At 65.2% G+C, this 225,948-nt stretch carries 208 protein-coding genes, 1 other RNA gene and 3 pseudogenes (2 of these 212 running past the window's edge); 116 read left to right on the forward strand and 96 right to left on the reverse strand.

Translation table 11 applies throughout. The features are described from left to right. The 3 genes in view from G4G71_RS18190 to G4G71_RS18200 are tightly spaced (at most 58 nt apart) and all read left to right on the forward strand, a layout consistent with a single transcriptional unit that may run on beyond the window. Positions 1-229 carry the 3' portion of a biliverdin-producing heme oxygenase gene (locus tag G4G71_RS18190; protein ID WP_024762386.1) on the forward strand. It extends 371 nt beyond the left edge of the window, so the window shows 229 of its 600 coding nt (coding positions 372-600); the start codon falls outside the window, past its left edge; it ends in the stop codon at positions 227-229. Further along, entirely contained in the window at positions 210-659 is a 450-nt protein-coding gene (locus tag G4G71_RS18195) for a YbaN family protein (protein ID WP_240964962.1), read from the forward strand. The genes G4G71_RS18190 and G4G71_RS18195 overlap by 20 nt, the downstream gene beginning before the upstream one ends. Positions 660-717: 58 nt before the next feature. Then, on the forward strand, positions 718-1,086 hold the full coding sequence (locus G4G71_RS18200) for a YajD family HNH nuclease (protein WP_045207929.1): 369 nt from the start codon (positions 718-720) through the stop codon (positions 1,084-1,086). Between the two features lie 226 nt (positions 1,087-1,312). Here G4G71_RS18200 and G4G71_RS18205 read toward each other — a convergent pair whose 3' ends face one another. From G4G71_RS18205 to G4G71_RS18215, 3 genes are all read right to left on the reverse strand, one after another. After that, positions 1,313-2,308 (reverse strand): LLM class flavin-dependent oxidoreductase, encoded by a 996-nt coding sequence (locus G4G71_RS18205; protein WP_169939421.1) that lies wholly within the window; start codon positions 2,306-2,308, stop codon positions 1,313-1,315. A 342-nt stretch (positions 2,309-2,650) separates the two neighbouring features. Then, positions 2,651-3,064, reverse strand: a complete 414-nt coding sequence (locus G4G71_RS18210) for an arsenate reductase ArsC (RefSeq protein WP_169887762.1) — start codon at positions 3,062-3,064, stop codon at positions 2,651-2,653. A gap of 81 nt (positions 3,065-3,145) precedes the next feature. Beyond that, positions 3,146-3,637: a DUF1543 domain-containing protein gene (locus G4G71_RS18215; RefSeq protein WP_169939422.1), complete on the reverse strand. Its 492-nt coding sequence runs from the start codon at positions 3,635-3,637 to the stop codon at positions 3,146-3,148. Between the two features lie 165 nt (positions 3,638-3,802). Between G4G71_RS18215 and G4G71_RS18220 the strand changes: the two genes are divergently transcribed. After that, positions 3,803-4,483, forward strand: a complete 681-nt coding sequence (locus G4G71_RS18220) for a TetR/AcrR family transcriptional regulator (RefSeq protein WP_169939423.1) — start codon at positions 3,803-3,805, stop codon at positions 4,481-4,483. 76 nt (positions 4,484-4,559) lie between these two features. Next, positions 4,560-4,856, forward strand: a complete 297-nt coding sequence (locus G4G71_RS18225; protein ID WP_169939424.1) for a hypothetical protein — start codon at positions 4,560-4,562, stop codon at positions 4,854-4,856. Between the two features lies 1 nt (position 4,857). Here G4G71_RS18225 and G4G71_RS18230 read toward each other — a convergent pair whose 3' ends face one another. Both G4G71_RS18230 and G4G71_RS18235 read right to left on the reverse strand, forming a co-directional pair. Then, positions 4,858-5,931 carry a DUF1615 domain-containing protein gene (locus tag G4G71_RS18230; RefSeq protein WP_240964963.1) on the reverse strand — a complete coding sequence of 358 codons (1,074 nt, stop codon included), beginning with the start codon at positions 5,929-5,931 and terminating at the stop codon, positions 4,858-4,860. Positions 5,932-6,083: 152 nt separating this feature from the next. Further along, positions 6,084-6,977, reverse strand: coding sequence for a DMT family transporter (locus G4G71_RS18235; RefSeq protein WP_169939425.1), 894 nt, complete (start codon positions 6,975-6,977; stop codon positions 6,084-6,086). 130 nt (positions 6,978-7,107) lie between these two features. Here G4G71_RS18235 and G4G71_RS18240 point away from each other — a divergent pair, with 130 nt between their 5' ends. After that, on the forward strand, positions 7,108-7,545 hold the full coding sequence (locus G4G71_RS18240; protein WP_045207948.1) for an Lrp/AsnC family transcriptional regulator: 438 nt from the start codon (positions 7,108-7,110) through the stop codon (positions 7,543-7,545). A gap of 125 nt (positions 7,546-7,670) precedes the next feature. On the opposite strand, the gene G4G71_RS18245 is transcribed toward G4G71_RS18240, so the two are convergent. From G4G71_RS18245 to G4G71_RS18255, 3 genes are all read right to left on the reverse strand, one after another. Further along, positions 7,671-9,041 (reverse strand): DUF1329 domain-containing protein, encoded by a 1,371-nt coding sequence (locus G4G71_RS18245; RefSeq protein ID WP_169939426.1) that lies wholly within the window; start codon positions 9,039-9,041, stop codon positions 7,671-7,673. A gap of 13 nt (positions 9,042-9,054) precedes the next feature. Next, entirely contained in the window at positions 9,055-11,016 is a 1,962-nt protein-coding gene (locus G4G71_RS18250; RefSeq protein WP_169939427.1) for a DUF1302 domain-containing protein, read from the reverse strand. 305 nt (positions 11,017-11,321) lie between these two features. Next, positions 11,322-11,795 carry a DUF3859 domain-containing protein gene (locus G4G71_RS18255; protein WP_169939428.1) on the reverse strand — a complete coding sequence of 158 codons (474 nt, stop codon included), beginning with the start codon at positions 11,793-11,795 and terminating at the stop codon, positions 11,322-11,324. 130 nt (positions 11,796-11,925) lie between these two features. Here G4G71_RS18255 and G4G71_RS18260 point away from each other — a divergent pair, with 130 nt between their 5' ends. The 5 genes from G4G71_RS18260 (at position 11,926) to G4G71_RS18280 (ending at position 18,369) form a co-directional block, all read left to right on the forward strand. After that, the gene (locus tag G4G71_RS18260; protein WP_169939429.1) at positions 11,926-12,792 is read left to right on the forward strand and encodes a pirin family protein; all 867 of its coding nucleotides are present in this window, start codon (positions 11,926-11,928) and stop codon (positions 12,790-12,792) included. A 147-nt stretch (positions 12,793-12,939) separates the two neighbouring features. Then, complete coding sequence (locus tag G4G71_RS18265; protein WP_169939430.1) at positions 12,940-14,193, forward strand: sugar MFS transporter; 1,254 nt, start codon at positions 12,940-12,942, stop codon at positions 14,191-14,193. 173 nt (positions 14,194-14,366) lie between these two features. After that, positions 14,367-14,858 carry a (2Fe-2S)-binding protein gene (locus G4G71_RS18270; RefSeq protein WP_169939431.1) on the forward strand — a complete coding sequence of 164 codons (492 nt, stop codon included), beginning with the start codon at positions 14,367-14,369 and terminating at the stop codon, positions 14,856-14,858. Further along, a complete protein-coding gene (locus G4G71_RS18275) occupies positions 14,855-17,092 on the forward strand; it encodes a xanthine dehydrogenase family protein molybdopterin-binding subunit (protein WP_169939432.1) in 2,238 nt (745 codons plus the stop codon). The genes G4G71_RS18270 and G4G71_RS18275 overlap by 4 nt, the downstream gene beginning before the upstream one ends. After that, entirely contained in the window at positions 17,089-18,369 is a 1,281-nt protein-coding gene (locus tag G4G71_RS18280; protein ID WP_169939433.1) for a cytochrome c, read from the forward strand. Before G4G71_RS18275 ends, G4G71_RS18280 begins: the two co-directional genes overlap by 4 nt. Before the next feature lie 44 nt (positions 18,370-18,413). Here G4G71_RS18280 and G4G71_RS18285 read toward each other — a convergent pair whose 3' ends face one another. The 5 genes from G4G71_RS18285 to G4G71_RS18305 all read right to left on the reverse strand — a co-directional run bounded on the left by G4G71_RS18285 (position 18,414) and on the right by G4G71_RS18305 (position 23,420). After that, positions 18,414-19,145, reverse strand: coding sequence for a dienelactone hydrolase family protein (locus G4G71_RS18285; RefSeq protein WP_169939434.1), 732 nt, complete (start codon positions 19,143-19,145; stop codon positions 18,414-18,416). 89 nt (positions 19,146-19,234) lie between these two features. Further along, on the reverse strand, positions 19,235-21,139 hold the full coding sequence (gene htpG, locus G4G71_RS18290) for a molecular chaperone HtpG (protein ID WP_169939435.1): 1,905 nt from the start codon (positions 21,137-21,139) through the stop codon (positions 19,235-19,237). Positions 21,140-21,258: 119 nt separating this feature from the next. Beyond that, the gene (locus G4G71_RS18295; protein WP_169939436.1) at positions 21,259-22,503 is read right to left on the reverse strand and encodes an MFS transporter; all 1,245 of its coding nucleotides are present in this window, start codon (positions 22,501-22,503) and stop codon (positions 21,259-21,261) included. Continuing rightward, positions 22,504-22,950, reverse strand: a complete 447-nt coding sequence (locus tag G4G71_RS18300) for a PaaI family thioesterase (protein WP_024762426.1) — start codon at positions 22,948-22,950, stop codon at positions 22,504-22,506. Next, on the reverse strand, positions 22,947-23,420 hold the full coding sequence (locus G4G71_RS18305; RefSeq protein WP_024762427.1) for a PaaI family thioesterase: 474 nt from the start codon (positions 23,418-23,420) through the stop codon (positions 22,947-22,949). The genes G4G71_RS18300 and G4G71_RS18305 overlap by 4 nt, the downstream gene beginning before the upstream one ends. Positions 23,421-23,581: 161 nt before the next feature. Here G4G71_RS18305 and G4G71_RS18310 point away from each other — a divergent pair, with 161 nt between their 5' ends. Further along, positions 23,582-23,803, forward strand: a complete 222-nt coding sequence (locus G4G71_RS18310) for a hypothetical protein (RefSeq protein WP_169939437.1) — start codon at positions 23,582-23,584, stop codon at positions 23,801-23,803. Between the two features lie 65 nt (positions 23,804-23,868). Here the strand turns inward: G4G71_RS18310 and G4G71_RS18315 are convergent, their stop codons facing one another. The 3 genes from G4G71_RS18315 to G4G71_RS18325 form a co-directional block, all read right to left on the reverse strand. Then, positions 23,869-24,630 carry a DUF599 domain-containing protein gene (locus tag G4G71_RS18315; protein WP_024762429.1) on the reverse strand — a complete coding sequence of 254 codons (762 nt, stop codon included), beginning with the start codon at positions 24,628-24,630 and terminating at the stop codon, positions 23,869-23,871. A 285-nt stretch (positions 24,631-24,915) separates the two neighbouring features. Then, positions 24,916-25,557 (reverse strand): DUF1109 domain-containing protein, encoded by a 642-nt coding sequence (locus tag G4G71_RS18320; protein WP_169939438.1) that lies wholly within the window; start codon positions 25,555-25,557, stop codon positions 24,916-24,918. Continuing rightward, positions 25,544-26,137 carry a sigma-70 family RNA polymerase sigma factor gene (locus G4G71_RS18325; RefSeq protein WP_169939439.1) on the reverse strand — a complete coding sequence of 198 codons (594 nt, stop codon included), beginning with the start codon at positions 26,135-26,137 and terminating at the stop codon, positions 25,544-25,546. The genes G4G71_RS18320 and G4G71_RS18325 overlap by 14 nt, the downstream gene beginning before the upstream one ends. A 233-nt stretch (positions 26,138-26,370) precedes the next feature. Here G4G71_RS18325 and G4G71_RS18330 point away from each other — a divergent pair, with 233 nt between their 5' ends. The 5 genes from G4G71_RS18330 to G4G71_RS18350 all read left to right on the forward strand — a co-directional run bounded on the left by G4G71_RS18330 (position 26,371) and on the right by G4G71_RS18350 (position 30,187). Next, entirely contained in the window at positions 26,371-26,658 is a 288-nt protein-coding gene (locus tag G4G71_RS18330) for a BufA1 family periplasmic bufferin-type metallophore (RefSeq protein ID WP_169939440.1), read from the forward strand. 16 nt (positions 26,659-26,674) lie between these two features. Beyond that, positions 26,675-27,508 (forward strand): MNIO family bufferin maturase, encoded by an 834-nt coding sequence (gene bufB / locus G4G71_RS18335; RefSeq protein ID WP_169939441.1) that lies wholly within the window; start codon positions 26,675-26,677, stop codon positions 27,506-27,508. Beyond that, complete coding sequence (locus tag G4G71_RS18340) at positions 27,505-28,260, forward strand: HvfC/BufC N-terminal domain-containing protein (RefSeq protein ID WP_169939442.1); 756 nt, start codon at positions 27,505-27,507, stop codon at positions 28,258-28,260. Before bufB ends, G4G71_RS18340 begins: the two co-directional genes overlap by 4 nt. A gap of 10 nt (positions 28,261-28,270) precedes the next feature. Then, entirely contained in the window at positions 28,271-28,738 is a 468-nt protein-coding gene (locus G4G71_RS18345; protein WP_169939443.1) for a DoxX family protein, read from the forward strand. 225 nt (positions 28,739-28,963) lie between these two features. Then, entirely contained in the window at positions 28,964-30,187 is a 1,224-nt protein-coding gene (locus G4G71_RS18350) for a chloride channel protein (protein WP_420826021.1), read from the forward strand. A gap of 2 nt (positions 30,188-30,189) precedes the next feature. Here the strand turns inward: G4G71_RS18350 and G4G71_RS18355 are convergent, their stop codons facing one another. The 5 genes from G4G71_RS18355 to G4G71_RS18375 form a co-directional block, all read right to left on the reverse strand. Next, positions 30,190-32,163, reverse strand: a complete 1,974-nt coding sequence (locus G4G71_RS18355) for a BCCT family transporter (RefSeq protein WP_084357635.1) — start codon at positions 32,161-32,163, stop codon at positions 30,190-30,192. Positions 32,164-32,309: 146 nt separating this feature from the next. Next, entirely contained in the window at positions 32,310-32,843 is a 534-nt protein-coding gene (locus G4G71_RS18360) for a PqiC family protein (protein WP_169939445.1), read from the reverse strand. A gap of 24 nt (positions 32,844-32,867) precedes the next feature. Continuing rightward, positions 32,868-34,508, reverse strand: a complete 1,641-nt coding sequence (locus tag G4G71_RS18365) for a PqiB family protein (protein WP_169939446.1) — start codon at positions 34,506-34,508, stop codon at positions 32,868-32,870. Then, positions 34,489-35,124 carry a paraquat-inducible protein A gene (locus G4G71_RS18370; protein ID WP_169939447.1) on the reverse strand — a complete coding sequence of 212 codons (636 nt, stop codon included), beginning with the start codon at positions 35,122-35,124 and terminating at the stop codon, positions 34,489-34,491. Before G4G71_RS18370 ends, G4G71_RS18365 begins: the two co-directional genes overlap by 20 nt. Further along, positions 35,121-35,717 carry a paraquat-inducible protein A gene (locus tag G4G71_RS18375; protein WP_169939448.1) on the reverse strand — a complete coding sequence of 199 codons (597 nt, stop codon included), beginning with the start codon at positions 35,715-35,717 and terminating at the stop codon, positions 35,121-35,123. Before G4G71_RS18375 ends, G4G71_RS18370 begins: the two co-directional genes overlap by 4 nt. A 249-nt stretch (positions 35,718-35,966) precedes the next feature. Between G4G71_RS18375 and aspT the strand changes: the two genes are divergently transcribed. Both aspT and G4G71_RS18385 read left to right on the forward strand, forming a co-directional pair. Further along, entirely contained in the window at positions 35,967-37,655 is a 1,689-nt protein-coding gene (aspT, locus tag G4G71_RS18380) for an aspartate-alanine antiporter (protein WP_169939449.1), read from the forward strand. A gap of 63 nt (positions 37,656-37,718) precedes the next feature. Next, on the forward strand, positions 37,719-38,327 hold the full coding sequence (locus G4G71_RS18385) for a DUF502 domain-containing protein (protein ID WP_169939450.1): 609 nt from the start codon (positions 37,719-37,721) through the stop codon (positions 38,325-38,327). 21 nt (positions 38,328-38,348) lie between these two features. Here G4G71_RS18385 and G4G71_RS18390 read toward each other — a convergent pair whose 3' ends face one another. The 9 genes from G4G71_RS18390 to G4G71_RS18430 all read right to left on the reverse strand — a co-directional run bounded on the left by G4G71_RS18390 (position 38,349) and on the right by G4G71_RS18430 (position 49,988). Continuing rightward, a complete protein-coding gene (locus G4G71_RS18390) occupies positions 38,349-40,859 on the reverse strand; it encodes a fused MFS/spermidine synthase (RefSeq protein WP_240964805.1) in 2,511 nt (836 codons plus the stop codon). 124 nt (positions 40,860-40,983) lie between these two features. Continuing rightward, positions 40,984-42,558, reverse strand: coding sequence for an arylsulfatase (locus G4G71_RS18395; protein ID WP_169939452.1), 1,575 nt, complete (start codon positions 42,556-42,558; stop codon positions 40,984-40,986). A 108-nt stretch (positions 42,559-42,666) separates the two neighbouring features. Beyond that, positions 42,667-43,662 (reverse strand): HAD family hydrolase, encoded by a 996-nt coding sequence (locus G4G71_RS18400; RefSeq protein WP_169939453.1) that lies wholly within the window; start codon positions 43,660-43,662, stop codon positions 42,667-42,669. 14 nt (positions 43,663-43,676) lie between these two features. Next, positions 43,677-44,999 carry a BatD family protein gene (locus G4G71_RS18405; protein ID WP_169939454.1) on the reverse strand — a complete coding sequence of 441 codons (1,323 nt, stop codon included), beginning with the start codon at positions 44,997-44,999 and terminating at the stop codon, positions 43,677-43,679. Further along, positions 44,996-46,570: a VWA domain-containing protein gene (locus tag G4G71_RS18410; protein ID WP_169939455.1), complete on the reverse strand. Its 1,575-nt coding sequence runs from the start codon at positions 46,568-46,570 to the stop codon at positions 44,996-44,998. Before G4G71_RS18410 ends, G4G71_RS18405 begins: the two co-directional genes overlap by 4 nt. Beyond that, positions 46,570-47,577 carry a VWA domain-containing protein gene (locus G4G71_RS18415; RefSeq protein WP_169939456.1) on the reverse strand — a complete coding sequence of 336 codons (1,008 nt, stop codon included), beginning with the start codon at positions 47,575-47,577 and terminating at the stop codon, positions 46,570-46,572. Before G4G71_RS18415 ends, G4G71_RS18410 begins: the two co-directional genes overlap by 1 nt. Further along, on the reverse strand, positions 47,564-48,061 hold the full coding sequence (locus G4G71_RS18420; RefSeq protein ID WP_169939457.1) for a DUF4381 domain-containing protein: 498 nt from the start codon (positions 48,059-48,061) through the stop codon (positions 47,564-47,566). The genes G4G71_RS18415 and G4G71_RS18420 overlap by 14 nt, the downstream gene beginning before the upstream one ends. Next, positions 48,058-48,999, reverse strand: coding sequence for a DUF58 domain-containing protein (locus tag G4G71_RS18425; RefSeq protein WP_169939458.1), 942 nt, complete (start codon positions 48,997-48,999; stop codon positions 48,058-48,060). Before G4G71_RS18425 ends, G4G71_RS18420 begins: the two co-directional genes overlap by 4 nt. A gap of 14 nt (positions 49,000-49,013) precedes the next feature. After that, positions 49,014-49,988, reverse strand: a complete 975-nt coding sequence (locus G4G71_RS18430) for an AAA family ATPase (RefSeq protein ID WP_240964806.1) — start codon at positions 49,986-49,988, stop codon at positions 49,014-49,016. 323 nt (positions 49,989-50,311) lie between these two features. Here G4G71_RS18430 and G4G71_RS18435 point away from each other — a divergent pair, with 323 nt between their 5' ends. After that, positions 50,312-51,613 carry an OmpP1/FadL family transporter gene (locus G4G71_RS18435; protein ID WP_169939460.1) on the forward strand — a complete coding sequence of 434 codons (1,302 nt, stop codon included), beginning with the start codon at positions 50,312-50,314 and terminating at the stop codon, positions 51,611-51,613. 60 nt (positions 51,614-51,673) lie between these two features. Next, positions 51,674-52,345, forward strand: coding sequence for a DUF3313 domain-containing protein (locus G4G71_RS18440; RefSeq protein WP_169939461.1), 672 nt, complete (start codon positions 51,674-51,676; stop codon positions 52,343-52,345). Positions 52,346-52,443: 98 nt separating this feature from the next. Here the strand turns inward: G4G71_RS18440 and G4G71_RS30115 are convergent, their stop codons facing one another. Then, the gene (locus G4G71_RS30115) at positions 52,444-52,905 is read right to left on the reverse strand and encodes a hypothetical protein (protein ID WP_169939462.1); all 462 of its coding nucleotides are present in this window, start codon (positions 52,903-52,905) and stop codon (positions 52,444-52,446) included. Positions 52,906-53,064: 159 nt separating this feature from the next. Between G4G71_RS30115 and G4G71_RS18450 the strand changes: the two genes are divergently transcribed. After that, positions 53,065-54,033 carry a DUF932 domain-containing protein gene (locus tag G4G71_RS18450; protein WP_138526763.1) on the forward strand — a complete coding sequence of 323 codons (969 nt, stop codon included), beginning with the start codon at positions 53,065-53,067 and terminating at the stop codon, positions 54,031-54,033. Between the two features lie 53 nt (positions 54,034-54,086). On the opposite strand, the gene G4G71_RS18455 is transcribed toward G4G71_RS18450, so the two are convergent. Next, the gene (locus G4G71_RS18455; RefSeq protein ID WP_119561246.1) at positions 54,087-54,332 is read right to left on the reverse strand and encodes a helix-turn-helix domain-containing protein; all 246 of its coding nucleotides are present in this window, start codon (positions 54,330-54,332) and stop codon (positions 54,087-54,089) included. A gap of 153 nt (positions 54,333-54,485) precedes the next feature. Between G4G71_RS18455 and G4G71_RS18460 the strand changes: the two genes are divergently transcribed. The 6 genes from G4G71_RS18460 (at position 54,486) to csrA (ending at position 58,219) form a co-directional block, all read left to right on the forward strand. Further along, positions 54,486-55,055 (forward strand): GYF domain-containing protein, encoded by a 570-nt coding sequence (locus tag G4G71_RS18460; RefSeq protein ID WP_138526762.1) that lies wholly within the window; start codon positions 54,486-54,488, stop codon positions 55,053-55,055. A 28-nt stretch (positions 55,056-55,083) separates the two neighbouring features. Next, the gene (locus G4G71_RS18465; RefSeq protein ID WP_169939463.1) at positions 55,084-55,542 is read left to right on the forward strand and encodes a hypothetical protein; all 459 of its coding nucleotides are present in this window, start codon (positions 55,084-55,086) and stop codon (positions 55,540-55,542) included. A gap of 44 nt (positions 55,543-55,586) precedes the next feature. Beyond that, positions 55,587-55,904: a putative periplasmic lipoprotein gene (locus G4G71_RS18470; RefSeq protein WP_138526760.1), complete on the forward strand. Its 318-nt coding sequence runs from the start codon at positions 55,587-55,589 to the stop codon at positions 55,902-55,904. Between the two features lie 72 nt (positions 55,905-55,976). Next, on the forward strand, positions 55,977-56,987 hold the full coding sequence (locus G4G71_RS18475; RefSeq protein WP_240964807.1) for a YqaJ viral recombinase family nuclease: 1,011 nt from the start codon (positions 55,977-55,979) through the stop codon (positions 56,985-56,987). A 71-nt stretch (positions 56,988-57,058) separates the two neighbouring features. Beyond that, positions 57,059-57,982, forward strand: a complete 924-nt coding sequence (locus G4G71_RS18480) for a recombination directionality factor (RefSeq protein ID WP_138526758.1) — start codon at positions 57,059-57,061, stop codon at positions 57,980-57,982. A gap of 57 nt (positions 57,983-58,039) precedes the next feature. Next, a complete protein-coding gene (csrA, locus tag G4G71_RS18485) occupies positions 58,040-58,219 on the forward strand; it encodes a carbon storage regulator CsrA (protein ID WP_138526757.1) in 180 nt (59 codons plus the stop codon). 354 nt (positions 58,220-58,573) lie between these two features. Here csrA and G4G71_RS18490 read toward each other — a convergent pair whose 3' ends face one another. The 3 genes and pseudogenes from G4G71_RS18490 to G4G71_RS18500 form a co-directional block, all read right to left on the reverse strand. Beyond that, complete coding sequence (locus G4G71_RS18490; protein WP_138526755.1) at positions 58,574-59,044, reverse strand: hypothetical protein; 471 nt, start codon at positions 59,042-59,044, stop codon at positions 58,574-58,576. 819 nt (positions 59,045-59,863) lie between these two features. Next, positions 59,864-60,376, reverse strand: a complete 513-nt coding sequence (locus G4G71_RS18495) for a ProQ/FinO family protein (RefSeq protein WP_169939465.1) — start codon at positions 60,374-60,376, stop codon at positions 59,864-59,866. A 282-nt stretch (positions 60,377-60,658) separates the two neighbouring features. Beyond that, positions 60,659-60,991: pseudogene (locus G4G71_RS18500) on the reverse strand (alcohol dehydrogenase catalytic domain-containing protein); the annotation flags it as partial. Between G4G71_RS18500 and G4G71_RS29965 the strand changes: the two are divergent. Then, positions 60,971-61,132: pseudogene (locus G4G71_RS29965) on the forward strand (helix-turn-helix domain-containing protein); the annotation flags it as partial. The pseudogenes G4G71_RS18500 and G4G71_RS29965 overlap by 21 nt on opposite strands. A 151-nt stretch (positions 61,133-61,283) precedes the next feature. Here G4G71_RS29965 and G4G71_RS18505 read toward each other — a convergent pair. Both G4G71_RS18505 and G4G71_RS18510 read right to left on the reverse strand, forming a co-directional pair. Next, positions 61,284-62,768: an MltF family protein gene (locus tag G4G71_RS18505; RefSeq protein WP_169939466.1), complete on the reverse strand. Its 1,485-nt coding sequence runs from the start codon at positions 62,766-62,768 to the stop codon at positions 61,284-61,286. Positions 62,769-63,117: 349 nt separating this feature from the next. After that, on the reverse strand, positions 63,118-64,212 hold the full coding sequence (locus tag G4G71_RS18510) for an NAD(P)-dependent alcohol dehydrogenase (protein ID WP_169939467.1): 1,095 nt from the start codon (positions 64,210-64,212) through the stop codon (positions 63,118-63,120). A 501-nt stretch (positions 64,213-64,713) separates the two neighbouring features. Between G4G71_RS18510 and G4G71_RS18515 the strand changes: the two genes are divergently transcribed. After that, entirely contained in the window at positions 64,714-65,403 is a 690-nt protein-coding gene (locus G4G71_RS18515; RefSeq protein ID WP_169939468.1) for a GNAT family N-acetyltransferase, read from the forward strand. A gap of 45 nt (positions 65,404-65,448) precedes the next feature. Here G4G71_RS18515 and G4G71_RS18520 read toward each other — a convergent pair whose 3' ends face one another. From G4G71_RS18520 to G4G71_RS18575, 12 genes are all read right to left on the reverse strand, one after another. Continuing rightward, positions 65,449-66,099, reverse strand: a complete 651-nt coding sequence (locus G4G71_RS18520) for a TetR/AcrR family transcriptional regulator (protein ID WP_169939469.1) — start codon at positions 66,097-66,099, stop codon at positions 65,449-65,451. A gap of 76 nt (positions 66,100-66,175) precedes the next feature. Continuing rightward, positions 66,176-67,657 (reverse strand): aldehyde dehydrogenase, encoded by a 1,482-nt coding sequence (locus G4G71_RS18525; protein WP_169939470.1) that lies wholly within the window; start codon positions 67,655-67,657, stop codon positions 66,176-66,178. 27 nt (positions 67,658-67,684) lie between these two features. Continuing rightward, complete coding sequence (locus G4G71_RS18530) at positions 67,685-69,298, reverse strand: ABC transporter ATP-binding protein (RefSeq protein WP_169939471.1); 1,614 nt, start codon at positions 69,296-69,298, stop codon at positions 67,685-67,687. A 35-nt stretch (positions 69,299-69,333) separates the two neighbouring features. Continuing rightward, positions 69,334-70,149: an ABC transporter permease gene (locus G4G71_RS18535; RefSeq protein ID WP_024763491.1), complete on the reverse strand. Its 816-nt coding sequence runs from the start codon at positions 70,147-70,149 to the stop codon at positions 69,334-69,336. 10 nt (positions 70,150-70,159) lie between these two features. Continuing rightward, positions 70,160-71,116 carry an ABC transporter permease gene (locus G4G71_RS18540; RefSeq protein WP_169939472.1) on the reverse strand — a complete coding sequence of 319 codons (957 nt, stop codon included), beginning with the start codon at positions 71,114-71,116 and terminating at the stop codon, positions 70,160-70,162. 135 nt (positions 71,117-71,251) lie between these two features. Beyond that, a complete protein-coding gene (locus tag G4G71_RS18545; protein WP_169939473.1) occupies positions 71,252-72,031 on the reverse strand; it encodes an alpha/beta fold hydrolase in 780 nt (259 codons plus the stop codon). An 11-nt stretch (positions 72,032-72,042) separates the two neighbouring features. Further along, the gene (locus G4G71_RS18550) at positions 72,043-72,252 is read right to left on the reverse strand and encodes a tautomerase family protein (RefSeq protein WP_169939474.1); all 210 of its coding nucleotides are present in this window, start codon (positions 72,250-72,252) and stop codon (positions 72,043-72,045) included. Next, the gene (locus G4G71_RS18555; protein WP_169939475.1) at positions 72,252-73,304 is read right to left on the reverse strand and encodes an LLM class flavin-dependent oxidoreductase; all 1,053 of its coding nucleotides are present in this window, start codon (positions 73,302-73,304) and stop codon (positions 72,252-72,254) included. The genes G4G71_RS18550 and G4G71_RS18555 overlap by 1 nt, the downstream gene beginning before the upstream one ends. A gap of 21 nt (positions 73,305-73,325) precedes the next feature. Further along, complete coding sequence (locus G4G71_RS18560) at positions 73,326-74,321, reverse strand: flavin reductase (protein ID WP_169939476.1); 996 nt, start codon at positions 74,319-74,321, stop codon at positions 73,326-73,328. Positions 74,322-74,335: 14 nt separating this feature from the next. After that, positions 74,336-75,850 carry an ABC transporter substrate-binding protein gene (locus tag G4G71_RS18565; RefSeq protein WP_240964808.1) on the reverse strand — a complete coding sequence of 505 codons (1,515 nt, stop codon included), beginning with the start codon at positions 75,848-75,850 and terminating at the stop codon, positions 74,336-74,338. Positions 75,851-76,257: 407 nt separating this feature from the next. Continuing rightward, positions 76,258-76,602, reverse strand: coding sequence for a cupin domain-containing protein (locus G4G71_RS18570; RefSeq protein WP_169942725.1), 345 nt, complete (start codon positions 76,600-76,602; stop codon positions 76,258-76,260). 179 nt (positions 76,603-76,781) lie between these two features. After that, positions 76,782-78,710, reverse strand: coding sequence for an LTA synthase family protein (locus G4G71_RS18575; RefSeq protein WP_169939478.1), 1,929 nt, complete (start codon positions 78,708-78,710; stop codon positions 76,782-76,784). 272 nt (positions 78,711-78,982) lie between these two features. Between G4G71_RS18575 and G4G71_RS18580 the strand changes: the two genes are divergently transcribed. Next, positions 78,983-79,639, forward strand: a complete 657-nt coding sequence (locus tag G4G71_RS18580; RefSeq protein WP_169939479.1) for a hypothetical protein — start codon at positions 78,983-78,985, stop codon at positions 79,637-79,639. 241 nt (positions 79,640-79,880) lie between these two features. Here the strand turns inward: G4G71_RS18580 and gcvA are convergent, their stop codons facing one another. After that, complete coding sequence (gcvA, locus tag G4G71_RS18585; RefSeq protein ID WP_169939480.1) at positions 79,881-80,798, reverse strand: transcriptional regulator GcvA; 918 nt, start codon at positions 80,796-80,798, stop codon at positions 79,881-79,883. A gap of 179 nt (positions 80,799-80,977) precedes the next feature. On the opposite strand from gcvA, the gene G4G71_RS18590 reads away from it, so the two are divergent. Next, positions 80,978-81,751: an SDR family NAD(P)-dependent oxidoreductase gene (locus tag G4G71_RS18590; RefSeq protein ID WP_169939481.1), complete on the forward strand. Its 774-nt coding sequence runs from the start codon at positions 80,978-80,980 to the stop codon at positions 81,749-81,751. Between the two features lie 54 nt (positions 81,752-81,805). On the opposite strand, the gene G4G71_RS18595 is transcribed toward G4G71_RS18590, so the two are convergent. Beyond that, positions 81,806-82,795 carry a zinc-dependent alcohol dehydrogenase family protein gene (locus G4G71_RS18595; RefSeq protein WP_169939482.1) on the reverse strand — a complete coding sequence of 330 codons (990 nt, stop codon included), beginning with the start codon at positions 82,793-82,795 and terminating at the stop codon, positions 81,806-81,808. A 160-nt stretch (positions 82,796-82,955) separates the two neighbouring features. On the opposite strand from G4G71_RS18595, the gene G4G71_RS18600 reads away from it, so the two are divergent. Together G4G71_RS18600 and G4G71_RS18605 are read left to right on the forward strand one after the other, a co-directional pair. Further along, complete coding sequence (locus tag G4G71_RS18600; RefSeq protein WP_169939483.1) at positions 82,956-83,510, forward strand: GNAT family N-acetyltransferase; 555 nt, start codon at positions 82,956-82,958, stop codon at positions 83,508-83,510. Continuing rightward, the gene (locus tag G4G71_RS18605) at positions 83,497-84,180 is read left to right on the forward strand and encodes a helix-turn-helix domain-containing protein (protein ID WP_054909877.1); all 684 of its coding nucleotides are present in this window, start codon (positions 83,497-83,499) and stop codon (positions 84,178-84,180) included. Before G4G71_RS18600 ends, G4G71_RS18605 begins: the two co-directional genes overlap by 14 nt. Here the strand turns inward: G4G71_RS18605 and G4G71_RS18610 are convergent. The 4 genes from G4G71_RS18610 to G4G71_RS18625 all read right to left on the reverse strand — a co-directional run bounded on the left by G4G71_RS18610 (position 84,169) and on the right by G4G71_RS18625 (position 87,679). Further along, entirely contained in the window at positions 84,169-85,056 is an 888-nt protein-coding gene (locus tag G4G71_RS18610) for a sterol desaturase family protein (RefSeq protein ID WP_169939484.1), read from the reverse strand. The genes G4G71_RS18605 and G4G71_RS18610 overlap by 12 nt on opposite strands. Positions 85,057-85,176: 120 nt before the next feature. Next, positions 85,177-85,560: a c-type cytochrome gene (locus G4G71_RS18615; protein ID WP_169942726.1), complete on the reverse strand. Its 384-nt coding sequence runs from the start codon at positions 85,558-85,560 to the stop codon at positions 85,177-85,179. A 44-nt stretch (positions 85,561-85,604) separates the two neighbouring features. Further along, entirely contained in the window at positions 85,605-86,735 is a 1,131-nt protein-coding gene (locus tag G4G71_RS18620) for an MFS transporter (protein ID WP_169939485.1), read from the reverse strand. A gap of 86 nt (positions 86,736-86,821) precedes the next feature. Then, the gene (locus tag G4G71_RS18625) at positions 86,822-87,679 is read right to left on the reverse strand and encodes a LysR substrate-binding domain-containing protein (protein WP_169939486.1); all 858 of its coding nucleotides are present in this window, start codon (positions 87,677-87,679) and stop codon (positions 86,822-86,824) included. 111 nt (positions 87,680-87,790) lie between these two features. Between G4G71_RS18625 and phnD the strand changes: the two genes are divergently transcribed. From phnD to G4G71_RS18685, 12 genes are all read left to right on the forward strand, one after another. Continuing rightward, a complete protein-coding gene (gene phnD / locus G4G71_RS18630; protein WP_054909880.1) occupies positions 87,791-88,663 on the forward strand; it encodes a phosphonate ABC transporter substrate-binding protein in 873 nt (290 codons plus the stop codon). Further along, positions 88,660-89,460, forward strand: coding sequence for a phosphonate ABC transporter ATP-binding protein (phnC, locus tag G4G71_RS18635; RefSeq protein WP_169939487.1), 801 nt, complete (start codon positions 88,660-88,662; stop codon positions 89,458-89,460). Before phnD ends, phnC begins: the two co-directional genes overlap by 4 nt. Further along, a complete protein-coding gene (gene phnE, locus G4G71_RS18640; RefSeq protein WP_169939488.1) occupies positions 89,457-90,275 on the forward strand; it encodes a phosphonate ABC transporter, permease protein PhnE in 819 nt (272 codons plus the stop codon). Before phnC ends, phnE begins: the two co-directional genes overlap by 4 nt. Before the next feature lie 194 nt (positions 90,276-90,469). Then, positions 90,470-91,558, forward strand: a complete 1,089-nt coding sequence (gene psrA, locus G4G71_RS18645) for an iron-containing alcohol dehydrogenase PsrA (RefSeq protein WP_169942727.1) — start codon at positions 90,470-90,472, stop codon at positions 91,556-91,558. Between the two features lie 127 nt (positions 91,559-91,685). Then, positions 91,686-92,981 (forward strand): MFS transporter, encoded by a 1,296-nt coding sequence (locus G4G71_RS18650; protein WP_169939489.1) that lies wholly within the window; start codon positions 91,686-91,688, stop codon positions 92,979-92,981. 41 nt (positions 92,982-93,022) lie between these two features. After that, positions 93,023-93,883, forward strand: coding sequence for a LysR substrate-binding domain-containing protein (locus G4G71_RS18655; RefSeq protein WP_024763510.1), 861 nt, complete (start codon positions 93,023-93,025; stop codon positions 93,881-93,883). Positions 93,884-93,985: 102 nt separating this feature from the next. Then, positions 93,986-94,813, forward strand: a complete 828-nt coding sequence (gene phnX, locus G4G71_RS18660) for a phosphonoacetaldehyde hydrolase (RefSeq protein ID WP_169939490.1) — start codon at positions 93,986-93,988, stop codon at positions 94,811-94,813. A gap of 430 nt (positions 94,814-95,243) precedes the next feature. Continuing rightward, complete coding sequence (locus G4G71_RS18665; protein ID WP_240964809.1) at positions 95,244-96,965, forward strand: ShlB/FhaC/HecB family hemolysin secretion/activation protein; 1,722 nt, start codon at positions 95,244-95,246, stop codon at positions 96,963-96,965. 10 nt (positions 96,966-96,975) lie between these two features. Continuing rightward, on the forward strand, positions 96,976-97,494 hold the full coding sequence (locus G4G71_RS18670) for a toxin-activating lysine-acyltransferase (protein ID WP_054909884.1): 519 nt from the start codon (positions 96,976-96,978) through the stop codon (positions 97,492-97,494). A gap of 43 nt (positions 97,495-97,537) precedes the next feature. Then, entirely contained in the window at positions 97,538-105,787 is an 8,250-nt protein-coding gene (locus G4G71_RS18675; RefSeq protein ID WP_169939491.1) for a hemagglutinin repeat-containing protein, read from the forward strand. A gap of 10 nt (positions 105,788-105,797) precedes the next feature. After that, positions 105,798-106,424, forward strand: coding sequence for a hypothetical protein (locus tag G4G71_RS18680; RefSeq protein WP_169939492.1), 627 nt, complete (start codon positions 105,798-105,800; stop codon positions 106,422-106,424). A 14-nt stretch (positions 106,425-106,438) separates the two neighbouring features. Continuing rightward, the gene (locus G4G71_RS18685; RefSeq protein WP_169939493.1) at positions 106,439-107,005 is read left to right on the forward strand and encodes a hypothetical protein; all 567 of its coding nucleotides are present in this window, start codon (positions 106,439-106,441) and stop codon (positions 107,003-107,005) included. Positions 107,006-107,013: 8 nt separating this feature from the next. Here G4G71_RS18685 and G4G71_RS18690 read toward each other — a convergent pair whose 3' ends face one another. Then, positions 107,014-107,265, reverse strand: coding sequence for a DUF6021 family protein (locus G4G71_RS18690; RefSeq protein WP_024763517.1), 252 nt, complete (start codon positions 107,263-107,265; stop codon positions 107,014-107,016). Positions 107,266-107,459: 194 nt separating this feature from the next. Here G4G71_RS18690 and G4G71_RS18695 point away from each other — a divergent pair, with 194 nt between their 5' ends. Next, complete coding sequence (locus tag G4G71_RS18695) at positions 107,460-108,746, forward strand: OprD family porin (RefSeq protein WP_169939494.1); 1,287 nt, start codon at positions 107,460-107,462, stop codon at positions 108,744-108,746. 19 nt (positions 108,747-108,765) lie between these two features. On the opposite strand, the gene G4G71_RS18700 is transcribed toward G4G71_RS18695, so the two are convergent. Beyond that, the gene (locus G4G71_RS18700) at positions 108,766-109,803 is read right to left on the reverse strand and encodes a hypothetical protein (protein WP_169939495.1); all 1,038 of its coding nucleotides are present in this window, start codon (positions 109,801-109,803) and stop codon (positions 108,766-108,768) included. Between the two features lie 80 nt (positions 109,804-109,883). Between G4G71_RS18700 and G4G71_RS18705 the strand changes: the two genes are divergently transcribed. From G4G71_RS18705 to G4G71_RS18715, 3 genes are all read left to right on the forward strand, one after another. Further along, positions 109,884-110,609 carry a hypothetical protein gene (locus tag G4G71_RS18705; protein WP_169934898.1) on the forward strand — a complete coding sequence of 242 codons (726 nt, stop codon included), beginning with the start codon at positions 109,884-109,886 and terminating at the stop codon, positions 110,607-110,609. Positions 110,610-111,130: 521 nt separating this feature from the next. After that, positions 111,131-111,412, forward strand: coding sequence for a hypothetical protein (locus G4G71_RS18710; protein ID WP_169939496.1), 282 nt, complete (start codon positions 111,131-111,133; stop codon positions 111,410-111,412). After that, positions 111,409-111,900 carry a hypothetical protein gene (locus G4G71_RS18715; protein WP_169939497.1) on the forward strand — a complete coding sequence of 164 codons (492 nt, stop codon included), beginning with the start codon at positions 111,409-111,411 and terminating at the stop codon, positions 111,898-111,900. The genes G4G71_RS18710 and G4G71_RS18715 overlap by 4 nt, the downstream gene beginning before the upstream one ends. Before the next feature lie 44 nt (positions 111,901-111,944). Here the strand turns inward: G4G71_RS18715 and ycaC are convergent, their stop codons facing one another. The 3 genes from ycaC to G4G71_RS18730 all read right to left on the reverse strand — a co-directional run bounded on the left by ycaC (position 111,945) and on the right by G4G71_RS18730 (position 114,273). Continuing rightward, positions 111,945-112,571, reverse strand: coding sequence for an isochorismate family cysteine hydrolase YcaC (gene ycaC, locus G4G71_RS18720; RefSeq protein WP_024763520.1), 627 nt, complete (start codon positions 112,569-112,571; stop codon positions 111,945-111,947). Positions 112,572-112,622: 51 nt separating this feature from the next. Beyond that, positions 112,623-113,309 (reverse strand): hydrolase, encoded by a 687-nt coding sequence (locus tag G4G71_RS18725; protein ID WP_169939498.1) that lies wholly within the window; start codon positions 113,307-113,309, stop codon positions 112,623-112,625. Positions 113,310-113,406: 97 nt separating this feature from the next. Beyond that, positions 113,407-114,273, reverse strand: a complete 867-nt coding sequence (locus tag G4G71_RS18730; protein ID WP_169939499.1) for a pirin family protein — start codon at positions 114,271-114,273, stop codon at positions 113,407-113,409. A gap of 101 nt (positions 114,274-114,374) precedes the next feature. On the opposite strand from G4G71_RS18730, the gene G4G71_RS18735 reads away from it, so the two are divergent. Further along, positions 114,375-115,280 (forward strand): LysR family transcriptional regulator, encoded by a 906-nt coding sequence (locus G4G71_RS18735; protein WP_169939500.1) that lies wholly within the window; start codon positions 114,375-114,377, stop codon positions 115,278-115,280. Between the two features lie 249 nt (positions 115,281-115,529). Beyond that, the gene (locus G4G71_RS18740; RefSeq protein WP_169939501.1) at positions 115,530-115,910 is read left to right on the forward strand and encodes an NUDIX hydrolase; all 381 of its coding nucleotides are present in this window, start codon (positions 115,530-115,532) and stop codon (positions 115,908-115,910) included. Positions 115,911-116,130: 220 nt separating this feature from the next. Here the strand turns inward: G4G71_RS18740 and G4G71_RS18745 are convergent, their stop codons facing one another. Then, positions 116,131-117,099 carry an AraC family transcriptional regulator ligand-binding domain-containing protein gene (locus tag G4G71_RS18745; RefSeq protein WP_169939502.1) on the reverse strand — a complete coding sequence of 323 codons (969 nt, stop codon included), beginning with the start codon at positions 117,097-117,099 and terminating at the stop codon, positions 116,131-116,133. A gap of 67 nt (positions 117,100-117,166) precedes the next feature. On the opposite strand from G4G71_RS18745, the gene G4G71_RS18750 reads away from it, so the two are divergent. The 3 genes from G4G71_RS18750 (at position 117,167) to G4G71_RS18760 (ending at position 119,272) form a co-directional block, all read left to right on the forward strand. After that, complete coding sequence (locus G4G71_RS18750) at positions 117,167-118,024, forward strand: sterol desaturase family protein (protein WP_338110194.1); 858 nt, start codon at positions 117,167-117,169, stop codon at positions 118,022-118,024. After that, on the forward strand, positions 118,021-118,617 hold the full coding sequence (locus tag G4G71_RS18755; protein WP_169939503.1) for an NADPH-dependent FMN reductase: 597 nt from the start codon (positions 118,021-118,023) through the stop codon (positions 118,615-118,617). Before G4G71_RS18750 ends, G4G71_RS18755 begins: the two co-directional genes overlap by 4 nt. 82 nt (positions 118,618-118,699) lie before the next feature. Continuing rightward, positions 118,700-119,272, forward strand: a complete 573-nt coding sequence (locus G4G71_RS18760) for a COG3904 family protein (RefSeq protein WP_169939504.1) — start codon at positions 118,700-118,702, stop codon at positions 119,270-119,272. Here G4G71_RS18760 and pmrG read toward each other — a convergent pair. Beyond that, the gene (gene pmrG / locus G4G71_RS18765) at positions 119,259-119,876 is read right to left on the reverse strand and encodes a lipopolysaccharide core heptose(II)-phosphate phosphatase PmrG (RefSeq protein WP_240964810.1); all 618 of its coding nucleotides are present in this window, start codon (positions 119,874-119,876) and stop codon (positions 119,259-119,261) included. The genes G4G71_RS18760 and pmrG overlap by 14 nt on opposite strands. 317 nt (positions 119,877-120,193) lie before the next feature. On the opposite strand from pmrG, the gene G4G71_RS18770 reads away from it, so the two are divergent. From G4G71_RS18770 to aceF, 3 genes are all read left to right on the forward strand, one after another. Further along, positions 120,194-121,177: a GGDEF domain-containing protein gene (locus G4G71_RS18770; protein ID WP_169939506.1), complete on the forward strand. Its 984-nt coding sequence runs from the start codon at positions 120,194-120,196 to the stop codon at positions 121,175-121,177. Positions 121,178-121,373: 196 nt separating this feature from the next. Then, complete coding sequence (gene aceE / locus G4G71_RS18775) at positions 121,374-124,022, forward strand: pyruvate dehydrogenase (acetyl-transferring), homodimeric type (RefSeq protein ID WP_169939507.1); 2,649 nt, start codon at positions 121,374-121,376, stop codon at positions 124,020-124,022. A gap of 11 nt (positions 124,023-124,033) precedes the next feature. Continuing rightward, positions 124,034-125,974 carry a dihydrolipoyllysine-residue acetyltransferase gene (gene aceF / locus G4G71_RS18780; RefSeq protein ID WP_169939508.1) on the forward strand — a complete coding sequence of 647 codons (1,941 nt, stop codon included), beginning with the start codon at positions 124,034-124,036 and terminating at the stop codon, positions 125,972-125,974. A 92-nt stretch (positions 125,975-126,066) separates the two neighbouring features. Here the strand turns inward: aceF and G4G71_RS18785 are convergent, their stop codons facing one another. Both G4G71_RS18785 and G4G71_RS18790 read right to left on the reverse strand, forming a co-directional pair. Then, complete coding sequence (locus tag G4G71_RS18785) at positions 126,067-126,930, reverse strand: MBL fold metallo-hydrolase (RefSeq protein ID WP_169939509.1); 864 nt, start codon at positions 126,928-126,930, stop codon at positions 126,067-126,069. Next, positions 126,927-127,406: a GNAT family N-acetyltransferase gene (locus G4G71_RS18790; protein ID WP_169939510.1), complete on the reverse strand. Its 480-nt coding sequence runs from the start codon at positions 127,404-127,406 to the stop codon at positions 126,927-126,929. The genes G4G71_RS18785 and G4G71_RS18790 overlap by 4 nt, the downstream gene beginning before the upstream one ends. A 141-nt stretch (positions 127,407-127,547) precedes the next feature. On the opposite strand from G4G71_RS18790, the gene G4G71_RS18795 reads away from it, so the two are divergent. Further along, complete coding sequence (locus tag G4G71_RS18795; protein ID WP_420826022.1) at positions 127,548-129,080, forward strand: RimK family protein; 1,533 nt, start codon at positions 127,548-127,550, stop codon at positions 129,078-129,080. A gap of 23 nt (positions 129,081-129,103) precedes the next feature. Next, positions 129,104-129,247 (forward strand): hypothetical protein, encoded by a 144-nt coding sequence (locus G4G71_RS18800; RefSeq protein WP_156160346.1) that lies wholly within the window; start codon positions 129,104-129,106, stop codon positions 129,245-129,247. Here G4G71_RS18800 and G4G71_RS18805 read toward each other — a convergent pair. Then, complete coding sequence (locus G4G71_RS18805; protein ID WP_169939512.1) at positions 129,226-130,329, reverse strand: WD40/YVTN/BNR-like repeat-containing protein; 1,104 nt, start codon at positions 130,327-130,329, stop codon at positions 129,226-129,228. The two genes, G4G71_RS18800 and G4G71_RS18805, sit on opposite strands and share 22 nt — an antisense overlap. A gap of 11 nt (positions 130,330-130,340) precedes the next feature. Beyond that, a complete protein-coding gene (locus G4G71_RS18810; RefSeq protein ID WP_054909907.1) occupies positions 130,341-130,610 on the reverse strand; it encodes a ubiquitin family protein in 270 nt (89 codons plus the stop codon). Positions 130,611-130,842: 232 nt separating this feature from the next. Between G4G71_RS18810 and G4G71_RS18815 the strand changes: the two genes are divergently transcribed. The 8 genes from G4G71_RS18815 to G4G71_RS18850 all read left to right on the forward strand — a co-directional run bounded on the left by G4G71_RS18815 (position 130,843) and on the right by G4G71_RS18850 (position 139,504). After that, positions 130,843-131,031, forward strand: a complete 189-nt coding sequence (locus G4G71_RS18815) for a hypothetical protein (RefSeq protein ID WP_024763537.1) — start codon at positions 130,843-130,845, stop codon at positions 131,029-131,031. 175 nt (positions 131,032-131,206) lie between these two features. Continuing rightward, the gene (locus tag G4G71_RS18820; protein WP_169939513.1) at positions 131,207-132,571 is read left to right on the forward strand and encodes a glutamine synthetase family protein; all 1,365 of its coding nucleotides are present in this window, start codon (positions 131,207-131,209) and stop codon (positions 132,569-132,571) included. 220 nt (positions 132,572-132,791) lie between these two features. After that, positions 132,792-134,105: an NAD(P)/FAD-dependent oxidoreductase gene (locus G4G71_RS18825; RefSeq protein ID WP_169939514.1), complete on the forward strand. Its 1,314-nt coding sequence runs from the start codon at positions 132,792-132,794 to the stop codon at positions 134,103-134,105. Between the two features lie 369 nt (positions 134,106-134,474). Beyond that, positions 134,475-135,398, forward strand: a complete 924-nt coding sequence (locus G4G71_RS18830) for a LysR substrate-binding domain-containing protein (RefSeq protein ID WP_037018793.1) — start codon at positions 134,475-134,477, stop codon at positions 135,396-135,398. A 139-nt stretch (positions 135,399-135,537) separates the two neighbouring features. Then, on the forward strand, positions 135,538-136,623 hold the full coding sequence (locus G4G71_RS18835) for an ABC transporter ATP-binding protein (protein ID WP_169939515.1): 1,086 nt from the start codon (positions 135,538-135,540) through the stop codon (positions 136,621-136,623). Positions 136,624-136,680: 57 nt separating this feature from the next. Continuing rightward, a complete protein-coding gene (locus tag G4G71_RS18840; protein WP_169939516.1) occupies positions 136,681-137,826 on the forward strand; it encodes an ABC transporter substrate-binding protein in 1,146 nt (381 codons plus the stop codon). Between the two features lie 15 nt (positions 137,827-137,841). Next, a complete protein-coding gene (locus G4G71_RS18845) occupies positions 137,842-138,678 on the forward strand; it encodes an ABC transporter permease (protein WP_045209150.1) in 837 nt (278 codons plus the stop codon). A gap of 10 nt (positions 138,679-138,688) precedes the next feature. Further along, positions 138,689-139,504, forward strand: a complete 816-nt coding sequence (locus tag G4G71_RS18850; RefSeq protein ID WP_169939517.1) for an ABC transporter permease — start codon at positions 138,689-138,691, stop codon at positions 139,502-139,504. A 237-nt stretch (positions 139,505-139,741) separates the two neighbouring features. Here G4G71_RS18850 and tusA read toward each other — a convergent pair whose 3' ends face one another. Further along, a complete protein-coding gene (gene tusA, locus G4G71_RS18855; protein WP_043251558.1) occupies positions 139,742-139,981 on the reverse strand; it encodes a sulfurtransferase TusA in 240 nt (79 codons plus the stop codon). A gap of 177 nt (positions 139,982-140,158) precedes the next feature. On the opposite strand from tusA, the gene G4G71_RS18860 reads away from it, so the two are divergent. Then, positions 140,159-141,715 (forward strand): alpha/beta fold hydrolase, encoded by a 1,557-nt coding sequence (locus G4G71_RS18860; protein ID WP_169939518.1) that lies wholly within the window; start codon positions 140,159-140,161, stop codon positions 141,713-141,715. A gap of 223 nt (positions 141,716-141,938) precedes the next feature. On the opposite strand, the gene G4G71_RS18865 is transcribed toward G4G71_RS18860, so the two are convergent. Both G4G71_RS18865 and rlmM read right to left on the reverse strand, forming a co-directional pair. Then, complete coding sequence (locus tag G4G71_RS18865) at positions 141,939-142,817, reverse strand: MaoC family dehydratase (protein ID WP_169939519.1); 879 nt, start codon at positions 142,815-142,817, stop codon at positions 141,939-141,941. Positions 142,818-142,917: 100 nt separating this feature from the next. After that, positions 142,918-143,985: a 23S rRNA (cytidine(2498)-2'-O)-methyltransferase RlmM gene (rlmM, locus tag G4G71_RS18870; RefSeq protein ID WP_169939520.1), complete on the reverse strand. Its 1,068-nt coding sequence runs from the start codon at positions 143,983-143,985 to the stop codon at positions 142,918-142,920. A 345-nt stretch (positions 143,986-144,330) separates the two neighbouring features. Between rlmM and acnA the strand changes: the two genes are divergently transcribed. Continuing rightward, positions 144,331-147,063: an aconitate hydratase AcnA gene (gene acnA, locus G4G71_RS18875; protein ID WP_169939521.1), complete on the forward strand. Its 2,733-nt coding sequence runs from the start codon at positions 144,331-144,333 to the stop codon at positions 147,061-147,063. Between the two features lie 195 nt (positions 147,064-147,258). Continuing rightward, entirely contained in the window at positions 147,259-148,824 is a 1,566-nt protein-coding gene (locus G4G71_RS18880; RefSeq protein WP_169939522.1) for a methyl-accepting chemotaxis protein, read from the forward strand. Positions 148,825-149,039: 215 nt separating this feature from the next. Here the strand turns inward: G4G71_RS18880 and cprA are convergent, their stop codons facing one another. Continuing rightward, complete coding sequence (gene cprA / locus G4G71_RS18885) at positions 149,040-150,212, reverse strand: cationic peptide resistance protein CprA (protein ID WP_240964811.1); 1,173 nt, start codon at positions 150,210-150,212, stop codon at positions 149,040-149,042. 89 nt (positions 150,213-150,301) lie between these two features. Next, entirely contained in the window at positions 150,302-151,000 is a 699-nt protein-coding gene (locus G4G71_RS18890; protein WP_169939523.1) for an alpha/beta family hydrolase, read from the reverse strand. A 113-nt stretch (positions 151,001-151,113) separates the two neighbouring features. On the opposite strand from G4G71_RS18890, the gene ccoN (G4G71_RS18895) reads away from it, so the two are divergent. The 22 genes from ccoN (G4G71_RS18895) (at position 151,114) to G4G71_RS19000 (ending at position 171,262) form a co-directional block, all read left to right on the forward strand. Next, positions 151,114-152,538 carry a cytochrome-c oxidase, cbb3-type subunit I gene (gene ccoN / locus G4G71_RS18895; protein ID WP_045209130.1) on the forward strand — a complete coding sequence of 475 codons (1,425 nt, stop codon included), beginning with the start codon at positions 151,114-151,116 and terminating at the stop codon, positions 152,536-152,538. A gap of 10 nt (positions 152,539-152,548) precedes the next feature. Then, positions 152,549-153,157 (forward strand): cytochrome-c oxidase, cbb3-type subunit II, encoded by a 609-nt coding sequence (ccoO, locus tag G4G71_RS18900; protein WP_015477751.1) that lies wholly within the window; start codon positions 152,549-152,551, stop codon positions 153,155-153,157. A gap of 5 nt (positions 153,158-153,162) precedes the next feature. Next, positions 153,163-153,354 (forward strand): CcoQ/FixQ family Cbb3-type cytochrome c oxidase assembly chaperone, encoded by a 192-nt coding sequence (locus tag G4G71_RS18905; protein WP_054910537.1) that lies wholly within the window; start codon positions 153,163-153,165, stop codon positions 153,352-153,354. Further along, positions 153,351-154,274 (forward strand): cytochrome-c oxidase, cbb3-type subunit III, encoded by a 924-nt coding sequence (gene ccoP / locus G4G71_RS18910; RefSeq protein WP_169939524.1) that lies wholly within the window; start codon positions 153,351-153,353, stop codon positions 154,272-154,274. The genes G4G71_RS18905 and ccoP (G4G71_RS18910) overlap by 4 nt, the downstream gene beginning before the upstream one ends. Positions 154,275-154,616: 342 nt before the next feature. Then, the gene (gene ccoN, locus G4G71_RS18915; protein WP_045209126.1) at positions 154,617-156,059 is read left to right on the forward strand and encodes a cytochrome-c oxidase, cbb3-type subunit I; all 1,443 of its coding nucleotides are present in this window, start codon (positions 154,617-154,619) and stop codon (positions 156,057-156,059) included. Continuing rightward, positions 156,059-156,667, forward strand: coding sequence for a cytochrome-c oxidase, cbb3-type subunit II (gene ccoO / locus G4G71_RS18920; RefSeq protein ID WP_017516817.1), 609 nt, complete (start codon positions 156,059-156,061; stop codon positions 156,665-156,667). The genes ccoN (G4G71_RS18915) and ccoO (G4G71_RS18920) overlap by 1 nt, the downstream gene beginning before the upstream one ends. Before the next feature lie 5 nt (positions 156,668-156,672). After that, on the forward strand, positions 156,673-156,864 hold the full coding sequence (locus G4G71_RS18925) for a cbb3-type cytochrome oxidase subunit 3 (protein ID WP_024763940.1): 192 nt from the start codon (positions 156,673-156,675) through the stop codon (positions 156,862-156,864). Next, the gene (gene ccoP / locus G4G71_RS18930) at positions 156,861-157,826 is read left to right on the forward strand and encodes a cytochrome-c oxidase, cbb3-type subunit III (protein WP_169939525.1); all 966 of its coding nucleotides are present in this window, start codon (positions 156,861-156,863) and stop codon (positions 157,824-157,826) included. The genes G4G71_RS18925 and ccoP (G4G71_RS18930) overlap by 4 nt, the downstream gene beginning before the upstream one ends. Before the next feature lie 210 nt (positions 157,827-158,036). Further along, the gene (gene ccoG / locus G4G71_RS18935; protein ID WP_169939526.1) at positions 158,037-159,452 is read left to right on the forward strand and encodes a cytochrome c oxidase accessory protein CcoG; all 1,416 of its coding nucleotides are present in this window, start codon (positions 158,037-158,039) and stop codon (positions 159,450-159,452) included. A 129-nt stretch (positions 159,453-159,581) separates the two neighbouring features. Beyond that, positions 159,582-160,127: a FixH family protein gene (locus G4G71_RS18940; protein WP_169939527.1), complete on the forward strand. Its 546-nt coding sequence runs from the start codon at positions 159,582-159,584 to the stop codon at positions 160,125-160,127. Further along, positions 160,124-162,601: a heavy metal translocating P-type ATPase gene (locus G4G71_RS18945; protein WP_169939528.1), complete on the forward strand. Its 2,478-nt coding sequence runs from the start codon at positions 160,124-160,126 to the stop codon at positions 162,599-162,601. The genes G4G71_RS18940 and G4G71_RS18945 overlap by 4 nt, the downstream gene beginning before the upstream one ends. A gap of 1 nt (position 162,602) precedes the next feature. Then, positions 162,603-162,824 (forward strand): cbb3-type cytochrome oxidase assembly protein CcoS, encoded by a 222-nt coding sequence (ccoS, locus tag G4G71_RS18950; RefSeq protein ID WP_024763937.1) that lies wholly within the window; start codon positions 162,603-162,605, stop codon positions 162,822-162,824. Further along, on the forward strand, positions 162,817-163,542 hold the full coding sequence (locus tag G4G71_RS18955; protein WP_169939529.1) for a sulfite exporter TauE/SafE family protein: 726 nt from the start codon (positions 162,817-162,819) through the stop codon (positions 163,540-163,542). Before ccoS ends, G4G71_RS18955 begins: the two co-directional genes overlap by 8 nt. A 72-nt stretch (positions 163,543-163,614) precedes the next feature. Then, positions 163,615-164,997 (forward strand): oxygen-independent coproporphyrinogen III oxidase, encoded by a 1,383-nt coding sequence (gene hemN / locus G4G71_RS18960; RefSeq protein WP_169939530.1) that lies wholly within the window; start codon positions 163,615-163,617, stop codon positions 164,995-164,997. Positions 164,998-165,252: 255 nt separating this feature from the next. Beyond that, positions 165,253-165,987, forward strand: coding sequence for a transcriptional regulator Anr (gene anr, locus G4G71_RS18965; protein WP_024763934.1), 735 nt, complete (start codon positions 165,253-165,255; stop codon positions 165,985-165,987). Between the two features lie 115 nt (positions 165,988-166,102). Further along, on the forward strand, positions 166,103-166,651 hold the full coding sequence (locus G4G71_RS18970; protein WP_037008762.1) for an adenine phosphoribosyltransferase: 549 nt from the start codon (positions 166,103-166,105) through the stop codon (positions 166,649-166,651). A gap of 274 nt (positions 166,652-166,925) precedes the next feature. Continuing rightward, positions 166,926-167,756, forward strand: a complete 831-nt coding sequence (locus G4G71_RS18975; RefSeq protein WP_169939531.1) for a metal-dependent hydrolase — start codon at positions 166,926-166,928, stop codon at positions 167,754-167,756. Between the two features lie 169 nt (positions 167,757-167,925). After that, complete coding sequence (gene cydP / locus G4G71_RS18980; protein WP_169939532.1) at positions 167,926-168,132, forward strand: cytochrome oxidase putative small subunit CydP; 207 nt, start codon at positions 167,926-167,928, stop codon at positions 168,130-168,132. Then, entirely contained in the window at positions 168,129-169,709 is a 1,581-nt protein-coding gene (locus G4G71_RS18985) for a cytochrome ubiquinol oxidase subunit I (protein WP_169939533.1), read from the forward strand. Before cydP ends, G4G71_RS18985 begins: the two co-directional genes overlap by 4 nt. 10 nt (positions 169,710-169,719) lie before the next feature. Further along, positions 169,720-170,856, forward strand: a complete 1,137-nt coding sequence (gene cydB, locus G4G71_RS18990) for a cytochrome d ubiquinol oxidase subunit II (protein WP_169939534.1) — start codon at positions 169,720-169,722, stop codon at positions 170,854-170,856. Positions 170,857-170,868: 12 nt separating this feature from the next. Next, positions 170,869-170,976, forward strand: coding sequence for a cytochrome bd-I oxidase subunit CydX (gene cydX / locus G4G71_RS18995; protein ID WP_024763928.1), 108 nt, complete (start codon positions 170,869-170,871; stop codon positions 170,974-170,976). Continuing rightward, complete coding sequence (locus tag G4G71_RS19000; protein ID WP_240964816.1) at positions 170,963-171,262, forward strand: cyd operon YbgE family protein; 300 nt, start codon at positions 170,963-170,965, stop codon at positions 171,260-171,262. Before cydX ends, G4G71_RS19000 begins: the two co-directional genes overlap by 14 nt. Before the next feature lie 18 nt (positions 171,263-171,280). On the opposite strand, the gene G4G71_RS19005 is transcribed toward G4G71_RS19000, so the two are convergent. Further along, complete coding sequence (locus G4G71_RS19005) at positions 171,281-171,676, reverse strand: GFA family protein (protein WP_169939536.1); 396 nt, start codon at positions 171,674-171,676, stop codon at positions 171,281-171,283. Positions 171,677-171,702: 26 nt separating this feature from the next. Then, positions 171,703-172,398 carry a TetR family transcriptional regulator gene (locus tag G4G71_RS19010; protein ID WP_169939537.1) on the reverse strand — a complete coding sequence of 232 codons (696 nt, stop codon included), beginning with the start codon at positions 172,396-172,398 and terminating at the stop codon, positions 171,703-171,705. Positions 172,399-172,475: 77 nt separating this feature from the next. On the opposite strand from G4G71_RS19010, the pseudogene G4G71_RS19015 reads away from it, so the two are divergent. The 3 genes and pseudogenes from G4G71_RS19015 (at position 172,476) to G4G71_RS19025 (ending at position 176,076) form a co-directional block, all read left to right on the forward strand. Then, a pseudogene (locus tag G4G71_RS19015) lies at positions 172,476-174,067 on the forward strand (flavin-containing monooxygenase). Continuing rightward, the gene (locus G4G71_RS19020) at positions 174,064-174,954 is read left to right on the forward strand and encodes an SDR family NAD(P)-dependent oxidoreductase (RefSeq protein ID WP_169939539.1); all 891 of its coding nucleotides are present in this window, start codon (positions 174,064-174,066) and stop codon (positions 174,952-174,954) included. Before G4G71_RS19015 ends, G4G71_RS19020 begins: the two are co-directional and overlap by 4 nt. A 210-nt stretch (positions 174,955-175,164) precedes the next feature. Beyond that, positions 175,165-176,076 (forward strand): hypothetical protein, encoded by a 912-nt coding sequence (locus G4G71_RS19025; RefSeq protein WP_169939540.1) that lies wholly within the window; start codon positions 175,165-175,167, stop codon positions 176,074-176,076. Between the two features lie 254 nt (positions 176,077-176,330). Here the strand turns inward: G4G71_RS19025 and G4G71_RS19030 are convergent, their stop codons facing one another. Continuing rightward, entirely contained in the window at positions 176,331-177,479 is a 1,149-nt protein-coding gene (locus G4G71_RS19030) for an acyl-CoA dehydrogenase family protein (RefSeq protein WP_169939541.1), read from the reverse strand. Between the two features lie 75 nt (positions 177,480-177,554). Beyond that, positions 177,555-178,523, reverse strand: a complete 969-nt coding sequence (ftrA, locus tag G4G71_RS19035) for a transcriptional regulator FtrA (protein WP_169939542.1) — start codon at positions 178,521-178,523, stop codon at positions 177,555-177,557. Between the two features lie 93 nt (positions 178,524-178,616). Between ftrA and G4G71_RS19040 the strand changes: the two genes are divergently transcribed. After that, positions 178,617-179,060: a rhodanese-like domain-containing protein gene (locus tag G4G71_RS19040; protein WP_169939543.1), complete on the forward strand. Its 444-nt coding sequence runs from the start codon at positions 178,617-178,619 to the stop codon at positions 179,058-179,060. A 47-nt stretch (positions 179,061-179,107) separates the two neighbouring features. Here G4G71_RS19040 and recR read toward each other — a convergent pair whose 3' ends face one another. The 3 genes from recR to dnaX all read right to left on the reverse strand — a co-directional run bounded on the left by recR (position 179,108) and on the right by dnaX (position 182,376). After that, the gene (recR, locus tag G4G71_RS19045; RefSeq protein ID WP_169939544.1) at positions 179,108-179,707 is read right to left on the reverse strand and encodes a recombination mediator RecR; all 600 of its coding nucleotides are present in this window, start codon (positions 179,705-179,707) and stop codon (positions 179,108-179,110) included. Positions 179,708-179,834: 127 nt separating this feature from the next. Continuing rightward, positions 179,835-180,161: a YbaB/EbfC family nucleoid-associated protein gene (locus tag G4G71_RS19050; RefSeq protein ID WP_017516839.1), complete on the reverse strand. Its 327-nt coding sequence runs from the start codon at positions 180,159-180,161 to the stop codon at positions 179,835-179,837. A 37-nt stretch (positions 180,162-180,198) separates the two neighbouring features. Continuing rightward, positions 180,199-182,376, reverse strand: coding sequence for a DNA polymerase III subunit gamma/tau (gene dnaX, locus G4G71_RS19055; RefSeq protein ID WP_169939545.1), 2,178 nt, complete (start codon positions 182,374-182,376; stop codon positions 180,199-180,201). Between the two features lie 152 nt (positions 182,377-182,528). On the opposite strand from dnaX, the gene G4G71_RS19060 reads away from it, so the two are divergent. Continuing rightward, positions 182,529-183,251 (forward strand): substrate-binding periplasmic protein, encoded by a 723-nt coding sequence (locus G4G71_RS19060; RefSeq protein ID WP_054910534.1) that lies wholly within the window; start codon positions 182,529-182,531, stop codon positions 183,249-183,251. 61 nt (positions 183,252-183,312) lie between these two features. On the opposite strand, the gene ffs is transcribed toward G4G71_RS19060, so the two are convergent. Further along, an RNA gene (ffs, locus tag G4G71_RS19065) (signal recognition particle sRNA small type) lies at positions 183,313-183,409 on the reverse strand. A gap of 241 nt (positions 183,410-183,650) precedes the next feature. Between ffs and G4G71_RS19070 the strand changes: the two genes are divergently transcribed. Beyond that, complete coding sequence (locus tag G4G71_RS19070; protein WP_169939546.1) at positions 183,651-184,019, forward strand: fimbrial protein; 369 nt, start codon at positions 183,651-183,653, stop codon at positions 184,017-184,019. Positions 184,020-184,025: 6 nt separating this feature from the next. Here G4G71_RS19070 and G4G71_RS19075 read toward each other — a convergent pair whose 3' ends face one another. The 6 genes from G4G71_RS19075 to G4G71_RS19100 all read right to left on the reverse strand — a co-directional run bounded on the left by G4G71_RS19075 (position 184,026) and on the right by G4G71_RS19100 (position 192,653). Further along, a complete protein-coding gene (locus tag G4G71_RS19075) occupies positions 184,026-184,403 on the reverse strand; it encodes a hypothetical protein (RefSeq protein ID WP_169939547.1) in 378 nt (125 codons plus the stop codon). Between the two features lie 70 nt (positions 184,404-184,473). After that, a complete protein-coding gene (locus G4G71_RS19080) occupies positions 184,474-184,752 on the reverse strand; it encodes an HU family DNA-binding protein (protein ID WP_024763913.1) in 279 nt (92 codons plus the stop codon). Positions 184,753-184,805: 53 nt separating this feature from the next. Then, positions 184,806-187,193, reverse strand: a complete 2,388-nt coding sequence (ligA, locus tag G4G71_RS19085) for an NAD-dependent DNA ligase LigA (RefSeq protein ID WP_169939548.1) — start codon at positions 187,191-187,193, stop codon at positions 184,806-184,808. An 87-nt stretch (positions 187,194-187,280) separates the two neighbouring features. Further along, a complete protein-coding gene (zipA, locus tag G4G71_RS19090) occupies positions 187,281-188,171 on the reverse strand; it encodes a cell division protein ZipA (RefSeq protein WP_169939549.1) in 891 nt (296 codons plus the stop codon). Between the two features lie 299 nt (positions 188,172-188,470). Further along, positions 188,471-191,959, reverse strand: a complete 3,489-nt coding sequence (gene smc / locus G4G71_RS19095; RefSeq protein WP_169939550.1) for a chromosome segregation protein SMC — start codon at positions 191,957-191,959, stop codon at positions 188,471-188,473. A 34-nt stretch (positions 191,960-191,993) separates the two neighbouring features. Further along, complete coding sequence (locus tag G4G71_RS19100; RefSeq protein WP_169939551.1) at positions 191,994-192,653, reverse strand: GntR family transcriptional regulator; 660 nt, start codon at positions 192,651-192,653, stop codon at positions 191,994-191,996. A gap of 183 nt (positions 192,654-192,836) precedes the next feature. Between G4G71_RS19100 and G4G71_RS19105 the strand changes: the two genes are divergently transcribed. From G4G71_RS19105 to guaD, 5 genes are all read left to right on the forward strand, one after another. Next, complete coding sequence (locus G4G71_RS19105) at positions 192,837-193,973, forward strand: alkane 1-monooxygenase (RefSeq protein ID WP_169939552.1); 1,137 nt, start codon at positions 192,837-192,839, stop codon at positions 193,971-193,973. Positions 193,974-194,293: 320 nt separating this feature from the next. After that, on the forward strand, positions 194,294-195,757 hold the full coding sequence (gene xdhA, locus G4G71_RS19110) for a xanthine dehydrogenase small subunit (RefSeq protein ID WP_169939553.1): 1,464 nt from the start codon (positions 194,294-194,296) through the stop codon (positions 195,755-195,757). Further along, on the forward strand, positions 195,750-198,140 hold the full coding sequence (gene xdhB, locus G4G71_RS19115) for a xanthine dehydrogenase molybdopterin binding subunit (RefSeq protein WP_169939554.1): 2,391 nt from the start codon (positions 195,750-195,752) through the stop codon (positions 198,138-198,140). Before xdhA ends, xdhB begins: the two co-directional genes overlap by 8 nt. A gap of 186 nt (positions 198,141-198,326) precedes the next feature. Further along, a complete protein-coding gene (gene xdhC, locus G4G71_RS19120) occupies positions 198,327-199,178 on the forward strand; it encodes a xanthine dehydrogenase accessory protein XdhC (RefSeq protein ID WP_169939555.1) in 852 nt (283 codons plus the stop codon). A 150-nt stretch (positions 199,179-199,328) separates the two neighbouring features. Then, positions 199,329-200,633 carry a guanine deaminase gene (guaD, locus tag G4G71_RS19125; RefSeq protein ID WP_169939556.1) on the forward strand — a complete coding sequence of 435 codons (1,305 nt, stop codon included), beginning with the start codon at positions 199,329-199,331 and terminating at the stop codon, positions 200,631-200,633. A 265-nt stretch (positions 200,634-200,898) separates the two neighbouring features. Here guaD and G4G71_RS19130 read toward each other — a convergent pair whose 3' ends face one another. Continuing rightward, positions 200,899-201,321, reverse strand: coding sequence for a universal stress protein (locus tag G4G71_RS19130; RefSeq protein ID WP_169939557.1), 423 nt, complete (start codon positions 201,319-201,321; stop codon positions 200,899-200,901). A gap of 164 nt (positions 201,322-201,485) precedes the next feature. On the opposite strand from G4G71_RS19130, the gene G4G71_RS19135 reads away from it, so the two are divergent. The 4 genes from G4G71_RS19135 to G4G71_RS19150 all read left to right on the forward strand — a co-directional run bounded on the left by G4G71_RS19135 (position 201,486) and on the right by G4G71_RS19150 (position 206,678). Beyond that, positions 201,486-202,409 (forward strand): LysR family transcriptional regulator, encoded by a 924-nt coding sequence (locus G4G71_RS19135; protein WP_037017040.1) that lies wholly within the window; start codon positions 201,486-201,488, stop codon positions 202,407-202,409. 163 nt (positions 202,410-202,572) lie between these two features. Then, positions 202,573-204,156, forward strand: a complete 1,584-nt coding sequence (locus G4G71_RS19140) for an MFS transporter (protein ID WP_169939558.1) — start codon at positions 202,573-202,575, stop codon at positions 204,154-204,156. A gap of 15 nt (positions 204,157-204,171) precedes the next feature. After that, complete coding sequence (locus G4G71_RS19145) at positions 204,172-205,239, forward strand: HlyD family secretion protein (protein WP_169939559.1); 1,068 nt, start codon at positions 204,172-204,174, stop codon at positions 205,237-205,239. Further along, the gene (locus G4G71_RS19150; RefSeq protein ID WP_169939560.1) at positions 205,236-206,678 is read left to right on the forward strand and encodes an efflux transporter outer membrane subunit; all 1,443 of its coding nucleotides are present in this window, start codon (positions 205,236-205,238) and stop codon (positions 206,676-206,678) included. Before G4G71_RS19145 ends, G4G71_RS19150 begins: the two co-directional genes overlap by 4 nt. A gap of 167 nt (positions 206,679-206,845) precedes the next feature. Here the strand turns inward: G4G71_RS19150 and G4G71_RS19155 are convergent, their stop codons facing one another. Continuing rightward, complete coding sequence (locus G4G71_RS19155) at positions 206,846-207,622, reverse strand: GntR family transcriptional regulator (RefSeq protein ID WP_054910392.1); 777 nt, start codon at positions 207,620-207,622, stop codon at positions 206,846-206,848. Positions 207,623-208,016: 394 nt separating this feature from the next. Here G4G71_RS19155 and G4G71_RS19160 point away from each other — a divergent pair, with 394 nt between their 5' ends. Then, on the forward strand, positions 208,017-209,363 hold the full coding sequence (locus G4G71_RS19160; protein WP_169939561.1) for an NCS2 family permease: 1,347 nt from the start codon (positions 208,017-208,019) through the stop codon (positions 209,361-209,363). A gap of 86 nt (positions 209,364-209,449) precedes the next feature. Here the strand turns inward: G4G71_RS19160 and G4G71_RS19165 are convergent, their stop codons facing one another. Continuing rightward, positions 209,450-211,246: an ATP-binding protein gene (locus G4G71_RS19165; RefSeq protein WP_169939562.1), complete on the reverse strand. Its 1,797-nt coding sequence runs from the start codon at positions 211,244-211,246 to the stop codon at positions 209,450-209,452. Between the two features lie 163 nt (positions 211,247-211,409). After that, positions 211,410-211,763 (reverse strand): hydroxyisourate hydrolase, encoded by a 354-nt coding sequence (gene uraH, locus G4G71_RS19170; protein WP_024763899.1) that lies wholly within the window; start codon positions 211,761-211,763, stop codon positions 211,410-211,412. Between the two features lie 408 nt (positions 211,764-212,171). Between uraH and puuE the strand changes: the two genes are divergently transcribed. From puuE to G4G71_RS19195, 5 genes are all read left to right on the forward strand, one after another. After that, the gene (gene puuE / locus G4G71_RS19175; RefSeq protein WP_054910389.1) at positions 212,172-213,107 is read left to right on the forward strand and encodes an allantoinase PuuE; all 936 of its coding nucleotides are present in this window, start codon (positions 212,172-212,174) and stop codon (positions 213,105-213,107) included. Beyond that, positions 213,104-213,619 (forward strand): 2-oxo-4-hydroxy-4-carboxy-5-ureidoimidazoline decarboxylase, encoded by a 516-nt coding sequence (gene uraD / locus G4G71_RS19180; protein WP_169939563.1) that lies wholly within the window; start codon positions 213,104-213,106, stop codon positions 213,617-213,619. The genes puuE and uraD overlap by 4 nt, the downstream gene beginning before the upstream one ends. A gap of 69 nt (positions 213,620-213,688) precedes the next feature. Then, positions 213,689-214,195, forward strand: a complete 507-nt coding sequence (locus G4G71_RS19185) for an ureidoglycolate lyase (RefSeq protein WP_045209032.1) — start codon at positions 213,689-213,691, stop codon at positions 214,193-214,195. Between the two features lie 53 nt (positions 214,196-214,248). Next, complete coding sequence (locus G4G71_RS19190) at positions 214,249-215,589, forward strand: urate hydroxylase PuuD (protein WP_169939564.1); 1,341 nt, start codon at positions 214,249-214,251, stop codon at positions 215,587-215,589. A 454-nt stretch (positions 215,590-216,043) separates the two neighbouring features. Further along, positions 216,044-217,390, forward strand: coding sequence for a nucleobase:cation symporter-2 family protein (locus G4G71_RS19195; protein WP_169939565.1), 1,347 nt, complete (start codon positions 216,044-216,046; stop codon positions 217,388-217,390). A gap of 101 nt (positions 217,391-217,491) precedes the next feature. On the opposite strand, the gene G4G71_RS19200 is transcribed toward G4G71_RS19195, so the two are convergent. The 3 genes from G4G71_RS19200 to G4G71_RS19210 all read right to left on the reverse strand — a co-directional run bounded on the left by G4G71_RS19200 (position 217,492) and on the right by G4G71_RS19210 (position 220,656). Next, the gene (locus G4G71_RS19200; RefSeq protein ID WP_169935270.1) at positions 217,492-218,433 is read right to left on the reverse strand and encodes an IS481 family transposase; all 942 of its coding nucleotides are present in this window, start codon (positions 218,431-218,433) and stop codon (positions 217,492-217,494) included. 173 nt (positions 218,434-218,606) lie between these two features. Continuing rightward, positions 218,607-220,250 (reverse strand): methyl-accepting chemotaxis protein, encoded by a 1,644-nt coding sequence (locus G4G71_RS19205; protein ID WP_420825946.1) that lies wholly within the window; start codon positions 220,248-220,250, stop codon positions 218,607-218,609. 64 nt (positions 220,251-220,314) lie between these two features. Beyond that, a complete protein-coding gene (locus G4G71_RS19210; protein ID WP_169939567.1) occupies positions 220,315-220,656 on the reverse strand; it encodes a hypothetical protein in 342 nt (113 codons plus the stop codon). A 191-nt stretch (positions 220,657-220,847) separates the two neighbouring features. Between G4G71_RS19210 and dusA the strand changes: the two genes are divergently transcribed. Together dusA and tal are read left to right on the forward strand one after the other, a co-directional pair. Further along, a complete protein-coding gene (gene dusA, locus G4G71_RS19215; RefSeq protein WP_169939568.1) occupies positions 220,848-221,852 on the forward strand; it encodes a tRNA dihydrouridine(20/20a) synthase DusA in 1,005 nt (334 codons plus the stop codon). Positions 221,853-221,914: 62 nt separating this feature from the next. Continuing rightward, entirely contained in the window at positions 221,915-222,835 is a 921-nt protein-coding gene (gene tal / locus G4G71_RS19220) for a transaldolase (RefSeq protein ID WP_169939569.1), read from the forward strand. A 64-nt stretch (positions 222,836-222,899) separates the two neighbouring features. On the opposite strand, the gene rssC is transcribed toward tal, so the two are convergent. From rssC to G4G71_RS19240, 4 genes are all read right to left on the reverse strand, one after another. Continuing rightward, positions 222,900-223,382: an anti-sigma factor antagonist RssC gene (gene rssC, locus G4G71_RS19225; protein WP_017517513.1), complete on the reverse strand. Its 483-nt coding sequence runs from the start codon at positions 223,380-223,382 to the stop codon at positions 222,900-222,902. Further along, a complete protein-coding gene (gene rssB, locus G4G71_RS19230; protein WP_024763890.1) occupies positions 223,379-224,563 on the reverse strand; it encodes a two-component system response regulator RssB in 1,185 nt (394 codons plus the stop codon). The genes rssC and rssB overlap by 4 nt, the downstream gene beginning before the upstream one ends. A 180-nt stretch (positions 224,564-224,743) precedes the next feature. Further along, a complete protein-coding gene (locus G4G71_RS19235; protein ID WP_024763889.1) occupies positions 224,744-225,448 on the reverse strand; it encodes an MlaA family lipoprotein in 705 nt (234 codons plus the stop codon). A gap of 169 nt (positions 225,449-225,617) precedes the next feature. Next, positions 225,618-225,948, reverse strand: the 3' end of a protein-coding gene (locus G4G71_RS19240; RefSeq protein ID WP_169939570.1) for a UTRA domain-containing protein. The gene runs 386 nt beyond the window's last position; the window shows 331 of its 717 coding nt (coding positions 387-717); its start codon lies beyond the right edge, outside the window; it ends in the stop codon at positions 225,618-225,620.

The following is a 225,948-nucleotide window of genomic DNA, read 5'->3' on the forward strand; positions in this document are numbered from 1 at the left end:
GATCAAGCGTGTTGCCGCGATGGGCCTGGACGAGAACACCGGCGCACGCCACCTGGGCGAGCCCGAAGGCGGTCGCGCTGAAGGCTGGAAGCGCTTCACCCGCACCCTCGACGCCCTGGAGCTCAGCGAAGCCGAGGAACGTGAAGCCGAAGCCGGTGCCATCGCCGCCTTCGAGCGCTTCGCCCATCTGCTGCAACACAGCTATGACAGTGCACCCGCCGCCGTCTGAGGCCATCGAGCGCGCGCCCGTCGCAGGAGCGCGCGCCACGCCTTTCGGCCCGGCACGCTCGCGCCTGGCGCGGTTCGCCTTCGCGCTGCTCGCCTACACCAGCCTGGGCGTGGGCATGGTGGGGCTGGTGGTGCCGGGGCTGCCGACCACCGAGTTCGTGCTATTGGCCGCCTGGGCTGCCTCGAAGAGTTCACCGCGGCTGTCCGCCTGGCTGGAAAACCACCGGCTGTTCGGCCCGATCCTGCACAACTGGCGCAATGGCCGCGCCGTCGCCCGCCGCGCCAAGATAAGTGCCAGCCTGGCAATGCTCGCCGCCCTGGCGATCATGCTGATCACCCTGCCCCACGGCATCTGGCTGTACGCCGTGATCCTCGGTATGGCGGTTGGCAATCTGTGGATCTGGTCGCGCCAGGATACACCCAGGCCGTAGCCAGCCCGCGTCCCCGGAATTATGCTGGAAATCCGATCCCGCATTCTGTCCACGAGCCATGAACCAGCCCACCAGTAAAGTCGACGCCGTCCTCGCCGAAGCCCAACGCCGCCGCGAAACCAGCTACCGCGAAAAAGCCCTGAAGATGTACCCCTGGATCTGCGGCCGCTGCGCCCGCGAGTTCAGCGGCGTGCGCCTGCGCGAACTGACCGTTCACCACCGCGATCACAACCACGACAACAATCCCGAAGACGGCTCCAACTGGGAGCTGCTGTGCCTGTTCTGCCACGACAACGAACACCAGCGGCAGGTCGATCTGCATTACCAGAACAGCAACGACGCGGGGGCCAAGGGGCCGAAGGTCACGCACAAGGGACTGGCCGGGCTGGCCGACCTGCTGAAGAAGAAGGACGACGGGCAGGCGTGAATCCCACGCCGCCACTGTAGGAGCGGACTCTGTCCGCGATGTCTTCCCCCAGCTCCCAGGTCAATCAGAGCGATGGTGACGCGATCGCGGACGAAGTCCGCTCCTACGCCACCTGCCACCATTTGGCATGCACTTGTAGGAGCGAGCTTGCTCGCGAACAACCCTCGCTGCGGAGCCGGTTCGCGAGCAAGAACCAGGCGTCTCCCTCGCTCCAACAAAAGCAGAATCAGCGCAGGCCGGCGACGATCTCCAGCGAACGCAGGCGCAGTTCGTGATCGTAGATGTCGCTGGTGAAGATGATCTCGTCCACGCCGGTCTGCTCCAGCAGGATTTCCAGGCGGCTGCGTACCTTCTCCGGACCACCGATCACCGCCAGCCCGAAGAAGTTGCCGACAGCATCCTGCTCATGGGGAAGCCACAGCCCGGCCATGCTCGGCACTGGCGGCTTCTGCTTCAGGCTGTCGCCACGGATCAGCGCCAGCACACGCTGGAAGGCAGTGGTCGCCAGGTACTCGGCTTCCTCGTCAGTCGGCGCCGCCACCAGCGGCACACCGATCATGGCGTACGGCTTGTCGAGCACCGCCGAAGGCTGGAAGTTCTCGCGGTAGATGCGCAGAGCGTCGTGCAGGTAGCGCGGTGCGAAGTGCGAGGCAAAGGCGTAGGGCAAACCCTTTTGCGCAGCAAGATGTGCGCTGAACAGACTGGAGCCCAGCAGCCAGATCGGCACGTTGGTGCCCTCCCCCGGAATCGCCAGCAGCGACTGCTGCGAGCGACGCGGGCCGAGGAGCATTTCCAGTTCGGCAACCTGTTCGGGGAAGTCGGCACCGTCACCCAGGCGGTCACGGCGCAGCGCGCGCATGGTCGCCTGGTCGGCACCGGGTGCGCGGCCCAAGCCCAGGTCGATGCGGCCCGGATACAGCGTTTCCAGGGTACCGAAGTTCTCCGCCACCACCAGCGGCGGATGGTTGGGCAGCATCACGCCGCCGGAGCCGACGCGGATGCGCTCGGTCTTGCCGGCGATGTGACCGATCAGCACGGCAGTGGCCGAACTGGCGATGCCGTCCATGTTGTGGTGCTCCGCCAACCAGTAGCGGGTAAAGCCCAGACGCTCGACGTGCCGGGCAACTTCGACGGCGTTTTTCAGCGCCTCGGCAGCGGTGCCCTGGTCGCGCACGGGGACCAGGTCGAGCATGGAGAAGGCAGTTTCTGACAGGGACTTCATAGGCACTCCGATTCGGGTCGCGCAGGCACCGGAACGCAGCGCCGCGGACATGACTTTGACGGTGACTCTATCGATGCACTCCTCGCCTGACCACTTGTCGGGATCGATAGTGCTCATGCCGGCGAGTGATAAAGGCGCGCAGGCGCGTTGCCATCACCTGTTCACGAGACAGTCACCGCGCTGTCATGCCGGACAGCCAGAATGCCCTGGCGCTGAAGGACCAGCGCCCCATCTACACGGGCATCCGCCGCCAATCCTCCCCAGGCAACGGCGAATCCTGTGGCCTACGAAGCAAAAAGCCCGCATCCGTGCGGGCTTTTTGCTTTGTCATCGCCAGAAACGTCAGTCGCGGTTCTTCACCATTTCGAAGAGTTTCAGGCGATCGCTGATTTCCTGCAGGGTGTGGCGGAACGGGTCGTGCTGCTCGCTGTGGGCCGGGTCGACGAAGTTCCAGACGATCACCTGGCTGGAAGTCGGCAGCTCGTCGCCCTCGTCGCTGGACTTGTCGCACAGGTCGATCAGGTAATCGAAATGCTGGCCACGGAACTCGTCGATGGACTTGCTGCGCAGGCCTTCGGTGGAAATCCCCGCGTGTTCCAGCACGCTGCGCGCACGGGGATCGATGGCGGTCGGATGGATACCCGCGCTGAAAGCTTCGAAGTGTTCGCCGTCGGTGTGCCGCAGCAGCGCTTCTGCCATCGGCGAGCGGGCGTCGTTGGCGACGCAGACGAACAGGACTCGGCGTTTCTCGGACATCTTTACCTCGGCACGGGAGATCGGCTTTGCGCCCCTTATACGTCAGGTTTTATGACAGAGACGTGTCAGTGCCATGAAGGCTCACAGCACGATGTAGTCGCTGCGCTGAACGATGCCGCGGCTCTCGCCCTCCACCAGGTGGACATAGCGCCCGCCGACCTGGTCGACGGCAATGCAGTCGTCGACGTCGATCACCGCATCGGTGTGCGCCTTGTCCCAGCTGCGCGGCATACGGCGTTTGGCACGCGCCTTGGCGTCGGCGGCGTCGCGGGCGGCCACCAGTACGTACTGGTGCGCCTCGCCGAAGCTGCCCAGCTCGTAGCCACCCAGGTTGACGAAGAACAGCCGCTGCTCGCCTGGCGCCGGCATCGCTTCGCTGAATTCGACGCGATAAGCCTCCACCCCATCCACCTCCAGCCAGGAGTCGATGTGCAGGCCTTCCGGGCTGCCGAACCAGGTCTCGCGCAATTGCGCGTAGGTGGATTTCAGGTTGTCGCCAAGGACAAAGGCCACATCGTGAACCTCGATCCGCGCGCGCGGATGGCGTCCCCCCAGCATGACTACGAACAGCATCTCAGACCCTTCCTAGGTTTCAGACTGGCTCTGACAGATTCGTCACACGGCAGGTTCAATCTAATGGCGGATAAATGGCCATCCGCCAGTCATCCCCGTGGGTGTGCAAGCGCTATATAGAAAGTTATATTCTGAACCCTCGTTTCATTGCCCCGATGTTTTCCCATGCCCCAGACCGCGCCCACCCCGACGCGCCGCCGCCAGCGCCCCGCCCTCAGCATCCGTGACCGCAATCGCCAGCGCATCCTGTTGGCCGCTGGCGAGGAATTCGCCGAGAAGGGGTTCACCGCCGCCAAGACCCAGGACATCGCCAGCCGCGCCGACCTGCCCAAGTCCAACGTTTATTACTACTTCCAGAGCAAGGAGAATCTCTACCTGCGCCTGCTGGAGAACGTAGTGGATGCCGTGCTGGAAGCCTCCGCCCTGCTGCGCGAGTGCGACGACCCGGCCTGGGCGCTGCCCGCGCACATCCGTGCGCGCCTGTACATCGCCCGGCAGTGGCCTTACGCGTACAAGGTATTCGCCAGCGAAATGCTCCACGGCGCTCCGCGCCTGCCGCCGGAATGGTTGCAGCGCCTGCGGGCGGAATCGCGTCGCAGCCTGGAGTGCATCGCCGCCTGGATCGACCGTGGTCTGCTCGCCCCGGTGGACCCGCAGCACCTGCTGCTGAGCATCTCCGCCGCCACCCGCACCTACGTCGATTTCGACTGGCAGATCGCGATGATCACCGGCAAGGCGCAGCCGGATGCCGATGACTTCGAAGCGGCAGCCGCGACCATCATCCGCCTCGTCCTGCGTGGCACCGAGCCGGAACCGGCAGCACGCCTGCGGCCCTTGCCGCTCTAGCGAGCGGCAGCGTCTGCACTAAGCTGTGGGTGACCGCGCGGCCTTGCGTCGCGCTCGAACCCGTCCGGGAGACGCCATGAAACCGCTACTGATCGCTCCGTTGTTGCTGATCGCCGTGCAGCCCGCTGTTGCCGCCATCCCCATGCTCAACTACGACTGCCCGAACGATGTCCAGGTCCACACCGACGAGGGCGGGCCGATTTACATCAATGGCAAGGAAGCCAAGGTCAAGCAGAAGAACGACAAGTACCTCGAGGCCAAGGGAGAAGGCGTGACCATCTCCATCAGCCTCAATGACGATGGCAGCGCCACGGTGTCCTACACCGGGCCCAAGGGCGCCAACGGCATCTGCCAACCCGCCGAGGGCGACTGACTCAGTTCTTCGGCGCGCGCCCCAGGCAGCGCTGGTAGCGCTCGTCCACGCGCTGGGCGAACCAGGCGGTGGTGAGCTGGCGGGTAATCTTCGGGCTGTGCAGCGTGATCCCCGGCAGCATCGCCCGCGGCATCGACTTGCCGGCGGAGCGTTCGGCCAGGGCGAAGACCTTGGTGTAGAGCTCCGACTGGGTGAACTCCGGCTTGTCGCCCAACTCCAGGTCGCGGCGGATTTCCCGCTCGCTCATGCCCAGCTTCGGCCCCAGGGTGCGCACCGCCTTCTCGGTACTGCCGGCGTCGTAGCTGCCATAGAGGATCACGTCCCCGTCCAGTGCCAGGGTGATACCGGTGAGGTCCGCGACCACGCGCTGGAACGCCGCGTTGCGGCTGGCATACCAGCCGGCGTTGAAGTCGGCGAAACGGTACAGCTGCCGCGGGTAGTTCACCGGATAGCCCAGCAGGTGGGCGGTACCGAAGTACATGCCGCCTCGGCGGCTGAACACCTCGCGGCGGATGCTGCCGTCCACCGGGTACGGATAGCCTTCGGCATGGGCCTGGGCGAATTCGATGCTGACCTGCATAGGGCCACCGGTATGGACCGGGTTGAAGCGGCCGAACAGTTGCTGGCCCAGCGGTACGCCGCCGATGAAGTCATCGAAGATCGCGCTCAGCTCCCTCTCGGTCTTTGCGCTCGCCAGGCGCTGACTGTAGGTGCGGCCATTCGGCGATTTCAGCGCCAGCGCGGTGTCGATGAGGAAACCCGGCACATGGACCTTGCTCGCACGCCGGTCGATCTCGGCGCGAGCGATCTTGCCCAGCCCCGGCACGGGCGGGTCGGCCTTGAAGTTGGACTCCTGCTCGGTGATCGCCACCACTGAGCAGAGGTTCTCGGTGGTCGCCGGAATACGCTGGGTGGTGAAGGCGACCTGGATGTCCTTCGCCCAGCCCTCGCGGTCAGAAGCGCCAGCGGGAATCAGCCTGACCAGCTTGCCGCGCACCTCCTCCGGGGTCGGCTCCGGCACGCTCGGCGCGCGGCTGCCGCAGCCGGCCAGCGCCAGCAGCGCGGCCGCGCCCAGCAGATGAATGAATTGAGATGAAGGCCTTTTCAGGCTGAGTGAATCTGCCGTCAGGGCAGCCGCAGTCATAGTCCGTTCCTTGCTTGAAGTCCGCCTACAGGACCGGTGCGCAGCGGCACAGGTTCCCCGGCATTGTCAGGCAAGCACGGATTTCAGCGCCAGGCCAGGCGCCGCAGGTTCAGGCTCCAGCCGCGCTGCATGCCGGCGGCGGCCAGCAGGATGGCGATCACGCCCAGCCATTGCAGCGGAGTCAGGCGATGGCCGAAGGCGAACCAGTCGACGAAGATCGCGGCGATCGGATAGATGAACGACAGCGCCCCGGTCAGGGCAGTCGGCAGCTTCTGGATCGCGCCGTAGAGCAGCACATACATGATGCCGGTGTGCACGATGCCCAGGGTCGCCAGGCTGGCCCAGGCCGTGCTCGCCTGGGGCAGCGACGTCAGATTGACCCAGGGTGCCAGCAGGAGAACGCCGGTCACCGCCTGGATCAGCGCGATCAGGTGCGGCGGCACGCCGGTCAGGCGCTTGATGATCAGCGCCGCCACGGCGTACAACGCCGCCGCACCGAGCGCCAGTGCGATCCCGCCCAGGTAGTCGCTGCCCACCTGCCCCGCTTCGCCGTGCGCGCTGACGATGGCCAGCATGCCGAGGAAGGAAATACCCAGCCAGGCGAGTTTTTGCGCCGTCACCTTCTCGCCGAGGAACAACGCGCCGAGCAACACCAGCAGGAATGGCTGCACGTTGTACACGGCCGTGCCGATGGCGATGGAGGCCCGCGAATAAGAGCCGAACAGCAGCACCCAGTTGCCGACGATGGCCGCGCCGCTGAGCAGCGCCAGGCCAAAGGTCGCGCGGGTGAGAATGCCGGGGCGCAGGAAGCCCATGACGGCGCAGATCACCAGCAGGGTGGCGGCGCCGAATACGCAGCGCCAGAACACCACGTCCAGCACCGGTTGCCCGGAGACCACCACCAGCCAGCCGATAGTGCCGCAGATCAGCATGGCGCTGATCATTTCCAGGGTGCCGCGCCTGATTCGTTCGTTCATGGTCCACCTCCACTCGTTGGTGAACAGTATGAACAGGTGGATTCGCGCACTCCATCGCTTGGCGCAGGCAAAGATGGCCGTTCACCTTTACTATCAAGGCAATTCTCCGACTTCACCTTTCGAGATCAAAATGACCGACGATATCGACCAGTTGCTGATCGCCGCGCTGATGGAAGACTCGCGCCTGTCCCTCAAGGCCCTGGCCCAGGCCAGCGGCCTGAGCTCCCCCAGTGTGGCCGAGCGGCTGCGCAAGCTGGAGGAGCGCCAGGTGATCACCGGCTACACGGTGAACGTCGACCCGCGTGCCTTCGGCTACCAGCTGCAGGCCATCGTCCGGGTGCGCCCGCTGCCGGGAAAATTGCAGGAGGTGGAGAAGCAGATCCTGGCGATCCCGGAGTTCACCGAGTGCGACAAGGTCACCGGGGAGGATTGCTTCTACGCACGGATGTGCGTGCGCTCCATGGAGCAGCTGGACGAGATCCTGGATCACCTCAATGGCTTCGCCGAGACCAATACGGCCATCGTCAAGAAGAGCCCGGTGAAGCGCCGGTTGCCGCCGATGGCGTGACGGTTCGCGAGCAAGCTCGCTCCTACAAAGAGCGCGCTGGCCTGACCTGTAGGAGCGAGCTTGCTCGCGAACCATCGGCAGTCAAATGAAAAAGGCCCCTTGCGGGGCCTTTGTCGTTTGCGCGCTTAGCGCGATGCCTTGCGGCGCAGCGCCGAGGGACTGAAGTTGGAGTCGTCCGGGGCCGGCTGGCTGAAGTCGGCGGTGCCAGGCTCCTCGTTATCCAGCCACTGGATGCTGTAGCGGTGGGCCTGGAGGTCATGGAAGGTGTCCAGGGCGGTCCACACCATCGGCTGCTCGTAGAAGCTCTTCAGGTAGGCCAGCGACACGCGCCACAGCTCGCCGCGGCCGTCGTACTGGTCCACCACGGCGGCGCCCCAGCTGTCCTCGTCGAGGTAGAGAGTGCGACGCGAGTAGATGTGCCGCGCGCCGGGCTTCAGCTTGCCGTCCACTACCCACACGCGGTGCAGTTCGTAGCGGGTGTACTTGGGATTGACGTGGCCCGGGGTGAGCAGGTCCTTGTACTTAACCTCCGGGCTGGTGATCTGGTAGTTGTTGTAGGGGATGTAGATTTCCTTCTTGCCCACCAGGGTCCAGTCGTAGCGGTCCGGCGCGCCGTTGTACATGTCGGTGTCGTCGGCGGTGCGCAGGCCATCGGAGTCTTCGATGGGGGTGTCGTAGGCCAGCGTCGGAGCACGGCGCACGCGGCGCTGGCCGGGGTTGTAGCCCCATGCCTGACGCGGCTCCTTGACCTGGTCGAGGGTCTCCTGGACCAGTGCGCCGTTACCGGCCAGGCGAGCCGGGGCGGTGGTGAAGGTCATGTAGTAGAACATGGTGTTGCCGAGCTTCTCGAAGTTCCCCTTGGGGTCGTAGAAGCGGAACAGTGCCTCGTCCTGCGAGGTCACCAGCGCGTACGCGCCATTGCGCTGCACACCGGCCTGGGAAGAACGCCGCACGATGTAGGTGCCACGGTAGCGGGCAATGTGGTTCCACACCGCTTCCACGCCGCTCTGCGGAATCGGGAACGGCACGCCGCCGTACGCGTCAGAGAAGCCGTTGCCGCCCTCCACCAGCTTGGCGCTGGTGGCGTTCTTGTAGATGTTGTCGTAGATCCACTGCGGCGCCGAGCCAGTGCGGTGGGTCTCGTAGACCGGCATCTGGTAGGTGTCCGGGTAGGCGTTGAACAGCGCAATCTGCCCCGCGGTCAGGTTGGCCTTGTACTGGTCGAGGTTGGCCTTGGTGATAACGAACTTGGGCTTCTCGCCGGCGAACGGGTCGACGTGGTGCGCGCCCGGCCCCTTGTAGCCGGCGGGTGCCGAGGTCAGGCCGCCGCTCCAGGCGGGAATGCTGCCGGCGGCGTTGCCGGCCTTCTCCGCGCCCATGGGCGTCAGGCTGCTCTTCAGCTGGGCGGCCTGGTCGGCCGAGACGGCAGCACGCGCATCGGTGACGGCGAGGGCCGTCAGCGTGGCAAGGACGATCAGGGAACTCTTCTTGTACATGGTTCTCTCCGGATCAGAACGAGTATTTCGCGGTGATCGAGACGTTGTCGCGGTCGCGCATGGAGTTGCTGGAGCCGGCACCGTAGTAGTTGGTGTACTGGGTGCCGACCTCGAAGGTGTTCAGGTAGCTGGCGTCGATGCCGAGGGTATAGGCCTTGCGCCCCTCGATGAAGTTGCCGGTGCGGTCGGAGTTGCCACTGAAGTCATCCTGATAGACGACGTAGGGCGACAGCTTCACCCCAGCGTAGACGTCGTTCCAGCTACCGGTGAGCAACAGGGTGTAGCCGTAGCTGTCGCGGCTGATCTGCACGTCGTCATCGTTGCCGCCGACGTAGGCCTTGTCCTGGGCGCCGACGAACTTGCGCTCGCTGCCGTCCCAGGCGGTGTACTTCAGGCTGCTGCCACGGATGTGCTCGGAGGCGAGCTCCGCCACGCCGGTCATGGAGTCGAAGCTCAGGTGCGGGCCGAAGTTGTAGATGGTCGACAGCGAGATGTTGTAGGTCTCGGCACGTTCATAGTTCTCGAACAAGGTGCCCCGGCACAGCTGCTTGCCGGCTACCTCGGCGCAGGCCTGGCCGGCGGCAACGCTGCCGTCGTAGAGGTTGGTCTGGCCCAGCACGCCCTGGGTCAGCAGGTCGCCGAGCAGGTCGTCGGTGGCGGAAATGCTGATGGGCATGTTCGGCCGGTAGGCGATCTCGCCGGACACCGAGGCATCGCCCAGGGTGGTGTTGAAGCTGAAGCCGTACATGCGGATGTCTTCGACGTAGTCACGGCGAGCTTCGGCGTTGCTCGCCATGTCCAGCGTGGCCAGGCCGGGAACCGCCTCACCCAGGCCCAGCGGGCCGAGCAGATTGTTCAGTGCATCGACGTCCACGCCCTGGTAGTCGCGCAGATCGACAGCGACCTGCGGCTCCTTGGAGTGATAGTTGACAAAATAGAAGCCGAATTCGGTGGAGTTGAGTTCTTCGGCGATGTAGCGGAAGGCCACGCCGAACTGGCCACTGTCACGGGCCTCGATGTCCTTGCCGACGTTGGCCACCTTGAAGGTACCGGTGTTCGGGTCAAGGAAGGCATTGGGCCCGTGCGGGCCATTGCCCAGCAGCCCGAGCGAAGCAACGGTGGGATAGCCGGCCAGCAGTTGCTTGATCTGCGGATCGGTCTCGGTGGTGTACGCCGTCTCGCCGCCATCACTGAACAGGTCGGTATCGGAGAAGTAAGTGCCCACCGAGTCCAGCCGGGTCTCCTTCCATTTCCACTGGTAGAAGCCTTCCACCGACAAGTCGTCGGTCAGGCCGAAGTTGAGGCTCAGGGCCTCGGTCGGCACCAGCACTTCCTTGAGTTCCGAGCCGGGCAGGTGGAAGCGTGCGGCGTCCACCGGGTTGATGGTATTGATGCCACCGCGATAGAACACACCCTCGCCCCAGTTCAGCACCTGGCGACCTACACGGCCGGTCAGCGGGTGCTCGTCGACATCCCAGCTACCGGACAGGTAGGCATCCAGCAGCTCGGCCTTGCGACCGGCGATATGCCGGGTGTCGTCGGTGAAGTGGTCGTCCTGCGGGTACGACTGACTGGGACGCTCCACGCCATTGGTGGTGTCGTAGTAGTCGTTGCGCTTGTCCATGATCTGCGTGTCGTAGTACGCGGTGCCACGCATGAACAGGCCGTAGTTCTGGTACTTGGCCGAGAAGTCGGAAGTGAGCTTGAAGACCTGGGAAACCAGGCCGGTATCGAAGTTGCGGTTGCCGTCGTCGGCGTTGATGTCGCTGATGTTGCTCTTTTCGCGGCCCTGCACGCGCCACATGGCGCCGTAGGACAGCGTACTGTCCAGCGAGCCGGTGATCTCGTTGTCGGCCAGCTTGAACTCCAGGGCCTGGGCCGAGCCCGCCACCAGCAGCGGCAAGAGTCCCATCACCGCCCCCGCCCGCCGCGGCGCCCAGAAAATGGACGAGCGCGCACCCAATCGACTGTTCATAGACAGCATTACCTCCATGGCCAAGATTTATCGCCCCGGTCATTGCGGCCGGCGCTGTTCTTATTCGTTTCTCGGCTGCCGCCAGCCTCGGTCGAAACCGGGCCAACGTGCAGTAACACTCCTGCCAGAGCGCTTGCAGGCGCTAAGGCCCCCTCTCCTCTTCTGCTTGCACGCGGGAGTTGGGACTATCGTGCAGGCAAAGTAACAAACTGTTTCCCCTCTGCCAATGGAAAGGATGTAATCCGTCTCTTTCAACAGACAAAGAAAAGCCCGGCACATGGCCGGGCTTTTTCTTACAGCGTGACTTACTCGACGGTGAAGGTCTTTTCTGCCAGCAGGCGATCGCCCTGGAACACCATGAAGCGCCACTGGCCCTGCACCACCTCGTGGTTCTCGGTGAACTGGTAGGCCATCACGTCGGTGGGCGCGCCCACGACCAGCTTCTGCACCACTTCGAACTTGTCGTGGCGCTGGCCATCGGGGCTGACCACACCGGGAGTGAAGTACAGCAGCGTCAGCGGAGTATCGCCTTCGACCTTGCCGCTGAGCTGGTAGCGCAGGCCGAACTTGGTGCCCAGCTTGGCCGGCACGCGGGTGGTGGATTCGAGCTCCTGCTCGCTGCGCGTCAGCACGCGCTCGCCCGGCTGGTAATCCTTGTAGTTGCTGACGAAGACGCCGTACTCGACCGGGCCGTTGACGCGCACCTCGGCAAAGGCCGTGGATGCGAAAACGGAAGCCAGGGAGAGAGCCAGGACTGCTGGCAGGCGGGAAATGGGCATGTCGCGCTCCTTGTTGGGGTCCGCGCGAGGCTATGACATCGCCGTGACAGCCTGATGACAGCTTGGCGCCGCGCGAGTCGGCATGCTGCCAAGCGTCTATCATGCGTGGATCGGACCACTGGACACCATCATGAGCGACAGCCTGCTAGCCATCCGCCCGCGTGCCGAAGACGTCGAGGGCGTGCCCATCCTGCGCCCTCTGCCCTCGGCCCAGCGCCGCAGCGTCGGGCCCTTCGTGTTCTTCGACCACATGCTCGAAAGCAACTTCGCGCCGGAGCATGGCATGGACATCCGTCAGCACCCGCACATCGGCCTGTCCACCCTCACCTACCTGTTCGAGGGCCAGGTGCAGCACAAGGACAGCCTCGGCTCGGACCAGCGGGTACTGCCTGGCGATGTCAGCTGGATGACCGCCGGCCGCGGCGTCGCCCACGTCGAGCGAACCCCCGCCGACCTGCTGCACAGCGGCTCGCGCCTGCACGGCCTGCAGGTCTGGCTGGCTTTGCCGCGCGAGCTCGAGGGTTGCGAGCCCAGCTACAGCCACCACGCCAGCGCCAGCCTGCCGGAAAGCGACAGCCTGGGCGTGCGCATCCGCATGATCGCCGGCACCGGCTTCTGCCTCGAGTCGCCGGTGCCGGTGCGCTCCAGGACGCTTTACGCCGACCTGCAGCTCAGTGCCGGCGCCACTCTGGTGATACCCGACGAACACCCCGAACGGGCGCTCTACCTCATCGAAGGAGAAGCCCTCCTGGACGACGAGCCCGTGTCACCGCACGAGCTGGTGGTGCTCCCCGAAGGTGAAACCTTCACCCTCAGCGCCTGCGGCGACTGCCATGCCGTGATCATCGGCGGCGAGCCGCTGGACGGCCCGCGGCGGATGAACTGGAATTTCGTAGCCAGCGACCCAGCGCTGATCGACAGCGCTCGTGCCCGTTGGGCCGCGCGCGACTGGCCGACGGTGCCGGGTGAGCAGGAGCGCATCGAGCTGCCGCGCTAGCCGTATAGAGAAGCCGATCGGAAATCGCCGCCGCGCTGTCGAACACCGGCGAATGCTTGAGGACTCGCGCGATGGCCTGCCGTAGCATCGCGCGCCCTGAACCCTTGCCACCGGCAAGCCCGCTACTTCTGGCCCGAGGAGTCCGTGATGGACCAGTCGACCGCCCAACGCCACACCAGCGCCCTCACCGTGCTGACCCTGCTGTTCTTCATGTGGGGCCTGATCACTTCGCTGAACGACATCCTCGTGCCGCACCTCAAGGCCGTCTTCACGCTGTCCTACGTGGAGGCGTCACTGGTGCAGTTCTGCTTCTTCGGCGCCTACTTCATCATGTCCTTCCCCTCCGGGCGGCTGGTGGAGAAGGTCGGCTACAAGAGCGGCATCATCGTCGGCCTCGCCACGGCCGGCATCGGCTGCCTGCTGTTCTACCCGGCGGCCGGCTCGCAGTCCTACCCGTTCTTCCTCGCCGCCCTGTTCATCCTCGCCTCGGGCATCACCCTGCTGCAGGTCGCGGCCAACCCCTACGTGAATGTGCTCGGCCCCGCCGCCACCGCGGCCAGCCGGCTGAACCTGACCCAGGCGTTCAACTCCCTGGGCACCACGGTCGGCCCGCTGGTGGGTTCGGTGACCATTCTCGCCATCGGCGCCGGTGCCGCTTCGCAGATCGGTGGCTCCGCCGCCAGCGAAGCCGACTCGGTGAAGACGCCCTACCTGGTGCTGGCCGGGCTGCTGTTCGCCATCGCCGTGCTGATCGCCCTGTTCCGCCTGCCGAAGATCCATCACGGCGAACCCACCGATGGCGCGGCAGGCCGCCAGTCGATCTTCGCCCACCGCCACCTGGTGTTCGGGGTCATCGCGATCTTCTGCTACGTCGGCGCCGAGGTGTCCATCGGCAGCTACCTGGTGAGCCTGATGGGCCAGCCGGACATCGCCGGGCTGCCGGCGGAGCAGGCCGGCAAGTACCTGTCGTTCTACTGGGGTGGCGCCATGGTCGGCCGCTTCATCGGCAGCGCCCTGATGCGCGCGATCGCGCCGAACCGCCTGCTGGCCTTCAACGCCGTGGCCATCGCGGTGCTGATCGGTATAGCGCTGACCCTGGGCGGACACGTGGCGATGTGGGCGCTGATCCTGATCGGTCTATTCAATTCGATCATGTTCCCGACCATCTTCTCTCTCGCCCTGGAGGGCCTGGGCAACCTCACCAGTAAAGGCTCCGGCCTGCTCTGCATGGCCATCGTCGGCGGCGCCGTGATGCCGCTGGTGCAAGCCTTCTTCGCCGACCGCATCGGCCTGCTGCCTTCCTTCGCCGTGCCGCTGGTGTGCTACCTGTACATCATCTGGTTCGGTGCGCGCGGCTATCGCGCCGACCAGTCTGCCAGGGCTCAGGCCGCCAGCGCCTGACGCTGACCTCCGAGGGGGCGCGCAGTGTCTGCGCCCCTTTCACCTGATTCCTACAGACCTATCGGCCCGCGCACCCTGGCTGGCGTCAGCTCGCTCCCGAAGACTTCCTTCCTTTTCCCTCCGCCGATCCTCTTCGGCGCCAGGGACCGATTTCCCCGGAAGGAGCACACCCCGTGGCTGATCCCCTCTCGCTGGTCGTCAATGGCCAGCCCCGGCACCTTGCCGTGGCCGCCGATACGCCGCTGCTGTACGTCCTGCGCAACGACCTGCAGCTCAACGGCCCCAAGTTCGGCTGCGGCCTGGGTGAATGCGGCGCCTGTACCGTGCATCTCGACGGCATCGCCACCCGTTCCTGCATCACGCCGGTCTCCGCGGCTGTGGGGCGCCAGGTCACCACCCTGGAAGGTCTCGGCACACTGGATGCCCCGCACCCGGTCCAGCAGGCCTTCATCGACGAGCAGGCGGCGCAGTGCGGCTACTGCAGCAACGGCATGATCATGACCAGCGCGGCCCTGCTCGCCCGCAACAGTTCGCCCAGCGACGAAGAGATCCGCCAGGAACTGGCCTATAACCTGTGCCGCTGCGGTACCCATGTGCAGATCCTCAGTGCCGTGCGCAGGGCCGCCGAGCGAGTCGGCAACCGCGGCCAGGAAAACCCGGCATGAGCCTGCTCGGCCGCCGTGACTTCCTGAAGGCCAGCGCGGCCCTGTTGGTCAGCACTCAGTTGCCTCGCCCGTTGCTGGCGCAAGGCGCCGATGGCTTGCTGCCCCTCGACGAGGTCGACAGCTTCATTGCCATCGCCGGCAACGGCACCATCACCGCTGCCTGCGGCCACGTCGACCTCGGCACCGGCATACGCACCGCCCTGACCCAGATAGTCGCCGAGGAGTTGAACGTCGACCTGCAGCAGATCACCCTGCTGCTGGGTGACACCCGCTACACACCCGACCAGGGGCCGACCATCGCCAGTTCGACCCTCCAGGTCAGCGCCATTCCGCTGCGCCGGGCAGCGGCCGAAGCGCGGGAGTTCCTGATGCAGCGCGCGGCGCAACACCTCCGGGTCAACGTTCGCCAGCTCGACTGCGCCGGCGGGGCGATCTTCGTCAGGGGCAAACCAACCCGCAGCATCGGCTACGGCGAACTGCTGCGTGGCGAGCGTTTCGAACTGAAGGTCGATGCCAACGCGCCGCTCAAGGCCCACAGCAATTACCGCGTGGTCGGCCGCTCGGTGCCGCGCCTGGACATTCCGGCCAAGGTCACGGGCGGATTGACCTACGTACACGACATGCGCCTGCCGGGCATGCTCCATGGCCGCGTGGTGCGGCCGCCCTACACAGGTGCGGATGTCAGCGCGCCGCTGGGCAGGAGCCGGGCGGAAGTGGATGAGCAGTCCGTAGCCCACCTGCCCGGTTTTGTCCGACTGGTGGTGATAGGTGACTTCATCGGCGTGGTAGCCGAGCGCGAAGAGCAGGCGATCCACATTGCCCGCCAGTTGAAAGTGCGCTGGAAGCACTGGAGCGGCCTGCCCCCCCTGGGCCTGGACGAGCTGGAATCCACCCTGCGCGCCCATCCCAAGCAGCCACGCATGCTCCAGGACGACACGCAGATGGATGCCGTGCTGGCGCAGCTCCACCGCCCACTGCAGCGCACCTACGTCTGGCCCTATCAGCAGCACGCCTCCATCGGCCCTTCCTGCGCGCTCGCGCATTTCGAGGATGGCCTGATGAAGGTCTGGTCGGGCAGCCAGAATCCCCACGACCTGCGCGCCGACCTGGCGACCTTGCTGGGCATGCAGCCTGAACAGGTCGAGGTCATCCGGATGGAAGCGTCGGGTTGCTATGGCCGCAACTGCGCCGACGACGTGAGCGCTGACGCTGCGCTGCTCGCCCTGGCCGTCGGCCGGCCGGTGCGCGTGCAGTTGATGCGCGAACAGGAACACGGCTGGGAGCCCAAGGGTTCGGCGCAGCTGATCGAAGTCCGCGGCGGGCTGGACGAAAACGGCGAGGTGGCAGCCTACGACTTCTCAACCTGCTACCCCTCCAACAATGGCGTCAACCTGGCCCTACTGCTCACCTCGCGGGTGGACGCCAAGCCGCAGGTCGCCCAGATGGGCGATCGCACCGCCGTCCCGCAGTACGCCTTCGCGCACATGCGGGTGGTCTGCAACGACGCCGCCCCCATCGTTCGCGCCTCCTGGATGCGTGGCGTATCGGCACTGCCCAACGTCTTCGCCCATGAGTCCTACATCGACGAACTGGCGCAGATGGCCGGCGCCGACCCCATCGAGTTCCGCCTGCGCTACCTGCACGAAGAACGTGCGACAACGCTGATCAAGGCGCTGGCCACCGCCGCCCAGTGGCAGCCGCGCGCCGCGCCCAACCCGCAGGCACGCCAGGGCAATCTGCTGGTCGGCCGCGGCTTCGCCTATGCGCGTTACTTCCACAGCGCCTTCCCGGGGTTCGGCGCGGCCTGGGCGGCGTGGATAGTCGACGTCGAGGTCGAGCCGCACACCGGCGCCGTCCGCGTGACCGAAGTCCATGTGGCGCAGGACTGCGGGCAGATGGTGAATCCCGACGGGGTACGCCACCAGGTCCACGGCAACGTGATCCAGGCCACCAGCCGCGCACTGATGGAGCACTCGACCTTCGACCGCAGCGGTGTCACCAGCCTGGAATGGGGCGGCTATCCGATCCTCGGATTCCCCCAGGTGCCCAGGATCACCGCGCTGCTGCTCGACCGCCCCGGTACACCGCCGCTGGGGGCCGGCGAATCTGCCTCGGTACCCAGCGCCGCCGCCATCGCCAATGCCCTGCACGACGCTACCGGCGTGCGCTTCACCCGCCCACCGTTCACGCCCGAGCGGGTACTGGCCGCCCTGAACGAGAAACAACCCAAATGAAAAACCATTCACTGGGCGTCATCGCAGCGCTGGCCGCATCCAGCCTGATAGCGCTGGCCATTACCTCGAAAGGCAGCATTGCGCCCGTCGACCCGCCGGCCGTCGACAGCTTCGGCGCCGAGTCCATCGCCCGCGGGCAGAAACTGGCGGCCCTGGGCGACTGCGCGGTCTGCCACACCCGTGAAGGTGGCGCTCCGCTGAGCGGTGGCCGCGCCATGGCCACACCGTTCGGCACGCTCTACACCAGCAACCTCACCCCGGACCGCGATACCGGGCTGGGCAGCTGGTCCTTCGAGGCCTTCGAGCGGGCGATGCGCGAGGGCGTCTCGCGGGAGGGCAACTACCTCTACCCGGCCTTCCCCTACACCGCCTTCACCCGTATTGGCGATGAAGACCTGCGCGACCTCTACGCCTACCTGATGAGCCGGTCGCCGGTGAAGGCGCAGCCCAGGGACAACCGCCTGCGCTTCCCCTACAGCCAGCGCAGGCTGATGGCCACCTGGAACCTGCTGTATTTCGACCAGGGCCGCTTCCAGCCTCAGCCGCAGCGCGATGCGGCCTGGAACCGCGGCGCCTATCTGGTGGAGGGGCTGGGCCACTGCAGCGCCTGCCATTCGCCGCGCAATGCACTGGGTGCCGAACGTGTCGGCAAGCAACGCTTCGCCGGTGCGACGGTGGACGGCTGGCAGGTTCCCCCGCTTGACGGCAGCGGCCAGACGGCAATTCCCTGGACCCAGGCGACGTTGTACGACTATCTGCGCAACGGCTTCTCGCGCTACCACGGCGCCGCCGCTGGCCCCATGGCAGCGGTAGCCGCAGGCCTCGCGCAGCAACCGGACGCGGACCTGCAAGCCATGGCGCGCTACCTCGCGAGCCTCCGGCCGGAACAGCCCGTCGATTTCTCGCCACAGAAGCAGGCGAGCGAGTTGGAAGAGCGCACCTACGGCACCCTGCAACCGGTCAGCGGTACCGGCGCAAGGCTATTCAATGGCGCCTGCATGGCCTGCCACCATGACGGCGACAGCCCGAAGCTCAATGGTGCACGGCCGTCGCTGGCGGTGAGCAACAACCTCTATGCGGCCACGCCGGACAATCTGCTGAGGGTGATCCTGGATGGCATCGGCGGACCCGCCCGACCGGAGCTGGGCTACATGCCGGCGTTCCGCCACAGCCTCAACGACGAACAGATTGTCGCGCTGGCGCGCTTCCTGCGGGAGGACTTCGCCGGCCTACCGGCCTGGCCGGACCTCGAATTCAAGGTCGCCAAGCTGCGCTGAGCCCAGCGTGGGGGAGTGGCGCGACCGCCCTCCCCCCGATGCCGTCAGGCGCCGAAGCGCTCTTCCAGCAGATCGAACATCGCGGCGAAGGCACGGCGCGCCACCTTGGCGTCGTACTGCATCTTGCCGGGAATCTGCGCGTGTGGGTCGGTGAAGGAATGCGCGGCGCCGCCGTAGCTGGTCAGGGTCCAGTCCACCCCGGCATCAATCATCTCCTTGGCGAAGCCACTGAGCTGCTCGCGCGGCACGAACGGATCGACAGCGCCGTCGAGCACCAGCACTGCGCCTTTGATGTTCTTCGCATCGGCCGGGTTCGGCGTATCCAGGGTGCCGTGGAAGGACACCGCAGCCGCCAGCGGCGCGCCGTCACGGGCCAGCTCCAGGGAGCAGCAACCGCCGAAGCAGAAGCCGAAGGTGGCCAGCTTCGCGGTATCCAGCGGCGCCTTGCCGGCCTGTTCCAGCAGGGTCTTCAGCGAAAGCTGCATGCGCTTGCGCAACAGAGCGCGGTCGTTCTTCAGCGGCATCATCGCGGCGCCGGCCTGTTCCGGGCCATTGGGGCGCACGTCCTTGCCGTAAAGGTCGGCGACCAGCACCACATAGCCGCGCTCGGCGACCTTGCGGGCGATATCCACCGCACCCTGACTAACGCCCATCCAGTTCGGCGCCATCAGCAGGCCGGGACGCGGCGCGTTGCTGGCGGCATCGAATACCAGTTGGCCTTCGAAAGACACGCCATCGAGGCTATAGGCGACAGGTTGCACGCTGATCTGGCTCATTCGGGTAGTCCCCTTTCGCTTGTCGGTGTAGTTGATCGAGTACTGGAAAAACACAAAGCCCGCCGAAGCGGGCTTTGGGCTGGTTCAGCTTAGGCGGAAAGCTCCACCAGCAGCTTGTTCAGGCGGCGCACGTAGGCGGCCGGGTCCTTCAGGCTGTCCCCCGCGGCCAGGGCGGCCTGGTCGAAGAGGATGTGGGTCAGCTCGCCGAAGCGGTCTTCGTCGGCTTCCGCGTCGAGTTTCTCGATCAGCGGGTGGGCCGGGTTGAACTCGAAGATCGGTTTGGCTTCCGGCACCTTCTGCCCGCTGGCCTCGAGGATCTGGCGCATCTGCAGGCCCAGGTCCTGCTCGCCGATGGCGAGGATCGCCGGCGAGTCGGTCAGGCGGTGGGACACACGCACCTCGGCGACTTCATCACCCAGTGCGGCTTTCAGGCGCTCGGCCAGACCTTCCTTGGCCTTGGCGATCTCTTCCTGGGCCTTCTTGTCCTCTTCCGAGTCCAGGCTGCCCAGGTCCAGGTCGCCGCGGGCGACGTCGACCAGTTGCTTGCCGTCGAATTCCGGCAGGTAGCTCATCAGCCATTCGTCGATGCGGTCGGTGAGCAGCAGCACTTCGATGTCTTTCTTGCGGAAGACTTCCAGGTGCGGGCTGTTCTTCACCTGGGCGAAGCTCTCGCCGGTGAGGTAGTAGATCTTGTCCTGGCCTTCCTTCAGGCGGCCGATGTAATCGGCCAGGGAAACGCTCTGCTCGCCGCTCTCGTCGCTGGTGGAAGAGAAGCGCAGCAGGCCGGCGATCTTGTCCTTGTTGGCGAAGTCCTCGGCGGGGCCTTCCTTCAGCACCTGGCCGAAGTTCTTCCAGAAGCCCTTGTAGGCTTCGGCGTCATTGCTCGCCAGCTTTTCCAGCATGTCCAGGGAGCGCTTGGTCAGCGCGGACTTCATCGAATCGACGATGGGGCCGGACTGCAGGATCTCGCGGGAGACGTTCAGCGACAGGTCGTTGGAATCCACCACACCCTTGATGAAGCGCAGGTACAGCGGCAGGAACTGGTCGGCCTGGTCCATGATGAACACGCGCTGCACGTAGAGCTTCAGGCCACGCGGCGCCTCGCGGTGGTACAGGTCGAACGGCGCACGGGCCGGGACGTACAGCAGCGAGGTGTACTCGAGCTTGCCCTCGACCTTGTTGTGGCTCCAGGTCAGCGGGTTCTCGAAGTCATGGGCGATGTGCTTGTAGAACTCCTGATATTCCTCGTCCTTCACCTCGGTGCGCGGACGGGTCCACAGGGCGCTGGCACGGTTGACCACTTCCCACTCGGTTTCAGCCGGCTTGTCGGCCTCTTCCCCGTGGTGCTCCTTCGGCAATTCGATGGGCAGCGCGATGTGGTCGGAGTATTTCTTGATGATGTTGCGCAGGCGCCAGCCATCGGCGAACTCGTCCTCGCCATCCTTCAGATGCAGGACGATACGGGTGCCGCGCTCGGCTTTCTCGACGGTGGCGACTTCGAATTCGCCCTCGCCCCTGGACGACCAGTGCACGCCTTCGCTGGCCGGTGCACCGGCACGGCGGCTGAACACATCGACCATGTCGGCAACGATGAAGGCACTGTAGAAGCCCACGCCGAACTGGCCGATCAGGTGGGAATCCTTCTTCTGGTCACCGGAGAGGTTCTTCAGGAAGTCGGCGGTACCGGACTTGGCGATGGTACCCAGGTGCGCGATCACTTCCTCGCGGCTCATGCCGATGCCGTTGTCTTCGAGGGTGACGGTCTTGGCGTCCTTGTCGAAGCTCACGCGGATCTTCAGTTCCGCGCCGCCTTCGAGCAGCTCAGGCTTGGCCAGGGCCTCGAAACGCAGCTTGTCGGCGGCGTCGGAGGCGTTGGAAATCAGTTCGCGAAGGAAGATTTCCTTGTTCGAATACAGGGAGTGAATCATCAGGTGAAGCAGCTGCTTCACTTCGGTCTGGAAGCCCAGTGTTTCTTTTTGAGTCTCCGCGCTCATCGTTTCTCGCTCCGAGGATGACAAATGCCGCGTCGTGCGGCCGATGTCAGCGAGATGGGGGCTTCCCGAACCAATTCAAGGGGTTGGAGAAAATTCGCCGGCAAATAGCCGGCGAACGGTCAGCGGGCCGGCAGTTCGATGTCGGTCACTTCGCTGGGGCGCAGCGTGTAGCTCGCCTCGCCGGGGCCATCGATGACCTGGCGGATGACGATGCGGCCGTCGACATTGAGGCCGACGAAGACGCCCTCGGCAACCCGGCCGCGCTCGGTGGTCACGCGCATGCTGCGGTTGACGTAGCGCTGCGGCGAGGACAGCAGGCGCTCGATGGCCAGGCGCCCGCTTTCCGGCGCCTGCGGCACGGGGGCACTGGATTTCGCCGGCGCGGCGGCCGCAACCGGGGCTGCAGCGACGCTCGACGCCTTCATCCGCGGGTAGCGGTCGTCCCGTACTCCCCAGCCACGCGCGGGGGTCTTCTCCAGCGTGACCTGCAGCTCCTGCGATTCGCCGTCGACCTCCACGGTCAGTGCAATCTCCTGGGAGGCGCGCTGGGTATCCAGGGTGGGCATACGGGTGATGGCGACGTCACGACGCGCAAAGCGGCGCTGCAGGTAGTCCTGCAGAACGTAACGCAAGGTATCGCGGGAGTCGAAGCGGGTATCCACCTCGCCATCGCGATAGCGCAGGCGGTCGGTGAAGACTTCGATGGTGCCCGAAAGCGTGGTCTGCATCTGGGCCGGCAGCACCAGGTGGAAGGCGCCTTCCAGGCGATTGGGGGCCTTCGGCTCCAGGTCCAGGTGCAGGCTGTAGCCACGCTGCAGGCGGACCGCTTCGGGCAGGTCCTGGCCTGGCGCGAGCCAGCTGACTTCGATTTCCGGCAGGCGTCCCTTGTCGTCGGGCAGCACGTCCAGCCTGACCGGGCCATTGACCGGCGCAGCCAGGCGCACCTGGATTTCGCGGTGAGCGTAGAAGTCCTGGCCTTCGCGCAGGCTGAGTACACCGTCGATGAACTCGGCCTGCTCGGGCACGAAGGGCTGGCCATTCAGTTCCCCGCGCAGGTTGATCGCCAGTTCAGGCTTGGCCACCGCCTCGGGCTTGAGCCACTCCAGGCGGAGGATGGCCTCCAGGCGCGCGCTGTCGCGGCTGGCCAGCATCGTCAGGCCGACCACCAGCGGAATGCAGCCAAGCGCCCCGAGGGCCACGGCGCTGCGGGCCAGGCGCCAGTGGATCAGGACGAACAGCACGGCCAGCGGCGGCAGCAGGCTGGCAAGCCCCCAGAACAGGCTGCGCTCGAAGGCGCGGGCAATCAGCCAGACGTACCCCGCGAGGATCAGCAGCAGGCCGAGCAGGATCAGCAGCGTATCCATTCAGGCGCCATCGACCTTGAAATGCGCACGGGCGGTGGCGATGGGTTCGGTGCGAGTGGTCTGCCAGGCGGTGATGGCGACGTTGGCCACCCGCCGGCCCTGGCGCCAGACCTGGCACTGCGCGTAGGTATCGCGGAAGTGCCCGGCGCGCAGGTAGTCGATGGAGAAGTCGATGATCTTGGGCATGTGCGGGATGCCCATGAACATCAGCAAATGCAGCAGCGCCGAATGCTCCATGAAGCCTGCAATCACGCCGCCATGCAGGGCCGGCAGCGTGGGGTTGCCGATGTTGTCCGGGTTGGCCGGCAGGTGGAAGATCGCGTCGTCGCCCAGGCGCAGGCAGCGGATGCCGAGCAGCCGGGCATAGGGAATCGCGTCGATCAGCGGGTCGTAGTCCTTGCTCTCGTGCGCGGCGCGCACCATGGCCTCGATGTTCACCGTGGTCATCCCTGGCCCCCATCGACGTCGCGCTTCACCGAGCCGGCGGACACCGCCTTGCCCATGCGCATGAAGGTCCCGACCACATGGGCGATGGGTTCGCTGGGGTCGTCCTGATAGGCGTAGCCACGGGTGAAGATGATGTTCGGGGTGACCCGGTAGCACTCGGCGAACCCGTAAACGTCCTTGTGCGGCTGCGCCGGGTGCATGTAGTCGATGCGCAGGTCCAGGGTCGGGCAGATCTCGAACTGCGGCAGCACGCAGACGGTGGAGATGCCGCAGGTGGTGTCCATCAGCGTGGTGATGGCGCCGCCGTGGATCACGCCGGTTTCCGGGTTGCCGACAATGGCCTCGCTGTAGGGAAGCCGCAGGGTCAGGCCGGAGGCGTCCGCCGCATGCGCGCTGATGCCCAGCAACTGGCAGTGGCGCAGCGCCGAAAGGAAGCGTTGGGCGCGCTCCAGGAGTGGGTTTTCGGACATGGGAGGGGTCGACCGATTGACTGCACGGGGCCGCATCATACCCCGGTCGTTGTCACTCCTGCAGTGATGGAATACAGGGGCGCAGGAATATTCGTTGAACTAATTCACACAACCCTGGTTCAAAGGGCTAACACCAGGAAAGCCGCACATGGAGGCTCCGCATGAAAAAAACCCTTCCCTTCGCTCTGCTGATCGTTGCAGGTCTGGGCCTTGCCGCCTGCGACAAGAAAGAAGAGCCGAAAGCGCCGCCGGCACCGGCCGCGACCGAGCAGCCAGCTACTCCGGCGCCGACCACTCCGCCGGCACCTGAAGCCTCCCCGGCCACTCCGGCTGCCCCGGCCACTGCGCCGCAGGAGCCCGCCGGCGGCGAGCAGAAGCAGTAATTCGCTTACGCTGCACAAGACAAGGCCCGCATTTTGCGGGCCTTGTCGTTTCTGCCGTTTGCCGCTCAGCCGCTGGGAGGAATGTCGTTGTCCCGCGGAGCATCGCCCTGGGGCGTCGGCGTGTAGACCATCACATGCAGCACGCTGGAGTGGAACTCGCGCTGGTACAGCACGCCCACCACACCCGCCGTCACCAGCATGAATATCCAGGGGTTGATGAACCAGGCCAGCATGGCCAAGCCGAAGTAGTAGGTGCGCAGGCCCTGGTTGAACTGGTGCGCCGCCAGCGACACCACGCGCGCCGCGCGCTCGGCGAAGGACTTGCGCTCCAGCTCGCCGACGTTGCGCTCCCCCACCATGGGCGCCGAACCGATCAGCACCGCCGCGAAGTTGTATTGGCGCATGCACCAGCTGAAGGTGAAGAAGGCATAGACGAACACCACCGCCAGGCACAGCAGCTTCAGCTCTGAAAGTCCGCGGGTGGGCGGCGTCACGAAAGGCAGGTCGGCGAGCACCGAGATCGTGCGCTCGGCCGAGCCCAGCAGGGTGAGGATACCGGCCAGGATGATCAGGGTGCTGGAAGCGAAGAACGAGGCGTTGCGCTCCAGGTTGCCGATCACGCTGGCGTCCGCCACACGGTTGTCGCGCAGCAGTACGCGGCGCATCCAGTCCTGGCGGTAGAGATGCAGCACGCTGGCCAGGCACGCGGTGTCGCGGGCCTTGGTCTTGGCGTAGCGGGTGTAGCCGATCCAGCAGAAGAGGAACCAGAGGATGGCAAGCAGGTTCCAGAAGTACTGGATGTCGAACAGGTCGACGACGTCGGTCATGGATTTCCTTGCGATTGGAGACGGAATAAAGTCGGTACGCAGCCGATAGACGCCAGTTTATCCCGCCAGGACACGCGCACCCTGCGCAGGCTTCCAGGCCCGGGAGGACGGGATCGGCAGAACCAGGAATGCCCCCGCGTCCCTGCCGCAAAGCTTGCTTGGCGACGACCCGCTTCCAGCAATGTGTGGGCCGTCGATTGCCGCCGCGTACTCACACGCGGTTCGCAGCCGCTCCCGGCTGGGGAGGACGGCCCGCGCCCGGTGGGCCTGTTGCCCAGCACCTTCCTACCAGCGCAACAGGCGCGGTCCCAGGGCCAGGCCCAGCAGCGTGGGCAGGAGCATGCCGAGCAGGTACCACACCCCCCAGAAGGGAATGCCCATCTCCGGGCAATGCAAGCAGTACGCCAGGGTCGAGGTAGCCCCGGCGAGCAGGCCGCCAGCAGCACCGGCCAGGCGCAGCCGGGTAGGCGCCAGCCCACGCAGCGCCCAGAAGACGGCGATGAATGTAGGTATCGAGAGCAGCGCAATGTTCAGTGGGCAGGTGCGCCAGGTCTTGCCCAGTATCAGCCCGGCGCGCGCTTCGGCAGGCACCGCGGCCAGCTCCACCGCGCCACCCAGCCACACCAGCAGCACCGGCAGCCCGAGCAGCAGCCACGCTGCACCGCCCTTCACTCCCGGCCGCGCCAGGCGGCTGCTCAACCCGTACGCGATCAGCGCCAGGCTGCCGGGCAGCGCGACCTTGGCCCAGAACAGCGGAGTCCGCGCGACGTCAGCGAGGTCCGCGCGCACCCCATAGAGCGCCGCCATCAGCAGTATCGCGCCCAGGCCGCCCGCCAGCAGAGCCAGTGCAAAGCGCTTGCCCAGCGCTCGCCGATCGACCGCGCTCTCGCCGGCGGCCAGCAGGTCGATCAGTTCATTGGTCTTCATCGCTTCGCAACCCTCGGATCATGTTCGCCAGGGCCTTCAGCCCGCGGTGGATGCCGACCTTCACGGCGGAACTGGAAAGCCCGGTCAGGCTTGCCGTTTCCTCTACAGACAACCCTTCCAGCTTCACATGGACGATCGGCAGGCGCTGCTTGTCCGGCAACCGCTGCAGCAGTTTGCCCAGATCGCGGCTGGCCTGCGCCGGCTGGTCGTCCTCGGCGGCGAACAGCTCGCCCTCATCGTCGTCGTCCAGCGGATCATGCAGCGCCTCGCGACGGGCAAAGGCGCGGAAATGGTCAGCCAGCTTGTAGCGCGCAATCGCCTGCACCCAGGCCGTCAGTGGCTGTTCTGCGCGATAGGTGTGACGGGCGTTGTGCACGGCCAGCAGGACTTCCTGCACCAGGTCCTCCACCTCGCCGGGGCGCTGCGCCAGACGGCGGCGCAGAAACGCGCGCAAGTGCGGGCCAAGGGCGGCGAGGAACTCGCGGTAGGCCGCCGCGTCACCGGCCATGCCCTGCATCAGCAGTGTCTGAAGCTGCGCTTCGCGCGCGATCAACACGTCCTGGCTGGTAGTTCGTTGCATCGGCCGTCCTGGTTACAGCGCGCAAGGAAAATCTTCCCGAGTCTGCCCCACGCTTGCTGGCAGATCGCCGGCCCGAAGAAAAAACAGGCAGCTGTTCAATACCTTAGGGCCGCCCTAGGGAAATCTCAAAAAAATCTTCAGGCGGCTGTAACCGGATCACCACTCCCGGCGAACTACTCGACAAGCCGCCGGAAATCTCTGTGCGGCCCCACCACCCAACGGGAGACCGCACCATGAAAAACCTCACCCTCGCCACCGCCGTCCTTGCCCTTGCCGCCCTTGCCGGGAACGCGCTGGCCGACGACATGAATACCAAGGCCAGCACGGGCGCGGCCATGGAGAAATGCTACGGCGTGGCCCTGGCCGGCAAGAACGACTGCAAGGCCGGCGCCGGCACCACCTGCGCAGGCAGCGCCAAGAAGGACTACGACGGCATGCACTGGAAGAACGTCCCGGCCGGCACCTGCGCCTCGATCAAGACACCGCACGGCATGGGCTCGCTGACCCCGATGAAGTCCTGAGCGCAGGCTGCCGACCATGAACGTATCGACTCAACCGGGCGCCGGGCTTGGACTCAAGGCCGAGCACTACACCCAGGCGCTCGACTGCTGCGCGCGCGGGCTCTGGTTCGAAGTGCACCCGGAAAACTACATGGTCGGCGGCCCTCGCCTTGCCTGGCTGGAGCGGATCGCCGAACGGCATCCGCTGTCGCTGCACGGGGTTTCGCTGTCCCTGGCAGCGGACGCATCCCCCGACGAGGCTCATCTGCTGCGGCTGCGCGCGCTGGTCGAGCGCGTGCAGCCCGTGCTGATTTCCGAGCACCTGGCCTGGTCCACCTGGCGCGGCCGGTACCTGCCGGACCTGCTGCCCTTCCCGCGCAGCCAAGCGGCCCTGGCCCGTATCGTCGACAACATCGAACGTACCCAGCATGCCCTGGGCCGGCGCATCGCCATCGAGAATCCCAGCCACTACCTCCGCCTCGACGGCCACGACTGGGACGAGATCGAATTCCTGACCGAACTGGCACTGCGTACCGGCTGCGGCCTGCTGCTGGACATCAACAACGTGCATGTCAGCGCACACAATCTCGGCTTCGATGCCAAGCGCTATCTCGACCGATTCCCCGCCGCGGCCATCCTGGAAATCCACCTGGCCGGGCACAGCCAGGACGAAAACAGCGAGCTGCTGATCGACTCCCACGACGCGCCCATCGCCGAACCGGTCTGGGAGCTCTACCAGCACCTGATCCGGCGCATCGGCCCGCGCCCGACGCTGATCGAGCGCGACGACCAGATCCCCGCCTTCAGCGAACTGCTGGCCGAGCGTGAAATCGCCCAGGCCATTCTCAACCGGGCGGAGGTGGCAGCATGAAAACGACACTCGGCACCTTCCAGGAGGCTTTCGTCGAAGCGCTGTACCAGCGCTCTGCCCCCGGACTGCAAGGTTTGACCGAGCAGGCCGGCTTCAGCGTCTACCGCAACACCGTGCTCAAGGGCTGCACCGACGCCTTGTGCGACAACTTCCCCAGTGTCGAACGCCTGGTCGGCACCGACTGGCTGCGCGGCGCGGCAGCCATCCACGCACAGCAGACACCGCCGAACGACGCGCGCCTGGTGCTCTACGGCGAAGACTTCGCCGACTTCCTCGACGCCTTCGAACCCGCGCGCGAGTTGCCCTACCTGGCCGACGTGGCGCGCCTCGATCGCTTGTGGCTGGAGGCCTATACCGCGCCCCAGGAACCTGCGCTGCAGTGGTCCGACCTGGCGGGCATGACCGCTTCCGACCTTGCCCCCTGTCACCTGCAACCCCGCGCCAGCGCACGCTGGCGCTGGTTCGACCAACAGCCGATCTACAGCATCTGGCGCTACAACCGCGAGGCTCTGCCATTGCCCGAAGACCTGCCCTGGCACGCTGAAGGCGCGCTGCTGGTCGGCCATGCCGATGGCGTCGCCTGGCAGGCACTGGACGTGGGCGGCTGCGCCTTCCTCGATGCCTGCGCCAGCGGTCATGACCTCGATCAGGCATCGACCCTGGCGCTCAGGGCGCAAGCCGACCTCGACTTCACGGTGCTGCTGGGCAGCCTGCTCGGCGCCGCCGTGTTCCAACCGCTGAAACTCACCTGAGGAAGCCGCCATGGACATCTCCCGCAGCCACTATCCAAGCGGCGCCGTTCACCAGCTCTGGAACACCATCGCCAGCCGCCTGCAGTCCCTGCTCGGCGATTCACTGCTGTGCCTGGTGGCGCGCCTGGGGATTGCCTCGATCTTCTTCCTGTCCGGGCGCACCAAGGTCGAGGGCATCCTGACCATCACGCCGAGCACCTACGAACTGTTCCAGACCGAATACGTGCTGCCGCTGGTGCCACCCTATATAGCCGCGCACCTGGCAACCTACGCAGAACACTTCTTCCCGGTCCTGCTGGTGCTGGGCCTGTTCACCCGCCTCTCCGCCCTCGCCCTGCTGGGCATGACCACCGTGATCGAAGTGTTCGTCTACCCCGATGCCTGGCCGACGCACCTTTCCTGGGCCGGTCTGCTCCTGCTGCTGATTGGGCGCGGCGCAGGCGCCTGGTCACTGGACCGGGCACTGAAGATCGGCTGATGGCATGGCGGCTCTCGTCGTCGGTCATCCTGCCTTTTCCAGTTCAGCGGCTAGCGACCATACTCGGTCTTTCTGGGACGAAACCTCTACCCGCCGATGTCCGACTCTGACCTTCAAGTTGAACCCGATGCGCAAAGCGTTTCCACCGCGAGCAAGCGCACGCGGCGACTGCTTCGCTCGCGCTGGCTGAAATGGCGGCAGCACCTCGCGTTCTGGGTCGGCGCCCTGCTGGTGGGGCTGGTGGCCCTGGCTTTTGCCTGGCTGGCGGATCGCTCCTTCGGCTTGTTCCAGCGGATGCTGCAGGTATCGCCGTGGTTGCCGCTGCTGGCGACGCCGCTGGGTTTTGCGCTGCTGGCCTGGATCACCCAGCGCTGGTTCGTGAACTCGAAAGGCAGTGGCATCCCGCAGGTGATTGCCGCGCTGGAATCGCCATCGCGGCGATTCCGTGCACAGGTGCTCGCCCTGCCGGTGGCGTTGGTGAGGATGCTATTCACCCTCGGCGCCCTGCTGGTCGGTGGCTCGGTGGGGCGTGAGGGGCCGACCGTCCACGTGGGTGCCGCGGTGATCTACGCCTTCGGCACGCGCCTGGGCCTCCACGGCCGACGCACCGTGGCAGGGCTGATCCTGGCGGGCGGCGCCGCCGGCATCGCGGCAGCTTTCAACACGCCCCTTGCCGGGGTGGTTTTCGCCATCGAGGAATTGAGCCGCACCTACGAGCAGCGCTTCAGCGGGCTGGTGCTGACCGCCGTACTGATCGGCGGCGTGGTCACCCTGGGCCTGATGGGACACTACTCCTACTTTGGCGACATCAGCGGCGGGTTGCCCACGGGCTGGGGCTGGAGTGAAGTGCCCGCCTGCGCGCTGCTGGGCGGCGTGCTCGGCGGGCTCTACGTGAAGCTGGTACTGCCGGCGCAGCACGGCTGGATCGGCCGGATGTACGCCGTGCGGGAGCGCTTCCCGGTGCGCTTCGCTGCTGTCTGCGGGCTTGCGCTGGCCCTACTCGGCGTGATTTCCGGCAACCACGTGTTCGGCACCGGCTACGAGGAAACCCGCGCCCTGCTCGACGGCAACCCGGTGACCGACGCCAGCTTCCTGCTCTGGAAGTTCCTCGCCAACGTGGTGTCGTACCTGGCCGGAATCCCTGGCGGCCTGTTTTCGCCGTCATTGAGCGTCGGCGCGGGATTCGCGCCCTTGCTCTCCCTGCTGCCAGGCGTCAACCCGCAGACCTGCGCGCTACTCGGCATGGGCGCCTATCTGGCGGGCGTCACTCGCTCGCCATTGACCGCCTCGGTGATCGTACTGGAGCTTTCCCACAGCCCGGACCTGGCCATTCCCATGCTCGCCGCCACGCTGCTGGCCGCGGCCATTTCCGGCTGGATAGCGCCGGTTTCGCTCTACCATGCCCTGGCCCGGCAGATTCTCGACAAGGTGGCGCCGAACAAGCCCTGAGTTCAGCGCACGACGTGAAGGTAATGCAGGTGGCGCTCGTACTGGTCGAGGATGTCGGAGATCACGTCGTCGCGGTTCCAGCCCATCACGTCGTAATCCTGCCCGCCTTCGCGCAGGTGAACCTCGGCGCGGAAGTACTTGCGCGCCTCGGTGCCCTCGTCCTCCTCCAGCAGAACGAAGCTGGGGCTGGTGAAGGCCCGCGGGCGGACTTCATAGAGGAAATGGCCCTCCCCCGGCTGCACCAGCTCCAGGGCCACACGGCCATCTTCGCGCTCCAGCACCTGCACGTCATGGCCTTGCTTGCGCAGTTCGGCGGCCACTTCCTCGCAAGCCGGCCGCACGACTTCGGCAATGAAGCGGGTCACGTGGGCGCGCCGGGGGCGCATGGCAATACTGCGCAAGCGCCGCTGCCAACCGCCTTCATGGTGCGGCGCGTGCCGCGGCGCAGGCAGCGACTGGTGGCGCAGGCCGCGCCGCGTGGCATCCAGGTGCAGCGCACGGAACAGCCCCCAGATGGACGCCAGCAGGATCGCCGAGAACGGCAGCGCACTGGCGATGGTCGCTGTCTGCAGGGCCTTCAGCCCGTTCGCCAGCAGCAATGCCACCGCCACCACGCCAATACTCACCGACCAGAAGATGCGCTGCCACAACGGCGAGTGGGAGTGCCCCGATGAAGCGAGCATGTCCACCACCAGCGCCCCGGAGTCCGCCGAGGTGACGAAGAACACCACCACCATCAGCACCGCCACCATGGACACCACGCTGGATAACGGGAAGTGCTCGAGGAAGGCGAACAGCGCCAGGGAACTGTCCTGATCGACGACCGCCGCCAGGGTGGTCACGCCCTCGTTGAGGATCATGTGGATCGCCGAGTCGCCGAACACGGTCATCCACAACAGGGTGAAGCCGGCCGGGACGAAGAGCACGCCGCAGACGAATTCGCGGATGGTCCGCCCGCGCGAGATGCGCGCGATGAACAGCCCCACGAACGGCGACCAGGACAGCCACCAGCCCCAGTACAGCAGGGTCCAGCCGCCAATCCAGTCGGTCGGCTCGTAGGCATAGAGGTTGAAGGTCTTGTTGACGATGTCCGAGAGGTAGGCGCCGGTGTTCTGCACGTAGGTCTGCAGCAGGAACACGGTCGGGCCGAGCAGCAGCACGAACAGCATGAGGATCACCGCCAGCGCCAGGTTCAGCTCGGAAAGGATGCGGATGCCCCTGTCCAGGCCGCTGGCCACCGAGAGTGTCGCCAGGGCGCAGGTCGCGGCGATCAGGATGATCTGCACGGTCGCATTCACCGGCAGGCCGAACAGGTGGTGGAAGCCGCTGTTGATCTGCAGCACGCCATAGCCGAGCGAGGTGGCGACGCCGAACACCGTACCGAGGATGGCGAAGATGTCCACCGCATGGCCGATCGGGCCGTAGATGCGCTCGCCAATCAGCGGATACAGCGCCGAGCGCAATGTCAGCGGCAGGCCCTTGCGGAAGCTGAAGTAGGCCAGGATCAGCCCGACGATGGCGTAGATCGCCCAGGCATGCAGGCCCCAGTGGAAGAAGGTGATCTTCATCGCTTCGCGAGCCGCGGTGACCGTCCCCGCCTCGCCCACCGGCGGGCTGGTGAAGTGCATCACCGGTTCGGCCACGCCGAAGAACATCAGGCCGATGCCCATGCCGGCGGAGAACAACATCGCGAACCAGCTGCTGCTGCGATACTCGGGCTCGCTGTGATCGGGCCCGAGCTTGATGTCGCCGTAGCGACTGACCGCGAGGAACACCACGCTGATCAGGATCAGCGCCACCGCGAGGATGTAGAACCAGCTGGCGTTGGTGAAGATCCACTGCTGGATGTGTTCGAACTGCGTCTGGGCCTGGCTCTTGAAGAGTACGGCGTAGAGCACCAGCAACAGGATCAGCGCCGCGCTGGTATAGAAGACCGGAGGGTTCAGGGTTGTCCTTGGCTTGCCGGATGAGCTCATCGGGAAGGTTTCTCCTGTGCAACGACATCGCGCGCACCAACCTGCAAGCCCCGGCGTGCGTGGCGGCACGCCGGTCCAAGGGTATCGCGTTCAGTACTCGTAAAGTATCGATAGGCGCCCGGCCCGGCGCCATCCGGCCCCAAGCATCAAGGACAACGCGTGCCGCCATTGGCGTTCGCTTGCGCCACCAGTTCGGCGAACTTGCGCACATTGGCCTGATGCGCGACCACCAGCCCGTCCACGGTGCTGTTGGCCGCCGTCTGCAGGCTGCTACGGCAGCTCAGCGGTTTGTTCGAGCCGGGCCGCTGCAGGCGCCAACGGGCATCGAGCAACGCGTACTGGCCCGGCACCGAATCGAAGCGTTGCACTTCCACGCGCAGCAACGCAGCGCCTGGCCCCGGAGCGCCCAGCTGGTCCTCCAGGGCATTGCGGAACTCGTCCACCAGGTTGGCACCCCACCACTCGGTTTCCAGGATCGACAGCCCGCTGCCGCCCTGGCGGACGACAATCTGCGAACGATCGACCTGCGGCGGCATCTCCACCCGCTCGACGCGTACCTGGCCGCCGGCCGGGCTGCCCGGCTGTGCGGGCACCAGCGTGTGGTAGTGGATCGGAGCGCTGCTGCAGCCCGACAACACGGGGAACAGTGCGGCCAGGAGCAGCATGGGCAGCTTCGGCATCTGAAGTCTCTCCTTGTACGCGAATCAGGGCTGCAGGTTGTCGGCGTTGGCGTTCTTCGGACGACCACGAATCAAGGATTCCGGGTGGCGACCGAGGTAGTCGGACAGGTCACGCAACGAGCGCGACATGCGGTCCAGCTCCTCCAGCGTATCGCTGAGTTTCTCCCGTTCCGGCGAGTTCTGTCCCAGAGCGGTATTGGCGTTGGCCAGCGTCGTGCGAACCTCCGCCAGCGTATTGGTCACGCCCGGCAGCGTCTGCGTATTGAACTGCTTGAGGCTGTTCTGCAATTCGCGCAGGTTGCCATCGAGGTTGTTGGCGATGCGTTCCAGCGGCAACTTGCCGATGCGGTCGACCACCGCCTGCAATTGTTCCTGGAGTTTCGCCAGGCTGCTGGGCACCGTCGGGATGCGCAGTGGCCGCGCGCTGGCGTCGAAGGCCACCGGCTTGGCGTCGGGATAGAAGTCCAGCGAGATGTACAGCTGCCCGGTCAACAGGTTGCCGCTGCGCGCCTGCGCCCGCATGCCGTGCTCGACGAAGCTGCCGATGACGCGGGTGACGCCGCCCTGGTCGCCCACGCTGCTGTTGAAGACCTTGAGCATCTTCTGGTGCACGGGCCCCAGGCGCTGCGGGTAGATCACCGCATCGACCACCACCGGGAAAATCTGCAGCTTCTCGTCGTAGTCCAGCTGGATGTTGGTGACCTTGCCGAAATCGACACCCATGAATTCCACCGGCGCGCCCACGCTCAGGCCGCGCATCGACTGGTCGAAGCGCAGGCGCAGGTACTGCGGCAGGCCGGTGGGCGGAGCCAGGGCATTGTCGCGGTCGACGTAGAGGTCGAAGGCCTCGTTGTCCTGGGCGGCGGCCGTTTCCTCGCTGCCCTCGGGCGTGCCGAAGGCCAGCCCGCCGACCAGCAGCGCGGACAGCGATTCGGTGTTCACCTTCAGGCCGTTGGCGCTGACGCTGACGTCGACGCCACTGGCATTCCAGAACCGGGTGTTCTGGGTCACGAAGGCATCGTTGGGCGACTCGACGAAGATGCCCAGGTCCACGCCCTTGCCATCGCTGCGCAAGGCGTAGGAAGTCACCTGGCCCACCGGAATCTTGCGGTAGTAGATAGGCGAGCCGATATCCAGCGAGCCCAGGTCGTCGGCGCGCAGGACGAAGCTCTTGCCCTTCTCCCCGTAGGTGATCGGCGGCGGCAGCTCCAGGCCGGTGAAGCGCTTCTTCGGCGCACTCGATTCACCGGCGTCGGCACCGATGAAATTGCCCGACAACAGCGTGTCGACGCCGGTCACGCCGCCAGCGCCGATGCGCGGGCGCACGACCCAGAATTTCGCACCCTCGGTGGCGAAAGACTCGGCCTCCTTGTTCAGCTTGACGCTGGCGGTGACGCTCTTCTTGTCCTTGGCCAGTTCGACGCCTTCGACCTCGCCGATCACCACGCTGCGGTACTTCACCTGGGTCTTGTGCGCGACCAGGCCCTCCCCCGTCCGGAAGGAGATCTCGATGGTCGGCCCCTGCTCCATCCAGTTGCGCACGATGAGCGAAGCGCCCACCAGCAGCGCCACGATCGGCACGATCCAGACCAGCGATACATTCCAGCGCCGCGTACGTACCTGCGGCTGTCCGGGGGCGGCGTGCTTAGGGGTGTCCTGCTCCATCGATCGGATCTCCGTCGTCCCAGATATGTCGTGGATCGAAACTCATGGCGGAAAGCATGGTGAGCACCACCACCATGCCGAAGAACAGGATGCCGGCGCGCGGCTCGATGGTGCCCAGTTCACGCATCTGCACCAGGGCCGCCACCAGCGCGACGACCATCACGTCGAGCATCGACCAGTAGCCGATCAGCTCGACGAAGCGGTACAGCTGCGAGCGCTGCCGCCGTGCCCAGTTGCTGCGGCGCTGGGCGGTCCAGAGCAGCAGCCCGAGGGAAAAGAACTTGATCGCCGGCACGCCGATGCTGGCAATGAAGATGATCAGCGCGATGTCCCAGGCGCCGCTTTCCCAGAACTCCAGCACGCCGCCGCCGATGGTGCTGTCGATGCCCTGGCCGAGCATTTCGGTATGCATGACCGGCAACAGGTTGGCCGGCACGTAGAAGATCAGCGCCGCCACCAGGTACGCCCAGCCGCGGGTGATGGCATCGGCCTTGCGCGGGTGCAGGGGGGCGCCACAGCGCTCGCAATGATGGCCGCCGCTGCGCGTATCGCAGGCGGCGCCGCAGCCGTGGCAAAGGCACAGATTCAGGTGAGCGGCGAGCGGGGGCGTTTTCATACCCGCTCCCAGAGATCGCGGATGTCCTTGCCGGCGATGTAGATGATCAGCACGCTCAGGGCGGCCATCGCCAGCAGGCCGATGCCGGGGATCACGTCGAGCAGGCCGGCCAGCTTGATCACCGCGACCATGGTGCCCAGCAGGCAGACCTCCAGCATGCTCCAGGGACGCAGGGACTCCAGCCAGCGCATGCAGCCGGCGAAGGCCGGCGCGCGGCGCCCGCCCAGGGCGAAGCCGAGCACCCAGATCAGCAGCGTTACCTGCAGCGCCGGCGCGAGGATGATGGCCAGCGCTGTCACCAGTGCGATGAAGGTGATGGGGCCGCTGCTCAGGATCATCACCGCGTCCCACAGCGTCGCCGAATTGCTCAGGCCCTGCATGCTGATGGTCATCACCGGGTAACTGTTGGCGAAAGCCAGCAGCACCGCGCCGGTCAGCGCCAGCGCCAGACGTTGCTGCACGGACATTGCGTTGTGCCGATGCAGTACCCCGCCGCAGCGCACGCACAGTGCACGCTGGTGTCGCTGCAACGGCTGGCGTTCGTACACCGCGTCGCAGTACTCACAGATGATCAGGTCGCTGGCTGCTGCCATGGGCGCTCTCGTGGTGAGCCGGCGCACGGCGCCGGCCAGGGAAATCGCTATCCACGACGAGAGCCTGGGCACAGGCTCTGGAGCGATCCACATGAAGTCAGCACAAGACTAGTCGAGGATTTTCGATGGCGGGGGTCGCGCGGCGAAATCGCACTAAAGAGAAAGTCGTTCCACACTCCCCTGCATAACGGCAGCCCGGCATTCACCGTCCATACTGCTCGGACGCCACTTCGACAGGGAGCCGCGTCGATGCTCGATTTTTTCCTCCACGCCTTGCGCGCCAACCCCGAGATTGCCGTGTTCCTGGCGATCTCCCTGGGGGTTCTGCTGGGGCGGATCCAGATCGGCAGCTTTCACCTGGGCTCGGTCGCCGGCGCGCTGCTGATGGGCCTGCTGATCGGGCAGATCGGCCTGGAAGTGCCCCATGAGCTGAAGTCGGTGTTCTTCGCGCTGTTCATCTATGCCGTCGGTTTCAAGAGCGGCCCGGAGTTCTTCGGCAGCCTCAATCGCGGCACCCTGAAGCTGGTACTGCTTTCCGTGGTGCTCTGCGCCACTGCCCTGGGCGTCATCCTCGGCATGTATCACCTGTTCCACTTCGACGCCGGCTTCACCGCCGGCCTGGGCGCGGGAGCACTGACCGACACGGCGATCATGGGCACCGCCAGCAGCGCCATCTCCCAGCTGGCCATCGACGATGCCGCCAAGATCCAGCTCAACAGCCACATGGCGGTGGCCTACGCCATCACCTACCTGTTCGGCACCATCGGCCTGATCGTCTTCGTCGGCAGCATCGCGCCGAAGCTGCTACGCGTCGACCTGCGCCAGAGCGCGCGCGAGCTGGAGCGGGAGCTGGGCATCGAGCGCGAAGAAAACGCCATCAGCATTCCCTACACCCGCATCGTCGTCCGTGCCCATCGTGCCCAGTCGGCGGCAGCGATCGGCCAGCGCATCGCCGCTGTCGAGGCGCTGCACGCCGCGCTGAGCGTGGAGCGGGTCATCCGTGGCGGCCAGATTCTCGAGCGCGACCCGCAATTGCGCCTGGAGAGCGGCGACATCCTCGGCGTCTACGCCCTGCGCGAAGCCGTGGCCGACCTCAACGACTGGATCGGCCCGGAAATCGACAACCCCGACAGCATGTCCTTCGCCACCCGCGATGCCGACATCGTCCTGACCTCGCCCCGGCTGGCCGGCAAGACCATCCACCAAATCAAGACGCTGCTGGTCGGCGCCGACCGAATGGGCTGCTACATCCGCTCCATTACGCGGCAAGGCCTGGAGCTGCCGCTGCTGCCCGACACCGTGCTGCGCCGTGGCGACGTCATCACTTTGGTCGGCCGCACGGCCAGCGTCGAGGCGCTGGCAGCGCAGATCGGCCGCATCCGGGCGAGCAATTACAAGAGCGATATCGCCATCCATACCCTGGGCATGGTCGTGGGGTCGCTGGTCGGCATGCTCTCCACCCACATCGGCATGATTCCGGTAGAACTGGGCATCGGTGGCGGCATGCTGCTCGCCGGCCTGCTGATCGGCTGGTACAACTCGCGACATCCCGAAGTGGGCGCCCTGCCCCCGGCCGCACAGTGGGCCTTCTCGGAGTTCGGGCTGACCGCCTTCGGCGCCGTGGTGGGGCTGCTGGCCGGCCCCGCCGCCATCGCCGCGATCCAGAGCCAGGGCGCGGCGCTGCTGCTCTCCGGCGCCCTGGTGACCATCATCCCGCCGCTGGTGACGCTCTACTTCGGCCGCTACGTCCTGGGGCTGCACCCGATGATCCTGTTCGGCGCCCTGGCCGGCGCGCAGACCGAAGCGGCCTCGATGAACAAGATCATCGAGCAGTCCGGCAGCAATACACCCGTCATTGGCTTCACGGTGTGCTACGCCATTTCCAACGTACTGCTGGCGGTGTGCGGTCCGATCATCGTCGCCGTCACGGCGGGCTGAGCCCGCCATCGATTCACCGGCTGCGTTGCGCTGTCGTCGGCCGGCTTCCCCAAGGAGGTCGAAATGCTGAAGTTCATCCGCACCACCATCGCCGGTGGGCTGCTGTTCATCCTGCCGCTGGTACTGGTGTTCGTCCTGGTCGAGAAGGCCATCCACCTGCTCGCGCCAGCGGTGCAGAAGCTCCTTCCGCTGTTCACCGGCTTCACCGCGCTGGGTGTCACGGAGATCACCCTGGCCTGCATCGTCCTGCTCGCTCTGCTGTGCTTCCTCGCCGGGCTGCTGGCCAGGACCCGCGCGGCCAGCGCGGCGCTGCAGACGCTGGAGGACCGGCTGCTGAGCAACCTGCCCGGTTACCCCCTGCTCAAGGACGCCGCCGCACGCTTCACCGGGATGGATGACGTGGGGGCGGCGAAGGTCGGCCTGGTGAGCGAGGATGTCGGATTTCGCTTCGCGCTGATCTTCGAGGAGCGCGACGACTGGCTGCTCGTCTACCTGCCGGATGGCGGACCAGCCGGCGGCACCGCCGGTGAAGTACGGATGGTTCCCGCCAGTTCGGTACGGATCACCGATATCCCCTGGCTGCCCCTGCTGGGCTGCCTGCGCCGGGGCGGGCTCGGCGCCCTGGAGTTGGCCGCCCGGCACATGGGCGAGGATGGCAGCCCGCGGCCCTGACGCGGGCCCCGCGCCGGGGGCTCAGCGCTCGCCGAGGAACCAGCGGTAGTAGGGATTGTCGCCGTCCTCCCGGACCACCTGCCGCGCCTCGCGGGCCCAGGCCTGCCGGTCGCCGCGATACGCACTCAGGCTCATGTCGTAGAAGCGCCGCAGCCTTGCCCAGTTATCGTCTACCGAGGCGCGAACCGAAGGCACGGCGTTCTCCAGGGGCGGCGCGGTGCGCAGGGCCAGCAGCGTCGGCAGGACACGGGCAATTTCCTTCGAGCGGACCCAGGGCGCGTACTCGATGCGCGGCTGGTCGTCGGTCACCGGCGCCGCATCGCCGGCGTACCGCACCAGGCCATCGCGATCGGTCACCCAGGTGGCGAGCAGTGCTTCGACCGAATCGATGCCGACCTCGCTCAAGGCCTGTGCCACGTCGGGCTGCTCGAAGCGCGCGCGGATACGCGTCACATCCAGGTGCAGGGGCCGCAGCGAGCCAACCAGGAGCATTTCGTGAAACTCGGTGGTCCAGAGCGTGGCATTGGGGAATACATCGATGAAGCTGCGCACCAGGGAGCGGCTTTCCTCATCGTTCTGCGTCGGCAACGGCAACCACTGGGCGACTATCCCGCCCTCTTCCAGACGCGATGCCGCCAGCTCATAGAAGTCCCGCGAGTAGAGGTTGACCACCCCGGCAGCCGAGGGCGGCGGCGGTTCGAGCGTGATCATGTCGTAGCGTTCGGTGCTGCGCAGCAGTTCACGACGACCATCGCGCAGGCGGATATCCAGACGTGGGTCATGGATCGCGTCGAAGTTGCCCTTGAAGCGAGGGGCGGCGGCCAGTACCTCGGGCAGCAACTCGGCCACCACCGGGTGCTGCAGGTCGCGATAACGCAGCATCGCGCCTGCGGTAATGCCCGTGCCGAAACCGATGACCAACGCAGAACGCGGCTCGCCGTTATGGATCAGTAGCGGCAACAGCGCTTGCAGTCGCATGTAGCGCAGCGACGGCATGGCATCGCCGGTGTTGGAAACGCCCTGGATGTAGAGGCGGCTGAAACGGTTGTCGCCCCGGCCCTGCTCGATCACCGCCACAGTGCCGCCGCGACCCTCGGCATAGAAGCTGATCTGCCCGTTGCGCGCCCCCGGCATCAGCTGCGCCAGGTGCTGCGGTGGTGTCAGCGCGCCGATGGCCAGCGTCAGGACCGCGACCATGGCGACGCCAATGCGCAGGACCCTGCCCACGCCATCCCCCCGCCAGACTGCCAGCAGGCCGATGAGTGCAGCCAAAGCTCCGAGGACCGCCAGGGTACGCACCAGGCCGATCCCCGGCACCAGGACGAAACCGGTCAGCATCACGCCGACGATGCCGCCCAGGGTATTGAGCGCCACCACCATGCCCACATCGCGGCCCACGTGCTGCTGGTCCACCGCCAAACGCAGGGCGATGGGGAATGCCGCCCCCAGCAGGGTCGTCGGCAGGAACACCACGCACAGCGCGGCCACGGCGAAGCGCGCGCACATGCCCGCCAGTTCGGTGCCACCGGCCTGCAGCACCAGCCATTCGGCACGGGTCTGCAGGGCGACCAGCCAGGCACCCAGCCCAGCGACCTGCAGGATGGCCAGCAACCCGGCCGCCGCGATGAGCAGGCCGAACAGGCCCCAGGGGTCGCGAACGCGGTCCGCGCGCCGGGCATACAGGGCGCTGCCCAGCACCAGGCCGCAAAGATAAGTGGCCAGCACCACGGCGAAGGCAAAGGTCCGGGTGCTCATGAACTGGACGATGGATTGCGTCCAGACCACCTCGTAACCCAGCGCGACGCCACCCGCCACGCAGTAAAGGGCGATGGCCAGGCGCGCCGCCTTGCTGCGCGGAGCGGCCAGCGATTCACCTTCGATCACCGGCGTGGCGGGCTCGCGCCGCAGCGTCAGCGCGCCTGCGGCAGCGATCAGATTGAACACAGCCGCCGCAAAGGCGCTCGCCAGCACGCCAAGCATCGGCAGGAAGACGAACGCCGCCATCAGCGTGCCGGCGATGGCGCCAGCGGTATTGGCAGCGTAGAGACCGCCGCCCGTGCGGCCCATCTGCCCGTCGGCGGGCTCCACGGCGCGCACCAGCACCGGCAGCGTGCCGCCCATGAAGAATGCCGGCACGCCCACCAGCACCAACGGCAGCGCCCAGGCCAGGATGCCGAACGCTTCCTCCAGAAACGCGAAAGCGCTGGCGGCATTGGCCAGCGCCACGGTGGACGCGACGGCCAGCAGCGCCACCAGAACCTCCAGCGCCGCATAGAGTCGCAGCGGCCGCGCCAGCCGATCGGCGAGCCGCCCGAAAGCCAGTCCTCCCAGCGCCAGCCCGGCGAAGAAGGCGCTGATCGCCGTGGTCACGGCGTACACCTCCACACCGACCACCAGCGACAACTGCTTCACCCAGAGCACCTGGAACACCAGCGCCGCACCGCCGGAAGCAAACAGCAGCAGAGCCGGCATCCACATGGCCAGCCGGCGCGGAACGCCAACGGCAGCCTGTCTGGCGGGGCGAGCATTCATGGTCGACGAACTGACAGGTGACGGCATCGGGACAACCTTGTCGAACAGAAGAATCCCCGCGACAGCACGGCTGTCGCGGGGATTGAGGTGGGCAATGCCGGAGCGACGCCCAATGCGTGGATCACTACTTGCTGCCCTGCTTCATCTTCGCTTCGATCTTCGCGTCCACATCCTTGCGAATCTGGTCGATGCTGAAGCTGGCCGGGCGCTGGCTCGGCGGGTAGTCGACGAAGGTCTGCAAGAAGGCCGCCGCCTTGCGCGTGCCCTGGAACAGCAGGTAGTCGTTCTTGGTCAGCCAGTCGTAGTACTGGTCGGAAACCACGTCCGCCCGCTCGTAGGGGTCCATGCGCAGGTTGAATAGTTTGGGTACCCGCAGGCAGGTGAATGGCTCGCTCCAGACCTGCAATCCGCCGGGAGCACGCTGCTCGCACCAGACGATCTTCCAGTTATCGAAGCGCATGCCCACCAGTTCAGCTTCGTCGTTGAAGTAGTAGAACTCCTTGCGCGCGCCCTTGTCGGTCTTGCCAGTCAGGTAGTCCAGTTGGTTGTAGCCGTCCAGATGCACCTTGAAGCTCTTGCCGCCGAGATCGGCGCCCTTGAGCAGGCGTTCCTTGATGTCGGTGTCACCGATGGCGGCCAGCAGCGTCGGGAACCAGTCCAGCCCGGAGAACATCTGCGTGGAAACGCTGCCGGGCTTGATGTGGTTCGGCCAGCGGATCATCGCCGGCACGCGATAGGCACCCTCCCAGTTGGAGTTCTTTTCGTTGCGGAACGGTGTGGTGGCGGCGTCTGGCCAGGACCATTGGTTAGGCCCGTTGTCAGTGGTGTAGACGACTATCGTATTGTCGGCGATCTTCAGATCATCCACCGCCTTGAGCAATTTCCCGACGTCGCCGTCGTGCTCGAGCATGCCATCGGCGTAGTCGTTGCCAGGCATGCCGCTCTGGCCCTGCATCGACTCACGCACGTGGGTGAAGGCATGCATGCGCGTCGTGTTCATCCAGACGAAGAACGGCTTGTCGGCCTTGACCTGCTTGTCCATGAAGTTGATCGCAGCCTGGGTGGTGTCGTCGTCGATGGTCTCCATGCGTTTGCTGGTCAGCGCACCGGTATCCTCGATCTTGCCGTCGGCGGTGGCCTTCAGCACGCCACGAGGTGAAGCGGCCTTGGTGAAGGCCTCGTCATCCTTGGGCCAGTACGGACGCTCGGGCTCTTCCTCGGCATTGAGGTGGTAGAGGTTGCCGAAGAACTCGTCGAAGCCGTGCTTGGTCGGCAGGTACTCGTCGCGGTCGCCCAGGTGGTTCTTGCCGAACTGGCCGGTGGCATAGCCGTGGGCCTTGAGCGCCTGGGCGATGGTGACATCGCGGTCCTGCAGACCGACCGGCACGCCCGGCATGCCAACCTTCGACAGCCCGGTACGCAGGATCGTCTGCCCGGTGATAAAGGTCGAACGCCCCGCGGTGCAGCTGTTCTCCGCGTAGTAGTCGGTGAACATCATGCCTTCCTTGGCGATGCGATCGATGTTCGGTGTCTGGTAGCCGACCACTCCGAACGAATAGGCGCTGATATTGGTCTGGCCGATATCGTCGCCGAAGATCACCAGGATGTTCGGTTTGTCAGCAGCGCTGGCGACCGTACACCCCACTATCGCGGTCGCCGCGAGGGCGAACTGCGATAACCATCTTCCCGTGCGCTTCATTGTTGTCTCTCCATTCCAGTTTCTCATCGTTTGCCACGACTGCGTCACTGGAGATACCGACTGCTCGACTGGAGATCCCCGTGCCCCTGCGGTTTTCACTTGTTGGCCTTACTGATCAAACGGATAGATCCGCTTCCACTCCTTTGCCATGTCCACTACCACCCAGTCCCTGCTCTTCGCCACGTCGAGCGCCTTGTCCAGGCGCCCGACCTTGCTCTCTCGGTCATAGGCCCACTCCCGTGGGGCATCGGTGTGGTGCACCAGGCCGGCAAAGCGTAGACCCTTGCCAACGGTCGTCCACTGCAACATCTGCAGGTCGCCGTCGGAGTTGCCGAAGGCCAGGATCGGCCGGCGGCCGATGATGCTGTCGATGCTCTCCGGCTTGCCGGGGCCGTCGTCGTTGTGCACCAGCTTGGGCAGGCGCTGGATCGACAACTTGCCGTCGCGATCCTCGAAGCGGCTGCCCAGGGTGGTGCCGATCACCTGCTCCGGAGGAATACCGTAGACCTCCTCAGCGAAGGCGCGCATGAATGCCACTTCGCCGCCGGAGACGATGTAGGTCTTGAAGCCGTTGGCCCGCAGGTAGCCCAGCAGCTCCAGCATCGGCTGGAACACCATCTCGGTGTAGGGCCTGTGGCTGCGCGGGTGCCTGGCGCTGGCAAGCCAGCGGCGGGCGTTGGCGATGAAGTCCTCGGTACTCATCCCCGAATGGGTGGCGGCGACTATCTCCAGGATGCCGTTCATGCCGCTGGCGGCGAGGGTCTTCTGGTCGCCCTCGAGCACCGCCTTGAACGGCTGCTTCTGCTTCCACTCCGGATGCTGCGGCGCCTGCCGCTTCACCTCGTCCAGGGCGAAGAGCACCTGGAAGTACATCGGCTGCTCGCTCCACAACGTACCGTCGTTATCGAACACGGCGATGCGCTCGGCCGGCGGCACGAAGTCCTTGCCGCCCTCGTGGGTCACGGCCTCGACGAACTCGATGATCGCCTGCCGCGAGGGCCCTTCGTTCCACGACGGCAACGCGTCCGCCGCCTGAACCAGCAGCGGCAGGCAGAGCAGCAGGAGCATCCAACGGGCAATCGGTCGCGCAAGGTACGAAGGCATGTCACATCCCTGGATCACGGATTCAAAGGTTTGAGGGCATGGGCCGGCGGGCTCGTCGGCTTGCCGTGGCCCATCTCCCGATGGATTACCGGCAACGCCTGTATCAGTTGGGCGGTCGCGCTACGCGCCTGCGCATCGGCCCGGCCGTAGCGGGCCCTGAGAAACGCTAGCAAAGAATTGCCAGGCTTGACGGAACCATCAGGCACTGCCGTGCTTAATTCACGACATCCGGTTGTCCGCCGCAGCCACAGGTACAGGGCACCGAGTTGCGGCGGGTCGCCCTTGAGCTGGGAGCGAACCTGGCGCCAGGCGTAGCCCGGCGATTCGCACCATGCCTGGCGGCGGCGTTCGATGGCATCCATCACGCCGGTACGCAACGGCGCGCCCCACCTATACGCGGCGTAACCCGCGCCCACCAGCACCGCCACTAACACAGCCAGCAGCAACCAGTGACGGGCGATACGCAATTGGGCATGGCGCCCCAGTTCGCGCAGGTCGTCGCTGATGGAGAAAGGCGCCTTGTAGACGGCCGCAGCCTGAGCCGACAGCTCCAGCGCAGGGACCGAAACAGTACGTTCTTCCCCGCTGTCCGCCGCCCACCAGTGCAATTCGATGGGCGGCAGCTGGAAATCACCGGCCTGGTTGACCACGTAGGTGACCGCGTCCATGCGCTCACCGCCGCTGCTGCCGCCACGCCCATCGCTCAAAGCCTGCACTGTCGGAGACTGCACGTAGCGGCGCAGCCCCTCTACCTCGGCGAAGGCCGGCGCGGGGATCAGCATGGCCTGGGCGTTTTCGGCGGTGATGTGCAGGCTGCGGGTCACTCTGTCGCCCACCCGCAGTGGCTCGTGGGAAGCCTTGAGCTGCTGGGTGATCTGCACCTGGCTGGCGACCAGGCGCTGACCGCCTTCGGCAGCAACGCCCGCGGGGGCCTTGGCGGTGAAGTGAAGCGGCTGGCTGGTGATCTTCACCGGACCGCTGCCCTGCCCTGGCTGCACCTGGATGTCCAGCGCAGGCAGCGTGAACTCCCCGGCATTCTGCGGGGTGATCTGGTAGCCGTAGCGCAGGCCGAAGAACGGCTTCCCGGCGATCTTCTCGTTGAGGTGGGCAGCCTCGCTGCTCGGCTCGGAGACCACCGCGCCGGCGACCTTCAGCGCGGGCAGCTGCGGCGGCTGGGCAAACCAGGTGTCCACCAGCAGATCGACCTGCAGCGTGAGCGTCCCACCGACCAGCACCGAATCGCCCGGCAGCAGTTGGGTACGGACCTTCACCTCCGGCTCGGCGGCCAGCCCCAGCAAAGGCCAGCACAGCAACAGGCAGAGCAGCGCGCGCCTCATGATCCCGCCCCCGTCGCCGCATCCTGCAGCAGAAACTTGCGGCGCAGGAACTGTGCCGGCGAGGTGCTCAGGTTGTTCAGCCACTGCTCGTCCGAGTCGGCCTTGGCGCGTGCGCGGGGCACGCTCTTGCCCTTGCCAGCGGTATTGTCGAAGACCTCCTGGTCGGGCTTCTCGTCGGGCGGGCCGGCTTCCTGCTGGTCTTCGCGGTCCTTCTGCAGGGCCTGGGCCAGCGCGAGGTTGGCGGTGGCGGCTGGAAAGTCCGCCTGGCGCTGCAGCGCCTGACGATAAGCGTCGATGGCCTGATCGAACTTCGACAGGCGCACATAGGTATTGCCCAGGTAGAAGTACGCCTCGGACGAATCCAGCCGGGCGAAACTGCTCAGAGCCAGCGGGTAGTCTGCGGCGCGATAAGCGGCCAGCCCCTTCCAGAACGGGTCACGGAAATGCGCAGCCGCCTGCGGATAATGGCCGTGCTCGAAAGCCCAGCGCCCCTGCTGGTCCGCCGTAAAGAAGGCATCGGCCAGCGCGCCGGCACGCGCCGGTTCCGGGGCACCACTCAGCCCGGCGGCGAGCAACAGTGCGCTCATCCAGTGCACCTTCCAGCCCTTGCGCACGCTCAGCAGCGAGAGCAGCAAAAGCGGCCAGCACAGCCAGTATCCGGCGTCCTTCCAGTGCAATTGCTGTTCGTCCCCCTGGGCCGCCTGGAAATGTTGCTGGGCGTGCAGTTCGATCCAGTCCAGGTCGTCGTCACCCAGGGTCAGGCTGCCCAGCGGCGCATCCGCCGCCTCCGCGAGGCCCTTCAAGGCGTCCGAGTCGAAGCTGGCCAACAAGGGGCGGCCGGCGGCGTCCTGCTGGCCACCGTCGAGCAAGCCGCCATCCTGGCTGCCCACCGCCAGCACCAGCACTTGCAGATCACTGCCGCGCAGGGCTTTGTCGATAGCGTCGAACTGCTGCTCATCAGCGCCATCGGTCAGCAACACCAGGGTGCCCGGCGACTGCTCGGCGGCCAGCAGGCGCTTGGCGATCTCGATGGCACCCAGCGCGTCCTTGCCGCTGCGCTGGATAAGGCCGGGGGACAGCGCCTGCAGGAAGCTGTCGAGCAAGCCGCCATCGTCGGTGGCGGGCAGCACCAGGTGTGCGCTGCCGGCATAGGCGATGAGCGCCGTCGGGCTGCCCGGCCGCCGCGCGATGAGGTCGTGGAGCTTGTGCTTCACCGCCTCGATGCGTGACGGAGGAACATCGCTGGCGGCCATGGAGGGCGACAGGTCCACCGCCAGGATCAGCGGCGCGCGGTTCTCCAGGAAGGCCGGGCGGTCCTGCTCCCAGGTCGGCCCGGCCGCCGCCACGCCACCTAGCACCAGCACGGCGCCGAGCAGCTGCACCGGGCGCACACGCTGGCGGTCGGTGGGCGTGATCACCAGGTGCTCCAGCAGATGGGGTGCAATGATGCCGTCCAGGCGGCGGGCCAGATCGTGACGCCGGCTCCACAGCAGCGGCAGCAGCACTCCCGGCAACAGGAGCAGCAACCACCACGGCCGCAGGAAATGGAAGGCACTGAGGTCGATGTCCATCAGCCCTCCACTTCCCGGCTGCCACGCGAATCGCCTGGCACGGCCAATCGTCCGGCGATGGCCGCCAACAGGTGCGACAGCACCAGCAACGCCAACGCAGCGCCAAGCGGCACCCAGAACAGGTCGCGCTTGGGCTGGTGGCTGAGGGTCTTCACCTGGTGCGGCGTGATCTGGTCCAGCGTCGCGTAGACGGCCTTCAACGCCTCGCGGTCGCCGGCTCGGAAGTAGCGGCCGCCGGTGCTGTGGGCGATATCCTGCAACGTCTTCAGGTCCACCTTCGACTCGCCGCTGGCCGCGGGGTCGCCAATGCCGATGGTGTGCACCACCACACCGCGCTCATGGGCCATGGCCGCCGCGTGGCTGGGCGTGATGGCGCTGGCAGTGTCGTTGCCGTCGGTGAGCAGGATCAGCACCTTTTCCTGTTCCGGCGCGTCCTTGAGCAGCTTGAGCGTCAGGCCGATGGCGTCGCCCAGGGCGGTGTTCGGCCCCGCCATGCCGATGCCGACTTCGTCCAGCAGCATCAGCAGGCTGGCGTGGTCCAGCGTCGGCGGCGCCTGGGCGAAGGCGCCGGTGCCGAAGACGATCAGGCCGATACGGTCATCCTTGCGCTCGCCGATGAAGTCGCGCACCACGCCCTTGACGATGCTCAGGCGGTCCACCCGCTGGCCACCGGCATCAAGGTAATCGTTGGTCTCCATGGACTGCGAGATGTCGATGGCCAGCATCAGGTCGCGGATCGGCTGCACCCGCTCGATGGGTTTCTCCACCAGCACCGGACGCGCGCACGCCACCAGCACCAGCCCCCACACCAGCAGGTTTAGCGGGAGTTGCCAGCGCCCGCCGGCGGCTCCGCCGCGGCTGGGCTCCTGGCCCACGGCGCGGCTCATGGCGGCGAAGAACGGCACCCGCAAGGCGCTGCGCGATTCCCGGTAGGCCGGCAGGTAGCGCCAGGCGAGCCAGGGCAACGGCAGCAGGAGCAGCAGCCAGGGCAGATCAAACTGCCACATGGTGCACCTCGATCCATTCCCGGCAGACGGCCAGCAGGGCCTGAGCCTCCTGCTCGCCCAGCGCCTGGACGCGCGCATCCGGCGCATAGGCCAGCATGGCCAGCCGCTGATCCAGATCGGCCGGCAGCTGCGCCGGGCTGCGGCCTTGCAGATAGCTGCGCCAGGCGCTGCCACCCAGCGCCGCCGTCGCATCGCCACCGGGCATCGACAGTGCCACACGCTTGAGCAGCGAAGGCAGCTGGCGCAGCGCGGCAAGACGACGTTGCGGGTCCGCCAGGGCCGCACCCAGATCATCCAGGAGCAGCAGCGCCTCGCGCCGATAGCGGTCACGCCGCCATCGCCGGTAGCGCCATAGCGCCCACGCGGCAACGGCCGCCACGAGCAGCAGGGCGAGCACCGCCCAGGCCCAGGTCTGCGGCCAATAGCTGACCAGCGTCGGTGGCGCCGGCAGTTCCTGGAGCTGGTCGATGCGCGGGGTGCTCATCGTGCCAGGCGCCCCAGCTCGCCGCGCAATTGCTCCAGGCTGTCGCGGCCGCTGCTGAACATCATCAAGGGCACCTGGCTGCGGCGCAGCAGGGTCGCCACGTCCTTCAGGCGGCCGGATAGGAACTCACCCAGCGGCCGGTGCACCTGGCGCCGGCCAACCTCCAGCTCCACCTGCAGTTCGCCCTGGGTCACGGTCACGCGGCCGCGGTCCGGCAGGCGCAGGGCAATGGGATCGAACACCTGCAAGGCCAGCACGTCGTTATGCGAGCTCAGCTGCCGCAGAAGCTGGAGCGTCTGGTCGGTCACACCGGCAAAGTCGCTGATGATCACCACCAGGCTGTCGTGCCCCGCTACCCCCAGGCATTGGCGCAGCGCCCGGTCGAGCTGGCCGGGTGCATCGTCGTCGCTGCGGGTGGCTTGCAGTGCATGGTTGTGCCGCACGATGGCCGCGCACAGCGCCTCGACTCTGGCCCGGCTGCGCAGGGGGCGGATGTACTCGATCTGACGGTCGCCGAACACCAGGCCACCGACCCGGTCACCCGCCTGCAGAGCCATCCAGGCGCCGAGCGCGGCAATCTCCGCGGCAGTCACGGACTTGAAGCTGCGCTTGGAACCGAAATACATGCTCATGCGCTGGTCCACCAGCAGCAGCGTGGGACGGTCGCGCTCCTCGGTATAGCTGCGCACGAAGGGCTTGCCGTAGCGCAGCGAGGCGCGCCAGTCCAGATGGCGCAGATCGTCGCCAGGGTTGTACTGGCGCAGCTCGTCAAAGCTCAGCCCCCGGCCGCGCAGGCGCGCCGCATGGCTGCCGGAGAGGATGCTGGACAACGGTTGCCGCGACAGGAAGCTCAGGCCGCGCACGCGATGTTCCAGCAGCATCAGCTGCTGCAGCGAGGCGTAGACGAAACCATCGGCGACCGGCTGCTGATCCGCCATCGACGCCCTCCTCCTCAGGCCGGAATCGCGACTTTGTCGAGCAGCCGGTCGATCACCTGATCGGCACCGACGCCATCGGCCACCGCGTCATAGGACAGCAGCAGGCGATGACGCAGAACGGGATGCACGACAGCGCGTACATCATCGGGCGTGACGTAATCATTGCCGGCCATCCAGGCGTGGGCGCGGGAAACGCGGTCCAGGCTGATGCCGCCGCGCGGGCTGGCGCCGACCTTCAACCAGCGGGCCAGGTCGGCGTCATAGTCGGCTGGGCGGCGGGTGGCATGGATGAGGTCGATCAGGTAGTGATCGATGGCGTCTGAGACATGCACATTGCCCACTTCCCGGCGCGCCGCGAACACGGCGTCCTGGGCAAGCGGCGTGATCTCCAGCGGCTCGGCGCCGGACTGCTGGCTGCGCTCCTCGGCGCGCACCAGCTGCAGCACGCGGGACTCGTCTTCGACCTTGGGATAGTCGATCAGCAGCTTCATCAGGAAGCGATCCATCTGCGCCTCCGGCAGCGGGTACGTGCCTTCCTGCTCGATGGGATTTTGCGTCGCCAGCACCATGAACAGGCCCGGCATGCGGTGCGTCTGTCCGGCGACGGTGATCTGCCGCTCTTCCATGGCTTCGAGCAGCGCCGCCTGCACCTTGGCCGGCGCGCGGTTGATCTCGTCGGCGAGGATGACATTGCCGAACAGCGGCCCCGGCTGGAACCTGAGCTGGTTGCCCTGCTCGGTCTGCTGGAGGATTTCAGCGCCGGTGATGTCCGACGGCAACAGGTCGGGGGTGAACTGCACGCGGCTCATGCGCGCATCGAGGTGCTTCGACAGCGCCTTGACGGTGCGGGTCTTGGCCAGCCCGGGCAGGCTTTCCAGCAGGACGTGACCATTGGCCAGCAGGCCCAGCAGGATGTGGCGGACGGTTTCTTCCTGGCCCAGCACCTGGGCCGATACGGCAGCCTCCAGACCCGCAATTTGTTCACGCATGGACACAGGCATTTTCCTTGTTCGGTCGATTCGTTTTCCCTTACTGATGGCGTGCCCGAACCCCACTCCAGACACACTGCCGTGCCACCGCTTGCGAGGTAACACTAGCAGCCGAGAAACGTTTCGCCATAGTGGCCACTGTCGTGAAATGAATCTGCTTTAAGGGAGAAATCTGCTCCTCGCGTTTGCACAACCGAATGCAGCATCTAGGCTGGATTACGTCACCGCGCAAGCCTCGGGGGAGTTCAGCGGTGCCGGGGAAAAGCGCCATTGCGGAACGCGATTCAAAGCGTGCACCCAAACGCTTTGGCAGAGGAAGCCACATGCATGAGTTGCCTGCAACACGCCGTCATTCACCTGCTGCAGCTGTCGCCTTGTCCATCCTGATACTGCTCAGCCCCGAAGCCCATGCCGCTGATCTATTGATCTACGAAGCCGGCCAGGAAGGTAACGGGCTGGCCAATGCTGGCGCTGCTGCCCTGGCGCGAGACCCGAGTGTGCTGATGAGCAATCCAGCAGGTATCACTGAGTTAAAGGGCACTCAGGTCAACGTCAATGGCCAGGTTATTTTTGGGCACTATCAGTTCTCTCGCGACGGTGATAATCAGTTCAGCGGTAATGAGGGCGGCAACGCGCTGGAGTATCTGCCCGGTGCCAGCTTCTTCATCAGCCACCAAATCGACGATCGCAGCGCCATCGGCTTCGGTACGTACGGCAACTTCGGACTGGCCGTGGACTACGACGATGACTGGGCAGGCCGCTACTTCACACAGGAGTCGACCCTGATTGGCGTCTCCTTTCAGCCGACCCTTGCGCACAAATTCACCGACGACCTGTCCATCGGTATCGGACCGCGCCTCGTCTATGGCTACTACCGTACCGAAGTGGCAGTGAACAACAGTGTGTTGGGCCTGATTGACCGCCCGGACGGCCAGCTTCGTTACAAGGACACCGATGTCGCTGCAGGTTTCAACATTGGCCTGCTTTACCACCTCAGCGCGCGGACGCGCCTGGGCCTGGCATACACCAGCAAAGTGAAGTTCGAGTTCGAGGATCGCCCTGAGCTCAAGAACATCAACAATCCGCTGCTCAACATCGCCCTGCGCCGCACCAGCGTCGACCAGCTGGAGCTGGACATGAATATCCCCCAGACCGCTCTGTTCAGCGTCGCTCACGACCTGGACGCCCAATGGACGTTGCTCGGCAGCCTTGGCTGGCAGGACTGGAGCGACTTCGGGAAGATCGGTGTCGAAGTGGACACCGACAACACCGGTACCAGCACCACGGTGGATCGCCAGTACAAGGACTCCTGGCATGCTTCCCTGGGCGCCCAGTACCAGTACACCCCGCGGCTGCGCTGGAGCATGGGCGTGGGCTACGACAGCGCCATGCTCGACGACGATGATCGCACCGTGGACAACCCAGCCGGCGCGATCTGGCGCCTGGCTACCGGAGTCAACTACGACCTGGGTGATGGCATGGATGTACACGCCGCCTATACGCTGATGTGGCTGGGCGACCTCGACGTTGAGCAGACCAAGTCACGATCCGGCAATACCCTGTCGGGTACTTACAAGGACGCCGCCCTGCATGTACTGGGCGCCGGCGTTACCTGGCGCTTCTAGCAACGGATCTTGGATTTCGAAACCAACCTACCAGCAGTCTGGAACACAAGGAGCAACTCCATGCAGTTGAAGTCGTTAGCGGTCTCGCTGTGCCTCACATCCCTGGTGCTGTCCGGCTGCGCAAGCAAGTACGTCGAGCCAGAGAATTACTCCGGTTTCCTCAAGGACTACAAGGTCCTCAAGGAAGAGAAGTCCCCTTCCGGTGCGCCGGTGATGCGCTGGATCAAACCCGGTATCGACGTCAGCCAGTTCACCAGCGTGTACGTCGAGCCGAGCCAGCTCTATCCGCAGCCACAAGCCAGCGAGAAGATCCCGCAGAGCACCCTGGATGGCATCACCAAGTACTATGACCAGGCGCTGCAGACGCAGTTTTCCAAGGCCCTGCCGCTGGCCAGCGGCCCCGGCCCGGGCGTGCTGATCGTGCGTCCGGCGATCACTGCTGTAAGCGCCTCGACCAAGGGCCTGCAGCCCTACGAAGTCATCCCCATCGCCCTGATCGCCGCCGGCGTCAGCACCGCCACCGGTATCCGCGACCAGGACACCAGCATCGCCACCGAAGCCGCCTTCCTCGATGGCAGCAACGGCACGGTGGTCGCCCAGGTGGTCCGCAAGGGCGCCGGCACCGAGCTGGAAAACTCCTCCCAGGTCATGACCGCCAACGACGCCAAGGCCCTGCTCGATGGCTGGGCGCGGGACATGGTCAAGTCCTTCGAGCAGTTGAAGCACAAGTAATACCCGACGAGTCCAGGAAGGACGCCGCCAAGCATCTGCTGGAGCAATGAAAAAGGCCGCCTTGTGGGCGGCCTTTTTCATACATAACAAATTGATTATTAAACATATTTTAAAAAATAAAACATAATATCCCCCACAAAATCCCCCACTTCATTTCCCCTAAGAACGGATCGCTCAGAACACAGCCGGCGTACCTTCAGCTCGCACAGATCGGCTCTGCTTCGAAAAAATTTCAGTCCTACATCACCGAAGTGAAGATTCCCCAGTGAACCTTCACTGATCCGCACATACGGTGATACAGGGAGCAACACCTTGATGATTTGTCCCGCCTGTCGATCTGCAAAGGTCGTGACACGTGATTTTGGCAAGAGAATAGGCAGCGTTGTCGGTGCCATTGGCGGCGCCAGCAGCGGCTTTTCCGGAGCATTGGCCGGAGGCGAAGCTGGCGCCAGCTTTGGATCCCTTGGCGGACCACCAGGCATGGCGCTGAGTTGTATTGCCGGTGCTTTCCTTGGCGCACTAGCCGGAAGCGTCGCCGGCTGCGTGGCCGGGGCCACCATCGGCAAGCAGCTCGATGAACACGTGCTGCAAAACCACCGATGTCTGAGCTGCAAGCACAGCTTCAGCCTCTCCTAGCCTCCTCCCTCGATCTCATTCATTTCGCCGGCCCTGCGTCTCGCGCAGCGCTTTGGCCTGCTTTTGCTCAAAGGAAACTCACCATGGCTCATCTCGTCGAACAAATGGCTTATGTGGGCGATACGCCCTGGCACGGCCTGGGCAACCAGCTCCCTCAAAAGCAACCTATTGAAATCTGGCAACGCGAAGCCGGCATGGACTGGCAAATCCAGGAAAGCCCAGTGCACTTCAAAGCCGATGCCGTCGGCCATCTGGGCAGCGTCCACTCTTTCCCCGAACAGAAGGTGCTCTACCGCTCCGACACCAAGGCTCCCCTCTCCGTCGTCTCGCAGCGCTACCAGGTCGTTCAGCCCAAAGAGGTGCTGGAGTTCTATCGCGACCTGACTGAGGTATCGGGCTATGAACTGGAAACGGCGGGTGTGCTCAAAGGTGGCCGCAAATTCTGGGCACTGGCGCGCACTGGTCAGCACACAGCCCTCAAAGGCAATGACCAGGTGAATGGTTACTTGCTACTCGCCACCTCGTGCGACGGGACACTTGCTACCACTGCCACGCCGACGACCATCCGCGTTGTCTGCAATAACACCCTCACCATTGCCTTGGATGGCACCTCACGGGCCATCAAGGTTCCGCACAACACTCGCTTTGACTCTCAGGCGGTGAAGAAGCAACTCGGCATCTCTGTCTCGCAGTGGGATGAGTTCATGTACCGGATGCGTCACCTGGCGGAACGCAAGGTGCGTCCGAGAGAGGCCACGAGCTTCTTCCTGGACGTGTTGTGCGATGTTGCGCCTACGACGGACATCCCCGAAAAGCTCGCCAACGAGCGGGCACTTCGCAGGGTGCATGAGCTGTATGACGGGGCAGGCCGCGGTGCCAAGCTACCCGCGGCGGAGGGAACAGCGTGGGGACTGCTCTGCTCCGTCACTGAGTATGTGGACCACGAAAGGCGGGCGCGCAGCAATGAATATCGCCTGGACTCGGCGTGGTTCGGACAAGGAGCGGTGCTGAAGCAGAAGGCGTTGGATGCTGCCTTGGAGCTTGCAGCTTAGCTACAGGCAATTGACCTTAGCGCACTCGAAACAGCGGGGTCATCCAGGGCTATCTACAACCCCGCCTCGCGAAGCAAATCTGAAGGTTTGCACTGAATAGCGACAGCTATTCGGCAGATGTTCAGGAACGTAACGTTTCGCTCGCCACGCTCGATTTTCCCCATATGCGAGCGATCAATCGAAGCAGCATCGGCCAGAGCCTCTTGCGACAACTCAAGGGCAAGGCGACGCGCTCGGACAGCTGCGCCGAGCTTCACGAGGTCCCCGTCTTTGTCTTGGATCGCAGAGATTCTTGCCATGGCAAAAATCGTCAAGCTATGATGACAATAAGACCACGGTATTTACGACCCATTTCAAGAGATTGCCGCTACCGAAGCGCAGTGCATCTGCGCCGAGTTAGCTCTCGCAGTTATTACTTTCCCCTTCTAACTCCTACCCAAAAGGAGCCTGTCATGCAGGACGCAAGCTCTACCCTCGACACCTCTTGGCACTATGAACAAAACGGCGAGCGTAAAGGCGCCGTCTCCCAGCAACAGCTCATCGGCCTAATCCAACAAGGCGAACTCACATACGGTTCTCGCGTCTGGAAAAAAGGTATGGCTGATTGGATGCAGATCGAGCAAACCGAACTGCGCGAGCATCTGGAGGATGTAGCCCCGCCGCCGCTGACCGGCAGCAGCGTGAATAACAAGATCGTCTGGCTGCTGGCCTTCGCTCCGTTGATTGGCTACCTGCTGGAATCGTTTGTGGCTGGGCTGTTCACCGGCAGTGAAGCGCAGTGGGAACGCGCCATGGCTGCGAACCGCTACTGGTACGTCACCCTGGCTCTGAACATCGCCTTGTCGGTGCTCGACTCCCAGCGCCTTAAGCAGGCCGGTCACGACGTCAGTCGCTTCAAAGGCTGGGTGTTCGTCGTGCCGGTTTACCTCTATCAGCGCGCCAAGCTGCTGAACCAGAACCTCGCCTACTTCATCACCTGGATCGTCTGCTTCTTCATCAGCATCGGCGCACACCAGGGCTAGCCTCACCCTCACTTACGAGAGTTACTCCATGAAAATGATCAGAGCGATAGCGCTGCTGTCCAGCCTTGTCGTGTGCGTGATCGAAACCAGCGCCGTAGCAGGCACCTACGAATGGACCACCGGTTATGCCCAGGGTGTGCAGGAACACCTGGTCGACGATGGCAATGGGAACGAGCTGAACATCTCCTGCCCAGACGATGATGAAAGTGCCGTCAGCGCCTACGCCACCATTGGTGGCAAGCAGTATTCGTCCAACGACAACGGTGGATTCGATGTCATTGTCGACGGTACGGCCTACAGCAATCCCTTTTTCACCGACTGCCACGTGTGCGGCAGCAACTTCCCTAGCTTTTGGACCGCACTGCGCAAGGCGAACAATCTTCAGCTCCGCGCGGAGGGCAGGACTGTGAAGCTGCCCACCAAGAATCTTTCTAAGGTTCTGCAACCGCTGAACAGCAAGAAAAACCTTTGCCGCTCCGCCTGGTAACCCAGAGTGGATTGCTGGAAAACATCTTTCACAGGATGAAGACGATGAAGAAGTACCTGACTGTCGCGCTCCTAGTCGCGGTCATTGCGGGATGCGGCTCTGAGCCGCCCGTTACCGTTGAGCTTGGCAGAAACTCCGTCTGGGGCGGACCGCAGATTCGCATCACCGCCCGCGAGGACAGCGTCACGATCAACAAGGTGCAGATCAATCGAGGTAACTGCCCCGTCAATGTCCAAGAGCGCCTGCCGTACAAGCTCGCCTTTGGTGAGCTGTTGAAGGCAGACGCACCGTCTTGTCAAAAGGTAGTTGAGGTCTCTCTCTCCACCAGCGAAGGGGACTACAACTTCAGTTTTGACAGTTAGTCCGCGCCTTATCACTGAATGGCCCGAGCGGTTTTCCCGCTCGGGCTTTTTTTATGCCCGCAGGAAAGCCATTTGCCTCGATCCCATGTCTCTGCTGTCAGTAAGCACGCGCAACAGCGCCCTGCGCTGCGTTTGGTGGACACCAAGAAACTCTCCCGTGAAGCCTGGCTGGCCGTTCGAAAAGACGGTATCGGTAGCTCCGATGCTGCCGCGGCAGTCGGCCTCAATCCGTACAAATCCCAATTGGAGTTATGGCTGGAAAAGACCGGCCGTGATGCTGGCCTAGCGAAGTCAGATCCTCATGATGAAGAAAGCCCTACCTACTGGGGCAACATCCTCGAACCGATCGTCGCAACACACTACACCCGCCGCAGCGGACACCGAGTGCGGCGCATCAACGCCGTGCTGCAGCACCCTGATCCGAAAATGAACTGGATGCTGGCCAACATCGACCGCGAGGTTATCGGCGCCAGCGATGTGCAGATCCTCGAATGCAAGACCGCAGGCATCAACGGAGCGCGCCTCTGGAAAGAAGGCGTGCCGGTGTATGTGCAGCTGCAGGTGATGCATCAGTTGGCGGTGACCGGTAAGCAAGCGGCAGACGTGGCCGTGCTGCTCGGCGGCCAGCAGTTGGAGATCCACCGCATCGAGCGTGACGACGAGTTGATCGCTCGGCTGATCGAACTGGAGCAGGACTTCTGGAACCACGTGCAGCGCGACACTCCGCCGCCGGCCGATGGCTCTGAGTCAGCAGAGCAGGCGCTGCGCTGTCTCTACCCAGAAGACAACGGCAACACGCAGGACTTTTCACAGGATCCGATTCTCTGCGCCGCCTTCGATGAGCTGAAGGAAGCGCGAGCCACTCTCGAGGCCCACAGCCAGCGCGAGGCTGAGCTCAAACAGTTTCTGCAGCAGGCCATGGGTGAAGCCAGTCGAGCGGTGTTTGCCAACGGTTCGGTGACCTGGCGCAAGGCTAAGGACAGCCAGGCCCTGGATGTCCCGAAGCTGCTGAAGGAAAAGCCGTATCTCCTCACACGCTTCTCCACCACCAAACCGGGAAGCCGTCGCTTCCTGGTTAGCTGAAATCGTTCCCCCTTGACCGCCCCGATGCTCACGGCTCGGGGCGGTCTTTTTTATTCACTTGGAGAACCACCATGCTCAAAGGCCTGGCTATCACGCCGCCCGTACTCGGGCGGATTTCCATCGGCAAGGTTGTCGAGAAGAACGGCAAGCGTCTGCCGGAGAAGGACGATCAATTCACCATCACCTCGCAGGTGCTACTACGTGATGGCTGGATCCACCACCCGATTGACGAAGAGCTGCGCAAGGCTCAGGGCGGCAAGATCCGCAGCATCCCAATCCGCCTGCTGTTCAACTCGCCCGAACTTAATTTCCGTGCCGAGTACTGTCTGTTCGATCAGCAATCCGGTCGGCCGATCTGCGTCGGCAATGGCGACACCTGCAAGCGGCGCGGCAAAGACAGCATCGACTCACTGCCCTGCCCTTCGCCCGATGGCTGCTCACTCGTGAAAGGCGGCGCCTGCAAACCATACGGCCGACTCAACGTCGTCATCGGCGATGAAGATGCCCTCGGCACCTTTGTATTCCGGACCACCGGATTTAACAGTATTCGCACCTTGGCCGCTCGCCTGCAGTACCTGCAAGCGATTTCGGGAGACCGCCTGGCGTGCTTGCCGTTGGAACTGCGCCTACGCGGAAAGTCCACTCGCCAGAGCCACGGCTCGCCAATCTTCTATGTCGATATCACCGCACGCAGCGGGCTATCGATCGAAGCGGCGCTGCAGCAAGGCCGGGAGACCGATGACGCACGACAAGCATCAGGCTTCGACCAGCATGCCCTCGATACTGCAGCACGGCAAGGATTCGCCAATGGGGCCTTTGAGGAAAGCGAAGAAGAAGGCGGCGCAATCGTTGAGGAGTACTTTCCCGCCCCTGCGACCACCACAGAGACTCCTCCCGCTCCAGCAAACGAACACATCACCGCCAGCACTCGCCCGACTCTATCGACGCTGCTGCGCGAGCGCGCCGAAGCTCGTAATCAACAGCCCACCAATTAACAAAAACAGGTGCCGGGCGGCAGCTCGGTGCCAACTAAACATGCAGGAGTAAAAAACATGCTCATCCTCACCCGCAGCGTCGGCAAAACCATCCGCATTGGCGACGAAATCGAGATCGTCATTCTCCGCATCAACGGCAACCAGGTGCGCGTTGGGGTCTCTGCACCGCCCGACATTACGGTGCATCGCGATGAGGTCTATCAGCGCATCCAAGCAAACCAACATTGCCCCTCCTGATCACTCACCTCACAGGAAAATCGGCATGACGCTACTACGCTTTCTGGGCCTGCTGTTCTTGCTGGTCAGCATCTTCGCCGGTACTGCAGCTGTTGTTGCTCTAACAGTTATAGCTATGCGGTTTTGGCCGTTGTCACTGACACTTATCCTGGCGCTCGCCATATTCCACTTCGCAATCCAGCAATCCCCACGCCGCCGGGACTAGCCCGGCATAAACAGGAGCCCTCCGGGCTCCTGTTGCGGTTTCTTTTTTGCTCGTAAACAGTCAGCAATCGGCCAGAAGCGGTCGCTCAGTTCACCAGAATCACCTTCGGCAAAAGACCGGGTGTATGAGCAACTCTGGTAGCGACTGATTCAATTCGAGGTCAGGATCTCGATCACTTTCTTTCGCTTTTCAGTAGGTTCTGCTTTGTACAAAAGCTGTGCGAACTCAATGCTGTTTTTTCCGTTCGACCAAGGACGCGAACCTGTTATTCGGGCCGAAGGGTCGCCGCCAGCCTGCAGCAGGTAACGCAGTAAATCTGGTTCAGCGGTAAGCACTGCGACATTGATCGGAGAAATTCCCTCACTATCGGGATGTTCAATAGAGCAACCATGAGCACGAAATTCGTCTATCAACTTCAAAACTTCCCGTTTGTCCGAGCCGGGGAGGTCATAGGACGATGCGGTCAGCGCAATGGCTGGTTCCTGCCGCCCCTCATGTACGACGACACACTCCCCTTTCCCTGCGGCAACTCGAATAGCTGATAACTCATCCGCGTGTGAGAGAGGGATGTAGAGCTGAGTAACGATGATTGGTGCAAGAGTCAGAAGGGTCCATTTCATATGCCTGCCATCCTTGTTTGAGTCGGTGCGAACTAAAGCTGATGCAGAAAAAGGTCGTCGCAGGTCATGCCCACAGTCCGTTCAGGGCACGATGCCGCATACCACGGTATACGGCCAAACTGAACTACCTAGAAATGGTTTCCTGCTGCCACCTCAGGAACCCGAATTGATCGGGCCCGGCATCGCTACAGATACCCTTGGACCCTAAGCCGTACCAGTGAGGAGTGCTGACTCCGTGAAGTTTCTCTCATCTCCCCGGAAACAGGTTGTAACCGCCAGTTACGCCCTTGCCCCATCTACCTACGGCCCCCCATGGGAAGGCAGCAGCCTCTCGTCAGGGGCAGAAATCGGCCAGAAGCGGACCTTCGACCTTACTCAGGCTCTACCGCATTGACCTTATCTACCAGACACAGAGTTTTGGCACCTTGGCTATCTGCATTGACGAGCTCAAGGCAGGGGACCCGAGGGTAGTCGATAAGCGTCTGCTCGATGCTTTCAACGCCATGGAACACTCGCCAGACCCGGCGGCTGCGAGGGTGGCAGAACTTAAAGCAAAGTATGAATTCGTTCGTCCCCACCTTCTGGATAAGCGGCTGAAGCTTGTCCCTGGTGTCGCAGCCTATTACCTAGGCCAGATCGGAGATACGCTGGGACACGAAACACCGAAAATGAACTAGATATTGTTCAATCACGAGCTGTATGAGCCGTGGCGCCAATATATTCCAAGCCACTCTCGGTCCAGATGGATAGGCGAGCCCCCTGGCAAGAGGTCTTTCACCTTTGCCAGGGCGGGGCTGCCGATGCGGGGCTTTGCGGTGTTCAGCTCGTGAGCTGTTTCGCCGAGTCTTCGGTGGCGGCAGGGGCCGGAGGTTGCGATGCCAACTTCGCACGGTTTCTTCGATCCTGGCTGCGCTGCTTCGAAGCTTGCTGCTTTGCATACAACGCCTGAGCGGCCGTCACGGTGCCAACCGCCTGGCCATTCAAGTCCAGGCGCGGCGCATCCTCAACCATGCTTGCCCAGTATCGGGCCCCCCGGCACCAAGTGGCGATGCCCAGTTTGAGCTGTTCGGTCGTTAATCCGAGTTGCTCAAGGTGCTGCTCGGCATCCTTGAGGATGCCTTCTTTGAGTGGAGCCTTGGGGGCCGGATTGACTGGGAAAGCCAATGGGAAATGCCTTTGCAACCGCCAGATGGCTTCCAATGCAGGATCCTGATCACGAGGCTTCGCCTGGCGGGGAGGCTTTTGCTTGGTGCGCTTCGCGCTATCGGCCTGTGCTTGCTCTTTTTCAGCCCGCAGGCGGTCACGTAGTCCAGCTAGTTGTTCAAAACCCATCGTTCAATTCACAGCTTCGAGGTTGATTGCGTGGTGCGAGGTTAATGCAAACAGCCCTTCGAAGCACCTGGATCGGATAAACCGTCTTGGGCAGAGACTCTTGATCGTCTCTAACCAAACCAACAGTGGCTGTTGATCTGGTTAGCGTTTGATTGGGCTCAGGTCTGGAAAACCGCTGATCCCTGGAATGAATCAGCAGTTGATCACTGGATCAAGCGACTCGGAACAGGTTGTGCGGGTCGATGACGAATTTCTTCGGTACGCCGGCATCGAACTCACCGTAGCCTTTGGGCGCCTGGGCAGCTTCAGCAGGTTGAAGTCGGCGTAAGGCACCAGCACGTATTCCTCCTGGCCACCGACCCAGCCGCCTATGTCGACGTAGCCGTAGGCGCCGCGGGCGCGGGCCGGGTTGACCGTCAGGCAGACGCCGGTGTGCTGTTCCTTGCAGATGCGGCAGTGACCGCAGGCGACGCTGAAGGGCACCGAGACGAGGTCGCCGATCTTCATGGTTTCCACGCCACGGTCGATCTCGACGACTTCACCGGTGATCTCGTGACCCAGCACCAGGCCTTCGGGCGCAGTGGTGCGGCCGCGGACCATGTGCAGACCGTTGCCTTGGAATTGGGCTACGAAAGCGCCAGCGGGTTTGTCACCATGTTCCGCAAGACAATGGGAAAACCGCCAGCGCGCTACCTGCTTGAGTATGTGCCAATGCCGGCAGCACAGACGCCACACCCGGAAGTGGCATCGTGCTGAGGCCTTGAAAGGTCCTCGCTCTAACGCGAAGAGCCCCTGCTTCGAGAGGGTCGAACAGGGCGCGTTTTCAGCCGGGTGAATCCACAGTCGATAGCTGCCTCTCACCAGCGGCAGAAATCGGACAGAAGCGGACGCGTTTTCGCAAGACCCGTCACTGCGCCGTCTGCTGCGGCCGCCGCTTGTCTTCGGCCAGTTTGTACGCCACGTAGTACTTGTAGATGTTGCCGACGTAATCGACTGTTTCTCGCCCAACCACTCTGGCAGCGGCGTGCTCGACATTACCGAACCAAATGTTTGGGTCCAGACCCGACTCCTGTGCCAGGCGACGGAACTTCATCAGGTTGCCGGGGCCGGCGTTGTAGGCGGCGAAGGTCATCAGCGTCTTGTTCAGTGGCGTCAACTGCGGATCGTTGAGGTACTTGTCGGCAAGCAGTCGCATGTACTTGGTGCCCGCCTCGATGTTCTTGTCCGCGCTCTTGTCGATGCCGCGAATGGCGACCGAGCGATCCGCCGCGGTACTGGGCTTCATCTGCATCACCCCAACCGCCCCGCGCGAGCTGCGCGCTTTCTGGTTCAGCTGTGACTCCTGGAAACCCTGGGCGACCAGCATCAGATAATCGAAGTCGTAGGTTCCGGCATGCTTCTGGAACAGCCCGACCATGTTGCGGAAGTTCTCCATGTCGGCTTCGGACGTGGCGTCGAACAGTCGCTTGCTGTTCTTCACGTACTTGTTGCGCAGGGAGTTGCCGAAGGTTGTCCCCACCTTATGCGTTTGCACGAAAGCCCCCAGGGCCTCCTGCAACTGCGGGCTGCCCTTGCGAATTGCCCAGGCGAAATCGGCCCCCTGAGCGTTGATCACGATGTTCTCGTGTACCTGCATCTGCCGGTACAGCGCTCCCCACGACCTCGCGATGTAAAGGTCGACCACAGTGGCCGGGACCAGCCCGGCATTGACCATTTCCAACAGGTCCTCGGACTCGAGGTTCTCGTCGGCAGCCTTGATCTGCACCGGAGCGAGGCCCTTTTCGGCGAAGGTTCTGTTCAGCGCCTGCAGGTGTTCGTAGTAACTGCTCGACGGCCGTACCATGACCTCCTGTCCTGACATCGCTTCCAGCTGGTCCGGAGATTTGCTGCCGGGCGCCGTCACCAGAACTTCCTTGATCCCGGTGGCAAAGGGCGCGGCGAAGTCCACTGCCTGCATGCGGCTGTCAGTGATCGTCAATCCTCCTGCGGCGATATCGCCGACGCCAGCCTGCAGCTGCGGCATCAACTGGTCCCGGGGCGTGGGGATGAACAGGACCCTCCACTGCAGAGACTTTTCCGCGTAGGGGTACTGCCTGTTCAGCCAGGCCTCCAGTGCCTTGCCCAGCTCGTAGCTGATTCCGGCCTCTCGCCCTCGGTCGACCGCGAAGAAAGTCCGGCTATAGGGCACGAGGATGCGCACCAGCCGGCGCTCGCGCATACCGTCCAGGTCACCCTTCCACGCCGGCGGAACCGGCAGCACCATGGCGCGGACTTCCGCCTCTTCCTGCTGGGTCAGCCGGGCATCGGGCAGTGAGGGTTGTGCGGCATGGGCGCAAAGACATGACAACAGCGTAAACGACAGGCACACGGAAGCGAGGCTGCGGCGTCCCATGGTTCGAACCTTCCCGTTGAGCTGGATGACCGGTCGCAATACAGGCCCAGGTCACGTGGCCGGCGCCGTGCCCTGGGCGAATACCGCTGGCGGAACTGGGGAAGCCCCGCCGTCAGTTCAAGACTAGTCCAAGGCCCGTCAAACGCATCGCCACTCGCTTCCCAGCCGCGGAGCCCTCGTCGCATCCTGCCGCACCACAAACTGTGGGCGCGTCCTTACGCTCGGTCTGGCGGACGCTCCTAGACGACTCTGCCGACGCGCATTGGTGTTGCCCCCAGCCAGGGTCGGCATGCGCGCTGCGGGAGATGATCTGCTGCCTGCCCGGCAGCAGATCATTCCTTGCGAAGCCTCAGGGCTTGATGGCGATCTTCAGCACGCCGTCGCGCTGGTGGGCGAACAGGTCGTAGGCGTTGACGATGTCGTCGAGCGCGTAGTGGTGCGTCACCAGCGAGCCGAAGTCGGCGCGATTGGACTCGATGATGCTCATCAGCCGCCGCATGCGCTCCTTGCCGCCGGGGCACAGGGCGGTGTTGATGCGGTGGTCTCCCAGGCCGGCTGCGAACGCCGAGAGCGGTATGTGCACATCGCTGGAGTAGACCCCCAGGCTCGACAGCGTCCCACCCGGCTTGAGCACCTTCATCGCCTGCTCGAAGGTGCTCGGCAGCCCCAGGCACTCGATGGACGAATCGGCGCCGCGCCCACCGGTGAGTTTCATCACCTCTTCCACCACGTCGCACTTCGTGAAGTCCAGGGTGACGTCGGCCCCCATGCTGCGGGAGATGTCCAGCCGGTGCGCGTTGCCATCCACCGCGATGATGGTCGAGGCGCCCAACAGGCGGGCGCCGGCAGTGGCGCACAGGCCGATCGGCCCCTGGGCGAAGACCACCACGGTGTCGCCGATACGGATATTGGCGTTCTCGGCACCCTTGAAGCCGGTGGACATGATGTCGGGGCACATCAGCACCTGTTCGTCGGTGAGGCTGTCCGGGATCGGCGCGAGGTTGCCTTCGGCATCGGGCACCAGGACGTACTCGGCCTGGGTACCATCGATCAGGTTGCCGAAGCGCCAGCCGGCGGTGGCCTTGTAGCCGTGGCAGGCGCAGCGGCCGCTCTCGACGAGGTAGCTGCCATCCTGCGAAGGCACGCCATCCTGCGCGGCATAGGAATTGAAATTCGGGCAGATAGCACCGGCAATGACCCGCTGGCCTTCGCGGTAACCCTTGACCGCGCTGCCGAGCTTCTCGATCACGCCGACCGGTTCGTGACCGACGGTCAGCCCCCTGGCCACCGGGTATTCACCCTTGAGGATGTGCACGTCGGTGCCGCAGATGGTGGTCGTGGTGATGCGGATCAGCGCGTCATTGGGGCCGACCTCGGGGATGGGTTTGTCCGCCAGCTCGATTCGCCCCGGTTCCACGAAGATCGCCGCTTTCATCATTGCCATCGTTGTTTCTCCTCGCTTGGAATGCGCCATGGATGCACAGGGCCGGAGATCGCAGGGAACGAATGCCCGCGGCGCCTCGGCCGATTGGACCCAGTGTGCTTGGCCGGAGCGAAATCCCTTTGATGCATATCAAGCCAGGGGGAAGCTCGCTCGGCAGCCTGCCTGCCGGGAACGCTGGCGGGCTGATAGAGCATTGACCGGAATCGCCAGAAAACAAGGCGCGCGACCAGTGCGTCGAACATGGGCAACTCCACCGGCGTGAGGTCCAGCGCGATGCCCTGGTAGCACGCGTGGAAGGTTGCGCGCATCCAGCGCCAATCGACACCTGGGTGCCGGTGCGCCGCAGCAGTGATCCTATACAAGCCCCTCGGGGGGATAGCTGGGAATCTGCCCAACGCCTGCCGCCAAGCGCCCACCGGAGGAATCGTTCGAGGCCCGCGGAGGTTACAATGGCGCCCACACCAACTCCCCCGCATCGGCCAAGCCCGGAGCCAGCTTCAGATGTTCACCCTCGTAAACCTCGACACCTCGCCCCCCGAATCCCTGAAAAGCCAGGTGCTGCAGATGGTGGTGGACCATTTCAGCGACATCAGCCCGGTGCCGCTGACGCCGAGCAACCCGCTGTTCCAGCTGTACCAGTACGTGATCGGCTTTGAGGTACATCTGTACCTGCAGGCCATGGACGGTTCCGCCGCGAGTCCCGCCCGACTGATCCTCGCCCTGGACGATGAAGACCCGTCGCAGGTGCTCGGCTTTGCCCTCTACCTGCCGAGCCAGGACGACGCCGAGGCCTGCACCCTGGCGTACATCGCCGTCCAGGCCAGCCACCGCCGGCGCGGTATCGCCCGCGCCATGCTGCAGAAGATGCTCGAGCATCGCCCCCACGCGGAACTGGCCTGCGCGGCGGGCAAGGTGCCGGTCTTCGAGGCGATGGGTTTCCGCGTCCTGGCGGCGCAGGGGCCGCACGTGCTGCTGAACACCCGCGACCAGCGTTCCGACGGCATGGTCGCGGTGCAGGATCTCGCGCCGATCTACCAGTCCAAGGAAGTACGACAGATCCACACCTACCTGGTGAAGCAGAAGGGCAGCAAGGCGATGCGCGAGGCCGAGCAGAAACGCGATCGCCTGCTGGACCAGATGACCTGGCAGGCCCGGGAACTGGTCAAGGCGCGCTTCCCGACGATTCACTGAAGGGCGCTAGCCGGGAACCCGCGCCGACACTCCCCCAGCGTCGCTTCAGCGCCCGGATTCGGGCATGTAGAACGCCACCAGATCGAGACAGGCACTGATGCCATGCTCGATGGCCTTCATGTTGCGCCGGCGCTGCCAGTCCAGCCACAAGCCATCGAGCATGGCCATGATGGCGTCCGCTGACTTTTCGATACGCTCGGCGCCCACCTCGCGCTCCTCGGCAATCCTGCGCAGGATTTCCACCAGGCGTTCGCGGTAGATGGCGTAGAGCTTGCGCTCGGTATCGGCGATGTCTTCCTGGAACAGCGAGGCGGACCACAGGTCGATGCGCACCGACAGGTAGCTGCGGTCGAGGAAAGTGCTGGTGAAGCCACTGCGCAGGAACACTTCCAGCTGCGCCATGGACGTACGCGGCTCGGCCACCAGCCCCGCACGGGTCGCTTCGTAGAGCTGGTGCGAGGCGTACTTGTAGGCCTCCACCAGCAGCTCGTTCATGTCCTTGAAGTGGTAGCTGATATGCCCCAGGGCCATCTCGGCGCGCGCCGCCACCTTGCGCGCGGACAGCTTGGCGTAGCCCTCCTCGCTCAGGCAGAGGAAGGCAGACTTGATGATCTCCTCGCGGCGCAGTTCGGGGTCGTAGACCTTTTTCGTTTTCTGTTGCGCCGCTTTCTGCTGCGCCACCTTCTGTTGTGACATGGCGTGCCGATTCCAAGGTTGGCAGTTGGGGCGGATTATTCCGCCCCGCGTCCGTCAGGGTCAAAAGTTACTTCAATCAGAGCCTGATCCAGGTCGCCTTGAGTTCGGTGTACTTGTCGAAGGCATGCAGCGAACGGTCACGCCCGTTGCCGGACTGCTTGAAGCCACCGAAGGGCGCGGTCATGTCACCGCCCGAGTACTGGTTGACCCACACCGAACCAGCCCGCAGCGCACGCGAAACCTGGTGCGCGCGGGACAGGTTGGACGTCCACAGGGCCGCTGCCAGGCCGTAGGGCGTGTCGTTGGCGATGGCCACCGCTTCCTCGGCATCCTTGAAGCTGATGACCGAGAGCACGGCGCCGAAGATTTCCTCGCGGGCGATGCGCATATCGTTACGCACGCCATCGAAGACCACCGGCGCCAGGTAGCAACCCTCACCTTCGCCGCTGCCGGCCACCAGCCGGGCGCCCTCCTCCAGGCCGCTGACGATGTAGCCCTGCACCAACTGCAGATGCTGGGCGTCAACCAGCGCGCCATAGCGACTGGCCGGATCAAGGGCGTCATTCGGTGCCCACGCAGCGAGTGCTTCGCGCAGATGCTCGAGGAACGCTTCGCGCACCGACTCCTGCAACAGCAGGCGCGAACCAGCGGTACAGACCTGGCCCTGGTTGTAGGCGATGGCAGAGGCGGCACTGATAGCCGCCGCGCGCAGGTCGGGCGCATCGGCGAAGACGATGTTCGGGCTCTTGCCACCGGCCTCGGTCCACACGCGCTTGAGGTTGGACTGCCCGGCGGCGACCATCAGGCGCTTGGCCACGCCGGTCGAGCCGGTGAAGGCGATGGCGTCGACGTCCATGTGCCGCGACAGGGCGTCACCGGCCTCGGCGCCGTAGCCCGGCACCACGTTCAGCACGCCCTCGGGAATCCCCGCCTCGCAGGCCAACCGAGCGATACGGATGGCCGTCAGCGGCGAGCGCTCGGACGGCTTGAGCACCACGGAGTTGCCGCACGCCAGCGCCGGGCCGAGCTTCCAGCTGGCCATCAGCAGCGGGAAGTTCCACGGCACTATCACTCCCACCACGCCCACGGCTTCGCGGGTGACCAAGCCCAGCTGGTCCTCGGCGGTGGCGGCGATCTCGCCGTAGACCTTGTCGATGGCCTCGGCGGACCAGCGAATGGCGTTGGCCGCGCCGGGCACGTCGGTGGCCAGGGAGTGGGCGATGGGCTTGCCCATGTCGAGGGTTTCCAGCAGCGCCAGCTCCTCGGTGTGGCTTTCCAGCAGGTCAGCGAAGCGGATCAGGATGCGCTTGCGCTGCACCGGCGCCATGCGCGACCAGTGCCCGGCCTCGAATACCCGGCGCGCGCTGGCCACGGCACGCTCGATGTCAGCTGCGCCACCCCGGGCGATGGCCGCCAGCCGGCGCCCGTCAAGCGGGCTGGTCTTGTCGAAAGTGCGCAGGTCCTGCGCGCTGCAGTAGTCGCCGTCGATGAAGCAGCGACCTTCGATGGCGAGCGTTGCGGCGCGCTCGCTCCAGTCCTGCAGGGTTGTTGCGGTCATGGGTTTGCTCCTTGAGCGGAAATGAGTTCAGGCCACGCCCCGTTGCGACAGGCCGTCGAGCCAGTCCGGGTCCATCTGCGGCATGCTGTCGAGCAGGCGCGTGACGTAGCTGTCGCACGGCGGCGTGAACACCCGCTGCTTGTCGCCGAAATCGACGACCCGGCCAGCCTTGAGCACCAGCACGTCGTCGGCGATGGACTTCACCACCGACAGGTCATGGGTGATGAACAGGTAGGTGATGCCCAGGCGCTGCTTGAGGTCGTCGATCAGCCGCAGGATTCCCTCGGCGACAAGCTGGTCGAGGGCACTGGTGATCTCGTCACAGACGATCACTGCCGGGTCCGCCGCCAGGGCGCGGGCAATGCCCACTCGCTGCTTCTGTCCGCCGGACAATTCACCCGGCCGCCGGGCCATGAAGCGGCCGGGCTCCAGGCCCACGGCATCGAGCAGTTCGCGGGTCCGTTCCTCGCGCCGCGCAGCACTCAGGCCGCCGTAGAACTGCAGCGGCCGCCCAACGATGTCACCGATGCGGTGGCGCGGGTTCAGCGCGGTGTCGGCCATCTGGTAGATCATCTGGATCGAACGCAGCTCGTCCCGGCTGCGCTTGGCGTAATGCCCCGCGAGCGGCCTGCCCTGGAACAGGATGCTGCCCTCGCGGCTGGGCAAGGCCCCGGTGATGCAGCGCCCCAGCGTCGACTTGCCCGAACCGGACTCGCCGACGATGGCCAGCGTGCGCCCGGGGAAGACCTTCAGCGACACGTCGTCGAGCACCTGCTTGTTGCCGTAGCCGGCACGGATGCCGCGCAGCTCCAGCAGCGGTTGCTGGTCGGCGGCCACCGGCGGACGCGCCTCACACGCGAGGTTGCGTACCGCCCACAGCGAGCGGGTGTAGTCCGCCTGCGGCTCGGCGATCACCCGGCGCTTGTCGCCGCGTTCGACCATGTGGCCATCCTTGAGCACCATTACCTCGTCGGCCATCTGCGCCACCACGGCGAGGTCGTGGGAGATGTAGATGGCCGCCACCTGGAACTCCCGGACCAGCTCGCGGATGGTCAGCAGCACGTCGATCTGCGTGGTGACGTCCAGCGCCGTGGTCGGCTCGTCGAAGATGATCAGGTCGGGCCGGCAGGACATCGCCATGGCCGTCATGATCCGCTGCAACTGGCCGCCGGACACCTGGTGCGGATAGCGCTCGCCGATGGTCTCGGGCTCGGGCAGGGAAATCTTCCGGTACAGCTCCACCGCATCCCGGCGCGCCTGTTCGCGGGGCGCCAGGCCGTGCTCCAGGGCGCTCTCGCAGTGCTGGTCGATCAGCCGGTGCGCCGGGTTGAAACTGGCTGCCGCGGACTGCGCCACATAGGCGATGCGCGCGCCGAGCAGTTCGCGATGCTGCGCTTCGGGCACCTGGCGCAGGTCGATGCCGTCGAAGAGAATCTCGCCGCCGCTGATACGGCAGCCGTCGCGGGTGTAGCCCATGGCAGCGAGGCCGATGGTGGACTTGCCGGCGCCGGACTCGCCGACCAGGCCAAGTATCCTGCCGCGCTGCAATTGCAGGTCGATGCCGTGGACGATCTCGCTCCAGCCGTCCGCGCCGCCGGCCTCGATGCGCAGGCCGGTAATCTTCAGTAAGGGTTCGCTCATGCTGCGTGTCCTCGGACAATACGTGGGCAGGACGGTCATCGCCGCTGGGCGAGGAACCAGTCGGCAACGAAGTTGACGGCGATCGCCAGCACGCCGATGGCGGCGGCAGGGATCAATGGCGTCAGGTCGCCAAAGGAAATCAGCGAGGCGTTCTCGCGGACCATGCTGCCCCAGTCCGCCAGCGGCGGTTGCAGCCCCAGGCCGAGGAACGACAGCGAGGAAATGGTCAGGAACACGAAGCAGAAGCGCAGGCCGAATTCCGCCACCAGCGGTGCCCGCACGTTGGGCAGCAGTTCCACCGCCACCAGCCAGAACAGCCCTTCGCCGCGCAGCCGGGCAACTTCCATGTAGTCGGTCACCACCACGTTGAGCGACACCGAGCGCGCCAGGCGGAAGATGCGCGTGGCGTCCACCAGGGCGATGACGAACACCAGGTTGGCGATGCTGGTGCCGAAGATGGTCAGCAACAGCAGCGCGCAGATCAGCTGCGGCACCGCCATCAGCACGTCCACCAGGCGTGACAGCGCGCTGTCCACCCAGCCGCCCATGGCAGCGGCGATCAGCCCCAGCGAACCGCCGATGAAGAAGGCCAGCGCGGTGGACAGCAGCGCGATGCCGATGGTGTTGCGCGCGGCGAAGATCACCCGCGAGAGCATGTCGCGCCCCAGAGCGTCGGTGCCCAGCCAGTGCTGCGCACTCCAGGGATCGTATTCGCCGCCGACGATCTCGGTCTCGCCGAAGGGTGCCACCAGCGGGCCGAACAGCGCGAGGAAGGTGTAGAAAAGGATGATCAGCAGGCCGATGCGGGCGGTCCAGGTCATCTGTTTGAAGGTTGCGATCAAGGCATTCATCGTTTCGCCCTCACTGGCGATGCAGCAGGCGCGGATTGGTAACGATGGACAGCACGTCGGCGAGCAGATTGATGCCGATGTAGACCACCGCGAAGATGCAGCAACAGGCCTGGACCACCATGACGTCGCGCTTGATCACCGAGTCCACCATCAGTTGCCCGAGGCCGGGGTAGACGAACACCACCTCGACCACCACCACGCCGGTGATCAGGTAAGCGAGGTTCACCGCGATGACATTGACGATGGGCGCCCAGGCGTTAGGCAGCGCGTGGCGCAGGACGATCTTCAGCCGCGACAACCCCTTGAGCCGGGCCATCTCGATGTAGGGCAACTGCAGCAGGTCGAGTACCGCGATACGCGTCATGCGCATCATGTGGGCGGTGATCACCAGGGTCAGCGTCAGCGCCGGCAGGAAGGCCGCCTGCAAGTGGTCGAGCAGGCTCGCCGAGGCCGGCACGTCGGCGATGGAAGGAAACAGCGGGTGCTTCACCGCCAGCCAGAGGATCAGGATGTAGCCGATGAAGAACTCCGGCAGCGACACCGCCGCCAGGGACACGATGTTCACCACCCGGTCGTAGATCGAATCCTTGTAGAGCGCCGCGAACAGCCCCAGCAGCAGCGCCAGCGGCACCGCGATCAGCGCTGTGTAGCCGGCCAGGAACAGGGTGTTCAGCAGGCGCTGGCCGATCAGTTCGGACACCGCCCGGCCGTTGGACAGCGAGGTGCCGAAGTCGCCCTGCAGGCTGCCCAGCAGCCAGTTCAGGTAGCGGCTCAGCGCGGGCTGGTCCAGCCCCAGCTCGTGGCGCAGGGCATGCAGCGCCTCGGGCGTGGCGGACTGGCCGAGCAGCTTCTGCGCCATGTCGCCGGGCAGCAGCTGCACCGCCGCGAAAATGAGTGCGGAGACGCCCAACAGGGTCAGGGCTCCGAGAAGAATACGCCGCAAGAGAATGGGATAAATCAAAGCCATGGTGTCGACCTGCTGATCGGTTGGGCCGTTGTTGTTTTTCTGGTTATGGTTTTTCTGGTTATGGTTTTGCTGGTCTTTGCGCGGTCACGGGGAGGGTCGGGCAGTGCCCACCCTCCTCCGGCGTATCGGCAGGTGTTAGTGCGAGGCCTTGTCCAGGAAGGCTTTCAGGTGGGGCACCACCTGGTCGCTCGCTTCGATCAGGATGGCGTGCTTGAGGTCCGGCAGTACCACCAGCTGCGAGTGCGGCAACGCCTCGGCGATCTGCCGGTTCAGGCCCGGATTGCAGCCGCCGTCGAACTCGCCGGTGAGCACCAGGCACGGTTGCGTCACTTCATGCAGCCAGGGCGCCATCTCGGTCTCCGCGTAGATGTGGAAGACGTTGAGGAAGACCTCGGCCGGCGTGTCCATGACCTGCTGCTTGCGCCATTCGATGACCTCCGGGTGCGCCGCGCAGAAGCTCTCGGTGAACCAGCGCTGGGTCAGCGTATCCAGCACCGGGCCGATGCCCTTTTCTTCCATGGCGCGGACCACCTTGCGCACATTCTCGCTGTCCTGCGGCGAGCGGAATGCCGCAGTGGACAGCAGCCCGACGCTCAGCACGTGCTGCGGATACTTGTGCGCATAGGCCGGGCCGATCATCCCGCCGAGGGAGTGGCCGATGATGTGCATCTGCTCGATGCCCAGCCGCGCACGCAGCGCTTCGAGGTCCTCGACCAGTTCGTCCAGGCCGAACGCTTGTGTCGGCAGCGGCGATTCGCCGTGGCCGCGCAGGTCATAGCGGATGCAGGTGAAGCTGTCCTTCAGCGCCTCGGTGACCTTGTCCCAGCCGGTCTTGCGCGCGCCGATGCCGTGCACCATCACCAGGGCGGGGCCCTGTCCGTCCACGACGTAGGCGCAATCGATTGCCTTGCTCATCACGCGCCTCCTCAGCCCTGGGCCTTTGCTTCTGCGATGATCTCTGCGTAGCTGCGGCCGCCTACGCCCCAGTCGGCCGGGTCCACCTCCTTGAGCAGGATGGTGACTGCCTGTGCCTTGCCGCCGCAGACCTGGAGGTAGGTGTCGGTCAGCGCCTGGATCAGCTCGCGTTTCTTTTCGGCGGTACGTCCGGGGAAGAGTTCTACGGTAAGCAGGGGCATCAGCCGGTCCTCTTGTTCAGGTTGGGTTGGTTCGAGCGGGAGCTGAAGTGCGGAATGACCTGCTCGCCGAAGCGCCGCATCATGTCCAGGCTGTCCTCCTGGGACTGGCCGAAGTTGGCGGTCATGATCACTTCGTCGATGCCGGCCTCGGCATAAGCGGAAAGCTGGTCGATCATATGCTCGCGGGTGCAGATCAGCAGGTTCTTGCCCAGCTCCTCGATGGACTGCTGGCGTGGCAGCGCTTCGATGCCACCGCCATGGACGATGCCCGGCCCGGTGAACACGTTGTCGAAGCGGCGGTAGTACTCGTAGGCAAGTTGCAGCTTCTCGCGGGCGTCGGCTTCATCGCGGGCGAGATAGGTCGCACGCTGCAGCGAGAGCCGGGCGCGTCCGGCGGATTTCACTTTCGCCTCGGCGTTGCCACGGCGGAAGGCGTTGACCTGGTCCAGCAGCATCTGGTGATCGCCGCTCAGCGGCGTGGTCTGCACCGAGAAGCCATGGCGCGCGCAGGCCTGGATGCCCTCGGGCGCCATGCTCGCCACCACCAGCGGAATTTCCCGCTCGGGGCGCGGCATCACGGTCAGCGGGCCGAACTGGTAGTACTTGCCGTCCCAGCTCACTTCCTTGCGCGTCAGCAGGGCCTGCAGCACGGCCAGGGATTCGTCGAAGCGCTCGCGGGTCTCGCTCATCGGCACGCCGAGCATCTCGATCTCGTACTTGAAGGCGCCGCGTCCCACGCCCAGCACCAGGCGGCCGTCGCACAGGGCATCGGCCTGCACCACTTCGCCGGCGAATACCCGCATGTCGCGGATCGGCAGCACAGCGATGGACGTGGCCAGCTCGATGTGCCGGGTGACCGCCGCGATCTTCACCGCCATCTGCAGCGGCGACGGCACCAGCAGGATGTTGATCAGGTGGTGCTCGGGGATGGAAATGCCGGCATAGCCGACCTCTTCCGCCACCACGGCCTGCTCGACCATATGCTCGTAGAGCTGTTTGCCGGAGGCATCCGGATCGGGCAGGTAGGAGCTGAGGAAATGGTTGAATTCCATGTTGTTGTCCACTCGGTGGTCTTAGTGTTTCCAGTCCAGCCAATGCACGGGCTTGCCCGCGATGCCGGCGATTCGTCCGCCATCGGCGGTGTCGCAATAGATGCCGAAGCTGTCGGCCTGCCGCTCGCTGAAGAAGCGGTGGAGCATGCTGATGCAGTAGTCGCCGCGAACCAGCAGCCAGGGCTCGTCCTCGGCACGGAAGACCCGCACTTCCCGCCCGACGTCGCCGGACAGCGCCAGTTCGGCGCTGGCGTCGGCGCGGAAGACCAGGCGGGTGAAGTCATCGCCCGCCTCCTCGAACATCGAGTAGATGAACGATACCTCCCCCACCAGGCCGACCCGGCGGAAGACCTCATCGATGACCGCCTTCTGGCTCACCCCGGCCCGCCAGAACACCTCCGGGATGCTCCAGTGCTCCTGGTCCGGCTCGCGCACCAGCAGCACACCGTTGTCGCGGCCGATCAGGCACCCGACCTTGAGCGCACTGCCGCGCTCCACCTGGATGGCCTTGGCCCCTTCGGCGAAGTCGATGTAGCTGCCGCGGAAGTAGCCCAGCGGGCTGCCGACGCTGCTGCGGTAGCGCTGCACCTCGCCGATCAGGATCACGTGGTCACCCGCTTCCACCAGGCTGTGGCGCCGGCAGCTGAGCACGCTCAGGCTGTCGGCCAGGCACGGCACGTCGGCCTCGCAGGACAACAGCTCGACCCCGGCGAACTTGTCGGCTGAGCGCCCGGCGAAGCGGTTCGACAGGTCGCGCTGCCAGTCGCCGAGGATGTTGACGGCGAAGCGTTCGGCCGCGCTGAAGACCGCCAGGCTGCCGGCGCTTTTGGCGATGCACACCAGCACCAGCGCCGGGCTCAGCGAGACCGACGTGAAGGAGTTCGCCGTGAAGCCGCGCGGCGTGCCGTCGGCCTCGCGGGTGGTGACGATGGTGACGCCGGTCATGAAGGTGCCAAAGACGTTGCGCAGGCTGCGCGTGTCGTCCGAGCTGACCGAATGCCAGTCGAGGTTGCTCATCCCGTTCTCCCGCTTCACGCCAGCGACCAGCGCTCGATGGCGCGCATGCCGTCCAGGGCCATGTCGCCGGCCACGGTCGGCGACGTCACCACGTCGTTGCCCATGCCCATGATGTGGTTCATGAACATCGGCACCACGGTGGAGCCCTCGTCGCGCAGCATCGCCTGCATGTCCCAGTAGATGGCCTTGCGCCGGGCCTCGTCGAGCTCGGAGCGGGCCTGCAGCATCAGCTTGTCGAAGCGCTCGTTGTTCCACTGGGTGTCCCCCCAGGACGCGCCACTGGCGTAGATCTGGCTGAAGATCCAGTCCGGCGTGGCGCGGCCGGTCCAGTAGCACATGCACATGGGCTTCTTCGACCAGACGTTGATCCAGTAACCGTCATTGGATTCGCGCACCACCTTGAGGTTGATGCCGGCCTTGCGCGCGCTTTCCTCGAACAGCACGCCGGCATCCACCGCCCCGGCGAAGGCCGCGTCGGCGGCGCTGATGCTGATGTCCAGGCTGTCCAGCCCGGCCTGCTTGAGGTAGAAGCGCGCCTTGTCCGGGTCGTACTGGCGCTGCGGCAATTCGCTGTTGAAGTACTTCTGCTGGCGGCCGATGGGGTGGTCGTTGCCGACGCTGCCATGGCCGCGCAGGATCGACTTCACCCACTGCTCGCGATCCACCGCGTGCTTGAGCGCCAGGCGTACCTTGTTGTCCTGGAACGGGCTGACCTGGGCGATCATCGGCATGGTCGCGTGGTTCAGGCCGGTGACCTCGGCGATGCGCACCTTGTTGCTGCGCTGCAGCAGCGACAGGGTCTTGATCTCCACGCGGTTGATCACGTTGACCTTGCCGGTGAGCAGCGCGTTCTGACGTGCCACGGAGTCGGCGATGGCGATCAGCTCTGCCTCCTCGACGTGCGCCCGGCCCGGCTTCCAGTAGTTGGGGTTGCGCACTACAAAGGCACGGACACCGGGGTTGTACTCCTTGAGCATGTAGCCACCGGTGCCCACGCCGGAGCGCCAGTCCACCTGGCCGTCGGCGCCACGCGGCAGGATGCTCAGGTGGTAGTCGCTCATCAGCACGGGGAAGTCGGCGTTGCCGCCCTTGAGGCTGACGCGCACCGTCGAGTCATCGACCGCCTTCACTTCCTCGATCTGCGAGACGATCGATTTGGACAGGGACTTGGAGCCGTCCTTGCGGTGGTAGTCGAGCGTGGCCACCACGTCGTCGGCGACGAAGGGCTTGCCGTTGTGGAACTGCACGCCACTGCGCAGCTTGAAGGTCCAGACCCTGGCGTCCGGCGAGGACTCCCAGGACTCGGCCAGTTCGGGAATGGCGTTGCCGCTGCTGTCGATCTCCACCAGGTTGCCGCGCAGCGCCTGGCTCAGCAGCATCATGAAGTCGTCTTCGGCCAGGCCCGGATCTAGGCTGTCGGTGGTCGACGCACCGGCCAGGCCGAACACCAGTCGCCCGCCCTTCTTCGGCTCGGCGAATGCCGGCAACGGCAGACCGCCCAGCAGCACACCGGCCCACAACAATCCCATCGTCCCTTTCACCAGGTCACGACGGGTTACGCCGGAGGATGGCTCCCCAGGTTGCTTTTCCTTCATCCCACACCTCGCAAGACACGTGAGTTTTGTACGACCGTACAGGCATAGGACGAGGTTGCACCTGCGGTCTTCTGATTGTTTTTATCGCCTCAATGCGGCTGCCAAAGCGCTCTCTGTCGGATTACTTTTGGACAGTCGTACAGATTATTAGCGACAAAAATCGGAGCGCGCAAGAAATTTCTGTACAGTCGTACAGAATGATCTGGCAAACCGGTTGGTGTGATGACGCACCGGCCGCGACAACAACGGAAGATCACTTGGGGTAAAGGCCAGCCGGAAGCCGCTTGAGGCCAGCAGGCGCGGAACGGCTGCTCCGCTGCCTGCAGGTCGTCGTAGCCGGCTCAGGCCTGCCGGACGATATCCACCGAGATTTCCACGGCGGTGACGCTGCCGCGGTTCTCCAGCCAGTGCGTGGTGCTGTGGTCTTCGGGCCAGCCGACACCCGGCCCATAGTCCGTGGCGAGGCCGTTGCGGTGATCAGTGATGGTGCCCTGGAGGATGAACACAGTGCCGGGTCGGTCCACATGGTCATGGACAGGCCCGAAGACGCCGCCGGGCTCGATGGTCACCCGGCGCATCCGCAATTGGCGGCCCGCCATGCCCTCGATCTCGGGACCGAGATCGACCGATGACAACAGTTCCACCGTCACGCCTCGCGTATCAGGTGCTACTTCCTGGCCGTTCATCATGCGTGCCTCGCCGAGCGACAGGCTCTCTCTGTCAGTAAAGCCCCTGGCAGGCAGGGCTCGAAGCGAAGTGACGGAGGGTTATTCAGCCCACGACTGCTCGGGCGCCAGGACGCCCGAGCACGAGCAAGCTCAGCTGGCTCCCGCAAAAGAGCAGGGCCGATTCAACGGCCCCGCATTCACTGCCCTGCCGCTGGCTTCCAGTCCAGCAGATGATGGCTGAACCCATGGCTCGCCGACTGGTAGTAGCTGATCGCCCTCGCCACCAGCGGATCGTTCGCCTGCGCCGTCACTTCCGTACTCGCCCCCAGGGCCTGGTTGTGCCGACGCAGCTCGCCGCGCGGGCTGAGGATCGCCAGGTCCTGGCCATCGAACAGGCCCAGGTGCTGGTAGTTGCCGATGACCACGCGCGGTGGCAAGGCGTTCGGGACCATCAGGTTGCGCCCGTAGAAGGTCGAGGTGTAGCTCAGGTTGAGGATCGACAGCAGGCTCGGCGCCAGGTCCAGCTGGCTCGCCAGTTCCGCACGTTCGCCGGCCGGCAGCAGCTTGGGCGCGTAGATGAACAGCGGAATCTGGTAGTTCGCTATCGGCAGGTCTTCCTTGCCGGCGCTGCCCGCGGTGTGGTCGGCGACAAACACGAACAGCGTGTTGTCGAACCACGGCTTGTCCTTCACCGCCTTGAGGAACTGGCCGATGGCGTAGTCGGTGTACTTCACCGCACCGTCACGCCCTTCGCCCGAAGGAATGTCGATGCGGCCGTTCGGGTAGGTGTACGGGCGGTGGTTCGAGGTGGTCATCAGTTGCAGCAGGAAGGGCTGCTGGCGCGCGTGATCCTCGTCCGCGACCTTGATCGCCTGGGCATAGAGGTCCTCGTCGCTCATGCCCCAGGCGTTCTTGAAGTGGATATCCGACTCCGCGACGCTGGACTGGTCGACGATGCGGTAGCCGTTGCCGCCGAAGAAGGCGTTCATGTTGTCGAAATAGCCGCGGCCGCCGTACAGGAAAACGGCGTCATAGCCGACGTTCTTCAACTGCTGGCCCAGGCTGGCGAAGCCGCTCTCGCGACCGACGCGCTTGACGATGGAGCGCCCCGGCGTGGGCGGAATCGACAGGGTGATGGCCTCCAGGCCACGGTCGGTGCGGGTACCGGTGGCATAGAAGTTGTTGAAATAGAGACTGTTGCGACGCAGCTCGTCCAGGTTCGGGGTCAGGTCGCGCTCGTCGCCGTTGCTGCCCAGGTACTTGGCGCTCAGGCTCTCGATGGTCACCAGGACGATGTTGTAGCGCTTGGGCGCCCCTTCGCTGGCGATGCTGCGGCGGATGTCCATCGGCTCGGTGCCGGTGAAGCGAGCGTTGGGCTCGGCCAGTTCCGAACGGATGCGCTGCGTGACCTGCTCGGGCGGCAGGGTCGCGTAGAACTGCGGATAGTCCAGTTCGTTGTTTCGGAACGCGGCGAAGAACTGGTACGGCCCGTTGCTCGCCAGTTCGCGGGCGTAGGTGTTGCCGTCCTGGCCGCGCGGGGCATCCTGGTCGACCAGGATGCCGGCCGCCAGTGCCATCGCCGCCAGGCCGGCGCAACCCAGCAGGCGGCGCGACAGCGGCGGCACCTCGGCGTCACGCAGGCGACCCAGGACCTTGAACAGCGCGAGGGTCACGCCCAGCGAAAGCAGCGCCAGGATGCTCAGCAACAGGCCGATGGGATAGGACTCGAGGATGTTGTTCAGCACCTCGTCGGAATACACCAGGTAGTCGACCGCGATGAAGTTGAAGCGCACCCCGAACTCGTCCCAGAACAGCCACTCGGCCACCGCCGTGAAGAGCATCACGTAGACGCTGGTGAACAGCATCGCCGCCAGCAGCCAGCGCCAACTGGCGCTGCGCCAGACCCGCGCAGGCATCAGCAGGAGGATCACCCCCATCGGCAACAGGGCGTAGACCAGGAAGCTGAGGTCGTAGAGCAGGCCGATGGCGAAAACCGCCACATGGGCCGCGCCCACCTCGGGCAGGTGGCCAACCAGGAGGGCCAATCGGGTCAGGAAGAAGACGATCAGCCAGAGCAAGGCGACCAGCGCCAGGAAGCGCATCGGAGCCGAGCGGAAGAGTTGCATGGGGTGTCCTTGTAGAAGTCTTTCCTGCGCAGCACAGCGCGGCGCAAGTCGGCGCCGTTGCGGGCATCCGGGCGGGACACTACAAGGTGGAAGGAAAAGAAATCGTCAAAATAAGCTGCGGGATTCGTGAATTGCCCACGATCGGGAGCCGTTCACCTGAATATCCGGGCAACGGCGCACGAAACATCTTCCTCCACGTCTTTTTCACATGTCCTTGACGAGACCTTGATCGCGCGATTCGACAATGGGCGGTAACTGACGAGTCCATGCCCATGAACGATCCCCAGCGCCTGCTCACCCCCTCCTCCCGACACCAGACCGATGCCCTGGCCGGCGGTTCGTCCGGCGTCGGGCTTTGCCGGCGGATTCGCCAGTGGCGGGAAAAGCGTCTGCTGCGCCTGGCCCTGCGCATGGCCGAGGAGCCTATCCTGATGCTGGAAGTCTCGCAGTCGCCCGGCGCCTCCTGGCCCGTGCTGCTGGAACACAGCAACCGCATCATCGTCGCGACCTGCCCGTCCGGCGACTCGCTGGCCGACGCCCACCGCAAGCTCCCCGAAGCGATGAAACGGCGGATCCGCGATCTGCCGGCGCCGCTGGAGGACGCCGAACTGCGCAAGGGCTCGGTCGATTGCCTACTGCTTCCGGAAATCCCCCAGACTGCCTGCAACAGCCGCAACATCCGCCTGCTGAACCAATGGATTCCGGTGACGCGCGACAGCGTGATCCTGTTCGCCCGCATCGGCCATTCGAGTTCGCTCGACGACACGCAGCCCTGCCCCTGCGGCTCGGACCCGCACCCCATCGGCCCCGACTTCGCCAACGCGCGCGCCCTGGAACGCGAGTTCCAGCGCCTGGGCTTTACCCAGATCCACCATTGCAACGTAATTCCCGGCTTGGACGGGGTACGCATCTACGTCCTGCGCAAGTAAGCCCTCTCGCCCTCCACTGGCAGACCTTCACTTCGCCGCAGCCCTGGTCATCCGGCGGCGAGTCTTTCTGCGCTGACGACTGGCCGCGGCCGTGCCATCATCCGGCTTGCGCACCCACCTCCGGAACTCCCATGCCGCTGACCCTGCAGCTGAGCGCGCAGCGAAGCGCTCAAGAATCAGATCGAGAAAGGGCTCATCGACGGCGCACTCCGGGAATCGGACTCAGCCTGGGCGCGCCGCCTCACTGCCAGGCTTCGGCCAGCAGCCAGTCGCGGAACGCCCGCACCTTGGGCAGCTCGGCACACTCCGGGCGATAGACCACGTAGTAGGCCTGAGTCAGCGGGCAGTTCACACCCCGGTCGGCGAAAGGCCGAATCAGCCGCCCCGCGTCCAGGTCATCACGCACCATCACGCTGCGGGCCAACGCCAGGCCCTGGCCATCCATCGCCGCCTGCAACACTGCCGCCGAGTTGTTGATGCGCAGGCCGTGGCTTGCCTTGACCTCCCCATGGCCGGCAGCGTCCAGCCACATGCGCCAGGTCGGGAAGTCCGGGTCGTGGGCCATGGACAGATCGTGGATCAGCGTGGCGCGCTCAAGCGCCTTGGCCGATAGCCTGCCGCCCCTGAGCAACGGGAAGTCCGGCGCACACACCGGGAAGATCGTCTCGCTCATCAGCCGCACCGCCTGCAGCCCGGGCCATTTTCCACGGCCATAGCGCACGCCGACATCGATGCGTTCGATCTGGAAATCCACTGCGCGCGCATTGGTGTCCAGCAGCACATCGAGGCTCGGATAAGCCTGCTGGAAACCCTCGATGCGCGGTAGCAGCCATTTCGAGGCGAAGGCCGGACTCACCGCGACCGTCAGCCCGGCCTGCACGCCGGTGTCCTTCAGCCGTGCCAGGCCGGTCGCCAGGCGCTCGAACCCTTCGCGGATATCCGGCAGCGCGGCGCGTGCCGCATCGGTCAGCGTCAGCCGCGCGTTTCCGCTACTGGCACGGGAAAACAGGGCGACGCCCAGCCACGATTCGAGATTTCGAACCTGCTGGCCTACTGCCGCCGGGGTGACATTCAGCTCCGCCGCCGCGGCAGAGAAACTCTGGTGCCGTGCTGCTGCATCGAAGGCGCGCAGGGCATTCAAGTAAGCCGGAGTGGTCATCGATAGTTTTTCTATTTCGTCAGCGAAGATCTTCTGCGTTGTTGGCCGCCTCGCCCGGTTCGACAATGCGTACCGGACCAGAGCCTTATCCATGCCAGGAGGATAGCAGATACGCCTATCCGAGCAGGGCTCGACAATCGCAGGCCACTGTCCTCCCGGACACAACGAGGATTCCCACCATGAATAGTTTTTCTAATAAGGTAGCCATCATCACCGGCGGCGGCTCGGGTATCGGCAAGGAAGTTGCGCGGCGCCTCGTCGAGACGGGCGCCAGCGTAGTCATCGGCGGTCGCGACGGCGGCAAGTTGCAGACCGCAGCCCGTGAAATCGACCCCAGCGGCCAACGCGTACGCACCCTCGCCGGCAGCATCGCCGACCCGGCCACCGCCCAGGCGCTGGTCGAACTGGCACAGCGCGAGTTCGGCGGCGTCGACATCCTCATCAACAACGCCGGCATCTTCACGCCCAAGCCGTTCCTGGAAGTCAGCCCGGAGGAATACGATGCCTTCCTCGACACCATCCTCAAGGGCAAGTTCTTCATGGCCCAGGCGGCAGCCAAGGCCATGCTACAGCGCGGCGGCGGCGCCATCGTGCAGACCGGTTCGCTGTGGGCCATCCAGGCCATCGGCGCCACGCCGTCGGCGGCTTACTCCGCCGCCAACGCCGGTGTGCATGCGCTGACCCGCAACCTGGCCATCGAACTGGCCGGCTCGAACATCCGCATCAACACCGTGGCCCCGGCCGTCGTGGAGACGCCGGTCTACGGCACCTTCATGGATGCCGAACAGGTGAAACAGGTGCTGCCCACCTTCAACGCCTTCCACCCACTGGGCCGCAATGGCCAGCCGGGCGACGTGGCGGCGGCGATCCTGTTCCTCGCTTCCAACGAGGCCTCGTGGATCACCGGCACCGTACTGCCGGTGGACGGTGGAGTCACCGCCGGCCGTCAGTGAAGATACCGGGGCCCGGCAGCGAATTGCCGGGCGCCCGTGGCCTTGCGCCCTCCGTCAGACCGTGACGACTATCTTGCCTACCTGCTGGTTGGCTTCCAGGAAGCGATGGGCGTCCTGGATCTGTTCCAGCGGGAAGGTCCGTGCGATCACCGGGCTCAGCGCTCCGGACTCCAGCCCCTTGACGATGAACGCCTTGGCGCGCTCCAGCGCCGCCGGGTCGGCGACGATCTCGGCGTAGAGGTAACCCTTGAGCGTCAGGCTCTTGCCCAGCACGGTGAACAGCGGGAAAGGCGTCGGTTCCGGGCTCAGAGCGCCGTATTCGAGGAGGATGCCGCCGCGGGCCATGGCCTGGGTGAGCACCTCGAAACCAGGCCCGCCGATGGGATCGAACACCACGCGTGCGCCCTGCCCGCCGGTCAGCGCCATGACCTTCTCGACGATATTTTCATCGTCGCTGACGATCACGTGATCGGCGCCCGCCTCCAGCAGCGCCTGCTTCTTGGCCTGGGTGCGGGTGACGGCAATGGAGGTGGCGCCCACCATGCGGGCGATCTGGAAAGCGGCGAGGCCGACACTGCTGGAGGCGGCGGTGACCAGCACGAACTCGCCCTTCGACAGCTTCGCCTGCTCCACCAGCGCACCCCAGGCAGTGACGTACTGCATCCAGGACGCGGCGGCCTGTTCGAAGCTGAGGTTCTGCGGGTGCTTCACCACCAGGTAGGCCGGTACGTTGGCCACTTCGCCGTAGGTGCCCCAGCGGGCGATATCCAGCGGCGGGATCAGGCTCACCGCGTCGCCGAGCGCGATGTCCTTCACGGCGCTGCCCACCGCGCTCACCACACCGGCGGCCTCGTAGCCCAGGCGGCTGGGGAACTCGGCTTCCTGTAGGTAAGCGTGGTTGCGGAACATCACTTCGGCGCGGTTCAGGCCGAAGGCCCTGACCGCGATCTGCACCTCGTCCGCCGCTGGCGCGGGCACGTCCACCGCTTCCAGTTTCAGGACGCTGGCGTCGCCGTATTGGTGGATTCTGACAATGCGGGCCATGACAACCTCTCTTCAGCGGGCCGGGGCGAAGGCGCCGACCGGAATGGGAGTGTAGGAAATTCATGCGGGGTCGCCCGACCATTCGGAGCGGGCGCGTCATCCGGCTGGCCAAGGGCGAGCGAAAAGCCGCAGACTGCTCGTCCGAACACAGGACCTCGACATGGATAGCCTGCCCACCCTGCGTACCGAGCGTCTGCTGCTCACGCCCCTGCAACTGGCGGATGCCGACGCCATCCAGCGCCTGTTCCCGCACTGGGAAGTGGTGCGTTATCTGGATAGCCGCGTGCCCTGGCCCTATCCCGATGACGGTGCCTTGACCTACGTGCGCGACCTGGCGCTGCCGGCAATGGCGCGCGGCGAGGAGTGGCACTGGATGATCCGCCTGGCCAGCGAACCCGGCGACGCCATCGGCAGCATTTCCCTCTTCGACCAACCCGGCAATCACCGGGGGTTCTGGCTCGCGCCGAGGTGGCAAGGCCGGGGTTACATGACCGAGGCCTGCGAAGCGGTCACCCGCTACTGGTTCCTGACCCTGGAGCGGCCGCTCATGCAGGTGCCCAAGGCCATCGTCAACCAGGGCTCGCGGCGCATTTCCGAACGCGAAGGCATGCGCTGCATCGACAACAGCGAAGGCCATTTCGTCAGCGGCGTGCTGCCGCGGGAAACCTGGGAGCTGACCCGCGAAGAATGGCTGGCACGCCATGCAGCCGACTGAACGGGCCTGGCAAGGCGAGCTGTGGCTGGGCGCGGACTTCTGCCTGGTCGCCGGCACCACCGGCCACGCCCGCCCACACGCGCACTACGCGCATCAGCTGCTGATGGCTCGCGCAGACGAGGTGCAGGCGCTGGTGGACGAGCAACCGCAGCGAGGGTCGCTGCTGGTCATTCCGTCGAACCGGCGCCATGCCATTCAGGCCAGCGAGCAGCCCGTCATCACCCTCTTCGCCGAACCGCTGGCTTTCGAGTTGGCCGACCTGGAGCGCGTCTGCCGAGCAACCGGGCCGGACCTGCCAGCGCTCGCCGCGCAACTGCAAGCCCTGCCTCGCCGTGAACTCGATCCGCGCCTGGGCAAGGCCCTGCAACGAATCCGCGCCCTGGACGATGGCGCCCTGCCCGCCCAGGAACTGGCCGAAGAAGCCGCGCTATCTTTGAGCCAACTGGAGCGGCTGTTCAGCGGCACGCTGGGGCTGTCGGTGCGCCGCCTGGTGCTCTGGCAGCGGCTGCGCCAGGCGCTGCGTCTGGCCATGGCCGGCGACAGCCTGACCAGCGCGGCCATCGCGGCGGGCTTCGCCGATTCCGCGCACTTCTCCCGCAGCGTGCGCAGCCAGTTCGGCATCCGCGCTGACCTGACGCTGCGCCAACTGAAGCTGCGGCTACTCGACTAGTACGCGGCGCAGCTCTGCCGGCAATGGGGCCTGCGGGTGCGCTGCATCGGCGCGTCGGAACGGCTCGGCGAGCTGCGCGCAGTACGCCACCGGGTAGTCCGGCCGGTCGCCGATCCCCACGTCATCCTCCGTCAGTTCGTAGTCCGGCAAGTGCAGTGCGGTGCCCAGCAGGCGATCCCAGAAGCTGAAGAACAGCGCGAAGTTCACGTCGCCCGCGGTGCCGTACTTCAGGTGATGCAGGCGGTGCAGCGGCGCCCAGGCGAAGACATGGCGCAGCACACGGATGCGCATGGCGACGTTGCTGTGCTGCAGCAGCAACTGGATGGCGATGGCGAAGGCCAGCAACGCCGCAACCTCCACAGGAACACCGAGCAACAACAGCGGCAGCGTACCGCCCAGGGCTTCGAGCATCTGGTGCAGCGGGTGCTTCATCAGGCCGTTGAAGCCGTACATGCGCGTCACGCTGTGGTGCACCGCGTGCAGACGCCAGAGCAGCGCGGAACGGTGGCTGGCGTAGTGCACCAGGGTGATGCCGAAGTCAGCGATCAGCAGCGCCGCCAGCAATTGCAGCGCCAGTGGCCAGTCCACCGGCCACAGGGCGAAATGTGGCAACCACAAAGCCATCAACGGAATGGCGGCGATACCCAAGGCATTCAGCGTCTCGTTGACCAGCGCGTGGACCAGGTCGCGGACGCCATCGCCGTGACTCTCGCTCCAGCCCGCTCGATATGGCCAGAACCGCTCGGCAAGAAAGGCCAGCAGGATCGCCAGCGGCAACAGCGCCGGCAGGCAGAGCAGCGATACGCCTTCACCAACCAGATACAGGGCCAGGCCGATGAAGCCGAAGAAGAACGCGGGGGCGTAGAGGTGTCGCATGGGGCAGCTCCGGTGCAATGGGAGTCGCCAGTGTTCCCTTTGCCGCGTCACCGGCGCTTGAACAATCCGCGCATTCAGCCTCGAACTGGCTGCCGAATTGCTGCGCGCCCCAAACCGACATCATCGACTCCTGGCAATCACGGCCGTCATGTACTGGTTCAGATCGCGCAGGTCATCGATGGTCCAGGCGTGCGGCGGCATCTTCACGCCGTTCTCGCGCAATGTCCGGGGGATCAGGCTTCCATTGGGACGAAGCACCACCGAAGACACGATGACACCCGGATAGTCACTCAGGCGCTTCCTGAAAGCGGGTGTTGTGAGATCGGGCGTAGGGGGATTGCTCTTGTTGGCCAGCGGCCCCGTCGCCTTGATATCCGCTCCGTGGCAAACGGCGCACCGCTGCGAGTAGAGATTCTTGCCGTTGAGACTCTCGGCGAATGTTGGCGATATCTGAGCGAGCGACAGAATCCCCGATAGGCCTATGAACAATACCTTCACTTTCACGCGTCCTTGCAAAGCCAATAAAACCTGAATCCAGAGCACACCGCTCAGCGCCGCCAGGCACAACTCAGCGCACTGAGCGCCAGCACCAGAGCCGCGCCCGCATAGGCCCAGATCGCCGGCACCTGCGGCAGCAGCACGCCGGCGAGGATCGGCCCGAGCCCGGCGCCGATATCGCGCCACACTGCGTTGCCGGCCAGCGCCTGGATGCGCGCCTGCGGATTGCGGCTGGCCACCAGCGTCACCACCAGCGGCAGTTGCAGCGCACGCAGGACCAGCACGAAGAAGGCGCCGATGAACAGCCAATAACTGCCGAACATCAGTAGCGCCAGCGAAGTGGCCAGCGACAGCACCACCAGCATGCGCAGGGCGCCAAAGCGATCCGCCAGCCGGCCGCCGAAGGGGCTGAAGAGCATCTCGCTGAGATACCGCACGGCCATCAGGATGCCCGCCACCAGCACACCGGTAGCGCCCAGGTGCGTCTGCGCGTAGAGCGACAGGCCGAAGACGAAAAGGCCGTCCAGGGTCACGCCTTCGATGAAGGACCAGGTGGCGATGCTGTCCGGCAGGCGCAGGCGGCGACCGCTGCTGACGGGAATCTCGTGCCCCTTGGCCGGCAGCGCGCGGGCACGCCAGAGGCCGCACAGGGCTGCCACGCAGAGCACGAAGAACACGCTGCGCGGCCCGAAGGCCTGGGCCATCACCGCCCCCAGCGGCAGGGCCAGCATCGGCCCGATGGACAAGGTCGCCCGCGAGCGTCCGGCGCGCCGCGCGGCGCCTTGAGCTTCAGCGGTGGCGAGGGTCTGGGTGCTGAGGTTGAAGGTGGCGAAACACAGGCCCCAGACCAGGCGAAACACCAGCAACGTGGCAAACCCGGAGAGCGTCGCCGAGGCCAGCGCGCAGAACGCCGTGGCAAACGCAGCAAGGCTGCAGGCCGCACGGTCACCATGACGAGCGTAGAAACGCACCACCCAGCCGTAGCCGACGATGCGTACCAGGCGGTTGGCCGCCAGCAGGATGCCCGCTTCCACCAGCGTCACGCCGAAGTCCGCCGCGTACATCGGCAGCAGCAGGTAGAGCAGCACGTCGGCCGGCAGGCACAGGCCGAGCACCTGGGCGGAGTTGCGCGAATCTCGATCGGCGCGGCGCAGCAGCGCCTGCTCGGCAGCGGACGACATGACAGTCTCGTGACGGCGACGGGGCCCGCAGGATAACCCGGCCCCCGGCCCGCAAGACAAGCCTTACGCCCGCCCCGGCGGCTGTGCTATCGCGCGAGTGTGCGCAGGAAGGAGGCGATCACCTGGCTGCTGCGGCGCTCGGCCAGGTAGTACAGGTAGGTCTCGGTGAACACCGGATCGCCAGCGATGCGGATGGCCTTCAGGCGCGGGTCGGCGATGTACTCCGCCTCGGACACCACGCCGATGCCGATGCCACGGATCACCGCCTCGCGCAGCGCCTCGCGGCTGCCGATCTCCATGGCGATGCGTGGTGTGACATCCGCTTCTTCCAGCACCCGCTCCAGGGCGACGCGGGTGGTCGAGCCCTGCTCGCGGCGCAGCAGCGGCTGGCCCTGGAGCGCCTGCACCGGCACCTCGTCGTGGCGGGCAAAGGGGTGTTCGGCGTGGGCGAAGAGGATCACCGGGTGCCGCGCATACAGCTCGGCGACGAAGGCCGGATCGTCATGCAGCCCGGCCAGCACGCCGACATCAGTCACGTAGTTCTCCAGGTCCGCGAGCACCGACGCCGAGTTGCCGATACGGATCGATACGTCGATCTGCGGATAGTCGCGGCGATAGCGGTCGACCATCTCGATCACATGGAACGGCCCCACCGCACCGATTTTCAGCTGGCCGCGATTGAGCTGGCCGGAATCGCGCAGCAGGTTGGTCGCCTCGGACTCGAGCATCGACATCTGCTGGGCAATGGGCAGCAAGGCACGGCCCACTGCGGTCAGCTCGATGCGTCGGCCACGGCGGTGGAACAGCTCGACGTTGAACTCCCGCTCCAGGCCCTGGATCTGCGTGGTCGCCGTCGGCTGGCTGAGGCCGATGGCCCGTGCGCCAGCGCTGAAGCTGGCGTGGCGGGCGACGGCGAGGAAAGTGCGCAGGCGGGCGGTGGACATCCATAGCTCCTATCAATGGTTTGCCGAGAAAACCAATATTGATCTGATGGCGTGACTGTCACATGACAGCCCTAGCTTTGGCGCTACCGAACACAACCTCCGGGTAACGCCATGACTTCGCTGACCAGACTGTTCCGCTTCGCCGTGCTGCCGCTCGCCTTCGCCTCCGCCCTGCTCTCGACTGCCCAGGCACAGGACGCCCTCACCGTCGGCCTGATCCCCTCCGAGGATTCCCAGGCCATGATCAAGAGCAGCCAACTGGTGCTCGACCAGTTGCAGGAACGCCTGGGCATGCCGGTGAAGCCCTTCGTCGCCACCGACTACAACGGCGTGATCGAAGCCCTGCGCGCCGGCAAGCTGGACGTCGCCTACCTCGGACCATTCTCCTATGTGCTGGCGAACAAGGTGGCCGGCGCCGACGCGTTCGCCGTGGCGGTGACCAAGAAGACCGGCAGCAGCGCCTACCACAGCCTGATCATCGCCCGTAAGGACAGCGGCATCCGCAGCCTGGACGACCTCAAGGGCCACACCTTCGCCTTCGTCGACCCCAGCTCGGCCTCCGGCCACCTGTTCCCCAAGGCCGGCCTGGAACAGTCCGGGCATGACCCGAAGGCGCTGTTCTCACGGGTGATCTTCTCCGGCTCCCACGACGCCAGCATCCTCGCCGTGGAGAACCGCAAGGTGGATGCCGCCGCCGTGGCCGACCGCATCCTCGCCGGCGCGATCAGCGCCGGCCAGGTGCAGCAGGACGACTTCCAGGTCGTCTGGAAATCCGACGACATCCCCGAGTCGCCCATGGTCTGGCGCAAGAACCTCGACCCGGAACTGCAGAAGAAACTGGTCGCCGCGTTCGCCTCGATCAAGGACGTACCGTGGGGCGACCAGGGCATGCTCAATGGCTTCCAGCCCACCAACGACGCCGCCTACAACGTCGTGCGCGACACCGCCAAGGTGCTCGACCTCGACCTGCGGAGCCTGAAATGATCCGCGTCGCCCAACTGACCAAGGGCTACGGCGACAACCCGGTGCTGCGCGGGATCGACCTGCGCATCGAGGCCGGCGAGTTCGTGGTGATCCTCGGTCAGTCCGGCGCCGGCAAGTCCACCCTGCTGCGCTGCATGAACCGCCTGGCGCAGGCCGACAGCGGCACGCTGCAGGTCGCCGGGGTCGATGCGCTGCTGCCCCGCGACCAGCGCGAACTGCGCCGCCGGGTGGCGATGATCTTCCAGCATCACAACGTGGTGCCGCGCCTGTCGGTACTGAAGAACGTGCTCACCGGACGCCTGGGCTGCGTCGGCACCCTCGCCTCGGTGCTGCAACTGTTCAGCCGCGAGGACATCGCCCTGGCCCGCGAATGCCTGCGCCGGGTGGAGCTGGAACACAAGGCCGATGCGCGCACCGATTCGCTGTCCGGCGGGCAGATGCAGCGCGTCGGCATTGCCCGCGCGCTGGCCCAGCGGCCGCAGGTGATCCTCGCCGACGAACCGGTGGCGAGCCTCGACCCGAAGACCGCGCAACTGGTCATGCACTACCTGCGCGAAGCCACCCGCACCCTGGGAATCACCGTGGTGTGCAACCTGCACCAGGTGGACCTGGCGCGCGAGTTCGGCGACCGCATCGTCGGCCTGGCCAATGGCCGCGTGGTCTTCGACGGCAGCGCCGGGGAACTGGATGATTCGGCCCTGCAGCGGATCTACCAGCAACGCCCGAGCAGCGAGGCGACCGCCTACCAGACGGCGGCTCGCGCGGTGTACACCAGCAGCACAGGAGCCGGCGCATGAACCTGCGAAGCCATCAGTGGATGGTCGAGACGCCACAGAGCAAGCGCGGTTGGCTGACCACCGGCGCTGCCGTGCTGGCGGTGATCTACCTGCTGCACTGGAGCGCCGAGGGCGCGCAACTGAGCTGGAGCGAACTGGCCAGCGGCCTGCCACAGATCGGCGACTTCCTCAGCCGCTCGCTGCCGCCGGACCTGAGTATCCTCCCCAGCCTCTGGCGCCCGGCGCTGGAAACCCTGCAGATCGCCCTCTGGGGCACGCTGCTGGGTATCGTCCTGGCGGTGCCGCTGGGATTCCTCGCCGCGCGCAACCTGCACGGCAACCGCTGGCTGTACCTGGGCACGCGGCAATTGCTCAACGTCATCCGCAGCATCAACGAACTGATCCTTGCCCTGGTGTTCGTCTCGGCAGTCGGCCTCGGCCCCTTCCCCGGCGTGCTGGCCCTGGCGCTGCACGGCGTGGGCATGCTCGGCAAGTTCTTCGCCGAGAGCATCGAGGAAATCGACCAGGGCCCCATCGAAGCCCTGCAGGCCACCGGCGCGCGGCCGTTGCAGGTGATCGCCTTCGGCGTGCTGCCGCAGGTGATCACCGCCTGGATCGCCGTGGTGCTCTACCGCTTCGAGGTCAACCTGCGCTCGGCCACCGTGCTCGGCATGGTCGGCGCCGGCGGCCTGGGCTTCGAGTTGGTCAGCAGCCTGAAGCTGTTCAAGTACCCGGAAACGGCCACCTGCATCCTCGTCATCACCGTCATGGTGGTGCTCGCCGACTTGCTCTCCAATCGCCTGCGCCACGCCATCCAGGGCAACGGCCGGCACTGATCCACCCTCACCTTTGCCCCTGCCTCGTGCGCCTTCCGGGCGCGCGCCGGGCAGGCTCATGCCTGGAGTTTTGCCAGATGTCCGCACCCGCCGTTATCGGTCAGGCCGATGCCCACCTGCGATCAATCGATTGGAACGAAAACGACGAGGCCCCGAGCATGGCCGCACGTTCAAACAACAACAAGGAACTGCCCATGCCTGCCCGATTCCACAATCCGGTCGCCACCGTTTTCGGCGGCGGCAGCCTGGACCGCATCGCCGACCTCTGCCAAGGCAAGGTCGCCCTGGTGACCTTCCCCGAAGCCGCGCAACTGGGGCTGATCGAGCGCGTCCGCCACCTGCTGGGCGACCGCCTCGCCTACGTCATCGACGACGTGCAACCCAACCCCGACGTGGCCTGGCTGCGCGACGTGCACGAACGCTTCTGGCGTGAAGCGGGCGACTGCACCACGGTGTTCGCTCTCGGCGGCGGCAGCGCCATCGACACCGCCAAGGCGCTGGTCGTCGGCACCGAATCCGGGCGCTTCGACGAACTGCTCGACCTGCTGGCCACCGGCAAGCCCTTCGTCCCGGCACGGCACAAGACGCTGATCGCCGCGCCGACCACCGCCGGCACCGGCAGCGAAGTGACGCCCTGGGCGACCCTCTGGGACGCGCAGCAGCAGAAGAAGTACTCCCTGCACCTGGATTGCACCTGGCCGCAGGTGGCGCTGATCGACCCGGACCTGATGCTCAGCGTGCCTGCCGGGGTCACCGTGTCCACCGGGCTGGATGCGTTGTCCCACGCGCTGGAATCGATCTGGAACCACAACGCCAACCCGATCTCCGACACCTTCGCCATCTCTGCCATCGAGGACATCCTCGACTGCCTGCCGCGCCTGCAGCAGGACCTCGGTAACCGCGAACTGCGCTCGCGCATGGCGCTGGCCGCGCTGAAGGCCGGCATGGCCTTCTCCAACACCAAGACCGCGCTGGCCCACTCCATCTCCTACGAGATGACCCTGCGCCACGGTCTGCCCCATGGCATCGCCTGCTCGTTCACCCTGCCGCTGGTGCTGGGCCTGGCCTGGGGTCGCGACGCCGACCGCGACCGCGTGCTGCAACGCGTCTTCGGCAGCGACCTGAAGGGCGCCCAGCAGCGCCTGCGTGAATTCCTCCATCGCCTCGGGGTCAAGACCGAGTTCGGCGACTACGGCGTGACGTCCGCCGAGGCCGAAGCGATGATCGACTTCGCCATGCAGGGCGCCCGCGGCCGCAACTTCATCGGCTCGCAAGCCGCCTGAGGCCGTCCTTTACCGGGCGGCCCTGGCTGCCGCCTTTTCCTGTTGCACCGAAAACCTATTGCACCGAAGAAGAGTGCCGACACGCCGAGCCTTGCGCCGGCGCGAGCGAACAAGAAGGAAAACCGCCATGAACCGTGCACAAACCCTGCCTGGCCTTGAGTCATCCGTGTCGCCCTTCCGCGTGGCGCAGTGGCGCATGCTGCTCGCCGCGATGTTCTGCTACCTGTTCTTCTATACCGGCCGCCAGACGTTCGGCTTTGCCATCCCCGGTATCCAGGCCGAGTTCGGCCTGAGCAAGGAAACCCTCGGCTGGGCCTCCAGCGCCATGCTCTGGATGTACGCCATCGGCCAGGCCATCAACGGCAACCTCGCCGACAAGTTCGGCGGCCGGCGCATCATGAGCCTGGGCGCGGTGCTGTCCTGCGGCGCCAACTGGGTCACCAGTTTCGCTGGTGGCTTCGGCAGCCTGATCCTGCCGTGGGGCATCAACGGCTACTTCCAGGCGCTGGGCTGGGCGCCGGGCAGCCGCCTGCTGTCGAACTGGTGGAGCGCCGCCGAGCGCGGCAAGGTCTACGGCTTCTATGTGTTCGCCGCCGGCTGCGCCTCGGTGCTGTCTTACGTCACCTCGGTGGTGGTAATCGACGTCCTGCACCTGGAGTGGCGCTGGATCTTCCGCCTGCCGGTGCTGCTGATGCTCGCCGGCGGCATCGTGTTCTACCTGGTGGCGCGGGAACGCCCGCAGGACATGGGCTTCGAGCCGCTGGCCGACACCGGCGTGGCGAATGCCGAGGACCGCTCCAGCGAAGCGGCCCACGGTGAAGAGGAAAGCTCGACCCAGCGCTACCTGGCGGTGCTGAAGAACCCGCGCCTGCTGGTCGCCGCGCTGTCCCTGGGCTTCCAGAACGCCGCGCGCTACGGGCTGATCGTCTGGGTGCCAGTGCACTTCCTCGGCGCCGACTGGCAGAAGGGCCAGAGCTTCATCGACCCGAAGTGGATCACCATCGCCCTGCCCGTCGGCATGGCCGTCGGCGCGCTGAGCAATGGCTGGGTATCGGACCGCCTGTTCGGCAGCAAGCGCTACCGCGCGATCATGCTCTACATGGTGCTCGGCGCGCTCACCAGCCTGTGGATGTGGAGCCTGCCGGCGCACAGCGGCATCGGCCTGCTGGCGCTGTTCCTCTGCGGCTTCTTCGTCTACGGCCCGGCGTCGAGCTTCTGGGCACTCTGCCCGGACCTGGTCGGCGCGCGCCGCGCCGGTACCGCCACCGGGATCATGAACTTCTCCTCCTACCTCTTCGCGGGTCTGGCCGAACCCCTAATCGGTCGCATGCTGGACACGACGGGCAATACTTCGCTGATCTTCATCGTGGTCACCACGGCCTGCGTGTGCAGTGCGGTGGTCGCCCTGTTCGTCCGGCGCTGAGGGTACGGCCATGCGCCAAACCCTCCTCATAGAGAGACCTCATGTACCAGTACCACAAGTGGTTGCGCTCCTTTCACGCCGTGGCCCGCACCGGCAGCTTCACCCAGGCCGCGGCGCTGCTCAGCGTCGGACAGCCGACCATCAGCGAGCAGGTCAGCGGCCTGGAGAAGCGCTTCAGCGTGGAGTTGTTCCACCGGCGCGGGCGCTTCATCGAGCTGAGCCCCGCCGGCGAGCAGCTCTACGCGATCACCCAGGGCCTGTTCGGCCAGGAGGACGAAGCCTTGCAACTGCTGCAGAGCTTCCAGCAGCGCAAGCAGGGCATGTTGCGCATCGGCGCGGTGTCGCCGCCGATCGCCATGAGCCTGACCTACGCGCTGATGCAGCGTTACCCGCACATCGAGCTGGAGACCTCCTTCACCAGCGAGGCCGGCACCCTGGAGCGGCTGTACAACTTCGACATCGACGTGGCGATCCTCGCCCTCTCGGAGTTCGACCAGCGCCTGAGCACGCAGCTCTACCGCACCTGCCCGATCCTCGCGGTGGTGCGCGACGACCACCCCTGGGCGCAGCAGGAATCGGTCAGCGTGCAGGAGATCGCCAGCCAGCGCGTGGTGTTGCGCGAGCCGGCCTCGCGCACCCGCCAGCTGGTCGAGGAAGGCTGCCGGCAACATGGTGTGGAGCTGGACTGCGCGATGCAGCTGAACAGCCGCGAGGCCATCGTCCATGCGGTGGTACACGGCATCGGCGTGGGCTTCGTCTCGGCGGTGGAATACGCCGACCGACCCGGCACGCGCTCCATCGCCTTCGCCGAGGACCCGTTCCACATCGACTACTACCTGTGCTGCCTGGGCATCCGCCGCAAACGGCCGATCATTGCCGAGCTGTTCGACTCCACGGCCTGACTCTCAACCCGAACACCCCGTGACACCGCGAGCCTGCCATGACGCCGGGCGGGCCGCGCTCATCCTGCCTTTCACCAAGAATCCCCTCACAGGAGCACCGCCATGCATTACCAGCAACCCCAGCAACTGCAAGCCGCCATCCTCGACTGGGCCGGCACCGTGGTCGATTTCGGCTCCTTCGCGCCGACCCAGATCTTCGTCGAAGCCTTCGCCGAGTTCGGCGTGCAGGTCAGCCTGGAAGAAGCCCGCGGCCCGATGGGAATGGGCAAGTGGGACCACATCCGCACCCTGTGCGACATCCCGGCCATCGCCGAGCGCTACAAGGCCAAGTTCGGCCGCGTGCCGAGCGACGATGACGTCACCGCCATCTACGAGCGCTTCATGCCGCTGCAGATCGAGAAGATCGCCGAGCACTCGGCGCTGATTCCCGGCGCGCTGGAAGCCATCGCCACCCTGCGCAAGGGCGGGCTGAAGATCGGTTCCTGCTCCGGCTACCCGGCGGTGGTGATGGAGAAGGTCGTGGCGCTGGCCAAGACCAACGGCTACGTCGCCGACCACGTGGTCGCCACCGACGAAGTGCCCAACGGCCGCCCGCATCCGGCCCAGGCGCTGGCCAACGTGATCGCCCTGGGCATCAACGATGTCGCGGCCTGCGTGAAGGTCGACGACACCTGGCCGGGCATCCTCGAAGGCCGCAGCGCCGGCATGTGGACCGTGGCGCTGACCTGCTCGGGCAACGCCCTGGGCCTGACCTATGAGCAGTACAAGGCGCTACCGGCCCAGAAGCTGGAGCAGGAACGCCGCCGCATCGGCCAGATGTTCGAAGGCTCGCGGCCGCACTATCTGATCGACACCATCGCCGAACTGCCGGCGGTGATTGCCGACATCAACGCTCGTCTGGCGCGGGGCGAGATGCCGCAGAGCAGCTGATCCCGAGCGATAACAAAGAAGGCCCGCTTGATGCGGGCCTTCTGCTTTCTGCAGGAGCGAGCTTGCTCGCGAACATCGCCGCGGGGAATCGGTTCGCGAGCAAGCTCGCTCCTACAAAAGATCGGCCATGCCACACCGTGATATCACAGCAATAGCATTTCAGACCGTTCGTCAGGCCTCTGTAAAAATTCGGAACAAAATTTCCGTCCTTCATCTCGAACCGTCGGAACTGTCATATCCGCGTTACACATCCGACAGCGGTGTATCAACGGATTTACAGCGATTAGAACGGATTCACGGTCGGATTCAGGACCAATCGTCATAATACGACGAGTTATTGCAAGATATTTCACAAGGATGCGAAATGGCTCTTCTCTCTTCCCGTAGAGAGCTTTCGGCAGATTCCTGCCTTGCTCCACGAGCCCCATGGATGGGTGTCGATCTTCCCCTTCGAACTGCCCTGCAACTGGCCGCCCTGGCCATGGGCGCGTGCAGTGGCGCCGCCGCCCTGGCCGCCGACCCGCTCCCCGCCCAGCAGCTTCTGCAACAGCAGGAACGTGATCGCGCGCTACGCGAGCAGATGGAACCCTCGCCGGATGTGCGCCTGAAGCTGCCGCCAAGCGGCCTGGAAGGCAACCGCCTGCCGCGCAACGAGGCGCCCTGCTTTGCGATCCGCCAGATCACCCTCACCGGCGATGCCGCCGAGCAATTCCAGTGGGCCCTGCGCGCCGCCGACCCGAAGGACGACCCGGCCACCGGCCAGTGCCTGGGCGCCAACGGCATCAACCTGACGATGAAGCGCATCCAGAACGCGATCATCGAACGCGGCTACGTCACCTCCCGCGTGCTGGCGCAGCCACAGGACCTGAAGAGCGGCACCCTGGAGCTGACCCTGGTGCCGGGGCGCATCCGCTCGATCCGCTTCGCCGAGGGCACCTCGCACCGCGCCAACGCCTGGAACACCGTGCCCGCCAAGCCCGGCGACCTGCTCAACCTGCGCGACATCGAACAGGCGCTGGAGAACTTCAAGCGGGTCCCCACCGCCGACGCCGACATCCAGATCACCGCGGCCGAAGGCGCCGGCGCGCAGCCCGGCGAGAGTGACCTGGTGATCGCCTGGCGGCAGAAATTCCCGATCCGCTTCAGCCTCTCGGTGGACGACTCGGGCACCGACGAGACCGGCAAGTACCTGGGCACCACCTCGGTGTCCTTCGACAACTTCCTGACCCTCAGCGACCTCTTCTACTTCAGCTACAACCACGACCTGGGCGGCGGCGACTCCGGCGATCGCGGCTCGCGCGGCCACACCCTGCACTACTCGGTGCCCTTCGGTTACTGGCTGCTGGGGGTGACCTCCAGCGAATACGACTACCACCAGACCATCTCCGGGGCGAACCAGGACTACAGCTACAGCGGCGAGAGCAAGAACGACGAGATCAGCCTTACCCGCATGCTCTATCGCGACGCCGTGCGCAAGACCACCGCCAGCATCGGCGGCTGGAGCCGGCGCTCGAAGAACTGGATCGACGACACCGAGATCGAGATCCAGCGCCGGCGCATGGCCGGCTGGTCGTTCGGACTGACCCATACCGAATACATCGGCGCCTCCACCCTCTACCTGAGCACCGGCTACCGCCGCGGCACCGGAGCGCGCAATGCCATGGCGGCGCCGGAGGAACCCTTCGACGAAGGCACCTCGCGCTCCAAGATCATCACCGCCGAAGCCCAGCTCAGCGTGCCCTTCGCCCTGGGCGACCAGCGCCTGCGCTACAGCAACACCTGGCGCGCGCAATGGAACCGCACACCGCTGGTACCCCAGGACCGCTTCACCATCGGCGGGCGCTACAGCGTGCGCGGCTTCGACGGCGAGCAGATCCTCTCCGCCGACCGTGGCTGGCTGACCCGCAACGACCTCGGGCTGGCGCTCGGCCAGACCGGCCAGGAAGCCTACGTGGGCGTGGACTACGGCGAAGTCGGCGGGCAGTCGAGCAAATACCTGATCGGCACCCACCTGGCCGGTTACGTGCTGGGCCTGCGCGGCGGTTATCGCGGCGTGTCCTACGACGTCTTCGTCGGCCAGCCGATCAGCAAGCCCAAGGGCTTCGACACCGCCACCACCACCGGCGGCTTCAACCTGACCTGGTCCTTCTGAGGAGGCGCCCATGCATATCGACGGATTCGACATCACCGCGCCGGGCTTCTTCGACGAGCCCTGGAGCGAAGCCGAGGCGCTGGGCTCGGCGGTCTGGCTGTGGCTGCACTCGGCGTCCCACCGCGACATCCCGCTGCACGCGCTCAACGCCCTGCTGCTGCCGGCGATCAGCCATCGCCAGTTCATCCTCGGCCGGCAGAACGGCCGCCCGGTGTTCTACGTCGCCTTCAGCAACCTGAGCCTTGCGGCCGAGGCGCGCTACCTGAGCCAGCCGGCCATCTGCATGCCGGCCGCCGACTGGAACAGCGGCGAGCGCATCTGGTTCAACGACTGGGTGGCGCCGTTCGGCCACTCCGTCCCGGTGTCGCGCGTCCTGCAGCGGCACTTCTTCGCCAACCGCTGCGGCCGGGCGCTGTACCACCGTGGCGAACAACGCGGCCTGAGGATCAAGAAGTTCCAGGGTGTCGCGGTCATGCCCGCCGAAGCGCGCGCATGGTTCTCCGACCACCCGCTGGCCATCCAGCTCTGAGCGCGCCCCGCGGCCTGCGCCCTGAACCGACAAAGGGATTTGTATGAACAAGCACCTCTACCGCATCGTCTTCAACAAGGCTCGCGGCCAACTCATGGTCGTTGCCGAGAACGTCACCAGCAACGGCAAGGCACCGGGCACCACGGAAGGCCCGCTGGGCACCGTTGGCGCCGCGCTGCTGGTCAGCCTGCGCCCACTGCGTTTTGCCCTGATGGCGACACTCGGGCTGATCAGCCTGGCCGTCCCGCTGGCCCATGCCGACATCGTCGCCGACCATGGCGCCCCGCCCGGCCAGCAGCCGGGTGTGATCAACTCCGCCAACGGCGTGCCCCAGGTGAACATCCAGACGCCCAGCGCGGCGGGCGTCTCGCGCAACACCTACAGCCAGTTCGACGTTAACCAGCAAGGCGCGATCCTCAACAACTCGCGCACCAGCGTGCAGACCCAGCTCGGCGGCTGGATCGACGGCAACCAGAACCTGGCCAACGGCACCGCGCGGGTGATCCTCAACGAGGTCAACGGCAGCAACCCCAGCCAGCTGCGCGGCTACGTGGAAGTGGCCGGCGACCGCGCCCAGGTGGTGATCGCCAACCCGGCAGGCATCGCCTGCGACGGCTGCGGCTTCATCAACGCCAACCGCGCTACCCTCACCACCGGTACCGCGCAGATCGTCGACGGCCAGTTGCAGGGCTACGAGGTGCGCGGCGGCCGCATCGCCATCACCGGCAAGGGCCTGGACGCCAGCCAGACCGACTTCACCGACGTGATCGCGCGCTCCGTGGAGGTCAACGCCGGCGTCTGGGCGAACGACCTGCGCGTCACCGCCGGGGCCAACCAGGTCAACGCCGACAACAGCAGCGCACGGCCCATCGAAGGCATCGGCGAGAAGCCCTCGGTGGCCATCGACGTCGCCCAGCTCGGCGGCATGTATGCCGGCAAGATCATGCTGGTCGGCACCGAATCCGGCGTCGGCGTGCGCAACGCCGGGCAGATCGGCGCCAGCGCCGGCGACGTGGTGATCAGCGCCGACGGGCGCATCGGCAACAGCGGCCAGATCAACGCCACCGCCAACGCCCGCCTGGACAGCAACGGTGGCATCGACAACAGCGGCTCGGTCTACGCCAAGGGAGATACCGCCCTGAGCAGCCGCGGCGACATCCACAACAGCGGCATCGCCGCGGCGCAGCAGAACGTCAGCCTGAACGCCAGCGGCATCGTCAACGACGGCCAGGCCACCCTGGCCGCCGGCGTGCAGGCGGACGGCAGCATCGGCACCAGCGGGCGGCTCGACATCACCGCCGCCCGGCAGGTGAAGAGCCAGGGCGCCACCCTCGCCGGTGGCGACCTCGGGATCGCCGGCGCCGACCTTGACCTCAAACAGGGCCAGGCCAGCGCTCAGAACATTCGTCTGAATGCCACCGCCAATGCCGACCTGAGCGGAGCAACGCTGGACGCCGGCAACCTCCTTGCAGCGAACATCGCGCAGAAGCTGACCTCCGATTCGGCCAGGCTGGCCGGCACCAGCGTGCAGCTGCAGGCCCACGACCTGTCCAACCGCAAGGGCGAGATCATCCAGACCGGCAGCGGCGACATGACCCTTGCCCTCCCCGGCACCCTGGACAACAGCGACGGCCGCATCGCCAGCAACGCTGCCAACCTGACCCTGGGCGCACTGAATCTGAACAACCGCCAGGGCAGGATCGAACACGCCGGCAGCGGCACCTTGAAGGTCACCGCGAACTCCGTCGATGGCCGCAACGGCTCCATCGCCAGCAACGGCCAGTTGCAGGCCAGCCTGAACGACGCCCTGCTCGACGGCGCCAGCACGGTCGCGCGGCAGATCGGCATCGATGCCGCGTCGCTCTCCAACCGCCAGGGCGAAATCCTCCAGACGGGCGCCGGTACCTTGCGCGTCAGCACCAGCGGCCTGCTGGACAACAGCGGCGGCACCCTCGCCGGCAATGGCGGCGTGCAGCTGGACGCAGGCACCCTGCTGAACCAATCCGGCACCGTCCAGGCTGCCGGGGGCGACCTCCAGGCCAAGGTGAAGGCCAAACTGGACAATGCCTCCGGCACCCTCGCGGCGACCGGCAACTCGCGCGTGGAAGCCGGCGAGCTGGTCAACGCCAAGGGCAAGGTCACCGCCAGCGGCACGCTCGACATCAGCGCCGGCAAGCTCAACAACGACACCGGCACCCTTGCCGCCAAAGGCGCACTGACGGCCCGTGGCGGCAGCATCAGCAACCAGGCTGGCACGCTCGGCTCGGTGGACGGCAGCGTGGCCGTCGACGCCACCCAGGGCAGCCTGGACAACCGCAACGGCCGCATCGAGGGCCAGCACCAGATCACGATCTCCGGCCAAGGAGTGCTGAACAGCAACGGTCTGATCAGTGCCGGCAACCTCAAGCTGGACAGCAACCGCGCCACCCTCGACAACCAGAATGGCGTGCTGATCGCCAGCGATGGCGTTGAGCTGCAGACCGGCGCGCTGAACAACCAGGGCGGCCTGGTCCAGGCCGCCGGCCTGCTGCGCATCGACGCCCATGGCCAGGCCATCGGCAACACCGACTCCGGCGCCAGCGGCGGCCTGCTCGGCAAGGGCGGGGTGATCCTTGCCAGTGGCAACCTGGACAACAGCGCCGGCTTCATCGGCGGCAAGGGCGACCTCGACCTCACCACTGCGCAGATCAACAACGCCCGTGGCGGCCTGTTGACCAGCGAAGGCAACGTGCGCATCAAGGCCAGCGGCCTGGACAATCGTGGCGGGCAGCTGCAGACCCTGGGCGACGCCGTGCTCGACCTTGCCAACGGCCGCCTGGACAACGCCGGCAGCCTGCTGCGCGCCGGCGGCAAACTGCTGGTCACGGCGGGCAGCGTCGACAACCGCAACACCCTGGGTACCGACCAGGGCCTCGAAGGCCATTCGCTGACGCTCAGCGCCAGCCAGATCGACAACCAGTCCGGCGCGGTGCGCGCCGACGAAACCCTCACCCTGAACAGCAGCGGCCAGCTGGACAACAGCGGCGGCCTGGTCAGCTCCAGCAAGAACCTGAACATCCTCGACGGCGCAGCCAGCAAGTCCCTGGCCATCCTCAACCACAACGGCAAGCTGATCGCCGGGCAGAAGCTGAGCATCGACAGCAGGAGCCTGGGCGGCGACGGCCAGACCCTGAGCCTGGGCGATATCAGCCTGAAGCTGAGCGACAGCTACGTGCACAGCGGCCAGTTGCAGGCCAACGGCAGCATCGACCTGCAGACCGCCGGCAACCTCGACAACCAGGCACGCCTCGTCGCGGGCCAGGCGCTGAAGGTGACAGCCGGCAACGTGAACAACACCGCCACCGGCGAGCTGAGCGCGACCAACCTGACCCTCGACACCAGCGGCACCCTGACCAACCGCGGCCTGCTCGATGGCCAGACCACCCGTGTCTACGCCGGCACCCTGAACAACCTCGGCAGCGGCCGTATCTACGGCGACCAGCTGTCGGTATCCGCCGGCACCCTGCGCAACGATGTCGAAGACGGCAAGGCCGCCGTGATCGCCGCGCGCAATCGCCTGGACATTGGCGTAGGCAGCCTGCTCAACCGCGAGCATGCCCTGCTCTTCAGCGCCGGCGACCTCTACATCGGCGGCGCCCTGGATGCCAATGGCCACGCCACCGGCAGCGCCGGCGAAATCCGCAACGCCAGCGCCACCATCGAGGCCCTGGGCGACATGGGCCTGGCCAGCGCCGTGCTACGCAACACCAACGAACACTTCAGCACCCAGGAAGTGGAAGTCAGCCGCGAGAGCGTCCTCGAGTACCAGCTCACCGGCTCCACCAACCGCTACAGGCCGGAGCAGATTTCCATCTACAACTCCGAGGTGGATTACCTGGTCACCCCGGAAGGCGAGCGCGAGGACTGGAACCTCTACAACTACACCCGCGTGACCCGCGAAACGCAGATCCTCAGCTCCGATCCGGCACAGATCCTTGCCGGCGGCAACCTGCGCCTGGACGTCGCCGACGCGCTCAACGACAAGAGCCGGATCATCGCCGGCGGCACCATCGGCGGTAACCTGGGCCGCCTGGAAAACACCGAGGCCCCCGGCGAGCGTGTCACCACCGAAAGCGGCATCGTCACCCACTTCTACCGCATCCAGAAGAAGGGTCGGGACAAGCAGGGCGCCGACAACGCCTCCTACAACCCCGCAGCCAGCATCGTCGACATCTTCCTCAAGCCCGGCGCCTACCTGCAGAACACCGCCCACGTCGGCAGCGGCACCCAGGTCGGCGATCTCAACCTGGGCCGTGTCGACCAGCCGGCAAGCGGCGCCGGCGCGGCCCAGGTCAACGTCGGCAACGGCCGGGTGATCAGCCCGGTACTGGAAGTGGCTGCCGTGCAGACCAAGAACGATGCCGGCGTCGCCGAGACCATCCGCACTGGTGGCATCGACACCCGCGTGCCGGACAACAGCCTGTTCCAGGTCAACCCGCAGGCCACCAGCGGCTACCTGATCGAGAGCGACCCGCGCTTCACCAACTACCGAGCCTGGCTGTCCTCGGACTACATGCTCGACCGCCTGAAGCTCGACCCCGGCCTGACACTGACGCGCCTGGGCGATGGCTTCTATGAGCAGAAGCTGATCCGCGAACAGATCGCCCAGCTCACCGGGCGGCGCTTCCTCGACGGCTACGGCAATGATGAAACCCAGTACCGCGCGCTGCTCGACAACGGCCTGACCTATGCCCAGGCCTGGAACCTGGTGCCTGGCGTCGCCCTCACTCCCGAGCAGATGGCGCAGCTGACCAGCGACATCGTCTGGCTGGTGGCCAAGGACGTCACCCTCCCCGATGGCAGCGTGACCCGCGCCTTGGTGCCGCAGGTCTATGTACGCGTTCGCCAGGGCGACATCGACGGTTCCGGCGCGCTGATGGCCGGGCAGAACATCGACCTGAACATCCAGAACGATCTGGTCAACAGCGGCACCCTTGCCGGGCGCAACGTGCTGTCGATCACCGCGCAGAACATCCAGAACCTCGGTGGCCGCCTGACCGGCACCGACGTGGGAGTGAAGGCCGCCGGCGACCTGAACAACCTCGGCGGCCTGATCGACGCCAGCCACAGCCTGACCGCCGTGGCCGGCCGCGACATCAACCTGACCTCAAGCACCCAGGACTCCCAGAGCGCCCAGGGCAGCGCCACGCGCGTCTCGCGGGTCGCCGGGCTGTTCGTCTCCGACCCGGCCGGCGAGCTGATCGCCACGGCCGGGCGTGACCTCAACCTGAACGCCGCCCAGGTGGTCAACAGTGGCGCAGGCGGCAAGACCACCCTGGGCGCCGGCAACGACATCAACCTCGGCACCGTGGCCGTCCAGGAACAGCAGAGCATGACCTGGAACAGCAGCAACTGGCGCAAGGAGTCCAGCGCCGGCGAAGTGGCCAGCAGCGTGCAGGGCCAGGGCGACGTGCGCATGATCGCCGGCCACGACCTCAACTCCCGTGGCGCCAGCGTGACCAGCGAACAGGGCGCGGTGCAGGCCTCCGCCGACCACGACGTCAACCTCACTGCCAGCCAGAACAACGCCATGGCCGACGAGGCGCACAAGGTCAAGAGCAAGACCGGCTGGTTCTCCTCCAAGACCATCGTCACCCGCGACACGGTCAACGAGAGCCTGTCCCAGGGCTCGACCTTCAGCGGCGAGACCACCTACGTCAGCGCCGGCAACGACCTCAAGGTGGAAGGCAGCAACGTGGTGTCCAACGGCGACACCACCCTGGTGGCCGGCCGCAACGTCACCATCGCCTCCGCCACCGACCACCTGAACGAACAGCACAGCCGCGACGAGAAGAAGAGCGGCCTGTTCAGCGGCGGCGGCATCGGCTTCACCATCGGCAGCCAGCAGCAGTCGGTGAAGAACACCGACGATGGCGACAGCGCCGCCGCCAGCACCGTCGGCTCGATCAACGGCAACGTCAACATCAAGGCCGGCGAGGCCTACCGCCAGGTCGGCAGCAAGGTCAGCGCGCCCAGCGGCGACGTCAACATCGAAGGTCGCACCGTCGACATCGTCGAGGCGCAGAACGCCCACCTCAGCACCCAGGAAAGCAAGTTCAAGCAGAGCGGGCTTTCCGTCACCCTGACCAACCCGATCATCACCGCCGTGCAGACCGCGCAGCAGATGAAGAAGTCCGCCGAGCGCACCGACGACAACCGCATGAAGGCCCTGGCCGCCGCCAACGTCGCGCTGGAGGGTGCCGGCGCCGCCTCCGCCGTCATGGCCAATCCGGCCCAGGCCGGCGGCATCAACATCAGCATCTCCATCGGCGCGAGCAAGAACGAGAGCCGCAGCGAGCAGCGCGGCAGCACCGCCGCCGGCTCCAGCGTGAGCGCCGGGCGTGACGTGAACATCACCGCCAGCGGCGCCGGCAAGGACAGCGACCTCACCGTGCAGGGCAGCCAGATCAGCGCCGGGCGCGACGCCAATCTCAAGGCCGACGGCGACATCGCCCTGCTGGCCGCGAAGAACACCGTCGAGCAGCACAGCACCAGCAAGGGCAGCAGCGCCAGCATTGGCATCGGCTTTGCCGTGGGCGGCACGCAGAACGGCTTCACCATCAACGCCGGCGCCTCGCAGAGCCGCGGCAACGCCGATGGCAACGACCTGGTGTGGAGCAACACCCACGTCGACGGCGGGCGCCAGGTCAACCTGCAGTCCGGCGGCGACACCCAGTTGCATGGCGCCGTGGTCAGCGCGCCGCAAGTCACTGCCGACGTTGGCGGCAACCTGAGCATCGAGAGCCTGCAGGACACCAGCACCTACGACGCCAAGCAGTCGAGCAAGGGCGTGGGCGTCAGCCTGTGCATCCCGCCGTTCTGCTACGGCGCCTCCAGCGGCAGCGTCAGCAGCAACACGGCCAAGCAGAACTCCAACTACGCCAGCGTCACCGAACAGTCGGGGATCAAGGCAGGCGATGGCGGCTTCGACATCCGCGTGAACGGCAACACCGACCTCAAGGGCGGCCTGATTGCCAGCAGCGACGCTGCCATCGAGGCCGGCCGCAACCGGCTCAGCACCGGCACCCTGACCCAGGCGGACATCCACAACGCGGCGGATGCCAAGGCCACCAGCAGCGGCGTCAACCTCAGTTCCGACATGGTCACCCAGGGCAAGTACGGCGTTGGCAAGGCCATCGTCGGCAACGCGCTGAACTCGGGCAAGGACTCCGGCTCGTCGTCCGGCGACACCCGCAGCGCCATCAGCGCCGGCACCGTGGTCATCACCGACGATGCCCTGCAACAGCAACTCACCGGGCAGAACGGCGCGGACACGGTCGCCGGCCTCAACCGCGACACCGCCAACGCCCATACCGCCGCCGAGCGCCAGGACGTCGACGAAATGCGCCGCACCGCCGAGGCGGAACAGGCGATCAAGAACGAAACCTACCGCCAGGCCGTGCAGTTCACCGACGACGCCTACCGCAAGATGTTCCTGGAAAAGGCGCGGATGTTCGTCATCCTCACCGACGACCAGGGCAACGTACTGCGCGACAAGGACGGCGTGCCGCTGCGCCGCGAACTCGACGACAGCGAGAAGGCCAACCTGCAGGCCGGTGGCGACGGCCGCGTGCACATCGCCAACAACGGCATCTTCAACGACGAGAACGGCGCGGCCCGCTACGCGGCGCAGCACAGCACCGCCGACGGCCCGCAGTACTTCATCTGGTTCCCCGACGCCAGCAACTCCGTCTCCGAGCTGCTCATCGCCGGCTACCAGAAGTACCTGGAGAACGACTTCTGGGGCCTGGCCAACGCCACCGTCGAGACCCGCGACGCGCTGCTGCGCTATGGCGAGACCGGCCTGCACATCGACGGCCACAGCCGCGGCTCGATGACCACCGGCAACGCCATGGAGTCCATCGCACGGCTGCCCGATCCCAGCGGCAGCCTGAGCAACACCACCCTCAACTTCTACGGCCCGGCCTACAATGCCGCCAAGGCGGACGACCTGCTGGCCATGCTGCAGAATCGCGACGCGATGAGCGACGAGAAGAAGAACGAGATGGTCGTCCAGTTGCAGAACCACAAGACCGACCCGGTGGGCGGCTGGATCGGCTGGAACCCCGGTACCGGCGGCACCATCCCCGACGACAGCAATGCGCTCAAGGAGATCAAGAACGTGGCAGGCGGCAAGTACACGGTGCACAACTGCTACGGCAACGGCGACCCTGCCTGCCAGAAGTTCTGGCAGGACATGCCGGACAAGAAACCGGTACTCACCCCGGTGAAGACCTATCCGCCGACCCCATGAGCCCGCAGACATGCTGAAGCGCAACCGCGGCCTGGCCGCCCTCCTGCCCTGCCTGCTCCTGGCCGCCTGCAGCCAGGCGCGCCCGTTGCAGCCGCCACCGCCGCTGTACGAGCTGTGGGCCAAGTCCGGCGTGGACCAGCAGGGCGTGCGCAACGCCCTGCTCGGCTGCGGCTTCCCCGACTCGGCCTACGTCGATAGCACGACCATCACCACCAACGACTACGCGCGCGGCGAGCAGTGCATGCTCGGCCAGGGGTTCGCCTACCAGGATCGCTACACCCTCTGCGATACCAGCCCGCAGCTGCCCGCCTGCAAGGCCGCCGGCGCCGCGCCGAAAGCGAGCCCGACGCAGCGCCCGCCCGCCTACACGCAATGGACGCAGGCCGGCGCCGACAGCCAGGGCGTGCAGCAGGCCATGAAAGCCTGCGGCTACACCACGGTGATCGAGCCCATCGACCAGATGCTCCTCAACGACATCGCCGCTGCACAGCTGTGCATGCTCGATCGCGGCTTCCACTTCACCCGGCCGGCCAGCAACCTGCTGTGCAAGAACCCGCCCATGCTGCCCGCGTGTCGCGGCAAGGTCATCGACACGCGCAACTGCTGCGCGCCGCCCAAGGCCGCAGGCCAACGCTGATACCAGGAATCACCATGTACGCCACGCTGTTCCCCCGCACCGGCGCCCTGGCGCTGGCCGCGCTGCTGCTCGCCGGCTGCGGCAACCTCGCCAACGTGCAGTCCTACTCCACGCCCTACTCCGCCCCGACTGGCGGAGAAACGGCGCGCTTGCGCGTGATCACCAACGGCATGGCCCGCGGCGTTCCCGCCAGTGCCTGCATCGACTGGCGCCGCGAAGGCGCCGGCGTGATCGCAGTGGCGCAATCCGGCTTCGCCAGCCGCAACGGCCAGAGCCTGGGCATGCCGCCCAGCCGCCAGGCCGAGCAACTGGGCCAGGGCGGCTTCGCCAGCAGCGAGGTGCGGATACCGGCAGGCCAACCCTTCGCCTTCAACTTCCAGAGCCGCGGCATGGTCAGCAGCGGCTATTCGTACAGCTGCCAGCAATCCATGACCTTCACCCCCGAAGCCGGGCAGGACTACGAACTGCTGCTGATGGAAAGCGGCCAGTGCCTGGCACGGCTGGTGCGCCTGGGCGATGGCCGCAACCTCAGCGGCAGCCTGCAGGACACCCGTTTGTGCAAGGCTTCCGACGCGCTCTGAGCGCCGCTTCAGGGTTGCGAATACGGCGGATAGCGGTCATCCGGCACGCGCCGCTGGCTGCCGGGATCCGGCCCATCCTCGGGAGCATGGGCCGGGTGTGGCGGGTCGACCTGCGGGTCGGCCAGGTCCGGCGAATCCGGATCGAATCCCAGGTCGGGGTCCACGTGGTGCGAGCCATCGGCGGGCGCCTGGCCCGACGCGAACAGCCAGCGCTCGCTGGCGGCCACGGGATGCTCGCTGAGGGGGACATGGCGTTTCATGATCACCTCCTGCGTCTCTGGCAGTGACAAGGCAGTTTACGCGCAGCCATCCCCCTGGGTTTCCCCTGCACCGACAGCCGGCCGGTTTCGCTCGCCGCCGAAGGGAAACCCACGATCTAGACCATGGTCGCAAAGACCCATCCGCTCATCTGTGACACCTTCGCGCGCTTTTTCAGTGCCCCCGGAGCCACCGCATGCCCTCGCCCCTCTCCTCCAGCCAGCTCACCCGCCTGAGCGCCCTCGCCCTGCTCGGTGGCATCGCCGCCCCGGCCAGTGCCGACTTCCTGGAGGACAGCAGCGCGCGCCTGGAATCGCGTACCTTCTACTTCAACCGCGACTTCCGCGACGGCAGCTCGTCCAACCCGCAGGGCGCCTCCAAGCGCGAGGAAACCGCCCAGGGCTTCATCCTCAACCTGCAGTCGGGCTACACCGAAGGCACCGTCGGCTTTGGCGTCGACGCCCTGGCCATGCTCGGCGTCAAGCTCGACTCCAGCCCCGCCGACAGCAACAGCGGCCTGCTGCCTTCCAGCGGCCACGACCCGCGCCACTCCGCGGACCAGTACGCCAAGGCTGGCGTCACCGGCAAGCTGCGCGTCTCCCGCACCCAGTTGAAGTACGGCGCGATGCTGCCGGACATGCCGCTGCTCAAGTACAACGACGGCCGTCTGCTGCCCAACATGTTCCACGGCGCGCAGCTGACCAGCGAGGAAATCGCCCACCTCAAGCTCACCGCCACGCGGCTGGAGCGCTACACCGCGCGCGACTCCACCGACGCCCAGGACGTGCGCCTGAACTGCAAGAACAAGCGCTACGCCTGCGACACCACCGGCAACCGCTTCGACTCCTACCAGGCCGACTACCAGGTCAATGACCAGCTCCTGCTGCAATACGCCCAGGGCGGGCTGGAGAACGTCTACCGCCAGCGCTACGTCGGCATCGTCGGCAAGCAGGCGGTGGGTGCCGGCAAGGTCACCGCCGACCTGCGCTGGTTCGACAGCGACGACGACGGCTCGGCCCGCGCCGGCGAAATCGACAACCGCGCGCTGAGCCTGCTGCTGTCCTACGCCCAGGGCGGCCACATCCTCAGCGCCGGCTGGCAGCGCATGAACGGCGACAGCTCCATGCCCTACCTCGACGGCAGCAACCCCTACCTCGCCAACTACGTGCAGGTGAACGACTTCGCCAATGCCCAGGAGCGCTCCTGGCAACTGCGCTACGACTTCGACCTGCGCAGCGTCGGCGTGCCCGGCCTGAGCTTCATGACCCGCTACGTCAACGGCGACCACATCGCCCTGGCCAATGGCGACGAAGGCAAGGAATGGGAGCGCGACGTGGAGTTCAAGTACGTCATCCAGGCCGGCACCTTCAAGGACCTCAGCCTGCGCCTGCGCAACGCCACCTACCGCACCAACTATGAACAGTCGGCGCGGGACGTGGATGAGGTCCGGCTGATCGCGAGCTACAACTTCTCGATTCTCTGATCCAGCCGAACGCCCTCTCTCACCGGGCGATGCACACCCACGCTTCGGTGACAGCTCCGGCCCGACGTTCCGTCGTGGCCGAGCCAGCGTCTGGGGCCCCCAGGGTTCGGACGAAGAATGCCGAAGCCTTGTCCCAGCCTTCCCGACGGTGAACGTACCCCAGCAACTCGGCAGTCATTTCCCGAGCCTTGTCGATGCTGGCCCTGTTGTTCTCGTACGCCCCGTCCTTTTCACAGTGGGTCTTCCGGTTCTCGGCATCGTAGGTATACAGATGCAGCAGCCTGCCGGTGCCGCTCTCGCGTTGCGTGTGACTGGCGCTGTAACTGTCCTGGATCAGGTGGGCGATCGCCCCTGCGGCCAGTGATCTCAGGTTTTCCTCCTGATCGCCCTGGCGATACATGTGCTTCATGTCGAAAACATCGAGCACCGTGCAATCACTGGGGTTGGCCAGTTGCGGATTGCGCGAGCAGCCGACCTTGCCGAAAAACTCGTGGTAGGGCGTTGTCTTGCGAATGGTGTTGGCCGGCACCTCCCCGATCGCAACCCGGTAGGTGTATTCCAGCCACCGATACATCTTCACTCTGGCCTGCGCGTCAGACTCATCCGCAGCCCGCATCGCATGAAGGAATTGCAGATCACCATGGTGTACGCGACGAGTCAGCGTATTGGGTCGACTGGCGTCTTCCTCATGGGCCTTGAACAGCCAGATATGCACCGTGCCGTTGTAGTGCCAGGCCTTGCGCGTCAGCTCTTCCGGGTCATCGTTCCACTCCACGCCCCCCAGTAACGGCAGGAGCCAGGTCCTGCCCCGCAGGACTTTCGCGTATGCCGGCTGATAGGCCTGCCGGGTGATGATCTCGTGGATAGCCTGATTACGGCTGTCGAGGATGTAGGAACGCAGATGGCACTGCGCGGCGCTCGCATCCGCGCGGAACTCCAACTGCACCGCGCTGGAGCCGTAGTCATTCGCGCCACCTTTCCAACTGACCGGATGGATTTCGAACGCCATGGCCTGGCTGACCAGGAGGATGCCCAGAAAGCCCAATGGAATGTGCATGGTCTCTTCCTTGAAGTGAGGCGGGGGCTGCTGGCAGAGCCTGAACCCCCCCAAAGCGCCGGTCATCATCGAAATGAATGATGACCGGGCGACCCGCCTGCGGCATTCTGGGTCAGGAGCGCACCCTCACCGAGGAAACCTCTGCGCCGGGCCTGGGAGGCAATATGAAAAGGGAATTTCTGGTAACCGTCTGCCTGTTGATCGCGGGCTGCTCCAGCAACGCGCAGTTCCTCGTCGGCACAGATAGCGACCCGCAGGGACTAACGCTCGATCAACTCGAAGCCCAGAACACAGCAATCCGCCAGACCCTGGCCCCCTGCGACACCCTGTTCGGCGTGAAGACCGAGAAAGCCGAGCAGAAAGCTCGAACAGCCTGGTGGCTGAAGGTTATCGGCGTGACCTCGGCGTCCATCGTCGCCCCGGCCCTGACGGCGGCGAACGCCTCCGCCAACGCAGCCTGGATAGCCGGCGCCAGCGGGACCGGCGGCGCGGTGATCGCCGTGCTCGACAGCGCCGATTCGATGGGCATAAGCGGCGTCGCCGCATTACGCGGCCTGACCCAATTGGCCCAGGATATCGGGCCAGACGTCGATATCGCCGAAGACATCGGCAAACCCTACAACGAACGCACAGCCGCCGCTGCAAGGGCCGCCCGCAAGTGTCGGTTCCAGGTTCCCAATGTGGCGCCGGCTGCTGCTCCTGCTGCTCCTGCTGCTCCTGCTGCTCCTGCTGCTCCTGCTGCTCCTGCTGCCCCTGCTGCCCCTGCTGCTGCTCCAGCCCCGGCTCCTGGCGCCGCGAAGGGTTGACCTCTTCGCTCTTGCGGCGTGCGGCCTGGCGAAGCCTGGTCCGTATTCACCTCTCCCACTCCGTTCGCTCCTACGTGTTGGGTAAAGGGATGAGACCCGTTTCATTCTGTCGGCAATGTCCTGCCACTGCATCGCAGCAACCAACCGAAAAGTCCCACGGGCCATTAGCCTTGCGGGCCTACGAGCGCCGTCCCTAGCCTCTGAATCGCCGCAGCGTCATCGCGGCCGGGCGTAGGAACCCGAGCAGTATCTCTCAGGGCGCGGTAGCTCCGTAGCCACGACTCGCAGACGTAATCCTATTGCGGACTCGTGTTTTATGGTGACCGTGCGGGGAGGCCTTCGGGCCTACCGGGTTCCTGAGACCGGCGTTTCCTACCCTCGCACGGTTGCCTCTCTTCCCGTAGGAAAGGTTGATTGGCGGCTCTAATCCACTCTCAGGAAGACCGCGATGAACTATCCCCCTTTCTCCCCCGCGCACCACCCTTCTCCACCGAACGACTCCTGCCTCGCGGAGGATCACCATGCGTGAATTCCTTCCCGTCGCCTTGACTGGCCAGTTCGGCGAGGAAGTCCTCTTCATCAACGCCCTGGCTCCGGCCGAGCACCTGCGCGAGGCTGCCCTGCGCCGCATCACTGCGGTCGAAGACCTGCTGCAACTGATGGAAGACGACAGCGACAGTGGCCTGATTCGCGCCACCGCCCGCTTCGCCTCCGCGCTGGCCCCGCTGGTCAGCGAAGCCCGCCAGCTCTACGAGCTGGCCCTGGAGCGCCCCGGTTACAAGGCGGGGCCGACCCAGCGATGAACAACACCAGCGATGCCATGGCCCACTACAGTGCCGCCCTGCAGGCCATCGATGCGATGGGCGCGCTCGTGCAGCACCACCCCGACCCTCGACTGCTGGAGCTGCTCGCCAGCGCCCGCGAACATTTCGAGAACGGCTTCTGGCAGGCCCACCTGAACGTGTTGAGCAATGTGCGGGAGGTATCCGCCACGCCCTACTCCCGGCGCATCCCGTTGACCTCGGTCCAGTCGCGCCATCTCGACCTGCTGCGCGCCGGCATGCTGGAGGCGCAGAACAGCCTGGCGCCGGACAACCTGGCCACGCCGTGGACTTCATTGTTCAACGCGCGCCAGCAAGTCCCGGTAGGAAAGAAGCGCACCTGCTTCGAGGCCGGCTACCTGATCCGTTTCTTCCAGCTGCTGCAGGAGGCGCGACACGGCGTACCGCAATGGACGCTGCGCACTCACAGCATCACTCCGGGAGAGCGCACCTACCGCTATCGCCCCTGACTCGCCGGGCCGGCCCACCTGGCGCCGGCCCGGCAAGCGCCGCCTCACTTCTTGGCGGTGAGCGTGCTGTAGCTGGTGATCAGGTTGCGGTAATCGGGGATGTGGTTGGAGAACAGCGCGGCGAGGCCTTCGATGTCGTTGCGCCAGTCGCGGTGCAGCTCACAGGCCACGCCGAACCAGGTCATCATCTGCGCCCCGGCGGCCTCCATGCGGCGCCAGGCGGCGTCACGGGTGACTTCGTTGAAAGTGCCCGAGGCATCGGCGACGACGAAGACGTCGAAGCCCTCTTCCAGCGCCGACAGCGCGGGGAACGCCACGCAGACCTCGGTGACCACGCCGGCGATGATCAATTGCTTCTTGCCGGTGGCCTTCACCGCCTTGACGAAGTCCTCGTTATCCCAGGCGTTGATGTTGCCGGGACGGGCGATATAGGGCGCGTCGGGGAACAGGTCCTTCAGCTCGGGAACCAGCGGGCCGTTGGGGCCGTTCTCGAAGCTGGTGGTGAGAATGGTCGGCAGCTTGAAGTACTTGGCGAGGTCGGCCAGGGCCAGGACGTTGTTCTTGAACTTGTCCGGTTCGATGTCGCGCACCAGCGAAAGCAGACCGGCCTGGTGATCGACCAGCAATACCGCGGCCTGGGACTTGTCGAGACGGACGTAGGGCTTGCTCATGGGGTTTCCTCATTGCAGTGAACGCCCGGCGGAAACCGGGCAAGGGGTGAATCAGCGCTGGGAGTCCAGCACTTCGTGTTCGCTCACGACCTGCTGTGCCTTGGTGTAGCTTTCGATCAGCAGGCGGTAGTGCGGGAAGATCAGGCTGTAGGCCTCGGCCCACTGCGCGGCGTCCGGGCGGTTCCAGGTGCGCTGGATTTCCGAAGCGACGGCAGCGGTATCCATGGGCACCACGCCGGCCTGGACGACACGGGCCAGGGTGATTTCCTGCGCGGCCTTGGAATAGGTGCCGGAAGCATCGATCACGGCGAACACCTTGTAGCCGGCGTTGACCGCGGCAATCGCCGGGAAGGCCATGCACACGCTGGTGATGGTGCCAGCGATGACCAGGGTCTTCTTGCCGGTGGCTGCCACGGCGGCGACGAATTCGGGGTTGTCCCAGGCATTGATCTCGCCTTTGCGCGCCACGTATTGAGCGTGGGGTGCAGCCTCGTGGATTTCGGGAATCAGCGGGCCGTTGGGACCCTGCGGCACCGAGGCGGTGGTGATCACGGGAATTTTCGCCAGGCTGGCAATCCTGGCCAGGGTGATGGCGTTGTTGCGCAGCTCGGTCATGGGCATGTCCTTGACCGTCTGGAACAGGCCGCTCTGATGATCGATGAGCAGCATGGCGGTGTCGTCGGGGTCGATCACCGGGCGCTGGCCATTGAAGTTGGCAATCTGGTTGAAGTTGCTCATTTCGGGGTCTCCACAATGGGCATCCGGCCCGAGTAGCCCGCGCCTCCTGCGCGGGCGTTCATCCAGACTAGGCGACGCCTGCGTCCGGGGTATGACATCAGCGGGTCATCTGTCCGAAACGTCCGAGCTGGACGTCGTCGATGGCCTGCCGGATTTCGCTTTCGCTGTTCATCACGAAGGGGCCGTAGCCGACGATGGGCTCGTCCAGCGGCTCACCGCTGAGCAGCAGCACCAGCGCATCACTCTCGGCCTCGAGCAACAGGGTGTCGCCACGCCGCTCGAACAGCGCCAGCTGCCCTTCGTGCAGCGCTTCGCCACCTCCCAGCCGGACGTTGCCGCGCAGCACCACCAGGGCGGTGTTGCGCCCGGGCTCGACGGCCAGCTCCAACGGGTGCCCCGGCTGCAGTCGCAGGTCCCAGACATCCAGCGGGCTGAAGGTCTGGGCCGGGCCGGCCTGGCCGGCGTAGTCACCGGCAATCACCCGCAGGCTGCCGGCGCCGTCGACCAGTTCGATGCGCGGGATGTCGCCGGCCAGCAGGCTCTGGTAGGCCGGTGCAGCGCGCTTGTGGCTAGCCGGCAGGTTCACCCAGAGCTGGGCCATGTGCAGGTTGCCGCCGCTGCGGATGAAGTCCGGCGAGTGGTACTCCTCGTGGAGGATGCCGTCGCCAGCCGTCATCCACTGCACGTCGCCGGGGCCGATGCGGCCGCCACCGCCGCTGGAGTCGCGGTGTTCCAGTTCGCCTTCGTAGACCAGGGTCACGGTCTCGAACCCCCGATGCGGATGCTGGCCGACGCCACGGCGCACCGTGCTGGGGCCGAAAGCGTGGGGGCCGGCATGGTCAAGTAGCAGGAAGGGACTGAGGTGCTCGCCCAGGCTGTCGTAGGAAAACAGCGTGCGAACCGGAAAACCGTCGCCGACCCAGTGCGGCCGGGCGGCGCTGTAGATGCCAAGAATCTGCTTCATGAGGTGCCTCCTGTAGTGCATGGAGGCCACGATACGGACGCAACAATTGCTCCGGTAGTCGGCAAAAACTACTATCAGTGTTCTACCAGAGGAACACCGAAATGGACGATCTCAACGACCTGTATTACTTCGCCCAGGTAGTGGAGCACGGCGGATTCACCCCGGCCGGCCGTGCTCTGGACGAGCCCAAGTCGAAGCTCAGCAGGCGCGTCGCCGCACTGGAGGAACGCCTGGGCGTGAGGCTGATCCAGCGTTCGACGCGGCATTTCTCGGTGACCGAGATCGGCCAGGTGTTCTACCGGCATTGCGTTGCGATGCTGGTGGAAGCGGCGGCGGCCACCGCAGCCGTCGAACAGCACCGCTCCGAACCGCGCGGTGTGGTGAACCTGAGCTGTCCCACGGCGCTGCTGAACTTCTGGGTCGGCCCGATGCTGGCGCGCTTCATGGTCCAGTACCCGCTGGTGGAGCTTCACGTGCAGAGCACCAACCGCCAGGTGGACCTGATCCAGGAAGGTATCGACATTGCGCTGCGGGTGCGCTTTCCGCCGCTGGAAAGCACGGACCTGGTGATGAAGGTATTGGGGGAAAGCCGGCAGCGTGTGGTGGGCGCCCCTGCGTTGCGCGAGCAACTGCCAAAGCGGCCGACGCCCGCCGATGTGGCCGCCCTGCCGACGCTGCACTGGGGTGCAGTGCAGCGCGAGTACCTCTGGCAGCTGGACGGCCCCAAGGGGGCCAATGCGCAAGTGCGCTACCGGCCGCGAATGGTCACCGACGATCTGGTCGCCCTGCGCCAGGCGGCGCTGGCGGGCGCCGGCGCGGTGCACATGCCCGCCGTAGTGGTCTGCGAGGACCTGAACGAAGGCCGGTTGATCAACCTGCTGCCGGACTGGGCGCCGCGTACCGGCGTGGTCCATGCGGTGTTTCCTTCGCGGCGCGGGCTATTGCCGTCGGTACGAACCTTGCTGGATTTTCTGGGGGAAGAATTCGAAAAGAGCGACATGTCCTGAACCACCCAATCAGGCAGCCAGCCTCGGCAACAGAAAATCGCACTTCAGAAAAGCGACTCTGTCCGATCCAGATGCAATCGAGCGAGCCGGAACATGAGGCGGTGAATTGGGAATTCCCTTACAGACACGTCCGAGGCCAAATCCTTACCATTTGTCGACATTGTGCTCGTAACCACTTCATCCAGCTTGAGTTTTCCGGTAACTGTCTATGCTTGAAAAGGTAATTGTTCTGTCGCGGAGGTGCAGTTCATGGGTAAGTCGCTGAAGGAACGCGCGACAGTCATCTGCCGCCTCGACGACAAGATCCTCTTCGTGCGCAAATCCAAGTCGAAGTGGAACCTTCCCGGCGGTCGTATCGAGGCCGACGAACGCCCAGGCCAGGCCGCCGTGCGAGAGCTGATCGAGGAAACCGGGCTGGCCCTCGAGCAGTTGAACTACATCGCGCCGCTGGAGCTGTACCAGACCCTGCACTACGTGTTCGAAACGCCCGTCGATCCGGCGCAGCAGCCCACGCCGCTGAACGAAATCGCCGATTGCCGCTGGTTCACTCCCGAAGAAGCGAGCAAGCGCAACATCAACAAGTCGGTGCGGCGCCTGTTGCGTTCGTGCCTGAGCAAAGAGGCCGGCTGAAGCCGGCCTTTTTCATATCCCCGCGTATCCCGGCGCCCACGGCGGACAACGCTGGCGCGTTCGACTCTTCCTGAGCGGCCATGGTTGCGTAGATTGCTGTAGGAGCGAGCTTGCTCGCGAACCGCTCGACGCTGGTGCCTGGGCGTTCGCGAGCAAGCTCGCTCCTACAAGGGCAGCCTGGGCTCGCCGTTGGGCCATTCGAGCCGGGTACCCAGCCTTATTATTCGCCCCCTGACGCCTTCCAGCGCTTGCGCGCGTTCAGGTAGGCGGCAAGGTCACCGTAGCCCAGGCGCTCGGCGATGCGCGTGCGGCTTTCTCCCTGCAGTTCCAGGTGCTGCTCCAGTTCCTTGCGCACCTGGTCGAGCAATTCGCGAAACCCCATGCTCTGCTCCGCCAGCCGCCTGCGCAGGGTGCGCGGGCTCTGGTGCAACTGGTCCGCGACGCTTTCCAGCGCCGGGACTTCGCCATGCTCGAGCATCCGTCGGGCGATACCGGCTGCCCTGGCCGCCCAGCCGCTGAGTTGGCGCATACGGGCGAGCCGGCGATCAAGCTCCATCGTGAGCAGTTCCACCAGGCCGGCATGGCGCCCCAGTAGCGGCAAGGCGAGCGTCTGCGCGTCGAAGTACAGCCGGTTGCGGGCGCTGCCGAACTCGATACGCTCGCCGAACCACTGGGTGTACTGCGTGTGATACTCGGGCCGGCTATGGGTGAAGCAGGCGCGTATCGGCATGACGGAGCAACCGGTACCACGGCGCAACTGGGTCACCGCCATCACGCTGTAGTGCTCCAGCAGATAGCGGCTCAGCGGCTCGGGGGCGTCGATGATCAGCTCGACGGCAACCGTGTCGTCTTCCTCCAGCAGACGGAAGGTATCGGTATCGGCCGCCAGTGGGGCGTAGCGCACCCAGCAGAGGACGGCCTGGCGCACATCGGCGCAGAACTGCGCGAGGTGGGCGATCACATGCCAGTCCTGAGGGGTGAACAGGCCGAACAGCTGCAGGCCGATGGCCGGCTCCAGGCTTGCTGCTTCGAGCCACAGCTGCTCCAGCTCGACCAGGCTGTAATCGCTGTGCCGGCGTGCCCGGTGGCTGCTCAGGTAGCGCTCCAGCACCTGGCCGAGCGGCCCGCGGTGGTAGCGCTGCGCCACAGGTTTGGCCACTTCTCGGATGTTTCTGTCCTTTTCGCGCATGGGTCGCCGTACGGTCCTGGGTTCTGATGGGCACGCCTTGTCCCATTGGACCCGAACCGAGAGTGTCATGACTACAACAACAATGCTCCTCGACAACCCGACCGTGATCGTGGCGGGAATCTTCCTCGCCTTCATCGCCCTCGAACTGGCCTGCTCCACCTTCCGCCAACCCCGCGGCCAGCGCCGTGACGCGCTGATCGAGATATTCGGCTCCAGCCTGCTGCTGGCGGTGACCTTCCCGCTGGTGATGTGGGCCAGCGGCGCCCTGCTCGACCTCGCCTTCCCCACCGCCGCCGGTTCCCTGGCGGGCATTCCGTGGCTGGCCGGCTTCGCGCTGTTCCTGCTGTTCGATGACATGACCCAGTACTGGTGGCACCGCCTGGCCCACCGCGTGCCGTTCCTCTACGCCCTGCACCGCGCACACCATTCGGCGCCGTACATGAGCATCCGCATCGTCTACCGCAACAACAGCTTCTATTACCTGCTGATGCCCGGCCTGTGGTTCTCCGGGGCCCTGATCCACATGGGCCTGGCGCACGTCTACTACGTCTACCTGATCCTGAAGATGTGCGTGATCTTCGGCGCCCACAGCAACCTCGCCTGGGACGACAAGCTCTATCGCATCCGCGTCCTGCGCCCGCTGATGTGGCTGCTGGAGCGGACCATCTCGACGCCCGCCACCCACTCGGCCCACCACGGATTGAATGCTGACGATGGCGTGACCTACTACAAGGGCAACTTCGGCAACCTGCTGTTCTTCTGGGACGTGCTGTTCGGCACGGCGAAGATCACCCGGCGCCGCCCGCAGACCTATGGCATCGAGGACCTGGCGCCGGTGAGCTGGCAGGAAGAGGTCTTCTGGCCGCTGGTGCGCAGCCGTGCGCCGGACACCGCGAAAGACGTGGCGGCGGAGGTGGCCCGATGAGCCCGAATATCGTGCTGGTCGCCGGCTCCAGCCAGTTGGACAGCCAATCGGCGAAGGTCGCTCGCTACCTCGCCGGCCGTCTGGAAAGCCTGGCGCTGTGCGGCTGGGCGCAGGTCATCGACCTGGGTGCCACGCCACTGCCGCTGTGGCCGGCAGCGGATACGCAGGGCCATTGGCCGCAGCACCGCGAGCTGCTGCGCGAGGCGGATGCGCTGGTGGTGATCGCTCCGGAATGGCACGGCATGGCCTGCCCGGCCCTGAAGAATTTCTTCCTCTATGCCGGGCTGGGCGAACTGGGGCACAAGCCGGCGCTACCGGTTGGGGTTTCCGCCGGCCAGGGCGGCGCCTATCCGCTGGCCGAGCTGCGCGCCTCCAGCTACAAGAACAGCCGCATCGCCTACCTGCCGGAACAGCTGTTGGTCCGCCAGGTGGAAGGTGTGTTCAACGAAGGCCCGCCGAGCGATGAGAACGACCAGCGCCTGCGCGAACGCGCAGACTGGGCGCTGCACATGCTTTGTCAGTACGCAGCCGCGCTGCGCGGGGTCCGCGAGCGTATCGACCAGCTCAACCCGGCCTACGCCAACGGTATGTGACAAGCCGGGAGGATGCGCAGGAAGGCGCTTCAAGGTATCTTCTGCGCCTTCCTACAAAAACTTCGAAAGGATTCGTCTCCCGATGCTTCGCGCCGCCCTGCTCTGTGCCACCGCGCTGTGCTCCAGCCTGACCTTCGCCAAGGTCGAGGTGAAGCCGGTGCAGCATTCCAAGGTCGGCGAAGTGCTGGCGGTGCGGATCAGCGAGGACATCGCTCCGGGCGACTACGAGCGTCTGTTCAAGGGGCTGCTGGCCAACCCGGGCAAGTACGCCCGCAAGGTCGCCCTGCTGGACAGCATCGGTGGCAGCGCCGCCGAGTCGATCAAGATGGGCCGCCTGCTGCGTGAATCCGGCTTCGAAACCCTGGTGCCGACCAACAGCGTCTGCCAGGGCTCCTGCGTCTACCTGCTGGCCGCCGGCAAGCACCGCACCGTGCGCGGCTACGTGGGCCTGCATCGCCCCTACTACCCGGCCGGCGATTCGTCCCAGGCCGCGGGCAGCTACAACGCCCGCACCTATTTCCGCGACATGGATATTCCGCTGGAGCTGGCCGACGCCATGCAGAGCATCGACCCGCAACGCATGCGCGTGCTGACCCCGCAGGAATTGCAGCGCTACCGCCTGGGCGCCACGCCCAGCCAGATCAGCGCCCGCTGACGTTCAACGGCCACTGGTCCGCGTCGAGGTAACCCAGCAGGCGCGGCGTCTGGTCCTTCTCGCTGAGCACGAAGAGCGTCGAGGCATAGTCCGGAGTCGCCGGGTCGTCCACGCTGACCGAGTGTTCCAGGTCTTCGATGCATTCGCTGTGGGTCACCAGGATCAGGTTGCGGTGCGCCACCTTGTGCTGCAGGGCCTGGTCGAGCATCGAGCCTTCGCACTTGTACAACCAGTTCTGCTCCACCGGCTGCCGCCCGAACATCGAGGAGGCGGTCTGGATGGCGCGCAACTGGTCGCTACTGAGAATGTCGGCATTGGCCAGGCCGAGCGCGGCGAAATCCTGCCCGATCTCGCGGGCGCTCTGCCCGCCCCTGACGGTGATGCCGCTGACGTCGGCCATGCAAGGTGCGCTGGAGCGGTCGCAGCGTTCGGCATGGCGCACCAGCACGATCAGGTCGCCGTTCTGCCAATGCTCGCGCAATTCGGCCTGGCGCTGGGCGTCACCCACCAGCGGCGTAGGACGCGAGAAGTCCAGCGGCAGGAAGCCGCTGAGCAGGGCGATCACCGGGAGCATTGCCAGTAATGCCAGCCAACCGCGGGACATTGATCTGAAGACTTTCGGGATGGGCATGATTGAGGCCGTGCTGCTGGAAAGAGGTCCGCATCCGTTCCCTCTTCGACGAGGGAGGCCCGACCCATCCCTGGGGTATCCATCGCACTGCGGGTTGTCAGATGGCGGGCGATCAAACCCTATCCCCGGATTCGTGAAGAACCCGTTATGAATTGCTGAAGAAACCGTCTCTGTCGGAAACGACCGTCTGTCGCCCCGCCGCCATCGAGGCGCCATCCAGTGCAATCGGCCGCTTTTCGGTCATCGCGATGTGGTAGAACAAGGCACAGTGCCATCAGAGAGCCGCCGCCATGCCGTACGACGCCTCCCCGGAAAATCCCGTCTACCAGACCCTCCTCGAATCCACCCGCGCCATCCCGTGGAAGATCGACTGGAAATCCATGACGTTTGCCTACATCGGCCCGCAGATCGAAGACCTTCTAGGCTGGAGCCAGGCCAGTTGGGTCAGCGCCAACGACTGGGCAGAACGCATGCACCCCGAGGACCGCGAGCGGGTGGTGAACTTCTGCATCTCGCAGTCCCGCGAGGGCACCGACCACGAGGCGGATTACCGCGCGCTGACCATCCAGGGTGATTACGTGTGGATCCGCGATGTGGTGCACGTGGTGCGCGACGACGACGGCGAGGTCGATTCGCTGGTCGGCTTCATGTTCGACATCAGCGAGCGCAAGCGCGCCGAAGAACAGCTGATCATGCTGCAGCGCCAGCTCGAGGAGTATTCGTACAAGGACGGCCTGACCGGCGTGGCCAACCGGCGCATGTTCGATTCGGTGCTGGACACCGAATGGGGCAGCGCCCAGCGCAGCGGCCAGCGCAGCGGCCAGCCGATCTCCCTGGTGCTGCTGGATATCGACTATTTCAAGCAGTTCAACGATCACTACGGGCATATCCGCGGCGACGACTGCCTGCGCACGGTGGGCAAGGCACTGGCCGGCGCGCTGCATCGCCCGCGGGATTTCATCGCGCGCTTCGGCGGCGAGGAGTTCGTATTGGTGCTGCCGGAGACCGACAGCGAGGCCGCGCGGCAGGTCGCCGAGCGCTGCCGCAGCGTGCTGCGCGAGCAACAGATCAGCCACGAGAAGTCGAATGTGTCTTCGCTGCTGACCATCAGCCTGGGCGTCGGCACCGCGGTGCCCGCCTCCAGCGACCGCCCGCTGGACTTCGTCGCGGCGGTGGACCGGTTGCTCTACCAGGCCAAGCAGGCCGGGCGCGACCGGCTGGTGGCGGCGCAGTGGAAGCGCGGCGACGACCTGCGGCGCGATGCGGTGCTCTGAGGCCACTGCGACGACCTGACTCGACAATCAGGGCGGGCACTGGCGCCAGAGCTGTCTAAGCTCTATAGCCACACGCGCGTGCCGGCGGCAGCGCGGTGGCCTCACAAGGGCCGCCGCCCGCTGCGCCAACCCCATGGAACACCTGGCCCGGAGCCGGCATTGCGTAGAGCCGACCCCGTAACCAGGACCCCTGACCATGCACGATATCGACCCCGTCGAAACCCAGGAATGGCTGGACGCGCTGGAATCCGTACTGGAAAAAGAAGGCGAAGAGCGCGCCCACTACCTGATGACTCGCCTCGGCGAGCTGGCCAGCCGAACCGGCACGCAACTGCCCTACGCCATCACCACGCCCTATCGCAACACCATTCCGGTCGGCCATGAAGCGCGCATGCCCGGCGACCTGTTCATGGAGCGGCGCATCCGCTCGCTGGTGCGCTGGAACGCACTGGCAATGGTCATGCGTGCCAACCACAAGGACCCGTCGCTGGGCGGGCACATCTCCACCTTCGCTTCCTCGGCGACCCTCTACGACATCGGCTTCAACTACTTCTTCAATGGCCCCACCGAGGAACACGCCGGCGACCTGATCTACTTCCAGGGCCACGCCTCTCCGGGCGTCTACGCCCGCGCCTACATCGAGGGGCTGCTCAGCGACGAGCAGCTGGAGAACTTCCGCCAGGAGGTGGATGGCAAGGGAGTCTCCTCCTACCCGCACCCCCGGCTGATGCCGCACTTCTGGCAGTTCCCCACGGTGTCCATGGGCCTGGGGCCGATCCAGGCGATCTACCAGGCGCGCTTCATGAAATACCTGGAGAGCCGCGGCTTCATTCCCGCCGGCAAGCAGAAGGTCTGGTGCTTCCTCGGCGACGGCGAGACCGACGAGCCCGAATCCCTCGGTGCGATTTCCCTGGCCGGGCGCGAGAAGCTCGACAACCTGATCTTCGTGGTGAACTGCAACCTGCAGCGTCTGGACGGCCCGGTGCGCGGCAACGGCAAGATCATCCAGGAGCTGGAAGGCGTGTTCCGTGGCGCCAACTGGAACGTGATCAAGGTGATCTGGGGGCGCCTGTGGGACCCGCTATTCGCCAAGGACACCGCCGGCCTGCTGCAGGCGCGGATGGACGAAGCGGTAGACGGCGACTACCAGAACTACAAGGCCAAGGACGGCGCTTACGTCCGCGAGCACTTCTTCGGCAAGCGGCCCGAGTTGCTGGAGATGGTCAAGGACCTCTCCGACGAGGAGGTCTGGAAGCTCAACCGTGGCGGCCACGACCCGTACAAGGTCTATGCGGCCTACCACCAGGCGGTGAACCACAAGGGCCAGCCCAGCGTGGTCCTGGCCAAGACCATCAAGGGCTACGGCACCGGCACCGGCGAGGCGAAGAACATCGCCCACAACATCCACGAGATCGACGTGGACAGCCTGCGCGCCTTCCGCGACCGTTTCGACATCCCGATCAAGGACGCCGACCTGCCCAGGCTGCCCTTCTATCGCCCCGACGAGGACAGCGCCGAGGCGCGCTACCTGAAGGAACGCCGGGCTGCCCTGGGCGGCTTCATGCCCCATCGCCATGGCAACAGCCAGGCCATCCCGGCACCGCCGCTGGAAACGCTCAAGGCGCTGCTCGACGGCTCAGGCGACCGCGAGATTTCCACCACCATGGCGTTCGTGCGGATCATCTCGCAGTTGGTCAAGGACAAGGAACTGGGCCAGCGCATCGTGCCGATCATCCCGGACGAAGCCCGCACCTTCGGCATGGAGGGCATGTTCCGCCAGCTCGGCATCTACTCCTCGGTGGGCCAGCTCTACGAGCCCGTCGACAAGGAGCAGCTGATGTTCTATCGCGAGGACAAGAAGGGCCAGATCCTCGAGGAAGGCATCACCGAGGCCGGCGCCATGTCGTCGTTCATCGCAGCCGGCACCGCGTACAGCAACTATCGCCAGCCGATGCTGCCGTTCTACATCTTCTATTCGATGTTCGGCTTCCAGCGTATCGGCGACCTCGCCTGGGCGGCCGGCGATAGCCTGACCCGCGGCTTCCTCCTCGGCGGTACCGCCGGGCGCACCACGCTCAACGGCGAAGGCCTGCAGCATGAGGACGGCCACAGCCACGTGCTCGCCTCGGTCATCCCCAACTGCCGCACCTACGACCCGACCTACTCCTACGAGCTGGCGGTGATCATCAGGGAAGGCGTGCGGCAGATGATGGAGGAGCAGCAGGACGTCTTCTACTACATCACCGTGATGAACGAGAACTACCCGCACCCGCCACTGCCCAAGGGCGTCGAGGAAGGGATCATCAAGGGCATGTACCTGCTCGACGAGGACAAGCGCGGCGCCGCGCACCACGTCCAGCTGCTCGGCTCGGGAACCATCCTGCGCGAGGTCGAGGCGGCGGCGAGAATCCTGCGCGAGGACTTCGGCGTAGGCGCGGACGTCTGGTCCGTGCCCAGCTTCAACGAACTGCGCCGCGACGGCCTGGCCGTGGAACGCTGGAATCGCCTGCATCCGGGGCAGAAACCGCGTGCGAGCTACGTCGAGCACTGCCTCGGCGGCCGGCGCGGGCCGGTGATCGCTTCCACCGACTACATGAAGGTCTACGCCGAACAGATTCGCCAGTGGGTGCCGACCAAGGAATTCAAGGTACTGGGCACCGACGGCTTTGGCCGCAGCGACACCCGCGCGAGGCTCCGTCACTTCTTCGAGGTGGACCGCCACTGGGTGGTGCTCGCCGCGCTGGAGGCGCTGGCCGATCGCGGCGACATCGAGCCGAAAGTGGTGGCCGAGGCCATCGCCAAGTTCGGCCTCGACCCGGAAAAACCCAACCCGCTTGACTGCTGAGGAGAGGCACCGTGAGCGAGACCATCCGCGTACCCGACATCGGCAACGGCGAAGGCGAAGTCATCGAACTGCTGGTCAAGGTCGGCGATCGCATCGAGGCCGACCAGAGCCTGCTGACCCTGGAATCCGACAAGGCCAGCATGGAAATTCCTGCGCCGAAAGCCGGCGTGGTGAAGGCGATCAAGGTGAAGATCGGCGACATCCTCAAGGAAGGCGACGAGATTCTCGAGCTGGAAGCCGAAAACAGCACCACCCAGGCCAAGGCCGAGGAGCCCGCCAAACCGGCAGCCGAACAACCCGCGCCCGCCGCACCGGCCCCGCAATCCGCGCCTGCGGGAGGCGGTGGCGTGGAAACCATCAAGGTGCCGGACATCGGCGACGGCCAGGGCGAAATCATCGAACTGATGGTCAAGGTCGGCGACCGCATCGAGGCCGACCAGAGCCTGCTGACCCTGGAATCGGACAAGGCCAGCATGGAGATTCCTGTGCCGAAAGCCGGCGTGGTGAAGGCGATCAAGGTGAAGATCGGCGACACCCTCAAGGAAGGCGACGACATCCTCGAACTGGAAACCGAGGGCGGCGCCGCACCCGCCAGCATTCCGGCCGCTGCAGCGCCCGCCTCCGCACCAGCTCCAGCCCCCACTCCGGCGAAGGAACAGCAGGCCGCACCTGCGGCCAGCGGCGGCATCGAGACCATCCGCGTGCCGGATATCGGCAACGGCCAGGGCAACGTCATCGAACTGATGGTCAAGGTGGGTGACTCCATCGAGGCCGACCAGAGCCTGCTGACGCTGGAGTCGGACAAGGCCAGCATGGAAATCCCCGCGCCCAGGGCCGGCGTGGTGAAAGCCATCAAGGTGAAGATCGGCGACACGCTCAAGGAAGGCGACGAAATCCTCGAGCTGGAAGTTGCAGGTAGCGCTCCAGCCCAGGCTTTGGCTCCCAGCCCGGAGAACCCCGCCGCCCCTGTCGCCCCATCACCTGTGCAGCCCAAGGCGCCAGAAGTGGCGCCCGTCGGTGCGCCTAGTCGTGACGGCACCAAGGTCCATGCCGGGCCGGCGGTGCGCATGCTCGCCCGCGAGTTCGGCGTCGACCTGGCGCAGGTTACCGGCACCGGGCCCAAGGGCCGCATCCTCAAGGAGGACGTGCAGTTGTTCGTGAAGGAGCAACTGCAACGGAGCAAGCCCGGCGCAGCGGCAGGAGCCACTGGCGGCGCAGGGATTCCGCCGATTCCGGAAATCGACTTCAGCAAGTTCGGCGAAATCGAAGAAGTGGCCATGACCCGGCTGATGCAGGTCGGCGCCAGCAACCTGCACCGCAGCTGGCTGAACGTGCCCCACGTGACCCAGTTCGAGTCCGCCGACATCACCGAGGCGGAAGCCTTCCGCATCGCGCAGAAGGCGGCGGCGGAAAAGGCCGGGACCAAGCTGACCATCCTGCCGATCCTGCTCAAGGCCTGCGCCCACCTGCTGCGCGAGCTGCCGGACTTCAACAGCTCACTGGCGCCCAGCGGCAAGGCGCTGATCCGCAAGCATTACGTGCACATCGGCTTCGCCGTGGACACGCCGGATGGCCTGCTGGTGCCGGTGATCCGCGACGTGGACAGGAAAGGGCTGCTGCAGCTTGCCCTGGAAGCCGCCGAACTGGCGGAGAAGGCACGGACCAAGAAGCTCTCCGCCGACGCGATGCAGGGCGCCTGCTTCACCATCTCCAGCCTGGGGCATATCGGCGGCACCGGCTTCACGCCCATCGTCAATGCGCCGGAAGTGGCGATCCTCGGCGTGAGCAAGGCGACGATGCAGCCGGTGTGGGACGGCAAGGCCTTCCAACCGCGGCTGATGCTGCCGTTGTCGCTGTCCTATGACCACCGGGTGATCAACGGTGCGGCAGCGGCGCGGTTCACTCGGCGGCTCGGAGAGGTGCTGGGGGATATTCGCAGTTTGTTGCTATAGCGCCCTTCCCGGCGCGGTTCGCGAGCAAGCTCGCTCCTACGAAGAGCGAGTCGGATGCGCTTCCTGTAGGAGCGAGCTTGCTCGCGAACCTGTCACATCCGATCCAGCGGAATCCGCAGGTACCGCACGCCATTGGCCTCGGCTTCGGGCAACACGCCGCCGCGCATGTTCACCTGGATCGACGGCCAGATCAGCGCCGGGGCGTTCAGCGTCGCATCGCGGGCCACGCGCATGGCGACGAAGGCATCCTCGTTGATACCGTCGTGCACATGCACGTTTTCCCTGCGCTCGCGCTCGACCGTGGTCTGGTGCTGGTGCTCCTCGCGCCCCTCCGTCAGGTAGTCGTGGCAGAGGAACAGCCGGGTCGAATCGGGCAGCGCGAACAGCCGCTGGATCGAACGGTACAACTGCTGCGCATCGCCGCCGGGGAAATCGCAGCGGGCGGTGCCATAGTCAGGCATGAACAGCGTGTCGCCGACGAAGGCCGCATCGCCGATGCGGTAGGTCATGCAGGCCGGCGTGTGACCGGGAGTGTGCAGGGCCTCGGCGTGCAGGTTGCCGATGGTGAACACTTCGCCGTCCGCGAACAGGTGGTCGAACTGGCTGCCGTCGCAAGGGAAGTCTTCGCCCAGGTTGAACAGCCCGGCAAAGGTGCGCTGCACCTGGGCAATGCTGGAGCCGATGGCCAGGCGTCCGCCCAATTCACCCGTGAGCCACGCCGATGCGGACAGGTGGTCGGCGTGCAGGTGCGTTTCCAGCAGCCACTCCACCGTCAGGCCCTGTTCGCGCACATAGGCCGCGATGCGCCGGGCGCTGTCATGGCTGACCCGGCCCGCTGCGGCGTCATAGTCCAGCACCGGATCGACAATGGCGCAATGGCTCGTGACAGGGTCGGCGACCACATAGCTGTAGGTGGACGTGGCGGTGTCGAAGAAGTGCTGGATGCGGGCGGTCATGCCGGGTTCCTTGCTGTCGGGGCCAGTGCGCCGAGCGGTTTCTCGTAGCGCCAGGCATCGCTGCCGTCTTCATAGAAGCCGGCACTGCAGGCGAAGCGGACGTAGCCGCTGCGCTCGTAAAGGCCGATGGCGCCGGCGTTGTCGGTGCGCACCTCCAGGCGCAGGCGCCGGCAACCGCGCGCCCGGGCCTGCTCTTCGCACCGCTCCAACAGCGCACCGCCAAGGCCCTGCCCTCGCGCTTGCCGGGAAATCGCCAGGGAGTATAGGCGGGCGATGTCCGAGCCCCGTCTCAGCAGGAGCAACGCGTAGCCCAGCAACTCTCCATCACGGTCGGCAACCAGCAGGATGGCGCTGGGTGTTCCGATCAGTCTGCGAAAGCTGCGGCCACTCATGCGATCCTGCTCGAAACACTCTTCTTCCAGCTCCAGCAAGTTTGCCAGATCGGCCGGCGCGGCAAGGCGATATAACAGCGACATGGGCACTCCGTAAAACTTTCGTAATGAACCGGGACATTTCCTGAAGTTACTGCTTAATAGACACACGGCAACTTTCAGACAGGTCCGTGAACAATGTCTTCGTTACACACTAACTTCCATGAAAAGTTCAGCGCAAGTTCCCTGCATGTCGTCACCAACGCCTCTGCGGAGCCTCCTTCAGCCAGGGCCAGCCAGGTTCTGATCATCGTCGAGCGCAAGGAAGACTGGGCGTCCTATATTCCCAGCGAAGATATGCTGAGCGCCCGCGAGTATCTGGAAGATTCGCATCAGTTCGAATCGGGAAAGCGCTTCCAGGTCATCAACCTGTGCCGCAACTATAAATATCTCGGCCACGGTTATTACTGTTCACTATTGGCCGAAGCGCGGGGCCACAAGGTGATTCCGTCGGTACGCACCATAAGCGAACTGGCGAAGAAATCCCTCTACGGCCTGGCCCTGGACGGCCTGGAAAGATCCCTGGAAAAAGCCCTCGCCCAGCATCCCTGCGCCAGCACCGACGGCTTCACCCTGCGCCTGTATTTCGGCCATACGGACCTTGAGCCGCTGCAGCCCATCGCCCGCCAGCTGTTCGAGGCCTTCCCCTGCCCCATTCTGCTGGTGGACTTCCGCCGCACCGACGCCTGGCACATCGCGGGCATCCGCCCCGGCGCGCTGCACAAGCTGCGCGATAACCAGGAGGACCAGTTCGCCGACGCCCTCGACCGCTTCAGCCGGCGCGTCTGGCGCCAGCCCAATTCGCGGCGCCTGGCGCGCTACGACCTGGCCATCCTGCACAACCCGGCGGAAAGCCTGCCGCCCTCCAATGCCGGCGCCCTGGAAGGCTTCGTCCGGGTCGGCCGGCAACTGGGCATCGACGTCGAGCTGATCGAGAAGAAGGACTACGCGCGGCTGGCCGAGTACGACGCGCTGCTGATCCGCGAGACCACCAGCGTTGACGACCACACCTATCGCTTCGCCAAGAAAGCAGAGAGCGAGGGGCTGATCGTGATGGACGACCCGGCGTCGATCCTGCGTTGCACCAACAAGGTCTACCTCACCGACCTGCTGCGCAGCCACGGCCTGGGCATGCCGGCCACGGAAATCCTCTACAAGGACAACCCGCAGGAACTGGAGCGCGTCGGCGCGCGGCTGGGCTTCCCGCTGGTGCTGAAGATCCCCGACGGCTGCTTCTCCCGTGGCGTCTACAAGGTCGAGGACGCCCAGCAACTGCACAGCGTGAGTGCCGAGCTGTTCGAGCACTCGGTGCTGCTGCTCGCCCAGGAGTACCTCTACACCGAGTTCGACTGGCGCATCGGCATCCTCAACCGCCAGCCGGTGTTCGCCTGCCAGTACTTCATGTCGCGCGGGCACTGGCAGATCGTCCAGCACAAGGCCGACGGCGAGGTGATCGGCGAGTGCCGCACGCTGCCGGTGGAAAGCGCGCCGCCTGCCGTCGTGGAGCTGGCACTGAAGACCGCCAACCTGATCGGCGACGGCCTTTACGGCGTCGACCTGAAGGAGGTGGACGGCGAAGTGGTGGTCATCGAAGTGAACGACAACCCCAACCTCGACGCCGGCATCGAGGATGCCTGCCTCAAGGACGACCTTTACCGCCGGGTGCTGGAGGAATTCATCCGCCGCCTGGAACTCAAGCGCCGCGGCCAGGCGCTCTGAGCGAACTGCCCAAGGAGAATCCCATGGAAGCCACGCATATCGGCCTGACCATCCTGATCGCCATCGTCGTGTTCGGCACCGCGATCAATTACTTCGACCACCGCATGAAGCCACGCGAGGTGCGCGAACAGGCAAGGCGCAAGGCTCAGCCAAAGCGCACGCAGTAGATCGGCGGCAGGTTGGCGGACAGGCATTGCCAGTGGTCGCCGCCATTCTCCGAAAGCCACAGGCCACCGGTGGTGGAGCCCATCGCCAGGCAGGCGCCGTCATCGTCGATGGCCAGGCCGTGGCGATACACCAGGTCAAAGGCGGCGCCCTGGGGCAGCCCGCCATCGAGCACCTCGAAGGTGGCGCCGCCATCGCGGGTGCGGGTGACGACGAAGCGGGCGTCCACCGGAATCCGGCAGACGTCCTTCACGGCGGGAACGAACCAGGCGGTGTCCGGCTGGGTCGGGTGAACGGCGACGGCGAAACCGAAGCTCGAGGGTTCGCCCTGTACGTCGTTCCAGCGCGAGCCGCCATCGGTCGAGGTGAAGATGCCATTGTGGTGCTGCACCCAGAGGCGATCCGGCTGTGCCGGGCAATGCACCAGGCGGTGCGGGTCCTGGATGGCGCCCTCTTCGCGCAGCTCCGGCGGCATGTAGTCGGCGTACATGCCGGCGGTGCTCAGGCGCCAACTGGCGCCACCGTCATCGCTCTGCCAGACGCCGCCGCAGGACACGGCGACGGTCAGGTGCTGGCTGTCGCGCGGGTCGACGCTGACCGAGTGGATGCCCGGCCAGTCATAGCCGCCGCCCATCCAGCGCGAGCGCTCGGGCACATCCCAGAGTGGGCGGTTCAGTTCCCAGCTGTCGCCGCCGTCGTTGCTGCGGAACAGACCGCCGGGAATGGTGCCGGCCCAGAGCACGCCGAGTTCGGCGGCGCCACCGGTTTCCAGGCACCAGATCTGTTGCAGGGTCCAGGGCGCGGGCGGCGCTTCGCCTTCCGCGGGTTCGGGCAGCGGGTCGGGTTGCGGCGGATAGGTCGGCACGGCAACTTCCTGCCAATCTTCACCGGCGCGTTGGCGCCAGAGCTTGCAGCCGAAGTGGCCGAGGTTGAGCGCGGCGTAGAGGGCGTCATCGCGCGGGTCGGCCAGCACGGTGCTGAGCGGTTCGCCGATGAAGTCGCGGCGGCTTTCCTGCCAACCGTCCGCGCCACGCTGGAAGGTGAACAGGCCCTTGCGGGTCGCCACCAGCAGTCGATCATCCATTACTCGCCTCCTTAACCGCCGCTCAGAGCCTGAACCACGTAGACCTCGCTGTCCGCCGCCAGCGCATCGCTGAGGCGGGCGCGGTCCCGCAGGCGCAGCCCATCAATGAAAATCGTCAGGTGCCGGCGCAATCCGCCCTGGTCGTCCAGCAGGTAGCCGCGCAACTTCGGCGCCTCGGCGAAGACCATTTCCAATGCGCCGGACAAGGTATCCGCCGTCAGCTCGCGCTCCTCGATGGGGACGTGACGCTGGATCGACGGGGCGAAGGCGATACGGCACATAGGCGAACTCGCAACGGGCGCTGACTGCACCAGTCTAGGGCAGGTGCGGCAGGTGTTCCGAGCGCTTCGACGGGATGCGCGATGGCCACCGGAGAGGCTCTGGAACGGCCTTCGCAGCGGTCCTTCCCCGGCATTCAGTTTCGATAAAACGAAACCAAACGTCGTGAAAATCACATTTAACAAACCCATCCGCCGTGCGAGTCTCCGGGAATCGTCAGCCATAACCTTCGACATGCATCTGCTCGTTTCGCCCGCATCGCTGGAACCCGTCGCCGCCCGCAAGGCCGGCAGCGCCGTCCGCCTGCCGCGCAAACATGCCCGCTGGCTCGAACTGCAACCGCTGACCCTGCCTCTCGAACTGGCCTTCTGGGCGCTCTGGCACTGCCGCCACGCCCGTCCACCGGACAGCACCTCTCGCTGATCGGGCGTCATCGCCCGGATTCCCTCGACGGAACTACGCTCAGGACTGGCCAAACGCCGTTCTCGAACAAGACGTAGCCCGTTGTATCGCTTGCCTGCCTTCAATCCTGCGCCCGTCGGCGCGGCCCTGGCCTGCAGGTCGTCAGCGCATCCGAGTGGATGCTAACGAGAGCCCCATGAATTTCGCCTCCGTGCAAGAAGCCCAGTATTTCCTGGCCCAGAACCCCGATATCGAGATGGTCGAGCTGTTCATCCTCGACGCCAACGGCGTGCCGCGCGGCAAGCTGCTGCACCGCGAGGAACTGCTCGCCGTGTACCAGTCCGGCCGGCCGCTGCCCAGCACCATTCTCGGCCTCACCCTGCACGGGGAGGATGTGGAGGATTCCGGGCTGGTCTGGGACGTGGGCGATATCGACTGCCGCGCCTATCCCCTGCAAGGCAGCCTGGTGCGCCTGCCCTGGCGGCAGATTCCCACGGCGGCGGTGCAGGTCAGCATGCACCCCGAGGAAGGCAAGCCGGCGGACATCGCCGATCCGCGCCACGTGCTGCTGCGCGTGATCGACGGGCTCAAGGCCGACGGCTACCACCCGGTGATGGCCTGCGAGCTGGAGTTCTACCTGCTGGACGCCAAGCGCGATGCCAATGGCCGCCCGCAACCGGCGCTGGACGCCGACGGTGGCCGCCCGCGCGCCACGCAGGTCTACGGCCTGCGCGAGCTGGAGCAGATCGAGCCGTTCCTCGCCGACCTCTATGCCGCGTGCAAGGCCCAGGGCATTCCGGCCCGCACGGCGATTTCCGAATACGCGCCGGGCCAGGTGGAGATCACCCTGGAGCACGGCGATGCGCTGGTCGCCATGGACCAGGCCGTGCGCTACAAGCGCCTGGTGAAGGGCGTGGCGCACAAGCACGGTATGCAGGCCTGCTTCATGGCCAAGCCGTTCGACGATCTGGCCGGTACCGGCATGCACATGCACGTGTCCCTGGCCGACGCCGAGGGCAACAACCTGTTCGCCAGTGAAGATCCGGCGGGCACTCCGCTGCTGCGCCAGTCCGTAGGCGGCATGCTGAAAAGCCTGCTCGACTCGCTGCTGCTGTTCTGCCCCAACGCCAACTCCTACCGCCGCTTCCAGGCCAACAGCTACGCGCCGCTGGCGCCGACCTGGGGTTGCGATAACCGCACCGTGAGCCTGCGCGTGCCCGGCGGCCCGGCCAATACCCGGCACGTCGAGCACCGCATCTGCGGCGCCGACGCCAACCCCTACCTGGCCGCCGCCGCGATCCTCGCCGGTATCCATCGCGGCATCCGCGAGGCCATCGATCCGGGTGCGCCGGTAGAAGGCAACGGCTACGCCCAGGCCAAGGAACTGCTGCCCACCGACTGGCTCACCTCGCTGCGCGCGCTGGAGCGTTCCAGCTGGGCGCGCGATGCGCTGGGCCACGAATTCCTCGGCGTCTACCTGAAGGTCAAGCAGGCCGAGTACCGCCAGTTCATGGGCGAGGTCGGCGAGCAGGACTGGCGCTGGTATCTGACGCAGGCGTGAAAGCATCGTGCAACTGCTTGCAAGCCCCTCTCCCCAGCCCTCTGACTGGGCGTCCCCCCCATGAAGGGAGAGGGGGTATCCGTGCCGCGAGAAGAAATGCGTCACTCGACGCAACGAAGCTGCCGGCAAACGACGATTTGAAGTCCCGCTCCGATCAGTTCCCTCTCCCTTCAGGGAGAGGGCTAGGGAGAGGGAAAGGAACAACAAGGGAAACACAAAAATGAACGCTGCACTGAACCCCGCCACTCCCGCCCCCGAGCGCGCGAAGTCCTATTACTCCGCGAGCCTCAACGAAGAGACCAGCTACCCCACGCTGCAGGGCGAGGTGAACGTCGACATCGCCATCATCGGCGGCGGCTTCACCGGCGTCGCCACTGCCGTGGAGCTGGCCGAGCGCGGCTACAAGGTTGCCATCGTCGAGACCAACAAGGTCGGCTGGGGCGCCAGCGGGCGCAACGGCGGGCAGGTCACCGGCAGCCTCTCCGGCGACTCCGCGATGGAGAAGCAGATGCGCCAGTGGCTCGGCGACGACGTCGACGATTTCATCTGGCACCTGCGCTGGCGCGGCCACGAGATCATCAAGAGCCGCGTGGAGAAATACGGCATCCAGTGCGACCTGAAGTTCGGCCACCTGCACGCGGCGATGAAGCAGTCGCACATGGACGAACTGAAGGCCACCTTCGATGACGCCAAGCGCCGCGGCATGGGCGACGAGATCAGCCTGCTGGACGGCGCCGGCGTGCGCGCGCACCTGGAAAGCGACCTGTACTGCGGCGCCATCAAGAACACCCGCAACATGCACCTGCACCCGCTCAACCTGTGCATCGGCGAAGCCAAGGCCGCCGTTAGCCTGGGCGCTCTGATCTTCGAGCACTCCGAAGTGCTGGACATCATCCACGGCCCGCGCCCGGCGGTGGTCACCTCCGGCGGCCGGATCAACGCCGCGCAGGTGATGCTGGCCGGCGACGTCTACCACAAGCTGGAGCGCAAGCAGCTCAAGGGCATGATCTTCCCGGCCATGGGCGGCATCGTCACCACCAAGCCGCTGGGCGAGCTGGCCAAGCGCATCAACCCGCAGGACCTGGCCGTCTACGACTGCCGCTTCGTGCTCGACTACTACCGCATGACCGGCGACGGCCGCCTGCTGTTCGGCGGCGGCGCCAACTACTCGGGCCGCGACTCGCGCGACATCGCCGGCGAACTGCGCCCGTGCATCGAGCGCACCTTCCCGGCGCTCAAGGGCGTGGACATCGAGTTCCAGTGGAGCTGCGCCATGGGCATCGTGATGAACCGCATCCCGCAGCTGGGCAAGCTGTCGGAGAACGTCTGGTACTGCCAGGGCTACTCCGGCCACGGCGTGGCGACCACCCACATCATGGGCGAGATCATGGCCACGGCGATGACCGGCGACCTGGAGAAGTTCGACACCTTCGCCCAGTGCAAGCACATCCGCGTGCCCATGGGCGACGTGTTCGGCAACCCGATGCTGGCGGCGGGCATGTGGTACTACCAGATGATGGAGAAGCTGCGCTAACGGCCAGCTCTGGAGCCAATCTGCAGGAGCGAGCCGCACTCTGCCGACCTGCCCGGCAAACGCCTATGCAGGATGGCGTGGAGCGCAGCGATACCCATCGATGGCCGGGCACCGGCAGCATGGGTATCGCAAGCTCCACCCATCCTACGTTCGTGCTGAAGGCCGGGGTTTACGTTGCGCACGAACGGCTCTTTGTAGGAGCGAGCTTGCTCGCGAACCTGGCCCCGCAGCGGCGCCGTTCGCGAGCAAGCTCGCTCCTACAGGCTTCCCCGTACGCTGCCCCCCCTACCTCCGCCCGTACCCGCAGCCACTCGACACCACCGCCCCGCTCAGGGATAAAGGCTCCACTTCGCGCACTTGGAGTGAGCCATGCGTTTCCCCTCGATGACCGCCCTGCGCGTGCTGGACGCCGTCGCCCGTCTGGGCAGCCTGTCCGGCGCGGCCAGCGAGCTGAGCCTGACCCGCAGCGCCGTCAGCCACCAGTTGCACAGCCTCGAAGACTGCCTGGGCATCCCGCTCACCGAACGGGTTGGCCGCGGCATAGCGCTGACCTATCACGGCGAATGCTTCGCCCGCGAAACCCAGCGCGCCCTGGCGATCCTCAATGAGGCGCGGCGCTTCGCCAATGCCGAGGAGGTCTCCGGCCGCCTGTGCGTGAGCTGCACGCCGGGCTTTGCCACCTACTGGCTGTGCCACCAGATCGGCAAGTTCCAGCGCGCCCACCCGCAGGTGGAGCTGAACCTGGTCTCGCCCCGCGTCCCCGACGATGTCAGCGACCGCGACGTCGACCTGTTCATCGCCTACGGCGTGGGCGACTGGCAGGACCTGCACGTGGACTTGATCGCCACCCTGGACACCTTCCCGGTGTGCAGCCCGTCGCTGATCAACTCGGTGGGCGGCCTCGACTCGCCGGAAGACCTGGCCAGCCTGCCGTTCCTGCACATGGTCGATCACTCCGACTGGCTGCTGTGGACCGCCGCCGCCGGGGTGAAGAACCTCAACGTGCGCAACGGCATCGTCTTCTCCGACGCGCACCTGGTGCAGTCGGCAGCCATCGCCGGCCAGGGCGTGGCCATGGGCGATGCACTGGTCAGCGGTGACGCCATGGCCAAGGGCCAATTGGTGCGTTTGTTCAACGTCGCCATCGAGCCGCCCAACCGCTACTACTTCGTCACCGACCCGGCCAAGTCCGAACGCCCCGACGTACGGGCCTTCAAGGCGTGGATGAAGGCCGAGCTGCGGATGTCCGAGCAGTTCCGCCAGAATGCGCGTCATGCGCTGATTGGTGAGTGATTTCGAACAATGAGGGCAAAAAAACGCGATTGAAGCGAAGAGAGATTTGACAATACTGCGTTAAAAAAAGGCCGCTGATTTTTACCTGATCCTCACCCGGCGGCTGCTCGAACAAGAACAAGAAATCGAGGTAAGTGCAGTGGAGCGACAGCCCCAACTCCGTGCCATCGGCATCGGCAAGAGCTACGGAAGTTTCAACGCGCTGGATGGCGTGAACATCGACGTCCAGCAGGGTGAGTTCCTCACTCTCCTCGGCCCGTCGGGCTCCGGCAAGACCACCTTCCTGATGATCCTCGCCGGCTTCCAGGACCCGTCCCGCGGTCGTCTGGAGGAAGGCGGCGCCGACATCACCAAGCGCCCCGCCGAGAAGCGCAACTTCGGCATGGTGTTCCAGGGCTACGCCCTGTTCCCGCACATGAGCATCGAGGACAACGTCGCCTTCCCGCTGAAGATTCGTGGCGTGAAGGCCGAGGAGCGCAACCGCCGCGTGCGCCACATGCTCGACGTGGTCGGCCTCGGCGAGCACCTGGGCAAGCGTCCCGGCGAGCTCTCCGGCGGCCAGCAGCAACGCGTGGCCATCGCCCGCGCCCTGGTCTTCGAGCCGGACATGCTGCTGCTCGACGAACCGCTCTCCGCTCTCGACAAGAATCTGCGCGAGCAACTGCAGGCCGAACTGCAACGCATCCACCGCCAGGTCGGCACCACCTTCGTCTTCGTCACCCACGACCAGAACGAAGCCCTCGCCCTGTCCACCCGCATCGCCATCTTCAATCGTGGCCAACTGGCCCAGGTCGATGCGCCGGAAGTCATCTACAACCAGCCGAACAACCGTTTCGTCGCCGAGTTCCTCGGCAAGATGAACCTGTTCCCGCTCAGTCAGGTGGGCCGCGCCGGCGAACTGGCCTGCGGACGCTTCGGCGAGGCCGAACTGCGCGCCAGCTACTCCCCCGCCCTGCAGGCCGACGCGCCGCTGCTGGCGGTACGCCCCGAGCACATGCAGCTGCACAGCGCACCGCCGCAGGTGAACGGCCACAACGTGGTGCAGGCCGTGCTTACCGCCAAGACCTACCAGGGCGCCAGCACCGAGCTGTGCCTGGGTGCCGGCGCCGAAGGCAAGTTGCCCATGAGCCTGGCCGTACATGCCGACCACCAGGCCTCGCGCCTGGAGCACGGCTCGAAGGTCTGGCTGAGCTGGCCCATCGAGAAAAGCCTGCTGCTGGCCTGAGCCACCGAACGCGTTAGTCCCCTTTTCGCCATCCCACCTGATCGGGAGCTGCCCCCCATGTTCAATCCAAAAGAATTCAATCCGAAAGAGTTCAATCCGCACCAGCAAGACTGCATCGAAGTCCTCATCGAAAAGACCCGTCGCGGCCAGATCGACCGCCGCACCTTCCTCAAGGGCATGGGCCTGATGGCCGCCCTGCCGCTGGCCCTGCGCAACGGCGTGAGCTTCGCCGCCGGCGACAAGCCGCTGGTGGTGGTGAACTGGGGCGGCGACGCGATCAAGGCGTTCGGCAAGGCCTGGACAGAGGGCTTCTCCAAGGCCACCGGGATCCCGGTGAAGATCGACGGCGGCGGCCCCACCGAGGGCGCCATCCGCACCCAGCTGTCCAGCGGCCGGGTGAGCTGGGACGTGGTCGACGCGGAGAGTTCGATCCTGCAGAACCTCGGCAAGGAAGGCCTGGTGCAGCCGATCGACTACAACGTCGTGTCCAGGGACAAGGTACTGCCCGGCTTCGCCTACGAATACGGCATCGCCGACTACATGCTCAGCTACGTGATCGCCTATGACAGCGAGCGTTTCGGCGACAAGGCGCCGAAGACCTGGGCGGACTTCTGGGACGTGAAGACCTTCCCCGGCAAGCGCACCCTCTACAAGTGGATGAACGGCATGCTCGAAGCCGCGTTGCTCGCCGACGGCGTGGCACCGGACAAGCTCTACCCGCTGGACGTACCCCGCGCCATGAAGAAGATCGAGGAGCTGAAACCCCACGTACTGGCCTTCTGGGGCTCGGGCGCGGAAACCCAGCAACTACTGATCGAGGGCGAAGTGTCCATGGGCGCGATCTGGAACACCCGCGCCCAGGTGATCACCGAGGACAGCGAAGACCGCATCAAGTGGACCTTCGACAATGCCCTGCTGGGCTGCAGCAACTGGGGCGTGCTCAAGGGCAACCCGGCCGGCACCGAGGCCGCGATGAAGTTCATCGCCTACGCCCAGGACCCGCAATCCCAGGTCGAGCTGTTCAAGATGTTCGGCAACGGCCCGGCCAACCCCGCCGCCGCCGCGCTGATCCCCGAGGACCGCAAGCACCTCAACTGCACGGACCCGGCGAACCTGCCCAAGCAGATCATGCTCAGCCACGAGTGGTACACCGACCACTACGCGGCGACCCTGGAGCAGTACCTGACCCACATTTCCAAGTGACGCGGAGCGCAGGTCATGGCCGATAACGCCCCCTCGCGGCTCAAGCTGGGCGCCCTGCTGCTGCCGCTGCCGATCGTCCTGTTCGTGTTCTACGTACTGCCCTTCCTCGGCGTGCTCGGCTGGAGCGTGACCCTGCCCGAGCCGGGGATCGAGCAGTACCAGCGGATCATGACGGACCCGGCGATCCACGACGTGCTCTGGCGGACCTTCCGCCTGTGCACCACGGTCAGCGTGATCTCCCTGGTGATCGCCTACCTGATGGCCTACTGCTGGGTCTACAGCCCGCCGTTCTGGCAGCGCGTGGTGGAAATCTGCGTGTTCATCCCGTTCTGGCTGTCGGTGCTAGTGCGTGCCTTCGGCTGGCTGATCGCCCTGCGCAGCAACGGTCTGCTCAACGACTGGCTGCAGTACCTGGGCATCACGAACGAGCCCTTGCAGCTCACACGCAATGAACTGGGCGTGGTGATCGGCATGGTCCACTTCATGGTGCCCTTCGCGCTGTTCCCGCTGGTCTCGACCATGCGCCGCCTCGACCCGCGCGTGCTGCTCGCTGCGCGGGGCCTGGGCGCCGGGCAGATGCGCACCTTCTGGAGCATCTTCGTGCCGCAGACCATTCCCGGCATCCTCGGCGCCTTCATCATCGTCTTCGTGTTCTGCCTGGGCTTCTTCATCACCCCGGCGATCCTCGGCGGTGGGCAGACGGTGATGGTGGCCGAGTACGTCTACCTGCAGATGTTCCAGACCAGCAACTGGGGCCTGGGCGCGGCGCTCTCGGTGGTGCTGCTGGCGCTGGTGAGCGGGATGATCTGGGCGCTGCTGCGCATGACCCGCGTCGACAAGCTGGTCGGCTGAGGATTCAAGAATGAACGCACACGAAACCAAAGCCCCCAGCCGCCTGCTGGCGACCATGGCGATGATCTTCATGATCTTCCCGCTGCTGGCGGTGATCCCGGTGTCCTTCACCAGCAAGCGCTTCCTGTCGATGCCCAACGGCAACTGGTCGCTGCGGCATTACCACGCGCTGCTGGACAGCCCGGAATGGCTCTCGGCGATCGGCCAGAGCCTGATCGTCGCCACCGCCACCTGCATCATTGCGACCGCGCTGGCGGTGAGCTTCAGCCTCGGCATCTGGTACCTGCGCTCGCGACTGGCGACCCTGCTGATCGGCCTGGTGCTGTTGCCCATGGCGATCCCGCCGATGATCTCGGCGATGGTCCTGTACTTCATGGAAACCAAGGTCAGCCAGTTCGCCCCCGGCCTGGGCTACGACACCCTGGTCGGCCTGACCATCGCGCACATCGTGATGGTGGTGCCCTACGGCGTGGTGACCATGCTGGTGGCGCTCAGCCAGTTGGACCGGCGCATCGAGTTGGCGGCACGCAACCTCGGCGCGAGCCTCGGCCAGACCACCTTCATGGTGGTGCTGCCGAACCTCAAGCTGGGCGTGGCAAGCACGGCGCTGCTGTGCTTCGCACTGAGCTGGGAGGAGATCGCGGTGACCCTGTTCGTCACCAGCACCGAGGTAAACACGTTGCCGCGGCAGATCTGGTCCGGCCTGCGTGACAACATCGACCCGGCGGTGGCGGCGATTTCGGTGGTGCTGATCGCCCTCACCTTCGTCGCGCTGATCGGGCGGATGATCGCCCAGAAGATTGCAGCACGCCCGGTAGGAAGCTGAAGCCTTTCCCTGTAGGAGCGAGCTTGCTCGCGAACAACTCCCCCGGCAGCTCCGGCGCTAGGCGGTTCGCGAGCAAGCTCGCTCCTACAGAACAGCGCTATCGCCGGTGACTCTGAGGCCGAGACCCAGCTTAGGGGCGGACTCTGTCCGCGATCTGCAACAGTCCGGCTCGGAGCAGCCGGGAATCTATCGCGGACGAAGTCCGCTCCTACGCGCGTCCGGATATCGGCAGAACGATCAGTCTGCCTTCTTGCGAATCCAGTACAGATAGGTCCCCGCCTCTTCCTGCTGCTCCACCAGCTCGTGGCCGAGGAAGACGCAGAACTTGGGAATGTCACGGCGGGTGGAAGGGTCGGTGGCAATCACCTTGAGCAGGCCGCCGGCCGGCAGGTCGCGCACTTTGTTGTGCAGCATCATGACCGGCTCGGGGCAATTGAGGCCGGTGGCGTCGAGAATCGCATCGACAGGCTGGGACATCACGTCACTCCAGAAAATCCAATGGCGCATTGTCGCGCAAAGCGCACCGTGCGGTCACCTCGCGTCCGTCCGGGTCACCGAACCTTGGTTGGGGGTGGGCGCTGCGGGCGCCGGGCATGCTGGCGCATCCGCCCACGCTGTCCGCCCGGATAGCCGCCCCTCTCGACAGGAACCTCGATGCGCGCCCTCCTCTGCCTGTGCCTTGCCCTGCTCGCCGGCTGCGCCGCGCGCGACCAGCTTCCCGACTTCAGCGCCAGCCAGGGCAAGGACCTGCCGGCCACCTGGTTCGAGGCGGTCATCGTTGCGCGCGATGGCACGAAGCTCTCCGCCACCGTGTTCCAGCCCGCGCTGAAGGCAGGCGAAACAGCTCCGGTGATCGTCCACACCCACGGCTGGGGCGGCTGGCGGGTGACCGGGCCGGACGGGTATTACGGCAAGAACATGATGTCCGGCCGCGCCGCACTGCGCGCCTGGAAGGCCGGTTTCTGGGTGATCAGCTACGACCAGCGCGGCTGGGGTGGCAGCGATGGGCGCATCGAGATGATGAACCCGCAGTTCGAGGTGCAGGACGCCAGCGCGGTGATCGACTGGGCCGCCACGCACCTGCCGCGCCTGACGGAGGACGGCCCCAACGACCCGCGCGTCGGCATGCTCGGCGAAAGCTACGGCGGCGCCGTGCAGCTGCTGGCCTCGGCGGAAGACCCACGCATCGACGCCATCGTGCCCATCGCCACCTGGTACGACCTGGCCGACGCCCTGGCGCCGGACGGCCAGCTGAAGATCGGCTGGGGCGGCGTGCTGGTCAGCCTCGGCCTCGCTACCGGCTACGACCTGGGCAAGTTCGTCCAGGCCGATTACCTGCACACCACCGGCGGGCGCATGGCCGCGCCGGTGCAGGCCGAACTGCACGCCAACAGTCTGGCCAGCTATTGCGCAGCGGGCCGCCTGCCCCACGCCGACGCCCTGCTGATCCAGGGCCTGCGCGATACCCTGTTCCCGCTGGACCAGGGCCTGCAGATTCGCCAGTGCCTGAAGCAGGGCCCGGCTGACGTGCGCCTGCTCGGCATGCAGGGCGGGCACATCCTTCCGCCGCCCCTGCAAGCCTGGAGCGGATTGCCGCCGTTCAACAACGAGCCGGTGATCCATTGCGGCTCGCGGGCGATCAACCTCTACACCGGCATAGTCGCCTGGTACGAGGAAAAGCTGCGCAAGCGCCCCGGCGCCGCCGACGGCGTGCCGGACCTGTGCATCAGCCTCGATCTCGACCAGGGTGTGGCGCTGGACGGCCTGCCTCCTCCTGGCGTAACCGTCACGCTGCCGGCCACGGCGATCCGCCCGGCATTGAGTGGCCTGGTTCAGCCTTCGACGTTCATCCCCTTGCAGCGCGTGAGCGAAACCAGCGCCTTGCTCGGCAGCGCCGAAGTGCGCCTGGATCAACCGCTGACGGAGCGCCCGGACGCACAGTTTTTCGCGGCACTGGCGATCCGCAGCGCCGATGGCCGCACGCGGCGCCTGGATGAACAGGTGAAACCTTTGGCGAACCAGGGCAGCACACGCCTCAACGCCGTCAGCGCCAGCCTTGCGCCGGGGGACGAGATCGGCTTGCAGGTGAGCGGTTTCAGCGACCAGTACCTGTTCAACAGTTCCTGGCGTTTCTCACCGGTGGAATTGCAGGGCGAGGTACAGCTACCGAGCCTGGTGCCGCTGCAGCCGCGTGTGGCGGAGCGTCGATAAATACGCATCGTTCGTCGAACCGTAGGATGGCGTGGAGCGAAGCGATACCCATCAATGGCCCGCGAGTAATGGCGGCAGACATCGACGGGCTGTCAGCATCGGGCAGGCGCTGCGCCGAGCGGTTCGCGAGCAAGCTCGCTCCTACAGGTTTGCATCGGCGCTCTGTTTGTAGGAGCGAGCTTGCTCGCGAACAGAGCCGCACCAACGCTTCCCGGCGAGGCGTCTAGCGCAACGGCCCATCCGGCGCCTCGTCCAGTTGCGCCAGCAGCATCGGCTGGCCATCGCCTTCCGCCGGCAATAACGCCCACTGCTCCTTCTTGCCGAGGCGGCGATAGACCTGCTTCACCTGACTGCCCAGCGGCAGCGGCGCCTTGAAGTGGGCATCCAGGCGTACGTTCTCCGCCAGGCGGCGGCCGGTCAGGCTGCGCGCCAGGCCCCACATGCCGTGGGCGAAAGGTTTGCCAAAGCCGTAGTGCGAGGCCATCAGCCGCGACAGGTGTAGCGGGTTGAAGTCGCCGCTCAGCCCGGCGTAGCGCCAGCCGACGATCTTCGGCACGCGCCACTGCACGCCGGAGTGCACCGGCGCTTCCAGCGTGTGCCACTGGGCACGCTCGGGTAGCGAATCGGGTTCGGCCTCGGCATCGAGGAAGTCGCCGCGGCGCAGGTAGGTGGTGATCGACTGCCAGTACAGCATGTCGTGGTGCCAGGCTTCGGTGACCACATCCACCTCCAGGCCCAGCTCGCTACGCCGGCTGGTGAGGATGCGACAGTCGAACTGCAGCGGCTCGTGTTCATCGAGCATGCGGTAGCGCTGGATATGGCTGCGCAGGTGGATCAGCCCCACGACCGACAGCGGCATGCGCGAACGGCTGAGCAGGCGCAGGTGCAGCGGCAGGCTGATCACCTGCGGATAGAGCAGCGGCACACCCAGCGCCGGGTCCAGCCCGAAATGCTCGCGGTACGCGCGCAGGTGGCGCAGGTCGAATTTCAGGGTACGGCTGTCCATTGCCAGGTAAGGCACGCGCTCATCACGGCCAAGGCCACGGCGCGGCAGCAGCATACGGCTGTAACTGCCCAGCAGGGAGGGCAACTTTCGCTTCACGAAGGTCTCCGCAAGGATTCGCGCCGCCTAGCATGGGCAATGCAGGGCGGCGCGACAAGCCACCAAAGGTCGGGTGGCGCCACGGAGCCGTTCCGAGTCGTTAGCGCTCGCCCTTCTCGATGCGGCGCAGGTGGCAGGTCACTTCCTCACGGTCGTGGTAGAGCTGCTTGCAGCCGATCTGCACTTTCAGCCCGCGTCCGCGGAAGGACTCTTCCAGGCGGTCGAGGATGCGCCGCACCTCGGCATAACGCTGCTTCATCGGCAGCTTGAGGTTGACGATGGCCTCGCGGCACAACCCCTCGCCGATCCAGGTCTCGATCATCGCTCCCGTGCGCGCAGGCTTCTCGACGATGTCGCAGACCATCCAGTCCATGCGCTGACGCGGGCGGAAGGCATAGCCATCGACGCGCTGGTGCTCGACCAGCCCGGAGTACATCAGGTTCTCCGCCATCGGCCCGTTGTCCACGGCAACCACGCGCATCTCCCGGTTCACCAGCTGCCAGGTCCAGCCGCCGGGCGATGCGCCCAGGTCCACGGCGAGCATGTCCGGCGCCAGGCGGCGGTCCCAGTCGGCGCGGGGTATGAAGTGGTGCCAGGCTTCTTCCAGCTTGAGCGTCGAGCGGCTGGGCGCCTCGCGTGGGAACTTCAGGCGCGGAATGCCCATCGGCCACATGGCGCAGTTGCGCGCCTCGGCCAGGCCGATGAAGGCCTCGCGGCCAGAGCGGAAGGTCAGCAGCAGGCGCGGCAGGCTGGGGTCTTCCACCAGCTGGCCGGCCTTCACCAGAGCCCCGCGCAGGGGCTTCTCGAACTTGCGGCAGAAGGTCGAGAGTTCCTTGCCGTCGTTGGTGTCGAACACCTCCAGCCAGAGGCTGCCACACTGCGGGAAGCCGGCCAGGGCCTCGAGGATCGCACCAATGCGGTCCTGCTCCGGCAGGGTGGTGAAGCCCGTGCCACGCGCCCACTGGCGCGGGAAGATCAGCTCGGGGAAGCGCAGTTGGCGCATCAAGCGCTCGGCGCCATCGGCGTCCATGGAGATAAATTCGGCGTAGGCGGTAGCCGGCTTGGCGCGGGCGTAGCCGGGAATGTCCAGGCGCGCGGCGTGCTCGGACAGCTCGGCGCAGACCTCGTTCTCGAAGCCCGGCCGGCAGTGCAGTAACAGGGTATTCATCGGGGTGTCTCCTCGGCCGCGCACTATAGAGGCTGCCCACGAAGGTTTCATGCTGATTTACAGGAATGGTCCCACAGACAGAGTCATTTGTTCTGAACCCGTTAGCCAAGCGAACGGTCCAGAACAGATGGCAACACCCCGTCGGACGGTCTAGCTTGAGTGTTCTGGCCTAACCGCCCAGAAGACTGCCCGATGATTGCCCTGCATGGCGAAATTTGCCGCCAATCGCGCTTTTTCTGCGATGGATCAGCTCGGTTGAACGCACTTTCGCCAAGTATCGCTAGCGCACCCGACATCAGCCGTGCCTGACGATCACGAGCAGAATCCAAGCCTGAGGAGAATGTCATGCCCGCAGTGGATAGCCTGAACAGCCTGCGTACCCTGGAGGTCGCCGGCAAGACCTATCACTATTACAGCCTGCCTGAAGCGGCGAAGAGTCTCGGCGACCTGGGCAAGCTGCCCATGTCCCTGAAAGTCCTGCTGGAAAACCTGTTGCGCTGGGAAGACGACAACACCGTCACCAGCGACGACCTCAAAGCCCTGGCCGGCTGGCTGAAGACCCGCAGCTCCGAGCGCGAGATCCAGTACCGCCCCGCCCGCGTACTGATGCAGGACTTCACCGGCGTGCCGGCGGTGGTCGACCTCGCCGCCATGCGCGACGCCATGGCCAAGGCCGGCGGTGATCCGCAGAAGATCAACCCGCTGTCGCCGGTCGACCTGGTCATCGACCACTCGGTGATGGTCGACAAGTTCGCCAGCCAGTCCGCCTTCGCGCAGAACGTCGAGATCGAGATGGAGCGCAACGGCGAGCGCTATGCGTTCCTGCGCTGGGGGCAGAACGCCTTCGACAACTTCCGCGTGGTGCCGCCGGGTACTGGCATCTGCCACCAGGTCAACCTGGAGTACCTGGGGCGCACCGTCTGGACCAAGGACGAGGACGGCCGCACCTATGCCTTCCCCGACACACTGGTCGGCACCGACTCGCACACCACCATGATCAACGGCCTCGGCGTGCTCGGCTGGGGCGTCGGCGGCATCGAGGCAGAAGCGGCCATGCTCGGCCAGCCGGTGTCGATGCTGATTCCCGAGGTGATCGGCTTCAAGCTCACCGGCAAGCTGAAGGAAGGCATCACCGCCACCGACCTGGTGCTGACCGTCACCCAGATGCTGCGCAAGAAAGGCGTGGTCGGAAAATTCGTCGAATTCTACGGCGACGGCCTCGCCGACCTGCCGCTGGCGGACCGTGCCACCATCGCCAACATGGCGCCCGAGTACGGCGCCACCTGCGGTTTCTTCCCGGTGGACGAGATCACCCTGGGTTACCTGCGCCTGTCCGGTCGCCCGGAAGATGCCGTCAAGCTGGTGGAGGCCTACAGCAAGGCCCAGGGCCTGTGGCGCGAGAAAGGCCACGAGCCGATCTTCACCGACTCCCTGCAACTGGACATGGGCGAAGTCGAAGCCAGCCTCGCCGGGCCGAAGCGCCCGCAGGACCGCGTCGCTCTCGGCCACGTCAGCCAGGCCTTCGACGACTTCCTCGGTCTGCAGATCAAGCCCGTACCCAGCGAGGAAGGCCGCCTGCTCAATGAAGGCGGTGGCGGTGCAGCCGTGGGCGCCTCCGTTGCGGCCGGCGAGGCCGATTACCAGCACGAGGGCCAGACCCATAGGCTGAAGAACGGCGCGGTGGTAATCGCCGCCATCACTTCCTGCACCAACACCTCCAACCCCAGCGTGATGATGGCCGCCGGCCTGCTGGCGAAGAAGGCGCTGGAGAAAGGCCTGCAGCGCAAGCCCTGGGTGAAGAGCTCGCTCGCACCCGGCTCGAAAGTGGTGACCGACTACTTCCGCGCCGCCGGCCTGACCCGTTATCTGGACGAACTGGGCTTCGATCTGGTGGGTTATGGCTGTACGACCTGCATCGGCAACTCGGGGCCACTGCTGGAGCCCATCGAGAAGGCGGTACAGCAGGCCGACCTGACCGTCGCCTCGGTGCTTTCCGGCAACCGCAACTTCGAGGGTCGCGTGCACCCGCTGGTGAAAACCAATTGGCTGGCCTCGCCGCCACTGGTGGTCGCCTATGCCCTCGCTGGCACCGTGCGCACCGACTTGACCAAAGACCCGCTGGGTACCGGCAAGGACGGCCAACCGGTCTATCTGAAGGACATCTGGCCAACCCAGCAGGAAATCGCCGACGCCGTACAGAAAGTCGACACGGCGATGTTCCACAAGGAGTACGCCGAAGTCTTCCAGGGCGATGAGAAATGGCGTGCGATCCAGGTGCCGGACGCCCAGACCTACGTCTGGCAGAACGACTCCACCTACATCCAGCATCCGCCGTTCTTCGAGCACATCGCCGATGCACCGCCGAAGGTCGAAGACATCGACGGCGCCAGCATCCTCGCGGTACTGGGCGACTCGGTGACCACCGACCACATCTCCCCCGCTGGCAACATCAAGAAGGACAGCCCCGCCGGCCGCTACCTCAGCGAGCATGGCGTGGCCTACGCCGACTTCAACTCCTACGGCTCGCGGCGTGGCAACCATGAGGTGATGATGCGCGGCACCTTCGCCAACATCCGCATCAAGAACGAGATGCTCGGTGGCGAGGAAGGTGGCAACACGCTCTACGTACCGACTGGCGACAAGCTGGCGATCTACGATGCCGCCATGCGCTACCAGCAGGACGGCACGCCGCTGGTGATCATCGCCGGCAAGGAATACGGCACCGGTTCCTCCCGCGACTGGGCGGCCAAGGGCACCAACCTACTGGGTGTGAAAGCGGTGATCGCCGAAAGCTTCGAACGCATCCACCGCTCCAACCTGGTGGGCATGGGCGTGCTGCCGCTGCAGTTCAAGGATGGCCAGGACCGCAAGGCGCTGAAGCTGACCGGCAAGGAAGTGCTGAGCATCAGCGGCCTGTCGGGCGAACTGAAGCCGCACATGAACCTCAAGGTCGGGGTGACGCGCGAAGACGGCAGCCAGGACAGCTTCGAGGTGCTCTGCCGTATCGATACCCAGAACGAAGTCGAGTACTTCAAGGCCGGCGGCATCCTCCACTACGTGCTGCGCAGCCTGATCTAGAGCGGTGCGGCGGCCCGCAACGGGCCGCCGCCCTCCTTCTTTCGTTTCATTTCGGTGACCAGTGGCGATACGCTATCGTCATTCTCTCGGCGTCACTCTTCTGACATTTTTTTGTGATCGCCATCAAATTTTCGATCCAGCGGCCGATAAGCTGGACAGACGTACCAATCCGCCTTTCTCCGAGATCCCAGCCTGATGCGCAACAACCAGCCGATCACCCAGCGTGAACGCACCTTCCCCGCCGAACAGCGGCTGATCTCCACCACGGATGCCCGCGGCGTGATCGGTTACGCCAACGACGCCTTCACCGCCATCAGCGGCTTCTCCCGAGAAGAGCTGGTCGGCGCGCCGCACAATCTGGTGCGCCACCCGGATGTCCCCGCAGCCGTGTTCGCGCACATGTGGACGACCCTGAAAAAGGGCCGCCCGTGGATGGGCATCGTCAAGAACCGCTGCAAGAACGGCGACCACTACTGGGTCAGTGCCTACGTCACGCCCATCTATGAGCGCAACGAGATCGTCGGTTACGAATCGGTGCGGGTGAAACCGACCGCCGAACAGGTCCGCCGCGCCGAAGCGCTGTACGCACGCATCAACACCGGCAAGTCAGCCATTCCGGCCCGCGACCGTTGGCTGCCGGTGCTGCTGGACTGGCTGCCGTTCATCCTGATCGGCCAGATCGGCTTCCTTATCGGCGTCTGGCTGAATTCGCATTGGGGCTTCCTGCTGGCCGCCCTGCTGTCGATCCCGCTGGGCCTTGCCGGCCTCGGCTGGCAGCAGCGCGGCCTCAAGCGCCTGCTGCGCCTGGCCGAGCAGACCACTTCCGACCCGCTGATCGCACAGATGTACACCGACAGCCGTGGCGCACAAGCACGCCTGGAAATGTCCATTCTCAGCCAGGAAGCACGTCTGAAGACCTGCCTGACCCGTCTGCAGGACACCGCCGAAACCCTCACCGAGCAGGCCCGAGAAGCCGACTCGTTGGCCCACCACAGCTCCGCCGGCCTCGACCGCCAGCGTCAGGAAACCGAGCAGGTGGCCACCGCCGTCAACCAGATGGCCGCCACCACCCAGGAAGTGGCCGACAACGTGCAGCGCACCGCCGATGCCACCCGCCAGGCCAACAACCTGACCACCGAGGGCCGGCAGATCGCTGCCGAGACTCGCGAGGCCATGCAGCGTCTCTCCAGCTCAGTGGGTGAAACCGGTGAGGCGGTCAGCCAGCTAGCCCGCGACAGCGAGCAGATCGGCGGCGTAGTGGACGTGATCAAGGGCATCGCCGACCAGACCAACCTGCTGGCACTCAATGCCGCCATCGAAGCCGCCCGTGCTGGCGAGATGGGGCGCGGCTTTGCCGTGGTCGCCGACGAAGTTCGTTCGCTGGCCCAGCGCACCACCGAGTCCACCGGGCAGATTCACCAGCTCATTGCCAACCTGCAGAACACCGCCACGGAAGCCGTGCGCGCCATGGACTCCGGTCGCCGCCAGGCCGACGAGGGCGTGGAGCGCGTGCTACAGGCGGACAGCGCGCTGGTCGGCATCAGCGACGCGGTGGCCAACATCACCGAAATGGCCACCCAGATCGCCGCTGCCGCGGAAGAACAGAGCGCCGTGGCCGAGGAGATCAACCGCAACATCAGCACCATCGCCAACCTCGCCGACCAGACGTCCGGCGAAGCCCAGCGCACCGCCCTGCTCAGCGAGGAACTGACGCAAACCGCGCAGCGCCAGTACTCGCTGGTGGAGCGGTTCAACCGCTGAGACCAGACAACGCGTAGGGCGCATAACGCGCCAGCGTTATCCGCCGTAACCTGAAACGGCGGATAACCCGTTCCGGGTTATTCGCCCTACGGCCCTGAGCCTCGCGGCTCAGCTCTTTGTAGGAGCGAGCTTGCTCGCGAACAGCTCCGCGACGGGGCCGGGTTCGCGAGCAAGCTCGCTCCTACAGCGCATTCCCACCCACAGCATTCAGCCGACTACTTGAAATCCCACTGCATCTGCGCCGGGATGCTCACATCCCGCGAGGAATGCACGCAGACGTCCACGTAGTCGGTGAAGCGCGGCGGCGCAGCGATCCCTTCGTCGAGCAGGCGCTGGTTGTCGAACAGGTAGTTGAGATCGGCGAAGCCGCTGTACAGGCGCAGCGCGCGCAATACCAGGCGTGGATTGGCCTTGCCGATGCGGCTCTCGAAGCTGCCCGCCAGCTCGCGCAGGTCCTGTGAACTGACCTTGCGGTAACGCTTGCCCACCGGCGCTTCGCCGCGGGCGTCGGCGTAGGCCTGGTCGATCTCGCCAAAGGTGCAGGCCGAACCGTGGCCGGCGGAGATGTGGTAGAGGCTGTGGCTCAGCTTCGGCTTGAGCGCCAGGGCCACCAGCGCTTCGGCGCAGTAGTCCACCGGGATCACGTCGATCTGCTCGTCCAGGCCGCAGGTAAAACTCTCCAGAGCGAAGCCCATGCGGAACACCCAGAAGATGCTGCCCGAGGCGCGGCAGCCCAGTTCGCGATGCCCGACCACGATGGACGGTCGCGCGACCACCAGCGGCAATTGCGGCAGCTCTTCGCGCATACGCCGCTCGATCTCAGCCTTGGACGCGGTGTAGTCCACCAGCTGTTCCTCGCTGTCCGGGAAATCCCAGGACTCGCGCACCGGCGACTCGCGCTGCGGGCCACAGCACATGGCCGTGCCCACATGCAGGAAGCGCTTGAGGTTACGCGACTGGCTGAGCAGCCGGGCGAAGGCGAAGGTGCCTTCGACATTCACCGGCCAGATGCTCGGATTCTTCGAGAACGAGGCGACGGCGGCACAGTTGATCACCTGCTCCACGCGCATCAGACGCGCGCGCTCGCCCTGCATCCAGGCGGTGTCGAGCAGGTCGCCGCAGAGGATCTGGCGGTCTTGGAGGCGCTCCAGAACAGTCTCTGGCACGCAGTGCAAACGCAGGTTGTCACGCAGGCGCTCCAGGCCCTGGGCTGGCGTTTCGGCGCGCACCAGGAACAGCAACGCCTCACTCTGGCCATCGGCAATCAGGTGCGCGGCAACAGCGCCGCCGAGGAAACCGGTGGCCCCCGTCAGCAGCAGACTGTGCGCGGCGCCGTGGGTGAAGCGGGAAGAATGGGGGGCAATGCGATCAGCGAATTCGGTGTTCATGGCAGCCTTCGGCCTGTCCTCTGGAAGCGGGGCGCCGGCTCCAGAGAGCCGGCGGCGGCGAGGATAGGAAGGCTTGCCTTAAGGTGTGGTTACGACGCGAGGAATGCTGCTATCTGCTCGGCGGTCGTTTCCAGGTGCTGGTCATGGGTCAGCCCGGACGCCTTGAGTGGCTTGAGATCATGGTCGGCTGCCGCCAGCCAGTGCAGCTGGATCGCCGGCGACAACGCGTAGCTTTCGACCGTGGGGCGGTCGCCCAGTGCATCGCGCTCGCCCTGGACGATCAGGGTCGGCGTCTTCAGTTCGGCGAGATGGGCCACGCGAGGTTTTTCCGGCTTGCCGGCGGCGTAGAACGGGTAGCCAAGGCAGACCAGCGCGTCGGCGCCCAGTTCGTCCGCCAACAGGCTGGCCATGCGCCCGCCCATGGATTTGCCGCCGATTGCCAGCTTGCCTACTACTTCGGCGCGAACCTGCGCATAAACCTGCCGCCAGCACTCCAGCAAGTGCTTCTGCGGATTGGGCGGACGCCGCCGGCCGTCCTCGCGGCGCATAGCCATATAGGGGAACTCGAAGCGCACGACGGAGATACCCCGTTCGGCCAGCCGCGCGGCGATATCGCCCATGAACGGGCTGTCCATCGGCGCACCCGCGCCATGGGCCAGAACCAGCGTAGCCGACAGTTCGCGCCGTGCCGGGTTCCGCAGCAGCGACAAAGGACCGCATGCGCCCGCGACAGGGGTCTCAGGCGGCAATTGATCCGAATCAATATTCCTCGACGGGCCTTTATCCATCCTTCACTCCGCTAATTCCGAATTAGTACCTATCCCAAGGGGGAGGGGCGGCGTAAGCCGTAAAAAACCTGCCGGGATGGGCATAGCCCATAACCGTGGATGGAAGCCCATAAATGAGCACAACCAATCAGACCGCTTATAACTATAAGGTGGTCCGCCAGTTCGCCATTATGACAGTGGTATGGGGGATCGTCGGCATGGCCGTCGGTGTCCTGATCGCCGCTCAATTGGTGTGGCCGGACCTTAACCTCGGCTTACCGTGGACGAGCTTCGGGCGCCTGCGCCCGCTGCATACCAATGCGGTGATCTTCGCCTTCGGCGGCTGCGCACTGTTCGCCACCAGCTACTACTCGGTGCAGCGCACCTGCCAGACCCGCCTGTTCGCAGGTCCGCTCGCTTCCTTCACCTTCTGGGGTTGGCAGCTGGTGATCCTGTTGGCGGCCATTACCCTGCCGCTGGGCATGACCTCCTCCAAGGAGTACGCCGAGCTGGAATGGCCGATCGACATCCTGATCACCATCGTCTGGGTTTCCTACGCCATCGTCTTCTTCGGCACGCTGATGAAGCGCAAGACCAAGCACATCTACGTGGGCAACTGGTTCTTCGGCGGCTTCATCCTGACCGTGGCGATCCTGCACGTGGTCAACAACCTGGAAATCCCGGTCAGCCTGACCAAGTCCTACTCCCTGTACTCGGGCGCCACTGACGCCATGATCCAGTGGTGGTATGGCCACAACGCCGTGGGCTTCTTCCTGACCGCCGGCTTCCTGGGGATGATGTACTACTTCGTTCCGAAGCAGGCCGAACGTCCGGTCTACTCCTATCGCCTGTCCATCGTCCACTTCTGGGCGCTGATCGCCGTCTACATCTGGGCCGGCCCGCACCACCTGCACTACACCGCGCTGCCGGACTGGGCGCAGTCGCTGGGCATGGTGATGTCTCTGATCCTGCTGGCTCCGAGCTGGGGCGGCATGATCAACGGCATGATGACCCTCTCGGGCGCCTGGCATAAGCTGCGCACCGACCCGATCCTGCGCTTCCTGGTGGTATCCCTGGCCTTCTACGGCATGTCCACCTTCGAAGGCCCGATGATGGCCATCAAGACCGTCAACGCCCTCTCCCACTACACCGACTGGACCATCGGCCACGTACACGCCGGCGCCCTGGGTTGGGTAGCCATGGTGTCCATCGGCTCGCTGTACCACATGATCCCGAAAGTCTTCGGCCGCGAGCAGATGCACAGCGTGGGCCTGATCAACACCCACTTCTGGCTGGCCACCATCGGCACCGTTCTGTACATCGCCTCCATGTGGGTCAACGGCATCACCCAGGGCCTGATGTGGCGCGCAGTGAACTCCGACGGCACCCTCACCTATTCCTTCGTCGAAGCCCTGGCCGCCGGCCACCCCGGCTTCATCGTGCGGATGATCGGTGGTGCCATCTTCCTGCTGGGCATGCTGGTCATGGCCTACAACGTCTGGCGCACCGTAGCGGCCGCCAAGCCGGCCGAAATGCAAGCCGCGGCGCAGATGGCCTGAGGAGTCCGACATGAAACACGAAGTACTCGAGAAAAACGTCGGCCTGCTGGCCCTGTGCATGGCCGTCGCCGTGAGCATCGGCGGCCTGACCCAGATCGTCCCACTGTTCTTCCAGGACGTGACCAATACCCCGGTGGAAGGAATGAAGCCCTACACCGCCCTGCAACTGGAAGGCCGTGACGTCTACATCCGCGAAGGCTGCGTGGGCTGCCACTCGCAGATGATCCGTCCGTTCCGCGCCGAGACCGAGCGCTACGGCCACTACTCCGTCGCCGGTGAAAGCGTCTGGGACCACCCCTTCCTGTGGGGCTCCAAGCGTACCGGCCCGGACCTGGCCCGCGTCGGCGGCCGCTACTCCGACGACTGGCACCGCGCGCACCTGTACAACCCGCGCAACGTGGTCCCGGAGTCGAAGATGCCCGCCTACCCCTGGCTGGTCGAGAACAAGCTCGACGGCAAGGACACGGCAAAGAAACTGGAAGTGATGCGTGTCATGGGCGTGCCCTACACGGACGACGACATCGCTGGCGCCAGCGACGCCGTCAAAGGGAAGACCGAAATGGACGCGGTAGTCGCGTACCTGCAGGTCCTCGGCACCTCCATCAAGAACAAGCGGTGACAACCTTGGATATCGGGACCATTCGCGGCCTCGGCACCGTCATCGTGATGGTTGCCTTCGTCGGCGTACTGCTCTGGGCTTACGGCGGCAAACGCAAGGAGCGCTTCGACGAAGACGCGCTGCTGCCTTTCGCGGATGACCCGGTAGCCAAGCAGCACGCTGAGAAAGAGCAAGCTTCTAGGAGCAACAACGCATGACTACCTTCTGGAGTCTGTACATCACCGTTTTAACAGTCGGCTCGCTGATCGCCCTGCTGTGGCTGGTTTTCGCCACCCGTAGCGGGCAGTCCTCGAACACCACCGACCAGACCATGGGCCACGCCTTCGACGGCATCGAGGAGTACGACAACCCGCTGCCCAAGTGGTGGTTCCTGCTGTTCGTCGGCACCATCGTCTTCGCCGCCGGCTACCTGGTGCTCTACCCGGGCCTGGGCAACTGGAAAGGCGTCCTGCCGGGCTACGACGGCGGCTGGACACAAGACAAGCAATGGGAGCGTGAAGAAGCCCTGGCCAAGGAAAAATACGGCCCGATCTTCGCCAAATACGCAGCCATGTCGGTGGAAGAAGTCGCCAAGGACCCGCAAGCCATGAAAATGGGCGAGCGCCTCTTCGCCACCTACTGCTCCATCTGCCACGGCTCCGATGCGAAGGGCGCAGCAGGCTTCCCGAACCTGACCGACAGCGACTGGCGCTGGGGCGGCACGGCCCAGGACATCCAGACCACCATCCTCGGTGGCCGCCATGCTGCGATGCCAGCCTGGGGTGAAGTGCTGGGCGACAAGGGCGTGCAGGACGTGGCGGCCTTCGTCACCGCCAAGCTGGACGGCCGCAAGCTGCCCGAAGGCGTGACCGCGGAGAACGTCGACAACGGCGGCAAGCTGTTCGCCACCACCTGCGTCGCCTGCCACGGTCCGGAAGGCAAGGGCAACCCGCTGATGGGCGCGCCTGACCTGACCCACCCGGGCGCCTTCATCTACGGTTCCAGCTACGCGCAACTGCAGCAGACCATCCGTCACGGCCGCCAGGGCCAGATGCCGGCGCAGGAGCAGTACCTGGGCAAAGACAAAGTGCACATTCTCGCCGGTTACATCTACAACATTTCCGGCCAGGCGAAGTAAACTCCCCGCCCCCAACTCGCGCCCGCTAAAACGGGCGCGAGTTTCTTACCTCCGCAATATCGCGACGAAGTGTCGCACCCTCTCTATCTCCTTTCTTCACACCCTTCCGGTTCACGTCTAAGCTCCTTTCCATTCGCAAACCTGCAATACGACTAACCTGACCCACTTCCCAGGTTGGTACGAGCGAGCCGAAACGAGCGGCAAACAGCGGCGCAAAGCGCTCCGGGGCAGGCGTCAAACCGGCTTCGCGCCAAGGCCCGGCGCGTTGCAATGGCCTCCTGCTTTCTCCATACTTGCCGCCGTTTTTTTGTCCATAAAATCCAAAAACCGTGGAACCTTAGAATGAGCACAGCAATCAGTCCGACTGCTTATAACTATAAGGTCGTCCGCCAGTTCGCCATCATGACGGTGGTCTGGGGGATACTTGGAATGGGGGTTGGTGTTTACATCGCCTCACAGTTGGTTTGGCCCCAGTTGAACCTGGACCTTCCCTGGACCAGCTTCGGCCGACTGCGTCCGCTGCACACCAACCTGGTGATCTTCGCCTTCGGCGGCTGTGCTCTCTTCGCAACTTCCTACTACGTCGTACAGCGCACCTGTCAGACCCGCCTGGTCTCCGACAGCCTCGCCGCCTTCACCTTCTGGGGTTGGCAAGCGGTGATCGTGCTGGCCGGCATCACTCTGCCGCTGGGCTACACCTCCTCCAAGGAGTACGCCGAGCTGGAATGGCCGATCGACATCCTGCTGGCCATCGTCTGGGTGACCTACGCACTGGTGTTCTTCGGCACCGTGATGAAGCGTAAGACCAAGCACATCTACGTGGGCAACTGGTTCTACGGCGCGTTCATCCTCGTCACCGCCATGCTGCACATCGTCAACAGCGCAGAACTGCCGGTCACCTGGTTCAAGTCCTACTCGGTCTACGCCGGCGCCACCGACGCGATGATCCAGTGGTGGTACGGCCACAACGCCGTGGGCTTCTTCCTGACCACCGGCTTCCTGGGGATGATGTACTACTTCGTTCCGAAGCAGGCCGAGCGTCCGATCTACTCCTATCGCCTGTCCATCGTGCACTTCTGGGCGCTGATCACCCTGTACATCTGGGCCGGTCCGCACCACCTGCACTACACCGCTCTGCCGGACTGGGCGCAGTCCCTGGGCATGGTGATGTCCCTGATCCTGCTGGCTCCAAGCTGGGGTGGCATGATCAACGGCATGATGACCCTCTCGGGCGCCTGGCATAAGCTGCGCACCGACCCGATCCTGCGCTTCCTGGTGGTATCCCTGGCCTTCTACGGCATGTCCACCTTCGAAGGCCCGATGATGGCCATCAAGACCGTCAACTCCCTGTCGCACTACACCGACTGGACCATCGGCCACGTACACGCCGGCGCTCTGGGCTGGGTTGCGATGATCTCCATCGGCTCGCTGTACCACCTGATTCCGAAAGTCTTCGGCCGCGAGCAGATGCACAGCGTTGGCCTGATCAACGCCCACTTCTGGCTGGCGACCATCGGTACCGTGCTGTACATCGCCTCCATGTGGGTCAACGGCATCACCCAGGGCCTGATGTGGCGCGCGATCAACGCCGACGGCACCCTCACCTACTCCTTCGTGGAAGCCCTGCAGGCCAGCCACCCGGGCTTCATCGTCCGTGCGCTGGGCGGCGCCTTCTTCGCCTCCGGCATGCTGCTGATGGCCTACAACACCTTCCGTACTGTGCGCGGTTTCAAACAGGCTGACGCCGATGCCGCTGCCCAGATCCCCGCTGTAGGAGCTCACTGATGAAGCACGAAGTAGTCGAGAAGAACATCGGCCTTCTGGCCTTCTTCATGGTCATTGCGGTGAGCATCGGCGGTCTGACCCAGATCGTTCCGCTGTTCTTCCAGGACGTGACCAACAAGCCGGTCGAAGGCATGAAGCCGCGCACCGCGCTGGAGCTGGAAGGCCGTGACATCTACATCCGCGAAGGCTGCGTAGGCTGCCACTCGCAGATGGTCCGTCCGTTCCGCGCCGAGACCGAGCGCTACGGCCACTACTCCGTCGCCGGCGAAAGCGTCTGGGACCACCCGTTCCTGTGGGGTTCCAAGCGTACCGGCCCGGACCTGGCCCGCGTCGGCGGCCGCTACTCCGACGACTGGCACCGCGCGCACCTGTACAACCCGCGCAACGTGGTGCCGGAATCGAAGATGCCCTCCTACCCCTGGCTGGTGGAGAACAAGCTCGACGGCAAGGACACCGCGAAGAAAATGGAAGCCCTGCGTACGCTGGGCGTGCCCTACACCGACGAAGACATCGCCGGTGCTCGTGATGCCGTCAAAGGCAAGACCGAGATGGACGCTGTGGTCGCCTACCTGCAAGGCCTCGGCACCATCATCAAGAGCAAACGGTGACAGTGATGGATATCGGGACCATTCGCGGTATCGGCACTGTAGTAGTGATGGTCGCCTTCGTCGGCGTCCTGCTCTGGGCCTACGGTGGCAAACGCAAGGAGCGCTTCGACGAAGACGCCCTGCTGCCCTTCGCGGATGACCCGGTCGCCAAAAAGCACGTCGAGCAAGAGCAAGCTTCTAGGAGCAACAAAGAATGACAACCTTCTGGAGTCTGTACGTCACCGTACTTACCCTGGGCACCATCTTCGCCCTGGCATGGCTGCTGTTCGCCACCCGTCGCGGTCAGCGCAACGAAGCCACCGACGAGACCGTCGGCCATGCCTTCGACGGCATCGAGGAGTACGACAACCCACTGCCCAAGTGGTGGTTCATGCTGTTCGTCGCCACCTTCATCTTCGCCCTCGGCTACCTGGTCCTGTATCCGGGCCTGGGCAACTGGAAGGGCCTGCTGCCGGGCTACCAGGACAAGGCCGAATTCGCCAACGGCGAACAAGGCTGGACCGGTGTGCACCAGTGGGAAAAGGAAATGGCCAAGGCCGACGAGAAGTACGGCCCGCTGTACGCCAAGTTCGGCGCCATGCCGATCGAGGACGTGGCCAAGGACGAGCAGGCCCTGAAAATGGGTAACCGCCTGTTCGCCTCCAACTGCTCCGTCTGCCACGGTTCCGACGCCAAGGGCGCCCACGGTTTCCCGAACCTGACCGACGCCGACTGGCGCTGGGGCGGCGAGCCGAAGGACATCATCGCCACCATCGAAGGCGGTCGCCACGCGGCCATGCCGGCCTGGGGCGAAGTCATCGGCGATGCCGGCGTTCACGATGTAGCAGCCTTCGTCACCACCAAGCTGGACGGCCGCAAGCTGCCCGAGGGCGTGACTGACGAGCAGGTCGCCAACGGCCAGAAAGTCTTCCAGACCACCTGCGTGGCTTGCCACGGTGCGGAAGGCAAGGGCACAGCCGCCATGGGTGCGCCTGACCTGACCCATCCGGGCGCGTTCATCTACGGTTCGAGCTTCACCCAGCTGCAGCAGACCATCCGCTACGGCCGCCAGGGCCAGATGCCGGCTCAGTTGGAGCGTCTGGGCAAAGACCAGGTCCACCTGCTCGCTGCTTACGTGTACAGCCTGTCGCACGGCGAAGGTGAGAAGAGCGCCGAATAAGCCTCTCTTTCCTACACCCATAGCGACACCCAGCGGCGCCGGTTTCTATACCGGCGCCGCTCTATTTCTGGGTCCATAATTCGTTACGCGACCAACTGTCGCACCGTTGCAACACCCACCACGCCGTATCATTGTTAGGCGTGCAAGCATATTTCTGACCCTCTCGGCATGTATCGACAGGGCGCCCTCCCGCTGCCGTGGAATGCACTGATGAGCAAACAGATTCCGGTCCAGGACGTCACTCCGCCCACCAAGGGCAAGGGTGAAAGCGTCGACCTTTATGCCTCCCGGGAAAAGATCTACACCCGAGCCTTTACCGGGTTCTTCCGCAACCTCCGCATGGCCGGGGGCGCCCTCCTCTTCCTTCTCTATTTCGGCACCGTGTGGCTGACCTGGAACGGTCGCCAGGCGGTTCTCTGGGACCTGCCCGAGCGCAAGTTCTACATCTTCGGCGCGACCTTCTGGCCGCAGGACTTCATCCTTCTCTCCGGACTGCTGATCATCAGTGCGTTCGGCCTGTTCTTCATCACCGTGTTCGCCGGCCGCGTCTGGTGCGGCTACACCTGCCCGCAGAGCGTGTGGACCTGGATCTTCATGTGGTGCGAGAAAGTCACCGAGGGTGACCGCAACCAGCGCATGAAGCTCGACAAGGCCGGTTTCAGCGGCAACAAGCTGCTGCGCAAGATCGCCAAGCACAGCCTCTGGCTGCTGATCGGCCTGGTCACCGGCCTGACCTTCGTCGGCTACTTCGCCCCCATCCGCGAACTGCTGATGGAACTGGTGACCGGCGAGGCGGACGGCTGGGCCTACTTCTGGGTCGGCTTCTTCACCCTCGCCACCTACGGCAACGCTGGCTGGCTGCGCGAGCAGGTGTGCATCTACATGTGCCCGTACGCGCGCTTCCAGAGCGTGATGTTCGACAAGGACACCCTGATCGTTTCCTACGATCCGCGTCGCGGCGAGAGCCGTGGCCCGCGCAAGAAAGGCGCCGACTACAAGGCCCAGGGCCTGGGCGACTGCATCGACTGCACCATGTGCGTACAGGTCTGCCCGACCGGCATCGACATTCGCGATGGCCTGCAGATCGAGTGCATAGGCTGCGCGGCCTGCATCGACGCCTGCGACAGCATCATGGACAAGATGAACTACCCGCGCGGCCTGATCAGCTATACCACCGAGCACAACCTGTCGGGGCAGAAAACCCACCTGGTGCGCCCGCGCCTGATCGGCTACGCCATTGCCCTGTGCATCATGATCGGCCTGCTGATCACCGCCATCTTCTTGCGCCCGCTGGTGGGCTTCGACGTCAGCAAGGACCGCGTGCTCTACCGCGAGAACGCCGAAGGCCGCATCGAGAACGTGTACAGCCTCAAGGTCATGAACAAGGACCAGAAGGACCATACCTACGTGCTCAGCGCCAAGGGCATGGATGGCCTGATCCTGGAAGGCAAGAAGGAAATCTCGGTCGCGGCCGGGGACATCTTCAGCATGCCGGTGGAACTCTCCATCGACCCGGAGAAACTGCCCTCCACCACCAACGAGATCAGCTTTACCATCCAGTCGGTGGACGACCCGTCCATCAGCAAGGAATCCACCAGCCGCTTCATCGGTCCGCGCGTTCGTTGAACCAACGCTGAACGAATTGGCACCCCATGTTGCGCATGGGGTGCCAGTAGCGATCCAAGGACGTAGAATTCGCCCGCCCCTTCACCGGGCGGCGCTCTGCAAGGCGCCGCCAGCGAGAGATCAAAGAGCATGCAATCGGCCATGAAGACACCCGTGGAACCCTGGTACAAGCACCTCTGGCCGTGGATCATCATCGCCATGCTGGGCACCTCGATCTTCCTCAGCCTGACGATGGTCAACATCGCCGTGAACAACCAGGATTCCCTGGTCAGCGACAACTATTACGAAGCCGGCAAGGGCATCAACCGCTCCCTCGACCGCGAGCACCTCGCCCAGCAGCTCAAGCTGCGGGCGAAGATCAGCTTCGACGAGCTGACTGGCGAAGTGGACCTGCGCCTCACGGGCGACAGCCGTCCGGCCACGCTCACCCTGAACCTGCTCTCCCCTACCCTGGAATCCCAGGACAAGCACCTGGAACTGCGCGCCAGCCCCGCCGAGCCGGGCCGCTACACCGCCAGCCTGGATGCCGCCGTGAAGGGCCGCCGCTTCGTCGAACTGCTCGGCGAGGAGAACGGCAAGACCTGGCGTCTGTTCGAGGAAGAAAAGGTCGCTCCCGGCGGTACCTTCGACCTCGGCGACGAGCCCCTCAGCGGAGATGAAGCCGAGCGCCCATGAGCGCCGCGCTGCTCTGTTACCACTGTGCGCTGCCGGTTCCGCCCGGCAGCCGCTTCACCGCGCCAGTACTCGGCGAGACCCGAGAATTCTGCTGTCCGGGTTGCCAGGCCGTGGCCGAGGCCATCGTTGCCGGAGGCCTGGAAGGCTATTACCGCCACCGCACCGAAGCCGCACCCAACCCTGACGCACTCCCCGAACAGCTCGCCGACGAGCTGAAGCTGTTCGACCGCCCCGACGTTCAGCAGCCCTTCGTCCAGCACCAGGGCGATCTCGCCGAGACCACGCTGATCATGGAAGGCATCAGCTGCGCCGCCTGCGGCTGGCTGATCGAGAAACATCTCAAGGGCCTGCCCGCCGTCGCCGAGGCCGGCCTCAACCTGTCCAACCACCGCCTGCACGTGCGCTGGTCCGACAGCGAGCTGCCGCTGAGCGAACTGCTCGCCGAGCTGCGCCGTATTGGTTACGCCGCGCACCCCTTCCAGCCGGACCGCGCCGCCGAACAGTTGCACCAGGAGAACCGCAAGTCCCTGCGCCAGCTGGGCGTCGCCGGCCTGCTGTGGTTCCAGGCGATGATGGCGACCATGGCCACCTGGCCGGAATTCAACATCGACCTGAGCCCCGAGCTGCACGAAATCCTGCGCTGGGTGGCGATGTTCCTCACCACACCCATCGTCTTCTATTCCTGCCAGCCGTTCTTCCGTGGCGCCGTGCGCGACCTGCGCACCCGCCACCTGACCATGGATGTCTCGGTCTCCCTGGCCATCGGCGGCGCCTACCTGGCCGGCATCTGGACCGCCGTCACCGGCCACGGCGACCTGTACTTCGACGCCGTCGGCATGTTCGCCCTGTTCCTGCTCGCCGGCCGCTACCTGGAGCGCCGCGCCCGCGAACGCACCGCCGCGGCCACCGCGCAACTGGTCAACCTGTTGCCCGCCTCCTGCCTGCGCCTGGACGACAGTGGCCAGAGCAGCCGCGTACTGCTCAGCGAACTGAACGTGGGCGACCGCGTACTGGTGCAGCCCGGCGCAGTCATCCCGGCCGACGGCCTGATCCTCGACGGCCAGTCCAGCGTCGACGAGTCCCTGCTCACCGGCGAATATCTGCCACAGCCGCGCCAGAGCGGCGACAGCGTCACCGGCGGCACCCTCAACGTCGAAGGCCCGCTGACCGTGCAGGTCAAGGCCCTGGGCGGCGACAGCCGGCTGTCCGCCATCGTCCGCCTGCTCGAACGCGCCCAGTCGGACAAGCCGCGCCTCGCCGAACTCGCCGACAAGGCCGCGCAATGGTTCCTCATCGCCCTGCTGGTGCTGGCCGCCGTGGTCGGCCTGTTCTGGTGGCAACACGATGCCTCACGCGCCTTCTGGGTCGTCCTGGCGATGCTGGTGGCGACCTGCCCCTGCGCCTTGTCGCTGGCCACGCCCACTGCGCTCACCGCCGCCACCGGGAGCCTGCACAAGCTCGGCCTGCTGGTGACCCGCGGCCATGTGCTCGAAGGCCTGAACCACATCGACACGGTGATCTTCGACAAGACCGGCACCCTCACCGAAGGCCGCCTCACCCTGCGCGCCGTGCGCCCGCTGGGCTCGTTGGACAGCGACACCTGTCTGGCGCTGGCTGCCGCGCTGGAGAACCGATCCGAACACCCTATCGCCCGAGCTTTCGGCCGCGCACCGCAGCCCGCCGAGAATGTCGAGAGCCATCCCGGCCTGGGCCTGGAAGGCCTGGTCGGCGAACGCCGCCTGCGCATCGGCGAGCCGTCCTTCGTCTGTGGCTTGAGTGGCAGCGAAGCACCCCAGCACCCGCAGGAGCCCGGCCAGTGGCTGCTGCTAGGTGACGACAGCGAGGCGCTGGCCTGGCTGGTACTGGACGACCGCATCCGTGACGATGCCGCCGACCTGCTCGATGCCTGCCGCGCCCGTGGCTGGCGTACCCTGCTGCTGTCCGGCGACAGTTCGCCAATGGTCGGCCGCGTCGCTGCCGAACTGGGCATCGATGACTGCCGCGGCGGCCTGCGCCCGGACGACAAGCTCGAAGTCCTGCGCCAGTTGCACCAGCAAGGCCACCGCGTGCTGATGCTGGGCGACGGAGTGAACGACGTACCGGTGCTGGCCGCTGCCGACATCAGCGTTGCCATGGGCTCGGCCACCGACCTGGCCAAGACCAGCGCCGACGCCGTGCTGTTGTCCAACCGTCTGGACAGCGTGGTACAGGCTTTCAGCCTCGCCCGCCGCACCCGTCGGGTCATCATCGAGAACCTGGTCTGGGCGGGGCTGTACAATGGGCTGATGTTGCCCTTTGCCGCCCTCGGCTGGATCACGCCCGTGTGGGCCGCAGTGGGCATGTCGATCAGCTCGCTGACCGTGGTACTTAACGCCCTGCGCCTGACCCGGCTGCCCAAGGGCGCCGGCGCCCCGATAGCGACCACCGCCCTGCCAGCCGCCCCACAAGCGGCGCAGGCGCTGCCACGGAGTTGAAATGCCCGCTCTCTACATAATGATTCCGGTTGCCGTGGTGATCGTCGGCATCTGCATCGCGATCTTCTTCTGGGCGGTGAACAGCGGCCAGTACGACGACATGGACGGGCCCGCCCACAGCATCCTGTTCGACGACGAAGACCCCAAGCACCAGGCCGGCATCGACGAAGCCGAGGGCGACGCCTCGCACAGCAGCCAGAAGCAGGACAAGCGCGATGCCTGAACTGGCGCCGCTGCTGGCGTCCGCGCTGATTCTCGGCCTGCTCGGCGGCGGCCACTGCCTAGGCATGTGTGGCGGCCTGATGGGCGCGCTGACCATGGCCATCCCGCCGGAGCAACGCGGACGTCGCCTGCGTCTGCTGCTGGCCTACAACCTCGGACGCATCCTCAGCTACGCCTGCGCCGGCCTGTTGCTCGGCCTGGCCGGCTGGGCCGTGGCGCGCACGCCATTCGCCGCAGCGTTGCGGGTGATCGCCGGCCTGCTGCTGATCGCCATGGGCCTCTACCTGGCCGGCTGGTGGAGTGGCCTGACCCGCATCGAAGCCCTGGGCCGCGGCCTGTGGAAGCACATCCAGCCCTTCGCCAGCCGCCTGCTGCCGGTCGCCACGCTGCCGCGCGCACTGCTGCTCGGCGCGCTCTGGGGCTGGCTGCCCTGCGGTCTGGTCTACAGCACCCTGCTCTGGGCCACCAGCCAGGGCTCGGCCATCGACAGCGCCCTGCTGATGCTCGCCTTCGGCCTCGGCACATGGCCGGTGCTGCTGGCGACAGGGCTCGCGGCCGAGCGCATCACCGCGCTGCTGCGCAAGCGCAGCGTGCGCATGGCCGGCGGCATCCTGGTAATTCTCTTCGGCCTGTGGACCCTGCCCGGCCCGCACCAGGCCTGGATCATGGGCCACGAAATGCACGCCAGCGCCGGTATTGCCCACCATAAAGCCGCTTGATACAGGTCAACAGGCCTCTATCAGACTCTCCCTAGACTGCGCAGGAAAAGCTCGCCACCGGGGAACATCGGCATGCTCGACAATATTCGCTGGGACGCAGATCTGATACGCCGATACGATCTGTCCGGCCCGCGCTACACCTCCTATCCCACAGCCGTGCAGTTCCACGAAGGAGTCGGACCCTTCGACCTGCTGCACGCGCTGCGCGATAGCCAGAAAGCGCAGCGGCCGCTCTCGCTCTACGTGCACGTCCCGTTCTGCGCGAACATCTGCTACTACTGCGCCTGCAACAAGGTCATCACCAAGGATCGTGGCCGCAGCGCCCCCTACCTCGCCCGTCTCATCCACGAAATCGAGATCGTCAGCCGTCACCTGGGTCGCCAGCAGCAAGTCGAGCAGCTGCATTTCGGCGGAGGTACCCCGACCTTCCTGAGCCCCGGCCAGCTGCGTGAACTGATGGCGCAATTGCGCACCCACTTCCATTTCGTCGAGGGTGATTTCGGCGACTATGGCATCGAGATCGACCCACGCGAGGCCGATTGGTCGACCATGGGCCTGCTCCGCGAACTGGGCTTCAACCGCGCCAGCATTGGCGTGCAGGACTTCAACCTGGAGGTGCAACAGGCCATCAACCGCCTGCAGAGCCTCGACGAGACCCGCGCCATCATCGATGCAGCGCGCACCCTGCAATTCCGCTCGATCAACATCGACCTGATCTACGGCCTGCCCAGACAGACCCCGGACACCTTCGCCCACACCGTCGAGCAGGTCATTGCCCTGCAGCCCAATCGGCTGTCCGTGTTCAACTACGCGCACCTTCCCGAACGTTTCCCGCCACAACGCCGGATCCTGGCCGAAGACCTGCCCTCCCCCGGGCAGAAGCTGGAGATGCTGCAGCGCACCACCGAGCAGCTCGAAGCGGCCGGCTACCGCTATATCGGCATGGACCACTTCGCCCTGCCGGACGACGAACTGGCGATGGCCCAGGAAGACGGCACCCTGCAGCGCAACTTCCAGGGCTACACCACCCACGGTCACTGCGACCTCGTTGGTCTGGGGGTTTCCTCGATCAGCCAGATCGGTGACCTCTACTGCCAGAACAGCAATGACATCGCCGACTACCAGAACACCCTCGACCAGGGCCAACTCGCCACTCGTCGTGGATTGCACTGCAACAAGGACGACCTCATCCGCCGCGCGGTGATCCAGCAACTGATCTGCCATTTCCAGCTGGACTTCGAAGACATCGAGGACCTCTACAACATCGACTTCCGCGGTTACTTCGCGGAAATCTGGGACGATCTCGAGCGCTTCGCCCGCGACGGCCTGATCACCCTCGGCCCGCGCGGCATAGACGTCAGCGCTTCCGGCCGGCTGCTGGTCCGTTCGCTGTGCATGCTGTTCGACCGCTACCTGCCGATGCAAAACCTGCAACGCTTCTCGCGGGTCATCTGACCCGCGAGTTCCGCAGACGACCGACGGTGCGGGACCAACTGTCGCACCCATTGATACAGGATATGTCCGTCGTCCCAGGGTGTAGGAACAGCCCTGCCCCAGCACTTTTCGAAAGGATTCGAGCCCCGATACACCCCCCGCAAACCCTCATCCCCGTCGCTGGAACCAGCGATTCAGACAGGTCGCCAACTGGCGCGCGACTTGCCGTCTGCGGTACCCTTGGTTTTTGTGTGCCATCCCACTGAAGGAACACTCATGGCCGAAACCATCAAAGTGCGCGCATTGCCACAAGCGCACTGCAAGGATTGCAGCCTGGCTCCCCTCTGCCTGCCCCTGTCGCTGAACCACAGCGACATGGACGCCCTCGATGAAATCGTCAAGCGCGGCCGCCCCCTGAAGAAAGGCGAGTTCCTGTTCCGCCAGGGCGATGCCTTCGGCTCCGTCTTCGCAGTGCGCTCCGGCGCGCTGAAGACCTTCAGCATCACCGACGGCGGTGAAGAGCAGATCACCGGCTTCCACCTGCCCAGCGAGCTGGTCGGCCTGTCCGGCATGGACACCGAGAGCTACCCGGTATCGGCCCAGGCGCTGGAAACCACCTCGGTGTGCGAAATCCCCTTCGAACGCCTGGACGAACTCTCCGAGCAGCTGCCGCAACTGCGCCGCCAGCTGCTGCGCGTGATGAGCCGGGAAATCCGCGACGACCAGCAGATGATGATGCTGCTGTCGAAGAAGACCGCCGACGAACGCATCGCCACCTTCCTGGTGAACCTCTCCGCGCGCTTCCGTGCCCGCGGCTTCTCGGCCCAGCAGTTCCGCCTGGCCATGTCGCGCAACGAGATCGGCAACTACCTGGGCCTGGCGGTGGAAACCGTTTCCCGCGTGTTCACCCGCTTCCAGCAGAACGGCCTGATCGCCGCCGAAGGCAAGGAAGTGCACATCCTCGATTCCATCGAGCTGTGCGCACTGGCCGGGGGCCAGCTGGAAAGCTGACAGACACGAAAGCTGACCCTTTGGTTGACTTTCCGGTCATCGAAAACGGGCTCGCCAATCGGCGGGCCCGTTATACTTTGGCCTCTGCAAAAACCGCATCAGGTGCACATCCAGCATGATCCTCAACCCACTCGACCTGAAGTCCGTGATCCGTGCCGTTCCCGACTTTCCCAAGCCCGGCGTCATGTTCCGCGACATAACCCCGCTGTTCCAGTCGCCGCGAGCCCTGCGCTTCGTCGCCGACAGCTTCATCCAGCGCTACGTCGAGGCCGACTTCACCCACATCGGCGCCATGGATGCGCGCGGCTTCCTGATCGGTTCGATCATCGCCTACGAACTTAACAAGCCCCTGGTGCTGTTCCGCAAGCGCGGCAAGCTGCCGGCCGACGTACTGGCCCAGGCCTACGAGACCGAGTACGGCGAAGCCCTGCTGGAAGTCCACGCCGACAGCCTGTGCGAAGGCGACAGCGTGCTGATCTTCGATGACCTGATCGCCACCGGCGGTACCCTGCTGGCCGCCGCCCAACTGGTACGCCGCATGGGCGCCAGCGTGTTCGAGGCCGCTGCGATCATCGACCTGCCCGAGCTGGGCGGTTCGACCAAGCTCAACGACGCACAGATTCCCACCTACAGCCTGACCGCCTTCGCCCTCGACGAAGCCTGATCGGCGCTGTTTCCGACAACGGGCGCTGCGGCGCCCGTTTTCGTTTCCGGCGTTCGCACCGGTGCCCCATCCAATGGCTGGTGATGGCCGGTTTGGCCTGATACGACCCCGCCGCGACCGGATATGACCTGGCGATTGTCCGACAAGACTCCGAACATGACATCAACCGATGACACATTCGAAGGTGGCATCGCGAACTAACGACAGGGCTTGCCTGGGGTGCCGCACCTGCCACGCGCCTCGCTCCCGCCCGCACAACAACAAGGAGTTAGTCATGAACGCCAGTACCACGCCGATTCGCGCCAACTTCCCGGTCCGCCGCATGGATTTCACCTTCAGTGAAACCCCGAAGTACTGGTGGGACGGGCAGCCCTTCATGACCCACTTCATGAACAACCTGTCCTCGCTGTTCCCCTACGGCGAGAAGTTCTTCGTCGACAGCGTGCGCGCGGTCCGCGACCGCATCCAGGATCCGCAGCTGCAGAAGGACGTCAGCGCCTTCATCGGCCAGGAAGCCATGCACTCCAAGGAGCACGCCGCCTACAACGAGTACGCCGACGAACACGGCATCGACCTGGAAACCCTGGAACTGCGCATCAAGGTGCTGCTCGAATCCATCAGCAAGGTCACCACCAAGAAGCATCAACTGGCGATCACCTGCGCTCTGGAACACTTCACCGCGACCATGGCCGAACAACTGCTCAAGCGTGAAGACCTGAGCGGCCAGATGAAGTCGGACAAGATGTACAAGCTGTGGATGTGGCATGCCGTCGAGGAGAACGAACACAAGGCGGTGGCCTACGATGTCTACCAGCAGGTCTACGGCGGCTACTTCACCCGCACCGCGGTGATGCTGCTGACCACTGTGATCTTCCTCAGCGTCATCGCCGGCTTCCAGATCAACCTGCTGCGCCGCGATGGCCAGCTCTTCAACTGGCGCAGCTGGAAGCATGGCCTGGGCGTGCTGCTACACCCGCGCCGCGGTTACTTCGTCAACCTGATCCGCCCCTGGCTGGACTATTTCCGCCCCGGCTTCCACCCCTTCGACCACGATACCAAGGCACTGGAAACCCGCTGGAAAGAGCAGTTGGACTTCGCCGGCTGATCCCGCCAAACCTCGCTCAACGTCGAAAAACGCCAGGCATCGCCTGGCGTTTTTCATTTCCACCGCGCACCGCGACAACCAGTTACTACACTGAGCAGGGTTTCCGGATCCCAATGGAACGCGCAGTTCAAGCAGAACCACATCACGAATTGCGAGCCAAGGAGATTAGATGCCCCACCAAGCCCCCTCCCCTTGGAAGGTCCCGCTCGTTCGTGAGCTGACCATCATCCTGCTGATCAAGCTGACCCTGCTACTGATCATCAAGACCGTCTGGTTCGACCAGCCCACCGTCCCCGACGACGGCTCCCGCGTCACCAGCCAGCACCTGCTCGGCGACAGCCGCCCGAGCGACGCCGAGAAGGAGAGCGCCCGATGATTTCCGAAGCCGTCGTAGACCTGTCGCGCCTGCAGTTCGCGATGACCGCCATGTACCATTTCCTGTTCGTGCCGCTGACCCTCGGCCTGGCCTTCCTGCTGGCGATCATGGAGTCGGTCTACGTGATGACCGGCAAGCAGGTGTACAAGGACATGACCCAGTTCTGGGGCAAGCTGTTCGGCATCAACTTCGCCCTGGGCGTCACCACCGGGCTGACCATGGAGTTCCAGTTCGGCACCAACTGGGCCTACTACTCCCACTACGTCGGTGACATCTTCGGCGCGCCGCTGGCCATCGAAGGGCTGATGGCCTTCTTCCTCGAATCGACCTTCATCGGCCTGTTCTTCTTTGGCTGGGACCGCCTGTCGAAGGTCCAGCACCTGTCGGTGACCTGGCTGGTCGCGCTGGGCTCGAACCTTTCGGCGCTGTGGATCCTGATCGCCAATGGCTGGATGCAGAACCCGGTGGGCGCGGAGTTCAACTTCCAGAGCATGCGCATGGAACTCACCGACTTCGGTGCGCTGCTATTCAACCCGGTGGCCCAGGTCAAGTTCGTCCATACCGTCGCCGCCGGCTACGTCACCGGGGCGATCTTCGTCCTCGCCATCTCCAGCTACTACCTGTTGAAGAAGCGCGACCAGGGCTTCGCCCGGCGCTCCTTCGCCATCGCCTCGGCCTTCGGCCTGGCCTCGATCCTCTCGGTGATCATCCTTGGCGACGAGTCGGGCTATGAGATCGGCGACGTGCAGAAGACCAAGCTGGCCGCCATCGAGGCGGAATGGGAAACCCACCCCGCTCCCGCCGGTTTCACGCTCATCGGGCTACCCAACCAGGAGGAGCAGCGCACCGACTACGCGATCAGGATCCCTTACGTGCTCGGCCTGATCGCCACTCGCTCACTGGACAAGGAGGTCACCGGGATCAAGGACCTCCTGGTGCAGCACGAGGCGCGCATCCGCAATGGCATGACCGCCTACGCCTTGCTGCAGAAACTGCGCGGCGGCGACAAGTCTGCGGCCACCCTGGCGCAGTTCAACCAGGTCAAGAGCGATCTCGGCTACGGTCTGCTGCTGAAGAAGTACACGCCCGATGTCGTCGACGCGACCGAAGAGCAGATCCGCCTGGCCACCCTCGACACCATCCCCGATGTGTTCACGCTGTTCTTCAGCTTCCGCATCATGGTCGGTTGCGGCTTCCTCATGCTCGCCCTGTTCGCCTGCGCGTTCTATGCCTCAGCGCGCAAGAACGAGGAGCGCAAGCCGTGGCTGCTCAAGTGGGCTTTGTGGAGCCTGCCGCTGCCCTGGCTGGCCGCGCAGACCGGCTGGTATGTGGCGGAGCACGGCCGCCAGCCCTGGTCCATCGGTGAGGTACTGCCGGTGCACCTGTCGGCTTCCAGCCTCAGTACCGGCGATGTCTGGGGCTCGCTGCTGGCACTGATCGCCTTCTACAGCCTGCTGCTGGTGGTGGAGATGTACCTGATGATCAAGTTCGCCCGCCTCGGCCCATCGAGCCTGCACACCGGCCGCTATCACTTCGAGCGCGACCATGCCGCCGGCAGCGGCACGGCCACGGCGTAAGGAGACGACCATGGACTACGAAACGCTGAAACTGACCTGGTGGGTGCTGATCGGCGTGCTGCTGATCGGCTTCGCCCTCACCGATGGCTTCGACATGGGCGCCATGGCACTGATGCCCTTCGTGGCGAAGACCGACAGCGAACGACGAGTGGCGATCAATACCATCGCCCCGCACTGGGACGGCAACCAGGTCTGGTTCATCACCGCCGGCGGCGCCCTGTTCGCCGCCTGGCCGATGGTCTATGCCACCGCCTTCTCCGGGTTGTATTGGGCAATGCTGCTGGTGCTCTTCGCCCTGTTCTGCCGCCCCGTCGGTTTCGACTACCGCAGCAAACTGGAAAACCAGCGCTGGCGCACAGTCTGGGACTGGGCGCTGTTCGTCGGTGGCTTCGTCCCGGCGCTGGTGTTCGGCGTGGCCTTCGGCAACCTGTTCCAGGGCCTGCCTTTCACCCTCGATGAGATGATGCGGCCGTCCTACCACGGCAGCTTCTTCGCCCTGCTCAACCCCTTTGCCCTGCTCGCCGGGGTGGTCAGCCTGAGCATGCTCTGCCTGCACGGCGGCGCCTGGCTGATGCTGCGCACGGACGGAGAACTGGCTGAGCGCTCCCGGCGGGCCGCGCAATTGTGCGCGCTGGTGTACCTGCTGACCTTCATCGCCGCCGGGGTCTGGGTCAGCCTGGGCATGAACGGCTTCGCCCTGCTCTCGAGCATCGACGGCAATGCGGTGCTGAACCCCTTGAACAAGGAAGTTGCGCTGTCCAATGCCGGCTGGCTGGCTAACTACCACGCCTATCCGGCGACCATCGCCGCTCCCATCGTCGGCATCCTCGGCGGCCTGCTGGCCCTCGTGGCGGCCAACCGCGGCAGCGGCGGGCTGACGTTCCTGGGCAGCGCCCTGGCGATCATCGGTACCCTGTGCACGGCGGGCTTCGCGCTGTTCCCGTTCGTCTTTCCTTCCAGCGAGAACCCGGCGGCGAGCCTCACCGTATGGGACGCGGTTTCCAGCCACAAAACCCTGGGCATCATGTTCGTCGTGGCCTGCATCTTCGTGCCGCTGATCCTCTGCTACACGCTGTGGGGCTACGTGAAGATGTGGGGCCGCCTGACCCGCAAGCACATCGAAGCCAACTCCCACGGTCTCTATTGAAGGAGCGACCGCATGTGGTACTTCACCTGGATACTCGGCGTCCTGCTGGCCTGCAGCTTCGGCATCATCAATGCGCTGTGGCTGGAAACCACCCAGGATCTGGACAGTGACGACGACTGATGCAGCCCTCCTGCGTCACCCCGCCAGCCGCATCTTGTCCCTGCTGCTGGCGATTCCCCTGGCGCTGGTCCTGCTGATCCACCCTGCCGCCATGCTCGACACCCAGGGCCGCTACAGCCATGGCCTACTGATGCTGGCGATGCTCGGGGTCAGCGCCGGCTTCGTCCATGGGGTGGGCTTCGACCCGCGCAGCCTGCCCTGGCGCTGGGTCTTCGGGCCGCTGTGCGGCTGGGCACTGATGGCGCTGGGCTACGCGCTCCTGCTCAAGGCGCAATTGGGCCTGTAGAACCGTGAAGGGCTCTTTTCAACCCTCGGAGCGCCGCGGCAGGTCATCGACCGTGTCGAACCACGACAGCTGCGAGGAACACCATACGTGGCACTGCGGCTCGATCCGCTCCGGTTCGTCCAGGGTGACGATGTTCAGCCCCACCGTTTCACCGTCACGCACGCGGAACTCCATAGGCGTGCCGCACTTCACGCAGAAGCGCCGCTCGCCGTCCTCACTGGAGCGCCACATTCCCAATTCGCCGGCGGTATAGGCGAACCCCGTCAGCGGGATCACCGCCCAGGGCACCGCCGGCGCGGCGTTGGATTTCTGGCAGATGCGGCAGTGGCAGTATCCGGTTTCCTCGGGCTGCGCATCCACGCGGTAGCGCACCGCGCCGCAGGCGCAGCCGCCGAACAGGGGCAAAGGCAGCATGGCAATCTTCCACAATCAGCAAAGACTCAGAGCCTAGCCAGCATGCCGAAGGTCTGCAGCACCGCGACACCGGTGAAGAGCAACAGGATTTGTCGCTCGGCCAGGGCGCAGACTTCCTCACGCAACTCCGGCGGGCGCTCCAGGTAGTCCAGCGACTGCTGGAACAGCTGCCGGCTGATCAGCCGTGACAACTGGTCCAGTTCGCCCACCTCGACGTCCGGCAGCAGATGGAACTGGCGGATGTCTTCGGCCATGTCCTCGCCGAACTCGTCCATCACCCGCGCCAGCGCTTCGCGCAGCACCGGCGACGGCCCGTGCAGCTCGCGCACGCCGATGATGAAGGCCTGCGGGTTGCGCTCGACGAAGTCGAAGAACAGCCGCACCGTCTCCCGGGTTACGCGCTGGCCGCGCTCAAGGTCCAGGCCGAACGGCACGTTGGCCGCGCCCGCCCTCGGCAGGGCGCGCTCGGCTGCCTCGCGGCGCAAGTCGCGCAACGGTTGGCGCAGCTGGGTGGCGATATCGCGGATGATCGCCAGGCCCAGGTCATCCACGTCGCCGAAGTGCCGGTAGAAGGTGTTCGGGTTCAGGCCCGCTTCCCTCGCCAGCTCCCGTAGCCCGAGGCTGCTCAGGCTGCGTCGGCTGGCCGCCAGGCGCAGCGCCGCATCGATCAACGCGCGCTTGCCGGCGGCCTCCGCAGGTCGTTCTTCCTGTCCGATTTCCATGAGTTTCGTGCCCGACCCCACCGAAGGTTGGTTGTTGCGCAGGTATACAGATGTCTACATTCCTATCACGTAGACAGTTGTATACGCCAGCAATAATCATAACAGGAGCGTGGCCATGAGTACGGTTGTGAGAACCCAACCAAAGACTGCCCCCCGACACTGCAAGGTCGCCATCATCGGCACCGGGTTTTCCGGGCTGGGCATGGCGATCCGCCTGAAGCAGGAAGGCGAGAACGATTTCCTGCTGTTCGAAAAGGACGCCGGCGTCGGCGGTACCTGGCGGGTCAACAACTACCCGGGCTGCGCCTGCGACGTACAGTCCCACGTTTACTCCTTCTCCTTCGAACCGAACCCGGACTGGACGCGCATGTTCGCCCGCCAGCCGGAGATCCGCGCCTACCTGGAGAACTGCTGGAAGAAATACCGGCTGGAAGACAAGACGCTGCTCAACACCGAGATGGCGCGCTTCGAGTGGAACGACGAGCAGCAGCTCTGGCACCTGTTCGACGCCGCCGGCAACCACTACACCGCCAAGGCCGTGGTGTCGGGCATGGGCGCCCTGTCGATTCCCTCCATCCCGGCGCTCAAGGGCCTGGAGAACTTCCAGGGCAAGGCCTTCCACTCGCAGCAGTGGGACCATGACTACGACCTCAAGGGCAAGCGCGTGGCGGTGATCGGCACCGGCGCCTCGGCCATCCAGTTCGTCCCGGAAATCCAGCCGCTGGTGGCCAAGCTCGATCTCTATCAGCGCACCGCGCCGTGGATCCTGCCCAAGCCGGACCGCGCTATCAGCGAGAAGGAGCGCGCGCGCTTCCGCCACTTCCCGGCGGTACAGAAGCTCTGGCGCGGCGCCCTCTACAGCATGCTCGAAGGCCGCGTGCTGGGCTTCACCTTCGCGCCCTGGGCGATGAAGCTGGTGGGCAGGCTGGCCGAGCGCTTCATCCGCCAGCAGGTCAAGGACCCGGACCTGCGCCGCAAGCTGACCCCGGACTACACCATCGGCTGCAAGCGCGTGCTCATGTCGCACAACTACTACCCGGCGCTGGCGGCCTCCAATTCCTCGGTGATCGTCGACGGCATCCGCGAGATCAAGGCCGGCAGCATCATCACCGCTGACGGTCGCGAGCGGCAGGTGGACGCCATCATCTTCGGCACCGGCTTCACCGCCAACGACCCGATCCCGCGCGGCGTGGTATTCGGCAAGGACGGCGTGGACCTGCTCGATACCTGGCAGAACGGCCCGGAAGCCTACAAGGGCACCATGACCCGCGGCTTCCCCAACCTGTTCTTCCTCATGGGCCCGAATACCGGCCTGGGCCACAACTCCATGGTCTACATGATCGAGTCGCAGATCTCCTACGTGCTCGGCGCCATCAAGCTGATGGACCGCCGTGAGCTGCAGAGCGTGGAGGTCAAGAGTGACGTCCAGGACCAGTGGAACGCCAAACTTCAGCGCGGCCTCAACCACAGCGTGTGGAACACCGGCGGCTGCAAGAGCTGGTACCTGCACCCGGTGAGCGGGCGCAACTGCACCCTGTGGCCGGGTTTCACCTGGCGTTTCCGCGCGCTGACCAGCCAATTCGATCCCAGCGCCTATCATTTGAAGTCCAAGCCGCTGTCCAGCCCTGTCGTCCAACCCCAACGCCACGCAGAAGAGGTGCCGGCATGAAGAACTTCGAGAACAAGGTCGCCGCCATCACCGGCGCGGGTTCGGGCATCGGTCGCGCCCTGGCCATCGAACTGGCCTCCCGCGGCTGCCACCTGGCCCTGGCGGACGTGAATGCCGCAGGCCTGGAAGAAACCCGCCAGCTGCTCTCCTCCACCGGCGTGCGCGTGTCCATCGACACGGTGAACGTCGCTGACCGCGAGCAGGTGCACGCCTGGGCCGACAAGGCCGCCCGCGAGCACGGCAAGGTCAACCTGGTGTTCAACAACGCCGGCGTCGCCCACGCCGGCACCGTGGAAGCCAGCGACTATGAAGAATACGAGTGGATCACCAACATCAACTTCTGGGGCGTGGTCTACGGCACCAAGGCCTTCCTGCCGCACCTGAAGGCATCCGGTGACGGCCACATCGTCAACGTTTCCAGCGTGTTCGGGCTGTTCTCCCAGCCGGGCATGAGTGCCTACAACGCCACCAAGTTCGCCGTGCGCGGCTTCACCGAGTCGCTGCGCCAGGAGCTGGACATGGAGCGCGCAGGCGTTTCGGCCAGCTGTGTTCACCCCGGTGGCATCAAGACCAATATCGCCAAGACCGCGCGGATGAACGACAGCATGGTCAAGGTCACCGGGCAGAACGCCGAGCAGGCCCGCACCCAGTTCAACGACCAGTTGCTGCGCACTACGCCGCAGAAAGCTGCGCAGGTGATCATTCGCGGCGTAGAGCGTGATTCGCGGCGCATCCTGATCGGCCCGGACGCCCATGCCATCGACGTGATGCTGCGCCTCCTGCCGGTCTGGTACCAGAAGGTGGTCACCGGCAGCATGAAGCTGGCCAAGCGCTTCGCGCCCAAGCCCAAGCGCCAGCGCTCCGCGGATAATCTGGAGGCCAAGTAGGTCGGCCAGTACCGGAAACAAAGCCCGCTTCGGCGGGCTTTGCTTTTGTAGCCCGGGCAACGGCGCCCGCCATCCGGACCAATCCTACAGTTCAGCGCGCCTCGCCCTTATATCCGTCGCCCTATCAATCAGCCGATAAACCTTGCAGCCATCCCTCGACGAGGCGTGGCCATGACAAACCCCATGTCGTCTGCAAGGAGTGTGCGTTCCATGGTCAGCGGTCAGCTTTTTCCCGTAAGTCTCTCGACGAAAATCTGTGCCTGGACACCTGGCGCCGATGAGTCCGGCCATTGCCCCCCCGACTCCACCCATCAGTTCGCCTTCGGCGTGGTCGGGGGAGACACCTCGTTCGCCGAGATCGTCGCAGCGGACGGTTTCCTCGATGAGGACCGGTTGATCGGCGGGGTGCACCACGTCAGCGGTGATCAGGTCATCACCTTTTCGTTGGCGCCCGGCCGCTACCGGCTCTATGAATTCACCATCGTTCGCCACCCCAGCGACCGACCGAAGTTCGCCAGGCTAGGCGGCTGGCAGTTCAAGGCCGAGATCAACGGCATCGAGGTCGCGGCCATCGGCAATGAAAACGCCGTGCCTTTCGAAGTACGCAGCAATGCGCCGGCGCTCTCGATAGTCGGCATCAACAGGTCCTTCTCCGTGCAGGTCGAAAAACTCGCCGATGGGCAATTGAAACCGGGCACGATGTTCTTCGGCACCAGCTCCTACCTGGGCATTATCCCCGACAGCCAGAGTTGCGATGCCACGGCCGTGCTGCGCATGGGCATTACCGACTCGCGGGGAACGGTGCGCCTGGACGGTTTCAGCTCCGGCGGCAATGCGTTCATTCACGAAGTGATCCCGAAATCCGACTATGACGCAGGGGTCCACGCCACCCGGATGGAAGTATTCCGCCTCGATGGAACACGCTGGTTCTCCACCGACGTGCCCGCGGTCCACTGCGTGACCCAGGACGACCTGGATGCACTGGGGTGCGACCCCAGGCTGAACGCCGCCGCCCGCGACCTGATCCGCCGGAACCTCCGCCCAGGCGATTACCTCTGCGGCGCGCAGGATTACCTATACGGGCATCAGGGCATGCTGCAGGTGGTCAGCCACCACCACTGAGCCGGTCATCGCTCGCCTTCCTCGCCGGCCCCCCCGGCGCGCGAGGGCGAAGGCCCTTCAACCCAGCGCATTCGTCACCCTTTGAACCGGGCCGCCTTCGATGCGGAAGGCATCGATGAGCAACGGGGGCAGATGCGCCGGCCATCGCTCGACTGATGCAGTAATCCCGGCCGCCCTTGCAGGAATGAACTGCTTCGCGAAGGTTGTTCCGGTGGCATCAGCGCCGGGCAGGCCTGCTGCATGCTCCGCGCCGATCAAAGCCCCATCTGCTTGGCGATGATCTCGTTCATGATCTCCCGCGTGCCGCCGCCGATGGAGAGGATGCGGTTGTCGCGGTACAGCCGCTCCACAAGGCTTTCACGCATGTAGCCCATGCCGCCCAGCGCCTGTACCGCGTCGTAGGTCACCCGATCGGCGATGTCGGTGGCGAAGTTCTTGGCCATGGAGATTTCCTTGATCACGCTCTTGCCGACAGCCATCTTCGCCGCCTGCCGATAGGTGAACTCTCGGGACACTTCGACCTGCGTGGCCATCTCGGCCAGCCGGTGCTTGAGTACCTGGAACTTGCCAATCGGCTTGCCGAACGCCTCACGCTCGCGGCACCACGCCAGCGCTTCGTCCAGGGCGAGCTGCGCGGTCATGTTGGCCATGATCGCCAGGGCCAGGCGCTCGCTCTGGAAGTTCGCCATGATGCAGGCGAAGCCCATATTCTCGGCACCGATGAGGTTCTCCACCGGCACCCTGCAGTCGTCGAAGAACAGCTCGGCGGTATCCGACGCCCACCAACCCATCTTCTTCAGCTTGCGGCTCACGGTGAACCCAGGAGTGCCCTTCTCCACCAGCAGCAGGCTGACGCCACCGAAGCCGTCGCCGCCGGTGCGCACGGCCACCGTGTAGTAGTCGGCGCGCACGCCGCTGGTGATGAAGGTCTTGCTGCCGCTCACGCGGTAGTGGTCGCCGTCGCGCACGGCGCGGGTCTTCAGGCTGGCCACATCGGAACCGCCGGACGGCTCGGTGACCGCCAGCGCCATGATCTTCTCGCCGGCCAGCACCTGCGGCGCGATGCGTTCACGCAGCTCCGGGCGGCCCCACTTGATCAGCGGTGGCAGGCCGATATCCAGCGAGCCCAGCCCCGCCACCAGTCCGCCGGAGCCGCAGCGCATCAGCTCTTCGCTGGCTGCCACCTTGGCGAACAGATCGCCCTCGTGGCTGCCGCCGAGTGCTTCCGGATAGCCGATGCCAAGTATGCCCGCCTCGCCGGCCTTGCGGTACAGCTCGCGGGGAAACTCCTCGGCCTCTTCCCAGTCGGCGACATGGGGCAGGATTTCCCGCTCGACGAAGCGTCGCACGCTGTCGCGGACCAGGCGGTGGTTGTCATCGAAGTACTCGGCGAACACGGACATGGCAAGGCTCCAGACGGTTTGCGTGAAACTTACCTAGCGCTTGCTTGGTTTACAAGGCGAGACACCCGCCATCGGCTAGGACAGATGCGCCGTGCCGAATCGCTCGCGGTAAATCGATGGGGCCACGCCGGCCGCGCCACGAAAGGCGTTGCGGAAGCTTTCCACGGTGCCGAAGCCGCATTGCTCGGCGATTCGCTCGACGCTGTCGGTGCTGCCTTCCAGCAGTTCACGGGCGCGCGCCATACGCTCGTGCTGCAACCACGCCTTGGGCGTCATCCCAGTGGCTTCGCTGAAGCGGCGCAGGAAAGTACGTTCGCTCATCGCCACGCGGTTGGCCAGTTCGCCCACCGAGATGGATCGGCCCAGACGCTGGCGGGCCCAATCCAGCAGCCCGGCGAGATCGTGCCGGGGCGCCTGGGCCACGGGCGCAGGGATGAACTGCGCCTGCCCGCCACCGCGTTGCGGCGACATGACCAGCCGGCGGGCCACGTTGTTGGCGACCTGCACGCCGAAATCCCGCGCCACCAGGTGCAGGCAGGCATCGATGCCCGCTGCGCTGCCGGCAGACGTGATCACCTGCCCGGCATCGACGTAGAGCACTTGCGCATCCACTTCGATGGCAGGGAAGCGTTCTGCCAGCTCCTTGGCATAGCGCCAGTGCGTGGTGGCACGCTGGCCGTCGAGCAAACCGGCGGCTGCCAGAACGAAGACGCCTGAGCAGATCGACAGCAGTCGTGCGCCCTCGTCGTGGGCCTTGCGCAGCGCCTGTACCAGCTCGGCGGACGGCGCCTCGGAGCGGTCCCGCCAGCCCGGCACGATGATAGTGCCGGCCGTTTCGAGCGCGTCCAGCCCGCCATCGGCCAGCACGTGGATGCCGCCCATGGCGCGCATCGGTCCGGCGTCGACGGCAACGATGCGGTGGCGGTACCAGGGAAAGTCGAACTCCGGGCGCGGCAGGCCGAAGATTTCCACGGCGATGCCGAATTCGAAGGTGCACAGGCCGTCGTAAGCGAGAACGGCCACTGCGAGGGGATCACGCTGCATTTGGCGGAAAACTTCCGATCACTGTCCAGGCCGCCACTTTAGCCGGCTTTCGCGGCTGCATACAGTAGGCCCATCTTCCCCAGGAGCCTTGCCATGCCCAGCCTTGTCAGCCAATTCCCTGCCGCCCTGCCCGCCGACGCCCTTGCCCATTTCAGCCATCGCCTGGCCTTCGAGACCGACTGCTCGGACGTGAACGACGCCCTGCAGAACGGCGAGCAGGATTTCGTCCTGCTCGATGTGCGCAACGCCACCGCCTTCGCCCGTGGCCATGTACCCGGCGCGCTGAACCTGCCGACACGGGAGATCGATGCACGGCGCATGGCGCAGTTTCCAGCGGGCACCCTGTTCGTCGTCTACTGCGCAGGCCCGCACTGCAACGGCGTGCACCGCGCTGCCGCGAAGCTCGCGGCGCTGGGCCTGTCAGTGAAGGAGATGATCGGTGGCGTAACCGGATGGCTGGACGAGGGGCTGGCACTGGCTGGCGCGGCGGGAGAATCGCTGCGTGCCGACAATCAAGGTATCAGTTGCGCCTGCTGACCCCGGATGCAACAAGGCCGGAATCTCTCCGGCCTTGTTCGAATCTGTCAGTTGCTGATCGGCCGGCGTCCTGCCAGGGCGTGGGCCAGCGTGCCGCCGTCCACCAGTTCCAGTTCGCCACCCAGCGGCACGCCGTGGGCGATGCGCGACAGCACCAGGTCACCGCCGCCCAGCAACTGGGCGATGTAGTGTGCGGTTGCCTCGCCTTCCACCGTGGGGTTGGTGGCGAGAATGATCTCGCTGAAGCTGCCGGCCTTGATTCGTGCCGTAAGCTCGGGAATGCCGATGGCTTCCGGACCCAGGCCATCCAGCGGCGACAGGTGCCCCTTGAGCACGAAGTAGCGGCCCCGGTAGCCGGTCTGCTCGACGGCAAACACGTCCAGCGGACCTTCCACCACGCACAGCAGGCTGTCATCGCGGCGCGGGTCAGTGCACTGCGGGCAGAACTCGTCTTCCGACAAGGTGCGGCACTGCTTGCAGTGGCCAACGCCTTCCATCGCCTGGGTCAGCGCCTGCGCCAGGCGCAGACCGCCGCTGCGGTCACGCTCCAGCAGCTGCAGCGCCATGCGCTGGGCACTCTTCTGCCCCACCCCGGGCAGGGTGCGCAGGGCGTCGATCAGTTGGCGGATCAGCGGCGTGAAGCTCATGGGGCAGTCTCGAATTTCGGGAGGTTAGAACGACTGTAGGAGCGAGCCTGCCCGCGAACCCTGCCAGGCCGAAGAGACCTGAAGAGCGTTCGCGAGCAAGTTCGCTCCTACAGGGGCAGAGCCTGGATCAGAAGGGCATTTTGAAGCCGGGCGGGAGCTGCATGCCGGCGGTCATGCCGGACATCTTCTCCTGGTTGTTCTGCTCGATCTTGCGCACGGCGTCGTTCACTGCGGCGGCGATCAGGTCTTCGAGGATTTCCTTGTCTTCCTGCATCAGGCTGTCGTCCAGGGAGACGCGCTTGACGTCGTGGCGACCGGTCATCACCACGCTCACCAGGCCGGCGCCGGATTGACCGGTCACTTCGGCGTTGGCCAGCTCTTCCTGCATCTTCTGCATTTTTTCCTGCATCTGCTGGGCCTGCTTCATCAGGCCGGCCATGCCACCTTTCATCATGTCGAGTTCCTCGATTCGTTCAGTCGTCGACCCAGGCTCAAGCCTTGGCCTCCAGGGGTTCGATAGTACCGTCGCGGACGACCGCGGCGAACTGTTGCTTCATCTGTAGCACATAAGGGTCTGCGGCGATCGACGCCTCGGCCTGGCGCTGGCGCTCGGCGCGCTTGCGCGCGGCGGCCTGGGCCGGGGTTTCCTGCTCGGGCTTCTGCTGGGTCACCTGCAGGGTCAGCGTACGGCCGTGGAACTGGTTCAGCGCATCGTTCAGGCGGCGCTGCTGGGTCGCGTTGAACAGCGCGCTCTGGCCCGGGTCCAGGTGCAGGTGCCAGGTATCGCCCTCGACGGCGACCAGGGTGCAGTTGGCGCCGATGCTGGCGGTCAGGCCGGCCAGGCCCAGGCGCGGGAACAGGTCCAGCCACTCGGCAGCCAGGCCCGTTGCCGGCATGGCGGCGGGCTCGGGTTCCGGCTCGGTCTGCTCCTGCGGCGCCTCGTTCTCGAGGTAGCCGTAGGACTCCATGTCGACTTCGTAGTAGTCCTCGGCAGGCGGCGGCTCGTCATCACGATCGTCGTCCTCGGCCGGAACTTCGGCGACGATCGTAGTCGGCTCTTCGACCCTGGGCGCAGGCACTTCCACCGGCGCCCGCGTGACAACTGCAGGTGCAGGTGCAGGTGCAGGTGCAGGTGCAGGTGCAGGTGCAGCAGGCTGAACTGGTACGGGAGTCGCCACAACCGGTGCGGCAGGTTCGTCCCAGGGCAGATCGATCGGCGCTTCGGCGACGGCCTGTTCCGGTTCGGCAACCGGCAACTTCGGCTCGGGCTGCACGGCTGCTTCAGGCTCGATCGGGGCCGGCTCAGGCACAGGTTCGATAACCGGAGCAGGCGCAACGGCAGGTTCGGCTTGCGCGGCCGGAGCCGGAGCCGGAGCCGGAGCCGGAGCCGACTGAGGCTGAGGCGCGGCAACAGCAGGTACAACCGCAGCAGTCGGCACTACCGGTGCCGGCGCGACAGCCGGAGCAGCAATGGATGCAACCGGCGCCGCAACGGCGGCGCCGGCCACTGGGTTCTGGTTGGAATCAGCCGTGGCCTTGCTGATCCCCAGGTCCTTTAGTGGTGACCTCGGTGCGCCGTCGGCATCTGCCGGGCGGAACGCCAGCATGCGCAACAGGACCATCTCGAAGCCGCCGCGGGGATCGGGCGCCAGCGGCAGGTCGCGGCGGCCGATCAGGCCCATCTGGTAGTAGAACTGCACGTCCTCGGCTGGCAAGGCCTGGGCCAGCGCCAGCACGCGGTCACGGTCGCCCTGGCCGTTGTCCACCGCCTCGGGCAGCGCCTGGGCAATGGCTACGCGGTGCAAGACGTTGAGTATTTCAGCCAGCACGCCGCCCCAGTCCGGGCCCTGCTCGGCCAGGTGGCGGACGGCCTCCAGCAACGCGCGGGCATCGCCTTCCAGCAGCGCATGAAGCACGCCGTAGACTTGCCCATGATCCAGGGTGCCGAGCATGGCGCGCACGTCGGCGGCCAGCACCTTGCCCTCGCCGAAGGCGATGGCCTGGTCGGTGAGGCTCATGGCGTCACGCATGGAACCGTCGGCAGCGCGGCCGAGCAGCCAGAGCGCATCGTCCTCGAACGGCACGTTCTCGGCGCCCAGCACGTGGGTCAGGTGCTCCACCACGCGCTCCGGCGGCATGTTCTTCAGGGAGAACTGCAGGCAGCGCGAGAGGATGGTGACCGGCAGCTTCTGCGGGTCGGTGGTGGCGAGCAGGAACTTCACATGGGGCGGCGGCTCCTCCAGGGTCTTCAACAGGGCGTTGAAGCTGTGGCTGGACAGCATGTGCACTTCGTCGATCAGGTAGACCTTGTAGCGCCCGCGGCTCGGCGAGTACTGCACGTTGTCGAGCAGCTCGCGGGTGTCCTCGACCTTGGTGCGGCTGGCGGCGTCGACTTCGATCAGGTCGACGAAGCGGCCCTCATCGATCTCGCGGCACACCGAGCACTGCCCACATGGAGTGGAGCTGACACCGGTCTCGCAGTTCAGGCACTTGGCCAGGATGCGCGCGATGGTGGTCTTGCCCACGCCACGGGTCCCGGTGAACAGGTAGGCGTGGTGCAGGCGCTGATTGTCCAGCGCGTTGATCAGGGCCTTGAGCACATGGGTCTGGCCGACCATTTCGCGGAACGAGCGCGGACGCCATTTGCGGGCAAGAACCTGATAACTCATTGAAATCCATCGCGACAGGTGAGCAGAAGTGCGCTAATCCTAGCGAAGCGGACCGTAAATTGCACTCGATGTCCGCACCGGACGTTGTCGCATCTTGGCAAGGGCCGGGCTACACGGCATTGTGTCGTCGTTCTGCCATCAACGGAGCCTTGATGCGCTTCCTTGCCACCGCCCTGCTGCTGACCGCCACCCTCGCCCAGGCCGACGACCGTCCCCTGCGCTTCTCGGTGGTCGACAGCTGGGCGATGCCGCTGGCGCAGATCGAGAATGGCGAACTGACCGGCGGCATCCTGTTCGAGCTGTTCAACGAGACGGCCCACGAGCTTGGACGGACACCGGCGTTCCACATCGTGCCCCGCGCCCGCATCGAACAGGCGCTGCTCACTCACTCCGTGGACGTGCGCTGCTACGTCTCGCGCACCTGGATCGAGCACGAGTTCAAGGACTACCGCTGGACTGCACCACTGATGTTGCAGCGCGACCTGCTGGTGGTCCGCGACGCCCCTGCGGACAATCTCGAAACCCTCCCCAGCCAGTCCATCGGCACGGTCCTGGGCTACCACTACCCGCGCCTGCAGCCGCTTCTGGACAGCCACTGGCTGATCCGCGACGACGCGCGCAACCAGGAACTGGTGCTGAAGAAGCTGCGCATCGGCCGTTATCAATATGCGATCAGCAGCGAGTTCGCACTGAACTGGTTCAACCGTGATCTACCCGAGGCGGAGCGCTTGAGAACCGCCAGCGTGATCGAGGAGACCCCGCTGTCGTGCATGGTGCTGGACGCACCCGAAGTCCGCGCCGAGGAGGTGCTCTCGGTGCTGGCGAAGATCAAGGCGTCGGGGAAGATCGAGCAGATCCTGGATCACTACCGCTGAGACGGGCAGCGCTCGACAGGACGCGAGGCAGGCCATTTTCCGGGCCCCGAAATGGAGGCGGCCCCGCCAGCCACACCCCGGCACACAATGTCCCCGCCTTGGCTGCTTCCTTCCGGACCTGACCAGGTAAGCGAGTAATCGTTGCGGGGGGACCGACAGGGCCACCATCGCGAGAGCTCGCCAGTTCAGCGAGCCGCGCCATTGTAGCGGCTTGAGCGCAAGTTACAAGTACTTCAAGCACTTAGCGACATCCTTCGGGAAATTCCTGAGGCTCGTCACGGATTCAGCTATTCATTAAGAGAATCTGCCTACGAGATATTAAGAAATTTCTTGTTGCGCCGACGCTTATGGGAGAGCCGTCGATTAATGACGGACCCTGACCGAGCGAGGAATGCCCACATGTCCGCTGCCCTGCGATCCACCACTCTCGTTGCCCTGCTCTTCTCAGGCCCGCTGATGGCCTACGACGGCATCATTCACTTCAGCGGCGCCGTGGTCGAGCCGACCTGCCAGGTCGGCCTCAGCGACGTCACCGCCAGCAGCGCACGGGTGCACCTGAGCGGCTGCCGCCAGACCATGACGATGACGCTGAATGAGCCGCGCGGAGCACTGCCCAGCGTGAGCTACCGCCTCACCGATACCCAGGGAAAATCACTGGGGCAGGAAGTCACTGCCAACGGCGATGCCGACAGCGTTATCCGCGAGATTGCCAAGGGTGGCCTCGCCGCGGATCAACGCAATGTCGTACTGGTGGCCGAGTACCTGTAACCGGTATCACTGCGCCTGCAGCAACCCTTCGGGCCGAGGCTGGGTGGAGACTTCCAGGTTCGGCCCGATGAACAGGTCCATCTTGCTGTAGCCCGGCCGGGCACTGAAGGTGGAGTAGCGCTCCGCCCCCTGGTGGAACTGGAAGCCGACGCGGTACTCGCCCGAGCGCAGCAGGCGCAGAGGGAAGGAGCGCGCCTCGCCCGGCTTGATCTCGCCCGCGAGGGTTTCCTCGCCGTTTTCCTTGTAGCTGTAGCTCACCGCCGGGCCACCCTGCGCTTCATAATGCAGGACGATCTGCGGGCGCTCGCTCCAGGCCACGTAAGCCCCGAACAACAGCACCAGTGCCCCTACGCCGAGCAGGCGCTGCTTTCTTGCCTTGTCCATCTCGCTCTCCGTCAACCAGTGGCCCGTCCCGCCCTGCGTCGCAACGCTGAGGCCGGAACGGGCCTGCCGATCAGTTCAGGCTGTCGACCAGGGCCTTGGCGGGCACCAGGCGCACGGCCTTCTTCGCGGCGATCTCGATGGTCTTGCCGGTCTGCGGGTTGCGGCCGGTACGGGCGGCGCGTTCGCTGACCTTGAGCTTGCCGATACCCGGCAGGGTCAGCTCACCGTCGTTCTCCAGGGCGTCCTGGGCGATCTGCGCCAGTTGCTCGAACACGCCGCGCACGGCGGCCTGGGTCAGGTCGAGGGATTCGGCGATATCGCGAACCAGTTGGTCCTTGGTCATGGGCATGGATTGACTCCTTGATGCGTTGATCTTGATTCTTTGATTGGAAGAAAGGCGTGTCAGGCGCCGATACCGTGGTCGGCCAGCAGCTTGATCAGCTGTTCTTCGTCCATCACGGCGACGCCAAGTTCCTGGGCCTTGGCCAACTTTGAACCCGCTCCCGGTCCGGCAACGACACAATGGGTCTTGGCCGAGACGGAGCCGGCCACCTTGGCGCCCAGGCTTTCCAGCTGCTCCTTGGCAACGTCGCGACTCATGGCCTCCAGCGTGCCGGTGAGCACCCAGGTCTGGCCCGCCAGCGGCAGGCCTTCGACGACCTTGCGCTCGCTGCGCCAGTGCATGCCGAACTCCGCCAGCTGCGCCTCGACGGCCCTGGCCCGCTCGACGCGGGCGGCATCGGCGAAGTATTCGCGCACCGACTGCCTGGCCTTCTCGTTCACTCCTTTCAGGGTGCTGAGGTCCAGCCAGTCCTGGCTGAGGGCAACCAGCGCGTCGAGGCTGCCGGTACGGTCCGCGAGCTTCTCGGCGCCGGTGGCGGCAATGAAGGGAATGTTCAGCTTGTCGATGAAGCCGGCCAGGGTGGCGACGGCGGCGAACTCTGCCGATACCTCGCCCTCGTCCTGCAGCTCGATGCCGCGCTCCAGCAGTTGCTGGATCACGCTGCGGTTGTGTTCGTCATCGAAGAAATTGTGGATCTCATAGGCCACTTCACCGCCCACATCGGGCAGGTAGGTCAGCACCTCCGGCAGCGCCTTCTGGATGCGCGCCAGCGAGCCCAGGGAGCGTGCCAGCAGCTTGGCCGTCTCCTCGCCCACGTCAGGGATGCCCAGGGCGAAGACGAAGCGCGCCAACGCCGGCTTGCGACTGTCGGCAATCGCAGCGAGCAGGTTGCGCGTAGAGACTTCGGCGAAGCCTTCCAGCTCGATGACCTGCTCGAAGGTGAGCGTGTACAGATCGGCCGGCGACTTCACCAGGCCCTTGTCCACCAGTTGCTCGACGATCTTGTCGCCAAGGCCGTCGATGTCCATGGCACGGCGCGAGACGAAGTGAATGATCGCCTGCTTGAGCTGCGCCTGACAGAACAACCGGCCGACGCAGCGATAGATCGCACCTTCGCTGACCGACTCCTTGCCCTTGCTGCGCTTGACCAGCTGGGTGCGCTCGACCTGCGAGCCACATACCGGGCACTGGGTGGGGATTGCGACCGGGCGCGCGTCTGCCGGACGGCGCTCGGTGACCACCTGCATGACCTGCGGGATCACGTCGCCGGCCCGGCGGATGATCACGGTATCGCCGATCATCAGGCCCAGGCGCGCGACCTCGTCCATGTTGTGCAGGGTGGCATTGGAGACGGTCACACCGGCCACCTGGACCGGCTTCAGGCGCGCCACGGGAGTCACCGCGCCGGTGCGGCCGACCTGGAATTCCACGTCGAGCAGCTCGGTGAGTTCCTCGCGGGCGGGGAACTTGTGCGCGATGGCCCAACGCGGTTCGCGGGCGCGGAAGCCCAGTTCACGCTGGAAATCGATGCGGTTGACCTTGAACACCACGCCGTCGATTTCGTAGGCAAGACTGTCGCGGCGCGTCCCGATGTCTTCGTAATAGGCGCGGCAACCCTCGACGCCCTTGGCCAGCTTCAGCTCGCGGCTGATCGGGATACCCCAGCCCTTCAACGCCTCAAGGATCTCCACCTGGGTGCCCGGCAGCGTACCGCCTTCGACCCGCCCAAAGCCGTAGCAACAGAACTCCAGCGGGCGGCTGGCGGTGATCTTCGAATCCAGCTGGCGCAGGCTGCCGGCGGCAGCGTTGCGCGGGTTGGCGAAGGTCTTGCCGCCGGCTTCCATCTGCCGCTCGTTGAGCGCTTCGAAGCCGGCCTTGGACATGAATACTTCACCACGCACTTCCAGTATCGCCGGCCAGCCCTCGCCCTTCAGGCGCAGCGGCACATTGCGGATGGTACGTACGTTGACGCTGATGTCTTCGCCGGTGGTGCCGTCGCCACGGGTGGCGCCGCGGGTCAGCACGCCATTCTCGTACAGCAGGCTGACCGCCAGGCCGTCGAGCTTGGGCTCGCAGCTGTATTCCACCTCGGCACCGCCGCCGAACAGATCAGAGGAAGGCAACTGGTCGGCCAGCCCCTCGCGCACACGGCGATCGAAATCGTTGAGATCCTGCTCCTCGAAGGCGTTGCCCAGGCTCAGCATCGGCACTTCGTGGCGTACTTCGCCGAAAGCCGAAGCGGCCGCGCCGCCGACGCGCTGGGTCGGCGACTCGGGAGTGATCAGTTCGGGATGCTCGGCTTCCAGCGCCTTCAGTTCGCGGAACAGGCGGTCGTACTCGGCGTCCGGCACGCTCGGCTCGTCAAGCACGTAATAGCGGTAGTTATGGTCGTCGAGTTCGCTGCGCAGCTGGGCGATGCGTTCGGCAGCGGTCTGGGAATCGGTCATGCGGGAATCTCGGCGGCTCTTTCTGCTTGAGGTAGAAATGCGAAGCCCCAAGGGTCGCTTGGGGCTTCTGTGCAGCGTGCTGAAAGCTTAGCGCTTCTGGGTCAGGGCGCGTCGTTCGAAATCGATGATGCGCTGACGGTAGTGCTCGATGGTCTGCGCGGTCATCACGCTGCGCTGCTCATCCTTCAGCTCGCCATTGAGCTCCTGGGCCAGCTTGCGGGCGGCGGCGATCATCACGTCGAACGCCTGCTTGGGATGACGCGGGCCCGGCAGGCCGAGGAAGAAGCTCACGGCGCGGGTGCTGAACTGGTCGATGTTGTCCAGATCGAAGGTGCCCGGCTTGACCGCGTTGGCCATGGAGAACAGCACTTCACCGTTGCCGGCCATGCTCTCGTGGCGGTGGAAGATGTCCATCTCGCCATAGCGCAGGCCGCTTTCCAGGATGTTCTGCAGCAGCGCCGGGCCCTTGAAGCCGTTCTCGTCGCGGCTGATGACGTTGATGATCAGCACTTCGTCGACTGGCGCCTGCGGCGCCGACGGGGCAGCAGGCACGGGAGCTACGCGCTCCTTGTCCTTCTTGCGGTCTCTCTTCGACTTGTCCTTCTCTGCCGGCGCCTCGTCCAGCGGGTTGGGGAAATCCTCTTCGTCCAGCGGGCCGAGCAGGTTCGGTGCCGGATCATCCAGGTTCAGGTCGCCCTGGCGCGGTTCGCCGCGGCGTTTGCCGCGCGACTCCTTGGCGCTGACCTTGGGCAGGTCTTCCTCGTCCAGTTCCGGCTCGCGGTGTTCGACCACCCGGGAAGGCCCGAGCAGTTCAGGAGTGCTTTCATCCCCGTCATCGGGCTGGTTGGCAAACTGGCGATCCAGTTTGAACCGCAACTTGCCCTTGCCACCCCGCATGCGACGCCAGCCGTCGAACAGAATGCCGGCGATCACGATAAGCCCAATGACGATCAGCCATTCGCGCAGACCGATATCCATCTAATCCCGTAGCCCCTGAACAAAAAATGATGATGAAGAAAAGGACATCCTATCCCTTGAAAACGTGGAGCCAACTTCATGTTCTGACTGATGTTTTCCACGCGATACAAAAGTGGGCATTAAGCTAACACGCTCTCACATAACTTTACACTGTCTATGGCGACACTCCGACGCGCTCTTTGCAACTTTTCATAGCCGTTGCCACTTGCGCGCATGAAGTGAAGCCTACCTCAATCAAATCAATGCTTTAGGCATGAAAAAAAGCATCTTGCCAGCATAGCTCAAGTTCGCCCGGACGATCACGCTTCGGCGAGCGCAACTGCCTCTTCCACATCCACCGCCACCAGACGCGAACAACCCGGTTCGTGCATGGTCACGCCCATCAATTGATCGGCCATCTCCATGGCGATCTTGTTGTGGGTGATATAGATGAATTGCACTTTCTCCGACATCTCCTTCACCAGCCGCGCATAACGGCCGACGTTGGCATCGTCCAGCGGCGCGTCGACCTCGTCGAGCATGCAGAACGGTGCCGGGTTCAGCTGGAAGATCGCAAATACCAGCGCCAGAGCGGTCAGGGCCTTCTCGCCACCGGACAGAAGATGGATGGTGCTGTTCTTCTTGCCCGGCGGCCTCGCCATGATCGCTACCCCGGTATCGAGTAGATCCTCGCCGGTAAGTTCCAGATAGGCGTGACCGCCGCCGAAAACCTTGGGGAACAGTGCCTGAAGGCCAGCATTGATCTGGTCGAAGGTTTCCTTGAAGCGGTTGCGGGTTTCCTTGTCGATCTTGCGGATGACGTTTTCCAGGGTATCCAGCGCTTCCACCAGGTCGTCGTTCTGGTCGTCGAGGTAGCGTTTGCGCTCGGATTGCTGCTGGTACTCCTCGATCGCCGCGAGGTTGATCGGCCCCAGCCGGCCAATGCGCGCGGCCAGTTCTGCCAGGCGGATTTCCCAGATCTTCTCGGCGGCATCGTGAGGCAGAGTGCCCAGCACGCCGTGCAGGTCGTAGCCGTCCTCGTGGAGCTGCTCCTGCAGCGACTTGCGCCGCACGCTCAAGGCCTGCCACTCCATGCGCTGCTGTTCCAGCTGACCGCGCAGCAGTTGCGACTGCTGCTCGGCCTGGGTCCGGCGCTTCTCGGCATCGCGCAACTGGCGATCGGCGTCTTCCAGGGCAAGACGCGCGTGCTTGAGTTCGTCTTCCACCGCCATGCGCCGGTCGAGCAATTCCTCCAGGCGCATGCGTAATTCTTCCAGCGGCGCGGCGCCCTCCTCCAGGTTGAGATTGAGCTGCTCGCAGCGCTCGACCAGGCGCACCGCCTGGCTGTCCAAGCGCTCCAGCGCCTGGCGGGTGGATTCGTGCTGGGCACGCAGGGAACCAACCCGCACAGCCAACTGATGGGCCTGGTCCTTGTGCTGGCGGGATTCCTGGCGGATGCGGTCGAGTTTCTCGCGCATGCCGTCGCGCTCGGCGAGCAGCGACTCACGGCGCTCGGTATCCACCGCCATGGCGTCCAGTGCTTCCTGCAGGCTCAGGCGGGCTTCGCCCAGTTGCTCCTGCTCGATGGCGTGCTGCTCGGCCAGCTCGGCCAGTTCTTCGTCAAGACGGCGCCGGCGCAACGTCAACTGCTCGACCTTGGCCTGCTGCGCGGACAGCTGCGCCTTCAGTTCGCCCTGGCGGCGACCTTCGTCCTGCAGGCGGCGGCGCACCTGGTCGCGGCCTTCCTCGGCCTGACGCTGCTCGTCACGCAAGCGCACCAGCTGCTCGTCGATCTCGGCGAGGCGCTGCTCCAGCGTCTCTCGCTCGACATAAAGACGCTCAAGCTCCTGCCCACGCGCCAGCACGCCGCCATCGGCGGATTCGCCGCGGCGCACGCGCAGGAAGTTGCGGCCGACCCAGTAACCATCGCGGCTGACCAGGCTCTCGCCGTCGCCCAGCGAAGCGCGTTGGGCCAGCGCCTGATCCAGGGTTTCCACCGGGCGCACGCGGCCCAGCCAATAGCTCAGGTCGACATTCGTCTCGACCTTGTCCAGCAGGCTGCCGGGACGAGAAACCGCGCCAGCGGCCAGATCGAGCAGGCGCAGCTCGCCCTTCTCCAGCGCGTCGAACGGCAGCCCCTTCACATCGTCCAGCAGCACGCCATGCAGGTCGGCGCCGAGTACGGTTTCCACCGCCAGCTCCCAGCCCGCCTGCACGCGCAGCCCTTCGGCGAGGCGCGGGCGCTGTTCCAGGCCCTGTTGGCGCAGCCACTGCGCAGTGCCGTCGCCCGGATCGAGCGCGGCCTGCTGCAAGGCTTCCAGCGAGGCGATCCGTCCATTCAGACGTTGCAGCTCGCCCTGCGCCTGGTGCTGCGCGGCGGTGCTTTCCTGCAGAGACTGGCGCACGCGCTCCAGGCGCTCGGCCAGTTCCTGCTCTTCGATCTGTGACTCTTCCAGCAGCAACTCGATGGCGGCAACCTGTTCGCCCAATTCGAGGATCGCAGCGTCTTCCGGGTCAGCCGCCAGTTGTGTGCGTTCGTCGTTCAATCGGCGCTGACGCTCGGCCTGGCGCTCCAGGCTCTGCTCCAGGTGCTGGATGCGCGACTGCTGCACTTCGGCTTCGCGGCGCGGTTCAGCGCTCTGCTGGTTGAAGGCGTCCCAGCGCTGCTGCCAGTCGTGCATGCGCTGCTCGGCCTCTTCCAGGCCAACGGTGGCCTCTTCGGCGGCGGCGGCGCTGATTTCCTGCTCCGGGGCCAGGCGCTCCAGCTCTTCGGCCAGGGTGGCCAGCAGCGTGCGGTCGTGGCCCAGGTGGGATTCGGTTTCCTGGCGGGTTTTCTCCGCCTCGCGCAGGTCGTCCTGCAACTGGCGCAGGCGCTGCTGGCCGTGCTGGATGCTCTGCTCGACGCGGGCGATGTCGCCGCCGACGGAATAGAAGCGGCCCTGCACCTGGTTGAAGGTTTCCGACAGCTCATGGTGGCCGTCGCGCAGGCGCTCGATGCTCGCGTCCGCGCTGCGCTGCTCGGCCACCAGTGCCTCGAAGGCCACTTCCTGGTCGCCGATCACCTTTTCCTTCTGCCCGACCTGCTCGTTCAGGTCGCGCCAGCGCAGGGCGCCGAGCTGGGCCTTGAGGGTACGTTCCTCGGCCTTGAACTCCTGGTACTTCTCCGCCGACTGGGCCTGACGGTGCAGACGTTCGAGCTGGCGTTCCAGCTCTTCGCGTAGGTCGGTCAGGCGCGCGAGGTTTTCCTGGGTGCGGCGGATGCGGTTCTCGGTTTCGCGGCGGCGCTCCTTGTACTTGGAGATGCCGGCGGCTTCCTCGATGAAGTTGCGCAGGTCCTCGGGCTTGGCTTCGATCAGCTTGGAGATCATGCCCTGCTCGATGATCGAGTAGCTGCGCGGCCCGAGGCCGGTGCCGAGGAAGATGTCGGTGATGTCCCGGCGCCGGCACTTGGTGCCGTTGAGGAAGTAGGTGTTCTGGCCGTCGCGGGTCACGCGGCGGCGAATGGAAATCTCGGCGTAGCTGGCGTATTCGCCCAGCAGGGTCTGGTCGGAGTTGTCGAAGATCAGCTCGATGGACGCCTGGGTCACCGGCTTGCGGGTGTTGGAGCCATTGAAGATGACGTCGGTCATCGATTCGCCGCGGAGATTCTTCGCCGAACTCTCACCCATCACCCAGCGAACGGCGTCGATGATGTTGGACTTGCCGCAGCCGTTGGGACCAACCACCGCCGCCATGTTGCTCGGGAAATTGACCGTCGTCGGATCGACGAAGGACTTGAAGCCCGCCAGCTTGATGCACTTGAGCCGCATGCGCCCTCCCCCCCTTGTTCTTCTAGTAGCGAGCTTATCGTTCAGCCAGAGCGGCCAGGACCAGTTGGCTGTTGTGCCGACCGTAGTCGAGCAGCACCGCGCGGATGCCGGCTTCGTCGCGCCCGACCACCGCGCGCAGCAGGTCTTCGAAGCTGCCGATGAACTGACTCATCTCGCCTTTGCGGCGTTCCAGGGCCAGATGATAAGTGCGGCTGATGGCCGGCAGGAGATTTTCCACGGTTTCCTGCAGGTAGGGGTTGCCAGCGAACGGGAAGGCGGCGCGCATGATGTCGAAGCTGGATTCGACGAAGGCATTGATGTCGCCGCGCTCGAGGTTTTCCAGCAGGCGTTGCTGGATCGCCATGAAGGGCGCCAGGTCGACCTCCTCGCGCCAGGTTCGGGCCACGCTGCTGGCGAGCATGATGTACAGCTCGATGACCAGCGAATACAGGCTTTCGACGTGCGCCGGGGACAGTTCGGACACCTGCGCGCCGCGGCGCGGCAGGATTACCACCAGGTGGCGACGCTCCAGGATCAGCAGCGCCTCGCGCACCGAGCCACGGCTGACATTCAGGGTCTGGGTGACCTTCTGTTCCTGGATGCGCTCGCGCTCCTTGAGTTCGCCCCGGATGATGCGTTCGGCAAGGTGATGCGCGATCTGCTCAGCCAGGCTGTCCGGGGCCTTGAACGTCATGGTTGTCCTTAAGAATCGGGGCGCTTTCGAGGGGTTGGTGCGGAGGCGAAGTGTAACACAGGGTGTTACCGCGCCATCTCCTGTGCCGGGCGGACGACAGAACAAAGGTTGGTGCGTCCAGTGGCAGGAACAGGCGCAGGATTGTCCGACAATCCTACACAAGAGACGTATCGGGAGTCGTCCATGTTCGCCTTTTTCCTTTCCCCTGCCTGGATGTTGCGTCTCAAGAAAGCCGGCTACTGGATCTGGCTGGTGCCGGTGTTCGGTATTCCGGTGAGCTACTGGTGGTCTTACGGCAGCAACTACCCCAATGCCTGGGCCTGGCTGGTGATCACCGTGGTGTTCGGGGTAATCCCGCTGCTGGACTTCGTGGTCGGCCGCGATCCGGCCAATCCGGATGAGATCGAGGAAGTCCCGCCCATGGAGCGCGAGGGCTATTACCGCTTCCTCAGCCTGCTGACGGTGCCGCTGCTGCTGGGCATGCTGGTCTACGGCGGCTGGGTGCTGGCCACTTATGATGCCTGGAACTGGGTCGGCCAACTGGGCTGGATTCTTTCGGTCGGCACGGTGATGGGCGCCATCGGCATCACCGTCTCCCACGAGCTGATCCACAAGGACCCGGAACTGGAGCAGAACGCCGGCGGCCTGTTGCTGGCGGCGGTATGCTACGCGGGCTTCAAGGTGGAACACGTGCGCGGCCACCATGTGCACGTTTCTACGCCGGAAGATGCCTCGTCCTCGCGCTACGGCCAGAGCCTCTACGCCTTCCTGCCCCACGCCTACAAGCACAACTTCCTCAATGCCTGGAAGCTCGAGAAGGAGCGCCTCAAGCGCAAGGGCCTGCCGGCGCTGCACTGGCGCAATGAGCTGATCTGGTGGTACGTCATCAGCGTGCTGTTCCTGGTCGGATTCAGCGTCGCGTTCGGCTGGATCGGCGCGGTCTACTTCATCGGCCAGTCGGTGATGGCCTTCACCCTGCTGGAGATCGTCAACTACGTCGAACACTACGGGCTGCACCGCCGCCGCCTGGAAACCGGGCGCTACGAGCGGACCACCCACGAGCACTCCTGGAACAGCAACTTCCTGCTGACCAACCTGTTCCTCTTCCACCTGCAGCGCCACTCCGACCACCACGCCAACGCCAAGCGCCGCTACCAGGTGCTGCGGCACTTCGACGAAAGCCCGCAACTGCCCAACGGCTATGCCGGGATGATCGTCCTGGCGCTGTTCCCGCCGCTCTGGCGCGCGGTAATGGACCGCCGGGTGCGCGCCTACTACGCCGGCGAGGAATACCAGCTGAGCGCCACCCAGCAAGCCTGATCGACGAGTTCCACGCCTTGGTGGCAAGCCCTACCCCGGCTTGCCGCCTTTTTTTGCTCTCTGCCATCCCTGTAGGAGCGAGCTTGCTCGCGAAGCTCTTCGTCCGTTAAAAGCCGGTCGACCGGCACGGCGCACGTGTCTGCAACGGCGGTTCGCGAGCAAGCTCGCTCCTACGAAAAGCCGCTCCTTCCCCACCACTTGTCACCCCGGAAAAACTTTCTGACCTTTAGGACAGAAATTTTATTGACTCAAAAGTCAGCTTTCCATAAATTCGCCATCCAGTGCCCTACCAAAAACAAGAATCAGCCTGGAGGCAAGCCTTGATCAGGTTCCTGCTCAATCGCGAGCTGCGCGTCGAAGACCGCCTCGATCCCAATCTCACCGTGCTCAACTACCTGCGCCAGACCCTGGGCAAGACCGGCACCAAGGAGGGTTGCGCCTCCGGTGACTGCGGCGCCTGCACCGTGGTGGTCGGCGAGCTGGTCGGTGAAGAAGGTGCCAAGCGCATCCGCTACCGCACCCTCAACTCCTGTCTCACCTTCGTTTCCTCGTTGCACGGCAAGCAGCTGATCAGCGTCGATGACCTCAAGCACCGCGGCGAATTGCACGGCGTACAGCAGGCCATGGTCGACTGCCACGGCTCGCAGTGCGGCTTCTGCACCCCCGGCTTCGTCATGTCGCTGTTCGCCCTGCAGAAGAACACCGCGGGCGAAACCGCCGACGAGCGCAAGGCTGAAGCCCATGAAGCGCTGGCCGGCAACCTGTGCCGCTGCACCGGCTACCGCCCGATCCTCGACGCCGCCGAGCAGTCCTGCTGCCAGAAGCAGCCCGACCAGTTCGACGTCGCCCAGCCGGAAATCATCGCCCAGCTGAAAGCCATCGCGCCCAACGAGACTGCCGAGCTCAACAGCGGCGACAAGCGCTGCCTGCTACCGCTGACCATCGCCGATCTGGCCGATATCTACACCGCCAACCCGCAGGCGCGCCTGCTGGCCGGTGGCACCGACCTGGCCCTGGAAGTCACCCAGTTCCACCGCGAACTGCCGGTGATGATCTATGTCGGCCACGTCGAGGAAATGAAGCGCGTCGAAGTCTTCGACGACCGCATCGAGATCGGTGCGGCGACTCCGCTGACCGACTGCTATGAAGCGCTTTCCCGCGACTACCCGGACTTCGGCGAGCTGCTGCACCGCTTCGCCTCGCTGCAGATCCGCAACCAGGGCACCCTGGGCGGCAACATCGGCAACGCCTCCCCCATCGGCGACTCGCCGCCGCTGCTGATCGCCCTCGGCGCGCGCCTGGTACTGCGCAAGGGTGCCGAGCGCCGCGAGCTGCCCATCGACGAATACTTCATCGACTACAAGGTCACCGCGCGCCAGGAAGGCGAGTTCATCGAACAGGTGATCATCCCGCGCCCGCAGGCCAGCCAGGCGTTCCGCGCCTACAAGGTCTCCAAGCGCCTGGACGACGACATCTCCGCCGTGTGCGCCGCCTTCAGCGTCACCGTCGAGAACTGCAAGATCACCGCCGTGCGCACCGGTTTCGGCGGCATGGCGGCGATTCCCAAGCGCGCCAAGGCCTGCGAGGCTGCGCTGCTTGGCCAGACCTTCAACAGCGCCACCTTCGAACGCGCCGCACAGGCCCTGAGCGAAGATTTCGCGCCGCTCACCGACTTCCGTGCGAGCAAGGAATACCGCCTGCTCACCGCGCAGAACCTGCTGCGCAAGTGCTTCCTGGAACTGGAAGCCCCTCAGGCCGTGACCCGGGTGACCCACTATGCATAAGCCCCAGAAAAGCCAGGAAGAACTCACCGCGCTGTTCCGCGCCGACCTGACCACCGGCGTCGGCCGCAGCGTCAAGCACGAGAGCGCGCCCAAACACGTCAGCGGCGAAGCGCAATACATCGACGACCGCCTGGAATTCCCCAACCAGCTGCACGTCTACGCCCGCATGAGCGACCGCGCCCATGCGCGCATCACCAGGCTGGACGTCAGCCCCTGCTACCAGTTCCCCGGCGTCGCCATCGCCATCACCAAGGATGACGTGCCCGGCCAGCTGGACATCGGCCCGGTCGTCGCCGGCGACCCGCTGCTGGCGGACGGCAAGGTCGAGTACGTCGGCCAGATGGTCATCGCCGTCGCCGCCGACAGCCTGGAAACCGCGCGCAAGGCCGCCATGGCCGCGATCATCGAGTACGAGGACTTGGAACCGGTGCTCGACGTGGTCGAGGCGCTGCGCAAGAAGCACTTCGTGCTGGACAGCCACCAGCACAAGATCGGCGATTCGGAAGGCCAGTTGGCCACCGCGCCGAACCGCATCCAGGGCACCCTGCACATCGGCGGCCAGGAGCACTTCTACCTGGAGACGCAGATTTCCTCGGTGATGCCCACCGAAGACGGCGGCGTGATCGTCTATACCTCCACGCAGAACCCCACCGAAGTGCAGAAGCTGGTGGCCGAAGTGCTGGGCATCTCCTTCAACAAGGTGGTCATCGACATGCGCCGCATGGGTGGCGGCTTCGGCGGCAAGGAAACCCAGGCCGCTGCACCTGCCTGCCTGTGCGCGGTGATCGCGCGCCTCACCGGCCGCCCGACGAAGATGCGCCTGCCGCGCGTCGAAGACATGCAGATGACAGGCAAGCGCCACCCCTTCTATGTCGAGTACGACGTGGGTTTCGAGGATGACGGCCTGCTGCACGGCATCAACATCGAGCTGGCCGGCAACTGCGGCTACTCGCCGGACCTCTCCGGCTCCATCGTCGACCGCGCGATGTTCCACTCGGACAACGCCTACTTCCTCGGCAACGCCACGGTGAACGGTCACCGCTGCAAGACCAACACCGCGTCGAACACCGCCTACCGCGGCTTCGGCGGCCCGCAGGGCATGGTCGCCATCGAGGAGATCATGGACGCCGTCGCGCGCCATCTGGGCAAGGACCCGCTGGAAGTGCGCAAGCGCAACTACTACGGCAAGGACGAGCGCAACGTCACCCACTACTACCAGCAGGTCGAACACAACCTGCTGGAGGAAATGACCGAGGAACTGGAAGCCAGCGCCGAGTACGCCAAGCGCCGCGCCGAGATTCGAGCGTTCAACGCCAGCAGCCCGGTGCTGAAGAAAGGCCTGTCGCTGACTCCGGTGAAATTCGGCATCAGCTTCACCGCCACCTTCCTCAACCAGGCCGGTGCGCTGATCCACATCTACACCGATGGCAGCATCCACCTGAACCACGGCGGCACCGAGATGGGCCAGGGCCTGAACACCAAGGTCGCCCAGGTGGTCGCCGAGATCTTCCAGGTCGACATCGACCGCGTGCAGATCACCGCGACCAACACCGACAAGGTGCCCAACACCTCCCCGACCGCCGCATCCTCCGGTGCCGACCTGAACGGCAAGGCCGCGCAGAACGCCGCCGAAATCCTCAAGCAGCGCCTGGTGGAGTTCGCCGCCAAGCACTGGAAGGTCACCGAGGATGACATCGAGTTCCGCAATAACCAGGTGCGCGTGCGCGACCTGATCCTGCCGTTCGAGGAGCTGGTGCAGCAGGCCTACTTTGGCCAGGTATCGCTCTCCTCCACCGGCTTCTACCGCACGCCGAAGATCTACTACGACCGCAGCCAGGCGCGCGGCCGGCCGTTCTACTACTTCGCCTATGGCGTGTCCTGCTCGGAAGTGATCGTCGACACCCTCACCGGCGAGTACAAGATGCTGCGCAGCGACATCCTCCATGACGTCGGCGCCTCGCTGAACCCGGCCATCGACATCGGCCAGGTGGAAGGCGGCTTCGTCCAGGGCATGGGCTGGCTGACCATGGAAGAGCTGGTGTGGAACGCCAAGGGCAAGCTGATGACCAACGGCCCGGCGAGCTACAAGATCCCGGCCATCGCCGACATGCCCATCGACCTGCGGGTGAAGCTGGTGGAAAACCGCAAGAACCCGGAGCAGACGGTTTTCCACTCCAAGGCCGTCGGCGAGCCGCCGTTCATGCTGGGCATCTCGGTGTTCTGCGCGATCAAGGACGCCGTGGCGAGCCTGGCCGACTACCGCGCCCAGCCGCAGATCGACGCCCCTGCCACCCCCGAGCGCGTGCTCTGGGGCGTGGAGCAGATGCGCAAGCTGAAGCTGGCCCAGGCCGAGAAAGCACCGGCTCAGGTCGAGCCGGCGTGATGTGACCATGGGGCACCGCTGGCAGGGAGAGACGTCCCCACTTCCGTCCTCCGCCCTGCCAACGGTACCCCACCCTAAAGAAGAACCGTAGGAGCGGACTCCGTCCGCGATAGGTCCGCATCACGCCGGATGCAATCGCGGACAGAGTCCGCTCCTACGCAAAGCCCAACCTTGAGGTTCGTCACGATGAACTGGATCAGTGCCCTCGCCGACCTGCAACAGCGCGCCGAAGCCAGCGTGCTGGTGACCATCATCGAAGAACGAGGCTCGACCCCGCGCAACGCCGGCTCGAAGATGGTCGTCAGCGCCGACAAGATCTACGACACCATCGGCGGCGGCCACCTCGAATTCAAGGCCATGGCCATCGCGCGGGAAATGCTGCTGGCCCGCGAGCGCGAGCCGAAGCTGGAGCGCTTCAGCCTCGGCGCCAGCCTCGGCCAGTGCTGCGGCGGCGCCACCGTGCTGCTGTTCGAACCCATGGGCCAGCCCCAGGCGCACATCGCCGTGTTCGGCGCCGGCCATGTCGGCCGCGCCCTGGTACCGCTGCTTGCCAGCCTGCCGTGCAAGGTGCGCTGGATCGACTCGCGGGAAACCGAGTTTCCCGACTACATCCCTGAGGGCGTCACCCGCGCGATCAACGAGGATGTGATCGACGAGATCGACGAAATGCCCGCTGGTAGCTACTTCATCGTCATGACCCACAACCACGCCCTGGACCTGGAGCTGACCGCGAAGATCCTCGAGCGCAACGACTTCACCTACTTCGGCCTGATCGGCTCGGACACCAAGCGCGCCAAGTTCGAACACCGCCTGCGCGACCGCGGTTTCGCCGCCGACACAGTGCAGCGCATGCGCTGCCCCATGGGCATCAGCGAAGTGAAGGGCAAGCTGCCGGTTGAGATCGCCGTGTCCATTGCCGGCGAAGTCATCGCCACCTACAACGCCACCTTCGGTCAGGAGACCGGCAAGGGCGAGAACACCGTGGCCAAACTGTTACCCAACAGCCGCCGCGCGCGCACCGCCGAAAGCGGCGCCTGATAGCCCGATTGCCGGCCACGTGTGATGGGTATCGCTGCGCTCCACCCATCCTACAAAAAAAGACCCAGCGTTCCGTAGGATGGGTGGAGCGAAGCGATACCCATCGAACAGCGTCCAAAGACGCGATATTTTTCGATTTGCGAGAGATTGATGAGCACTCAAGCCAAAGCCTACCGCGCCAGCATCCTGCACAGCGTCGCCGACCCGGCCGAAGTCGGCGTGGAGCAGTCCTACCAGTATTTCGAGGACGGCATCCTGCTGGTGGAAGACGGCAAGGTCGCCCGCCTCGGCCACGCCGCCGAGCTGCTGCCGCAACTGGGCGGCGTGGAAGTGGTCGAGTACCGCGACGCGCTGATCACCCCCGGCTTCATCGACACCCACATCCACTACCCGCAGACCGGCATGATCGCCTCCTACGGCGAGCAACTGCTGGACTGGCTGAACACCTACACCTTCCCCACCGAGAAGCAGTTCGCCGACCCGGCCCACGCCGCCGATGTCGCCGGCATCTTCCTCAAGGAACTGCTGCGCGCCGGCACCACCACCGCGCTGGTGTTCGGTACCGTGCACCCGCAGTCGGTGGACGCCCTGTTCGACGCCGCCGAGAAGCTCGACCTGCGCCTGATCGCCGGTAAGGTGATGATGGACCGCAATGCCCCGGACTACCTGACCGATACCGCCGAAAGCAGCTACACCGACAGCAAGGCGCTGATCGAGCGCTGGCACGGCAAGGGCCGCCTGCTCTACGCGGTGACCCCGCGCTTCGCCCCGACCAGCACCCCGGAACAGCTCGACGCCGCTGGCCGCCTGCTCAAGGAGTTCCCGGGCGTGTACCTGCACACGCACCTGTCGGAAAACCTCAAGGAAATCGAGTGGGTCAAGGAGCTGTTCCCGGAGCGCAAGGGCTATCTGGACGTCTACGACCACCACGGCCTGCTCGGCCCGCGCTCGGTATTCGCCCACGGTGTGCACCTGTGCGACGGCGAGTGCCAGCGCCTGTCGGAAACCGGCTCGTCCGTGGCCTTCTGCCCGACCTCCAACCTGTTCCTCGGCAGCGGCCTGTTCGACCTGGCGAAGCTGGAGAAGCACAAGGTGAAAGTCGGCCTGGGCACCGACGTCGGCGCCGGCACCAGCTTCTCCCAGCTGCAATCGCTGAACGAGGCCTACAAGGTCATGCAGCTGCAGGGCATCAAGCTCGACCCGTTCAAGTCGCTGTACCTGGCCACTCTCGGTGGCGCCCGCGCACTGGAGCTGGAAGACAAGGTCGGCAGCTTCGCCCAGGGCAACGAGGCCGACTTCGTGGTCCTCGACTACAAGGCCACCCCGCTGCTGGACTACCGCCTGCAGCAGGCGAAAACCCTGGAGGAGAAACTCTTCGCACTGGTCATCCTCGGCGACGACCGTACCGTGAAGGAAACCTTCGCGCACGGCCGCAACGTGCATCGCCGCGGTTGACCCCTTACGGCTTCGGCGCCGGGTCCTCGCTCAGGACCAACCCGGCGCCGGGGCCGCTTTTCTTTCCACGATGCGTGGCGCCGCTATTTCGGTGCCAGGCTTCCCTGCGTGCGTAGGAGCGGACTCCGTCCGCGATCGATTCCCGGCAACGCGACGGTGCCAACCTGGGTTCGCGAGCAAGCTCGCTCCTACGAAGAGCGCATCAGTACGAACCTGTAGGAGCGAGCTTGCTCGCGAACCGCACGACACCGAGCCAACAGGCACGCTACTCCCTCACCTCGACCAACACCGGGCACGGCGCCCGCTCGATCACCCGCTGCCCCACCGATGGGTCCAGCAGCCGTTCGATGCGCCCCAGATGCCGGTGCCCGATCACGATGAGGTCGCACTCCAGCCGCTCCGCCTCGCGCAGGATCGCCCGCGCAGGATCACCGGCCACCACCGCTCCCGTCGCCACACACGGCTGCAACTGCACCACGGCGTCATCCACCAGCGCCTGGGCCTCGTGCTGCTCCTGCTCCGCCGGCGGGTACTCCAGCGCATCCTGGCGCGGCATGGCGAAAGCGCGGTCCACGGCGCATACCACATGCACCAGCGCATCACTGCACCGCGCCAACTCGGCGGCACTGGCAATGATCCTCGGCGACTGCGCCGCGCCGTCGATGGCCAGAAGAATCCGCTTGAACATGCCTTTCTCCTTCATGAAACGAAATCCGCCGCCATTCTTCGGGCCAGGGCGCGCACCGTAAAGGCACGAAAAACGTAATGAACCATTGCGTCAAACGCACGCTTGCCCATCTAGCCCGTCACAATGGAACATGAATGGCAACGTGCCAAACCTTCGGAGTCACCATGGCCCTGCCCGATCTCAACCTGCTGGTCGCCCTCAACATCCTGCTGGAAGAAGGCAGCGTGGTCGGCGCCGCGCGGCGCATGCACCTCAGCCCGCCGGCGATGAGCCGCACCCTGTCGCGCATCCGCGAAGCGGTCGGCGACCCGATCATGGTCCGTGCCGGGCGCAACCTGGTGCCGACGCCGCGCGCACTGCAGTTGCGCGAGGAAGTCAGCGACCTGGTGGAACACGCCATGCGCCTGTTCAATGCCAAGGAAAACCTGCGCATGGACCAGCTCGAGCGCTGCTTCGTGCTGCGCTCCAACAACGTACTGGTGGGCGGCTTTGCCTCGCGCATGCTGGCGGTGATGAAGGAAGAAGCGCCGCGCTGCAGCCTGCGCATCGCTCCCGAAGCCGACTTCGACGACGAAGCCCTGCGGCAGAACCGCATCGACCTCTACATTGGCGCCACCTCGACGCTGGAGCCGGAAATCCGCACGCAGACGCTGTTCACCACCAACTTCGTCGGCCTGGCGCGGCGCGACCACCCGATCTTCGATGACGAGATCACCCCGGAGCGCTTCGCTTCGTTTCCGCAGATCAGCGTGTCCCGCCGCGGCCGAGCCATCGGGCCAATCGACGAGGAACTGGCGAACCTCGGCCTGCGCCGCGAAATCCGCCTCACCGCGCCGACCTTCCACTCCTCGATCTTCGCCCTGCTGGAATCCGACCTGGTACTGCCCATCGCCGAGCATTCGCTGTGGCGCCTCGACCGCCTGGGCTTCGCCCTGCGCCAGTTCGACATCCCGCTGCCGCTGAAATCCGTGGTGATCCTCCAGGCCTGGCACCCGCGCTTCGACAACGACCCCGCACACAGCTGGCTGCGGCAGACGGTGAAGCGTGTGTGCATCGAATTGCGCGAGAGCTCCGGCCTGCTGAGCTGATTGCGCGACCAGTGCGCCATACGCACTGATTAGCTGCAATCATTTCAATTTCCACAGCTATCGACCTTCCCTAGACTCGGTCGCAAATACCCGAGTTGATTCCTATGCCTTGCACATCACCGCCTACCGGCGGCGGCATCGGCCACCCCCGCGGAGGCCGGCCATGACCGCGCTCGCCCCGATTTCCGCCGCCAGTCCGCAACCGGCCAAGCCCGTCACGCCAGCCGCCCCCCAGCCGTTCGGCCTGCGCATCGTGGTCGGCATGCTCGGCGTGCTGATCGCCTCCCTCAGCGCCGGGCTCAACGAGAAGGTCACCGACCTGGCCATGACCGACGTGCGCGGCGCGCTGTCCATCGGCCATGACGAAGGCACCTGGCTGCTCGCCCTCTATTCGGCGGCGCAGGTCGCCGCCATGGCCTTCGCGCCCTGGTTCTCGGTCACCGTGTCGCTGCGCCGCTTCACCCTCGGCGCCATCGCCTGCTTTGCCCTGCTCGCGCTGCTCTGCCCGTTCGCGCCGAACGTCGAGACGCTCTACCTGTTGCGCCTGCTGCAAGGCTTCGCCGGCGGCTGCATGCCGCCGATGCTGATGACCGTGGCGCTGCGCTTCCTGCCGCCGGGCGTCAAGCTCTACGGCCTGGGCGCCTATGCGCTGACCGCCACCTTCGCGCCCAACCTGGGCATGCCGCTGGCCGCGCTGTGGACCGAGTTCGTCGGCTGGCAGTGGGTGTTCTGGCAGGTCATCCCGCTCTGCGCCGTGGCGCTGGCCGCCGTCGCCTGGGGCATCCCGCAGGACCCACTACGCCTGGAGCGCTTGCGCCAGTTCGACACCATCGGCCTCGCACTCGGCCTGCCGGGCATCCTGATGCTGGTGATCGGTCTGCTGCAGGGCGAGCGCCTGAACTGGTTCGAGTCGGACCTGATCACCCTGCTGGTGATCGGCGGCGCCGGGCTGCTGGTGGCGTTCTTCGTCAACGAGTGGACGCATCCGCTGCCGTTCTTCCGCCTGGACATCCTCAAGCGGCGCAACTTCACCCACTCGCTGATCACCCTCGCCGGCGTGCTGGTGGTGCTCGGCGCGTGCTCCGGCGTGCCGGCGTCCTACCTCGCCTCCGCCCACGGTTATCGCCCGCTGCAATCGGCGCCCATGGCACTGCTGGTAGCGCTGCCGCAACTGGTCTCGCTGCCGCTGATCGCTGCACTGTGCAACATCCCGCGGGTGGATTGCCGCTGGGTGCTGGCCATCGGCATCAGCCTGTGCGGGCTCTCGGCCTTCGGCATGAGCCAGCTCACCAGCGAGTGGACGCGGGAGAACTTCTACGCCCTGCTGGCGTTGCAGATCATCGGCCAGCCGATGGCCGTGGTGCCGCTACTGATGTCCGCCACCAGCGTCGTTGCGCCCATCGAAGGACCGTTCGCCTCGGCCTGGTTCAACAGCGTGCGCGGCTTCTCCGCGGTGCTGGGTAGCGCCATCGTGTCGTTCCTGATGACCTGGCGCGAGCACTACCACTCCAATCGCCTGGTCGACCATCTGGGCAACGCCCAGCAGGCCCTCGGCCTGCGCCTGGAGCAACTGGGCGGCGCCGAAAACGTCGGCCGCCTGGCCGGCCAGGTGCGCGGCCAGGCCGGCGTGCTCGCCGCCTCCGACACGTTGCTGGCGATGTCCTGGCTGGCCGCCGCCCTGCTCGTTCTGATTCCGCTGATGCCGCTGCGGGTCTATCCGCCGCGCCCCGTCATCCCCAACCACTGATTCAAAGGTCTGCCCATGTCGAAACTCAGCTCCCGTCGCGGCAGTCTGGCCCTGGTTGCCGTGCTGCTGCTCGCCCTTGTCGTCTACCTGCTGCTGCGCCTGCTCGGCCCGAGCCGTGAGCAGAGCACGGACGACGCCTACATCCACGCGGACTTCACCCTGGTGGCGCCGAAAGTCGCCGGCTTCATCGAGGAAGTGCTGGTGGAAGACAACCAGTCGGTGAAGGCCGGGCAGGTCCTGGCGCGCATCGACGCCCGCGACTACCGCGCCGCGCTGGATGCCGCCGAAGCCGACGTGCTGGCCGCCGAGGCGCGTCATCACCACGTCGCCGCCGACCTCGAACGCCAGCAGGCAGTGATCGCCCAGTCCGCCGCCCAGGTGCAAGCCGACCAGGCCGCGCTGACCTTCGCCACACAGGAACTCAACCGCTACCAGCACCTCGCCACTCAGGGCGCCGGCACCTTGCAGAACGCCCAGCAGGCGCGCTCGCACGTCGACTCGGCGAAGGCCGTGCTGGACAAGAACAAGGCCGCCGCCCTCGCCGCTCGCAAGCAACTCGACGTACTACTGGCGCAGCAGGCCGAAGCCCTCGGCGCGCTGAAGCGCGGGCAGGCGCAGTTGCAGCAGGCGCAACTCAACCTGTCGTACACCGAAATCCGCGCCCCCTTCGACGGCATGGTCGGCCGCCGCGCCGTGCGCGTGGGCGCCTACACCACGCCGGGCAATGCATTGCTGGCGGTGGTGCCGCTGCAGGACGCCTATGTGGTCGGCAACTTCCAGGAAACCCAGCTCACCGACGTGCAGCCCGGCCAGATGGTCGAGATCAGCATCGACACCTTTCCTGGCGAGAAACTGCGCGGCCACGTCGACAGCATCGCCCCGGCCACCGGCCTGAGCTTCGCGCCCATCGCCCCGGACAACGCCACGGGCAACTTCACCAAGATCGTCCAGCGCATCCCGGTGAAGATCGTCCTCGACGCCGACCAGCCGCTGCGCGACAGGCTGCGCGTAGGCATGTCGGTGATTGCGCGGATCGACACCGGCAAACACGCCGACGGTGAGCAGAAGGTGGCCGTGCAATGATCGCCGCCCGCACGCCTCTGTTTCTGGCCCTGCTCGCGCTCGGCGCCTGCAGTGTGGGCCCGGATTTCCAACGCCCGAAAGATGCCGACTCGGTGGGCTGGACCGCCCAGCGCGGCAACACGCCGAGCCGGACGCTCAACGCCCCGCTGGAAGCGCAGTGGTGGACCCTGTTGGGCGACCCGCAACTGGATGACCTGCAACGCCGCGTAGCGAATGCCAACCTCGACCTGCGCGAAGCCGATGCACGCCTGCAGCAGAGCCGGGCGATCCGCCAGGCACTAGGCGGCGATGCCGTGCCCAACGTCGGCGCGGACCTGGGCTACCAGCGCAAGCGCAACAGCGAGGTCGGCCTGAGCGACCCGTCCGGCAAAGCGGGCAAGGACAACTTCAACCAGCTCGATGGCGGCTTCGATCTGTCCTGGGAGCTGGACTTCTGGGGCCGAGTGCGCCGCGAGCTGGAGGCCGCCGACGCCAACGTGCAGGCGACGGAGGAAAGCCGCCGCGACGTGCTGGTCTCGGTCCTCGCCGAAACTGCGCGCAACTACCTGCAACTGCGCACCGAGCAGGATCTGGAAGCGATCATCCGCAGCAACCTCGAGATCGCCCAGCGCAGCCTGGACCTCACTCGCATGCGCCGTGCCGACGGCGTCGCCACCGAGTTGGACGTGGCCGAAGCGCTGACCCAGGTGGCCAGCATCGAAGCTCGCCTGCCCGACAGCCAGAAGCGCCAGGCGCGACTGATCAACGCCCTGGGCTACCTGCTCGGCGAAGCTCCCGGCGCCCTGCAAGCTGAACTCGCGCAGGCCAAGCCGGTGCCGCAGCCACCGCGCGGCGTGCCAGTCGGCCTGCCCTCGGAACTGGCCCAGCGCCGCCCGGATATCCGCCGTGCCGAGGCAACGTTGCACGCTGCCACCGCCAGCATCGGCGTGGCCAAGGCGGATTTCTACCCGCGTATCAGCCTCAATGGCAGCTTCGGCTTCCAGGCATTGCAGTTGTCCAACTTCGGCGACTGGAACAGCCGCGCCTTTGGCATAGGCCCGAGCCTGTCGTTGCCGATCTTCGAGGGCGGCCGGCTGAAGGGTATGCTTGCGCTGCGCGAGGCGCAGCAGCAGGAATCGGCCATCGCCTACCGGCGCACCGTGCTCAATGCCTGGAGGGAAGTGGACGACGCGCTCACCGACTACGCCGCCGACCAGCGCCGCCTGGCCAGCCTGGACACCGCTGCCGAACATGGCCGCACCGCCCTGGCCAACGCCCGCGAGCAGTACAAGGCTGGCGCCGTGGACTTCCTCAACGTGCTCAGCGCGCAGCGCGAACTGCTGGCCACCGAGGAACAGCAGGTGCGCGGCCGCGAAGCCGTGGCGACCACCCTCGTGCTGCTCTACAAGTCACTGGGTGGCGGCTGGCAGCAGGCCGAGGAAAGCGCCCAGAACCTGTAGGAGCGAGCTTGCTCGCGAACGCATCGCACCTTGAGTCTCCGGCGCGTGGCAGGTTCGCGAGCAAGCTCGCTCCTACGAAAAGCACTCCGCGCCAGGACAAATACGAAAAGCCCCCGTGCAGAAACGAAAAAGCCCCGCAGATGCGGGGCTTTTTTCTGGCTCGGCGATCAGGCCGCCGAGTCGGCGTCGGCCTTGCTGCGGCGCGGCTTCTTCTTGCCGGCCAGCAGGTGCGAGAACACCGCATGCAGGTCGCCGGAGGCGCCGTCCACATCCAGGTTCAGCTTGTCGTCGATGTGCGCCATGTGGTGCATCATCAGGGTCACGGCCTTTTCCTTGTCGCCCTTCTCGATGGCGTCGAGGATTTCGTTGTGCTCGTCGAACGAGCAGTGCGAGCGGCCACCGCTTTCGTACTGGGCGATGATCAGCGAGGTCTGTGAGACCAGGCTGCGCTGGAACACCACCAGAGGGGCGTTCTTCGCCATCTCGGCGAGCTTGAGGTGGAATTCGCCGGAAAGGCGGATACCGGCGCCACGGTCACCACGGGCGAAGCTGGATTGCTCCTGCTTCACCATGTCACGCAGCTCGGCCAGGGTTTCGCCGCTGGCGTTGTCCACGGCCAGCTCGGTGATCGCGCGCTCGACGGTGCGGCGGGCGAAGAGGATCTGCCGGGCTTCGTCGATGCTCGGGCTGGCCACCACCGCACCGCGGTTCGGGCGCAGCAGCACGACCTGCTCGTGAGCCAGGCGCGACAGGGCGCGGCGGATGATGGTGCGGCTGACACCGAAGATTTCGCCCAGGGCTTCTTCGCTCAGCTTGGTGCCGGGAGCCAGGCGCTGTTCGAGGATGGCATCGAAGATATGCGCGTAGACGATCTCGTCCTGAGTGCCGCTGCGCGCCTTGCCATTGCGCGGCTGCTTCCTGATCTGTTGCAACTGGTCGGTCATCGGAGTCGAACCCTGCTCAGCCGGTGCGAACCGGCGCGAAATCCGTGGGGCGGGAGTGAAGCTGGCCGCGGGCCAGGCATGGCGCACAGTGTACACAAAGTGGCCACTATCGTGCAGCCGTCATGAGCGACTCGCCGCCAACCCCAAGGCCGCGCGGCACAGGAGCTTGGCGAAGGCCAACCTGCGACCATTCCGACGCTTTGCTTGTAAAAATCTTTCAGCAAGACACTAAACATTATTTGAACTTTTTGTACACAACTGCATAATCGCGGCGTGACTTCCTGACCCAAAGGTCAACATTCACACCCTCACAACTCTTTCCGTTAGCGCAAGGGACGCAGGTGAACCAGCCGACGGCAAGGGACCAACAACAAGAGCGTTGAGGAGTACCGCTGTGGAAAGCACCAAACAAGAACAACAAGCCTTTGCATCCAGTCCCCCCGCCACCGGCCTGCTCGAACGCCTGTTCAAGCTGAGCCAGCATGGCACCACCGTGAAGACCGAACTCGCCGCGGGTCTCACGACCTTCATCACCATGGCGTACATCATCTTCGTCAACCCCAACATCATGGCCGACGCCGGCATCGATCACGGTGCCGCCTTCGTGGCTACCTGCCTGGCCGCCGCGCTGGGCTGCTTCCTCATGGGCCTGTATGCCAACTGGCCGGTGGGCCTGGCGCCGGGCATGGGCCTCAACGCCTTCTTCACCTACACCGTGGTCAAGACCATGAACTACAGCTGGGAGATCGCGCTGGGCGCGGTGTTCATCTCCGGCATCATGTTCATGATCCTGACCTTCTCGCGCATTCGCGAATGGCTGCTCAACAGCATCCCGGTCAGCCTGCGCTTCGCCATGGGCGCCGGCGTCGGCCTGTTCCTCGGGCTGATCGGCCTGAAGACCGCCGGCATCGTGGTTGCCAGCCCCGCCACCCTGGTTCACCTGGGTGACCTGACCAGCCCCGGCCCGCTGCTCGCCGCCATCTGCTTCCTGATGATCGCGGTGCTGGAATACCGCCGCGTGTTCGGCGGCATCCTGATCAGCATCCTCACCGTCACCGTGGCCGGTATCGCCCTGGGTATCGTCAAGTTCGGCGGCGTGTTCTCCATGCCGCCGAGCCTGGCGCCGACCTTCCTGGCGATGGATATCTCCGGTGCGTTCAACGTGACCATGATCAGCGTGATCCTGGCCTTCCTCTTCGTGCACATGTTCGACACCGCCGGCACCCTGATGGGCGTCGCGCAACGCGCGCAGCTGGTACGCGAGGACGGTCGCATCGAGAACCTGTCCAAGGCAATGAAGGCCGACAGCACCTCCAGCGCATTCGGCGCCGTGCTCGGCGTACCGCCTGTGACCAGCTACGTTGAGAGTGCCGCCGGTGTCGCCGCCGGTGGCCGTACCGGCCTGACTGCCGTGGTGGTCGGCGTGCTGTTCGTCGCGGCGATGTTCTTCGCCCCGCTGGCCGGCATGATCCCCGCCTACGCCACCGCCGGCGCGCTGATCTATGTGGCGATGCTGATGATGGGCGGCATGGCCCACATCGACTGGAACGAGCACACCGAGACCATTCCGGCGATCGTCACCGTGATCATGATGCCGCTGACCTTCTCGGTCGCCGACGGCATCGCGCTGGGCTTCGTGACCTACGTGGCGATGAAGGTCTTCACCGGCCGCCACAAGGACGTGACCATCAGCCTGTACGCCCTGTGTGCGATCTTCGTGGCGAAGTTCGTCTTCCTCTGAGTCATTGCTTCGGCGAGAAACATGAAAACCCCGGCAATTGCCGGGGTTTTCATTGAGGCCGGGTCAGTTCGCCCAGGCTCTTCGCGTCAATCTTCCGCGCTGGGAAGTTCGAGGTGGACAGTGAACTCGCTGCCGACGCCCGGACGGCTGCTCATCAGCAACTCCCCGCCAAGCGCCGCGACCAGGCTGCGCGAAAGCGCCAGGCCAAGGCCGCTGCCGCCCCGAAGTATCTGCTGATTGTCCAGAGGCTGGCTGAACGGGTCGAACAGCGCCCCCTGATCTTCCTGCGCAATGCCAGGGCCGGTGTCGGCCACGTCGATCTGCACACCCACCATGCCCTGCCCCCGGCCCCGTGCCTGAAGGCGCACGAGGATCCGCCCACGCTCGGTGAACCTGACGGCATTGCCCAGCAGGTTATCCAGCACCAGCCGCAAGGGTTGTGGGTCGCACCAGACGAGAGTCTGCAGCGCCAGGTCGAAATCGGTTTCCACCTCAAGCCCTTTGGCAGCGGCAGGTTCGCGCAGTTTCTCCAGCTTGCGGTCGAGCATCTTGCGCAGGTCGATTGCTTCCGGGTTCAGTTGCAGGCGACCGGATTCCGCTCGGCTGAGCATCTGCAAGTCATCGAGGACGTGCAGCACGTTCTGCGCCAGCGAGCGCGCCACGCCCAGCGGTTCGCGCCGACGCTCGGGGTCATTCTGGTTGAGGGCCAGATCGATCATCGCCAGCAGGCTCTGCAGCGGCCCCTGCAACTCACTGCCCATGCTGGCAAGGAACTGGCTCTTGTCGCGACTGATGGATTCGACCCGGGCATTGGTATGGCGCAGCACGCGGATCAGGTCGTCGCGCTGGGTGATGTCCACCGCCCCGGTGATAGCGCCCACCAGCTCGCCGCGGCTGTTGTGGTAAGGCCGCGCCCAGAAATGCACGACCCGACGGTCCTTGTTGGTGTGGAACTCGATGTCCTGGTCCGCCGGCTCACCACGGGCGATGGTCTCGGACAGCTTCGCCGCCAGCATCGAGCCCTCATGGCTGCTGGCGAAGATGCCAAGGTCGGCCAAGGTGCTGCCGATGATCTCCTCGCGGGTCTTGCCGGGAATGGTGTAGGCGGCCTTGTTGCAGTAGCGGATGCGGCCGTCCAGCCCGCGCAGGCTGATCGGATGCGGCAGCGCTTCGAGCATGCTGCGCAACAGATCGAGTTCGAAGCGATCTTCCTCATCGACAGCATGCGCCGCCGATTCCGCATCATCCTTGACCCCGCCCTCCACCAGCCCGTGCCGCCGGCCGATATCGATCAGCTCCACCAGCGACTTGGCGTGCAGCTTCTGCATCAGGCGCACCTTGTAGGTGCTCACGGTCTTGTCGCTGATGGCCAGCTGATCGGCGATGGCGATGTTGCTCAGGCCCTGGGCCAGCAGTTGCAGCACGCTCAGTTCGCGCACCGAGAGGTCCTTGAGCAGGCCGCCGTGCCCCGCCTCCTCCGCGGCGTTCACGCTGCCCAGGGCGTGGCTGGGGAAGTAGCTGTGTCCCTGGGCGATGGCTCGCACCGCCTCGCGCACGGCCTGCGGGTCCTCCTGCTTGCTGACGAAGCCGGCAGCACCGGCGGTCAGGCAGCGGCCGGCGAAATACTCGGAGTCCTGGGAAGTGAGCACCAGCACCTTGACCGGCGACTCCTGGGCTACCAGACGCTGCAGCACCTCCAGGCCGCCCAGCCGCGGAATCGACAGTTCGAGGATCATCAGGTCCGGCTTGCACAGGCGCGCCTGGTGCAACGCATCGGGGCCGTTGTCCGCCTCGCCGACCACCTCGTGCCGGTCCGCCTCCATCATCAGGCGCAGCGCATGGCGGGTAACCGGTTGTTCATCGACGATCAGGATTCTGCTCATGCCACTTCTCACGAATTCGGTATCTCTCCTTCTAGTCCAACTACCGCGTTTGCGCCCATAAAACCCATGCAAATTGCTGAATGACGGGCAAAAAAAAGCCCGCAGTGTGGGCGGGCCGAGGAAGACTCCACGAAGAGTCCGGGGGAAGACCTACGGGCGGGGACTAGCTGCCGCGATAGGTGGAATAGCTGTAGGGGGAAATCAGCAGCGGCACATGGTAGTGGTCGCTTTCCGAGGCAATGCCGAAGCGCAGCACAACCTGGTCGAGGAACGCCGGCTGGGGCAGCTCCACGCCACGGGCGCGGTAGTAGTCGCCGGCATTGAACAGCAGCTGGTAGACGCCGGCGCGGAAATCCTCGCCCTGCAACAGCGGCTCGTCACAGCGACCGTCATCGTTGGTCACGCGGGTGGCGATCAGCTCCAGCTGCTGGCCCTCGACACGGAACAGTTCGATCTTGATGCCATGGCCCGGGCAGCCGTGGGCGGAATCCAGTACGTGAGTGGTCAAGCGTCCCATGGGCTATCGGTGTCTGGCGGCGGCGCCGGCGGACACCTTCCTCCTCTGTCTTGTTGATCGATATCGGCGCGCTGCTCCATTGAACAGCGCGCGAGTGCTTTTGGTCGGACCGAATATACCCAGCGGCACGATCAATTGTATACAAAAAAGTGTTCCATCACCGCAAAAAGCAGCTTTTCCCGAACCTGTACCCACGTGCAGAAGCAGCCAACCATCGGGCGCAGACCGCACCATTGCGCGGCATCCAGCGCATTCGCAGCCACCGCGGGGGAAGCCGATGGATTGAAACGACCGTTGCGCGGATTGTATTTACAGACCACCAAACATTTTGTATACAATGCACCCATCACGGCAGCGCACGGTCTACCGACCCGGCGCCGACCGCCAACCACAAGAAGGAACACTGCAGTGAGCGCTGACTACCCACGCGACCTGATCGGCTACGGCAACAACATTCCCCACCCGCACTGGCCGAACGACGCCCGCATCGCGCTTTCCTTCGTCCTTAACTATGAGGAAGGCGGCGAGCGCAACATCCTGCACGGGGATGCCGAATCCGAAGCCTTCCTTTCCGAGATGGTCGCCGCCCAGCCGCTCAAGGGCGAGCGCAACATGTGCATGGAATCGCTGTACGAGTACGGCAGCCGCGCCGGCGTGTGGCGCCTGCTCAAGCTGTTCAGGAAGTACGACCTGCCGCTGACCGTGTTCGCCGTGGCCATGGCCGCCCAGCGCCACCCGGAAGCGATCCGCCAGATGGTCGCCGACGGCCACGAGATCTGCAGCCACGGCTACCGCTGGATCGACTACCAGTACATGGACGAGGCGCAGGAACGCGAACACATGTTCGAAGCCGTGCGCATCCTCACCGAGCTGACCGGCCAGCGCCCGCAGGGCTGGTACACCGGCCGCCTGGGCCCGAACACCCGCCGCATCGTCCGCGAAGACGGCAACTTCCTCTACGATTCCGACACCTACGACGACGACCTGCCCTACTGGGACCCGGCGAGCACCGCCGAGAAGCCTCACCTGGTGATCCCCTACACCCTGGACACCAACGACATGCGCTTCACCCAGGTGCAGGGCTTCAACAAGGGCGACGACTTCTTCGAATACCTCAAGGATGCCTTTGACGTGCTCTACGCCGAAGGTGCCGAGGGCGCGCCGAAGATGCTCTCCATCGGCATGCACTGCCGCCTGCTGGGCCGTCCGGCGCGTATGGCCTCGCTGGAGCGCTTCATCCAGTACGTTAAAGGTCACGAGAAGGTGTGGATCACCCGCCGCGTCGACATCGCCAAGCACTGGCACGAGAACCACCCGTTCAAAGCGCAGGAGAACCCGGCATGAGCCGCTTCCAGACCCTCACCCCGGCCAGCCTCGACCGCGCCACCTTCGTCGCCGCCTTCGCCGACATCTACGAGCACTCCCCGTGGGTCGCCGAGAAGGCCTATGACCTCGGCGTCGACGACAGCCTGAACGACATCGAACTGCTGCAGCAGCGCATGGCCGACATCCTCCTGTCCGCCAGCCACGACGCACAGCTGGCCCTGATCAACGCTCACCCGGACCTCGCTGGCAAGGCCGCCGTGCGTGGCGAGCTGACCGCCTCCAGCACCGCCGAACAGGCCGGCGCCGGCATCCAGGATTGCACCGCCGAAGAGTTCGCCCGCTTCACCGAACTCAACGACGCGTACAAGGCCAAGTTCGGCTTCCCCTTCATCAAGGCAGTGAAGGGCAGCAACCGCCACCAGATCCTGGCCGCGTTCGAAGAGCGCATCCACAACACGCCGGAGCAGGAATTCCAGACTGCCCTGGCGGAGATCAACAAGATCGCGATGTTCCGCCTGCAGCAACTCTGAGCCAGCGGACCTTCACCCCCCTTCCCACTGGAAGGGGTCCATGCGAACAACGAAATAAGAAGACCAGCCATGCGTACCCTGAAGATCGAGCCGTTGACCAAGGAAGCCTTCGCCCCATTCGGTGATGTCATCGAAACCGAAGGCAGTGATTTCTTCATGATCAACAACGGCTCCACCCGCCGTTATCACAAGCTCGCCACCGTCGAAACGGCGCAGCCCGATGACAAGGCGATCATCAGCATCTTCAGCGCCGAATCACTGGAGATGCCCTTGCGCATCCGCATGCTGGAACGTCACCCGCAGGGCAGTCAGGCGTTCATTCCGCTGCTCGGCAACCCCTTTCTGATCGTGGTCGCGCCCCTTGGCGATGTACCTGTATCGGGCCTCGTCCGCGCTTTCCTGTCCAACGGCAAGCAGGGCGTCAATTACCACCGCGGCGTCTGGCACCACCCGGTGCTGACGATCGAAAAGCGGGATGACTTCCTGGTGGTCGATCGCAGCGGTTCTGGCAACAACTGCGACGAGCATTTCTTCACCGAGGACGAACAGCTCCTCCTCGACCCCCAAGCAAACTAATAAGAGAGGCCCGCCTGCCGCGACGGCGGCACCCGGGCAAGAGGTAAAAAACTGTGGAAGCACATCTCATCGAATGGCTGAACCTGCTGGTCCGCTGGGTCCACATGATTGTGGGCATTGCCTGGATCGGCGCTTCGTTCTACTTCGTCTGGCTGGAGAACAACCTCAACCGCGCCAACCCGCGCGAAGGGCTCTCCGGTGATCTCTGGGCGATCCATGGTGGCGGTATCTACCACCTGGAAAAGTACAAGCTCGCCCCGCCGAAAATGCCGGACAACCTGCACTGGTTCAAATGGGAGGCCTACTCCACCTGGATGTCGGGCGTCTGCCTGCTGACCATCGTGTTCTACCTGAACCCGACCCTGTACCTGATCGCACCGGGCAGCGACCTCGCCCCGGCCGCCGCCGTGGCCATCGGCATCGGCTCGCTGATCGCCGGCTGGTTCATCTACAGCACCCTGTGCGACTCCCCGCTGGGCAAGAAACCCGCCCTGCTCGGCGCCATCCTGTTCGGCCTGCTGGTCCTCGCCGCCTACCTGCTCAGCCAGGTGTTCAGCGGTCGCGGTGCCTACCTGCACGTGGGCGCCATCATCGGCACCATCATGGTGGGCAACGTGTTCCGCGTGATCATGCCTGCCCAGCGCGCACTGGTTAAGGCCATCGAGGAAGGTCGCGAGCCCGACCCGGTACTGCCGGCCAAGGGCCTGCTGCGTTCGCGCCACAACAACTACTTCACCCTGCCGGTGCTGTTCATCATGATCAGCAACCACTTCCCGAGCACCTACGGCAGCCACTACAACTGGCTGATCCTGACCTGCATCGCGGCGCTGGCGGTGATCGTGCGTCACTACTTCAACACCCGCCACAATGGCAACGGCATGGCCTGGGCGCTGCCCGCCGGCGCTGTCGGCATGATCGCCCTGGCCTTCGTCACCGGCCCGAGCTGGCCGACCAGCGATGCCTCCTCCTCCACCGCGCAAGCTCAGAAGATCGAGTACCAGCCACTGCCGGAAACCGCCGTTGGCGGCAAGACCCCGGCCGAGCGCGCCAAGGATGAGGAAGCCGCCAAGGCCGCTGCCGCCCAGCAGGCTCAGGCCGCTCCGGCCCAGGCGTCCACCGCCGCGGGCTCGACCGAAGGCTTCGACAAGGTCCATCACGTCATCCAGGAACGCTGCGCCGTCTGCCACTCGGCCAAGCCGACCAGCAATCTGTTCAGCACCGCGCCGGCCGGCGTGATGTTCGACACCCCGCAGCAGATCCAGCAGCTCGCCCCGCGCATCCAGGCGCAGGCCGTGGCTTCGCAGGTCATGCCGCTGGGCAACATCACCCAGATGACCCCGGAAGAGCGCAAGCTCGTTGGAGACTGGATCTCCAGGGGTGCCCAGGTTAATTGAGCCTGCGGCACGGCCAGGAAAACCGCACCTTCGGGTGCGGTTTTTTTATGCGCGCGAAAGGCGTGGCCTCACCTTCGGCGCGAACCTGAACCCGATCGCGGACGGAGTCCGCTCCTACGCGAATGCCAGATCTTGGCGTAGGAGCGGACTCCGTCCGCGATTGCTTCCCGCCCGCACAACCCCCCGTTGAAACAAAAAATGTAGTCCACTCGACCAATGGCTACAAAAACACCAAGCCCAGGAAACACGCGGCCTAGAGCCCTGCAGCACCAGACAGACAGAACGTGACCGCCGAGTTGTATACAAAAAACCATTGAACCCGATACACATCGAAGATATAAAGTCCCGCACCGCTTCACCCGCTCGGCCCCGGGGGTGAGATCGGCCAGTACTTCCCGGTTGTCGTGCCCGTCCGGCAACCAGCGACTGACAACAATAAAAACCGAGGTGTTGCATGTCCGTGGTAACTGAGCGCTCCCCTACCGGCTCGCCCGTCGACCAGCGTTTGCCCTTGCTGCAGCTGCTGCTGGTCGGCTTCCAGCACGTTCTCCTGATGTATGGCGGCGCCGTCGCCGTCCCGCTGATCGTCGGCCAGGCCGCCGGCCTCTCCCGTGAAGAAATCGCCTTCCTGATCAACGCCGACCTGCTGGTCGCCGGCATCGCCACGCTGGTGCAATCGCTGGGCATCGGCCCGGTGGGTATCCGCATGCCGGTGATGATGGGCGCCAGCTTCGCTGCCGTGGGCAGCATGGTCGCCATGGCCGGAATGCCCGGCGTCGGCATGACCGGCATCTTCGGCGCGACCATCGCCGCCGGCTTCTTCGGCATGCTCATCGCGCCCTTCATGAGCCGCATCGTGCGCTTCTTCCCGCCGCTGGTGACCGGCACCGTGATCACCTCCATCGGCATGTGCCTGTTCCCGGTGGCGATCAACTGGGCCGGCGGCGGCAAGGCAGCAGCCAACTTCGGCGCCATCGAATACCTCGCCCTGTCCTCCTTCGTGCTGGCAGTGATCCTGCTGATCAACCGCTTCCTGAAGGGCTTCTGGGTCAACGTCTCGGTGCTGATCGGCATGCTGCTGGGCTACATCATCGGCGCCAGCATGGGCATGGTCAGCCTGGACGGCATCGAGCAACGCCCGTGGTTCGACATCGTCACGCCGCTGCATTTCGGTGCCCCGGAATTCCACCTGGCTCCAGTGCTTTCGATGTGTCTGGTGGTGGTGATCATCTTCGTCGAATCCACCGGCATGTTCCTCGCCCTGGGCAAGATCACCGAGACCGAAATCTGCCCCAACCGCCTGCGGCGCGGCCTGCTGTGCGATGCCGGCGCATCCTTCATCGCCGGCTTCATGAATACCTTCACCCATTCCTCGTTCGCCCAGAACATCGGCCTGGTGCAGATGACCGGCGTGCGCAGCCGCTATGTCACTGCTGCCGCCGCGCTGTTCCTGATCGCCCTGTCGCTGCTGCCCAAGGCTGCCTTCCTGGTCGCCTCGATTCCACCGGCGGTACTCGGCGGTGCCGGCATCGCCATGTTCGGCATGGTCGCTGCCAGCGGCATCCGCATCCTCCATGAGGCGGACATCGTCGATCGCCGCAACCAACTGCTGGTGGCGGTGAGCATTGGCATGGGGATGGTGCCGGTGGTGCGCCCGGACTTCTTCGCTGCGCTGCCGCAGTGGATGGAGCCAATCACCCACAGCGGCATCGCGATGACCGCGATCTGGGCCGTGGTGCTGAACATCCTCTTCAACATCCTCGGCGAACAAGGCCGCGACGCCCTCTGCGGGCATCACTGAGCCCCTTTCGCGGGCGTCTCCCGGACGCCCGCACCAAGCCGCGTCCAACTCCTTCGCGGCTTTTTTATTTCTGCGGCTCCAAGTAGGACCGAGGGGGACGCCTAGTTGTGTAAACCCAGTAGGTTGTTCAGTGGAATGCGGCTGATGGGTGGGCAGTAATGCAGACTGGAGTGAGGCCTGTGCCAGTTGTATTGGTGTAGCCAGAGGGCCAGATGCTGGGCGCGCTGCTCAGAGCTCTCGTAGCTACGGGCGTAGGCCCACTCCCGCAAGCTGGTTTGAATGAAGCGCTCAGCTTTGCCATTGGTACGTGGGGTGTAGGGTCTGGTGCGGATATGTCGTAAGCCCAGACGCCGGCATAGGCGGCGGAATAGACCTGATCGGTAGCAGGCACCGTTGTCAGTCATGACCCGAGTAAATCGAATCTTCAGCGAGCGGTAGTAGCGCAAAGCCTGGAGCAGAGCGCGACAGGCACTTCCACCTCGTTCATCAGCATGCAGGCTGGAGAAGGCGATGCGCGAGGCATCGTCGATGGCGACATGGACAAACTCCCAGCCCGCTCCGTCAGAGCCCATCAGCCGGGTTCCCGTAACTCGATGTCCCGGTCTCCAAAAGCGTGCGAGCTTCTTGATATCCAGATGCAGTAGATCACCTGGTTGAGCGTACTGATAACGCCTGATCGGCGGAGCGGGCTCCAACTCGGGGAGCCGATTGAGTCCGAGTCGTTTGAGGTGGCGAGCGATGGTACTGACTGCCAGCCCTAACTCGTTGGCAATTTGCCGATAGGTTTGACGGGCGCTGCGCCGCTCAATCAGCCTTTCGAGCCGGGACTCGGGTGTGGCATGGGGGCAGGCGTGAGGGCGCGAAGTGCGATCCATCATGCCGGCCTCTCCCTCTTCGCGGTAACGCCGAAGCCATTTGTAGGCCGTACGTACGCTGACACCGGCCGCCTGCGCTGCCTCTTCAGCACGTAACCCCTGAAGCATGCGCTGGACTAAAAGGGCTCGACCGCGCGGTGTAAGACGGGCATGTTTATGCAGGTTCATTCGGGGCTCCTGGAAGGATTGGTTGGTCGCACTTCCAGTTTTCCGGGTAAGCCCCGGATGAACAACCTACCGAGAGATCACACCTAGTCCTTGCTCGCGAACAGCCCCGCATCGGGGTTTGGTTCGCGAGCAAGCTCGCTCCTACAGAATGGCTTTCATACGGGTAGTCGGACTTAGGCTTCCGGACGATAGCCCAAACGCAGCCCACCCCACTGGCGACCACGCACGTAGATCGGCACCGAGAGGTCGTGCATCAGCTCGCCGGTATCACGGCAGTAGGTCTGCAGCAGCATCGGCTGGTTGTGGCTGCCGCAGCGCACCCCGGTGCGGTCGTTGAACAGGCGCTTGCTGCGGCTCTTGAGCATGTCCACCTGCAAGTCGCCGCTCGGCGGATGGCTGAAAGCCTGGTTGTGCGTCGGCACGTAGCCCTCGGCAGTACAGGCGATGGCGAACACCAGCCCTTCATGGCGTTGCAGCAGGTCTTCCTGGATGCGCGGCAGCACTTCATCGGTGTAACGGTCGAAACGCGTACGGAATTTCTGCGGCCTAGTGCCCGGCATCGGCTGGTAGTCGCGGTCGAACAGGTCCTCCGGCCCGATGCGGCCCGTGTCGATATCCGCCTCGAAACGCGCACCGATGGCCTGCGCACCGGCGCGGGCAAGGTCATAGATGCGCTGGTGATAGTCGTCCAGCGCCACTTCGGCCAGGCGCTCGCTGATCATCTCCGCCTGGGTTTCCAGCTGCACCGCCGCGTCCGCCAGCCGGTGCGTCTGCTCGTCGCTTGCACGCAGGTCACCGCGCACCTGCTCGACGGCGGCGAACAGGCTGTCCAGCTGGTTACGGTTGATCTCTGCGCCTTCGGCAATCTCGGTGATCTGGGTCTCCACCGTGGCGGCCAGCCCGGCGATGTCCTGCAACTGTCGGCCAGTGCTTTCCACCTGGCTGACACCCAGGCCCAGGTCATCGGTGAGCTGGCGAATCTGCTCCACCACCTCGCCGGTCTGGCGCTGGATGTCCTCGATCATCTGCCCGACTTCGTCGGTAGCCTCGGCAGTACGACCGGCCAGGCCCCGCACTTCCTCGGCAACCACCGCAAAGCCCCGGCCATGCTCGCCCGCGCGCGCCGCCTCGATGGCGGCATTGAGCGCCAGCAGGTTGGTCTGGCTGGCGATGGACTGGATCACCTGGGTCACGCGCTGGATGTCCTCGCTGCGCGCATTCAGCGTCTCGATCAGAGCGCGGCTGGCACTGGCGCGCTGGCTCAGTTGGCGCATGCAATCGATGGCGGCGTGCAATTCGCTGCGCCCGGCATCGCTGCCGGCACGGGCAAGCGTGGCTGCTTCCTTCGCCTGGCGGGCCAGGTTCGAAGTAGCCCGCTCGGTATGGATCATCACCTCGGCGCTACCGACGATCTGCTCGGCCGCCACCACCTGGGACTCCAGCTTCTCCACCAGGCGCTGCACCGAGAAGGACACCCCGGCGGCGGACAGCGCATTGCGACTGGTGCCCTGGGACAGCTCGCGGGTCAGCTCAGCGACATCCGGCAGCACCGCCAGCGCACCGGCCGGGGCCGCCCGCTCGGGAACGAACCATGGACCCCAGAGCAGCACCGCGGCCAGCAGCAGGCACAACGACAGCGGCCAGCCGCCCAGCGCCTGGGCAATGAACAGCAGCACCAGGCCGCAAGTCTGCAGGGTAAGGATGAGGACGATATGCGGACGCGCGATATCCATGGCGGCAGCTCTCTTCTGGCGGGCCCTACCGCTGCACAGCGCAGGCACGCTGGCGGGGAGCCCGATTATTCTTGTCAGAGCCATTAGGCCGCCTGCTTCACGCGGCGGCTATCGTTCCTTAGTGGTAGACGAGGCGCTGCTTGAGTCGCTACAGACAACTGCGCGCCGCCAGGTTGATCGCATCGTCCGGGCTCGGCGAATGGCGACGATAGAGCACCACATCGCTGCCCTTGTCCGCTGCCGTGGTCTCCAGCAACGCCTCGGGGCTATCGCCCGATGTGGCCGGCATCAGTAGCCGGTAGCCAAAGCGGATTTCCTTCACCGTCGACGACGAGCGGATTGCCTGCCATTTCGGCAACAGGCAGGTCATGTAGACCGAGGGCGACTTGGCGCTCTCCAGCCGCAATGCCGGAGCATCCTCCTTCAGCTTGCCCGGCGAGGAACAGGCGGCCAGCAGGATCAGCGGCAGCGTCAGCAATAGGGGTTTCATCGAGTGAGATCCTTCTGTCAGAAACCCAGAGGGTAGCAGTTGCGTCGATGCTGACCGGCAGGCCAGATCAAGCCCAAGACTGACCGCCCGCCGGTTTCCGTGCGCGGAGCGGGCAACCCCGGTAAAATCTCCGCCCTTTCCGCGGCGCGAGCGATTTCGCGCCCCCAAGCGAAGCCAGATACGAAGCACCGATGACCACTGCCGCTCCGACCGCCACTACCCGCCCCGAGCCCTCCCGCCGCTTCTCCGTGGCGCCGATGATGGACTGGACCGATCGCCACTGTCGGTTCTTCCTGCGCCAGCTTTCCAGCCACGCCCTGCTCTACACGGAGATGGTCACCACTGGTGCCATTCTGCACGGCGACGCCGCGCGCTTCCTGCGCCACGACGAGTGCGAGCACCCGCTGGCGCTGCAACTGGGCGGCAGCAACCCGGCGGACCTGGCCGCGGCGGCGAAGATGGCCGAAGAAGCCGGCTACGACGAAGTGAACCTGAACGTCGGCTGCCCCAGCGACCGCGTGCAGAACAACATGATCGGCGCCTGCCTGATGGGCCACCCGGCGCTGGTGGCGGACTGCGTGAAGGCCATGCGCGATGCGGTATCGATCCCGGTGACGGTCAAGCACCGCATCGGCATCAACGGCCGCGACAGCTACGAAGAGCTCTGCGACTTCGTCGGCCAGGTGCGCGACGCCGGCTGCCGCAGCTTCACCGTGCACGCGCGCATCGCCATCCTCGAAGGCCTGTCGCCCAAGGAAAACCGCGAAATCCCGCCGCTGCGCTACGACATCGCCGCGCAGCTCAAGCGCGACTTCTCGGAGCTGGAAATCGTCCTCAACGGCGGCATCAAGACCCTGGAGGAATGCCGCGAGCACCTTCAGGTATTCGATGGCGTGATGCTCGGCCGCGAGGCTTACCACAACCCCTACCTGCTGGCCCAGGTGGACGCCGCGCTGTATGGCTCGCCAGAGCCGGCCATCACCCGCGCGCAAGCCCTGGCGCGGATGCGCCCGTACATCGAGCGGCACATCGCCGAAGGCGGCGCGATGCACCACGTGACCCGCCACGTCCTGGGCCTGGCGCAGGGATTCCCGGGGGCGCGGCGCTTCCGCCAGTTGCTCTCGGTGGACGTTCACAAGACCAAGGATTCCCTCGGGCTGCTCGATCAGGCCGGAGAACTTCTCGCCGGTCACTGAGTCCCGTTGAGTGGCGCATCGGCCTCGGGTAAGGTCGATGCACTCTCTACGGAAGACGCGCCATGACCTCCAAGCTGGAACAACTCAAGCAGTACACCACGGTTGTCGCCGATACCGGCGATTTCGACGCCATTGCCCGCCTGAAGCCGGTGGATGCCACCACCAACCCGTCATTGCTGCTGAAGGCTGCCGCCCTGCCCCGCTACACCGAGCACCTGGCCCGCGCCACCGAAGGCGCGCAAGGCGACGCCGGTCTTGCCTGTGATCGCTTCGCCGTTGCCGTGGGCAAGGACATCCTGGGTGTGATTCCGGGGCGCATCTCCACCGAAGTTGACGCCCGCCTGTCCTTCGATACCGAAGCCACCCTGCAACGCGCCCACCGCCTGATCGACCTGTATGACCAGCAAGGCATCGGCCGCGACCGCGTGCTGATCAAGATCGCCTCCACCTGGGAGGGCATCCGCGCTGCCGAACAGCTGGAGCGCGAAGGCATCCAGACCAACCTCACCCTGCTGTTCTCCTTCGCCCAGGCCGCCGCCTGCGCCGACGCCGGCGTGTTCCTGATCTCGCCCTTCGTCGGCCGCATCTACGACTGGTACAAGAAGGCCAACAACCGCGACTACGTCGGCGCGGAAGATCCCGGCGTGCAGTCCGTTTCGCGCATCTATCGCTACTACAAGGCCAACGGCTACGACACCGTGGTGATGGGCGCCAGCTTCCGCAACCTCGGTCAGATCGAGCAACTCGCCGGCTGCGACCGCCTGACCATCAGCCCGGACCTGCTGCAGCAATTGGCCGACGCCCAGGGCGAGCTGCCGCGCGCATTGCAGCCCGGCGGTGGTGAGGCACGCCAGGTTCTGGACGAGAGCACCTACCGCTGGCAGATGAACGAAGACGCCATGGGCACCGAGAAGCTGGCCGAAGGCATCCGCCTGTTCGCCCGTGACCAGGAAAAGCTCGAGGCGCTGCTCGCCAACCGCTGAAAACTGCGGACGAGCAAAAGCAAACCGGCGCCCAGGGCGCCGGTTTGCATTTCAGCTCATCGAATCAGTGGCGCTCGAGCGCGCTCACCAGATCGTGGAAGGCCTCGCGGTTGGTCTCGTTCAGGCCCATCAGGATACGGTGGGCCTCGAGTACCTTGCCGCGCACCACCTCCTCGGACTGGTCCTGGGGAGGCAGATCGGTCAGGCAATCCGAGCACGGAATCGGGCGATCAACGATGTTGAACACCTGATCGAAGCCCATCGACTGCAGCAACCGGGTGATGTCCGCGTTGGTGGTGACCAGCGTGGGCAACAGTCCGACCTTCTGCCGCGAGAGAATCGACAACTTCGCCAGGAGGCCCAACGTGGTGCTGTCGATACTCTGGGTTTCCGTGAGATCGATGATGATCGCCGAGAAATTCAACGCGGCGAAGATTTTTTCAATGGTGGCATCCAGCGCCGAACACAGGGTCAGTCGGACTTCGCCCACAAACTTCAGGACGAATGAGCCATCCTGCTCGGCGAACTGGATTTTACCGGTACTCATGCAAGGTTCCTGCTCAACACCAGCAAGGCAATATCATCCGGCATCTCGGACAACTTGGCCAGTCCGAAGACTTGACGCAAGCCATCCAGGGTTCCGCCGGCGGCGACGACCTGCTCAGGCAGGGCCGTCTCCTTTTCTTTCAGCGTAGCTCCCGGAAGGACATCGAGAATGCCGTCCGAGAACAGGGAAAGGCTGAAGGATTTGGGAAGATCAAGGACATGATCCTCGTAAGTCGCTTCGTCGAACAGCCCTACCGGCAGGCCGCGGCCTTCCAGGTAACGGGCTTCACCGTCGACATAGAGTACTGGCAGCGGCAGGTGCCCGCCGATGCTGTAGGTCAGGCGGTCGGTATCCAGGTCGATCACGCCGCCGAGCATGGTCACGTGCTTGCCCAGGTTGCAGTTGATCAGCCCGCGGTTGATATGGCCGAGAACGTCCGACGGCTTGAATTCCGGCAGCATGTCGTTGCGCTTGGACTCGTACAGCAGCCGCGTGGTCATGAACTTCAGCAGCACGGTGACAAAGGCGGACGAAGCGCCGTGACCCGAAACGTCGGCGAGATAGAAGCCGATGCGGCGGGCGTCGACACGGAAGTAATCGACAAAGTCACCCGACAGGTAAAGCGACGGGATGATCTGGTGGGAAAACGCCAGGCCTTCGGACTCCCACGGAGTCTCCGGCAGCATGTTCATCTGCACCTGGCGACCGGCGTTCTGGTCTTCCTGGAGCAGGTTCAGGCTGGCCTGCAGTTCGCGGTTGGCGGTTTCCAGCTTTTCGCGATAGCGGCGGTTTTCCGAGCGCAGGAAGGCCCGATCCAGGGCACGGCGCACCGAGTGTTCCAGGACGGCAAGGTCTTCCAGCGGCTTGATCAGGTAGTCGGCGGCGCCCAGGCGCAGGGCCTCGACGGCATCGCTCATCACACCGGCACCGGACAGCACGATCACCGGGGTTTCCACCGCCATCTCGCTGACGCGACGGATCAGCTCAAGGCCGTCCATCTGCGGCATGCGCAGATCGCAGATCACCAGGTCAGGGAGTTGGTGTTCGAAGACCTTCAGGCCTTCCAGGCCGTTGGTGGCCTGTGTGACCTTGAATCCGCTGTCTTCCAGGTAGGCGGCGAGGCTTTCGCGGACGACGTCGTCGTCATCGATAATCAGCAGCGAGGCACTGGCTTTGTGCATGGGTCATCCAGGCAAACGGCGCCGGGGTTGTGGTTTGGCGCTCATTCTAGGGAACAGCGGCGCGGGTCGGTCGCGACAAGGCGCAGACAGTACTCCCATCCGCTCAAGGGTTCAAGCATGCGCAGCCCGCGCCACGAACGGCGCGGGCTGGAGGACAGGAACGGTCTGCGGGCAGGTGGATCAGAAGTCGTCTTCGACCTCGCCGTCCTTGACCTTGAACTCGCGGTTCTGCAGGTAGGCGTTGCGGATGAAGGTGTATTTGTCGCCGCTGATCAGCTTCTCGGACTTGAGCAGGTCGGCGCGGGTATCGACCACGTTGACACCGCGCAGGCTGTTACGCACCGATACATTGTCGATGTAGGGATACGGGCCGGTATAGGCATCCGGGATCAGCGAGGGCGCATCGCGCAGGGTGCTCGGGCCCAGCAGCGGCAGCATCACGTAAGGGCCGCTGCCCACGCCGTAATGGCCGAGGGTCTGGCCGAAGTCTTCGTCGTTGCGGCGCAGGCCCATGTGGGTCGCGACGTCGATGAAGCCGGCCAGGCCGAAGGTGGTGTTGAACAGCAGGCGGCTGGTGTCGACGCCGGCATCGCGGAACTTCAGCTGCAGCAGGTCGTTGACCAGGTTGCGCACGTCACCGATGTTGCCGAAGAAGTTGTGCACGCCGTCCTGCACGACGTTCGGCGTGACGTACTGGTAGCCCTGGGCCAACGGCTTGAGGGCGTAGGTGTCCAGAGTGTCGTTGAAGGTGAAGATCGGGCGGTTGACGCTTTCCCACGGGTCGTCTTCGCTGGCGGCCTGTGCCAGGAACGGGATCGTGGCCAGGCCGGCGGCGGCGAGCAGGCTGAAGCAGCGTTTCGTCCATTGGACGCCTAGTGGGCGCATCGGGAATTCTCCAGTGAATGTCTTTCGGGCCAGCCATGGCGGCCCCGCTATGCGGGCAGATTATATAGAGGCCGAACGGTTTTGCAGACCCGAACCGATCTCACAGGATTTCGATTCGTGGCCGCGCACTACCGTTTCGCTTGCTTCCAGCCGAAAGCATAGTGCCACTTCAGTCCGGATACCGTGCGTCGATGACAATTTCCAGCGCATCGGAGCGCCAGAACTCCTGGTCCCACTCCACCAGCCGGCCGCCGTCGACAAAGCTTGCGCGCTCCACATGCAGGCCCGGCGCGCCCGGCGTCAGTTGCAGCGGTGTCGCCCGCGCAGCCACCAGCGCCGTGGAATGCATGGCCAGCTCGGAACGCGACAGGCTCAGGCCCAGCTCCTCGCGCAGTACGCGGGTGAGCGAGGTGTCCAGCCCGTGATCGAGCAGCCCCGGGCACCAACTGGCGTCCAGGGTGATTTCCTCCAGCATTACCGGGCGTTCATCGACCCAGCGT

It is taken from the genome of Pseudomonas multiresinivorans, from assembly GCF_012971725.1.
In the GTDB taxonomy this organism is placed as follows: Bacteria; Pseudomonadota; Gammaproteobacteria; order Pseudomonadales; family Pseudomonadaceae; genus Pseudomonas; species Pseudomonas multiresinivorans.

Excerpts from the sequence above, each read along its gene's own strand:
- G4G71_RS18200 (WP_045207929.1), top strand. The coding sequence starts at position 718 with ATGAACCAGCCCACCAGTAAAGTCGACGCCGTCCTCGCCGAAGCCCAA.
- G4G71_RS18205 (WP_169939421.1), bottom strand. The coding sequence starts at position 2,308 with ATGAAGTCCCTGTCAGAAACTGCCTTCTCCATGCTCGACCTGGTCCCC.
- G4G71_RS18210 (WP_169887762.1), bottom strand. The coding sequence starts at position 3,064 with ATGTCCGAGAAACGCCGAGTCCTGTTCGTCTGCGTCGCCAACGACGCC.
- G4G71_RS18215 (WP_169939422.1), bottom strand. The coding sequence starts at position 3,637 with ATGCTGTTCGTAGTCATGCTGGGGGGACGCCATCCGCGCGCGCGGATC.
- G4G71_RS18220 (WP_169939423.1), top strand. The coding sequence starts at position 3,803 with ATGCCCCAGACCGCGCCCACCCCGACGCGCCGCCGCCAGCGCCCCGCC.
- G4G71_RS18225 (WP_169939424.1), top strand. The coding sequence starts at position 4,560 with ATGAAACCGCTACTGATCGCTCCGTTGTTGCTGATCGCCGTGCAGCCC.
- G4G71_RS18235 (WP_169939425.1), bottom strand. The coding sequence starts at position 6,977 with ATGAACGAACGAATCAGGCGCGGCACCCTGGAAATGATCAGCGCCATG.
- G4G71_RS18240 (WP_045207948.1), top strand. The coding sequence starts at position 7,108 with ATGACCGACGATATCGACCAGTTGCTGATCGCCGCGCTGATGGAAGAC.
- G4G71_RS18245 (WP_169939426.1), bottom strand. The coding sequence starts at position 9,041 with ATGTACAAGAAGAGTTCCCTGATCGTCCTTGCCACGCTGACGGCCCTC.
- G4G71_RS18250 (WP_169939427.1), bottom strand. The coding sequence starts at position 11,016 with ATGAACAGTCGATTGGGTGCGCGCTCGTCCATTTTCTGGGCGCCGCGG.
- G4G71_RS18255 (WP_169939428.1), bottom strand. The coding sequence starts at position 11,795 with ATGCCCATTTCCCGCCTGCCAGCAGTCCTGGCTCTCTCCCTGGCTTCC.
- G4G71_RS18260 (WP_169939429.1), top strand. The coding sequence starts at position 11,926 with ATGAGCGACAGCCTGCTAGCCATCCGCCCGCGTGCCGAAGACGTCGAG.
- G4G71_RS18265 (WP_169939430.1), top strand. The coding sequence starts at position 12,940 with ATGGACCAGTCGACCGCCCAACGCCACACCAGCGCCCTCACCGTGCTG.
- G4G71_RS18275 (WP_169939432.1), top strand. The coding sequence starts at position 14,855 with ATGAGCCTGCTCGGCCGCCGTGACTTCCTGAAGGCCAGCGCGGCCCTG.
- G4G71_RS18280 (WP_169939433.1), top strand. The coding sequence starts at position 17,089 with ATGAAAAACCATTCACTGGGCGTCATCGCAGCGCTGGCCGCATCCAGC.
- G4G71_RS18285 (WP_169939434.1), bottom strand. The coding sequence starts at position 19,145 with ATGAGCCAGATCAGCGTGCAACCTGTCGCCTATAGCCTCGATGGCGTG.
- htpG (WP_169939435.1), bottom strand. The coding sequence starts at position 21,139 with ATGAGCGCGGAGACTCAAAAAGAAACACTGGGCTTCCAGACCGAAGTG.
- G4G71_RS18295 (WP_169939436.1), bottom strand. The coding sequence starts at position 22,503 with ATGGATACGCTGCTGATCCTGCTCGGCCTGCTGCTGATCCTCGCGGGG.
- G4G71_RS18300 (WP_024762426.1), bottom strand. The coding sequence starts at position 22,950 with ATGACCACGGTGAACATCGAGGCCATGGTGCGCGCCGCGCACGAGAGC.
- G4G71_RS18305 (WP_024762427.1), bottom strand. The coding sequence starts at position 23,420 with ATGTCCGAAAACCCACTCCTGGAGCGCGCCCAACGCTTCCTTTCGGCG.
- G4G71_RS18310 (WP_169939437.1), top strand. The coding sequence starts at position 23,582 with ATGAAAAAAACCCTTCCCTTCGCTCTGCTGATCGTTGCAGGTCTGGGC.
- G4G71_RS18315 (WP_024762429.1), bottom strand. The coding sequence starts at position 24,630 with ATGACCGACGTCGTCGACCTGTTCGACATCCAGTACTTCTGGAACCTG.
- G4G71_RS18320 (WP_169939438.1), bottom strand. The coding sequence starts at position 25,557 with ATGAAGACCAATGAACTGATCGACCTGCTGGCCGCCGGCGAGAGCGCG.
- G4G71_RS18325 (WP_169939439.1), bottom strand. The coding sequence starts at position 26,137 with ATGCAACGAACTACCAGCCAGGACGTGTTGATCGCGCGCGAAGCGCAG.
- G4G71_RS18330 (WP_169939440.1), top strand. The coding sequence starts at position 26,371 with ATGAAAAACCTCACCCTCGCCACCGCCGTCCTTGCCCTTGCCGCCCTT.
- bufB (WP_169939441.1), top strand. The coding sequence starts at position 26,675 with ATGAACGTATCGACTCAACCGGGCGCCGGGCTTGGACTCAAGGCCGAG.
- G4G71_RS18340 (WP_169939442.1), top strand. The coding sequence starts at position 27,505 with ATGAAAACGACACTCGGCACCTTCCAGGAGGCTTTCGTCGAAGCGCTG.
- G4G71_RS18345 (WP_169939443.1), top strand. The coding sequence starts at position 28,271 with ATGGACATCTCCCGCAGCCACTATCCAAGCGGCGCCGTTCACCAGCTC.
- G4G71_RS18355 (WP_084357635.1), bottom strand. The coding sequence starts at position 32,163 with ATGAGCTCATCCGGCAAGCCAAGGACAACCCTGAACCCTCCGGTCTTC.
- G4G71_RS18360 (WP_169939445.1), bottom strand. The coding sequence starts at position 32,843 with ATGCCGAAGCTGCCCATGCTGCTCCTGGCCGCACTGTTCCCCGTGTTG.
- G4G71_RS18365 (WP_169939446.1), bottom strand. The coding sequence starts at position 34,508 with ATGGAGCAGGACACCCCTAAGCACGCCGCCCCCGGACAGCCGCAGGTA.
- G4G71_RS18370 (WP_169939447.1), bottom strand. The coding sequence starts at position 35,124 with ATGAAAACGCCCCCGCTCGCCGCTCACCTGAATCTGTGCCTTTGCCAC.
- G4G71_RS18375 (WP_169939448.1), bottom strand. The coding sequence starts at position 35,717 with ATGGCAGCAGCCAGCGACCTGATCATCTGTGAGTACTGCGACGCGGTG.
- aspT (WP_169939449.1), top strand. The coding sequence starts at position 35,967 with ATGCTCGATTTTTTCCTCCACGCCTTGCGCGCCAACCCCGAGATTGCC.
- G4G71_RS18385 (WP_169939450.1), top strand. The coding sequence starts at position 37,719 with ATGCTGAAGTTCATCCGCACCACCATCGCCGGTGGGCTGCTGTTCATC.
- G4G71_RS18390 (WP_240964805.1), bottom strand. The coding sequence starts at position 40,859 with ATGAATGCTCGCCCCGCCAGACAGGCTGCCGTTGGCGTTCCGCGCCGG.
- G4G71_RS18395 (WP_169939452.1), bottom strand. The coding sequence starts at position 42,558 with ATGAAGCGCACGGGAAGATGGTTATCGCAGTTCGCCCTCGCGGCGACC.
- G4G71_RS18400 (WP_169939453.1), bottom strand. The coding sequence starts at position 43,662 with ATGCCTTCGTACCTTGCGCGACCGATTGCCCGTTGGATGCTCCTGCTG.
- G4G71_RS18405 (WP_169939454.1), bottom strand. The coding sequence starts at position 44,999 with ATGAGGCGCGCGCTGCTCTGCCTGTTGCTGTGCTGGCCTTTGCTGGGG.
- G4G71_RS18410 (WP_169939455.1), bottom strand. The coding sequence starts at position 46,570 with ATGGACATCGACCTCAGTGCCTTCCATTTCCTGCGGCCGTGGTGGTTG.
- G4G71_RS18415 (WP_169939456.1), bottom strand. The coding sequence starts at position 47,577 with ATGTGGCAGTTTGATCTGCCCTGGCTGCTGCTCCTGCTGCCGTTGCCC.
- G4G71_RS18420 (WP_169939457.1), bottom strand. The coding sequence starts at position 48,061 with ATGAGCACCCCGCGCATCGACCAGCTCCAGGAACTGCCGGCGCCACCG.
- G4G71_RS18425 (WP_169939458.1), bottom strand. The coding sequence starts at position 48,999 with ATGGCGGATCAGCAGCCGGTCGCCGATGGTTTCGTCTACGCCTCGCTG.
- G4G71_RS18430 (WP_240964806.1), bottom strand. The coding sequence starts at position 49,988 with ATGCGTGAACAAATTGCGGGTCTGGAGGCTGCCGTATCGGCCCAGGTG.
- G4G71_RS18435 (WP_169939460.1), top strand. The coding sequence starts at position 50,312 with ATGCATGAGTTGCCTGCAACACGCCGTCATTCACCTGCTGCAGCTGTC.
- G4G71_RS18440 (WP_169939461.1), top strand. The coding sequence starts at position 51,674 with ATGCAGTTGAAGTCGTTAGCGGTCTCGCTGTGCCTCACATCCCTGGTG.
- G4G71_RS30115 (WP_169939462.1), bottom strand. The coding sequence starts at position 52,905 with ATGGTGGCCCCGGCCACGCAGCCGGCGACGCTTCCGGCTAGTGCGCCA.
- G4G71_RS18450 (WP_138526763.1), top strand. The coding sequence starts at position 53,065 with ATGGCTCATCTCGTCGAACAAATGGCTTATGTGGGCGATACGCCCTGG.
- G4G71_RS18455 (WP_119561246.1), bottom strand. The coding sequence starts at position 54,332 with ATGGCAAGAATCTCTGCGATCCAAGACAAAGACGGGGACCTCGTGAAG.
- G4G71_RS18460 (WP_138526762.1), top strand. The coding sequence starts at position 54,486 with ATGCAGGACGCAAGCTCTACCCTCGACACCTCTTGGCACTATGAACAA.
- G4G71_RS18465 (WP_169939463.1), top strand. The coding sequence starts at position 55,084 with ATGAAAATGATCAGAGCGATAGCGCTGCTGTCCAGCCTTGTCGTGTGC.
- G4G71_RS18470 (WP_138526760.1), top strand. The coding sequence starts at position 55,587 with ATGAAGAAGTACCTGACTGTCGCGCTCCTAGTCGCGGTCATTGCGGGA.
- G4G71_RS18480 (WP_138526758.1), top strand. The coding sequence starts at position 57,059 with ATGCTCAAAGGCCTGGCTATCACGCCGCCCGTACTCGGGCGGATTTCC.
- csrA (WP_138526757.1), top strand. The coding sequence starts at position 58,040 with ATGCTCATCCTCACCCGCAGCGTCGGCAAAACCATCCGCATTGGCGAC.
- G4G71_RS18490 (WP_138526755.1), bottom strand. The coding sequence starts at position 59,044 with ATGAAATGGACCCTTCTGACTCTTGCACCAATCATCGTTACTCAGCTC.
- G4G71_RS18495 (WP_169939465.1), bottom strand. The coding sequence starts at position 60,376 with ATGGGTTTTGAACAACTAGCTGGACTACGTGACCGCCTGCGGGCTGAA.
- G4G71_RS18505 (WP_169939466.1), bottom strand. The coding sequence starts at position 62,768 with ATGGGACGCCGCAGCCTCGCTTCCGTGTGCCTGTCGTTTACGCTGTTG.
- G4G71_RS18510 (WP_169939467.1), bottom strand. The coding sequence starts at position 64,212 with ATGGCAATGATGAAAGCGGCGATCTTCGTGGAACCGGGGCGAATCGAG.
- G4G71_RS18515 (WP_169939468.1), top strand. The coding sequence starts at position 64,714 with ATGTTCACCCTCGTAAACCTCGACACCTCGCCCCCCGAATCCCTGAAA.
- G4G71_RS18520 (WP_169939469.1), bottom strand. The coding sequence starts at position 66,099 with ATGTCACAACAGAAGGTGGCGCAGCAGAAAGCGGCGCAACAGAAAACG.
- G4G71_RS18525 (WP_169939470.1), bottom strand. The coding sequence starts at position 67,657 with ATGACCGCAACAACCCTGCAGGACTGGAGCGAGCGCGCCGCAACGCTC.
- G4G71_RS18530 (WP_169939471.1), bottom strand. The coding sequence starts at position 69,298 with ATGAGCGAACCCTTACTGAAGATTACCGGCCTGCGCATCGAGGCCGGC.
- G4G71_RS18535 (WP_024763491.1), bottom strand. The coding sequence starts at position 70,149 with ATGAATGCCTTGATCGCAACCTTCAAACAGATGACCTGGACCGCCCGC.
- G4G71_RS18540 (WP_169939472.1), bottom strand. The coding sequence starts at position 71,116 with ATGGCTTTGATTTATCCCATTCTCTTGCGGCGTATTCTTCTCGGAGCC.
- G4G71_RS18545 (WP_169939473.1), bottom strand. The coding sequence starts at position 72,031 with ATGAGCAAGGCAATCGATTGCGCCTACGTCGTGGACGGACAGGGCCCC.
- G4G71_RS18550 (WP_169939474.1), bottom strand. The coding sequence starts at position 72,252 with ATGCCCCTGCTTACCGTAGAACTCTTCCCCGGACGTACCGCCGAAAAG.
- G4G71_RS18555 (WP_169939475.1), bottom strand. The coding sequence starts at position 73,304 with ATGGAATTCAACCATTTCCTCAGCTCCTACCTGCCCGATCCGGATGCC.
- G4G71_RS18560 (WP_169939476.1), bottom strand. The coding sequence starts at position 74,321 with ATGAGCAACCTCGACTGGCATTCGGTCAGCTCGGACGACACGCGCAGC.
- G4G71_RS18565 (WP_240964808.1), bottom strand. The coding sequence starts at position 75,850 with ATGGGATTGTTGTGGGCCGGTGTGCTGCTGGGCGGTCTGCCGTTGCCG.
- G4G71_RS18570 (WP_169942725.1), bottom strand. The coding sequence starts at position 76,602 with ATGAACGGCCAGGAAGTAGCACCTGATACGCGAGGCGTGACGGTGGAA.
- G4G71_RS18575 (WP_169939478.1), bottom strand. The coding sequence starts at position 78,710 with ATGCAACTCTTCCGCTCGGCTCCGATGCGCTTCCTGGCGCTGGTCGCC.
- G4G71_RS18580 (WP_169939479.1), top strand. The coding sequence starts at position 78,983 with ATGAACGATCCCCAGCGCCTGCTCACCCCCTCCTCCCGACACCAGACC.
- gcvA (WP_169939480.1), bottom strand. The coding sequence starts at position 80,798 with ATGACCACTCCGGCTTACTTGAATGCCCTGCGCGCCTTCGATGCAGCA.
- G4G71_RS18590 (WP_169939481.1), top strand. The coding sequence starts at position 80,978 with ATGAATAGTTTTTCTAATAAGGTAGCCATCATCACCGGCGGCGGCTCG.
- G4G71_RS18595 (WP_169939482.1), bottom strand. The coding sequence starts at position 82,795 with ATGGCCCGCATTGTCAGAATCCACCAATACGGCGACGCCAGCGTCCTG.
- G4G71_RS18600 (WP_169939483.1), top strand. The coding sequence starts at position 82,956 with ATGGATAGCCTGCCCACCCTGCGTACCGAGCGTCTGCTGCTCACGCCC.
- G4G71_RS18605 (WP_054909877.1), top strand. The coding sequence starts at position 83,497 with ATGCAGCCGACTGAACGGGCCTGGCAAGGCGAGCTGTGGCTGGGCGCG.
- G4G71_RS18610 (WP_169939484.1), bottom strand. The coding sequence starts at position 85,056 with ATGCGACACCTCTACGCCCCCGCGTTCTTCTTCGGCTTCATCGGCCTG.
- G4G71_RS18620 (WP_169939485.1), bottom strand. The coding sequence starts at position 86,735 with ATGTCGTCCGCTGCCGAGCAGGCGCTGCTGCGCCGCGCCGATCGAGAT.
- G4G71_RS18625 (WP_169939486.1), bottom strand. The coding sequence starts at position 87,679 with ATGTCCACCGCCCGCCTGCGCACTTTCCTCGCCGTCGCCCGCCACGCC.
- phnD (WP_054909880.1), top strand. The coding sequence starts at position 87,791 with ATGACTTCGCTGACCAGACTGTTCCGCTTCGCCGTGCTGCCGCTCGCC.
- phnC (WP_169939487.1), top strand. The coding sequence starts at position 88,660 with ATGATCCGCGTCGCCCAACTGACCAAGGGCTACGGCGACAACCCGGTG.
- phnE (WP_169939488.1), top strand. The coding sequence starts at position 89,457 with ATGAACCTGCGAAGCCATCAGTGGATGGTCGAGACGCCACAGAGCAAG.
- psrA (WP_169942727.1), top strand. The coding sequence starts at position 90,470 with ATGCCTGCCCGATTCCACAATCCGGTCGCCACCGTTTTCGGCGGCGGC.
- G4G71_RS18650 (WP_169939489.1), top strand. The coding sequence starts at position 91,686 with ATGAACCGTGCACAAACCCTGCCTGGCCTTGAGTCATCCGTGTCGCCC.
- G4G71_RS18655 (WP_024763510.1), top strand. The coding sequence starts at position 93,023 with ATGTACCAGTACCACAAGTGGTTGCGCTCCTTTCACGCCGTGGCCCGC.
- phnX (WP_169939490.1), top strand. The coding sequence starts at position 93,986 with ATGCATTACCAGCAACCCCAGCAACTGCAAGCCGCCATCCTCGACTGG.
- G4G71_RS18665 (WP_240964809.1), top strand. The coding sequence starts at position 95,244 with ATGGGTGTCGATCTTCCCCTTCGAACTGCCCTGCAACTGGCCGCCCTG.
- G4G71_RS18670 (WP_054909884.1), top strand. The coding sequence starts at position 96,976 with ATGCATATCGACGGATTCGACATCACCGCGCCGGGCTTCTTCGACGAG.
- G4G71_RS18675 (WP_169939491.1), top strand. The coding sequence starts at position 97,538 with ATGAACAAGCACCTCTACCGCATCGTCTTCAACAAGGCTCGCGGCCAA.
- G4G71_RS18680 (WP_169939492.1), top strand. The coding sequence starts at position 105,798 with ATGCTGAAGCGCAACCGCGGCCTGGCCGCCCTCCTGCCCTGCCTGCTC.
- G4G71_RS18685 (WP_169939493.1), top strand. The coding sequence starts at position 106,439 with ATGTACGCCACGCTGTTCCCCCGCACCGGCGCCCTGGCGCTGGCCGCG.
- G4G71_RS18690 (WP_024763517.1), bottom strand. The coding sequence starts at position 107,265 with ATGAAACGCCATGTCCCCCTCAGCGAGCATCCCGTGGCCGCCAGCGAG.
- G4G71_RS18695 (WP_169939494.1), top strand. The coding sequence starts at position 107,460 with ATGCCCTCGCCCCTCTCCTCCAGCCAGCTCACCCGCCTGAGCGCCCTC.
- G4G71_RS18700 (WP_169939495.1), bottom strand. The coding sequence starts at position 109,803 with ATGCACATTCCATTGGGCTTTCTGGGCATCCTCCTGGTCAGCCAGGCC.
- G4G71_RS18705 (WP_169934898.1), top strand. The coding sequence starts at position 109,884 with ATGACCGGGCGACCCGCCTGCGGCATTCTGGGTCAGGAGCGCACCCTC.
- G4G71_RS18710 (WP_169939496.1), top strand. The coding sequence starts at position 111,131 with ATGCGTGAATTCCTTCCCGTCGCCTTGACTGGCCAGTTCGGCGAGGAA.
- G4G71_RS18715 (WP_169939497.1), top strand. The coding sequence starts at position 111,409 with ATGAACAACACCAGCGATGCCATGGCCCACTACAGTGCCGCCCTGCAG.
- ycaC (WP_024763520.1), bottom strand. The coding sequence starts at position 112,571 with ATGAGCAAGCCCTACGTCCGTCTCGACAAGTCCCAGGCCGCGGTATTG.
- G4G71_RS18725 (WP_169939498.1), bottom strand. The coding sequence starts at position 113,309 with ATGAGCAACTTCAACCAGATTGCCAACTTCAATGGCCAGCGCCCGGTG.
- G4G71_RS18730 (WP_169939499.1), bottom strand. The coding sequence starts at position 114,273 with ATGAAGCAGATTCTTGGCATCTACAGCGCCGCCCGGCCGCACTGGGTC.
- G4G71_RS18735 (WP_169939500.1), top strand. The coding sequence starts at position 114,375 with ATGGACGATCTCAACGACCTGTATTACTTCGCCCAGGTAGTGGAGCAC.
- G4G71_RS18740 (WP_169939501.1), top strand. The coding sequence starts at position 115,530 with ATGGGTAAGTCGCTGAAGGAACGCGCGACAGTCATCTGCCGCCTCGAC.
- G4G71_RS18745 (WP_169939502.1), bottom strand. The coding sequence starts at position 117,099 with ATGCGCGAAAAGGACAGAAACATCCGAGAAGTGGCCAAACCTGTGGCG.
- G4G71_RS18750 (WP_338110194.1), top strand. The coding sequence starts at position 117,167 with ATGACTACAACAACAATGCTCCTCGACAACCCGACCGTGATCGTGGCG.
- G4G71_RS18755 (WP_169939503.1), top strand. The coding sequence starts at position 118,021 with ATGAGCCCGAATATCGTGCTGGTCGCCGGCTCCAGCCAGTTGGACAGC.
- G4G71_RS18760 (WP_169939504.1), top strand. The coding sequence starts at position 118,700 with ATGCTTCGCGCCGCCCTGCTCTGTGCCACCGCGCTGTGCTCCAGCCTG.
- pmrG (WP_240964810.1), bottom strand. The coding sequence starts at position 119,876 with ATGTCCCGCGGTTGGCTGGCATTACTGGCAATGCTCCCGGTGATCGCC.
- G4G71_RS18770 (WP_169939506.1), top strand. The coding sequence starts at position 120,194 with ATGCCGTACGACGCCTCCCCGGAAAATCCCGTCTACCAGACCCTCCTC.
- aceE (WP_169939507.1), top strand. The coding sequence starts at position 121,374 with ATGCACGATATCGACCCCGTCGAAACCCAGGAATGGCTGGACGCGCTG.
- G4G71_RS18785 (WP_169939509.1), bottom strand. The coding sequence starts at position 126,930 with ATGACCGCCCGCATCCAGCACTTCTTCGACACCGCCACGTCCACCTAC.
- G4G71_RS18790 (WP_169939510.1), bottom strand. The coding sequence starts at position 127,406 with ATGTCGCTGTTATATCGCCTTGCCGCGCCGGCCGATCTGGCAAACTTG.
- G4G71_RS18800 (WP_156160346.1), top strand. The coding sequence starts at position 129,104 with ATGGAAGCCACGCATATCGGCCTGACCATCCTGATCGCCATCGTCGTG.
- G4G71_RS18805 (WP_169939512.1), bottom strand. The coding sequence starts at position 130,329 with ATGGATGATCGACTGCTGGTGGCGACCCGCAAGGGCCTGTTCACCTTC.
- G4G71_RS18810 (WP_054909907.1), bottom strand. The coding sequence starts at position 130,610 with ATGTGCCGTATCGCCTTCGCCCCGTCGATCCAGCGTCACGTCCCCATC.
- G4G71_RS18815 (WP_024763537.1), top strand. The coding sequence starts at position 130,843 with ATGCATCTGCTCGTTTCGCCCGCATCGCTGGAACCCGTCGCCGCCCGC.
- G4G71_RS18820 (WP_169939513.1), top strand. The coding sequence starts at position 131,207 with ATGAATTTCGCCTCCGTGCAAGAAGCCCAGTATTTCCTGGCCCAGAAC.
- G4G71_RS18825 (WP_169939514.1), top strand. The coding sequence starts at position 132,792 with ATGAACGCTGCACTGAACCCCGCCACTCCCGCCCCCGAGCGCGCGAAG.
- G4G71_RS18830 (WP_037018793.1), top strand. The coding sequence starts at position 134,475 with ATGCGTTTCCCCTCGATGACCGCCCTGCGCGTGCTGGACGCCGTCGCC.
- G4G71_RS18840 (WP_169939516.1), top strand. The coding sequence starts at position 136,681 with ATGTTCAATCCAAAAGAATTCAATCCGAAAGAGTTCAATCCGCACCAG.
- G4G71_RS18845 (WP_045209150.1), top strand. The coding sequence starts at position 137,842 with ATGGCCGATAACGCCCCCTCGCGGCTCAAGCTGGGCGCCCTGCTGCTG.
- G4G71_RS18850 (WP_169939517.1), top strand. The coding sequence starts at position 138,689 with ATGAACGCACACGAAACCAAAGCCCCCAGCCGCCTGCTGGCGACCATG.
- tusA (WP_043251558.1), bottom strand. The coding sequence starts at position 139,981 with ATGTCCCAGCCTGTCGATGCGATTCTCGACGCCACCGGCCTCAATTGC.
- G4G71_RS18860 (WP_169939518.1), top strand. The coding sequence starts at position 140,159 with ATGCGCGCCCTCCTCTGCCTGTGCCTTGCCCTGCTCGCCGGCTGCGCC.
- rlmM (WP_169939520.1), bottom strand. The coding sequence starts at position 143,985 with ATGAATACCCTGTTACTGCACTGCCGGCCGGGCTTCGAGAACGAGGTC.
- acnA (WP_169939521.1), top strand. The coding sequence starts at position 144,331 with ATGCCCGCAGTGGATAGCCTGAACAGCCTGCGTACCCTGGAGGTCGCC.
- G4G71_RS18880 (WP_169939522.1), top strand. The coding sequence starts at position 147,259 with ATGCGCAACAACCAGCCGATCACCCAGCGTGAACGCACCTTCCCCGCC.
- cprA (WP_240964811.1), bottom strand. The coding sequence starts at position 150,212 with ATGAACACCGAATTCGCTGATCGCATTGCCCCCCATTCTTCCCGCTTC.
- G4G71_RS18890 (WP_169939523.1), bottom strand. The coding sequence starts at position 151,000 with ATGGATAAAGGCCCGTCGAGGAATATTGATTCGGATCAATTGCCGCCT.
- ccoN (WP_045209130.1), top strand. The coding sequence starts at position 151,114 with ATGAGCACAACCAATCAGACCGCTTATAACTATAAGGTGGTCCGCCAG.
- ccoO (WP_015477751.1), top strand. The coding sequence starts at position 152,549 with ATGAAACACGAAGTACTCGAGAAAAACGTCGGCCTGCTGGCCCTGTGC.
- ccoP (WP_169939524.1), top strand. The coding sequence starts at position 153,351 with ATGACTACCTTCTGGAGTCTGTACATCACCGTTTTAACAGTCGGCTCG.
- ccoN (WP_045209126.1), top strand. The coding sequence starts at position 154,617 with ATGAGCACAGCAATCAGTCCGACTGCTTATAACTATAAGGTCGTCCGC.
- ccoO (WP_017516817.1), top strand. The coding sequence starts at position 156,059 with ATGAAGCACGAAGTAGTCGAGAAGAACATCGGCCTTCTGGCCTTCTTC.
- G4G71_RS18925 (WP_024763940.1), top strand. The coding sequence starts at position 156,673 with ATGGATATCGGGACCATTCGCGGTATCGGCACTGTAGTAGTGATGGTC.
- ccoP (WP_169939525.1), top strand. The coding sequence starts at position 156,861 with ATGACAACCTTCTGGAGTCTGTACGTCACCGTACTTACCCTGGGCACC.
- ccoG (WP_169939526.1), top strand. The coding sequence starts at position 158,037 with ATGAGCAAACAGATTCCGGTCCAGGACGTCACTCCGCCCACCAAGGGC.
- G4G71_RS18940 (WP_169939527.1), top strand. The coding sequence starts at position 159,582 with ATGCAATCGGCCATGAAGACACCCGTGGAACCCTGGTACAAGCACCTC.
- G4G71_RS18945 (WP_169939528.1), top strand. The coding sequence starts at position 160,124 with ATGAGCGCCGCGCTGCTCTGTTACCACTGTGCGCTGCCGGTTCCGCCC.
- ccoS (WP_024763937.1), top strand. The coding sequence starts at position 162,603 with ATGCCCGCTCTCTACATAATGATTCCGGTTGCCGTGGTGATCGTCGGC.
- G4G71_RS18955 (WP_169939529.1), top strand. The coding sequence starts at position 162,817 with ATGCCTGAACTGGCGCCGCTGCTGGCGTCCGCGCTGATTCTCGGCCTG.
- hemN (WP_169939530.1), top strand. The coding sequence starts at position 163,615 with ATGCTCGACAATATTCGCTGGGACGCAGATCTGATACGCCGATACGAT.
- anr (WP_024763934.1), top strand. The coding sequence starts at position 165,253 with ATGGCCGAAACCATCAAAGTGCGCGCATTGCCACAAGCGCACTGCAAG.
- G4G71_RS18970 (WP_037008762.1), top strand. The coding sequence starts at position 166,103 with ATGATCCTCAACCCACTCGACCTGAAGTCCGTGATCCGTGCCGTTCCC.
- G4G71_RS18975 (WP_169939531.1), top strand. The coding sequence starts at position 166,926 with ATGAACGCCAGTACCACGCCGATTCGCGCCAACTTCCCGGTCCGCCGC.
- cydP (WP_169939532.1), top strand. The coding sequence starts at position 167,926 with ATGCCCCACCAAGCCCCCTCCCCTTGGAAGGTCCCGCTCGTTCGTGAG.
- G4G71_RS18985 (WP_169939533.1), top strand. The coding sequence starts at position 168,129 with ATGATTTCCGAAGCCGTCGTAGACCTGTCGCGCCTGCAGTTCGCGATG.
- cydB (WP_169939534.1), top strand. The coding sequence starts at position 169,720 with ATGGACTACGAAACGCTGAAACTGACCTGGTGGGTGCTGATCGGCGTG.
- cydX (WP_024763928.1), top strand. The coding sequence starts at position 170,869 with ATGTGGTACTTCACCTGGATACTCGGCGTCCTGCTGGCCTGCAGCTTC.
- G4G71_RS19005 (WP_169939536.1), bottom strand. The coding sequence starts at position 171,676 with ATGCTGCCTTTGCCCCTGTTCGGCGGCTGCGCCTGCGGCGCGGTGCGC.
- G4G71_RS19010 (WP_169939537.1), bottom strand. The coding sequence starts at position 172,398 with ATGGAAATCGGACAGGAAGAACGACCTGCGGAGGCCGCCGGCAAGCGC.
- G4G71_RS19020 (WP_169939539.1), top strand. The coding sequence starts at position 174,064 with ATGAAGAACTTCGAGAACAAGGTCGCCGCCATCACCGGCGCGGGTTCG.
- G4G71_RS19025 (WP_169939540.1), top strand. The coding sequence starts at position 175,165 with ATGGTCAGCGGTCAGCTTTTTCCCGTAAGTCTCTCGACGAAAATCTGT.
- G4G71_RS19030 (WP_169939541.1), bottom strand. The coding sequence starts at position 177,479 with ATGTCCGTGTTCGCCGAGTACTTCGATGACAACCACCGCCTGGTCCGC.
- ftrA (WP_169939542.1), bottom strand. The coding sequence starts at position 178,523 with ATGCAGCGTGATCCCCTCGCAGTGGCCGTTCTCGCTTACGACGGCCTG.
- G4G71_RS19040 (WP_169939543.1), top strand. The coding sequence starts at position 178,617 with ATGCCCAGCCTTGTCAGCCAATTCCCTGCCGCCCTGCCCGCCGACGCC.
- recR (WP_169939544.1), bottom strand. The coding sequence starts at position 179,707 with ATGAGCTTCACGCCGCTGATCCGCCAACTGATCGACGCCCTGCGCACC.
- G4G71_RS19050 (WP_017516839.1), bottom strand. The coding sequence starts at position 180,161 with ATGATGAAAGGTGGCATGGCCGGCCTGATGAAGCAGGCCCAGCAGATG.
- dnaX (WP_169939545.1), bottom strand. The coding sequence starts at position 182,376 with ATGAGTTATCAGGTTCTTGCCCGCAAATGGCGTCCGCGCTCGTTCCGC.
- G4G71_RS19060 (WP_054910534.1), top strand. The coding sequence starts at position 182,529 with ATGCGCTTCCTTGCCACCGCCCTGCTGCTGACCGCCACCCTCGCCCAG.
- G4G71_RS19070 (WP_169939546.1), top strand. The coding sequence starts at position 183,651 with ATGTCCGCTGCCCTGCGATCCACCACTCTCGTTGCCCTGCTCTTCTCA.
- G4G71_RS19075 (WP_169939547.1), bottom strand. The coding sequence starts at position 184,403 with ATGGACAAGGCAAGAAAGCAGCGCCTGCTCGGCGTAGGGGCACTGGTG.
- G4G71_RS19080 (WP_024763913.1), bottom strand. The coding sequence starts at position 184,752 with ATGCCCATGACCAAGGACCAACTGGTTCGCGATATCGCCGAATCCCTC.
- ligA (WP_169939548.1), bottom strand. The coding sequence starts at position 187,193 with ATGACCGATTCCCAGACCGCTGCCGAACGCATCGCCCAGCTGCGCAGC.
- zipA (WP_169939549.1), bottom strand. The coding sequence starts at position 188,171 with ATGGATATCGGTCTGCGCGAATGGCTGATCGTCATTGGGCTTATCGTG.
- smc (WP_169939550.1), bottom strand. The coding sequence starts at position 191,959 with ATGCGGCTCAAGTGCATCAAGCTGGCGGGCTTCAAGTCCTTCGTCGAT.
- G4G71_RS19100 (WP_169939551.1), bottom strand. The coding sequence starts at position 192,653 with ATGACGTTCAAGGCCCCGGACAGCCTGGCTGAGCAGATCGCGCATCAC.
- G4G71_RS19105 (WP_169939552.1), top strand. The coding sequence starts at position 192,837 with ATGTTCGCCTTTTTCCTTTCCCCTGCCTGGATGTTGCGTCTCAAGAAA.
- xdhB (WP_169939554.1), top strand. The coding sequence starts at position 195,750 with ATGCATAAGCCCCAGAAAAGCCAGGAAGAACTCACCGCGCTGTTCCGC.
- xdhC (WP_169939555.1), top strand. The coding sequence starts at position 198,327 with ATGAACTGGATCAGTGCCCTCGCCGACCTGCAACAGCGCGCCGAAGCC.
- guaD (WP_169939556.1), top strand. The coding sequence starts at position 199,329 with ATGAGCACTCAAGCCAAAGCCTACCGCGCCAGCATCCTGCACAGCGTC.
- G4G71_RS19130 (WP_169939557.1), bottom strand. The coding sequence starts at position 201,321 with ATGTTCAAGCGGATTCTTCTGGCCATCGACGGCGCGGCGCAGTCGCCG.
- G4G71_RS19135 (WP_037017040.1), top strand. The coding sequence starts at position 201,486 with ATGGCCCTGCCCGATCTCAACCTGCTGGTCGCCCTCAACATCCTGCTG.
- G4G71_RS19140 (WP_169939558.1), top strand. The coding sequence starts at position 202,573 with ATGACCGCGCTCGCCCCGATTTCCGCCGCCAGTCCGCAACCGGCCAAG.
- G4G71_RS19145 (WP_169939559.1), top strand. The coding sequence starts at position 204,172 with ATGTCGAAACTCAGCTCCCGTCGCGGCAGTCTGGCCCTGGTTGCCGTG.
- G4G71_RS19150 (WP_169939560.1), top strand. The coding sequence starts at position 205,236 with ATGATCGCCGCCCGCACGCCTCTGTTTCTGGCCCTGCTCGCGCTCGGC.
- G4G71_RS19155 (WP_054910392.1), bottom strand. The coding sequence starts at position 207,622 with ATGACCGACCAGTTGCAACAGATCAGGAAGCAGCCGCGCAATGGCAAG.
- G4G71_RS19165 (WP_169939562.1), bottom strand. The coding sequence starts at position 211,246 with ATGAGCAGAATCCTGATCGTCGATGAACAACCGGTTACCCGCCATGCG.
- uraH (WP_024763899.1), bottom strand. The coding sequence starts at position 211,763 with ATGGGACGCTTGACCACTCACGTACTGGATTCCGCCCACGGCTGCCCG.
- uraD (WP_169939563.1), top strand. The coding sequence starts at position 213,104 with ATGAGCCGCTTCCAGACCCTCACCCCGGCCAGCCTCGACCGCGCCACC.
- G4G71_RS19185 (WP_045209032.1), top strand. The coding sequence starts at position 213,689 with ATGCGTACCCTGAAGATCGAGCCGTTGACCAAGGAAGCCTTCGCCCCA.
- G4G71_RS19195 (WP_169939565.1), top strand. The coding sequence starts at position 216,044 with ATGTCCGTGGTAACTGAGCGCTCCCCTACCGGCTCGCCCGTCGACCAG.
- G4G71_RS19200 (WP_169935270.1), bottom strand. The coding sequence starts at position 218,433 with ATGAACCTGCATAAACATGCCCGTCTTACACCGCGCGGTCGAGCCCTT.
- G4G71_RS19205 (WP_420825946.1), bottom strand. The coding sequence starts at position 220,250 with ATGGCTCTGACAAGAATAATCGGGCTCCCCGCCAGCGTGCCTGCGCTG.
- G4G71_RS19210 (WP_169939567.1), bottom strand. The coding sequence starts at position 220,656 with ATGAAACCCCTATTGCTGACGCTGCCGCTGATCCTGCTGGCCGCCTGT.
- dusA (WP_169939568.1), top strand. The coding sequence starts at position 220,848 with ATGACCACTGCCGCTCCGACCGCCACTACCCGCCCCGAGCCCTCCCGC.
- tal (WP_169939569.1), top strand. The coding sequence starts at position 221,915 with ATGACCTCCAAGCTGGAACAACTCAAGCAGTACACCACGGTTGTCGCC.
- rssC (WP_017517513.1), bottom strand. The coding sequence starts at position 223,382 with ATGAGTACCGGTAAAATCCAGTTCGCCGAGCAGGATGGCTCATTCGTC.
- rssB (WP_024763890.1), bottom strand. The coding sequence starts at position 224,563 with ATGCACAAAGCCAGTGCCTCGCTGCTGATTATCGATGACGACGACGTC.
- G4G71_RS19235 (WP_024763889.1), bottom strand. The coding sequence starts at position 225,448 with ATGCGCCCACTAGGCGTCCAATGGACGAAACGCTGCTTCAGCCTGCTC.